Below are 227707 nucleotides of genomic sequence, written 5' to 3'. Positions count from 1 at the left end.
GGACGAGCGCGACGGCACGTCGCCGCCTCTTCCGCCGGGCCACGGGCACGGCGATCAGCTCGGCCACCGCCGCAGGGTCGTCCCCGGCGGCCGCCCCGGGAATCCGGGCGATCGGCGCGGTGTCGGCATCTCCGAGCGGGGCCGCCTCGGCGTCCCCGAGCGAAGCGGTGTCGGCCTGCACCAGCGGGGCATCGGCTTGTTCGGCGGCGGCGACAGCGGCAGCGGCGGCGGTGTCGTCCGAACCGAGCGCGGCGCACCAGTACTCGCGCCACTCCTCGACGTCGCCTCCGCACGCTTCGACGAAGGCCTGCGTCGTGATCCAGCTCGGAAACCGCGTTCCCTTGGCCGCCTCGTGCAGCGTCGCGTGGCTGACCGACCGCGACTTGGCCGCCATGACCCGGAACGACGGGTTTCCCGCCTCCGCGCGTAACCGCCGGAGGCGCTCGGCGAAACGGTCCCGGCCTTCCTGACCCCCGGCGGACGACAGCACACCAGACTCACTCATGGTCCACCTCATCAACCCGGTCGGCAGCGCCGAACGTGGACAACCTAACCGAGGGGCGGGTGCCGGCGTGATGCACTCCAACAACTCGGTAGCCATTCATCATTCACCTCAGATAGACCGATCGGCCGAAATGTTCGAGGGTTTCGCGGCGGCACCGCCCCTTCACTCCGCGTGCTCTCGCCATTTGCCTGGATGCTGACGCAATGCTCACCTTTGGGCACATGCCGCGACGCGGTGCTCGCAGGCCGAAGGGCCCCCGGACCTGCGGAACCGTCGGCTGGGAGGTGGGAAATGAACGTTGCGCTTCAGCCATGGACGAACCCGTCCAAGAACGGCACATCACGCGTGAACGTGATCACGACTTGAGTTTTCGACGCCACGGCTCCGCGTTCCGTTCCGCCCGCTCCGTGATCTCTTCGGCGACGAAATCGGGAAGCCCATGGTGGCGATCTCCGGCCACGTGCCGCCGAACCGGCCATGCATCAGCGAGCCCGGCCTGCGGCAGCGGCCCGCGGGGCTTGGCGGTGGTCCACGGAACTGTGCGCGCGACCTGCGCGGTCGCCTCCGGTCACCTGCCGACCGGCCGGTTGTCTCGGTTGCTGAGCCAACCGACCGGCGGGCTATTGCCAAGATCCACAGCGCTCGGTTACATTCCCGGCTGTCTGCCCGTTTTTGCGTACTTTTGGCGGGGATCGGTCATGTTCAGCCATTTTCTTCGGTCGACGCCTGCCGTTCTGGCGTTCGGTGCCGTCGGTCTTCTCCTCGCGGCGCCCGGCGCCGCCGCCCTCGACCAGCCGCCGCGACCACCGGGCCCGGCCGCCGCGCCGGTCACGGTTCCCGCTCTGCAGGTGTGGCGGCCCGGCGGCCGCGACTTCGTGCTCAAGCCCGGGACCGTCCAGCTCCAGGTGGACCCGCGCGACGCCGATGAACTCGCCGGCGACGCCCGGACGTTCGCCGAAGACCTGGAGGCGCTGAGCGGGCGCAAGGTCCTCGTGCGGGTGACGCCGGACCGGCCAGGGAAGGGCCCCGGCGTCATCAGGATGGCGTTGGAACGTTCCCTCGCAGAGCGCGGGCTCGAGTCCAGCCGGATCGCGGTGGACGGCGACGTCACCATCTCCGGCCCGACCAGCGACGGGGTGTTCGCCGGGACGCGGAGCGTCCTGCAGATGCTCCGCCAGGGGGACCGGATTCCGGGCGGTGTCGCGAACGACTGGCCGGGCTACGGCGAGCGCAGCCTCATGGTCGACAACGGCCGCAAGTACTTCACCCCGGCCTGGGCCAAGCGCGAGATCCGGGAACTGAGCTACCTGAAGTACAACCGGTTCCGCTGGCACATCGCCGACAACGCGGGATTCCGCATCCAGAGCGTCTCCCACCCCGAAGTGGTCTCGCCGGAGCACTGGACCAAGCGGGAAGTGCGCGACCTGCTCGCGTACGCGAAGAAGTACCACATCGAGGTCATCCCGGAAATCGACATGCCCGGGCACATGCAGTACGCGCTGCGCACGCACCCCGATCTGCAGATCGTGGACGCCAACGGCAACCGGAACGCCAACAACCTCGACCCGACCAATCCCGCGGCGCGCACGTTCGCCAAGGAGATCCTGGACGAGCTCATCCCGCTGTTCCCCGGCCGCTCCTTCCACACCGGCGGCGACGAGTACACCGGCGACTGGACGAAGTATCCGGTGCTCACCAAATGGGCCCAGGCGAAATACGGACCGGACGCCAACGCCCAGGACGCGGTGCTCGACTTCACCAACCACCTGAACTCGATCGTCAGATCGCACGGCAAGACCATGCGGATCTGGAACGACGGCGCCCAGGGCGGCGTCAAGGTGCAGGCCGACCGGAACATCGTCCTGGAGTACTGGTCCACCCAGCACGGCGGCGTGCTCGCCCAGGAATTCCTCGACCAGGGCTTCCAGATCATCAACGCGAACCGCGACTTCCTGTACGACGTCCCCGGCATGACCCCGACCTGGAACAACGTGGACCCGCGGAAGCTCTACGACTCGTGGAACATGACCGACTACCACGACTGGATCGGCCCGAACACCACGCAGCCGCATGCCAAGGGCGTCCTGGGCGGCCAATTGCACGTGTGGAACGACAGCCCGTCCGCCGCCACCGAGGAACAGGAGGCCGGACGTCTCGACATGCCGCTGCGGGCGATGAGCCAGGAACTCTGGGAGTCCCCGCTCTCCGGAGGGTGGGACGCGCTGGCCGCCAGGGCGTTCGCCGTGGGCAAGGAACCGCAGTGGCGGCTGCTGGCGGGCTCGACCCAGAACCTGGCGCAGGGCGCGCTCACCTGGTCGTCGGCGCGGGAGCGGCCGGACTGCCACGAGGCCATGCTGGTGGACGGTGACGAGCGGACCCGCTGGTGCGGCCCGAAGACCGCGCCGCAGTCGGTCATCGTCGACCTGGGCCGTCAGGTCGAGCTCGGCACGGTGGCGCTCGCCTGGGAGACCGCGTTCGCGAGCGGGTTCTCGGTCGACGCGTCCAACGACCTGCGCACCTGGCGCACGCTGCACTCGACGACCTCGGGCGACGGCGGGCTCGACGTCCTGCCGGTTACCGGCCAGGGCCGGTACCTGCGGGTCGCGATGACCGAGCGGGGCACCCAGTACGGCTACTCGCTGCGCGAGATCCGGGCGTACGCGAAGGACGCGCTGGTCCCGGCCCAGTTCGGCGTCTCGGTGGACCCGGCGATCGTCCTGCAGAAGCCGGGCGCGACCGCGTCCGGCACGCTGACCGTCACCAACGCCTCGGCCGAGGCGGCGGAGGTGACGTGGACGGCGGACGCCCCCGGCGGAGTCACCGTGACCCCCGCATCGGGACGAATCACCGTGCCCGCCGGCGGCAAGGCCACGGCCGCGGTGAAAGTCAGCGGGGTCACCGAGCCCGGAAATGCGACGGTGCCATTGTCGGTAACGGCGCGCTCGCTGGGGGAGACGGTGCGTCTCGGCGGGGCCGACCTTGTGGTGACGATGCCGTACGGCACGCTGTCCGACGCATTCAACAACGTCAGTGTCACCACCGATGGGAATGTGAACCCGCCGGGTCTCGGCAATGGCTTTGACGGTGCCGGGTCGTCCTACTCGGCCGAGGCGCTCGCCCAGGCCGGGGTGGTCCCGGGAACGCCGTTCACGGTGGGCGGCGTCACCGTGCGCTGGCCGGACGTGCCCGTCGCGACGGCGAACAACCTGGTCGCGAACGGTCAGAGCATCACGCTGAACGGAACCGGCAGCACAATCGGAGTCCTTTCCGTCGCGTCCTACGGGCCTGCCGCCGGCGATTGGACGGTCTGGTATTCGGATGGCACATCCACGAAGGTGCGGCTCTCCACGCCCGACTGGACCAGCGCCCCGCCCTCCGGTTCGACGGTGCTGGCCACGATGAACTACCGGAACAATTCCGCGACGGGACGCACCGAACGGCGCACCCAGCTCTTCTACCAGCGGATCCCGGTCGACCCCGGCAAGACGGTGACGGCCCTGACGGTTCCGGCGGTGTCGGAGTCCGCGGTACGGGGAGCCCCGGCACTACACATTTTCAACATCTCCATGGGTTGACGGACGGTATGACGGCGCACGCCCACCTCCCGCTTGCCAGGCGGGGGGTGGGCGTGGCCTATTTCGGCCGGTCGTGGGGGGTAGCGGGCGGTCTTTCATTCGCCACACGCCGTGATCGGCGATTTTCGGGAACGGCGGCGATGGCGGCGGGAGACGGGGCCCCCGGCCGGCCGATCTCCGTGCTGAAAGCGTCTTGATCAGCGCAGACTCGCCCAGGCCCGGGTCCCCGCCGAGCGCCGTGCGCACCCCGACCGGCCGGGGGCCCGGTCACGAGCACGCCCGGCCGCGGCCGCCGGAGGCGGCCTTAAAGAGCTATTCAAAGGCAATGTGAATTGTGAATAAATGGTCAATCGCTAAGTGTTGACGGGTAAGAGGAACAAAGAATACTCTCCGAAACGATTCTCCGAACCGTGAGGATCGCCATTCGGCCCCGGCCGCCATTGTCCGTGTAGTCCGCCGGTCACCGCCGGTGGAATTCGCGTACGACGGCGGCAACCCCCTCCTGAGAGACCCGACCCATGATGAAGATCAGACGTGTGGGGATCCTGGTAGGCGCCGTCGTGCTCCTGCCCGCCCTGGCATCGGTGTCCTACGCCGCCGCCTCCTCCTCCGAGACCACCCCCGACGCAGGCACCCAGTCCGAGCAGGGTTGGGCGCCTCGCGGCGCCACCCTCGAGGTCGCGACCGTCCTCGGTTCGGGCTGCCCGGCCGGCACGGCGAAGGTCACCCCGACCAACGGCGGCAGCGCCTTCACCGTCACCTTCGACAACTACATGGCCTGGGGCGGCGGTGACGCCCCGCCGACGGAGTTCCGGAAGAACTGCCAGCTCAACGTCAAGGTCGGCGCCCCCGAGGGCTGGACGTGGGCGCCCGTCGGGATCTCCTCCCGCGGCTTCGCGCACGTGCAGGAAGGAGCCTCCGCCGTCCGGCGGACGAGCTACTACATCCAGGGCAGCTCCGAGACGCGGGCGGTGACGCACACGATCGAGGGCCCGTCCAACCGCGCCTGGCGGTTCAACGACCGGATCCCGCGGGACGAGCTCGTCTACAAGGCGTGCGGCGAGGACCGCAACCTGAACATCAACACCGAAGTGCGGGTCAACGCGGGCGGTTCCGAGGAGCCCAGCTTCATCGCTGTGGAATCCGTCAACGCCAACGCGAACTACCACCTTGCCTGGAAGCGTTGCTGACGCGGTGACGCGGTAACGCGGTAACGCGGCGTCGGGCGGCCGGCAGGTGGGGCGCGAGCGCGTCCCTTCTGCCGGCCGCCACGCGTCGCGGCCCTACTCTCCGAGCATGGTCGAGAAGCAGGCGGGGCGAGCCGAGCGGGGCCGCGTTCCGGCATCGGGGTCGGGGCCGGGGCGCAGGCCGGGACGGCCGCGCGAGGAGCGGGTCGCGCCCGCCGTGCTGGACGCGGTGGTGGCGCTGGTCGCCGAACGGGCGTCGCGCAGGTCACCATGGACGCCGTCGCCCAGCGGGCCGGGGTCAGCAAGCCGGCCATCTACCGCCGCCGGCCCACCAGGCAGGACCTGATCATCGCCGCGGCCGAGTCGCGGGTGGGGCCGCTGACCGTCCCCGACCTGGGCGACTTCCGGGCCGAGCTGAGGACGGTGCTCGAATCGCGCGCCCGACATCGCCGCGATGGCGACGCTGGTGGCCGCCGACACCGCCTGACCTGCTGTGAGCCAGATCACATGCCCGGAATTCATCCGGATGTCCGGCCCGTACGAAGGCATGGCGACGAGTGCGATGGAGGGCCGGCGTGGAACGGAGCAACCCGCCGCATGCCGGCGGTACCGCCGTCCGGGCGGCCGGACCCGGCCACCATCCATCCCCGCCATTCGGGCGAACGAACCTCATTTGCGGCAACCATGTCGTCAGGCAGGGAGAAGGTTCGATGGACGGGGACTTCACGCTCAGGCAGCGTCTCGCAGCGGGAGACGACGCGGCCCTTCAGCACACCTACGACCGTTGCTCGTCCCTCGTCTACCGGCTGGCGTTACGGGTCACACGGAGCCGTGAGGCCGCCGAGGAGATCACGCAGGACGTGTTCGTGCACCTGTGGGAGCACCCTTACGCCTTCGACCCGGGCCGGGGGAGCCTGCGGACGTGGCTGGCGCTGCTCGCGCACCGGCGCGCGGTCGACTGGGTCCGCAAGGAGGAACGCAGGCGGCGGCTGCTGGACGCGGTCGGCAACCCGGAACCGGCCGCGACGATCATCGACGTGATCATCGCGGACGAGACGGGGGCGCGGGTGCGGCACGCGGTGGCGGCCCTCCCGCAGCGGCTGCGCGAGGCGATCGAGCTCGCCTACTACCACGGACGGACCTACCGGCAGGCCGCCGCGGAGTTGGGGTTACCGGAGGGCACCGTCAAGTCGCGGATCCGCACCGGGCTGCGCAGCATCGCCGACACCCTGGCCGAGGAAGGGAGCACCCGATGACCGAACCTCCGCTGGACCTGCGTGCGCGCACACTCCGGGCGGCGCTGGCCCGCCGCGCGCCCGCCCGCCCGGCGCCCGGCTTCGCCCGGCCCTACGCCGCGTTCGTCGCGATGCTCGACGCCCTGCTGTCCGACCTGCGCGCCGCCGAGTGGCTGGTGGTCGCGGCCTACGACGAGTGGGACGTCCGCGACCTGGTCGTGCACCTGGCCGCCACCGACGGGCTGCTCCGCGAAGCGCTCGACGGGCGCGGCTCGTCCGCCGGCGAGGTTCTCGACCGGACCCGCGAGGCGATCAGCCGCTGCCCCCCGCCCCAGAACGCGCGCCAAGAGTGGCGGCGCCAGGCGGACGCCCTGTGCGACCGCCTGACCGAGGCCGACACGGGCCGCCGGGTCGAACTGGGCGGCCTGCGGACGCGCCTCGCCGACCGCGTCACGCAACGCGCCTTCGAGACCTGGATCCACGCCGACGACATCGCCCGGGCGACGGGCCGCGATCTGCCGCCGCCGCTTCCCGAGCACCTGTACCCGATCGCCGACCTCGGCGCCCGGAGCCTGCCCAGCGGGCTCGCGCTGACCGGCCGCGCCCATCCCGACCGCATCCTGCGGCTGGTCCTCGACGGCCCGGGCGGCGGGCGGTGGACGATCCCGCTGGGCAAGACGGCGGGCGGCGACGGCCCGTCCGCGCAGGTGCGCATGGACGTCCTCGAATTCTGTTTTCTCACCGGCGGACGCCGCGACCCCGCGTGCGTCCAAGCCGAGACCAGCGGCGACCAGGCCGTCGCGCACGACGTCCTGATCGCAGCCTCGGCCTTCTCCGGCCCCTGACCTCGCACGCCCCCGAGCGGATCCCAGAACCCTTGTGTACTATCGTACATGTACATTCGTACATTAGGGGTGGGGAAGCATGCCGGACGAGAGCGGAACGGGCGGTCGGCCGCGCAGCCGGCGTGACCCCGAAGGGCGGCGGCGGGCGATCGTCGAGGCCGCCGCCGAGCTGATCACCGAGGTGGGCACGGACGGGCTGACGCACCGGCTCGTCGCCGCGCGGGCGGAGGTGCCGCTCGGCTCCACCACGCAGTACTTCGCGACGCTGGCCGACCTCCGCGAGGCGGCGATGCAGCACCTCGCGGACGAGATCGACGACGGGCTCGCGGTCGTCCGCGAGGCCATGCAGGACATGACCTCCGCGCCCGCCGCGCTCGCGTCCGCGTTGCACGAGTACCTGCGGGACGTGCGTCTCGTCCAGGCGGACACTGCCCTGACCTGGGCCTCCGTCCACGATCCCCGGCTGCGCTCGCTGTCGCTGCGCTGGTTCGACGAGCTGGTCGCCATCCTTTCCGCGCACATCGGGCCCGCCAGGGCGACGGCGGTGGCGGTGTTCGCGGACGGCGCCACCTGGCACGCCGTGCTCCACGAGGAGCCCCTCGACCTGGACGTCCTGACCGACGCCATCACGGCACTGTTCACGCAGCCCCGATGAGCGTCGCCATGGACAAGACGCCGGGGGCGCGACGCCGCTGGGCATCGGTCGTCGTCCTCTCCGCGAGCCTGCTGGTCATCACCATGGACCTGACGGTCCTCAACATCGCGATCCCCGAGATGTCGGCGGACCTGCGGCCGACGTCGAACCAGCTGCTGTGGATCGTCGACGCGTACTCGCTCGTCCTCGCGGGCCTGCTGGTGTCGGCGAGCGCGGTCGGCGACCGGTGGGGGCGCAGGCGGCTGCTGCTGGCCGGCTACGCCGTGTTCGGCGGCGCGTCCGGGCTCGTGCTGCTCGCCGGGTCGGCCGAGGCGGTGATCGCGCTGCGCGCCGTGCTGGGCCTCGGCGGCGCGATGATCATGCCGGCGACGCTGTCGCTGATCCGCACCGTGTTCACCGACCCGGCCGAGCGGGCGACGGCGCTCGGGATCTGGGCCGCGGTGTCGGGGATCGGCGCGGCGGTCGGGCCGGTCGTCGGCGGGCTCCTGCTGGAGTACTTCTCCTGGCACGCCGCGTTCCTCGTGAACGTGCCGCTGATGGTGGCAGCGCTGATCGCCGGGGCGCTGATCCTGCCCGAGTCGCGCAGCCTGCGGCCCGGCCGCTGGGACGGTGCCGGCGCCGCGCTGTCGCTGGCCGGCATGGTCCTGCTGGTGTGGTCGCTCAAGCGGTTCGCGAAGGAGGAGAGCCTCGCCGTCCCGTCCGGGTGGGTCGCCCTGATCGCCGCGCTCGCGACGTTGACCTGGTTCGTCACCCGCAGCCTGCGCCGCCGCGACCCGCTCCTCGACATGCGCCTGTTCACCAGCCGGCGCTTCACCGCGGGCACCGTCGCGGCGCTGGGCTCGACGTTCGCGCTGGCCGCCGCGCTGCTGCTGCTCGCCCAGTGGATGCAGCTCGTCGAGGGGTTGGGCCCGATCGCGACCGGCGTCCGGCTGCTTCCGGTCGCCGCGACCGCCACCCTCGCGTCGCTGCTCGCGCCCTGGCTCGCCCGGCGGACGGGCGCCAGAAGCGTGCTCGCCGGTGGGCTCGCCGTCGCGGGCGCCGGCATGCTCGTGCTGTTCGTCGTCCCCGGCGATCTCGCGTACTGGCACGTCCTGATCGCCCTCAGCCTCGTCGGCGCCGGCATCGGGTCGCTCGCCATCGCCTCCGCGATGATCATGTCGGGCAGTCCCGGGGACAAGGCGGGCAACGCCGCCGCGATCGAGGAGACCAGCTACGACCTGGGCAACGTCCTCGGCGTGGCGGTCCTCGGCAGCGTCGCGGCGCTCCTCTACCGCACCGGCCTGGACGACGATCTCGGCCCGCTCGACGCCCCGGCCGCGGCGGCTGCGCGCGAGTCCCTCGGCTCGGCGGTGGCGATCGCCGACCGGCAGGGCCTGCCCGACCTAGCGGCCAGGGCGAGCGCCGCGTTCACCGACTCGATGCAGACGACGTCGCTGCTCGGCGGCCTCATGATGATCGCCGTGGCGGCGGCCGTCTACGCCATCGTGCCGAAGGGCACCGACATCACCGAGCAGTCTTCGTGAGCGTGGCCAGGGCGCGGTCCGGCTCCCAGTGGGCGCGCAGTGACGTGATGAGGCCGTCGTCGTCCACCGTGTAGACGATGACGCAGTCGATGGTCATCGTGGCGCCGTCGCCGGTCGTCGTGGTGATCGTCACGACGTTCGCGCAGCAGGCGCCGTTCGCGAACGAGTCGGCGACGGCGAAGTCGAAGTTCGCGATGGTGGAGATGAAGCCGTCCCAGAACGCCTCGATGCCGTCGCGTCCCCGGTGCCCGCGCCCTTCGGGATCGAGGAACGACGGACCGACGGGGTCCTCGATCAGGGCGTCCGGCGCGAAAAGCCCCAGCCATTCACTTTTCCGCCCCGCCATGACGGCGCCCATCGAGACTCGCGCCGCCCGCCGCGCCGGATGCTCCTCGCCTATAACGTGTTCCTGTTTCATATCCGGGCGATGACCCTCTCCGCGAACCGCTCCAGATTCTCGATCTTCGTGTGCAGTGGCTCTTTGTCAGGCCCCTTCTCATAGGGCATCCGGAATCCGACGATGACATCGGTGACGCCCTTGTCCTCCAGCCGTTTCACTCCGTCGGGCGAATAGGCGTCCGGCGAGATCACGTGAATCTCGAACGGCTCACCGGCCTTGCCCTCCGCCTCCCGAATCCGATCGAGCCTGGTCAGCAGATCGTCGAGGTCGCCGCCGCCCGCGTGCATCCACCCGTCCCCCCGGACGGCCGCGCGCCGCAGCGCCGCCTCGCTGTGCCCGCCGACCAGGATCGGAAACGGCAGCGCCGGCGTCATCTTGATCGCCGGGATGTCGAAGAACTCGCCGTGGAACTCGAAGTACCCGCCGCCGCTCAGCCCCCGCACGATGTCGATGGCCTCGTCCATCCGCCGCCCGCGCCGCTCCCACGGCACGCCCATCACCGCGAAGTCCTCCCGCCACGGGCTGATCCCCACCCCGAGCCCGAGCCGCCCGCCGGTCAGGCACGCGGTGGACGTGGCCTGCTTGGCGACCAGCACCGGCGGCCGCACCGGCAGCTTCAGCACGAACGGCGTGAACCGCAGCGTGCTGGTCACCGCCCCCATCGCCGCGATCAGCGTGAACGTCTCGATGAAGGGCTTGTCCTCAAGGAAGTCCCTGGTGCCGTCCGCGGTGTAGGGATAAACCGAGTCCGACTCTTCCGGATAGACGAGCGAGTCGGCCACCGACATACTCGTGTACCCCGCCGCCTCGGCGGCCCGGGCCAGCGGCAGATAGAACGACGGATCCGTCATCGCCTCGGCGTAGGTGAACCTCATGGCCCGGATACTAGAACCTGTTCCACATGCCTGCCAGGTGCCGCCCACTCACCGGACGCAGAAAAGAGCAGGGCGTGCGCTGGGGGCGCACGCCCTGCCTTGGGGTGGATCTGTCAGTCGGTCAGCGGAGGCCGCCCACCGACGCGGTTCTCGGGCTGTCCTGGGTCAGGACGTAGGACTTGCCTCCGAAGGTGAGGACGAAGTTGGACGGTGTGGAGATGGGCAGTTTGTAGCTCAGGGCGATGTCGGCGGAGCCGCCGTTGGGGATGCTCGACCAGGTCGGCACCGTGAGGGTGGCCTTGTGGAAGTCGCCCTTCAGGCCGCCGGTGTTGTTGCCGGTATGGCCGGGCTGGTTGGTGAGCGTCCAGCCCGTCTGCTGGGACATGTCGCCCGGGGCGGACGTGCCGTAGTCGAACTTGAAGGTGGCGCCACCCGGGATGGTCTGGCCCGACTTGTTGGTGATGCGCATCTTCGGGCTGATCGGGTAGTTGGAGTCGCCCACGGGGAAGTTGACCAGGTCGACCTTCACGTCGAGGACCTCGGTGGGCATCGTCGTGCTGGACTTGAGGTTCCCGTAGGGGGCGGCGTTCTTCAGGCCGTCGTGGATCACGTTGATCAACGTCTTGCCCATGAAGTACTCGCCCTTGCCCTCATTGCGGGCCGGGTCCCAGGCGTAGTCGCCGGAGAGTTCCCAGATCATGATTCCGCCGATGCCCTTGTCGGCCACGTACTTGGCCTTGGCCGCGAGCGACTCCTCGTCCTCGGTGGACAGGAAGACCTTCTCGGTGGCGTTCCAGAGCCACGGCGTCTTCATGGTGCTGTTGTAGTTGCGGGTGTAGGTGCCGATGAGGCGGTCGTCGGGGTCGGTGGCCGGGTCGAGGCCGTAGTCGCCGATGTAGGTGCCCTGGAGTCCCTTTTCGAGGTTCTTGGCGTGCCACATCGGGTTGCTGCCCGACGCCATTTCCTTGCCGTTCTCCAGGTCGTGCCAGATGTTGTCGATGCCGTTTCCGCCGTCGCCGCACGGCGTCGTGGAGCCGACATCTCCCGCGGTGCCCTTGGGGCACTGCTTCTGGTCGGGCAAGGCGGACTTGCCCCACAGCCCGTTCGTACCGCCCTGGACGTTCTTCCAGCCGCGGGTATAGAAGGGCACACCGATGTTGATGCGGCCTGCCTGCATCGAGCCTCGGAAGTAGTGATAGGCCCAGTCGGTGTTCAGGTACCCGATTCCGTAGGCGTTGTAGACGCCGCCCTCCTGGAGTTCGTTGTCCTTGCCGTCGTCGTACAGGGCGGCGTTCGGACCGACGAAGTGGTTCCAGCTTCCGTGCAGGTCGTAGGACATGATGTTGGCGTAGTCCAGGTACGGGACGACCTGGTAGCTGTCGTGCCCGCGCAGGATCCAGCCGGACGCCGAGACGGCGGCGGTCAGCATGTAGTGCTTGCCGTCGGCGGCGCCGGCCGCGTCCAGCTTCTCGCGCAGCGTCTTCATGAGGGCCACGTATCCGGCCATCAGCTTGGCGCGCCGCGGGTTGGAGAAGCCGAAGTCGTCCGGGTGCCCGGCGTACTGCATCGAGGTGGCGTACTCGTAGTCGATGTCAGCGCCGTTGAATCCGTACTTGCGCAGGAACTCGACGACGGAGTCGGCGAACGTGTTGATCTTCGCCTGGGTGTCGGTCATCGTGTAGAACCCGCCGGAGGCGACACGGTTGCCGTTGTCGTCGATGTAGCCGCCCGACTCCGCCCAGCCGCCGATCGAGATCAGCGTCTTCACGTTCGGGTGCTGCTTCTTGTACTTGTTCAGCAGGTTGAAGTGGCCCTTGTACGGCAGGCTCGGGTCCATTTCCGCACCCGGGACCTCGGGCCATTCCATCCCGATCGCCGGGTTGGTGGGCTTGTCGCCGCCGACCGAGACCTTGTTCTGGTCGTCGACGTGCGCGAAGGCGTAGTTGATGTGGGTGACCTTGTCCCACGGGATGTCGTTGGCGAGGTAGCGCGGCTTCTTGTCCTTGCCGGTCCGCCAGCTGGTGAAGTAGCCGATGGCGCGGCGGGGGTGGCCCTCGCCCATCTTCTCGCGGCCGTCCTCGTCATAGACCTCGCAGTACGCGGGGGTGACGCCCGGCGTCTGGTAGAGGCCGTCAGGGCGGCAGCCGCCGGTGCCGGCACCGATGGTGGCGGTCACCTCGTTGCTCAGCTCGGAGAACTGGCCGATCGAGTCCTTGGCGCGGACGGCGAACCGGTAGCTTCCCGGGCGGAGGCCGGAGACCTTGGCGGTCGTGGCAGTGACGGACTGGGCGACCGAGCCGTTCTGCAGCACGTCGTATCCGGCCACGCCGTTGTCGTCGGTCGCGGCCTTCCAGGTGAGCTCGACGGTGTCGCCCTCGGTCGAGGTGACCTTCAGCTCGGCGGGCTGGGACGGGGGAGCGTCCTCGCCGGAGCCGGGGGTGGTGAAGGTGACGGGGGTGCCGACCTCGGAGAGCTGGTCGGCGGTGTCGCGGGCGCGGACGGTGAAGGTGTAGCGCGTGTTCGCCGTCAGCCCGGTGACCTTGGCGGTGGTGCCGGTCACGGTGGCGGCGACGGCGCTGCCGTTCAGCACGTCGTAGTTCTTGATGCCCTGGTCGTCGGACGCGGTGTCCCAGGCCAGGGAGACCGACGTGGAGGTGACCTCGGTCGTCCGGAGGTTGGCGGGCGGGCTCGGCGGGGTGTCGGACGGGCCGCCGTCGCACGGCTGGCCGTCGAGCTTGCAGTTCTCCGGGCCGCTCAGCGTCCCGGTGAAGGACACCAGGAAGCCGAAGGAGGCGGTGCCGCCCGGGCTGATCGTGCCGTTGTAGTTCCGGTTGGTGAAGGTGTGGTGGGTGCCCGAACTGGCAAGGGAGGCATCCCAGTACGAGCCCATCCGGACGGTGGCGGCCAGGTCGAACTCCAGCTTCCAGCCCGATGTGGCGCCGGTGCCGCTGTTGGTGATCGTGCAGGTGTACTGGGCTCCGCCGCCCCATTCCTGGACGGTGCGGCAGGCCGCGGTCGGGCCCGCGGCGTTGGCGGGCGTGGTCATGGCCACGGAGAGGCCGAACATCAGGAGCAGCGCGGTGACTCCGGCGACGATCCGCCGGAGGGGGGGTCTGGTGCGCACGGCTATCTCAGTTCCCTTCAATAATTAGGAAACTATACTAATTGTGAGGAACATAACCGCACTTCAAGAGGTGTGCAAGGGTCAAATTTCCATCGAGCCATTCGGTTGGAACCGGTCCAGCATGCGGACTAGACCGGTGAAAGGGACGCCCGAAAAGAGCGCCGGGAGCCGAACGGATGATCACTCGGCGTGGCCGTCCGGCGCCGCTCCCGAGACATGAAACGGCCGCCGCGGTCATCCCCGCGGCGGCCGTGTGAGCGCGCTCCGTGCTATCCGTGTTCGCCCGTGTTGGAGACCCGGACGATCGTGTGCTGGTCGAGGTCGGTGCCCGACAGGCGGGCGGCGACCTCGCCCCGGTAGAAGACCAGGACGCTGTGGCACAGTTCCGCCAGCTCTTCCAGGTCGGTCGAGGCGAGCAGGACCACGGCGCCGTCGGCCGCGGCCTTGCGGATCAGGTCGTGGATCTCGGCCTTGGCGCCGACGTCCACGCCCCGGGTCGGGTCGTCGAGCAGCAGCACCGTCGGCGACGCGTCCAGCCACTTGGCCAGCACGACCTTCTGCTGGTTGCCGCCGGAGAGCAGGCCGACGCGCTGGTCCACGTCCCGGCAGCGGATCCGCAGCCGGTCCACGTGGCCGCGGGCCCTGGAGCGCAGCGCCGACTTGCGGACGACCAGGCCGTCGCGGCTCAGCCCGATGGAGCGGACCTGGCCGATGTTCTGCCAGATCGGCTGGTCCAGCATCAGCCCGCGGCCGCGCCGGTCGCCCGACACCACCGCGACGCCCGCGCCGATCGCGCGGCCGAGGCCGCGGGGGACCGGGCGGTCACCGGGCAGCCGGACGCTCCCGCTGGACGGCCGCCGCAGCCCCGCGACCAGCTCCAGGACGGCCAGATGCCCCGCCCCGGCCAGCCCCGTCAAGCCGATGATCTCGCCGGCGTGCACGCGGAGGTCGACGCCGGACATGACGTCGTCCACCGACACCTTGTCCAGGCGCAGCTCCGGGCCGTTCGCCGCCCGCGGCGGGGCGGGCGGCGGCGCCTCCCGCTCGGACTGGGGGCCGAGCATCGCCGAGACGATGTCGTCGATCTGCAGGTCGGCGCGGTCGGCCCCGCTGAGGACCGTCTTGCCGTCGCGCAGCACCGTGATCGTGTCGCACAGCTGCATGACCTCTTCGAGGATGTGCGACACGAAGACGACGCCGACCTGGCGTTCCCGCAGCACCTCAAGGATGCCGAGGAGGCGGTCCGAGCCGTCCCGGTCCAGGGCCGAGGTGGGCTCGTCCAGGATGAGGACGCGCGGCTCGGCCAGCAGGGCGCGGGCGATCTCGACCAGCTGGCGCTGCCCGAGGGACAGCTCGCGGACGAGGGTGCGCAGGTCGACCTCCAGGCCGAGCCTGGTGAGGATCGGCTTGGCGGCGGCGACCATCGCGCGGCGGTTCAGGAACGGGCCCCGCTTGGGCTCGCGGAGCGGAAAGAGGTTGGCGATGATGTCGAGGTCCGGAAACAGGTTCAGTTCCTGCGACACGACCGCGACGCCGTGGCGGACCGCGTCCGCCGTGTTGTGGAAGGCGACGGGCCGGCCGTCCATGGTGAGGGTGCCCGCGTCGGGACGGATCGTCCCCGCGAGCACCTTCACCATGGTCGACTTCCCGGCCCCGTTCTCGCCCAGAAGAGCATGCACCGAGCCCGGTTCGACGCTCATCGCGCCGTCGGCGAGCGCCGTGACGCCGCCGTAGGTCTTGGTGATGTTCTGTGCGCGGAGCACCGTCATTTCAGCTGGCCCTCATATCAGTCGGCCTTCAGCATCGGTCGGCCTTCACCATCAGTTGGCCTGGTTCAGCGGCTTGAGGTACTGGCCGGGGTTCTTGACCTGCTTCTCGGCCTCGGCCTTGAAGAAGGCGTTGCGGCTCTGCTCGTTGGCCTGGCGCTTCATGACCTCGTCGATGTTGCCGGCGTTGACGACGAGGGTGCCGGGGTTCCACCAGCCCTCGGGCAGCTTCTTGCCCTCGCGCTTGCTCTGGATCAGCAGCGAGATCGCGACGTAGCCCTTCAGCCAGTGCTCGGGAGAGGACAGGGCGAACAGCGACCCGTCCTTCACGGCCTTCAACGCGGCGGGGTCGAGGTCGCAGGAACCCGCGAGGAACTTGCGCCCGGTCTGCTTCTGGATCAGCGGCAGCGAAACACCGTCCTGGGCACCGACGCCCAGGTAGGCGATGGCCTTCGGGTTCGCCTTCACGATCGAGTTCCAGGCGTTGAAGTTCTCGGTCGGCTCCGACTTGGAGTCGAACGGGCCCTTGATCGTCAGCTCGGGACGTTCCTTCTTGATGACGGCGGTGAGGCCCTCGACGCGCTGCTCAAGAAGCCGCAGGCCCGGAATCGCGAGGCCGATGACGACCTCGCCCTTGGTGCCCGCCGGGACGTTCTTGACGAATTCCTCGCCGAGCGCGCGCCCGACCTCGGTGTTGCTGTTGCCGACGAAAAGGTTGGTCTTCGTCCCGGGCGGCGCGGCGGCGTCCACGGCGACCGTCGGGATGTCGCTCTCCGCGGCCTGGTTGAGCGGACGCAGGAACAGGTCGGGCGCGAGCGCCTGCAGGCCGATCCCGTCGGGCGAGCTGCGGATCGCCGAGCGGAAGAGCTGGGTCTGGACGGGCCCGTTCACACCGGTGGGCGCGGACGCGTTGAGCGTCACATTCCCGTCGGCGTTGGCGGCGGCCTTCGCGCCGTACGCCATTTCCTGGAACGGGTTCTGCGTCGTGGTCGCGTAAATGAATCCGAGCTTAAGCTTTCCGGACTTCTTCTCGCCCGAGCCACCCGAGCCGGATCCGCATCCGGCCAGCGCGACCGAGCCGATCAGCACTGTGGTCAGGGTCAAAGCTCTGATCTTCACTTGTTCTCCTAGGGGTGCGGGGTGTCATAGACCGAGCTTGGCGCTCTCTCGCCGCCGGCGGCGGCGCACCAGGCTGTCCAGCGCGACGGCGGCGAGAATGACTCCACCCGTCGCGAACGCGCTCCAGTTGGCGGGAATGTTGAAGTACTGCAGACCACTGGTGACCACACTGAGGAGCACGGCGCCCAGACAGGCGCCGATGACGGTGGCGCTGCCGCCGCGCAACGGCGTTCCGCCGATGATGGCGGCGGCGATCGCCTGGAGTTCGAATCCGGTGCCGATGTTCGGGTCGCCGGAGGTGAAGAACGCCAGGCCGAGCACGCCCGAGAGACCGGCCAGCAGGCCGATCAGCACGAGCGCCTGCATGCGGACCTTCGCGATGGAGATGCCGGAGAACGTCGCCGCGTCGGGGTTGGACCCGATGGAGCGCACCCGGTAGCCGAACGGCGTGAACCGCAGGACGAGGGTGAGCAACACGGCGACCAGGATCAGGACCCACACACTCGTCGGGACCCCGAACGTCTTGCCGCCCAGCAGGGTGAAGAAGGAGCTCTCCAAGGGCAGGCCCGTGACCTGCTTGCCGTCGCTCAACGCGAGCGTCAGGCCGCGGAACACCGACAGCGTGGCGAGGGTGGCCACGATCGCCGGGATGCCCACGAAGTGCACGATCAGTGCGTTGACGAGACCGAGGAAGCCGCCGAGCACGATGCCGAGGACCGCGGCCGGCCACGGCGGCAGCCCCTCGTTCATCATCAGCCCGGTCGCGACCACCGTGAGCCCGAACGTCGAACCTACCGACAGGTCGATCTCGCGCATCGACAGCAGATATGCCATGCCGCACGCGAGGAGTCCCACGTAGACGGCGGACTGGAGGGTGTCCAGCAGCTGCCCCATCCGCAGGAACTCCGGATGCAGGATGCTGATGAACGCGACCAGGCCAATGGTCGCGACCAGAACGCTGGTGGCCTCCCCACGCCCGGCCCTGACGGCGAGCGAGGGAAGCTTCGCCTGGGTCAGCGATGCGGCGTGTCCCCAGCTCCCAGAAGCTGGTTCGACCTTTTCGCCGGTATCGGACTGCCGGTGGGCGGTCACTGGCGGCTCCCTTCTTCCTCCCCGATGGACGGTCCGGAAAGTCCACCGCCTTCTTCGCCGCTGCTCTTGGCTCTGGCGGAACAGTCCTTGTCTTTGGCGGCATGGCCTGCGATTTCCGGAATCTTACACAAATCCCCCCGAAGTACGCTCCGTTCACGTCAGTACCGTTCGTTTCAGCGAGCATTCGCCCGGGAGGTCATCCATGAGCGGTGAAAGTCGGCACCGGGCCGAGGTGATCGTGGTAGGCGCGGGCTCGGCGGGGTCGGCCCTCGCGCGGCGGCTCGCCGACGCGGGACGCGACGTGCTGGTCGTCGAGGCGGGCCCGCACCGGGACGAGCCCGCGGTGGACGATCCGTCCCGCATGCACGAACTGTGGGACTCGCCGCTCGACTGGGCCTTCCGCACCGTTCCGCAGGAGCACGCGCAGGGTCGGCGGCTGCATCTGCCGCGCGGCCGCGTCGTCGGCGGATCGCACGCGCTGAACGCGATGATCTGGGTGCGCGGCAATCCCGCGGATTACGACCATTGGGCCTCGCTCGGCAATAAGGGCTGGTCATGGCGAGAAATCGAACCGGTGTTCGCACGGATCGACGGTCTCGGCACCGAGGCGCCCGGAGCCCTCGACGTCCTCACCGGATACGCGCCGGACCCGGTGCACCGTTCGATCGTCGCGGCGGCGCAGCAGGCCGGGGTGCCGTTCAACGTGGACTACAACGGCGTCCGGCAGGACGGCGTCTCCTTCATGCAGTTCACGATCCGGGACCAGCAGCGCCTCACGACGGCGCGCGCATATCTGGCGCCGGTCGTAGGGCGCGGCGTCACGCTCGTCCCGGACGCGAACGTCCGGCGCCTGCTCCTGGAAGGCCGCCGGTGCGTGGGCGTCGAATGGGATCGGGGCGGGGTCGCGGAACGCGCCTACGCCGATGAGGTGGTGGTGTGCGCGGGCGCGATCGGGTCACCGGTCCTGCTCATGCGCTCCGGGATCGGGGACGCGCACGCGCTCGGCGGCGGCACGGGCGCCGTCCACCTGCCGGGCGTCGGCCGCAACCTCCAGGACCACTGGCTCGTGCCGGTGATCGCCTCCGTCGACCGGCCGCCCGCGTTCACACCGGGGCTGCCGCACACGCAGAGCCATCTGTTCTGGCGCAGCCGGCCGGACCTCCCGGTGCCCGACCTCCAGCCGATCCATTTCGGCGTGCCGCTCTACGAACCGTGGATGGACGGGCCGCCGGACGGCGTCTCCCTCATGGCGGGGCTGGTGCGCCCGGCGTCCCGCGGCGAGATCCGCCTGGCCGCCGACCCGTGGGACGAGCCGCTGATCGACCCGCGCGTGCTGTCGGACGGCGCCGACCTCGAAGCGCTCGCCGCCGCCGTCCGCCTCTGCCAGGAGATCGTGGCCGCCCCCGACCTTCGCGACGCGTGGGGAGCGCGCGAGCTGTACCCGGGGCGTCTCGCGGAGAGCACCGACGTGCTGCACTCCTATATCCGCAGGTCGGTCCTCACGTACCACCACCAGGCGGGAACCTGCGCGATGGGCGTGGACGACGCCGCGGTCGTCGACCCGGAGCTGCGCGTCCACGGCGTCGAGGGGCTGCGCGTCGCGGACGCCTCCGTCATGCCGGTGATCCCGACCGGCAACACCAACGCGCCCGCGATCATGATCGCGGAGAAGGCGGCCGACCTCCTCACGGCATCCGCAGGATCGGCTTGATGACCTCGCCCGCGTAGGACCGGTCCAGCGCGGTCTGGACGTCGGCGAGCTCGAAGTACTCCACGAGCCGGTCGAACGGGAAGCGGCCCTGCGCGTACAGGCCCATGATCGCGGTGATCAGCTCCTCGCCGCGCCCGCTCCCGCCCAGCACGCCGACGACCCGCTTGCCCCACAGCGTGGACAGGTGGTCGAGCGCGAACTCCGCGCCCGCCGGCGCGCCGCCGATGAGGACGCAGGTGCCCAGCATCCCGACCGAGTCGGCGGCCTGCCGGACGACGTCGATCACCCCGGTGCACTCCAGCGCGAAGTCGGCGGGCCCGCCGCACAGGTCGTGGACGGCGTCGACGACGTCGTCCTTCGCGGCGTCGACGGTGTCGGTCGCGCCGAGCTCGCGCGCGAGGTCCAGCCGGGACGCGTGCCGGTCGACGGCGATGATCCGGGTCGCGGCCGAGTTCCGCGCGGCCATGATCGCGGCCAGCCCGACCGTGCCCACCCCGAAGACCACCAGTTGCGTCCCGGGCGACGGCCGGACGGTGTTGAAGACGGCGCCCGCGCCCGTGGACACCCCGCAGGCCAGCGGCCCCATCAGTTCGAGGGGCAGGTCCCGGGGCACGGGCACCAGCGCGGCCGCGGTGGTCAGCGAATGGGTCGCGAACGACGACTGCCCGAAGAAATGGCTGGACACGGGCTCGCCGCCGGGGCGGCGCAGCGCCGTCCCGCCGCCGTCGAGACGCCCGCCGCCGCACAGCGCCTCCGCGAGCCGCAGGCAGTACCGGGGCTCACCGGCCCGGCAGTTCCGGCACGCCGCGCACGACGGCCAGCCGATCACTACCGGGTCGCCCGCCGCGTAGCCGGTCACGCCGGGCCCGACCGCCGCGACGGTGCCCGCGCCCTCGTGGCCGAGGACGCCGGGCAGCGGGAACGGCAGGTCGCCGTGCCGGGCCAGCCCGTCGGTGTGGCAGATGCCGGTGGCCGTCAGCCGGACCAGGACCTCGCCGGGACCGGGGTCGTCCAGCTCCAGTTCCGTGAGGACGAACGGGCCGTCCCGCTCTTCGACTAGGGCCGCGGTGATCTGCAAGACGACTCCTTCGGTCTTCCCTGCCGCCCTATAGGGTCTGGGGGCGTGAGCCAACCGTACGTCCCTGCGCAAACGCCGCCCACCGGACAGCCGTCCGGCCTCAAAGACCTGTTCAACGGTGTCGGATACCTGCTGCGCGGCATCGCGTGGATGATGCGGCATCCCGCCCAGTGGCTGTTCGGGCTGATCCCCGCGCTGATCGTGCTGGCCGGCTATGTGACGGGCCTGGTCTTCCTGGCGTTCCAGATCGACGACCTCGCCGGATGGGTGACCTGGTTCGCCGACGACTGGTCGGGCACGGCGCGGACCTGGGCCCGGGCCGTCGCCGGAACCGCGATCTACGGGGCTTCGCTGTTCCTCGCCGTGCTCACGTTCACCGCCGTGACGCTGCTGGTCGGCGACCCGTTCTACGAGGCCATCGCGGTCCGCGTCGAGGAGTCGCAGGGCGGTGCGCCGCCGGAGCCGGACGTCCCGCTGCTCGTCCAGATCGGGCGGGCGATCAAGGACGCGGTGCTGCTCGGCGTCATCGCGGTGACGTTCGCCGTCGTGTTCTTCCTGTGCGGCTTCCTGCCGGTGATCGGGCAGACGGTCGTGCCCCTGGTCGCGGCGGTGGTGTCCGGCTACTTCCTGGCGGGCGAGCTGACGTCGGTCGCGCTGGAGCGGCGCGGGATCCGGCGCACCGAGCGGTTCGCGCGGCTGAAGGCCAACCGCCCGCTGGCCATCGGGTTCGGCGCCGCGACGTTCCTGGTCTTCCTCATCCCGCTGGGCGCCGTGCTGGCGATGCCGGGCGCGGTGGCGGGCGGAACGCTGCTGGCCAGGGAGCGTCTCGCGGGTCCGCCGCAGGCGAGAGAGGCACTGGTCACACCGGGCGACGGCGGATCGGCGTGGAACGACTGAGGCGTTGGAAAGATGTGTCCGGAGCGTGATTCCAGGCCGGAACCGAGCCGCTGATCTTCGCGTAACGTGTCCCGCATGTCCGATCAGGGGGAGCGCGGCGCGCGCTGGACCGACATGAGCGAGAGCGAGCCCGGCCGGGCCGGCCGCACCGAATTCTCGGACGAGCCCGCGCCGGCGCACGACGTCTGGGGCAAGGTCGAGACGCAGCCCCCGGCTGCGCGGGACGAGAGCCCGTGGGCCGCGGACGCGCAGGCTGAGGAGGGCGAGGAAGGCGGCGACGTGCAGGTCGCGCCCGCCCGGGAGGACGAGCCGCCGCACTGGGAAGGCTCGCTGTTCGACGAGGCCGACGGCGAGGACGACGGCGACGGCGACGACCGCTACACCCCGGCCGTCCCCACCGGCCACGGCCAACCCGCGAAGCCCGGCAAGCCGAGCAGCGGCAACTGGCAGATGCCCGAGTGGATGGCGGACGAGGCCGCCGCCGACGCCAAGCTCGGCGCGGCCGACAGGCCGCGGCGCGACGTCCTGGACGACGGCACCGGCCGGTCCCGCGTCGTGCTGATCGGCGGCGTGGTCCTGCTGGTGGCCGCGGTGGCCGCGGCCGGTGCCGTCTACTTCCTCAGGGGCGACGGCGAGCCCGCGAAGTCGGACTCGGGCGCCAACGCCGGACGGGCGGCGACGGCGGAGCAGTCGGAGGCCGCGCAGGTCGAGCTGCCGCCGGACAAGAGGCTCAAGGCGTTCCCCGGCAGCCCGAGCAGGATGCTGGGGCGGGTCGCGGACGTCCATTCGGGCCTGTCGTACCCGCGGCTGGCCGCGCCGTGGAAGGTTCCCACCAAGCGGAACAGGCTGGGCACGCCGGGATGGTCCGGGCAGCAGATCCTGGTGACGGAGAAGAACGGCGGCCGGCTCTGGTACGGCCAGCTGCTCACCGGCACGCTGCTGCCGAGCCTGCAGAGCGCCTACCAGGGGCCGGGCAGCATCAAGAACGTCGCCGGGCTCGTCGCGAAGGGGTTCGAGGCGCAGTACTACGGGTTCCCGCACCGGTCGGCGCCGCTGGCGTCGCAGCCGCTGAACGTGGACGGCCACCAGGGCTGGCTGATCGCCTCGTACCTCTCCTACAAGCGGGAGGGAGTCCGGGCGACCGGCGAGATCTACGCCACGGCGGTGATCGACACCGGCCGGCAGGCGCCCGCCGTGGTGTTCGTGTCCATGCCGAACACGCACAAGAGGATGTACCCGGACGTCAACGCGTTCTTCGCCGGGCTGAAGATCGCGCCCGGTGGACGGCCGGCGTCCTGACAGCCGAATGACGTTCTAATAGTCTTTGTCCCACTTCGAGGAGAGGTGGGGCGTCATGGCGATCGGGCTGACCGAGGAACACGAGGCGCTGGCGGCGTCCGTGCGCGGGTTCGCCGAGCGGAACATCACGTCGCGGACCGTCCGGGACGCCGATACCGGCTTCTGGCCCGCGCTCGCCGCGCAGGGGCTGCCCGGCCTGCACCTCCCCGAAGAAGCGGGAGGCCAGGGCTTCGGCCTCCTGGAACAGGCCGTCGCGGTGGAGGAACTAGGCCGTGCGATGGCGCCCGGCCCGTACACGCCGACCGTCCTGGCGTCCGCGATCCTGCGCTCTGCCGGTGCCGAGAAACTGCTGCCGGGCCTGGCGGACGGCTCGCGCAAGGCGGCGGTGGGCCTGTCCGGGAGCCTGGACGTGGACGGCTCCACAGTCTCCGGAACGGTGCAGCCCGTGCTGGGTGCGCCGCTGGCAGACCTCTTCCTGCTTCCGGCCGGGGAGCGTTGGGTCGTCCTAGAGCGGGACGACGTCACCGTAGGGCCGCTGGAGTCTCTCGACATCACACGCCCTGTCGGGACGGTCACGGTCGACGGCGTGACCGTCGCAGATGAACGCTTCCTAAGCGGAGTGGACGCGCACGCGTTCGCCGTCGTGCTGCTGGGGGCCGAGGCATGTGGCGTCGCAGGACGCGCGCTGGACGACGCCGTCGCCTACGCAAAGCTCCGCGAACAGTTCGGCCGTCCGATCGGGCAGTTCCAAGGCGTCAAGCACAAATGCGCCCGGATGCTCATCGCCGTGGAGCGCGCCAGGGCTGCCGTATGGGACGCAGCCCGCGCCCTGGACGAGCCAGCAGAACAACGCGCCTACGCCGCCGGAGTCGCCGCGACCCTGGCCGCGGACGCCGCCGTCCTCTGCGCCGAAGGCAACATCCAGGTCCACGGCGGAATCGGCTACACCTACGAACACGACGCGCACCTTCTCTACCGGAGGGCATTGACGCTGCGTGCGCTGCTCGGGCGGGCGAGCAAGCACAGGGCGGACGTGGCCGCGCTCGCCATCGCGGGCGTCCGCCGCCCCATGAGCGTCGAGCTCGCCGAAGACGCCGAACCGCTCCGCGAGGAGATACGCGCCCGCGTCGCCGAGCTGGCCGCGATGGAGCCCCTCGACCAGCGCGCCGCGATGGCGGACGGCGGCTGGGTCACCCCTCACCTGCCGGAACCGTGGGGACGCGGCGCCGGGCCGCTGGAGCAGGTCGTCATCCAGCAGGAGCTGAAGGCGGCCGGGGTGCGGCCGGTGCCGCTGATGATCGCGGCGTGGGTCGTCCCGTCGCTGGTCCAGTACGGCACGCCCGAGCAGCAGGAACGGTTCCTGCCGCCGACGCTGCGCGGCGAGACCGTCTGGTGCCAGCTGTTCTCCGAGCCGGGCGCGGGCTCCGACCTCGCCGGGCTCAGGACACGCGCCGAACGCGCCGAAGGCGGCTGGACGATCACCGGCCAGAAGATCTGGACGTCCCTCGCCCGCGACGCGCACTGGGGAATCTGCATCGCCCGCACCGACCCCGGCCGACCCAAGCACGACGGCATCACCTATTTCCTCGTCGACATGAAATCGCCTGGCATCGACATCCGCCCGCTCCGCGAGTGCACCGGCGACGCCGTCTTCAACGAGGTGTTCCTGGACGGCGTGTTCGTGCCCGACGACCTCGTCGTCGGGCCCGTCGACGCGGGCTGGCGCGTCGCCCGCAACACCCTCGCCAACGAGCGCGTCGGCCTGACCAGCACGTTCCAGCTCGGCGGCGACCTGCCGAAGCTCCTCGACCTCGCCGCCGAGCTGGGCCTGGACGGCGACCCGGTCGTCCGCGACGGCCTCGGCCGCCTCGCCTGCGACGAGCACGCCTTCGCGCTCCTCGGCCTCCGCGCCACCCTCAAGCAGCTCTCCGGGATCGACCCGGGCGCGACGGCGAACGTCCGGAAGCTGGTGGCGATGGAACACGGCCAGCAGGTCACCGAGTTCGGGTTCACGCTGCTCGGCGAGGACGGCGCGCTGACCGGCGGCTGGCACGAGCCGCTGCGCGCCCGCTGGACCCGGTACCTCCTCGCGTCGCGCGCCATGACGATCGGCGGCGGAACCACCGAGGTCAACCTGAACGTCATCGGCGAACGCATCCTGGGGCTGCCCCGCGATCCGGAGCCTGCGCGGTTGCCGGGGGGCGTGGGGGGTCGTCCCCCCACAGGGAACAGGTGAGGTAGCGTCCAGGCGCACATGACGGCGGAGCGGACGCGGCACCTGGTGGCCGCGCTGACCGGGCTGGGGCTCGGGCTGGCGGCGCTGGGGCCGGGGCTCGCGCCCGGTTTCGTGCTGTCCTACGACATGGTGTTCGTGCCCGATCCGGCGTTCACCCGCATGACGTTCGGGCTGACCGGGGTCGTGCCGCGGCATGTCCCGAGCGACGTGTTCATGACCGCGCTCGGCACCGTCCTCCCGGCGGATCTGGCGCAGAAGCTGATCCTGCTGGCGATCTTCGTGATGGCGTGCACGTCGGCGGCGTCGCTGGTGCCGTCCCGGCGGCTGCCGCCGCGCCTGGCCGCCGGGGTCTGCTACGCCTGGAACCCGTTCGTCGCGGAACGGCTGCTGCTCGGCCAATGGGCGCTGCTCCTCGGCTACGCGGCCCTGCCGTGGGTGGTCGCCGCCGCGTCCCGGCTGGACGAGCCGCGCGGCGGCCGCCGCCTCGTCCGAGCCCTGATACCCGCCGCCATCGGCGGTTTCGCCGCTCTCATGATCGCCGCCCTCACGGCGTTGACCGTCGCTCTGGTGACGGGCCGTGCCCGCAATGCCGTCCAGGTGATCGGGGCCGTCGCGGTGCTGAGCCTTCCGTGGCTGGTGCCGGGCCTGCTCCGGCCCGCCGGGCTACCGGCGGACGGGACGATGGCCGTCGACCTGTTCGCCGCCCGCGCGGACACCCCGTTCGGCACGCTCGGGAGCCTGCTCGCGCTCGGCGGCGTGTGGAACGGCGAGACCGTCCCGGCCGGATACGGGTCGCCGGTGACGGCGACGATCTGGCTGGCCGTCGTGGCCGGCGCGCTCGCCGCCTACTGGAAATGGTGCCGGGAGCCGCGCTGGAGGCGTGGCGCCGCCGCGGCGGCGGCCGCCGGGTTCGTGGTGGCGGGGCTGGGCGCGGTCGCCGCGCCGGTGCTGGAGTGGATGATCGGGCTGTGGCCCGGGTTCGCCGTCTTCCGGGACGGCCAGCAGTTCGTGGCGCCGCTCGCGGTCGTGATCGCGGCCGGTCTCGGCGTCGCGGCCGACCGGGCGGCCGAGGCGCGGTGGACGGGAGCCGCCGCCGGGACGATCGCCGTGCCGGTGGTCCTCCTGCCGACGCTGGCATGGGGCGCGGCGGGCGATTTGCGGGCTGTCCGCTATCCCGATGATTGGCAACAGGCCCGACGAATCATCCATGCGGACCCGGTGGCCGGGGACGTGCTCGTGCTGCCGTGGGCGTCCTATCGCAGCTACGCGTGGAATCACGGCCGCCGCGTCCTCGACCCGCTGCCGCGGTTCCTGCACCGGAAAGTCGTCGTGAACGATGCCGTCACCGTGGGCGACTTGACGATCCCTGCCGAAGATCCGCGCGCCGTCGAGCTGGGACCGGCCGCCAGAGCGGGAACCCCACCTGCGGATACGCTGCGTGACCAGGGCATCCGCTATGTCGTGGTGGACGCCGAGCCGGCCGCCAACCGTCCGTCTGGTCCGGCCGTCGAGGTGCTGCGGGGCCGTGACCTGGCCGTCTACCGGATCGACGGGAGCGGTGCCGCGCCGGGGGACGAGGTTCCGGTCGTGGCCGTAGTTGTTGCCTGGATTGTCACGAGTGTGGTGGTCATCTGGTCAATTCCGCCCTCCGGTATTACTCTGAGCGCTCCGTTACTCGGGAGTATCAACCCCCGCGGTTCGAGACGAAGGACTCCCTGATGCGCATCGTCATCTCTGCCCTGATCGGCATCCTGGTGGCCGCCGGAGCATCGTTCGGCACCGTCCAGCTGGTGAACGCCTCCCAGGACGATCCCGTCGTGAAGCCGCTGTACAACTACGGCGCCCGCTGACGTGTAGGCCCTGATGGGCACCTCACCTGACGGCCCCGCCGTCCTGGAGATCGTCATTCCCGCGTACAACGAGGCGGGCCGGCTTCCGGCCGGCCTCGGCCTGCTCTCCGCCAAGCTCGCCGGGTTCCCGGTGCGCTCCGAGATCATCGTCGTCGACAACGCCAGCACCGACGGCACGGACGAGATCGTCCTGGCGTGGGAGGCGAAGCCCGTTCCCGTCCGGCTGGTGCGGTGCCGGCGGCGGGGCAAGGGAGCCGCGGTCCGGGCGGGTCTGCTGGCCACGAGCGCCCCGTACGTGGGATTCATGGACGCCGATATGGCGACAGACCTCGCGGCGCTGGACGAAGCCATCGTCCTGCTGCGCGCGGGCCGCCCGGTCGTGGTCGGGTCAAGGCGCCACGGTCGGTCGGTCGTCGAGGGATACTCGCTGCCGGTCAGGCGGCTCGGCGCGATCACCTTCAACCGGGCCGTCCGGGATCTGGCGGGCGGCATCGCCGACACGCAGTGCGGGTTCAAGTTCTTCGACGGGCAGCTGGCACGGGCCGCCGCCGCCGATCTGCGCACGGAGGGGTTCGCGTTCGACGTCGAACTCCTCGGCCACTGCGTCCGGCGGGGAGCGTCCGTGACGGACATTCCGGTGGTGTGGCGTGACCGTCCCGGCTCGACGTTCTCCGTGCGGCGGCATTCCGTGCAATGCCTCCTCGACCTGGCCCGCGTCCGCGGTCGCGTGAACCGCACCCCCGCCGTTCCGGTTGCGGTTCCGGTTTCGATGCCGGTGACCGGCCCGGTGGCGCCGACCGTCAAGCCGGGATGAGCGGGAGCCCAGCGGACCCCGATGGAACTCCCGTGACCCTTCGGCTGGCCGTCGTCAACTGGCGGGACCCGTGGCATCCCGCCACGGGCGGGGCAGAACGCTACGCCTGGGAGATGGCACGCCGATTCGCCGGGGCCGGTGCCCACGTCCAGTACGTGACGTGCAGGGCGCGCGGGCAGAAACGCAGGAACCGGGTCGAGGGCGTCGATTTCGTGCGCCTCGGCGGCCGGTTCACCGTGTATCCGCTCGTCCTGCTGTGGATGCTGGCGCGCCGGTTCCGGCGGAACGGTTCGTTCGACGCGGTCATCGACTGCCAGAACGGCATCCCGTTCTTCACGCCGTGGGTGCTGCCCCGCCGCGTACCGGTGTTCTGCGTCGTCCACCATGTGCACGACGCTCAGTTCGGCTTGTTCTTCCCGGCGTGGCTGGCCCGGATCGGACGGTTTCTGGAGGGCCCGGTGAGCCGCTGGACGTACCGGCGTCATGCGCTCGTGGTCGTCTCACCGTCCACCTTGTGCGCTGTAAGGGAACGTCTCGCCTGGACCGGACGCACCCATGTCGTGCCCAACGGCACAGTGGTCGCCGAACCCATCGGCGTGGTGTCGGAACCCGCCGGCAGCCCGGATCTGGTGTGCGTGACACGGCTCGTCCCGCACAAACGGTTGGACATACTGCTCGACGTCGCGCAACGGCTCGCGGAGACCCGCCCCCGCCTGAAACTCCATGTCATCGGTGAAGGGCAAGAGGCACCCGCGCTGAGATCCGGGATCGCCGCCCGGGGCCTGGACGGCGTCGTCATCGCGCACGGCTACGTGGACGAGGAGACCAAGGCGGCGCTGGTCGCCCGCGCCGACCTGCATCTGAGCACGTCGCAGGGCGAAGGGTGGGGGCTCAGCGTGATCGAGGCCGCCGCGCTCGGCGTCCCGACCGTGGCCTCCGACGTCGACGGCCTGCGCGACGCCGTCCGCGACGAGATCACCGGATGGCTCGTCCGCGACGGCGAAGTCCACGCGGACGTGGTCGAACGGGCGCTCAAGGAACTCGACGACCCCGACCGCCGCGCCGAGGTCGCCGCCGCCTGCCGCGCCTGGGCGGGCGAGTTCGACTGGGCGCGCTCGGCCGCCCGGATGCGCGACCTCGTCACCGCCGCCGTCCGGGACCGCCGCGGGCGCGGGTGAAGGAGAGCATGGCGGACGGTCCGGACGCGGATGCCGGCGAACGGCTCCAGGAACGGCTGCGGGACGGGCTGCGCGTCCTCGCGTGCTGCCTGACGCTGACCGCGCTGGCGTTCGGCACGCGCCCCGGGTCGATCCTCGCCGACACCAAGATCGACATGGCGGTGAACCCGCTCGGGTTCCTCGGCCGGGCGCTGCACCTGTGGGACCCGGAGCAGTTCGGCCAGCTCCAGAACCAGGCCGTCGGCTACCTGTTCCCGATGGGCCCGTTCTTCGCGTTCGGCGACCTGATCGGGATGCCCGCGTGGATCACGCAGCGGTTCTGGCTGTCGCTGCTGATGTGCCTGGCCTTCACCGGCATGTGGCGCCTGGCCGGACGCCTCGGCGTCGGCCGCCCCTGGACGCGCCTGTTCGGGGCGATGGCCTACGCGCTCGCCCCCAACGGGCTGGCGACGCTCGGGCAGATCTCGTCGGAGTACCTGCCGGTCGCGATGCTGCCGTGGATCGTCCTGCCGCTGGTCAGCGCGGCGGCGGGGGAGACCGGGCGGATCCGGGCGGCGGCCCGGTCGGGGCTGGCGATCGCGTGCTGCGGCGGCATCAACGCGACCGCGACCGTCGCCGTCCTGGTCGTCCCGGTCGTGTACGTGGTGACGCGTCCGCGCGGCTCGTTCCGGCTGCGGACGCTCACCTGGTGGTCGGCCGCGGCGGGCGCGGCGGCGGCCTGGTGGCTGGTACCGCTGCTGCTCACCGGGACCTACGGGTTCTCGTGGCTGACCTACACCGAGAAGGCGGAGACGACGACCGGCCCGACCGGCCTGATCAACGTGCTGCGCGGCGCCGAACGCTGGGTCAACTACCTGGTCGTGGACGGCCAGGTGTGGTGGCCGGTCGGGCATGCCCTGTCCGTCAACCCGGTGCCGATCGTCTGCACGGGCGTGGTCGCCGCGCTCGGCCTCGCGGGCCTGCTCGGCGGACGGCGGCTCCCGGAACGGTCGTTCCTGCTGCTCACCCTGCTGGCCGGGCTGGCGATCGTCTCCATGGGGCACCTCAGCGACATCCCCGGCCCGTTCGCCGCGCAGCTGCGCGACCTGCTGAACGGACCGCTCGCGCCGATCCGGAACCTGCACAAGTTCGACGCGGTCGTCCGGCTGCCGCTGGCGCTGGGCCTCGCCCACCTGCTCGGCACGGTCACCCGCCCGGCGCTCGGCGGATCGGTGAGAGCGCTGGTCAGCCTGCCCGTGGCCGCCGCCGTCGCGATCGGCGGCATCGGCGTCACGGCCACCTCGCACGGGCTCTCCGGGCCCGGCGAGTTCAGGGACGTGCCCGGGTACTGGCGGGACGCGGCGTCGTGGATCAACGAGCGGGCCGGGCGGCAGGGCGTGCTCGCCGTCCCCGGCGCGCCGTTCGGCGAATACCTGTGGGGCCGTCCGATGGACGACATCGTCCAGCCGCTGCTGACCGCGCGGTGGGGCGTCCGGCAGCTCGTCCCGGCCGGGTCGCCCGGCTACACCAGGGCCCTGGACGCGATCGACCAGCAGGTCAGATCGGGCCAGGGGTCGCCGGGGCTGAGCGCGTTCCTCGGCCGGATGGGCGTCCGGTACCTGCTGGTCCGCAACGACCTGCGGCGGGAGACGCTGCGCGGCGCCTGGCCCGCCCGCCTCCACCAGGCGCTGGCCGGCTCGCCCGGCCTGAGCAGGGCCGCCGCGTTCGGCGAGCCGGTGGGCGGCGACGCGGAGGACGCCGTGTCTGCCGTCGACCAGAGGCGCCCCGCGCTGGAGGTGTACGAGGTCGAGGCCGCGGCGGGCGTCGCGAGCCTCGCCGACGCTACCGATCCCGTCCGTGTGTACGGCGGACCGGAATCGCTGCTGACCATGGCCGACGACGGCGCGCTGCCCGCCGGTCCGGTCCTCCTGGACGATGACGCCTCCGACCTCAAGGGCACCCCCGTCGTCACCGACTCGCCCCGGCTGCTCCGCCGCAACTTCGGCGAACTGCACCAGACCTCCCAGACGCTGACCGCCGCGCGCCGCGACGAGGCCGGTGACGTCCTGGACGAACGCTGGAAGCGGTACGCCACGCACGTCACCTATGGCGGGGGCGTCCGCGATGTCACGGCGTCCACGTCGGCGGCCGGTGACGACGTGGTCCCGCTGCTCCGCGAGCCCGGCGCGACCCCGTTCGCCGCGTTCGACGGCAACCCGTTCACCGCCTGGGAGACGGGCGGCTGGCGCGGCCCGATCGGGGAGTGGCTGCGCGTCGACTTCGACGGCCCCCGGGACGTGCGGGGCCTGACCGCCGCCTTCGCCGGGAACGCGTCGAACGGCCCGCCCGTCTCGCGCGTAGCGGTCGAGACCGAGCGCGGGAGACTCGAACAGGACGTTCAGAAGACGACCGCGGCCCAGCCGCTCCGCGCCCCCGCCGGCCCGACGCGCTGGCTGCGCCTGCGCATCACCCACCTGGCGTCCAAGCCCGTCCTGCCGGACTTCGCGAAGGCGGCGGTGGCGGAGCTGTCGATCAGCGGCGTGACCCCGACGCGCACGTACACGCTCCCCGCGCCCACCGGCGTCAACGGCCCGGCCACCTATGTGATGAGCCGGACGCCCGGCGCGATGGACGCGTGCATGAAGGGCAGCAGCCGCTGGGTGTGCCGGCCGTCCCTGGGCTCCTCCGACGAGGAGGGCGCCGGGTTCGACCGGACGTTCACCTCCGCCACCTCCACGCCCGTGAAAGCGCCCGTGACGGGGACGGCGACCCTGACCAGCCGCCCGCTGATCGAGCGGTTCACGGCCGTGCGGGGCCAGCCGTCCGTCGCGGCGAGTTCGACGCTGTCCGGCCACCCGGCCGACCAGGCGAGATCCGGCTTCGACGGCGATCCGGCGACGTCCTGGATCGCGGGCGGCGGCGATCCGGCGCCGAAGTACAGCGTCCGGTGGAAGGGCCCGAAGCGGCTGCCGGCGATCACGGTGCAGCGCCCGCCCGGCGCGGCGGGCCCGGTCCGGATCCGGGTCACGGGCGCCGGCGGCCAGACCCGCGAAGGGATGACGGACGACCGCGGCAGGCTGTCGTTCGCCCCGATGATCACCGACCGGCTGACGCTCACCTTCTTCCGGGAGGGCCGCGTCCAGCCGATCCAGGTGTCCGACCTCGTCGTCCCCGGCGTGAAACCGATGCCGGACGTGCGGACGTCCCCGCTCCGCCTGGCCTGCGGCTTCGGCCCGAAGCTCCGGATCGGGACGGCCGAGGTCCCGACGAGGGCCGAGGGCACGTTCGGCGATCTGCTCGCGGGCAACTCGGTCCGCTTCACCGCCTGCACGCAGGCGACGCTGCGACCCGGCGAGAACCACCTCACGTCAGCGCCGTTCGACCCGTACCGCGTCGACACCGTGACCATCGGCACCAAGCCGGGCGCGCGGGGCTCCGCCGCCACCCAGCCCCAGCCGGTGAAGGTGACCAGCTGGAACGCGAGCTCCCGCCGCCTGAAGGTGGACGCCTCGAAGACCTCGTTCCTCACCGTGAACGAGAACCACAACACCGGCTGGCGCGCCACGATCGCCGGCACCGAGCTGCGGCCCGTCCGGCTGGACGGATGGAAGCAGGGCTGGATCGTCCCGGCGGGGACCAGCGGCGACGTCGAGCTGACCTACCTCCCCGACAGGGCGCAGCACATCGCCGTGATCGCGGGACTGAGCCTGCTCCTCCTCCTGCTTCTCGTAGCGGCCCGCCCCCGGAAACCGAGAAAACGAGAAGAACGCCGCACTCCCGCCCCTGGAAAGGGCTGGCCCGCATGGGCGGCCATCGGTCTGGCCGCCGCACTGGGCGGATGGACAGCCGGAGCCCCCGGCCTGGCCGTAACCGTCACCATCGCAGCCATTTCCGTCTGGGCCCGCACCCGCCCCACATCCCTCGCCGCCCGCACGATCGCGTCCCCGTGGACGGCCGCCACCGCGATGCTCGCCGGGACGGGCTGCCTGGCCGCCGGGGCATGGCTGAACGCGATGGGAAACCCGTCCGCGCCGTCCGGGCTCCTGGGCGACATCGCGCCGCAGCTCCTCGGGCTGGCCGTCGCCGGACGCATCGCGGCCGAGCTGTGGCACCCCGAACCGTCCGCCACCGGCTCCACCGGAGGGATCGCGCTCAGCTGGGCCGCGCCGGAGCAGGAACCGGACGAGCACGGCCACGGCCACGACCACCCCGCCGAGCCACCCACTGACTCGGCCGTTCGACCAGGTAGTAGCTCAGCGTCGCCACTGCGATGGTCGCCGCCGCCATCAGCGGCAGATCCGTCGCGACGTTCCCCCGGAAGCCGCGGTCCATCGCGGCGTACCAGCTGACGATGATCAGCGACTGCCACAGGAACAGGCCATAGGAGATCCGGCCGAGGAACCGCATCATCCGGTTTCCGAGCACCGCGCCGAAGACCGGATGGTCCGGCGGGGCGAGCGCGACCGGGGCGACCAGCGCCGCCGCGCACAGCCCGTGCACGATCATGTGGAGCGCGGACGTCCAGGCCGAGTCGGAGTACTGGAGGCCGATCGGACCCGTCGCGGGCGTGGCCGACACCACGTACAGCATCGCCGCCGCGACCCAGCACGCCGCCCACGAGTCGGACACGGCCCGGCACATCGCCGCGACGGGACGGCGCTCGTCCAGCCGCGCCCAGACCGTCACCACCGCGAGGGCCATCCCGACCGCGAACCAGACGAAGAACCGCGGCAGCCACAGCCCCATCTGCGAATGCCATTGCGGGACGAACATGAACACCGTGTAGACCAGCGAGATCCCCGCATACGCGCCGATCCCCGCCAGGAGCCGCTTGGCCCGCACCCCGACGTCATCACTCCCGGCCCGCCGCGCCCACCACGCCAGGACGGCCGCCGTGAACGGCAGCGTGACGTACCAGGCGACCTCGACCACCAGGCTCCACAGCTGCCCGAGATGCGCCGGACCCAGGCCGCTGTTCCACCACGGGTCGGGCACGTAGGTCTGCGTGAGCGTGAGCAGGGTGCCCCAGGTGAGCGGGTCGTCGATGTGGTCCCGTCCCGCCGTGAGCATGAAGACCACGACCACGACCCACAGCGCGGGCATGATGCGGAAGAACCGCTTCCACAGATATTCACCCACCCGCGGCGTGGGCCCACCACCCAGCACGGCGGCCGCCCACGGCCGGTACAGCAAAAGCCCCGACAGGATGAAGAAGATGGGCACGCCGACCTGGCCGCCGTTGAACAGCCACCGCGCCCCGGCCGGATTGCTGATGGAACCCGCCGCGCTCGCCACGTGGAACACCAGCACGCCCAGCGCCGCGACCGCCCTGATCCCGTCCAGCGTGTGCTGGCGCCCGGAGATCTGCGGCGCCGGGGACATGGCCACCTCACATTCGGACGGGGGTGACGCGGATCTTACCGGCCGGTATGCGAAACGGTAAGGTGCCGGACACGGTCCCGCCGGTCGGTCGGCGGCGGCCCCCCGGAGGTGTTCATGCGGCGACAGGCCGGCCTGATCCTGATCGGCGTGGGGGCCTTCTTCCTCGCGCTCGCACCGCTGGTCCGCTTCTACGTGGCCGACCGGGTGATCGTGGCGCCGCCGAACCGCTACGAGGTGACGCAGCTGGAGTCGAAGAACTCCACCTACTTCGACCAGGCCCAGCTCAAGCTCAAGACCGGCGTCACGCTCCTGGCCAAGAACACGGTGCGCGGCGACGTCCGGGCGAACGGGAACGACAACGACATCGCGGTCTGGGACTCCACCACGAACCTTTACGACACCGCCGTCCCGGACAAGCCCATCGAGATCCAGAGCTACCGGATCGCCTTCGACCGCAGGACGTCCAGGCTGGTCAACTGCTGCGGCTCTCACGTCGACGGCGACGGCGGCGTGCGGATGTCGGGATACGGCCTGCTGTTCCCCGTCGCGAACGTACAGAAGCGCGACTACCCCTTCTACGACATGACGACGAAGCAGACGGCGCCGATGCGGTTCAACGCCGTCGAAGAGGTCCACGGCCTCACCACGTACCGCTTCACGCAGGCCGTTCCCCTGACCAAGACCGAAGCGATCGACGTCAGGATGCCCGCCAAGATGCTGGGCCTCCCGGCGAACGCCGGAGCGCAGAGGGTCGACCGCTATGCCGAGGCCTACAACACCGTCTGGGTGGATCCGCGCACCGGCATCCCCGTCAAGCACCGCAAGAACGTCCGCAGCACCCTCCGCACCCCGGACGGCAAGGGCTCGATGATCATCGCGCAGGCGGACCTGATCACCGTCGGCAAGGACCAGCGGAGCCTGGTCGACGGCGCCAACGGCAAAGCGCTGCAGATCGACGCCGTGCGCACCTACATCCCCGGCGCCGCGATCCTCCTCGGCCTGGCCCTCCTGGCCGCCGGCGCCTACACGGCCCTCACCCGCCCCGGCGGCGACTCTCCACCTCCCGCACCCCCACGCCGCCCCGACGGCAAGTTCGGCGACGACCCGCACTGATACCTGTTCTAGAGGAGTACCCGAAGCAGCACAGCCACGCCTTCTGCAACTAGAACCTGTTGCAGTTTTCCGCTTCGCGACCTAGGGTCGGTGATGTGCGGACACGAGTCACCGAACTATTCGGCATCGAGTACCCGATCTTCGCGTTCAGTCATTGCCGCGACGTGGTCGCGGCGGTGAGCCGCGCCGGCGGCATGGGCGTCCTCGGCGCCCTGCACTTCACCCCCGAGGAACTCGAACTCGAGCTCAAGTGGATCGACGAGCACGTCGGCGGCAAGCCCTACGGCGTGGACGTCGTCATGCCCGCCAAGTACGAGGGCGCCGACCTGGGCGACGCCGAGGAACTGCTCGGCAAGCTCCAGGGCATGATCCCCGCCGAGCACAAGCGGTTCCTGGAAGACCTCCTCGCCGACCACGGCGTCGACCCACCCACCGAAAAGGCGGGCAAGGCCCTCCTGGGCTGGACGGACGTAACAGCCCGCCCCCAGGTCGAGGTGGCGCTCAAACACCCCATCGCGCTACTCGCCAACGCCCTCGGCCCACCCCCGGCGGACGTCGTCGAGGAGGCGCACCGCCATGGCGTCAAGGTCGCGGGCCTGGCGTCCAACGCCCGGCACGCCCGCAAACAGGTGGACGTCGGCGTCGACATCATCGTCGCGCAGGGCACCGAAGCGGGCGGCCACACCGGCGACGTCGCCACGATGGTCCTGATCCCCGAGGTCGTGGACGCCGTGGGCGACGACACGATCGTCCTGGCCGCGGGCGGCATAGGCCGCGGCCGCCAGATGGCCGCGGGCATGGCCTTGGGCGCCGACGGCGTCTGGACGGGCTCGATCTGGCTCACGGTGGACGAGGCCGACACCCCGGAACGCGCCCTCCCGAAACTCCTCAGCGCCACGTCCCGCGACACCGTCCGCTCCCGAGCCTGGACGGGCAAACCGGCCCGCTTCCTCAAAACCGCCTGGACGGAAGCCTGGGAGAGCGAGAAGTCCCCGGGCTACCTCCCGATGCCCATGCAGTTCATGCTGATCGCCGACGCCCTGCCCCGCATAGCCCGCTCCGGCGACGGCGAACTGGTCACCTTCCCGGTAGGCCAGATAGTCGGCTCAATGAACCAGGTAAAACCGGCAGCCCAGGTCATCTACGACCTGATCGAAGAATACGTAGAAGCAATAGACCGCCTGAACACCATCACCACCCAAGACTGACCGCCCCGCCTATGGCGGTGGAGCGGCCTCGCCGAGGATTTCGGCATGACCCAGGGTGCGGCCTGACTGGAATGCGGTGGTGAAGGCGTCGTCGCCGAGCATCGTTCGGGTTGCTGTGAGGATGCGGGCGCCGTCTGGGGTTTCGGTGGGGCGGATTGTTGCTGCTGCGCCTAGCAGGCGTGCGGCGCGGGCGCCTTGGCCGGCCAGGATCTGCGCGCCGGCAAGGCCCTCCAGGGCGGCGGCGGTTGCGGCGGTGTCGTTGGCTTGTTGCGCGGCGGTCAGGGCGTTCAGGTGGTGGGCGGTGGCGGTCTCGGCCAGGGTCTCGCCTAGCCAGAGGCCGGGGTGGCCGGTGCGGCCGCGTTCTATTCGGTACCAGGCGAGTGCTGCCGTCAGGCGTAGTGCGAGCTTTGTGTCGTGGCGGCGGCCTGCGCTCTCCAGGGCGCGGCGCAGGTTGGCGGTTTCGGTGTCCAGGCGGGCCAGCCAGTGTTGGCGGGCGGGGCCGGTGCGGTACGCCTCGGCGCATTCGGCTAGCAGGACGTAGTACTCGTCGCGGCGTTGCTCGGTGTCGTCTTGTTCGCCTGCCTCGCGCAGGCGCTCCTGGGCGTAGGCCGCCACCGATTCCAGGAGGCGGTAGCGGACGCCGCCGGGGCCGTCCGAGGCCATGACCAGCGAGTTGTCCACCAGCCGGATGATCACGTCCATGACCTCTGCGGCGTCCACGCCGTTGCCTGAGGCGGTCTGCTCGGCCGCTTCGAGCGTGCAGCCGCCTGGATGCGCGGACAGGCGGCGCAGGACGGCGCGTTCGGTGTCGTCGAGCGGCTCCCAGCTCCAGTCGATGGCGGCGCGGAGGGTGCGCTGGCGCCAGGGCGCGTCGCGGTGCGGTGATCGCAGTAGCCGGAAGCGGTCGTCCAGGCGGGCGGCCAGCGTTTCGGTGCCGAGGGCGCGGACGCGGGCCGCCGCCAGTTCCAAGGCCAGCGGTATGCCGTCCAGGCGGCGGCAGATGGCGGCCACGGCTGCGGAGTTCGTGGAGTCGAGTGTGAAACCGGGGGCGGTGGCCGTTGCGCGGGTGGTGAACAACTGGATCGAGGCTGTGTTCGCAAGGACGGCGGGGTCGTTCTCGTCCGGGTGCGGGACTTCTAGTGGTGGGACGGTGAACAGTTGCTCGCCGGGGATGCCTAGCGGTTCCCGTCCGGTGGCGAGGATGCGCAGTTCCGGGCCTGTTTTCAGGAGCAGCGCGGCGAGTTCGGCTACCGGTTCGGCCACGTGCTCGCAGTTGTCCAGGATGAGGAGGGCCCGGCGGTCGCCGAGTTGTTCCGCCGGGGTGTCCTGGCGCAGGCCTACGACCTCGGCCACGACCTCGGAGACCTTGTCCGCCGAGACGGTTCCGCGGGGCAGTTCGGCCAGCTCGATCAGGAAGACGCCGTCCGGGTGGGTGTCGCGGAGCCGTCGCGCCGCCTCCAGGGCCAGGGTGGTCTTGCCTACGCCTGCCGGGCCGGTGAGCGTTACCAGCCTTGTCTGTTCTATGTGTGCGACGACCTCGTCCAGCGTGGTGGAGCGGCCGATCAGGTCGGTGAGCGGTTCCGGCAGGTTCGAGCGTGGGGGCGGTGCGGGGGTGGGCGCTTGCAGGTGCGGGTCCTGCCGGAGGATCGCCTGGTGCAGGTCGGCGAGTGCGGGGCCTGGGTCCAGGCCCAGTTCGTCGCGCAGGCGGTCGCGCAGGCGGCGGTGGTGGTCCAGGGCCTCGTGCTGGCGGCCCGAACGGTAGAGGGCCAGCATCAGTGCGGCGGCCACGCGTTCGCGGAGTGGATGCCGGTCGGCCAGGTCGGTCAGTTCGGCGACCAGGGCGTGGTGTTCGCCCAGCGCCAGGCGGGCGTCTGCCAGGTCTTCCAGTGCGGTCAGGCGTTGCTCGTCCAGGCGGGTGGCGGGGCCGCGGGCGAAGTCTTCGTCGGCGAAGTCCGCGAAGGGGGCGCCGCGCCAGAGCGTCAGGGCGTTGGTGAGCAGGGACGCCTTGGCGGCGGGGCCGGTGGTGCCGTGTGCGCGGGCGACGGCCGTTTGGAAGTGTCGCGCGTCCACGTTCTCGGACGTGAGGCCGTAGCCGGGCGGCTCGGATCGGATCAGGGCGCGGCCGCCGTCCTCCACGTCGAGGGCCCGGCGCAGTTGCGAGACCTTGGCGCGCAGCGCGGCGGCGGGATTGCCCGGTGGCTCGTCGCCCCACAGGTCCTGGATCAGGCGGCCGGACGACACCGGGCGCCCGCCCGCGGCCAGCAGCGCCGACAGCAGCAGGCGCACCTTCAGCTCCGGGATCGGAACCGGGCGCCCGTCGTCCGTCCTGACCTCCAGCGGGCCCAGCACCCCGAAGCGCATGGCCCCCACCGTAGCCGGACCATAACCCGGTCCGAACCCCTCCATAACGCCCTGGCCGCACGGTGGACGCATCGGTTCTCGATCAGCGAAAGAGGCGACCGAACCATGTCGACCATCGAGTCCGCCGCCGTCGCGGCACGGGCCGGGACGCGGGAATGGGCAGGGCTGGCCGTGCTCGCCCTGGCCACCCTGCTGCTCGCCCTGGACAACACCGTCCTGTTCCTCGCCCTCCCGCACCTCGGCGAGGACCTGCGCCCCGGTCCCACCGAACTGCTCTGGATCATGGACGTCTACGGCTTCATGATCGCGGGCTTCCTCGTCACGATGGGCGCGCTCGGCGACCGGATCGGACGCCGCAGGCTGCTGATCTACGGAGCGGCGGCGTTCGGCGCGGCCTCCGTGCTCGCCGCCTACGCCAACGGCCCCGTCATGCTGATCGTCGCGCGGGCGCTGCTGGGCGTCACCGGCGCGGCCCTCATGCCGTCCGCGCTGGCCCTGATCACCACGATGTTCCAGGACGCCCGGCAGCGCGCCGCGGCCATCGGCGTGTTCACCGCCTGCTTCATGGGCGGCGGCGCGCTCGGGCCGGTCATCGGGGGCGCGCTGCTCGAACGCTACTGGTGGGGTTCAGTCTTCCTTCTCAGCGTCCCCGTCATGATCGTGCTGCTGATCACCGCGCCGCTGCTGCTCCCCGAGACCCGCGCCGCCGGCGCGGGACGTCTCGACCTCCCCAGCGTGCCGCTGTTCCTGGCCGCCGCCCTGCCCGCCGTCTACGCCCTCAAGGAACTCGCGAAGGACCCCGCGCGCCCGTGGGCGTACGGCGCGGCGGCGGTCGCGGTCGTGTTCGGGATCCTGTTCGTGCGACGCCAGCGCGCCCTGGCCGATCCGCTCCTGGACCTGCGCCTGCTGCGCAGCCGGACGTTCAGCGCCGCCCTGGGGATCCTGCTGGCGGGAATGATCATCCAGGGCGGGCTCTACCTGTTCATCAGCCAGTACCTGCAGATGATCGAGGGGCTGTCGCCGCTGCGCGCGGGGCTGTGGCTCGCCGTTCCCGCGCTGGCGCTGGTCGCGGGCTCGCTCCTGTCCCCGATCATCGCGCGCCGGCTGCGGCCCGGCACGGTGATCGCGGCCGGGCTGGTCCCGGCGGCGGCCGGCTTCCTGACGGCGACGTGGGCGGGGGACACCGTCGTCCTGATGATCGGTGTCACGGTGGGCTTCCTCGGGATGGCCCCCATCGGCGCCCTCGGCATCTCCCTCATCGCCGGGTCGGCCCCGCCGGAGCGCGCCGGGGCCGCGTCCGCGATGGCCGAGACGTCCGGCGAGTTCGGCATCGCCTTCGGGGTGGCCGCGATGGGCAGCCTCGGCACCGCGGTGTTCAGCGCCGTGATCTCGGCACCGGCGGACGCCCCGCCGTCCGCGCGGGAGTCGATCGGCGAGGCCGCCACCGCGGCCGAGCAGCTCCCGCCCGCCTCCGCCGCCGCCCTCCTGGACAGCGCCCGGGACGCGTTCCTCGCCGGGCTCGGTGTCGTGGGAACGGTCAGCGCGGTCCTGCTGGTCGGGCTCGCCGTGCTGTCCGCGTGGCTGCTGCGCGGGCTGCCGCCCATCGGCGCCGAAGCCGGGTCTCCGGCGGAGGCCGAGGTCACCCGCCCCGATGAAGAGGTCACGCGCCCCGGTAAAGAGGCGCCCGCTTCTCCTTGAAGGCGCGGGAGCCCTCCTTGGCGTCCTCCGACCCGATGACGGGCCAGCCGATCTCGTCGGAGATCTTGAGGGCCTCCTCCTCGGAGAGGTGCTCGGTCTCGCGGTAGGTGCGGAGGATGCCCTGGACGGCGAGCGGCCCGCAGGCGGCGATCTGGCCGGCGAGCTCGCGGGCGGCGGCCAGCGCCGTCCCGGTCGGGACGATCTTGTTGATGAGCCCCATGGCCAGGGCTTCGGCGGGGGTGACCGCGCGGGCGGTGAGGAGGATGTCCATCGCGTTGGCGTAGCCGATCTGGCGGGGGAGGCGGATGGCGGAGCCGCCCATGGGGAACAGCCCGCGCTTCGCCTCGTACAGCCCGAGGGTCGCGTCCTCGGCGACGACCCGCAGGTCGGTGCCGACGAGGAGTTCCGTGCCGCCCGCGACGGCATAGCCCTCGATCGCGCAGATCAGGGGCTTGGTCGGCCGGCCCTCGCGCAGCAGCCCCTTCCAGTGGAAGTTGGGGATCCGTGCCATCCGCTCCTGGACGCGAGGGTCGGACGGCTGCGTCCCCATGGCCTTCAGATCGGCTCCGGCGCAGAACGTCCCTTCGGCTCCGGTGAGGATGCCGACGCGGACCTCCGGGGTCTCGGACATGTACGCCCACGCCTCGGCGAGGCCCACCAGCATGGCGGAGCTGAGCGCGTTGCGCGCCTCCGGGCGGTTCATCGTGACGGTGACGACATGGCCGTCGCGCTCGATGGTGCAGTGCTCGGTGCTGATCGGCAGCCGTTCCGTCATGGGTCCTCCAGCGTCCAGGAAATGAGAACAGATTCTAGTTAAGCTCGCGCCTTGCTGGTAGGGCTTGATATGGAAAACGAGAACGTGATCTACTTTGGGCTCCGGACGGTGGAGGGAGAGCCGATGGGGTCGTTGGGGTTCTGGCGGCTGGCGCAGGCCGATCCCGGGTGGATCGCGTCCGTCGATCCGGACGGGACGGAGCACACCGCGAGCGATCTGCTCGCCCGCGCGAACCGGCTCGTCCACGGGCTTCGCGCGCTCGGGCTGGAGAAGGGCGACGGGATCTGCGGGCTCGTCCCGAACGGTTCCGAGGGGCTCGTGCTGTATCTGGCGGCGCTGCAGGCCGGGTGGTACTACACGCCGATCAACTGGCATCTGACCGGGCCGGAGATCGGCTACATCGTCGCCGACAGCGAGGCCAAGGCGTTCTTCGTCCACGAGCGGTACGCGGCCGAGGGCGCGCGGGCCGGTGAGGCGATCGAGGCGCGGCGGCGGTTCGCGTTCGGGAGCGTTTACGGGTTCCGTGCATACGAGGAGCTCGTCGAAGGTCAGCCCGACACGCTGCCGGATGACCGGAGCAACGGCGCGACGATGCACTACACGTCCGGGACGACCGGGCGGCCGAAGGGCGTCAAGCGGGCGCTGATGGGCATCGATCCCGACGACAGCGCCGAGCTGCTGGCGTTCCTGCTCGGCATGTTCGGCATCGAGCCGGGACGTCCGGCGGGCGGCGCGCAGCAGGCGCATCTGATCACCTCGCCGAACTACCACACGGCCGTCACCCAGTTCGGCGGCACCGCCCTGCACATGGGGCACACGCTCGTCTACATGGACAGGTGGGACGCCGAAGACACCCTGAGGATGATCCAGGAGCATCGCGTCAGCAACACCCACATGGTGCCGACGCACTTCAAGCGGCTGCTGGCCCTGCCCCAGGACGTCCGGGAACGCTACGACGTGTCCAGCATGAAGCACGCGATCCACGCGGCGGCGCCGTGCCCGGTGCCCATCAAGCAGCAGATGCTCGACTGGTGGGGCGACTGCATCTGGGAGTACTACGCGGCGACCGAGGGCGGCGGGACGATCGCCAGCCCCGCCGACTGGCGCGCCCACCCCGGGACGGTCGGCAACGCGTGGCCGATCAGCGAGCTGCTCATCGTGGACGACGACGGCGAGCCCGTCCCCGCCGGGACGCACGGCACGATCTACATGAAGATGATGGGCCTGGAGTTCGAGTACAAGGGCGACAGGGAGAAGACGCAGAAGAACCGTCTGGACGACTTCTTCACCGTCGGTGACATCGGCTACCTGACCGAGGACGGGTTCCTGTTCCTGTCCGACCGCAAGTCCGACATGATCATCTCGGGCGGGGCGAACATCTATCCGGCCGAGATCGAGAACGAGATCATCCTGCATCCGAAGGTCGCGGACGTGGCCGTGTTCGGCATCCCGGACGAGGAGTGGGGCGAGCAGATCAAGGCCGTCGTCGAGCCCGCCGAGGGCGTCGAGCCCGGGGACGCGCTCGCCGGCGAGATCCTCGCGTCGCTGGAGGGCCGGCTCGCGAAGATGAAGTGGCCGAAGACCATCGACTTCATCGAGACGATGCCGCGCGAGCCCAACGGCAAACTCCTCAAGCGCAAGCTCAGAGACCCGTACTGGAAGGACCACGCCCGTGTCATCTGAGGCGCGGCCATCTGAGCCCAATCACGTCCTGGAGTTCCCGGGCGGCTACACGCGCTCGGTCGGGCCGGTCATCGGGCGGTTCCTCAGCGAGCTGCGCGACGGGCGGCTGGTCGGCGTCCGCACGGCGGACGGGCGGGTGCTCGTCCCGCCGTCCGAGCACGACCCCGGCACGGGCGAGGACATGACGGGCGAGTTCGTCGGCGTCGGCCCGGCCGGGACGGTCACGACCTGGTCATGGGTGCCGCGCCCGGCGAAGGAGCACCCGCTCGACCGCCCGTTCGCATGGGCGCTGATCCGCCCGGACGGCGCCGACACGGCCCTGCTGCACGCGCTCGACCTGGGCGTCTTCGAGGAGGGCGCGCAGCCGCCGCGATTCCTCAAGACCGGGATGCGGGTAAGGCCCCGCTGGCGGGCGGAGCGCACCGGCGGGATCGGCGACATCGAGTGCTTCCAGCCCGAGGTCACCCTGATCGGCGCGCCGACGCGGCTGGAGTACGAGCTGCGCGGCGGCAAGGCGCTGCGGCGCTTCCTCGAAGGCATCGCGGAGGGCCGCATCCTCGGGCACCGGTGCCCGGTGTGCGAGCAGGTCATCGTGCCGATGAAGGGCCTGTGCCCGCGCGACGGCGTCCCGACGACGCAGGAGGTGGAGCTGCCCGACAGCGGCACCGTCACCACGTTCGCCGTCAACAACATCCCCGACCCGCGCGCCCCCGAGGTGCCGTTCGTGTCCGCGTACGTGCTGCTGGACGGCGCCGGGCTCACGATGCTCACACTCGTCGCGGGCGTCCCGGCGGACCAGGTCCGGATGGGCATGCGCGTCAAGGCGGCCTGGCGCCCCCGCGAGGAATGGGAGCGGAGCATGAACAACATCAAGTGGTTCGAGCCGCTCGACGAGCCCGACGTCCCCTTCGACGAGATCAAGGACTTCCTGTGATGCGCCGGGAGATCGCCGTGGTCGCGTTCGCGCAGACCCGGCACAGCGGCGAGGACGAGGGGCTCGCGGAGATCGAGATGCTCGCCCCCGTCATCACCGAGATCAAGGAGAAGACGGGCCTGGCGCAGTTCGGTTTCACCTGCTCCGGGTCATGCGACTACCTGGCGGGCGCGCCGTTCTCGTTCGTGTCGGCGCTGGACGCGATCGGCGCATGGCCGCCGATCTCCGAAAGCCACGTCGAGATGGACGCCGCCTGGGCCCTGTACGAGGCGTGGGTGAAACTGCTGCACGGCGACATCGACACCGCGCTCGTGTACGGGTTCGGGAAGTCGTCCCAGGGGAACCTGCGCTCGATCCTCACCCAGCAGCTCGACCCGTACCATCTGGCGCCGCTCGGCATCGACTCGGTGTCGCTGGCCGCGCTTCAGGCCCGCGCCTACATGGAACGCTCGGGCGCGAAGGAGGACGACCTGCGCGCCGTCGCGGCCCGGTCCCGCGCGTCCGGACGCGACAACCCGTACGCGCTCCACCTGGCGGAACCCGGCGAAGAGGAGTACGACGTCGCGCCGCTGCGCCCGTACGACGTCGCGCCCATCACCGACGGTGCGGCCGCGATCGTCCTGGCCGCCGGGGACAAGGCGCGGGAGCTGTGCGAACGTCCCGCGTGGATCACGGGCATCGACCATCGCAGCGAGCCGCACTCGCCCGGCGTCCGCGACCTGACCCGCTCGGAGGCGACGCGCGTCGCCGGTGAGAAGGCGGGCGCGGCGGGCGTCGAGGTCGCCGAGCTGCATGCCCAGTTCAGCCACGAGGAGCTGATCCTGCGCGAGGCGCTCGGCCTGGGCGACGACGTGACGGTCAACCCGTCCGGCGGCGCGCTGTCGGCCAATCCCATGATGGCGGCCGGGCTGATCCGGATCGGTGAGGCCGCGGCGCGCATCCACGACGGGACGGCGTCCCGGACGCTGGCGCACGCGTCGTCCGGCCCCTGCCTCCAGCAGAACCTGGTGTGCGTCCTCTCGGGAGAGAACGATGGCTAACCGCTGCGCGATCATCGGCGTCGGGCAGACCGCGTACAAGACCAAGCGGCTGGACGTCTCGATGCCCGGCCTGCTGCGCGAGGCGGCCCGCCGGGCGCTCGACGACGCCGGGCTGACCTGGAAGGACATCGACGCCGTCGTCGTCGGCAAGGCCCCCGACCTGTTCGAGGGCGTGATGATGCCGGAGACGTTCCTCGCGGACGCGCTCGGCGCCGCCGGGAAGCCGCTCATGCGGGTGCACACCGCCGGGTCGGTCGGCGGGTCGACGGCGATCGTCGCGGCGGGGCTGATCCAGGGCGGCGTGCACGAGCGCGTCCTCACGGTGGCGTGGGAGAAGCAGTCGGAGTCGAACGCGACGTGGGCGCTGACGGTGAACTCCCCGTTCACGACGTCGCTGGTCGTGGGCGCGGGCGGCTACTTCGCCCCGCACATCCGCGCCTACATGCGCCGTGCGGGCGCCCCCGACCACATCGGCACGCTCGTCGCCGTCAAGGACCGGCAGAACGCGCTGCGGAACGAGTACGCGCACCTGAAGATCCCCGGCATCTCCCGCGAGATGGTCGAGTCGACGCCGATGCTGTGGGAGCCGATCCGCTACCTGGAGACCTGCCCGTCGTCGGACGGCGCCTGCGCGATGGTGCTGTCCTCGGAGGACGCGGCAAGGAAAGCCCCAGGAAAACCGGCCTGGGTGCACGGCACCTCGATGCGCTCCGAGCCGATGATGTTCGCCGGGCGCGACAGCGTCAGCCCGCAGGGCGGCAAGGACGCGGCGGCGGACGTGTACCGCCAGGCCGGGATCACCGACCCGCGCAGCGAGCTCGACTGCGCCGAGGTGTACGTCCCGTTCTCCTGGTACGAGCCGATGTGGCTGGAGAACCTCGGGTTCTGCGGTGAGAACGAGGGCTGGAAGCTCACCGAGGCGGGCGCTACGGCGATGGACGGCGACATCCCCTGGAACCCGTCCGGCGGGGTGCTGTCGTCCAACCCGATCGGCGCGTCCGGGATGATCCGGTTCGCGGAGGCGGCGCTCCAGGTGCGCGGGCAGGCCGGCGACCACCAGGTGGACGGGGCGCGCCGCGCGCTCGGTCACGCCTACGGCGGCGGCGCCCAGTTCTTCGCGATGTGGGTCGTCGGCAGCGACAAACCCTGATTCCCTTTCAAGAGGCGCGATGACCCTCGTTTCCCCCTGGGGGGCGACCCCCAGACCCCCGAAAGGGCCGTCCGATGGAGTACAACCACGCTGACCTGTTCGAGGGAGTCGCGGACGCGGTCGGTGAGCGCGTCGCCCTGATCTGCGGCGACCGGCGGCTCACCTACGCGGAGCTGGACGAGCACGCGAACCGTCTCGCGCACCACCTCATGGACGCGGGCGTGAGCCCCGGGCAGCATGTCGCCGTCCAGCTCTACAACGGGATCGAGTACGCGGCGGCGCTGCTGGCGACGCTGAAGATCCGGGCCGTGCCGATCAACGTCAACTACCGCTACGTGGAAAGCGAGCTGCTCTACCTGTACCGCGACTCCGACAGCGTCGCGCTGCTGTACGACGTCGAGTTCGAGGACCGCGTCGCCGCCACCGCCCCGGAAGCGCCGAAGCTGAAACACCTCATCGCGGTCGGCGGCACCACCCCCTCCATCCCCGGTGCGGTCGCCTACGACGAGGCGCTCGCGACCGCCGACGGAACCCGCACCGGCTTCCCCGCCCGCTCCGCCGACGACCTCTACATCATCTACACCGGCGGGACGACCGGGATGCCGAAAGGCGTCCTGTGGACAACCGAGAACCTGCTGTTCGCGTTCTGGAACCCGACGCTCCCGCGCCCCGCGAAGCCCGAGGACGTCGTCGAGCTGGCGCGCAGCGGCGGCCCGCTGCTGATGATGCCGGTCGCGCCGCTCATGCACGGTGCCGCGCAGGTCGCCTCGTTCATCTGCTGGTTCATGGGCGCCACGCTCGTCTACACGCGCCGGTTCGACGCCGCCGACGTGTGGCGGACGATCGAGCGCGAGAAGGTCAACTCGCTGACGATCACCGGTGACGCGATGGCGGTCCCGATGGCGGACGAGCTGGCCCGCGGCGGCTACGACACCTCGTCGCTGCTGGCGTTCGTCTCGACCGGCGCGATCTTCACCGGGACCGTCCGCGACCGCGTCCAGGCCCTCCTCCCGAACACGATCATCATGGACCGGTTCGGCTCGACGGAGTCGGGTTCCACGGCCGAGGCGGTCGCGGGCTCGACCCCCGAGAAGGGCCTGCGGTTCGCGCCCGATGTGACGGACGTGACCGTCCTCGACGACGCGCTCAGACCCGTCCAGCCGGGGTCGGGCGTCATCGGGCAGGTCGCCCGCACCGGCCACATCGCGCTCGGCTACTACAACGACCCCGACAAGACCGCACGGACGTTCCCCCAGGTCGGCGGGCGGCGCTGGCTGCTCACCGGCGACATCGCGACCGTGGCGGAGGACGGGTCGATCGCCGTCTACGGGCGCGGCTCGCAGGCCATCAACACCGGCGGCGAGAAGGTGTTCCCGGAGGAGGTCGAGGCCGTCCTCAAGGGGCATCCGGCCGTGTACGACGCGGTCGTCACCGGCATCCCGGACGAGCGCTGGGGGAACCGCGTCGCGGCGGTGATCCAGCCGTCCGGCGGGGGAGCGGAGCCGCCGTCGCCCGACGACCTGGACGCGCACTGCCGCAGAGAGCTGTCGGGATACAAGGTGCCGCGCGTCTACGCCTTCGTGGACGAGATGAAGCGCTCCCCGGCGGGTAAGGCCGACTACCGCTGGGCGAAACAGGTGGCGGCGGAGGCCGGCGACGCTCGGTAGGGCGGTTCGCCGCGCGCGGGGCGCGGCGCCCGCTGGTCCCGTCCGGATCCGGCCACTAGACTCTCCCGTGGAGAGTCGCTCTTGAAATGAGCCTCTCTATATGTGAGCAATTAGGGGAGGGTGGGGCCGTGTCGACCCCCGAGCGCGAACGGATGGCGGGCGAGCTGCAGATGGCGATGCAGCGCAGCACGATGTTCACGGTGCTGCTGCACCACGCCACCGCCAGCAAGGCGGGCATGAACGTGACCGACGCGCAGTGCGTGAACGCGCTCTCGCTGGACGGCCCGCAGACGCCGGGCCAGCTCGCGCAGCTCATGGGCATCACGACCGGCGGCGCCATCACGGCCGTGATCGACCGGCTGGAGAAGGCGGGCTACGTCCGGCGCACCCGCGACCCCGACGACCGCCGCCGCGTGATCGTCGAGCTGGTCGAGGAGAACGTCGCCCGGTTCGGCCGCTACTTCGAGCCGATCGGCCGCGTCTTCCGCGAGCGCCTCGACACCTACACCGACGAGCAGATCGCCTTCCTGCTCGACTGGATCCGCCACAACAACGCGACGATGCCCCGCGTGATCGAGGAGATCAGGAAACTCCCCTAGGACGCCCGGGGGGAGTTGGTCCGGGAACAGCCGCGGCGGTCCCCCCGGCCGCGGGCGGCCGTTCCCGGAACTCGTGCCGCCGCAAGGGCGACATCTGTCACCTGACCGCTACGCGGCAGGTCACACGGGACTCGGAGGGTGACTTCGGTCACATCGCCACATTTCGGACAACGGGCCCGCCCGGCTCGCCCCGGTTCGCCGCGTCGCCACCCGAAGTGAGAGCATGCGCGCGTCGCGCGCATGAAAGGACGACCCCCGATCGTGGAACCGCTGCGTCCCGAAGATCCTCCCGAGATCGGCGGGTACCCGCTGATCGCCCGCATCGGCGCCGGCGGCATGGGCCAGGTCTATCTGGGACTCACCGGCGCCGGGCGGCACATCGCCCTCAAGGTGATCCGCGAGGACTTCGAAGGCCCGCAGGCGCTCGCCCGGTTCCGCCGCGAGGTCGCGACCGTCGAGCGGGTGCGCAGCCGGTTCGCCGCCGCGATGGTCGGCGCCGGGCTGGACGCCCCGCCCTACTGGCTCGCGACCGAGTACGTCCCGGGCCCGACGCTCCGGCAGGCCGTCGCCGTGCACGGCCCGCTGCCGCCCGACACCTGCCTGCGCCTCCTCGCCGCGCTCGCCCAGGGCCTGCTGGAGATCCACCGGCACGGCGTCCAGCACCGCGACCTCAAGCCCGGCAACGTCATCCTCGCCCCGGACGGGCCGCGCCTCATCGACTTCGGCATCGCGCGCGGCGAGGACCAGACGCAGATCACCCAGACCGGCGCGTGGAACGGCACCCCCGGTTACGTGGCGCCCGAGGTCGTCCGCGAGCAGGAGCCCGTGCCCGCGTCCGACGTGTTCTCGCTCGCCGGGACCATCGCCTACGCCGCGACGGGACGCCCGCCGTTCGGCGGCGGCCGGATCGAGGCGATCATCCACCGCACCCTCAGCGGCGACATCGACCTCGACGGCGCCGACCCGCGCGTCGCCGAGCTCGTCCGGCCGTGCGCGGAGAAGGAGCCCGGCTCGCGGATCTCGCTGGAGCGGCTCCTGGAGATCGCCGGATCCACCGCCGCGCTCGCCGACGACCCCGTCTACCGGCGGATCGTGGGCGTCCCGCAGCAGGCGCCCGCCAGCGTCGCGGACGCCGCCGCGTTCGGCCTCGTCCCGCCGAACCGCACCCGGACGACCGTCACGGGCGGCGGCGGCACGCCCCTCCGCTCGCGCGCCGCCGTCATCGCCGCCGGTGCCGGGGTCGTCGCGGTCGTCCTGGGCGGCGCGTTCGTCGCGCGGACCGTCCTGAACGGCGACGACGGTGGGAAGGGGGCGAACCAGGCGCAGGGCGGTCAGAGCCCGGGCCCCGGCGGTCCCGCCACGACGCCCGGCGGCACGCCCGCCGGGCAGGCCCCGGGCCCCAACGGCCCCCCGCCGGACGAGGTCCAGGTGCGGCTCCCCACCAAGGAGTTCCAGACCGTGGAGTACTCCCCGCGGGACGGCGTCTGCCTGCCGCTGCCCACGGCGGAGGACCGGAACCTCTCCGGCCAGCTGCAGGTCTCGGCGCCGCGCACCCCCGTCATCGGCGCGACCACGAAGTTCGGCATGCGCTTCAAGTACGAGTGGCCGGAGAACTACTACGTGACCGCGCAGGTCCGCCCGCCCGGTCCGCACGGCAGCGCCGGACCGGGCTGGGTGTACAGCAAACCGCGCCTCCTCCCGAGCGACGGCACCTGGCTCGACCTCAACTTCCCGGCCGACTTCCGCTGGGACGGCTCGGGCGCCGGGGCGGACACGCGGCTGCGGCCCGGCACGTGGACGGTCGTCTGGATGCACGTCCACTCCAGCGGCGCCGCCTACTACATCGGCTGCGACGGCTTCACCGCCCAGTGACCGCGGATAGCTGACTGACGCGTCAGTAACGTGTCGGTACAGTGAACCGAGCCGGATTCTGCCCGGCGTGCCCAGAGGTAGGGAGAGTGCGGATGCGGACTGGACTTCAGGGGAAGACGGCCCTGGTCACCGGGGCCTCCCGGGGGATCGGCAAGGCGATCGCCACCGCGCTCGCCGCCGAGGGCGCCAACGTCGTCCTCTCCTCGCGCAGGCAGGAGGGGCTGGACGCGGCCGCCAAGGAGATCTCCGCCGCGCATCCGGGTACGGGCGTCCTGGCGAAGGCCGCGCACGTGGGCGACGCCGACGCGGCCGCCGCCTGCGTGGACGCCGCCGTCGCCGAGTTCGGCGGAATCGACGTCCTGGTCAACAACGCCGGGACGAACCCCTACTTCGGCCCGATGGCCGACATCGAGCCGTCCGCCGCCGCGAAGACCGTCGAGGTCAACCAGTTCGCCGTCGTCCAGTGGACGGGGCTCGCCCTGCGCGCGTCGATGGCGGAGCGCGGCGGCTCCATCATCAACATCGCGTCCGTCGGCGGGCTGGTCACCGAGATCGGGATCGGCTACTACAACGTCACCAAGGCCGCCGTCATCCACCTCAGCCGCCAGTTCGCGATGGAGCTGGCGCCGAAGGTCCGAGTCAACTGCATCGCGCCCGGGCTGGTCAAGACGCATCTCGCCCGCGCGCTGTGGGAGAACAACGAGGAAGAGATCGCCGGGCATACCCCGCTCGGCCGCATCGGCGAGCCCGAGGACATCGCCGACGCCGCCGTCTTCCTCGCGGGCGACGCCTCGTCCTGGATGACCGGGCAGACGCTCGTCGTCGACGGCGGCGTCACCATCCGATCCTCGATCGCCTGAGACAGGGGGACGCATGTCACGCTGGGGACTGACCTTTCCGCTCCACGGGCTCCCGCTTTCCGAGCACCGCGAGATCGTCGCCGAGCTGCCGTCGCTCGGCTACACCGACGCCTGGACGGCGGAGGTGAGCGGCGCAGACGCGTTCACCCCGCTCGCGCTCGCCTCGCAGTGGGCCCCCGCCCTACGGCTCGGCCCCGCGATCGTGCCCGTCTACACCCGCGGCCCGGCCCTGCTGGCGCAGCACGCCGCGACGCTCGCCGACCTCGCGCCCGGACGGTTCGTGCTCGGCATCGGCACCTCGTCCGACACGATCGTGGAGCGCTGGAACGGCATCCCGCTCGAGGAGCCGTACAAGCGCGCCCGCGACATGCTGCGCTTCCTCCGCAAGGCCCTCGCGGGGGAGAAGGTGAAGGAGGAGTACGAGACCTTCACGGTCAAGGGCTTCAAGCTGGAGACGCCCCCTGCCGAGCCGCCGCCGATCGTCCTGGCGGCGCTGCGCCCCGGCATGCTGCGGCTCGCCGCCCGCGAGGCGGACGGCGCGATCAGCAACTGGCTGGCCCCGAAGGACGTCCGGACGGTCCGCGGCGTCCTCGGCGACGAGCCCGAGCTGCTGGCGCGGCTGTTCGTCTGCCCGACCGGCGACGCGGCGGAGGCCCGCGCGATCGGCCGCTGGATGATCGCCGCGTACATGACGGTCCCCGTCTACCGCGCCTACCACGAGTGGCTCGGACGCGGCGAGGCGCTGCGCCCGATGAACGAGGCGTGGGCGGCCGGCGACCGCCAGAAGGCCCTGGAGGTCATCCCGGACGAGGTCGTCGACGACCTGATCGTCCACGGCACCCCGGCCGAGTGCCGGGCCCGCATCCGCGAGTACGTCGACAACGGGCTCACCACGCCCGTCCTGGCGGTCCTGCCCGGCGGCGGCCTGTCCCCGGCCGAGGCCGTCCGCGCCCTCGCGCCGTCCGCCGGTTGACTTTCACGCTCGAACGCCTGGTGCTTCCGATGTTTACGGACGTGAGGATCGGGGAGGGTGGGGCAGATCCGATCCAAGTAAGAGACGTGAGGAGCTGATCGTGCTCACGCTGACCAGCGGTGCCGTCCAGGTCATACGTACTGTGACCGCCAACCCGGAGCTTCCGCCGGAGACCGGCATCCGCATCGAGTCCGGGCTCGACGGCTCGGACGCCCTGCGGCTCTCGGTCGCGCCCGCCCCGGAGGCCGGCGACCAGGTCGTCGAGGAAGAGGGCGCCAAGGTGTACCTGGAGCCCAGCGTCGCCGAGATGCTGGACGACAAGACACTCGACGCGCAGGTCGACCCACAGGGCGACGTCGCGTTCACCATCGCGGAGGGGTCCGAAGGCACCCCGACCTGACCACGAGCTTCTGAAGCCGGGACGCCGAACCCATCGGCGCCCCGGCTTCAGCGCGTTCAGCGGGCGGCCGCGACGACGGCCACGACCGCGAGCACGAACGCCACCGTCGTGAGGACCAGGAAGGCGGCGACGACCGCGCAGCCCAGGCCGCGCGGCTGATCGCGCCAGGTGCCGTAGCGGTCGCGCACCTGCCGATCCAGCTCCTCCCGAGACGGCTCTTCCGCATCCGGGGGCTCAGGTGATGGCGGGGTCGTCACGCGGGCCAGTCTCCCAGATGAAAAACTCGTCTGATGCGTCTCACTAAACTCGGTCACGCCTGTGTCCAGCTCAGCAAGGACGAGCGGACGATCGTCATCGATCCCGGCTCGTTCAGCGACGCGGCCGGTGCGCTCGCCGCCGCCGACGCGGTCCTCATCACGCACGAGCACTTCGACCACTTCGACGCCGACGCGCTGCGCGCCGCGATGGCCGAGCGTCCCGGCCTGGAGGTCTGGACGTCCCGCACCGTCGCCGGGAACCTCGCCGACCTGGGCGGGCGCGTTCACCAGGTCGGGCACGGCGACGCGGTCACGGTCGCGGGCTTCGACGTCCACGTCTACGGCGAGGACCACGAGATCCTGCACCCGGACGTCCCGCCGATCCCGAACACCGGGTTCCTGATCGACGGGGAGGTCTTCCACCCGGGTGACGCGCTGACCGTCCCGTCCGAGCCGGTCCGGACGCTGTGCCTGCCCGGCAACGCGCCCTGGCTGAAGATCCCCGAGGTGTACGCGTACACGCGCGAGGTGGGGCCCGAGCGCGCATTCGTCATCCATGACGGGCTGCTGAACGACATCGGCCTCAAGGTGATGACGACCCACGTCACCAAGGCGGGCGAGGAGATCGGCAAGGAGTTCACGCGCCTCGCGCCCGGCACTTCGGTCGACCTGGCCGCCGCATGAGCCGACCTCCGCATCCCCCCGAACCCCGGCCCGTCCAGGCGGTCTTTCTCGACATCGGCGAGACGCTGATCAACGAGGGCGAGATCTACGGGCGCTGGGCCGACTGGCTGGGCGTGCCGCGGCACACGTTCCTCGCCAAGCTGGGCGCGCTGCTCGCGACGGGCGGCACCCACATGGACCTGTTCGAGTACTTCCGGCCCGGGTTCGACCTGGCCGAGGAGCAGCGCCGCCGCGCGGAGGCGGGCGTGCCCAACGGGTTCGGGCCCGACGACCTGTACCCGGACGCGCGGGCCTGCCTGTCCGGGCTTCGTGACCAGGGCCTCTATGTCGGGATCGCGGGCAACCAGCCGGTGGAGGCGGCGGCGCAGATCGCCGCGCTCGGGCTGGACGCCGACGTCGTCGGGATCTCCGACGTGTGGGGGATCCAGAAGCCGTCGCAGGAGTTCTTCGAGCGCTGCGCGCAGATCGCGGACGTGCTGCCCGACCGCGTCCTCTACGTCGGGGACCGCGCCGACAACGACGTCCGGCCCGCCATCGCCTACGGAATGCAGGCCGCCTTCCTGCGGCGCGGCCCCTGGGGCCACATCCAGCAGGACGACGAAGTGCTGCGCGATTGCCTGTTCGTCCTGGACGACCTCGCCGCCCTCCCCGAACTCGTCGCCGCCCACAACGCCGCCTGAGAGTGACCCCTAGGGGACGTCCCCTAATTCCGCAGTATGGGGGTGAACAGGACGAACGGGCGATGTGGTGTTGGCTGTCCGGTTCGTAGCGTGGAGAACGTGGCCGCGAAGACCGCGTTCACCGTTCACAACTCGACGAATCGGGGAGAGAGAAAACCATGAACGGCCTATATCGTCCAAGCCACGGCCGGCTCATCGCCGGCGTCTGCGCCGGGCTCGCGCGGCGGTTCGGGATGACGCCCACGACCGTCCGGGTGCTGTTCCTGCTGTCGTGCCTGCTGCCCGGCCCGCAGTTCGTCGTCTATCTCGTCCTCTGGGTGATGATGCCGACCGAGGACCGCTACCTCGCCCGCACCCACTGAGCCCGCGCTCACCGATCACCGATAGCGCTTGGCCGGGCCCGCCCGGAGGTGTTAGATCGTGGCACCACCATTCCCGTGGGAGGGAGGAGCCGCGGTGCCTGAGGCGGGAGAATCCGCGCGTGACGCCGAGCACGCGGCCCGCCTGCTGCGCTACCTCCGCGACCTCGCGCGGGCCAGGCGCCGCCCGGCGCGGGATGTGACGGGGCACGACCAGGTCCACTGGCTGTGCGAGCTGCCCGGCGACGTCTACGTGGAGACCGACGCGGGCCCCGGCGACGTGCTGTTCAGCGTGCCGGTCATCCCGCTGACGCCGCCGGTGGTGCTGGACGAGTTCGACGGCTGGCTAGCGCTCCGCAACTGGTACCGGGTCCTGCGGGAGCTGGCCGGGCGGGAGGCGGTGCTCGGCACGGGGCTGCTCACCTGGCGCCCGGCCGTCCACGACCATCTGCTGAACACGCCCGTCCGCATCGTCGTGGACGACCGCACGGAACGGATCGACGTCGTCCTCGCCGGGCACACGACGCTGCGCGACCGGGAGCTGCTGACCGGCCACCCCGGCTACCGGCCCGCCGACTGGGTGTCGGACGCCGTCCAGGCCGGGCAGGGCTTCGGGCTGACCGGCTCCGTCGGCGACGTCCTGCGCAAATGGTGCTCCGTCGCGCTGTCCGGCCGCGCCGAGTACCGCGAGGACTGGACGCCCGGCGCGGGTCCGGGCGCGGAGGCGGGCGCCGCGCCGGCGATCCCGCGGGTGCGGTTCGCTCCGGCGCTGGTCGTCCGGCCGCCGGGCCGCACCGCCGTCGCCGACTACCACTCCAGGCTGCTCGACCTGCTGCCCCGCGGCGTCCCGGACGGGCTCGCGCGGCTGGCGTCCCCGGCGAAGCGGCCGCACGTCATGCACGTGCCGGAACGCACGCCGGAGACCGTCCCCGACCTGCTCACCGGGCTGCTCGCCCGCGGCCACCGGGTCGTGGTCGCCACGTCCGGCGCCGCCGCGTCGGCCGCGCTGCGCGCCGCCCTCCCGCCCGGCCTCGCCGACCTCACCGTCGCCGACCCGACCACCGCCGGGGGCACCGCCGACGCGCTCCGCACCCGCCCCATCCCCGACCTCGACGCGCTCGCCGCCGAGGAGAAGGCCGCGTCCCGGCAGGTCGCCGGGCTCCGCGAACGGCTCCGCGACGGCGTCGCCGAAGATCCCGGCGCGGGCCGTCCCGACGAACGGCTCCGCGCCGAGGCGCCGGAGCTCGCCTGGATGCCGCTGCACCCGAACATGCCGTCCGGCCCGCCGATCTCCCGGTCCGAGGCCGCGGAGCTCGCCGTCCTGCTCGCGGAGGAGACCCCGGAGCGCAAGGCCCGCACCGCGCAGCGCGACGTCGACCCGGGTGCGCTGCCCAGCGCCGCCTATGTCCGGACGCTGATCGAGGCCGAGGCCGCCGCGGCCGAACGCGCAGAACGCTCCAAGACCGACCTGTCCCGGCGGCTGCGCGACACCGACGTCACCCTCCTCGCCCGCCTCGACGGCAACGCCTCCGTCGTCGGCGCCGCGCTCCGCGATCTCGGCCTGGACGGTCACCCCGGCGGCTGGAACCCCGCCGACCTGGCCGTCGGCGCGTTCGGCGACGCGCTCGCGGGCCGCCGCCCGCTCATCTGGTCCCGGGTCGCGGAGATGGCGGCCCGCGCCCAGTGGGCCGAGGACGCCCTGGGCGAGCTGTACGGGCACCGCATCGACCTGCCCCCGGACGCCGACCTGCGCGCCCTCGCCGCCGCCGCGCACGACCTGCGCGCCCACCTCGCCGCCGGCGGCGCCCTCAAGCGCGGGCCGCTCCGCTCCGCCGTGCAGCGCCAGGCCGAGCCGCTGCTCACCGCCGTGCGGGTGGACGGCGCCGTGCCCACCACGCCCGAGCTGCTCGACCTCGTCCGCACCGACCTGCTGGTCCGGATCACCTGCCGCGAGCTGCAGTACGTGTGGGAGGCCGCCGGGATCTCCTTCCCGGCCGACCTGCCGTCCGCCGAACGCATCACCCGCTTCGTCCGCGCCCACGCCCGCCTCGCCCGCATCCGGGACGCCATGTCCGCCGTGGACGAGACCAAGGCCCTCCTCGAACGCGCGGGCGTCACCGTCCCGCTGGCCCATCCCCTCCAGTGGCACGGCTACGTCGCCGCCCTCCGCAACGCGCTGGACGGCCTCGGCGTCAACCGCGCCGCCGCCGACCTCGACGCGCTGCGCGACTCGATCGGCCCCGTCGAGAAGGGCGACCCGCCCGAGCTCCGCGCCGCGCTGACCGCCGTCGGCGCCCGCGACGCCGCCGCCTACGGCCGCGCGCTCGGCGCCCTCGCCGAGGCCCGCCACGAGCGCGCCCGCCAGATCCGCTGCGAGGAGCTGCTCGCCCGCGTCCGGGCCGTCCATCCCGACCTCGCCAACCTCATGATCGCCACCGACGGCGACGAGGAGTGGCACGCCCGCACCCGCCGCTGGGACGAGGCATGGGCGTGGGCGCGCGGCGCCGCCCGCCGTCTCGCCGAGCAGACCGTCCCGGCCGAGGAGCTCCTCCGCGCGGAGCTGGCCGAGGCGGAGGAGCGGCTGAGCACCGTCCGTGCCGACCTCACCGCCGCCTACGCCTGGGCGGCCGTCCGCCGGAACCTGCCCTCGAACCCGGGCACGCCGTCCGAGGTCGTCCCGGCCTGGATCCTGCCGCTGTGGCGCATCCCGGAGGCGCTCCCGCCCGCGCCCACCTCGTTCGACGTCGCCATCGTGGACGGCGAGCACGAGGCCGGCGCCGAGGCCCTCTTCCTCCTCTGGCTGGCCCCCCGGATCATCCTCGTCGGCCCGCCCGGCCCGGAGCTCCCGCCCCTGGAGGGCCCGCCCCCGCCGACGCTCCTCCCGCAGCACCTCCAGGGCGCGATCACGCCCACGGCCGCCCTCTTCACCGCGCTGACCACCCAACCGCCCGAACCTCCCACGGCCCCCGAACCCCCCAAGGCCCCGGAACGCCGTCCTGTGGCCGCGCCTCCTGAGCAGAGCGAACCCTCACCGCCGCCCGCGAGTGTGCCGCCCCGCCGCCTCGACGCGGCTCCCCGGGCCTCGCAGACCCCGCGCCCGAGCCCCGCCCCGCCTGCTCCGGCCCCACCGGCCCCGACTCCGCCTGCCCCTGCCCCTGCCTCGCCTGCACCGACCCCTCCGGCTCCGGCTCCGCCTGCACCGGCGCCGCCGGTCCGGGCTCCGCAGCCACCGCCGCGCCGCCTGGACGCGCCGCGCGCCGTGCCACCGCCGGAGGTCGCGCCCGCGCCCCGCCCGGCCCCGCCGCCCCGGCGCCTGGACGCCCCGGCACGCCTGAGCAAGCCCACCGAACCCAGCGAGCGGCCCGCGCCCGAGCAATCGCCACCCGAGCGGCCTGCGCCCGAGCAACCGCCGCCCGCCGACTCGGCGCCGGCGCCCGTGCAGGTCAAGCGCGGACGGTCCATCGTCAGCTACAAGCGTCCCGAGCTGATCGAGATCGTCGGGCGCATCGCCGAACGGGAGCCTGACCTGTCCGACGACCAGCTCGTCGAGCTGGTCACCCGCCTGCTCGGCTGCCCGGAGGACGAGGCCCTCCTGGTGGGTGCCCGGCTCCGCTACGCGGTCGGCGCGTACCGGGAGCAGCAGACCGACCCGGGCTAGCGAGCGTATCGGAATAGACCATTCCGTTCTGATATAGTGGAGCGGAATGGTTCGTTCCTCTTGGAAGCGGGGTCGACGATGCGCGTACTGGACCGGCGGACGCTGAACCGGGCCGCCCTGGACCGGCAGCTCCTCCTGAAACGCTCGGACATGTCCGTCCGGGACGCGGTCGCGCTCCTCGTCGCGATCCAGGCGCAAGAGAACAACGTGCCGTACTACTGCCTGTGGACGAGGCTCAGCGCCTTCCAGCAGCAGGAACTCACCGACCTCATGAACGACCGCTCAGTCGTGCGCGGCTCGATCCTCCGGGGCACGCAGCACATGGCCCTCGCCGACGACTACCGGTGGCTGCGCCCGCTCGTCCAGGAATGCCTCACCCGCGGGCGGCAGGCCGCGTTCGGCCGCGTCTCCCAGGGCTGGGACCTGGACGAGCTCGCCATCGAAGCCCGCAAGCTGCTCCTGGACGGCCAGGTCCTCACCCGGCCCCAGCTCGCCCGCGCGCTCGCCGAACGATGGCCCGACCGGGACGTCCAGGCTCTCGGCTGGTCGGCCCAGGCGGTGCTGTCCGTCGTCCACCCGCCGCCCAGCGGGACCTGGAACGTCGGCGGCGCCACCCCGTTCGCCCTCGCGGAGGAATGGATCGGCGAACCGCTGTACGCGGACGTCCCCGCCCGCCTGATCCGCCGCTACCTGGCAGCGTTCGGGCCCGCGTCCGTCAAGGACTTCCAGATGTGGTCCGGCCTGCGCCGCATGGACGCCGCCTTCGAGGAACTCCGCCCCACCCTCCGCGTCTACAAGGACGAGAACGGCGTGGAACTGTTCGACCTGCCCGGCCTGCCGATCCCCGACGACGGGCCCGCGCCCGTCCGCTTCCTGCCCGGCTTCGACAACCTGGTCCTCGCCTACGCCGACCGCACCCGGCTGATGACCGACGAGCATCGCAAGATCGTCTGCGTGGGCGCGATCACCAGGCCCACACTCCTGGTGGACGGCCGCGTCCACGGCCTCTGGACCCTCAAGCACGACAGAAAAGCCGGCAGCGCCACCCTCACCATCGAGCGCTTCGCGCCCCTCCCGGACGAACCGGCCGTCGAAGAGGAAGCCGCCCGCCTCCTGGAGTTCACCGCCCCCGGCGCCGACCACGACGTCCGCATCACACCCTGGCCGGGCTGACTCGAAGCCGCGATTCCAAGAACGGCGGTGGGCCCCGGGGTGCTACCCAGCCCCGGGGCCCGGATGCCGCTGTATGCGCTCACCTGCGCTGATGAGGCGGCAGATCAGGCTTCTTGCCCGTGCTCTTCCGTTGAGCTACCGCGGCACGAGAGCCGCGGGGCAGATTCGAACTGCCACCTCGGGAAAGACCTGTCGCCTTCGCGGGCAAGTAAACGGCGAATACTGATTTTGGAGCGATAATCTGAGATTGACGCGGCCGCCTCTGCCAGACTTGGGCCACCCGGGCGCGAGTGCCCGGGGGCGGATTTGAACCGCCAGTGTCACCGCTCTGAGAAATGAGCCTCGTCCTCAGTTTCCGCGCCCTTGCGGGCGCGACCCCCGCGCTCCAGCGGGGGAGTCTCGGGCGGGCCCTCCTCATCCGGCCGGTCGCCGGCCGGATGAGAAAGACCCGGAAATTCAGCGGGCGAGCAGGTAGGCGAAAACGGCCTCGCCGACCTGCCGGTCGTCGACCTCCGCCGCGTTGGCCTCCTCACGCGCGTACTTCACCGCGGCCTGCAGCTTGTCGACGCGGTCGCGCAGCTCGTTCACCCGGCGCGCGGGCAGCGCCCCGGAGAAGGCCACCTTCGTCCACGTTCCGACGATGACGTCCTCGGTGAACGTCTCGACCTGCGCCGGGTGCTTCTCCGTCGCCTCGTACAGGACGTGCGCACGCGGCACCTTCTTCGTCCGGGACGTCTCGACCGGGTCGGTGCGCCACACGTCCTGGCTCTCGTCGTAGCTCCACGACTCGGCCGCGTCCAGCACGGGCAGCTTGTCGATGAGCGCGAGCAGCTCGGTCAGCTGCTTCTCCAGGAACAGCAGGTAGGTGACCGGCGCCTGCGCGACGATCGTGCGGCCGTCGACCACGACGTCGGCGCGGGCCTCGCGGTTCGCCCAGTCCTTGGTGGCGACGACGTCGAACAGCCGGGTCAGGGCGGCGGCGACGTCGCGCAGCGCGTCCTCCGACTTCACCTGGACCTTGGTGGACTCCGGCGGCAGCGTCTCGCCCTCCTCGTCCTTGGGGCGGTAGACCCGCGAAATGCCCGACAGCAGCGCCGGCTTCTGCAGCACGCGCAGGACGTCGGCCAGCTCGCGCTGAGCGCGGCTCTTCACGCCTTTCTCAATGGCGATGATCTGATTGAGCTTTGCCACGGTCTCTTCACCTTCCCCGTTCAGAACAACGCCCACGGTACTGAAATCCGCGAAACATCCACAACCATTTTCGACGGGACGACGGTCCGGGCCGCCGACGTCAAATAGGTGGGCGAGTGCCGGTGCCGTCGTGCATAATCGCGCGGCGCGGGGGACGCAGGCGATTCTCAGCAGACCCAGCAACGGCCCGGCGGCGCGCAGGCGGTGCAACCGCTGCACGAGTACGGCGCCCGCCCCGCGCGGAAGGCCCCTGCGGCCGAGCGTCCCGGCCGAATCGCCTCCCCACATCCCGAGAAGTCTGTACAAATGTCGGCATGATCGAATGGGATGTGGCGGCGCTGGCGCGATTGCGGTCCGCCGTGCACGGCGGCGACTGGGCCGCAGCGCTCGACCTGCTGCAGGCCAGGCCGCTGGAGCCGGTCCTCCAGTACGCGGGCGACGTGGCCCTCATGGTCCTCGCGCACGGGGGAGCCCAGGGCGCGTGCCTCGCCAACGACTGCCGGGCCTTATTGGCCGACCGCGACCGGCCGGGGGACGCGGAGCTGGCCGCCGAGCTGGCCGCCCCGCTCGGCCACGGACCGGCCACGACGCTGCTCCCGCTGCCCGCCGACCTCGGGGCGGTGGCGGCGGCCATGGAGGACGGGTTCCACGTCCTCGACCTGGAGCGCGGCGACGTCCTGGCCGCCGGCGAGGTTCCCCAGGACGAGACGCACGACCCCGGCCGCTGGCTGCCGATCCCGCCCGGCGTCCTCCCGGAGGGGGAGGACGCCAGGCGCGGCGCGGCACGCCAATGGCTCGCCGGGCAGGGCTACCGCCCCAGCCCGCGAACCCTCTAGCCCCCTGGCCGCACCAGAGGGAACGGGATCGTCTCGCGGATGCTGCGCCCCGTCAGCGTGATCAGCAGCCGGTCGATGCCCATGCCCATGCCGCCCGCCGGCGGCATCGCGTATTCGAGGGCGCGCAGGAAATCCTCGTCCAGCTCCATCGCCTCGGGATCGCCGCCCGCGGCCTGCAGCGACTGCTCGGTGAGCCGCTGCCGCTGCAGGACGGGGTCGATCAGCTCCGAGTACGCGGTGCCGAGTTCCAGCCCGAAGACGATCAGGTCCCATTTCTCGGCGAGGCGCGGGTCGCGGCGGTGCGGGCGGGTCAGCGGCGAGGTCTCCGCCGGATAGTCCCGGACGAACGTCGGCGCCGCCAGCTCCTCCTCGACGAGCGCCTCGAACAGCTCCTGGACGAGCTTCCCCTGCCCCCACCGTGGATCGAACCCCAGCCCGAACCGGTCGGCGAGCTTGCGCACGACGTCCAGCGCCGTGTCCGGGGTGATCTCCTCGCCGACGGCCTCGGACACCGACCCGTAGACGGTGATCTCCCGCCACGGCTCCGCGAGGTCGTGCTCGATGCCGTCCCGCACGACGACCGTCGTGCCGAGCGCGGCGAGGGCCGCGTCCACGACGAGGGAGCGGGTCAGAGCGGCCATCGTGTCGTAGTCGCCGTACGGCTCGTACGCCTCCAGCATCGTGAACTCGGGATTGTGCTTCTGCGACACGCCCTCGTTGCGGAAGTTGCGGTTCAGCTCGAACACGCGGCCGACACCGCCGACCAGCAGCCGCTTCAAGTACAGCTCGGGCGCGATCCGCAGGTAGAGCTGCATGTTGTAGGCGTTGATCTGCGTGCTGAACGGCCGGGCCGCGGCCCCGCCGTGGACGGGCTGCAGCATCGGCGTCTCGACTTCGAGGTACCCGCGCTCGCGCAGCGCGTCGCGGACGGCCGCGACGGCGTCGCCGCGCATCCGCAGCATGCGGCGGGCGTCGTCGTTGACGATGAAGTCGACGTACCGCTGCCGGACGCGGGCCTCCGGGTCCGACAGCCCGGACCGCTTGTTCGGCAGCGGGCGCAGGCATTTCGCGGCGAGCGTCCACGACGAGGCGAGCACCGACAGCTCGCCGCGCCGGGACGTGACGACCTCGCCGTCCACCGCGACCTGGTCGCCGAGGTCGATGAGCGCCTTCCAGCTGTGCAGCGAGTCGTCGCCGAGCGCGTCGGCGGTCAGCATGACCTGGAGGTCGGCGGTCTCGTCCCGCAGCGTCACGAAGATCAGCCGGCCGTGCTCGCGGGCGAGGACGACCCGTCCAGCGATCGCGACGCGCGTCCCGGTGCGAACGTCGGGGGCCAGGGCGGGGAAGCGGGCGCGGATGTCGGCGGCGACGTCGGTGCGCTCGCAGCCGAGCGGGTAGGGCTCCATCCCGGCGGCGCGGATCCGGTCGAGCTTGGCGTGCCTGACCCGCTCCTGCTCCGACAGCCGCCGCCGGGGCACGCAGGCCGCTTCGGCGGCGTCCTCGATCTCCTTGATCTGCTCCGCGAGCCCGCCGGCCGGGCCCATCGCCGCCGCCCGGTCAAGCTTCGGCCGGTTCAGGTTCGGGAGGAAGCCCTCGGCGCGGGCGTAGGCGAGGCCCAGCCGGACGAGGTCGCGGCTCTGCGTGTAGCAGATGTAGCGCGGACGCCAGTCGGGCAGATATTTGGAGTTCGCCAGGTACAGCGATTCGAGCTGCCAGAACTTCGACGCGAACGACAGGCACCGGTAGTACAGCCGAGCGACGGGCCCCGCGCCGATCTGCGAGCCGCGCGCGAACGCCGACCGCAGCATCGCGAAGTTCAGCGAGAGCTGCTGCGCGCCGACGGCGGCGGCCTTCTCGGCGAGCTTGGCGACCATGTACTCGTTGAGGCCGTTCTCGGCGGCGCGGTCGCGGCGCATCAGGTCCAGCGACAGGCCCGCCCGCCCCCACGGGACGAAGCTGAGCAGCCCGCGCAGCTCCCCGTCGGCGTCGAACGCCTCGACCATGACGCAGCGGCCGTCGGTCGGGTCGCCGAGGCGGCCGAGCGCCATGGAGAAGCCGCGCTCGGTGTCCTCGCCGCGCCAGGCGTCCGCGCTGCCGATCAGCTCGGCCATCTCCCAGTCGGGAATCTGCGAGTGCCGCCGGATCCGCACCTGGTAGCCGGCCCGCTCGACCCGCCGGACGGCCTGCCGGACCTGCCGCATCTCCCGCCCTTCCAGGTTGAAGCGGGTGAGGTCGATGACGGCCTCGTCGCCGAGCTCCAGCGCGTCGAACCCGTGCCGCCGGTAGACGTGCGCGCCGCGCTCGCCGACGCTGACCGCGCCGGGGATCCAGGCGTGCGCGCGGCACTCCTCCAGCCACGCCTCGATCGCCTGGTCCCACGACTCGGGGTCGCCGAGCGGGTCGCCGCTGGCCAGCGAGACCGAACCTTCGACCCGGTAGGCGATGGCCGCCTTACCGTTCGGTGCGACCATGACGTCCTTGTCGCGGCGCAGCGCGAAGTAGCCGAGCGAGTCCTGCTCGCCGTATTCGGCGAGCAGCCGTCGCGCGGCGAGCTCCTCCTTCGGCCGCAGGACGGGGTCGCGGCGCCCCGGTTTGAACATCGCCCAGAACGTGGCGATCAGCAGCCCGGTGCCGAGCACCCACAGGATCGCGTCCACCCACAGCGGCACGTCCACGTCGATCGGCTTGCCCGTGACGCGCGGCCCGAGCACGGTCTGGGAGATCGCGTAGAGCGGGTGCGTCCACGGGCCGCCGCTGTGGTCGCGGTCGGTGAGGGTGACCAGGAACGTGCCGATGCCGCAGGTCACGAACAGCAGGTTGGTGAACACCAGCCCGGCGAGGCGGCGGTCGGCGCGGTCGGGCAGCGTGGTGAACTGCCCGCGCGCCGCGACGAGCAGCACGAGCACCGCGAGATAGACGCCGGTGGTGACGACCAGCCCGGGGGGCGTGCGCCGGCCGGGGTCGAGGAGCGTCGTCAGGACGCCCGTGACCACCAGCGCGGCCGGCAGGCAGAAGATCAGCAGGAGGATCCGCCAGGCGGCCTTCTTGCGCCGCCGGACGCCCATCGACAGCAGGATCCACAGCAGCCCGAGGGGCACGCTCGGGAACCAGCCGAGGTAGCCGATCCAGCGCAGCGCCCAGATGTCGGCCATCTCAAGGATGAGACCATAGGAGACCCACGCGAGCAGCGACAGGATCCCGGAGAGACGGGTGTACCAGAAGAAGATGGTCGGCGCGGCCTGGATCAGCCGCCGCCACTCGCCCCGGTTACCGGTCACGGATGTCTCGTCGGTCGCTGTCCGGTGCGGGCGTTCCCGGGCGACCGGGACGGCGGCGGCGAACCGCCGCGTCGCGACCTTCGGGGCGGCGAACCTCCAGGTAGAGCCGGGCGTCGTACGGGTAGGGGGATGTGGCTTGCAAGCTCGGTCCAAGGTTGTCAGCAAAAGTCGATATGGTCGCGGATATGCCAAGTGAACCCACCGGTGAGCGGTTGCTCGCCCGCCGTTACCGCCTGGTCACCCAGGTCGGCCGCGGCGGCATGGGGACGGTCTGGCAGGCGCACGATGAGGTCCTCGGTCGTGACGTCGCGGTGAAGGAGGTCATCCTCCCGCATGGTCTCACCGATGAGGAACGCGCCGTACACCATAAGCGCACGTTCCGTGAGGCGCGCACGGCCGCGCGGCTCGGCCACCCCGGCGTCGTCACCGTCTACGACGTCGTCGAGGAGGACGACCGGCCCTGGATCATCATGGAGCTCATCCGGGCCCGCTCCCTCGACCAGGTGATCAAGCAGGAGGGGCCGCTGGAGGTCCACCGCGCCGCCGAGATCGGCCGCCAGATGCTCGCCGCGCTGCACGCCGCGCACCAGGCCGGTGTCCTGCACCGCGACGTCAAGCCCAGCAACGTGCTGATCACCGGCGCCGGGCGGACGGGCGAGCGCGCCGTGCTCACCGACTTCGGTATCGCCACCGCCTCCGGCGACGCCACCCTCACCCAGACGGGCCTGGTCATGGGCTCGCCCGCCTACATCGCGCCGGAGCGCGCCCGCGGCCGCGTCGCCGGCCCCGCGTCCGACCTGTGGTCCCTCGGCGTCACCCTGTACGCGATGGTGAACGGCAAGTCGCCGTTCGAGCGGCCCGAGCCGATGGCCGCGCTGGTCGCGGTGATCTCCGACGAGCCCGACCCGCCGGAGAAGGGCGGCCGCCTCATCCCCGTGATCGACGGCCTGCTGCACAAGAACCCCGACGAGCGGATGGGCGCGATCGAGGCGGGCGCGCTGCTGGACGAGATCGTCCGCCGGGAGTCCGTCGACAACCAGCGGACGATGGCCGTCGAGTACTCGGCAGACGAGCTCCCGAGCTCCCAGATGACGACCTCCGACGCGTTCGCGGAGGCCTACGCCGAGCCGTACCCCGAGACGTACGCGCCCGACGAGCCGATCCCGGCGGAGATGGACGACCCCGGCGGCGCGACGAGCGTCGACCCGGGCGGCGGCGCGCCCCGTCCCGAGACCCCCGGCGCCCGTCCCGACCAGCTGACCAGCTTCGACATCCCGGCCGCCGCGGCGGGCACCGCCGGGCCCGCCACCCGGCCCGGCCGGACCGGCAAGAGCGGTGACGGCGCCGGGCGGGGCGCGAAGGCGGGGCCCGGCGAGACCACGCCCGATCCCGACCGCGTCCTGTCCTGGCGCTCCCGCCAGCAGCGCACGCAGCCCACGGCGGGCGCGGCGCCGTCCGGTCACGGGTCGCTCCAGCACGGTTCGCCGTCCGGCGACAGGCCACCGGCCGACACGACCACGCACTTCCCGCCGACGACGCATCCGGCCGGGCGTCCCACGCTCGCCTCCAACCGCAACGTGCTGATCGTCGCCGCGGTCGCGCTGATCGTCATCGTGATCGTCGCGAGCATCGCGCTGGCGAGCGGCGGCGGGGACGAGGGCGGCAAGAAGCCGGCCCGCAAGCAGGGCGCGACCACCACGTCGTCCAAGAGCCCGTCCGCACCGGCGACCTCGGCGAAACCCAGCGGCCCGCCTAGCGGCGGGCTCCCCGCCGGCTTCCGGATGCACGACGACCGCAGCGGCTACTCCGTGCCCGTCCCGGCCGGCTGGAGCGGCCCCGAGCGCAAGGCGGGCGGCGACTTCTTCTACTCGCCCGACCGCAAGATCTACCTCCAGATCGACCAGACCGACGACCCCAGCGACAGCGCCATCGACGACTGGAAGCGGCAGGAGCGCAACGGGCCGCGCTTCCCCGGCTACGAGAAGATCAGGATCGCGCCGACCGGCGACCAGCCGCCCGTCCCCGACACCGGCGACGGCGACGACTCCGCCGACTGGGAGTTCACCTACGACGGCAAGAGCGGCCGCATGCGCATCCTCAACCGCGGGTTCGTCAAGAGCGGGAAGGGCTACGCCATCCTCCTCTGCGCCCCCGCCAAGGACTGGGCCAAGGTCCACGCCGACCTCCAGCCCGTCTACCGCTTCTTCAAGCCCGCCGACGACTGACGACGACCCGGCGACGGCCGGCGACGACCGAAGGAGACCCGCGTCTGATGGCAGGTCGCGTTCTCGCGGGCCGGTACCGGCTCGAATCCGTGGTCGGACGCGGCGGGATGGGCACGGTGTGGCGGGCCCGCGACGAGACCCTCGACCGGGAGGTCGCGGTCAAGGAGGTCGTCCTGCCCGCCGGGCTGGACGACACCGAGCGGGCGAACCGGCACCGCCGGACGCTGCGGGAGGCCCGCGCCTCCGCGCGGCTGAACCATCCGGGCGTCGTGACCGTCCACGACGTCGTCGACGAGGACGACCGGCCGTGGATCGTGATGGAGCTCGTCCCGGCCCGCTCCCTCCAGGAGATCGTGGACGAGGACGGCCCGCTCCCGCCCGCCCGCGCCGCCGCGATCGGGCGGCAGATCGCCGGCGCGCTGCGCGCCGCGCACGCGATCGGCATCCTGCACCGCGACGTCAAGCCCGCGAACGTGCTGGTCGCTGACGGCGACCGCGCCGTCCTCACCGACTTCGGCATCGCGCAGGTGGCCGGGGACGCGACGCTCACCGGTACCGGGCTGCTCATCGGGTCGCCCGCGTACATGTCACCGGAGCGCGTCAACGGCGACCCGGCGATCCCCGCGTCCGACCTGTGGGCCCTCGGCGCCACCCTCTACGCCGCGACGGAGGGGCGGGCGCCGCACCACCGCGGCGATCCGATGGCGGTGCTCGCGGCGGTGATGACGCAGGACGTCCCGCCGCCGAGGAACGCGGGGCCGCTCGCGCCCGTCCTCACCGGGCTGCTGGAACGCGACCCGGTCCGGCGGATGAGCGGCGACCAGGCCGAGGAGGCCCTCACCGCGATCGCCTCCGGCCAGGCCGCGACGCTCGCCACCACCGCCCACCACACCCTGTCGGATGCGCCGACCGGCCTGAACACGACTCACGTCCCGGTCCCTGTGCCCGTGCCTGTGCCCGTGCCGGAGCCTGGCGGGCAGTGGACGGCGCCCGTCCCCGCGCGGAAGCGGTCGCCCGTGCTGCCGATCCTCGCGGGGGCCGTCACCGCGGCGGCGGTCCTGGCCGTCGCCGGGTTCCTCATCTGGCCGGACGGGCCGTCCGGCGGCGGGCAGGCCGCGGCGCAGCAGTCCCCGCCCGCGACCGAGCAGTCCGTCCCGGACTCGCCCACGACGCCCGCATCGTCCAACTCGCCTGCGCCCTCTCCCGGCACGGGCGCCGCGCCGCTCCCGGACGGGCTCGTCCGGGCGAGCGGCCCCGGTTTCACGATCGGCGTACCGCCCGGCTGGCGGCGGTCGGAGCAGGGCAAGAGCGTCATCTGGCTCGACCCCGACTCCAGCGCCTACGTGCAGGTCGACCGGACGCAATGGTCCGGCGACCCCTACGAGCACTGGGTCACCTGGGAGCGGGAGGCCATCGCCGACGGGAAACTGACGGGTTTCCGCCGGATCGGCGAGATCGAACGGACGAGCGTCGGTGGCGTGCCCGCCGCAGACATCGAGTTCTCGTGGTGGCGCGATGGCGGTATCACCCGGGCGCGCGATCGCGGTGTGATCGTCGATGGGCGCCCCTATGCTGTTGTGGTTGCGGTTCCCGCGTCCCAGTGGAACGCGAACGAGGCACTCGTGAAGAATGTGCTCGACACGTTCCGTCCCTCAGGGGTGGGATGACCAGTGGGGGGACCCTCTAGCCATGGCACAGCCACGTCTGCTCGGTAACCGCTACCGGCTCGACTCGGTCGTCGGGCGGGGCGGCATGGGCACCGTGTGGCGCGCCTTCGACGTCATGCTGGACCGCGAGGTCGCCGTCAAGGAGGTCGTGCTCCCGCCCGGGCTGAACGAGAGCGAGCGGGGCGTCCTGTACGAGCGGACGTTCCGGGAGGCGCGGGCGTCGGCGCGGCTGAACCATACCGGGGTCGTGACCGTCCACGACGTGGTCGAGGAGTCGGACCGGCCCTGGATCGTGATGGAGCTGGTCCTCGCCCCCTCCCTCCAGGATCTCCTCGAACGCGGGCCGATGGAGCACCGCCGGGTCGCCGACATCGGGCTGCAGATGCTCGGGGCGCTCCGGCACGCGCACGAGAAGGGCATCCTGCACCGCGACGTCAAGCCCAGCAACGTGCTGATCACCGACACCGGGCGGGTCGTGCTCACCGACTTCGGCATCGCGCAGGTGGAGGGCGACACGACGCTCACGCAGACGGGCCTGGTCATGGGCTCGCCCGCCTACATCCCGCCGGAGCGGGCGCAGGGCGAGCGCGCGGTGCCCGCCTCCGACCTGTGGGCGCTCGGCGCCACGCTGTACGCGGCCGTCGAGGGCCGCTCCCCCTACGAGCGGTCGGACGCGATGGCGTCGCTGCAGGCCGCGCTGACCGAGCCGGTCCCGCCGGCGCGCAACGCGGGCCCGCTCGCGCACGTGCTGGACGGCCTGCTGGCCCGCGAGCCGGTGCACCGGATGACCGCCGCGCAGGCGCATCCGCTGCTCACCCGGGTGGCGATGCTGCCCCCGCCGGCGGCGCAGGCCGACGAGACGGTGGCGGACGAGCCGTCCGGCCGCTTCCTGCCCACCCGGACGGACGACGCGTCGGAGACCGTCCTCGACCCGGACGATCTGAACCCGCCGACCCGCCGCGACCCCGGCCGGTTCCAGCCCACGAACCGGCCCCTGAGACCGAATCCGAGCCAGGGCCAGAGTCCGAGTCAGGGGCAGCAGCCGAGCCAAACTCCGAAGCCGAGCCAAACTCCGAACCCTAGCCAGGGGCGGTCGCAGAACGGGACGCACTATCAGCCGCCCCGTCCCGGGACGGATCCCGAGGCGCGGACGTTCGCGGAGACCGAATGGGCGCCGCCGCCCTCCCAGCCGCATCCGCAGGGCCGGCAGCCGGGCCTTCCGCCGCAGACGCCTCCGCCGTGGGAGCAGCCGCAGCAGTACGCGAACTGGCAGCAGCCGCCTCCGCCGTCCCTGCGGGGCGGGCCCGCGGACGCCGCCGGGCACGCGGAGCGCCGCAAGACGCTGGTGGTCGTGACGATCGCGGTGGTCCTGGTCGTGGCGGCGGTGCTGGTGGGCGCGTTCATCCTGCGCGGCAAGCTCCAGACGGACGCCGCGGCTTACGCGGCGGCGCTTCCGGCTGCGGCGGTGATGGCGGCCCGCTGAGCCGGGTCAGCCGCCGGGGGACAGGGCGTCCAGGGCGAGGCGGAGGTCGGCGACGTGCGCGTCGAGGTCGGCGGCGGGCTCGCCGGCCTGCAGCCGGGCCACGTCCTCCTCGATCAGCTTGACGCGCTCGTCGAGCGCCGACAGCAGCCGCTCGCCGCCGCCCGCGAGCACCGCCTCCCCGTCGCCCTCGGCGAGGGTCTGGCGCAGCAGCTGCGCCTGCCGCCTGAGCTGCAGGTTCCGGCGGTGCAGCTCCACGAACACCGACACCTTCGCGCGCAGCAGCCACGGGTCGAACGGCTTGGTCAGGTAGTCGACCGCGCCGGCCGCGTAACCGCGGAACGCCTGCTCGCCCGCCTCGCCGCCCGCGGTGAGGAAGATGATCGGGATGTCGCGGGTGCGGGGCCGGGACTTGATGTGGCCCGCGGTCTCGAACCCGTCCATCTCGGGCATGACGACGTCGAGCAGGATCAGCGCGAAGTCGTCGCTCAGCAGCTCCTTCAGCGCGGCCTGCCCGGACATGACGGGCACGACCTCCACCGGCAGCGCGTCGAGCACGGCGGCGAGGGCGGTCAGGTTCTCCTCGCGGTCGTCGACGGCCAGGATCCTCGTGTCGCTCGGCACCGGACTCCCTCACGTCAACGACGGTCTATGCCGTCCACCCTGCCATGACCGAAAGAACGACAACAGTGAATCATCCCAGACTGAACAGTTTTCGTCCGGCCGTTCGCGCCGACCGTGACCTGTGCGACCACCGGGCACGAAAATTGTTCATCAAGGATTTCTAGGGTAGCCAGCCGGGTTTGACCAGCCCGGATTCGTAGGCGAACACCACGAGTTGTGCCCGGTCACGCGCGTTGAGCTTCACCATCGTCCGGCTGACGTGGGTTTTCGCGGTCGCTGGGCTGACCACGAGGCGGGCCGCGATCTCCTCGTTCGACAGGCCCTCGCCGACCAGCGCCATGACCTCCCGCTCCCGCTCGGTCAGTGCGTTGAGCCGCGGCGAGGGCGCGGGCTCCTTGGCCCGCGCGGCGAACTCGGCGATCAGGCGGCGGGTCACCGACGGTGACAGCAGCGCGTCCCCGGCCGCGACGGCCCGGACGGCGTGGATCAGCTCGACCGGCTCGGTGTCCTTGACGAGGAACCCGCTCGCGCCGCCGCGCAGCGCCTCGAACACGTACTCGTCCAGCTCGAACGTGGTGAGGATCACGATCTTGACGCCGTCCAGCCGGTCGTCGGAGGCGATCCGCCGGGTGGCCTCCAGGCCGTCCAGCCCCGGCATGCGGATGTCCATCAGGATGACGCTCGGGCGCAGCCGCTTCGCCTGCGCGACGGCCTCCTCGCCGTCGCTCGCCTCGCCGACGACCTCGATGTCGGGCTGCGCGTCCAGCAGTGCCCGGAAACCGGCCCGGACCAGCACCTGGTCATCGGCGAGCAGCACTTTGATCATCGAGTCTCGCGCGTCCGGCGAGCCACCAGAGACCTGCATGTCGGGTCAGTCCTCTCTCACGGCGGACGCACCGTCCGGTTCCGGCCGGTCCGGTTCAGGCGCCGCCTCCGGTGCCGCTTCCAGGGGGAGCGTCGCGCGGACGCGGAACCCGCCGCCCGGCCGCGGTCCCGCCTCGAACGAGCCGCCGAGCGCCGCGGCCCGCTCCCGCATGCCGCTGATCCCGCTGCCGCTGCCGCCGGGGTCGTCCAGGAGGGACACCCCCTGGCCGTCGTCGTCGACCTGCACCACGATCTCGTGCTTACCGTAGGCGATGCCGACCCGCGCCGTCACCGGGCCCGGACCGGCATGGCGGCTCACGTTCGTCAGCGACTCCTGGACGATCCGGAACGCGGCGAGGTCGGTGCCCGCGTGCAGCGGGCGGCGGTCCCCGGTGATCTCGGCGTCGACCCGGAGCCCGGCGGAGCGGGCGCGGGCGAGCAGGTCGTCCAGCCCGCCGAGGCCCGCGGTGGGCGTGCGCGGCGCGGTCTCGCCCTGCGAGCGCAGCGCGCCGATCACGCCGCGCATCTCGGTGAGGGCCTCCTTGCTGGCCTCCTTGATGGCGGCGAGCGCCGTCCGGGCCTGCTCGGGGTTCTCGTCCATCAGGTGCAGCGCCACCCCCGCCTGCACGTTGATCATCGAGATGTTGTGGGCGAGGACGTCGTGCAGCTCGCGGGCCATCCGCAGCCGTTCCTCGCTGGCCTGGCGGCGCTCCTCCTCGGCGCGGGTGCGGGCCGTCTCGGCGGCCCGCTGGGCGCGCATCCGCACCAGCTCGGACGTGACGAGCACGACCAGCGCCCAGGCGGTGACGAACGTCGCGGCCACGAGGGTCGGCCTCTCGGGCGTGAACCAGCCGCTGCCGCGCTCCTCCGCCGGGACGCCGATCAGCACGGACAGGCCGAAGAAGGCGGCCAGGCCCAGGGCCGTCCCGGCCCAGGCGGCGAGCCGGTGCCCGGCGACGACGGCGGCCATCATCGCGACGCCCAGGGAGAACGGCGCGGGCCCGTAGGGGTAGGCGCGCAGCAGGTACAGCGCGGTCACCGCCCCTACCGCCGCCAGCGTGAACACCGGGTTCCGGCGGCGAAGCAGGAGCAGCGACGGGCCCGCCAGCAGCAGGCCGAACCCGAGCGGGTCGAGGTCGGCGTGGCCGGCGCCGGAACCCGCTCCGGCACCCTGATCGTCGGCCCACGGCGGTCCCGACCCCCGCGGCCCGCCGCCGTGCTGCGCGCCCAGCGACCCGAACACCTGGACGAACGCCAGCAGCACCGGGACGACCCAGACCGGCCACGTGGCGGGGGTCGGCCAGCGGTACCGGACCGGGCCGCGGGGCGCTGAAGTGCTCATGTCTGCACGTTAAGTCATCGAGGTCAGGGCCCACGTCGGCCGTGGGGAGTGAGCGTCCGTACTCCTCGGGACGTACCCGCGGCGGGCGGACCGGCCACCTATCCGGTCCATCGGACGGGGAGGCGCTCGAACCCGTGGCGGGCGTTGGAGCGCAGCATCACCGGCTCGCCCACGATCTGCGGCAGCCCCGGACGTTCCAGCAGCGCGTCGAGGAGCGCCCGCAGCTGCACGCGGGCCAGCCGCGCGCCCAGGCAGGCGTGGAACCCGAAGCCGAAGCAGAGATGGGACCGGGCGCCCCGGACGAACCGGTCCGGCAGGAACTGCCCGGGGTCGGGGAACACCTCGTCGTCGTGGTTCGCGGAGACGAGCCACAGCGTGACCCGTTCGCCCGCGAGCAGCGGCACGCCGCCGATCACGGTGTCGCGCTGCACGATCCGCCAGACCTGGAGGACGGGCGTCCACCAGCGCAGCATCTCCTCGACCGCGCCGTCGAGGAGCCGCTCGTCCGACCGCGCCTCCTGGAGCCGGGCGTACTGCGCGGGGTGGCGGAGCAGCGCGTAGAGGCCGCCGGTGAGGGTGTTCCGCAGCGTTTCGGGCAGGTCGCGGACGACCTCGCCGACGAAGTCGACCGTCTCGCCGTACGGGACGCGGGCGAGCATCGCCCGGGCGGGCGGGTCCATGTCGATGGGCGGCGGAGCGGGCTTGTCGGGAGCGGCGTCGGCGTCCGGGAGGTCGGCGGTGACGGGGCCGTGCAGGATGCCGTCGCCCTGCGGCGCGAACAGCTCCGGGCGGGTGAGGGCGTGGTGGACGTCGGCGTAGCGCAGCACGGCCCAGGAGCCGGGCCGGTCGGCCATGCGGCCGTCCAGCCAGACGACCGGGGTCTTCGCCCGGAGCCGTTCCAGCCGGTCGAACGGGACGCCGCGCGCGTAGGCGTCCGCGCAGTCGACGACCCCGGCGTCGGTGATGGGCAGCGCGCCTCGCCGTTGAGGCATGGGAACCTCCTCTGCAAGACGGACGCTAACGTGTCCGGCCCGGACCCTGAAAGGGCCGGATTCGGCCGTCCGTTAGACGCACCCCTTGCGGAGGGGGTCAGCCCGCGAGCCACTCCCCGGTCTCCACGCTGACGAGACCGTGCCTGGCCGCCTCGATCACCGCCTCCCGCTGCGAGTGCACGCCCAGCTTGCTGAGGACGCTCTGCACGTGGCTGCGCGCGGTGCTGCGCGTCACCCCCATCGCCTTGGCGAGCGCCTGTGTCGACTCGCCGCGCGCGAGCCGTGTCAGGACCTCCCGCTCGCGCGGGGTGAGGAACCGGGCGACGCGCTGCGCCTGGTTGCGGGGCCGCGTCGCGCCGTGCCGGACGGGCTGGTCGGTGACGACCTCGCCGTCCGCGACGCGCCGCAGCACGGTGAGGATGTCGCCGGCCTGCTGGCCCTTGTGCGCGAACCCGCGCACGCCCGCCTTGATGCCCGCGTCCAGCACCGGCTGCTCAAGGAAGCCTGTGAGGACGACGAACCTGGTGTGCGGGGACGCGGCGCGCAGCCTCGGCATCCAGTCGAGGGCCGTGCCGGACGGGAACTGCAGGTCGATCAGGCACAGGTCGGGCTGCCTGATCCGGAGCAGCGGCATCGCGTCCGCGGGGGAGTAGACCACCCCGACGATGGCGTGCCCGGCGTCCGCCAGGACAAGCGACAGCGACTCGGCGAAGACCGCGTGGTCGTCGCAGATGACCATTCTCATGGATGGGGCCGCCAGTCGTCGGCGTGCGGATCGGCGTGCAGGCCGGCCGTTCCCGGGGGCGGTGCCGCCGGGAGCAGGATCCGGACGCGCGCCCCGCCCATCTCGCAGGTGCGGATCTCCAGGCTGCCGCCGTACCCGGAGATCAGGTCGTGGACGATCCCGAGCCCCAGCGACGCGAGCCCGCGCCGTGCGGGCTTCGGCCGCCCATACCCCCGGCCGCGTTCCGGGCCGCGTTCCGGGCCGCGCGGCCCGGTGCCCCAGCCCGCGCCGAAGCCGGGGCCGTCGTCGTCGACCTGGATGACGACCCAGCCCTGGTCGGCCTCGACCCGCACGTCGACGCGCCCGTCCGCGACGCGGCAGGCGTTGTCGAGGACGTTGCGGACCGCGCGCCACAGGGCGACGGGGTCCATGTGCGCCCAGGCCTCGCCGCCGCTGAAACTGAACTCGTGCGGGGTGGCGAGCCGCATCCCGGTGACGATCTCGGCGGTGAGGTCGTCGACCCGGAGCCGCTCCGGGGTCGGTGGCGGGCGGTCGGCGCTCTCGTCGTCGGCGTCCTCGTCGAGGCGGCGCAGCAGGTGGTCGAGCCACCGGGTCTCGCCGAGCAGCTGCTCGATGCGGGCCCGGCTGGTGTGGCCGACGTCCTCCGCGACGACGACGGCGGAGGCCAGCATGATGATCGTGCCGAGTTCGTGGCGGATGTCGTGCCGGAGCCGCCGCCGCCACAGGACGTGCGGTCCGCCGTTCTTCGATTCGCCGTTCGCTGATTCGCCGTTCGCTGTTTCGCCGGCGGCGGGGAGCTCGTCGCCGGGCCTTGGTTTCCGAGGCCCTGTGCCCGCGAGCGTGCCCACGCTCGCGGGAGGTTCCGCCGGAGAAAACCGAGACCACCCGATGTCCATGGGTCCCCCCGTACGTTATTCATGCACCGTTCTAAACGTTCTCTCCCGGATACGCATGCTGTCCAGGAAATGGCCGTAACAGACCACTGTCTGTCCAGAAGCGGACACGCACAGGAGCTGGTGAACTTTACTGATTGACAGTGCGTCCGGGTCAGGATTGTCAGTTCTCCTTGTCGTGTCCCGGCGTTTTTCTTTCATGCCTACGGCGTAGCCGCTTTGCGCATTCCGGCGGGTGTGCCGGCGGCCCGCGGGAGGGACAGTCGGCACATGCCGAAGGTCACTTTTCTCGGACATGCGGGGGTCGCGGTGGACGCGTCCGCGTTCCACCTGCTCGCGGACCCGTGGCTCGCTCCAACAGGGGCCTTTCTCGGAGCCTGGCACCAGTATCCGAGAAACGATCACCTGGATCCGGTCCCGCTGCTGGACGCGGACTGGCTCGCCGTCTCGCACGAGCACCTAGATCATTTCGACCCGTGGGTGCTGGACCGGCTTCCGGCCAGGACCCGAATCCTCATTCCGCGCTATCCGGGACCGGCCTTCCGCGAGCGCATGGTCGCCGCCGCGGGTGGCCGGCAGGTAATCGAGTTGACGCCCTGGGAGAAATTCCCGCTGGACAATCGGGGTTCCTGGATCACCGCGATTCCGGAACTCTCCCCGATGTGCCATGACGCCGCCTTTCTCATCGTCGCGGACGGCCGCGGGATCCTGCACGGCAACGACGCCCGGCTCACCGCCGCGCAGGCCCGCCGCGCCAAGCACCTCGCGGGCGGGCGGCTCGACCTGATGGCCGTGCAGGCGTCCGGGGCGTCCTGGCATCCGATCTGCTACCAGTACCCGGCCGCGGAGATGGCGAAGATCTCCATGGACAAGCGGGTGTCGAAGCTCCGCTCGATCCAGCGGCTCGTCCGGCAGACCGCGCCCGAGCTGGCGGTCCCGTTCGCCGGGCCGCCCTGCTTCCTGGACGCGGAGGTCGACCACCTGAACTGGGTGCTCGGCCAGCAGGACGGCGCGTTCTGCGACCCCGAGGCGGCGATGGAATGGCTGCGCGAGCACCTGCCGGACCAGCGCTGGGACGCGTTCAAGCCCGGCGACGCCATCGACCTCGACACCGGTGAGATCACCCGCGATCCCGTCTCGGCGGAGTTCTCCTTCGCCGACGCCGACCGGGCCGGCTACCTCAAGCGGTACGCGGCCGACCGCGCGCCCTTCGTCGCCGAGGTGATGGCGATGAATCCGGAGCCGGGCCCCGGCCTTTTCGACAGGTTCGCCGCCCATTTCGAGTATCTCGGCGGGCTCAGCGACTATTTCCTGCGGCAGATCTCGATGACGGTGCGGTTCGAGGTCACCGGCCCGAACGGCGGTGTCTGGGACGTGGACTTCACCCCGGACGGCGTGCGCGTCGCGGTGGCGTCCGAGGCCGTCCGCCCGCACTACCGGATCACCACCGCCGGACGCTGGATCGAGGGCGTCATCGCCGGCCGGATGGCGTGGGAGGACCTGCTCATCTCGTTCCGGCTCAGCCTCTACCGCGACCCCGACGTCTACAACGACTACCTGGTCGGCCTGCTCAAGCACGCCAACGCGCCCGCGCTGGAGGCCGTCGAGGAGTACGAGACCGGACGCGACGAGTCCGAGCGGATCACCGTCTCCTCCGACGGCGCCCGCTACGACATCCCGCGCTACTGCCCGCACGCCGGGGAGGACCTGTCGGTGGGCGCGGTCGTCCGCGACGGCCAGATCCACTGCCTGGCCCACAACTTCGCGTTCGATCTGGCGAGCGGTGAATGCCTCAACGCCCGCGCCACAAATCTCACCAGTAAGAAAGTGACCTGAATCACCTCCGATCGTGCAATCCCCAGGGGCAAGCAGGGCGTGTCTGACATGGGGCTAAACATCGCCTCGTGTTAGATTTCGGGTCTGCTTGTCTGGGGGGATTGAAGAGTGCGTGGTTTGAGCCGGACGCGGCTCGGTCTGCTGGCCGTCGCGTTCGTTCTTGTCATCGGTGTGATGGAAGTCCTGGCGCTGAAGCTCGGATCGATGGACTTCCCCGTCCCGTCGTCCGGGGCCGGCCATCCGGCCGTGGCCGATAAATCGGGAGAGAATTAGCCCGCTCAGCGGGACCGGTTGCGGGCCTTCATGAGGCTCTGCAGATCGGGGTGGGGGCCGCCGGTGGCGTCCGAGAGAGTGGGACAGGCCCACTTGTCCTGGCGGCCCCAGGAGTAGGAGATCTCCAGCGGGGGACGCGGCGCGAGACGGTCCCAGCGGGCGAGGATTTCGCGGAATTGGTCCTCTGTCGGGAGCCAATACTGCTTGTCGCCGCTGGAACAACTCTGCCCGAAAGTCTGTAGCACGGGCGCTACCCGGGCGCGCGGAATGCCGGCGGTGTCCGCCATCCGGACCATCCGGTCGATGGCGCCGATGTCGCAGCGCTCGCGCGCCTTCGACGACCCGCGGCAGGGGTAGGGGTCCAGGCCGTACAGGTCGACGCCGACGCGTTCCGGGGTGAGCGGCTTCATCGGCCAGTCGGTGAGCGAGATGAACGAGATCTGGCCGGGCGCGTGCCGTTCGACGTAGGCGGCGCGGCGGCGGATCTCGTTCGCGATCTCCGGGCATTCGCCGGGGTTCGGCTCGTCCGACAGGTACCAGCCGTAGACCTTCGGGTCGCGCCCGAACCGCTGGACGGCCCGCTGGAACTCCTCGAAGCCGAGCTCGAAGTCGTCGCAGGTGAAGTTGCCGACCCACAGCAGCCCCTGCATGCCCTGGGGGACGCCCGCGACGAGCGAAGCGTCGGCCTTCACGTCGACCAGGTCGTACCCGAGCTCCTTGAGCCGGGGATAGTCGGACGGCTCGGTGTTCAGCGCGATCCGGCGCGTCCCGCCGGGGGACCGGGCGCCGGTCGCGCCGGGCGAGGCGAGCGGCCCGTCGTAGGGCTCGTGGTCGGCCGCCCGGTCCCGCAGGTAGAGGAGGAAACCGAGCACGGCCAGCAGCGTGGCCGTGATGGCCGACACCTTGCGCGGGACACCCTGGACGTCCATGGCTTGCTCCCCGGAATGTTCGGTCAGGCTGCGGAGCCGGGCTCCTCGGCCGTGGTGCGGGCCGCGCTCGTGGTCTCCTGCGGCTTCTGCTGAGTGTCCTTGAGCGGCGGCAGCGTGAAGCCGAGGACATGCTTGACTGTGTCCCACAGTGCGCCGAATGTGGCGCGCAGGGACGGGTCGCGCAGGTAGACGGCGTCCACCGCGACCCGCGCCGGGACGATCCGTTCGATGTAGTTGACGAGGTCGACCTCCTCGCCGGGCCCGAGGACGTCGAAGTCGCGGAACCGGACCTCGGAGACGCCCGTCAGCCCCGGCCGGTGGTCGAAGATCCACCGGGAGTCCGCGTCGTAGTGGACGGCGAGGTCGTAGGTCTCGGGACGCGGCCCGACGAGCGTCATCTGCCCGCGCAGCACGTTGACGAACTGCGGCAGCTCGTCCAGCGACCACTGCCGCAGCAGTTTGCCGACCTTGGTGAGGCGCGGGTCGCAGTTGGCGGTGACGGTGAGGCCGCCGACGCCCTGCCGCATCGTCCGGAACTTGTACATGACGAACGGCCGCCCGCCCTGCCCGACCCGCGTCTGCCGGAACACGCCGGGACCGCGGCTGGTCAGCCGGACCAGCAGGTAGATCGTCAGCAGCGGGACGCTGAGCAGCAGCAGCCCGGCGAGCGCGCCCGTGACGTCCAGGACGCGGCGGCCCCGGGACGGCGCGACCCCGCCGGACGGGTCGATGGGACGGCTCGCGAGCGCCGGATGGTCGTCGGACATGGTCACCCCTTGGTCGTGCGCGGCGAATCGGTGGCGGAGGTGCTGGTCAGGGAGAGCTTCTTGACGTGCTGGAACCAGACCAGCAGCGCGGCCGTGGTGGCGACGAAGGACAGCGAGGTGGCGACCGCGGCGCCGGTCGCGCCGTGCGCCGGGATCAGGACGGCGCCGAGGACGACGACGGTGACCAGGCCGATGCCCTGCCCGGTGGAGGCGGCGCCGGGCCGGCCGACCCCGTACAGGTAGGCCATGATCAGCCCGGTGACGCCGAACGTGACGACGCCCGCGAGCCGGATGTAGGTGGGGACGACGGCGTCGTCGAACACGTCGCCGAAGACCCACGGCAGCGCGGTCCCGGCGATGAGCGCGAGCGGCAGCGCGGCGAGCACCGACACGGCGAGCGCGGGGAGGATCAGGCGGGACGTCCGTTTCGTCGCGGTCTCCCGGTCCTCCTTGGCGAAGTCGGGATACAGGACGTAGTTGACCGCGAGCCCCGGCAGCTGCACCAGCTCGGCGAACTTGCTCGCGACCGTGTAGACGCCGAGGACCTTCGGCCCGGCGAGCGCGCCGAGCAGCGCCATGTCGAACCGGAGTTGCAGCAGGTCGATGAGCTGGCCGAGGTAGCCGCGGAACCCGTAGCCGGTGATCGTGCGGCCGAGCTTGCGGTCGGGGCGTCCCCAGCCGGAGAAGAACCCGCGGCAGGCGAGCCGCCGCGCGATCCACGCCGCGGCGGCGAGGTCGGCGAGCACCAGCCCGGCGATCAGCGCGCCGGGCCCGTACCAGCCGGTCAGCAGGACGAGGTAGATCGGCAGGAACACGAACTCCTCGACCGTGATGGCGAGGCTCGCGCCCGGCTGGTCGTCGGTGCCCTGGAGCAGGCCCTTGCCGACCGACACGAAGCCCTGCGTGAAGGCCGGGATCGCGGCGGCGAGCGTGACCCAGATCCCGAACGACTTGAAGAACACCAGGAAGAACAGCGGGCTGAGGGCCAGCCAGGCGACACCGGAGATGGAGGCGCCGACCACGGTCAGCCAGGCGAGCGTGGGCCGCACCCGGCGCTGGTCGTAGTCCTTGCGCGCGAGGAAGAACGGCGCGGCGGCGGGCAGCCCGGCGTTCGACAGATGGCACAGCAGCCCCGGCAGGACCCTGACCAGCGTGAACGCCCCAACGAGCTGCGGCCCGCCGATCCGCGCCACCATGATCGTCGCGATCCCGAGCGAGGCGAGCGCCCCGACCCGTCCCGCCATGTTCCCCGCCACCAGCGCCACCAGCCGCCGTCGCAGCCGCGCCGCACTCGTCGCAGCGGTGTCGGGCGGCGGGTCTTCCTTCTTGGACCGCTTCTTCCTGGACGGAGAAGGTGGCGCGATCAACGCGCTGCCGGGCGTCACCCCACGATCAGGAACGGGTTCGCGACGCCCGAAGAAATGGAGCGCGGCGATGAGGCCGAAGAACGCCCAACCATGCCGGTAATGCAGCGTCTCGTAGAACAGGCCCGAGATGAGGAAGACGGCGACGAGCGCGCCGAACAGTTCCGGGCGCGGCACGAGCCGCGCGTACTCCCTGGTCAGCGCGTTCCGCCGCCCGATCCGCACGCAGTACAGCAGCAGGACGAACACCAGCACGATCAGCGCGACGCCGCCGAGGAAACCGCGCTCCAGCACGGCGGCGACATAGTCGTTGTGCGCCTCCCGCACATATGTCTCCTGCCGCACCCGCATCGCCGCTTCGGTCTCTCCGGCGCCGATGCCCCACGGGTGGGTCTGCTCCTCGATCATGGTGATCGTGGTGCCGAGGACGGTGCTGCGCGAGTTGGTGCTCTCGCCGGTCGTCCGGCCGATGGAGTCGCGGAGGATGGGGGACGTCTCGCTGGCCCGGTCCAGGAACGGCTGGATGTCGACCGTCGTGACGACGGCGACGCCGCCGCCTCCGAGGAACACCGCGAGCGAGGCGACCGCGATCGCGTGGTGCGCCTTCCCTTCCCGGAACAGCCGGAACAGGTAGCCGAGCAGGATCGCGATGAGGAGCGCGAGGAGGCCGCCGTTGGAGCCGGTCAGCAGCTCGGCGGTCAGCAGGACGCCGCAGACCGTCCACCGTTTCCACGCCGTGCCGGGGAAGCGCGTCGCGCGGGCGATGAAGAAGACGCAGATGAACCAGTTGGACGCGTAGTTCGCGTCGCCGAAGGTGAACATCGCGCGCTCGCCGTCGACCTGCTTGCCCGACAGCGCGTCCTGGCCCAGCACGAAGCCGGTGATCATCACGAGCGCGTAGAACGTGCCGATCCAGACGAACGCGCGGAGGGCGAGGCGCAGATGTCCCGGCTCGCGGCCGAGGTTGGCGACGCTGACCGCCCACAGCAGCACGAACAGGTCCTTGACGAGGGTGAGCGCGCCCGCGTCGTTGACGACGGCCGCGATACCGCCCGCGATGATCGTCAGGAGGGTCGGGATCAGGAACGGCCACCGGATCGGCAGCTTCCGGGTGCCCGCCCACAGGAACGTCACCACGGTGACGCCGACGAGCGCGAGATCGGGCAGCCCGGTGTTGCCCGGACCGGGCGGGAGCCCGGCGGGCATCAGCATCGGCAGCGAGGCGATGCCCGCGACCAGCACGGCCGACGTCGACCGCATCCGCCGCTTCAGCGGGGGTGGCGGAGAACCGGCAGGCGCCCTGGCCGGGGCCTCGATGGTCGCTGTCATGGGCGCTGCGAGCTCCCCCGGTAGGTCTCGTCCAGGACGGTCCCGAGGTGCGCGGGCGAGAACCAGTCGCCGACCCGCTCCCGGGCCCGCTCCGCCATCCGCGCGGCGGCGGACGGGTCGTCCAGCAGCGCCGTGATCGCCCCGGCGAGCCCCGCCGGGTCCTCCGGCCGGACGAGCATCCCCGTCTCACCGGCGAGCACCAGGTCCTGGTTGGACGGGACGGCCGTCGCGATCAGCGGGATGCCCGCCCCGATCGCCTCGACCAGCACGCACGGCAGGCCCTCCCACCGGCTCGCCATCGCCATCACGTCGAACGCGGGCAGCACGTCGGCGACGTCGTCGCGGTGCCCGAGCCAGCGCATCCGCTCCTCGATGCCGAGCCTGCCGGTGAGCCGCTCCAGCTCGTCGGCCATCGGGCCGCCGCCGACCCACAGGCCGAACACGTCGTCGGGCAGCCGCGCGAGGGCCTTCGCGAAGATCTCCGGGCCCTTCTGGAACGTCAGCCGCCCGATCGACCCGACGACCTTCACGCCGAGCGGCAGGTCGAGGCGGCGGCGGGCCTGCGCGCGGGACCCGGGCGCGGAGGCGTAGGCGCCGACGTCCACGGCGGGCCACGACAGCCGCACCCGCTCCGGCGTGGTCAGGCCGAGGCGGAGCGCGGTCGTCACCGTCTCCGACCCGATCGCGAGGAACGCGTCGGTGCGCTTCGCCGCGATCTTTTCGAGCCGTATGTATACGCGTCGCCGCGCCCACGACTGGAACTCGTTGAACGGGAACCCGTGCCAGGTGTGCACGATCCGCGGCACGCCCGCGCGGGCCGCCGCGACGCGTCCGATCACGCCGCCCTTCGCGCTGTGGGTGTGGACGACGTCGTACCGCCCCTCCGCGAGGACGCGCGTCAGCGTGCGCAGCGCGGCCATGTCGTCGCGCGGCGAGATCTGCGGCACCAGCGGCCCGACCTGCACGATCTCCATCCCGGCGGCGTGCGCGCGGGGGGTGAGGTCGCCGGGCGCGGCGTTCGCGACGGCGTCGTCCCCGTAGCGGACGTCGTCGCCGGCCGCCACAGCGGTGCTGTCCATGCCGACGCCACCGGTCACGATCGCGCGCTCGTACTCACCGGCGGGCAGGGCGAGCGCGCCGTTCAGCGCGACCTGGCCCGCGCCGCCGTTGAAACGGGTGATCACCGTGGCGACGCGGAGCTTCCTGGTTGAACTCACGGGCACACCTCACAGGGCCGGAAGGGTCGGGCCGGGACGCCTGACCGGGTGGTATTCGGGCAGCAGCCGGCGGAGCAGGAGGCGCACCGCGGCGGCGTCGCCGGATCCGGCCGCCGCCTCCAGCGCGTCCAGCAGCTGGGGGAGCCCGGCGGGCGGTGCGGCGGGACGGGTCGCCCAGATCTTCGGGTGCGCGGTCCGGATCCGGCGCTCGGAGTCGGCGAAGGCCTGCTCGGCGAGCTTCTCGCCGGGCCCGAGCCCGCTGAACCTGATCGTCACCTCCGGCAGCCTGAGCTGCTGCGCGTACCGGTGGACGAGGTCGATCACGGGCACGGGGCGGCCCATGTCGAGGACGAACGTCTCCGCCTCCTCCGCCATCGCCGCCGCCTCGATCAGCAGCCCGGCCGCCTCCTCCACCGTCATGAGGTGCCGCGCCGCCTCCGGATGGGTGATCATGACGGCCTGCCCGGCCGCGATCAGGTCGGCGAGCACGCTCAGCGGCGGCCCGGCCGCGCCGATGACGCTGCCGACGCGGACGGCCGCGAAGCACGTCGGGCCGCCCGTCGCCGTCCGCAGCAGCAGCTCGCCGAGCCGCATCGTCGCGCCGAGCACCGAGGTCGGGACGGCGGCCCGGTCGGAGGACACGAACACCAGCCGCCGCACCCCGTGCCGCACCGCGCCGTCGATCACATGCCGGGTCGCGAGGACGTTGTCGGCGACGCCGCCGCACGGGTCGCCCTCCACGTCCGCGAGCCCGTCCCGGGCCGCGGTGTGGAACAGCAGGTCGGGACGGGTCTCCGCGATGGCGCGGTCGACGCGGGCGGCGTCGCGCACGTCCATCTCGGCGGCCGTGACGGCGACCAGCTCCGCCGGCTCCAGCCGCTGGAGCTGGTCGCAAAGGGCTCGCCCGACGGCCCCGCACGCGCCGGTGACCAGCACCCGCCGGCCGCGCACGAGCACGCGCCCGCGCGGGCCGGCGAGGTCCACCTCGTCGCGCCCCATGAGCAGGGCCAGCGGGCTGGCCGGTGCGGGGACGCCGACGTCCCGGTCGCAGCCGGGGTCGCGGCGCGGCAGTAGCCGTCGCACGGTCAGCCCCGGGTCCGCAGTGCCTCGGTCAGCGCGGCGATGACGCGGTCCTGCCCGTCGGCCGTCAGCCCCGGGTACAGCGGCAGCGACAGCAGCTCCTCGCCGACCCGGTCGGTCACCGGCACCCGCGCGCACTCGTCCGCGCCGAGGAGTTCCCGGTAGGCGGTCATCTGGTTCGCCGGGATGAAGTGCACGGACGTCGCGACGCCCGCCGCCTCCAGCTCGCCGCTGATCGCGTCCCGGTCCTGGACGCGGACCTGGTAGAGGTGCCAGGCGTGCCGGACGCCGTCCAAATTCCGCTGCGGCAGCACGAGCCCCGGCAGCCCGCCCAGCGCCGCGTCGTACCCGGCGACGATCTCGGCCCGCCGCTCCTGCCAGCCGGGCAGCGCGGCGAGCTGCGCCCGCCCGATCGCGGCCTGCACGTCGGTCATGTTCGCCTTCAGCCCGACCGTCTTCACGTCGTACCGCCAGCTCCCGCCCGGCAGGTACCGCCGCCAGGAGTCCTTGCTCATCCCGTGCAGCCGCATCGCGCGGACCCGGTCGGCGAACTCCTCGTCGCACGTCGCGACCGCGCCGCCCTCGCCGATCGGCATGTTCTTGGTGGCGTAGAAGGAGAAGCAGGCCGCGTGCGACTCCGACCCGACGGGCTTGCCGCCGCGCGCCGCGCCCGGCCCGTGCGCCGCGTCCTCGATGACCCGCGCCCGCTCCAGCCCCGCCGCCTCGGCCAGCGCCGCGACGTCCACCGGATACCCGCCCTGGTTCTGGACGATCATCGCCGCCGCCTCGCACCGCCCGGCCGCCGCGGCGACGGTCTCCGCGCTGGGCACGAGCGTGTCCTCGTCGATGTCGACGAGGACCGGCCGGTGCCCCGCGTGCAGGATCGCGTTGATCGCGCCGCAGAACGTCAGGCTCGGCGTGAGCACCGCCGAACCGGGCGGCAGGTCCAGCGCGCGCAGGCACAGCTCCAGCGCGGTCGTGCACGACGCGACGCTCACCACGTGCGCCGCGCCCAGGTAGTCGGCGAACTCCTGCTCGAACGAGGCGGTCTGCGGCCCGGTCGTGATCCAGCCCGAGTCGAGGACCTTGACGACGGCGTCGGACACCTCGCCGGCGAGCGACGGGATCGTGAACGGAACGGACGAACTCATGCGCTACCCCTGCTTCCGGTTCGTGATCTTGCGGGATGTGGCGATGACGCCGAGCAGCGGCCAGCCGGACGCGGCGATCAGGTCGCGGACCGTCTCCAGCCCCGCCACCGTCGTCACCGGCCCGACCGCCACGACGACGCCGACCAGGTCGCCCGCGCCCGGGTCGATGTCCTCGAACGCGTGCACGTGACACAGCTGGCGGAACGGCACCGGCTGGGTGATCTCCGACGGGGACACCTCGCCGGACTTCTTCGCCATGACGGCGGTGCCGCCCGAGCGGACCACCGACGTGCTCTTCTTGCCGCCGGACCCGCCGCTGTTGAGCGATGGCCCGCCGCCCTCGGGCGCGCCGGGCTCGTCGTCCGGCGCCCCGCTCTCGGGCCGGGGCTTCGCGGCCTGCGCGGCCTTGGCGGCTTGGGCGGCCTTGGCGGAGACGAGCTTGGTCTCGTCCCCGTACACCGCCGACGCCACCGACGACACGAGCGAGGCGGGCAGCGGACCGGGCGCCCCGACCACCGTGACGCGCCCGACGCCCTCCTTCCTCGCGGCCAGCCGGACGCGCCGCCCGGTGTCCGCGAGCCGCGCCGGCCCCTGGTCGGCCCAGCCGAGCAGGGGCGCGCCGAGCCGCCGCGCGACCCGCCGCTGCCCCGGGATCGTCGGCCGGACCATCTCCATCACGACCGCGATCAGGATCCCGCCGATCAGCCCGACCAGCCCGGCGATCGCCGACATCATCACCGTCGGATCCGACTTCGGCGCCAGCACCGCCGGTTGCACCACCGACGCCGTCCCCGCCGACGTGAGCTGAGTCTGCAGGTCGGAGCGGTTCGAGCGCAGATCCGCCAGCTCCGCCTGCACCCGCTCCCGCTCGTTCGCCGCGCCGATGTCCGGGTTCGGCTGCGCGCCCGCGCGCCGCGACAGCGGCCCGAGCTTGCGCTCCAGTTCCCGGACGCGCTTGTCGATCTCGTCCATCTGCTGCTTGATCGAGCCCTGGTTGGACGCGTTGATCTCCCGGACCACCGCGGCCCCGATGGCGTCGGTCAGCTTCCGCGCGACGACCGGGTCGGCGTCCTTCACCGACAGCTCGACGACCGTCGAGGTCCCGAGCCCGGTCACCTCGATCGCCTTCGCGGTCTTCACGGTCGTCCGGTCCACGCGCTGCTCGCGCAGCACCCGCGTCAGCAGGGTCTCGCCGGTCGCGAACGCCTTCACCTGGCTGACCACGATGCTCACGCCCGCGTCCCCCGGCGCCGCGTCGGTCGCCTTGCTGCTCGCCTGCAGCCGCGACTTCGCGACCGACGCCGGCTCCTGCCCGCTCATCAGCAGCGCCACCAGCGTGACCGGGAGCACCGTCATGACCAGCAGGAGCGCCCAGTAGCTGCGAACCACCCGCGCCGCGACTTCGTCGATCTCCACGATGATCATCCCTCCGGCTCCCTTTGGGCGAGCGTAAGAACGGGCCCCGCCGGAGCAATCGCGCAAAAGACGACCCCGGACTACGCCGTTTGCATCAGGCAGCCGCGCCCCGCGCTCACCCGTCCGAAGGACGCATTCCGGCGCGCATCGCGAGCGTGATCGCCTCCAGCGCGGAATGCATGTCGAGCTTCGCCAGCAGGTTCTGCGTGTGCGTGCGGACGGTGTTCGCCGACAGCCCGAGCCGCTCGGCGATCTCCGCGCGGCCGAGCCCGTCCACCATGCACTGCAGGACCTCCCGCTCCCGCGGCGTCAGCCCGGCCAGCAGCCGCGCCCCCGGGTCCTGCTCGCCGCCGTCGCGCAGCAGCCGCCGGAGCACCTCGCCCAGCAGGTCCGGCGGGATCCAGCCGCCCCGCCACGCCGCCGACCGGATCACCTGCGCGACCAGGTCGGCGCTCCCGGTCTTCTCCAGCCAGCCCACCGCGCCCCGCCGGACGGCCCGCACCATCGAGTCGAGGTCGCTCATCGCGGTCAGCATCACGACCCGGACCTCCGGATCGGACTCGCGGATCCGGGCCAGCACCTCCAGCCCGCTCTCCCCGCCGAGCGTCACGTCGAGGACGACCACCCGCGGGCGCTCGGTGGCGGTCAGCGCGAGGGCGCGCCGCACGTCGGCGGCGATCGGGAGGATCACCAGATCGGGCTCGCGGCTCAGCCGGGCGGCGAGCGCCTCGGCGAACAGCGCGTGATCGTCCACGATGAGGACGCGGATCGGTTCCATGTCCCGACCATGACCGGCGACGGCGCCCGGCGGATCCTGCAAACGCTGTACTTCGACCCCGCGGCGGCCGGGAGCGGACACGGCCGTCTGCCCGCCCCGGCAGAAAGTCGCGTGCGCGGACGCCGATTCGCGGCCCGAGGTTCACTTCCGTCCGGACTCGGTCACCGGGAGTGCGGGCCGTTGACCGGCCGCGGTCGCCTGCTGATTCTGATGCCTGTCATTCGACAGGCAATCAGGGGATGGTCCATGAAAGTCCTGATCACCGGGGGAGCCGGGTTCATCGGCAGCACGATCGCGTCCGCCTTCGCCGAGCACGGCGTCACGCCCGTCGTGCTCGACAGCCTCGTCACGGGCCGGCCGGAATTCACCGACGGCAAGATCTTCTACCGCGGCGACATCGCGGACGGTGACCTGGTCGACGAGATCTTCCAGGCCCATCCCGAGATCGTCGCGACGGTCCATTGCGCGGCGCTGATCGTCGTACCCGACTCCATGGCGGACCCGCTCCGCTATTACCGCGTCAACCTCACCAAGACGCTCGACCTCGCGGGACATCTCGTCCGCAACGGCTGCGACCGGATGATCTTCGCGTCGACCGCCGGAATGTACCGTCCCGAGCCGGATCTCTCCGTCACCGAAACGTCGGCACTGGAGCCCCAGAACCCGTACACGCGCTCCAAAATGATGGCCGAACTCCTCCTCCAGGATTTCTGCAAGGCCTACGGCCTTCGCGTGATCTCCCTCCGCTATCTCAACCCGATCGGCGCGGACCCCCAGCTCCGCACCGGACTGCAGAACAGCAAGCCGACCCACGCCCTGGGCAAGATGATCGAGTGCCACACCCACGGGGCACCGTTCACGATCACGGGCGTGAACTGGGAGACCCGCGACGGCACCGCGATCCGCGACTACATCCACGTCTGGGACATCGCCCGCGCCTTCTACGAGGCCGCCGCCCGCTTCGACTCGATCGTTCCGCCGCGCGGGGAGGGCTCCGGCTACGAGGTCATCAACCTGGGCACCGGCGACGGCACGACGGTCCGCGAACTGGTGGAGGCATTCCGCGAGGTGGTAGGAGACGCCTTCGAGGCCGAAGACGCCCCGGCCCGCCCCGGCGACGTGGTGGGCGCTTTCGTCAACCCGGCAAAGGCGTGGGAATTGCTCGCCTGGAAACCGGAATACACCATCGAGGACGCCATCCGCCATTCCCTCCAATGGGCCGAGCGCCGCCGCGAACTAGACGTGGCCTGACCCACCCGAACAAGTCCGTCCGGTCCTCCCAACACCACCCGGGAGGACCGGACGTCGGCATGTCCGAAAGCCATCCACCCTCCCCGCAATGCACTAAAGTTCCCCCGTGATGACGACCCGGATCGACCAAACCCGAAAAGGCGTGGCCGAATGGGCCGACCGTGACCTCATGACCATGCCATGACCATGGGGAGCCTCCTCGCTCTCGCCATGCTGGCCGCCCCCATCGGTGCCATGGTGGGAGCCCGAATGTGGTGGCGCAGGCGATGGGGAGGCAAGGCGGGCGTGCCCCAGCGCAAGCAGGGCACGAAGGGCGCTCCCGAACTCCAGATCACCCTGGGCGCGCGGGCCTACCGGTGGCCGTTCGGCTTGGCGGTGGGCGGTCCGGCGATCGGCCTGCTCATCAGCGCATCGGCGTTCACGAACGACTACCCGAAGGAAGCGGTCCCGAGAACCCTCGTCTTCTACGGTGGCATCGGCCTCCTGGTCGGCCTGGCCGGTATCGCCTGGGCGATCAGGATGTTCCGGAACCGCCTCATCGTCACCATCGGCGAGGACGGCATCGTGCTGCGCCGCCGCGAGGACGAAGCGACGATCCCGTCAAGCGCGGTGCACGCGGTCGGGCTCACCTGGCCGCTCACCGACCCGGTCTGGACCACCTGGTACGACCCGGCGATGGCGCCGTCCGGCATCGACGCGCTGACCAAGGTCGGGCGGCATGCCGAGGAGGCGGCGGCGACCCTGCTACGGGACCGGACACTGCCCGCCGGATGGCTCGAAGCGGCGCACAACGCGACGACCGAGATACTGGGCGGCACTTGGCGAGTCCTGGACGACCGCGGTCAGGAAGTGCCCGAGCCGCCCCCGCGAGCCCTGTTCGACGCCGGGCGCATCCTCGTGGACGGCACGGGCCGCTACCGCAACGAACGCGGCGGTGCCCTTCTCGCCCAGGCATGCGGCTGGTTGAAGAAGAAGTCGACGGGCGGAGCGAGCTTCTTCTCCGTCAACCCCAACAAGGCGAGCCGGAGCATCGCCCTGCGCGATCCCCACGCGCGCACCGTCCTCATCATCAACCGGTTGGCCCGGACCTGGGGCAAGGAGCGCTTGACCGTCCTCGACGCCGATGGAAAGCGGCTCGGCCAAATCAGCGGGCGCAGAGCGTTGTCCTTGCGCTCGGCCGACCGGACGCGGCTGGGCACCGTCCGCGATCGCGGCGGCCGCTTCGCCGTCGAGGACACCGCCGGCCGGGAGGCCGCCTCGCTGCGGACGAAGAGCCAGGCCGACGACAGCCGCATGTGGCTGGAGATCTCCCCGGACTGTTCCGACTCGCTCCGCCCGCTCGTGCTCGCTCTGCCCATCGCCGTACGCGTCATCCGCCAGGTCCGATCCTCCTAGGGGGCTCGGCGCCGGCCAGTCCGGTCCTCCCGACGCCCCTCAAAAGCCTGGAGGACCGAACGGGCCGGTCAGGGGCGTGTGGCCGCGGTTATGAACATCGGGAGGGCGAAGAACAGTCGGTCGTCGCGGGCGCGTTCTTCCTGCTCGGCGACCCAGGATTTGGCCTGTGCTTCGCTGATCGCGCCCACCGATTGCACCTTGGCGGCGATGTCGGCCAGCACGGGCAGCATCGTCGCGCCGGTGGAGACCGCGGCGTGAACCTCCACGGTGACGTCGGCGAAGCCGGCCTCCTGAAGGAGATGGCGGAGACGCCGGACGATACGGGGTGCGGAGATCATGTCGGCGCGAGCGTGCACGATGGTGCGGGTGAGCGCGGGGTCGTCGGCATCGATGAGGAAGGTGTCCCAGTCCTGCCCGACGAGCACGATGCGTCCGCCGGGGGAGAGCACGCGACGTGCCTCGCCGATCGCGCGGGCGGGGTCGTCCAGCGCGTGGTACACCTTGTCGGCCCGGTAGCCGTGCACCGCGGCGTCCACGAAGGGCAGCTCGTAGGCGTCCGCCACCCGGAAGTCCGCGCCGGGCCAGCGCTCCGTGGCCAGATTGATCATCCGCTCGGCCGGGTCGATCCCGACCGCCCGCGCGCCCTGCTCGTCCATCTCCGCGACCGCGCGCCCGGCCCCGCACCCGACGTCGACCACCGTCGCGTCCGGTGTGAGGCCGAGCAACTCGTAGGAACGTATGCGCAGCTTGCGCATCGCTGGAATGTTCTCCGCGACGTCGAGCTGAGCGATGAGCGTGTCAGGTATGTCTGCCGTCTGCTGCTGATTCACGTCCTCGATCCTGAGACTTAAAGTGCACATGAAGTCAAGCGACCGGCCTACCAGGTGGACGGGAACATGCGGTGCTTGAGGAGACCGTCCAGCTCGGCGGCCGCGTGCTCGACGTCGCCGCAAGGGCAGAGGTAGCCGTGCCTGCCGCGCCCCGCGTCGTAGTAGGCCCAGTTCCCGCCCGGCGTCGCGCGGACGATCACCGGGACGCGGGCGTGCCGGTCCGGGCCGAACGCGAGGACCCACAGGAGCACGGGACGCCTGGGGAACTCATCGACCTGGTAGAGCTTGATGCACCGGTAACCCATGGGCGTGACGGTCATGGCCAGCTCGTCCAGATAGTGGATGGCCGTGGCGCGTCCGAGACGGGTCCGCCACCACAGCAGGTGGCGGCCCGCCCGGACGTTCAGCGGGCGCAACGAGCCCATACGAGCTTTCCCTCCTCGCCGAGCCGCCGGACACCCCAGTCGTGGACCATCTGCGCCATCAGCAGCAGGCCCCGCCCGCTCTCGGCGTCGCCGCCCCCGTCCCGGACGACCGGGAGGGCGGTGCCCTGGTCCTCGACCTCGATGACGGTGAGGGGCTCGGACCCGTCCGGGAAGACGCGGACGACGATGCGCCCGACCCCGACGTGCTTGTAGGAGTTGGTCACCAACTCGGTGACCACGAGCCGCCCGACGAAGTCGTCGTCGTGCCCCAGCTCGCGGAACCGGTCGGTGAGGTAGCGCCGCGCTTTCGCGGGCGCCCGGTCGGACGGCTCCAGCACGAGCGGCGGCGACTCGGGCGCGAGTAGCACTGCGGGCATCGCTGATCCCCTTCCAGCGTGGACGGTGGCTGATCTCGAACGGGGCCAACCCGCCAAACCGGAAGTACCCGCCGCAATCACCCTGTGTGATCGAACGACCACCATCCAGCCACAGGAACGGCTACGATATCTGGGAACCATGGGAGTGCTAACAAAAGACTGACAATTGCTGCCGCACTTCATAACGAGGGTGAAGGGGCGTCATGTCGATGCGCAACAGGGTCAAGCCGGAGTACTTGAGCTTCGGTGCCGAGGTCCGGCGGCTTCGCAAGGCGGCTGGTCTCAACCAGCAGCAACTTGCTGACCTGATCAACGTGACGCGCAGCTACATCACGCAGATCGAGTCCGGCAGGACCCGTTGCCGCCGGGAGACGGCCTTGCGGCTCGATCGGGCTCTCAAGTCCGGCACGACCCTCGTCGAAGCCTGGGACGAGCTACTAGAATCGATCAAGTCCGACAAGTACCCCGAGTTCTTCGCCAACTTCCCGAAGGCCGAGCAGTCGGCGAATATGCTTCGCTCCTACGAGGACAGGGTGGTATATGGGCTGTTCCAAAACGAGGCTTATGCTCGCTTCCTGCTGAACGACGATGACGCTCTCAAGAACAGAATGAGGCGCCAGGAGATTCTGCATCGCGTTCCTGTCCCAAGCATCACTGCGGTCATGGATGAGACGGTTCTTTATCGGGAAGTCGGCGGAAAGGCAATCATGCGGGAGCAGCTTGAGCGCCTCCTCGAACTGTCCGAGATGGACAACGTGAATCTACAGGTGGCACCGATTCGCTACATCCGAGACGTCTGGGCAACGTTCACCATCGCCACGCTGCCGGATCAGCGTCAGGTGGTCTACACGGCCAAAGCGTATGGCGGGGAGACATCGAGTAGTCCGCCTCACGTGGCACAGGCCAACAAAGCCATGGCTACACTGCAAGCCGAAGCGCTGAACGTCAGAGACACGCGAGAACTGATAAGAAGGGTCATTGAGGAAAGATGGAGTTGACCAAGGCAGCCTGGCGAAAGTCGTCGCGCAGCAACGAGTCTGGTGATAATTGTATCGAAATCGCTGGCGTTATAAAGGCTGTGGCCATCCGTGACAGCAAGGACCCGGACGGCCCCAAGCTCATCATCAGTAGCGCTGCCTTTCGACACTTCGCGAACACGATCAAGAATCTATAGCTCATCATCCTGATGAATTGGCGATAGTGAGGCAACATGAACTTAAGTGAGGCGGCGGTCTGGCGCAAGGCTTCGCGCAGCACGGTTCAGAACGATAACTGCGTTGAAATCGCTGCTGCGTCGGACAGCGTCGCGCTGCGAGACAGCAAAGACCCCCAGGGCCCGAAGCTCATTGTGAGCCGTCGCGACTTCCGGCGGCTCGCTGAGGTGCTCAAGGAGCGCTGACGGGCGCGTGTGGTGGATAGCCCGGAGCGTCGTCTCGCTACGGGTTGAGGGTGCGTGCGTGCTGAAGCGCGTCGTTTAGTAGGTGGGTAAGGCGCCGCTTGTCCAATGCGGTCGACATCTGCCAGCCGTCGACAGCGTGCCATCCGTGCTCGGACAGCGGGAGTACGGGCTTTTCGGTTCTGAAGTTGTCGGGGAGTTGCGGCAGCCTGACCATTAGGAAGTGGGTTCCGAGAGCTGTGGCGGCGGCGATTCCGTTGGCTGCGAGGGCGGGAACACCGAACAGCGGGATGATCGGGGCGTCGTCCGGGGCGATTTCTTTGAACCGGGCCTCGAAGTCGGGGTGGGCGCGGAGTACCCATCCATCGAGGGTGTAGACGTGGTCCTCGGGTGTGATGGGGCGACGAGCTCCCGTCCGGAGGTAGTCGAGCAGCACCTGATTGGCCGGGTGGTGGGGCAGGACGGAGTCGCTTTGTTCCACGACGGCCAGTTTAAGGGTTGGTGGTGAAGTGTTGGCGGGGGTGCGTGGACTTCCTGCCTATTCCTACTAGGGCGCGGCGGGGGACCACTACGCGCCAGGTGGACGAGTGGTCGACGTATTCGGTGACGCTCTCCAGCGATGTCCCGTCTCCGTTCGGGTAGCGGAATATCGCCTTCGCCAGCTCGGCCGCCCAGCGGAACTTCTCCGGTGGTGCGAGCGGTTCCGGGGTGTCGTGCAGCCCGTACATGTCGACCAGGTATTCGCCGAGCCGCAGTTCCGCCTCGTCCGGGGTGCCGCCGGTGGCCAGGTAGGGGTCGTCGATCTCCTTGACCTCGACGGAATCGAACCCCGCGGTGACCAGGTAGTCGCGGATCTCGTCGTGGGTGAAGTGCGCGTACTGGTGGCCGGTCGGCGAGTACCGGTCCACCACCTCGCCGAACCATTGGTCGACCGGTGAACCGACGGGAAAGTCGTGCAGGACGAACGTCCCTCCTGGGCGCAGCACCCGGTACGCCTCTTCGGCCACGCGGAGCCGGTCGGCCGGATCGATGTGGTGGGTGCCGTAGGCGAGCAGGACCGCGTCCACCGACTCCGAGCAGAACAGCAGGTGCTCGGCACGCTGGAGGAGGGCGGGCACGCCGGTCGCCCACGCCGCCTCCACCATGTGCGGGGAGGCGTCACAGGTGATGATCTCGGCGTCGGAGATGCCGAGCAGCTCGCTGACCCGCGACAGCAGGCCGTCCCCGCCGAGCAGGTCGAGGACGGTCTGCCGCCCGCTCGGCCGCCGGACCAGGTTCAGCAGCCGCTCGATTCCGTGGAGGCGCGCCTCGATGTTGAGCGACTGCGCCCGGATGTAGCTCGGGCCGCGTCCGCCGTCCGTCTCCGCCGCGAAGTCGTCCCGTCCGGGTGCGGGTTCACCGAGGCAGTGATCGACCCGGCGGGGGTCGATGCGGCCATAGATCTCCGGGTGTTTGAGTCGCAGTTCTTCGACCTGGCGGCGAAGGTCGTTTCCGGGTATGTGGTTCTTGCTCCCAATATCCGGGATCATGACTTCCTGGTCCTTTCCTCAGGTCGCCGTGACAGTTCGTTCAGTAGTCCGGTGAATTGTTCTCGCAGGCTGTCGCATCCCTCTTGGGAGGTGTGGATGAAAGTCGCGCCGATCCGTCCGAAGGGTTCCAAGGCGGTCCAGTAGTGCGGGATGACGCCGCTGGCCCGGCGGAAGTCGAACGAGACGCCGGGATGACGCTCTAGACGGTGGATGAGCCTCTCCGGTGTGATCCCGCGGTAGGTGTCGGAGAGCAGGCGGTCCGTGGCGGTGTAGCAGATCTCCGCGCCGCCACGGGTCAGGCGGCTGTCGTCATGCCAGGTGCCGGGGACGAGGGCCCGGACGGTCCGGTGCGGGTGGGTGGTGCCGGTCTGCCGCAGGTTGATCTCCGTCGCGTGGATCTCCCAGGGCGCCCCGGTCGGCCGGTGGGCGACGAAGTCCACGCCGACATGGCCGCGAACCCCGGCGTCGAGCAGCAGTTCCGCGACGCGCCGGGACAGCCCGATGACCGTTTCCCGGTAGGCGGAGTCGGCGGGGAACCTGCAGCCCACGACCTCGGACGCGTCCCCCAGCTCCTGATCGTGGGTCGCGAGCAGCCGCACCCCGCGATGGATCAGGAGCAGCGCGCTCGGTGACCGCGTCAGGCCCGTCGCGGGCCCATCGAGGAACTTCTCGACGATGGCGCCGTGCTCCGCGACGCCCCGCAGGTACTCGGCGCGGGAGATGTCGGCGGCCAGCGGTCTGAGGCGCTGGTGCAGGCGGGCCCGGATCTCGGCCGGATCCGCCCCGGCGAGGTCGACCAGCGCGTTCCCGTGGCCCGAACCGCAGCCTTCGTTGATCTTCACCAGCCACCGGCCGGAGCCGTGGTGGGACGTGAGGCCCGCCAGCCGGTCGGCGAGGGTGCTCATGTCCCGGGTGGCCTCGTAGGTCCCGGGCGGGTGGGGGATCCGGGCGTCCCGGAAGACGCGCCGGCTTCCGGCCTTGGTACCCAGGGCGAGCGTCCGGCTGGGAGTCTCCGCGGAGTCCAGGCCGAGCGCCTCGGCCAGTTCGTCCATCCGCGCACTGGACTGGTAGCAGGAAAGGCGCTCCACGATATGGCCGCGGTGGCGGGCCAGGGCGACCACCGAGCGGATCCGGCGCAGCAGGAGCGGCCTGGCGAGGAACTTCTCGCTGAGATGGCGTTCGGAGGCGTCGTCCAGATCGATCAGCACGTGCCGGTCGTGGCGGTCCCGGAGGACGGAGTCCGTGGCCGGGTGCAGCCTGAGCAGGTGCTGGATCACCGATGCCGGGACCCTCGGCGCCTGGAGCATGACCAGCGCCAGGTCGGGTTCCGTGGCGACGCTCAGCGACTCCCACAGGCTCCGCACGCACGAGAGCCAATGCCCGGTGCCGTGCTCCATCTCCAGGAGGGAGAACTCCTGGGACGGGCAGCAGACGCGGAGCCTCAGCCTGGGGCGGGCCCGCAGAAGGCCCTCCAGCCGCTCGATTCTCTGGTCGATCTCGCTCCGCGTCATGGCGCGTCTCCGGCCGCCTGGGAGAGCTCCTTTTGGGGTCGCGCGGACCGCACGATCTCGTCCGAGAGTTCGACCATCGGCGCCAGGTCGGGGCCGAACGCCGCGGCCGTGTCCGCCAGGAGGGCGTCGAAGCCGCCGCGGTCGTTCCTGGCGACCGTCTCGTCCAGGGCGATGAGGGCGTCGCGGACGACCGCGCGTGCCTCGGCGCCGTACGGGTTGTCGCGCTGGATGTGCCAGTAGGTGCCCGGGTCGCGGGTCGCGATCCGGGCGAGCAGTGCCATCAGGGCGCGCTGCGGCGGCGTCGACGGGCCGCCCGGTCCGTGGTGGCCGAGTCGCCGCAGCGTGGCGGCGTAGGCCAGCAGCGCCGCGTGGACGGCGACCTGGGTCGCGGCGGCGTGCCGGTCGTGCTGGTCGGCGCTGAGTTCGGTGACCTGCGCGCCCGTCGACCGGAGGAGCGGGCGGAACGCGGCCGAGCGCGGGCCGTCGCGCAGGGGGATGGCGATGACGTGCTGCCCGGCGAAGCCGACGTCCGGAGCGAACATCGGCTCGATGCTGAGCAGTTCGACGTCCGGGCGGACAGCGCACGCGACGGCGGCGTACCGCGACTTCACCGACGTCGTGTCGACGACCAGCGCCCCCGGCGGCAGGGCGCCGACGAGCGGTTCCAGGGCCGGGTACAGCGCCGCCTCCGGCAGGCAGAGGACGAGCACGTCGGTGCGGGACAGCTCGGCGAGCAGCGCGGGCGGCGGGGCGGCGGCGTCCGCGACGAACCAGCGGTCCCCGGGACCCTCCGGGGGCACGCGGTCGGTACCGGTCACCACGCTGCCGTGGGCGGCGAGCAGGGCGCGGAACGTCCGGCCGAATCCCCCCGCGGCCCCGGCCACGACGGCGCGCGGGAAGCACGGCGCGCTCATCGGCGGCCTCCGGTCGATCGTGCTCGGGCGGTGTCGTGTCCGCTCATCGGCGCGGTTCCCTCCGGTGACCAGTCGGCGTCCGGCCTGAGCCGGGACGGCTCGGCGGGCGGTACGGGGACCTCCAGCGCGTGGAGCGTTCCGCACATCCGCTCGAAGATCATCAGCGTCATGTCGGCCAGCAGGCGCTGCGCGGGTCCGCGCGCGGCGGGACCGCCGCGCGCGACGCGCCGGTGGAGCGCGTCGAAGCGGCCGGTGGTGGCCGAGTCCCGGCCCAGGTACGACTCGCGGAACGCCGGGTACACGCGCCGCGCGCAGGCGGCCATGATCGCGTGCACGCTCGACGTGTCGTCGGCCTGCCAGAACAGCACCTTCGGGGCGCCGGTGAAGTCCGGGGGAAGCCACCGCCGGGCGGCGTCGCGCACGATGCGCTTGTTCCAGAACAGCTCCGGATGCAGGGCGGGCGGGATCGCCGCGAGGAACTCGACCAGGCGATGGTCGAGGTACGGCACCCGCGTCTCGACGCCGAAGGCGGCCGCGACGCGGTCCTCGTTCCACAGGTTGTGGGATTGCAGGGCCGTCAGCCGGGCCAGCATCTCGCAGTGGAACGGCGCGTGCGCCCGCTCCCCGGCCGCGGCGGCCGCGCGCACCCGGGGTTCGAGGGCGTCGGCGACGTAGTCCCGCCAGGCCCGGCGCGGCGAGCTGAACGAGGTCGAGTAGCCTCCCGCGAACTCGTCGGCGCCCTGCCCGACCAGGATCACCTTGAGCCCGGGCTGGACGGTCTTGGCGTAGCGATGCAGCTCGAACTTGAAGAACAGCTCGGGCGCGAAGCGTGGCGCGTCCATCGTCCAGACCAGCTCTTCGAGGCTCGCCAGCGAGAAGTCCAGCTCGTCGGCGAAGGTCGCCCGGTCGTAGCGGACCGGGTGGAACGGGAGGCCGAGGGTGCGGGTCAGCCCCGCCGCGCGTTCCATGTCACCCGTGGCGATCGTGGTGGCCTCGCAGACCGAGAAGCAGTGCGGCCTGGCGGTCCGCGCCGCCGCGGCGGCGATCAGCGAGGAGTCGAGGCCGCCGCTCAGGAAGACGCCGGCGGGCGCGTCGGCTTCGAGGTGCAGCCGGATGCTCTCGTCGAGAAGGTCGGCGTACTCGCGCGCGTAGGTCCCGGGAGCGCGCGGCGCCGTCTCGCGCGAGCGCGCGATGGCGGGGAGCAGCGACCAGTAGCGGCGAGGCGCCCCCGCACCGGTCGCGCTGAGGCCGAGCGTCTCCCCGCCGCCGAGCATGGAGACGCCGCGGACGAAGGTCGGCACCCGTTCGTAGTTGACCGCCGTGTACTTCTCGCCGCCGATGTAGCCGTAGTCCAGGTCGGCGGGCTCGACCTCGCGCGGGCAGTCTGGGTGGGCGAGCAGCGCCGTGAGCTCGGACGCGAACAGCAGGCCGTCGCGGAGCCTGGCGTAGTACAGCGGCTTGATGCCGAGCCGGTCCCGGGCGATGAGGCCGCGGCGGTGCTCACGGTCCCACACCAGCAGCGCGTACATGCCGCGGAGCCGCTCCAGGAAGGCCGCGTCGCGGGTCTCCTCGTACAGGTGGACGACGACCTCGCAGTCCGAGCGGCCGGCGAAGGCGTGGCGGCCGGTCAGCCCGGCTCGCAGCGCTGCGTGGTTGTAGATCTCCCCGTTGACGGCGGCGACGATCGTGCCTGTCTCGTCGTACAGCGGCTGGCGGCCTCCGGCGGGATCGTTGACGGCCAGCCTGCGGAAGACGAACGACAGGACCCCGTCGTCGTAGATCCCTTCGTCGTCGGGTCCGCGGCGCGCGAGCTGCGCTCCCATCCGGTGCAGCAGCGCGCGCCGTTCCTCCACGGGCACGGGAGCACCGTCCCAGCGCAGCCACCCGGCCAAGCCGCACATGGCCTCAGCCCTCCGCACCGGCGGCGGCGAGCCTGCCCGTCGCCGCGTCGATCACCGCGCCGACGAAGTCGGCGCCGGCGAGACGCTGCGCGCCGCGCAGGCCGCCGGGGGACCAGAGGCCCACCTCAAGGATCTTGCCGCCGACGATGTCCAGCGCGGCCAGGAACATGCCGTCGGCGGCCAGGACGGGCCCGGCGGCCTCGGCGATCTCGTGGAGGACCTCCGCCGTGCCGTCGTCCGGATCCGGTGCGGCGATCGTTCCGGCCACGCCGAAGTTGCTGCGGATCTCGCCGTCGCGCGGGAGAAGGCGCATCGCCGCGATGCTGCCGCCCGCCGTCAGCGGTTCGCCGTCGAGCATGAACAGCCGCAGGGAGCCGCGCTCGTTCGCCGGCAGGTACTCCTGCACGACGGCATACCCGTGCGCGGCGACGGCCTCGAATATCGGCCGCACGTTCGGGTCCCCCCGGACGAGCAGGAACACGTCCTGGCCGCAGCAGCCGTGCAGCGGTTTGACGATCGCGTCTCCCGCCAGGTCGCCGACGAACTCGCGCGCGGCGTCCACATCACGGGTGATCAGCGTGCGCGGCCGGAGCCGTTCGGGGAACCGGAGCGTGTAGAGCTTGTCGGGACCGGCCAGGGCCAGGCCGCGCGGATCGCTGAGCACGACGACGCCGCTCCGGCGCGCCAGCTCGCCGAAGAGGTGGCCGACCGGCTGCGCCCACGGCCTGCGTAGCGCGTCGAACGCGGGGGTGTTGCGCAGCATGAGCACGTCGAGCTTCTCGACGGCCAGGGGCTCGGGCACGGTCGCGACGACCTCGCGCAGAAAGTCGGCCGGGCCGTCGTGCGGTCTCCTGACGTGCCGCGCGACGGCGTGCATCCGCCCGTCCGGCGCCACCGAGAGCCCGTCGATGTCGACGAAGGCGACGTCGTGACCGCGCCGGGCGGCCTCGCGTGCGAGCGCCGTCGTGGTGTAGATGTCCTTTTCGTCGGCGACGGCGCTGACCAGGAAGGCGACCTTCACCGCACCGGCTCCGAGATCATCATCTCCAGCCGGGCCCCGTCCCGGCCGGTGAAGTACGGATGGGTTCCGAGCAGCCTGAGCCCGCCGTCGCGGATCATGCGGCGGAAGTCCTCGGCCGCCGGGCGTGCCCGGACGTCGTAGGGCTCGCTCTCCTCGGGCGGGATGAAGACGAGGCTGTCGGACGGGTTCACCTCTGAGATGAACAGTCGGGCGTCGGGGGTCAGGAAACGCGCGATGCCGCCGTAGAACGCGCGGTGCGCACGCCATTGCGGATCGCGCGGGCGCAGGTCGTCGTCCGTCAGGCGCCGCGTGGTCGGGTGCCGCGGGTTGAGCGCGACGAAGTTGGGCGGGTTCGCGACGACCAGGTCGAAACGCGCCGCCGGGTCCAGCGGCGCCAGATCGGGGCCGGTGGCCTGGCTGACCCGGTCGGTCAGGCCGTGCGCCCTGGCCGTCAGCGCGGCGCACGCGCTCGCCGCCGGGTTGATGTCGCACAGCGTCAGCCGCCGGCAGAGGCCCGCCGCCAGCAGTGCGAAGCCGATGAACCCCGGCCCGGCGCACCATTCGAGCGCGTGATCGTAGACCGGTTTCACCGAATGCCGCGCGACGCAGTCCACGAAGGCCGGGGTCAGGCGGGTCCCGCCGCCGTCCAGCTCCTCCCGGTAGCGGACCGCGATGTCGCCGTACCGCCAGGTGCGCAGCTCGCCCGGCCGCCGCGCCGGTGCCGTCGCGGTGTCATCGCGGCCCGCCCCCTGCCTCGTGCGCTCAGACATGGGCCTTCTCCGCCGGGCCCTCGATGACGAACGCCTTCTCCGAGTACGGCCGCTCCTGCCAGGCCAGCAGCGCACGCACGATCCCCTGCGCCTTGAGGACGATCTCGTCCAGCTCGGCCTGCGGATCCGACAGCGCGACGATCGCCCCGCCGATGCCGATGCTCGTCCGCTCGGGCGTCGCCACGGCGGTGCGGATCACGATGTTGAGATCTGCCCGGCCGTCGGCGGACAGGTAGCCGAGCGATCCGGAGTAGACGCCGCGCGCGCCGCGTTCGAGACCGTCGAGGATCTCCATGCTGCGCAGCTTGGGCGCCCCGGTCATCGAGCCGCCGGGGAACGCCGCGCGCAGGCAGTCCAGGACGCCGAGACCGTCGGCGAGCCGCCCGCGTACGGTGCTCACCATCTGGTGCACCGTCGAGTACGACTCGATGTCCATCAGGAGGGGGACGTCCACCGTGCCGATCTCGCAGACGCGTCCCAGATCGTTGCGCAGCAGGTCGACGATCATCAGGTTCTCGGAGCGGTCCTTGACGCTGCCTCTCAGCAGGTCACGGGCCAGCTCGTCGGCGACCGGATCGGCCTGGCGCGCCTCGGTGCCCTTGATGGGCTTGGACGTGACGTAGCGCTCCGAGTCGATGCGCAGGAAACGCTCGGGTGAGGAGCAGAGGATGGCCATGTCCCCGAATCGCAGGTAGGCGGCGTACGGGGCGGGGCTCTCCCGGCGAAGCACGCGGTACAGATCCAGGGGCGCCGTGATCGGCGCGGTGGACGCCTGCGTGGTCAGGCACAGCTCGTAGCTCTCTCCGGCACGGATCGCCTCCAGGCACGCGTCGATGTCGCGGAGATAGGCGCTCGGTTCCCGATCGAGCCGGAGCACGAGCGGATCGGCGAGCGCCTCCGGCGGCGGCGCCGGTGGTGGAGCGGGCCGGACGCGGCGGACCTCCCGTTCGATGGTGTCCAGCCACGCGCGGCACGCGTCATCGCCGGAGTCGGGGTCCTCGGTGACGCCGGTGCCGGCGTCGCCGGTTTCGTGGGCGAGGGCGACGGCGTGCACGACACCCTGCTCGTGGTCGAACGCGAGAACCCGGTCGGCCAGAATCCACTGCGCGTCCGGCAGGCCGGAGCGGTGCGCGTTGACGCTGCCGCAGTCGGCCTTGACCTCGTACCCGAAGTAGCCGACGAACCCGCCCACGAAGGGGAGGGTGAGCCGGGACGCGTCCGCCTCCACACGCTGGAGCTCCTCTGCCAGGACGTCGAACACGCAGGCGCGCCGCCGTTCCTCCCGGTCGCCCCGGCGCAGCGTCACCTGCCCGCGCTCGACGTCGTAGGACAGGCACAAGCCGCCCTCGCGCGCCGCGCCGACGAAGCTGTAGCGCGACTGCCCCCGTTCGACCCGGCTGCTGTCGAGCCAGAACGCGGTCTCGGCGTCACCGTAGAGCGCGACGAAAACGTCCTCGGCCTCTGCGGACGTGGCCAGAACACGATGATGGACACGGGACCGGACGGCCGCGCGCCCTCCATCACCGGGCGGTGCCGCGGACGGGACACTGACCCCGGCCAGATCCAGGAAGTTGGCGACGAGCCGATCGCCGTACGCGGTGCAGATCGACTCGGGGTGGAACTGCACCCCCCAGGCCCTGCGCTCCCGATGGCGCACGGCCATCGGGACCCCGTCGGCCGTCCAGGCGGTCAGTTCCAGGACGTCGGGGAGCCGGCCGACCGCCGCCAGGGAGTGGTAGCGGACCGCTTCGAACCCCTGCGGCACGCCCGCGAAGAGGTCCCGGCCGCAGTGCGTGATCTCGCTCGCCCGCCCGTGCACCGGGTCGATCCGATCGACCCGCCCGCCCGCCGCGTGGACGAGGGCCTGGTACCCGAGGCACACGCCGAGCGTGGGAACGTCCAGCTCGGCGAGGATCCGCGCGCACAGGCCCACATCACGGGCGACGCCGGGGTGGCCCGGCCCTGGGGACAGCACGATCGCGTCGGGGGCGAGGTCCCGGACCTCCTCCAGCGACAGGGCGTCGTTGCGCACCACGAGGGGGAGGTCACCGGAGATCCGCGCGAGCAGCTGGTGAAGGTTGTAGGTGAACGAGTCGTAGTTGTCCACCAGCAGGATTCCGGTCATGCCCGGACCGCCGCCGGGTAGCCGAGCCGCTGCAGGGCATCACCCGCGATCCGCTCGAAGTCCTCGATGTCGCGCTCGCTGAGCTCGCGGCGGTAGCGGCCGACCGACGCGTCGTTGACCGGCCGGCCCGCCGCCTCGGCGCTCGGGTGCTCGAACGGGTTGGCCGACAGGGCGTGCTCGGAGTCGGCGTGCCGGAGCACGCGCGCGTCCCAGGGCTCGTCCAGGAAGGCGCAGAGCGGGCGCAGCACCGCTTCCGGATCCGCCACGAGATCTTCGTAGCGAAGCTCGTAGCAGTCCTTTTGCGGTACGACGTCCCGTACCGCGTTGACGAGTCCGGCCCAGCCCGCCGCCGCGTCCGCGATCGAGCGGTACCCCCAGGGCTGGCTGCGCTGGGAGGCGGCCACATCACGGCCGTCGCGCACCACATGCACGAAGCGTGCCCCGGGCCATCTCCGCACGAAACGGTCGGCGTGCGCGATCTCGCGCTGGATCTTGATGCCCCAGCGCCGCTTGCCGGTCGCCGCCAGGCGGGTGCGGCCGATCGCGTCCAGCAGCGCCAGCCGCTGGTCGTAGGTGTCCAGGTCGCTGCCGCTGCGGCGCATCGCCGTCTCGACCAGCCCGCACAGCGCCGCGATCGGGACGCCGCAGCGCTGCGCCTGGCGGGCGAACTGCACCCCCGCCTCGTAGGCGGGATCGGCGGTCCGCACGCCGTGGCCGCGGACGCGCGGATCGTCGGCGAGGAGCAGCCGGCAGCATTCGAGCAGATGCGGTCCGAGATCCCGCGGCTCGGCGAAGTCCAGTTCGGGGCCGACGACCATGCCCGGGTGGGAGTCGACCATGAGGCTCACCAGCGTGGTGCCGGAACGGTTCTCGCCGCCGATGAAGACCGGGGGAGGGGCCGGCGGGGCGCTCATCAGCGACTCGATCAGCACGTCCTCCGTCCGGCAGGTCATCTCGATCACGAGGTCGTAGAGGCGTTCGACGAAGGCACGGTCGAGGCCGTAGCGTTCGCCGAGGTCCGCGGCGCGGTGCTTCACGACGCCGACCCGCTGCGGCTGCATCATCGGGGTCTCGGTACGCGCCTTGAACTCGGCCACGTCACGGCAGATCGCGACGCGGCGCGCGAGGGCGCGCACGATCGTCTCGTCGAGCGCGTCGATCCCGTCGCGGTAGTACTCCAGCCCGGTCACGGTCACCGTCGTCCTCCCTTGGCCGGAGCCTGTGCATGGCGCGCCATGTGCTCAAGGTGCTCGCCGAGTTCGGCGAAGCCGCCGATGACGAAGTACTGGCGCTGGTACACGGCCGGCGTATGCGGGGTGTCCACCGCGGCGCGCGGGTCGAACGGCGGTTTCGGGACGCCCGCGCCGAGCGCGTGATCGAGTTCGCCGGCCGACGACATCAGCCCGGCCCCGTAGGCGCGGACGCCGTCCTCGGAAATCAGGCCGTATTCGATCGTCCACTTGAACCCGTTCCCCAGCCGGGCCGACGCGGCCTTGTCGTGCAGCAACCTGCCCGATATCTCGCCGAACCTCTCCAGGAACTCGCGATAGGCGGCAATGGACAGCAGTGGAGCGTGGCCGAAGATATCGTGGAACATGTCGGGCACCTTGCTGTGTTTCAACTCCGTGCCAGAACGGATATGGACGGTCGTCGGCAACCGGCGGCTGCGCAGCAGTTCGCTGAACACCTCGCCCGGCACCTGCCCGGTCACCGGCTCGACCGTCCACCCGACCGCCGCCCGGAGCCGCTCGTTGAGCCGGGTGAGCTCGGGAATGCGGTCGGATATGCCGAAGGCCTCCAGTCCGGCGCCATGCGATGGATGCCCGCGCTCGCGCAGCGCATCGAGCTGCTGCGAATAGAGCCTTTCCCACGTCGCATGGTCGTCGGCCGTGTAGGAGTTGTATTCCTGAAAAATGATCCATCGCCCCCATTCATCAGCGCCTGGCCGCCGGCCTCGCTCATTGGCGATCCCGACCTGCCCGGGCGGTTGGTGAGCAAACTCCGCTTACTTCTTTTTTGGCCGCATAATGCGTCGGGTTGATCAGAGGTTCCGAGAGCGGGAGTCAGTGCACCGGGCTCGGAGCGACGTGCCTCGCCGGCCCCCGCACGGCGGCACGGGCCTTCCGGCCGTGCAAGCGGCTGGTCATCGTGATCAGCCGCACGGCGGCTGCGGGGCGATGCCCGGGATGGAGACGTTCGGGGCGAATGTACGGAAGAATGGGGCTTGGTCGCGGCCAGGAGGTGTTTTGAACGACGGCGAGCGGTTCACCGGCACGCGGACGCTGAACAGGGACCAGCGGGAGCGGCGGGAGCGGCTGATCGACTCGGCGCGGGAGCTGGCGCTTGAGGGCGGCTACCCGGCCGTCACCATGCACGACGTCGCGGACCGGGCCGGAGTCGGGCGGGCGACCGTCTACCGCTACTTCGCCACCAAGGACCACCTGCTCACCGAGGTCGCCGCGGCATGGGCGCACCGGGTCACCGATGACATCGAGGCGCTCGCGGTCGGCGACACGCCGCTGGAACGGCTGACCGCGCTGCTGGAGCGCATCGTGTACGTCGCGGCGGACGAGCCGACGCTGACCTCGGCCATCATCCAGGCGGTGACCTCGGACGACTCCAGCGTGGACGAGCCGCGCACCGTCCTGTTCCTGTTCCTGCGCGACCGGCTGTCCACGGCGATCGGCGACCCGGTGCCCGAGCGGGAGGACGTCGAGCTCGTGCTCGGGCACGTCCTGCTCGCCGCATTGGTCAGCCTCGCGTCGCTGCGCCAGCCGGTCGAGGAGGTCGCCGCGATGGTCCGCACGGCGGGCCGGCTCGTCTTGGCGGGCGCCCTCACCACGGCCGCGGCCCCTTGAATTGGTCCTGCCAACGTGAGAGCGATTGGCCCTGTTGCAAGGACCTATTCGCTTCATAGCGTGCTCGGGTGACCAACCCTCTGCTGTTCCTGCTGGCCGCGCTGGCTCTCGTCGCCATCCCCGGCCCGAACCACCTGTACATCACGGCGCGCAGCATCGGCGAAGGGCGCCGGGCCGGGATCGTGTCCGCGCTCGGCGTCGAGACGGGGACGCTCGTCCACATCGCGGCGGCGGGGGCGGGGCTGTCCGCGGTAATCGCCGCGTCGGCGACAGCGTTCAGTTTCCTGCGCTACGCGGGCGCCGCCTACCTGGTCTTTCTCGCCTACCGGACACTGCGCGGGCGGCATGGGGCGGGGGATATGGAGCTCGAGCCGCAGCCGCTTCGCCGGGTCTTTCTGGACGGGGTGCTAGTCAACGTCCTCAACCCGAAGGTCGTCTTGTTCTTCCTGGCGTTCCTGCCGCAGTTCGTCGACCAGAACGCGGGCGCTGTGCCGCTGCAGATCGTCGCGATGGGGACCGTCCTCGCGCTGATCGGCCTGGGCAGCGACATCGTGTACGCGACCGCGGCAGGCTCGATCGGTGCGTGGCTCCGCGCCCGCCCCGCCTTCCAGCGCCGCCAGCGCTACGCGACGGGCTTCATCTACCTGGGCCTAGGCGCCGCCGCCGTCTTCGCAGCCCCCAGCACCCGCCGCGGCTAGCACTCCCGCCTCACTAGGGCTCCTGTTCAGCAGCCGAAGACGCGTCCTGGAGGAAGGCGATCGCCGACCTGTCTCTGGATGGTTTCCACGATGCGCTGCATGCTTCCTGCGTGATCGTCTTCTTCGCCGGTGCCGCTGCGATGCTCCAGTGTCGCGAGGGCGACTTTCCATTGCCGGGGTGTCAGTGCCACCGTCACGTCACCGGCGGGTTCGGCCTGGTAGCCGATGATGTCGCGGATCTGCTCGCAGTCTTCGGCGATGTCGTCGATGTCGCCGTTCTGGACCTCGCTGAAGGCCATTTCCTGCGCTTCGATGGACAGGGTGTTGGCCTGTTCGGCCGTCATCGTGACGGCGAGGGTTGCGGTGGCGCTGCGGTCGGGACGGGCGATGGGCTGGCCGTCGTCGTCAAGCTGGTAGTCCCAGGCCGGGGCCGCCGCCGGGACGGGCCAGAACCGCAGCAGGTGCGTCTGATGGCGGGGGGTGAGGTAGCGGGAGTACAGGCGCAGCCGGTGGCCTGTCCCGCCGCCCAGGTCCAGGGCCAGCACTTCTGAGCCGTCGGCGGCCAGGACGCGGAGCCGTTCCGTGCTGAAGGAGACGGAGGCTTCGGCGACTTCGGCGAAGGAGCCGCCCGCGACGTGCAGCGGGGGTTCGGCGGCCCAGTCTTCCGCGGTGATGTCGACGACGCTGGTCGTGGTGCCGGTGTCGACGAGCATGTCCCCCGCGAACGTGCTGAGGGTGCCCTGGCTGCGCATGGTCAAGTCAGGGACTGCGGGCGGGTTGTCGCTGGTGGAGATCCGGTACCACTGGTCCGTGGTGACGTGCAGGACGCCTTGGGCGCTGGCGAGAGGGTGCACGGCGAATCTCTCCTTCCTGATCATGTGAGCGGCCAGCGTACGCGCGATCGTTCCGTGGGGACGCTGGCCGCGTGGCGTCAGGTGGCGTCGGCTAGTGGTCGCCGGGAATGTACCTGCCGCCTTCCTTGAGGGCCGGCAGGATCCGGTTCGGCTTATCCGGTTCGGCTTATTGAGCCTGTTCTCCAGTGTCCTGCCGTGGTTGCGGTTCTGGTCGGCGTTCACGCCACTACGCGGTTCCTCGCGGAGTGAGGCTGGAGTACTAGCGGATCTGATTCTCCGATCGCCTGTGGTGGGGTCGGCGCTTAGGTGATCATGGTGCGGGCCGTGGATCAGCGCTTTGTCGAGTCGATGAACGGGGACCGTAATGGGCTGGCAGGGGATGCAGGAGTGGTCGAAGGCGTCCACTCTCGCGATCGCGCTCGTGCTGGTCGGTTCCCTCGCCTGGGGTGTGGTCGGGCCGGATGTGGCGTCCACCGGCGGAGCGGCGCCGTCGGCCTGGGAGCTGGCGGCGTCCGCGCGTCCGGTGGTCGCCGACGCGGCGGCGCGGCAACTCGTCACGCTCAACACCATGGATCCCGCGCGCGTCGACCAGAACCTGGACGCCTGGGAGCAGGCCACCACCGCCTCGGAGCTGGATCGGCGCCGTAGGGCCCGTGCCGCCACCCGCGCCCGGTACCTGCGGGAGCGGGAAACGCTGTCGGCGGCGCGGGTGTCGACGGTGGTGCCGACGTCCGCGCGTGGGCCCGACGGCACCGGTCCGAGCCGGGCCCACCTGATGGCCGTGGTGCGCCTCACCTCCGCCAAGCCTGGCGGGTCGCGGGTGGAGAAGGTGCGGAGATACAGGGTGTTCATGCTGCTCACCCCGCAGGGTTGGCGCATTTCCGACCTGATGGAGGCACCGGGCGGCGGGGTCCTGTGGCTGGCGGCGTCGACAACCGGCGACGGACCGCCGTCGCGGGAGTTTCTGATGCTCAAGGACGCCCGCAGCATGATGACCGCCCTGGCCAGAGGTGAGGGGCGGGACGTGCTGACCGGGTCCGCTGTCGCCGACCGTGACCGGATCTGGGGGCGTGCGGGCGCCCGTGGTGGAACGCGGGAAGGGCAGGCGGTGGATGTCGGGATCATCCGGCAGGACGGCGACGGCGACTCGGCGGAGCTGCTGGTCTTCCTCAACCTCGGCATCACCGAGTCTGTTACTGAGGGCTATATGACTGTGATCCGCTCGGCCGAGCGGGGCAACCTCGCGTTGCGGGTCACCGTCGTCCGTGACGGGTCGGGCTGGGAGATCAGCGGGATGCGGGACGCCTGAACGTCCCTCCATCAATCGATTGACCGGTTCGTGGCGGAGCGTCTAGTTTGTGGGGAATGACCAGCAGCGATTCCGGCGGGCGCGAGCGCATCCTGGACTCCGCCGGGCGGCTGTTCGCCGCGCTCGGCTACGACGGCACGTCCACCCGCATGATCGCCGAGGCGGCGGGTCTCAACGTCGCGACCGTCGCCTACCACGTCGGCGGGAAGCGCGACCTGTACCTCGCCGTCATGGAGCGCGCTCACCTGGCGGAACGGGCCGCCCTGGAGGACGCCCTCGCGGAGGTCGACCTGAGCCCGGCGGGCCTGCTCACCCTCGTCGACCGCTACATCGACTTCTGCGTCGACAACCCGGAGATCCCCGCGCTGTGGATGCATCGCTGGCTGTCGGACGCCTCCGACGTCGCGCACCTTGAGGAGCAGTACGTCCGGCCGCTGACCGACATGGTCGTCGACGTCGCCGGCAAGATCGTGCCCGACGACGTCGACCTCGAATACGTGGTGTGGACGGTCGTCTGGTGCACCCACGGGTTCTTCTGCGGCGGCGTCCTGGACGGCGACGGGCACCGCCACGGCCGCGATGACCGGCGCGAGCTGGCCCGCTTCCGCGCCCACATACGCCGTCTCGTCGCCTCCGCGATCGGCATGCCCGCCCAGGCCGTCTGATGGCGGGCGCGCTGTCCCGGCGGCGGTTGCTCGGGTACGGCATCGGGTCGGTCGGGACCGATGTGTTCTCGGCCGTGCCCGGGCTGCTGCTCCTCTACTACCTGACCGATGTTCTCGGTGTTTCCGCCGCGATCGCGGGCGTGGTGCTGGTGGTGCCGAAGGCGTGGGACGTTCTGCTCAACCCGATCGTCGGCGCGGCCAGCGACCGGGAGGCCGTGCGGACCGGGCGCCGCACCCGGCTGCTCCTGCTCGGCGCGGTGACGCTGCCGTTCCTGTTCGCCGCGATGTTCGCCGTGCCGGTCGACTCCCCGGGGTTCGCGGCGGGCTGGGCCGGGGTCATGTTCCTGCTGGCCGCTAGCGCTTTCGCCTGTTTCCAGGTGCCGTATGTGGCGCTGCCCGCCGAGGTGTCGGACGAGCCGTCCGAGCGGGGGCGGGCGATGGCGTGGCGGGTCGTCTGCCTGACCCTCGGGATCCTGCTCGCGGGCGGCCTCGCTCCCGTGGTGGCGGACGCGGGCGGGGGCGGGCGCGCCGGATACGCGCTGATGGGAGCCGTGATCGGGCTCGCCATGGGCGCCGCGATGGTCGCGAGCACGCTGGCGAACCGGTGGATACCTTCGCGGCCCGGGCCGCGCCCGCTGGGCCTGGCCGCGGCGCTGCGCACGGCGCGTGGGAACAGGCCGTTCTTCGTGCTGCTCGGCGCGTACGTCGCGCACACGCTCGCCGTCGCGATCATGCTGGCGGGCGCGCCGTACGTGGCGACCTACCGGCTGGACGACTACGGGCTCACCGCCGCGATGTTCGCCTGCATGGTCGCGCCGAGCGCGTTCGCGGTGCCGCTGTGGGGATGGCTGTCGCGCAAGTACGGGCTGGTCAACTGCTATGCGGCCGGGCTCGGGCTGTTCGCGGTGACGGCCGCCGCGCTGTATCCGGCGATCACGTCGACGGCGGGCGTGCTGGCGCTCAGCGCGCTGATCGGGGTGTGCTACGCGGCCGTCCAGCTGCTGCCGCTGTCGCTGCTGCCGGAGACCGTCCACGCCGACACGGGACGGACCGGGCACGCGCAGTCGGGCGCCTTCACCGGCCTGTGGACGGCCGCCGAGACGGGTGCGCTGGCCCTCGGTCCCGGTGTTTTCGCGCTGATCCTGGCTGTTTCCTCGTTCCGGTCGTCCGAGCTTGATGAGCCCGTGGTCCAGCCGGGGTCCGCGCTCACCGGGCTGACCGCCGGGTTCACGGTCGTCCCGGCGCTGCTCCTGCTGCTCAGCGTCCCCCTGGTGCTGGCGTACCGCCGGCTGGCCGCCGTCCACCAACGTAGTGAGGAAACAGCGGAACATGCCGTCTGACCATCTCCCGGAGACCGGCCGCCCGGCCGGTGAACTGCTCGCGGAACTCGCCCGGCTCCGGGCCGCCGACCTGCCCGTGCGCGGCGGTCAGGTCACCGCCTACGTCTACGACACCGGACGCGCGGCCGTCCACGACCTCGCCGCCACCGCCTTCGCGGAGATGCTGGAGGTCAACTGCCTGGACCCGACCGCGTTCCCCAGCATCGTCGCCCTCGAACGCCAGATCGTCGGCGCGGTCGCCGCCCGGCTGGGCGGCGGTTCAGGTGTTTTCACCAGCGGCGGCACCGAGTCGATCATGCTGGCGGTCAAGGCCGCCAGGGACGCGCACCCGGTGGACGGGCGGGCGCAGATCGTCCTGCCGGCGACGGCCCATCCGGCGTTCCACAAGGCCGCGCACTACCTGGGCCTGGAGGTCGTGCCCGTCCCCGTGGATGCGTTCTTCCGCGCCGACCCCGCTGCGACCGCCGCCGCACTGACGCCACGGACCGTGCTGGTCGTCGCGTCCGCGCCGTCCTACCCGCACGGCGTCATGGATCCGATTCCGGAGATCGCGGCTCTTGCCGCGTCCGCGGGCGTCCGGTGCCATGTGGACGCGTGCGTCGGCGGCTGGGTCCTGCCTTGGTTGAGGGAGGCCGGGCGGGACGTCCCGCCGTTCGACCTGTCCGTGCCCGGTGTCACGTCCCTCTCCTGTGACCTGCACAAGTATGGCTACGCGCCCAAGGGCGCCTCGGTCGTCCTGTTCGCGGACGAGTCGCTGCGCCGCCACGCCTACTTCGCCTCCGCCGGATGGCCCGGCTACACCGTGATCAACGCGGGCGTGCAGAGCAGCCGCAGCGCCGGGCCGCTCGGCGCCGCCTGGGCGACCCTCAACGCGGTCGGCGCGCAGGGCTACCGCGAGCTCGCCGTGAACGCCATGGAAACAGCGGAACGGCTCATCTTGGGCGTCGCCGAGATCCCCGGCCTGCGCGTGCTCGGCGAGCCCGCCGTCCCGCTCGTCGCCGTCGCGTCCGACGACCCGGCGCTGGACGTGTTCGTCATCGCCGACCAGGCCCGCTCGCGCGGCTGGTTCTTCCAGCCGCAGCTCTCCTACCAGGGCATACCGCCGAACCTGCACTTCACGCTGACCGGTGTCAGCGACGTCGGGGCACTCCTCGCGGCCCTGGCCGACTCGGTCAAGGCCGCCCGCGCCGCCGGGCCGCCCGCGGTTCCGCCCGGCCTGGCGGAGGCCCTGGCCGACCTTGACCTGGATGCTCTGGACGACGCAGGCTTCGCCGCCCTCCTCGCCTCTGTGGGCGTGGACCTGTCCGGGGGAGGCGACCCGGAAATGGCCACGGTGAACACCATCCTGAACGCCCTACCGCCCGCGACCCGCGAGGACCTGCTGATCCGCTTCCTCTCCGCCCTCTATGCCTGACGCAGCCTCAGTTGAGGCGGATCAGGCGTTTGAGGATGGACGGCTCGTCCAGCGTCTGGGCCAATTGCAGGGGAATGTGGGCTGCACCGGCCGTCACCGTTGCGACTCGCCTACCGGGCTCGCCCTCGCGTGGTGGGTCTCCCTGGACGGTCACAGGAACCGTCAGCCCGCCCCAGCCGACCACTGTCACCGGGGACGCGGCGCGTAGGGGCGTCGTGCCGCCGAGGCCGTCGTCGACCCGCGCGACCCTGGCGCCCTTAGGCGCGAGGGTGGCGGCGGTCAGCGCCGACCCGGCCGCCGTGACGAGCTGCCCCGCGGTGTTGACGGCGCCCGCGGCCGTGGGCGACTTCTGCCCCATCACCGCGCCCACGATCAGGGTGTTCACGCCCGCGACGTTCTTGCGCGCCGCGAACACGAAGTTGCCGCCCGCCGCGTCGGTGTACCCGGTCTTTCCGCCGACGACGCCGAACTGTCCCAGCAGGAAGTTCCCGCCCTCGCGGGTCTCGCCGCCGTCGTCCGGGACGTAGGTGCGGTTGTTCACGATCTCGGCGAACGCCGGGACGTTCATCGCCGCGCGCAGCAGCTTCACCTGGTCGGCCGCCGTGCTGACCGTCCCGGAGTGATAGCCGCTCGGATCGGTGTAGCGCGTGCCCGTCATCCCCAGCGACGCGGCCGCCGCGTTCATCTTCGCGACGAAGGCCAGCGGGTTCCCGGAGTCCCAGCGGGCGAGCTCGTGCGCGACGTCGTTCGCCGAGATCACCATCAGCGCTTCGAGTGCCTTGCGCTGCGTGAGCTGCTGGTTCGCGGTCACGCCGAGGATCGACTCGCCGCGCCTCTTGCGGTCGGGGATCTGCGCCGCCGCCTGCGGCGACACCGTCAGCACCGGTCCCGCCTGGCCCGGCGCCAGCGGATGGTCGCGCAGGTACACGTAGGCGGTCATCACCTTCGCGACGCTGGCGGTCGGGATCGGTGTCGACGCTCCCGATGTGCCCATCGTGCCGAGCCCGTCCACATGGACGACCGATTGGCCGGCGGACGGCCACGGCAACGCGGGCGCCTGCCCGGGGAAGGCGTGGCTGGACGCGATGGCCAGCTCGACGGACGGCTCCGGCACCGGCCGCACGAGCTGCCCGCCGACGATCCCGGCGATCAGCACCAGCGCCGCGGCGACCACGACGAGCCAGCGGCGTCCTCGCTTGGGCTCCGCGCCCGGCCCTTCAACGGGCTCCGCGACCGGCCCCGGAATCGGTCCTGGAATCGCTGGTGGAGGAGGCGCCGGTGGTGCGGGGTTGACTGGGGCATGGGCTGCTGGGGCGGAGCCGTCCCATGGCACCGTCCATTGCCCGGACGACCGGACGGCTGGCAATTGTGCCGGTGCGCTCTGCGGTGGTGGCGGCAGTACTGGGAGAGCCTCAACCCGCGTAGGGCCCGCGCCACTGGATTCGGGCGCAGCCGGTGTTTCCCTCGGGGTGTCCTCCGGCGCCTCAGTCTTTTCGGCGGCAGCCGGCTTGGGAAGGGGGACGTGCCAGGGGCCCTGCGGGGGAGCGGGCACGGGAGCGGGCTCTTCGGGTGCCTCGTCCTCTGGGGCGGGCTCTTCGGCGGGCGGACGGCGGATGGAGATGTCCGGCCTGGTCAGCGATGCGTTCTCGGGAATGCGGAACTCGGCGGTGGCGGCCCGGTTGGTCTCGTGCTCGTCGTCGGAGCGCTTCTCCTTCGAGCCGGACGTCACCGGTTCCTGCTGGGCGTCGTCGTCCACGGCCGACCCTCCTTGGCTGGTTCCTCCAGGCGGACGGAGCGGCCCTCCCCGACAACCCCCGTGCATCTTGAAGGATGCGCAGTTTATCGAGAAGGTTCGCGTGCATCCGCACAGGCGGCATGCCTGGGCATGGGTGTCGCGGCCCCTGCGTGAACCCGGATCGTGAGTTGCGGAGATACATCGCTGACAGAAGTCCCCGCACGGGAAGGCCGGACTGAATGGCCTGGTGGGTTGCGATGGCATGGGGGGTTCGATGACCGTACCCCCGACGACGCAGGAATGCGACGCGGATCTCATCGAGAGTTCGCTGCTGGACCCGGAAGTGTTCGCGGCGCTGTTCGACCGGTATTCCGCGATGCTCTTCCGCTACGTCTCGCGCAGATTGGGGCCGGAGGCCGCAGAGGACGTGGTCGGCGAGACGTTCCTGGCCGCGTTCAGCAAGCGGAGCCGCTACGACCTGGCGCAGCGCGACGCGCGGCCATGGCTGTTCGGCATCGCGACGAAGCTGGTCGCACGGCATCACCGGACGGAGGCCGCGCGCTACCGGGCGCTGCGCAGGAGCCCCGTGGACGGCCCCGTCGAAAGTCCCGCCGACCGGGTCGCGGCGGGGGTGTCCGCGTCGGCGACGCGTCCCGCGCTGGCCGCGGCGCTGGCCGGGCTGCCGCGGCGTGACCTGGACGTCCTGCTGCTGGTGGCGTGGGGCGACCTGGCCTACGAGGAGGTGGCGCGGGCGCTCGGCATCCCGGTCGGCACCGTCCGCTCCCGGTTGAACCGGGCCCGGCGCAAGGTGCGCGCGGCGCTCGGCGGCACGAACCCGTTGCAGGCGGACCCGATGGCGGAGGAGGCGTGACCATGGACGATCTCGAACTGATCCGCGACTTCGGCCGGGACCTGGAGCACGAGCCGGCGGACTCGCTGCTCCGGCAGCGCCACCGGCTGGTGGACGCGGCGACGGCCCACGGCGGGCGCGCCCCCCGCGCACTGCGTGGCCCGCGACGCTGGACGCTCTTCGGCGTGCTGGCGGCGGGCGCCGCGGCGGCGGTCACGGCCACGGCGATCCTCGTCCCGGCGGCGCTGATGGACGGCCGGGACGGGCGGCCGGCGGCGACCCAGACCACCGCGCCCTTCGCCGCGAAGACCATGAACGTGCTGGTCATCGGCTCGGACGCGCGGCGCGACGACCATCCGCCGCGGTCCGACACGCTCGTCGTGATGCACGTCCCGGCCGGCCGGAAGGACATCCGCGCGGTGAGCGTCCCCCGCGACTCCCTGGTGGACATCCCCGCGTGCCGGGACGCGGGCGGCAAGACCGTCCCGGCGCGGCGCGGGTTGATCAACACGGCTTTCGGGACCGGCGGTGCCGCCTGCGCGCGGGCGACGGTGGAGTCGCTGACCCGGATCAGGATCGACCAGACCGTGGTGATCGACTTCGGCGGTTTCCGGTCCATGGTGGACGCGCTCGGCGGTGTCGAGATCACGCTGCGCCGGCCGGTCGCCGACCCGAAGGCGGGGCTGGACCTGCGCGCGGGCAAGCAGCGGCTGAACGGAACCCAGGCGCTCGCCTACGTCCGGTCCCGTTACGGCTTCGGCGACGGCTCGGACCTGAGCCGCATCAAACGGCAGCAGGTCTTCATGGCTCAGCTGGTCCGGCAGGCCAGGGACATGCAGTCGAGGAACCCGGTGCGGTTCGCGCGGTTCGTCGCGGCGGCGGCCCGGTCGGCCGAGGCCACGCCGCGGTGGGATCTTCGCGGGCTGGAGGCGCTCGCCCGGACCTTCGAGAAGACCGGGGCGGACGATGTCGAGTTCGGGACGGTTCCCGTCCGTCCCGCGCCCGAGGACCCGAATCGGCTGGTCTGGGACCCGGCGGGCGCGGAGCGGATGTTCGCCCCGTTCCGCAGGTGAACGCCCCGGCCCCGGATGAGTGATCCCGTTTCTGCCGGGTAGGGGGCGACCGTTCCCGGAGCCAGAGAGCCAAGAGCCAGAGAGACCGCGAGGCCCAAGGAGTGTGGGATGGCTACGAAGGTGCGCGACATCATGACCGGCTCCCCGACGTCGGTGTCCCCGGAACTCGACCTCGTGACCGTGGCGCGGGCGATGCGCGACGAGGACATCGGCGCGGTGCTGGTCATCGACGGTGAGGACCTCCAGGGCCTCGTCACCGACCGCGACCTGGTCATCCGGGGGCTGGCGGCCGGCGGTGACCCGGCCCACGCGAAGATCGGCGGCATCGCCAGCCGCGCCACCGCGACGGTCGGTCCCGACGACTCGCTCGACAAGGCCGCGCAGATCATGCGGGAGCGGTCCGTGCGGCGGCTCCCCGTCCTGGAGGAGGGGCGCCCGGTCGGGATCGTGTCCATTGGGGACCTGGCGATAGAGGAGGACGCCGAATCGGCGCTCGCCGACATCAGCGCCGCGCGCCCGAACACCTAAACGAGGCTCTTAAGGACGGACACCAGCCGTTCGATTTCGTTCTCGGTGTTGTAGTAGTGCACGGAGGCCCGCACGGCCGACGGGAGGGCGTGCGGGTCATATCCGTGTGAGATCGGGTTCGTGACGTTGACGTTGACGCCGCGTTCTCTTGCGGCCGCCTTGATGGTGGACGGCTCGTGTCCGTCCAGGGTGAACGTGACAATGCCGGACGGCCGCGCACCCCTGTCCAGGACGGTCACGCCAGGCAGGGCGGCCAGTTCCTCACGCAGCGTCTGCCCGAGCCCTAGCACGCGCTCCTCGATTACCGGCATTCCCAAGGCGGACGCGTAGTCGGCGGCGACGCCCAGCCCTATCTGCCCCGCGACGTAGCGTTCCCATGTCTCGAAGCGGACGGCGTCCCGGCGCACCTCGAAACCGTTCGGCGCGTGCCACGTCGCGGCTTGCAGATCGAGGAATGGCGGCTCCAGCATCTGGACGATTTCGCGCCGCACATACAGGAACCCGGTCCCGCGCGGGCCGCGCAGGTATTTCCGGCCGGTCGCCGACAGGAGGTCGCAGCCGATGTCGTTGACGTCCACGGCCAGGTGGCCGACCGACTGGCACGCGTCCAGCAGGTACAGGACGCCGTGCTGCCTGCAGAGCCGTCCGACCTCCGCCGCCGGGTGGACGAGCCCGTTGTGCGTAGGAACGTGGTTGAGCGACACCAGCCGGACGCCACCTTTGACGAGTTCGGCTTCTAGCGCGTCCAGGGAAATCGTTCCGTCGGGGTCGTCCGGGACGACTTCCACGCTCACGCCCTTGGCGGCGGCCATCTGCTGGTAGGCGATGGCGTTGCTGGAGTACTCGCTCGTCGTCGTGAGTATGCGGTCACCGTCCGCGAACGGAATCGCATAGAACGCCATGTCCCACGCCCGGGTGGCGTTTTCCACATACGCGATTTCGTCTGCGCGCGCGCCGATCAGCCTTGCCACCGCGTCGTAGAAGTTCTGGACGGCCGCCGCGTTCCGGTCTGCCGCCTCGTAGCCTCCGATCGTCGATTCCAGCGCGAAATGCCGCGTCACCGCGTCGATCACCGGACGCGGCGGAAGCGCGGCGCCCGCATTGTTAAGGTGGGCCACGCTCGCGCAGCCAGGAGTGTCGGACCGGATCTCGTCGATGTCCACGTGCGGCCTCCCCACGAAAATGTCGTACCCGTCCGGCACCGTGGATTCACGAGTCGCGTCGCCGGAGTGGCCGCCTTGACCTCAAGCCCCCTTGAGGTCGCATGCTGTGCTCTAGTCAAGCCAATGATCAGCGGGGGTCGTCATGGACATGGAAGTCACCGCGTGGATGTCGCTGCACCACGCGATGAACGCGCGCGACGCCAGGCCCTTCTCCAGGGCGACCCTGCGCCGCATCGGCGGGTTCGCCGGCCCCCACCGGCGGGCGCTGGCCGCGTTCCTCACGCTCAGCGTGGCCTTGGCGGTCCTCACGGTCGCGACGCCCGTGCTGGCCGGACGGGTCGTCAACGCCATCGTCGACCAGGCCGCCACGTCCACGGTCGTGGGCCTCGCCGTGCTGATCGCCGTCCTGGCGCTCGGCGAGGGCGGGCTCGGGCTCGCGAACCGGTGGCTGTCGGCCCGCATCGGCGAGGGGCTGATCCTCGACCTGCGCACCTCGGTGTTCGACCACGTCCAGCGCATGCCCGTCGCCTTCTTCACCCGGACCCGCACCGGCGCGCTCGTCAGCCGCCTCAACAACGACGTCATCGGCGCCCAGCGCGCCTTCAGCGACACCCTCTCCGGCGTCGTCAGCAACCTGGTGACGGTGCTGCTCACGTTCGCCGTGATGGTGCAGATCTCCTGGCAGATCACCCTTCTCGCGCTGGTCCTGCTGCCCGTGTTCGTCCTCCCGGCCCGCCGCATGGGCAGCCGCCTGGCGCGCCTCGAACGCGAGGCCGCCTCGCACGACGCGGCGATGAGCACGCAGATGACCGAACGCTTCTCCGCCCCCGGCGCGACGCTGGTCAAGCTGTTCGGGCGCCCATCTCGCGAGTCCGCGGAGTTCGCCGCCCGCGCTCGCCGCGTCCGCGACATCGGCGTCCGCACCGCGATGGTGCAGCACGTCTTCATCACGGCCCTCACCATGGTGTCCGCGCTGGCGCTGGCGCTCGTCTACGGGCTCGGCGGCTTCCTCTCCCTGCGCGGCAGCCTCGACGCCGGCGCCGTCGTCGCCCTCGCGCTGCTCCTCACCCGCCTCTACGCGCCGCTCACCGCGCTGGCCAGCGCCCGCGTCGAGGTGATGAGCGCCCTGGTCAGCTTCGAGCGCGTCTTCGAGGTCCTCGACATGCGGCCGCTGGTCGCCGAGAAGCCGGAGCCCGAGATCCGGTCCGTCCCAGACGGCCCGGTCTCCGTCGAGTTCGACGGCGTCCGCTTCGCCTACCCGTCCGCCGACAAGGTCTCCCTCGCCTCGCTCGAAGAGGTCGCGACGCTCGACACCCGCGGCGGCGTCGACGTCCTGCACGACATCTCCTTCCGCGCCGAACCCGGCCAGATGATCGCGCTCGTCGGGTCGTCCGGCGCCGGGAAGTCGACCATCGCCCAGCTCCTCCCGCGCCTCTACGACGTGGACGAGGGTTCGGTCCGGCTCGGCGGCGTCGACGTCCGCGACCTGTCCTTCCAGGGCATCCGCGACACGCTCGGGATGGTCACGCAGGACGGCCACCTGTTCCACGAGTCGATCCGCGAGAACCTCCTGCTCGCCCGCCCCGAGGCCGCCGAGGACGAGCTGTGGGACGTCCTGCGCCGCGCCCGCCTCGACACCCTCATCAAGGGCCTCCCGGACGGCCTCGACACCATCGTCGGCGAGCGCGGCTACCGCCTCTCCGGCGGCGAGCGCCAGCGCCTCACCATCGCCCGCCTCCTCCTGGCCCGCCCCCGCGTCGTGATCCTGGACGAGGCCACCGCCCACCTCGACTCGACGTCCGAGGCCGCCGTCCAGGAGGCGCTGACCGAGGCCCTCGACGGCCGCACCGCCATCGTGATCGCCCACCGCCTCAGCACCGTCCGCGCCGCCGACCTCATCCTCGTCGTGGAGGAGGGCCACATCATCGAACGCGGAACCCACACCGACCTCCTGGCCGCCGAGGGCCGCTACGCCGACCTGTACCGCACCCAGTTCGCCGACCAGCCACCCCTGGAACCCGTCCCCTGACCCCCGGGTTTGAGGGGCGGCCTGCGGGGATGACACGCCCCGTGGGATCGACCCGGCCGGGGGAGGACACGACGATGGTCGACCGGAGCAAGCTGCCCGCACCCGAGCAGGGGCTGGTGCTGACGCATTTCCTGACCGTGCGGGACGTGGCCCGCTCCCGCGCGTTCTACGCGGACGTGTTCGGCGGCGAGGTGGTGCTGGAGGAGAACCCCGCCATCGTGAAGGTCGCCAACACCTGGATCATCATGAACCCCGGCGGCGGCCCCACCCCCGACAAACCGGACGTCACGCTGACGGCGCCCGAGCCCGGCGACCCGGTCTCGGCGTTCATGAACGTCCGCGTCGCCGATATCGCCATGTTCTACAAGGCGGCGACCGCCCGGGGCGCCGAGTTCCTCACCGAGCCACTCGACCGCAAGGCCGAACTCCGCTGCTACATGCGTGACCCGGACGGTCACCTGATCGAGATAGGCCAAGCCACCGGCATGCTCGAAGGCCTCTACGCCGACCCGCCCGCCTAGGGGGTTTCGGCCAGGACCTTCTGGAGGGCGCGGAGGACGTTGGTGCGCCAGCCGCTGCCCATGCCGCGGAACGCGTAGGCGTGGACGGGGTCGTCCAGGTCGAAGCCCTCGTGCCGGATGAACAGGCGGGTGCCGCGCCCCTCGGGGACGAGCCGCCAGGTCACCGTCGTGTCGAGGGCACCGCCGCCCCAGCTGATGCGCATCAGGCGCTCGGTGTCGAGGTCGAGGACCTGGCACTCGATCGTCCCGTCGAAGTCGACGTTCGGGATCGGGCGGGTCGCGAAGGAGAAGCGGTGGCCGACCACGGGCTTGAAGTCGTTCGGCATCAGCCAGCGGGCCAGCAGGTCCGGGTCGGTGAGCGCCCGCCAGACCTTGGCGGGCGGATGCGGGAGGAACTCGTCCACCTCGATGGCCGCCCGCTCGCCGCTCGTTCCGTCCGTCCGGCCCGTTCGGTCCGTTCCGTTCATGTGGCGTCCTCCCTCTCAGATCCGGCGGAAGCGGGCGACGGCGACGGCCGCGGAGACGACGATGATCCCCGCCGTCCACGCCAGCGCCCGCGTGATCTCACCGGTGTGCGGCCCCGCGTCCTGGGTGAGGGACCGGACGGCGTCCATCATGACGGTGACCGGCTGGTGTTCGGCGAAACCTCGCAGCCATCCCGGCATCGTCTCCACCGGGACGTAGGCGCTGGACACGAAGCTCAGCGGCAGCGCGAGGAACCCGGCGCCCTGCGCGGCCTGGGGGTTCGCGGTGAGCAGGCCGATCGCGACGAACGTCCAGACGAAGGCGAAACCGAACAGGACGCAGAGGCCGAACGCGGCCAGGGCGGACGCCGCGCCCGTGTGCACGCGGAACCCGACGGCGAAGGCCAGCGCGGCGGAGACCGCGAGGATCAGCGTGACGCGGACGGTGTCGGCCAGCACCTGCCCCGCGATGACGGCGGTGCGCGGCATCGGCAGCGACTTCAGCCGGTCGAGGTAGCCGGACGCGGCGTCCTCGGCGACCGCGACGGCCGCGCTCATCCCCGCGAACAGGCCGCTCACGGTCAGCAGGCCGGGGATCATGTAGTCGACGTAGCCGGTGCCGCGGGTGTCGATGGCGCCGCCGAACACGTACCGGAAGATCAGCAGGAACGCGACGCTCTGCACGAGGCCCATCACGATGATCTGCGGTGTCCGGAGGGTCTGGCGGAGCCCGCGCTGGGCGACGACCCAGCTCGCCGTGGTCAGGCCGGGGCCGCCGTGCAGGCCGGGTCCGCCGTGCCCGCCGGGCGCTTGCGTCACCGCCGCCATGACGGCCTCCTCGCGGTCGGCGGGTAGTGGACGTTCATGCCGGGCTCCGTTCCGGGACGGCGGTCAGGGCGAGGAAGACCTCGTCGAGGGTCGGGCGGCGGAGGGTGATGTCCGCGATGGCGGCGTGCTGGCCGCCCAGTGCCTGGACGGCCTTCACCAGGTCGTCTGGACCGTTCCCGGCGGGCATCGTCAGCAGCAGCGAGGACACGTCGGCCTGGACGGCGCCGACCGCCTCCAGCGCTCGCGCCGCCGGCTCCACCGCGGCGTGGTCCCGGACGCGCACCTCCACCAGATCGCCTCCGACCTGCGATTTCAGCTCCCGGGGGCTGCCCTCGGCCACCACCCGGCCCCGGTCGATGATCACGACCTGGTCGGCGAGGCGGTCGGCCTCGTCCAGGTACTGGGTGGTCAGCAGGACGTCGGTGCCGCCGGCCACGAGGTCGCCGATGGCGTCCCACAGCCCGATCCGGCTGCGCGGGTCGAGGCCGGTGGTGGGCTCGTCCAGGAGCAGCAGCCGGGGCGCGCCGACCAGGCTCGCGCCCAGGTCGAGGCGGCGGCGCATCCCGCCGGAGTAGGTGCGGACGAGCCGGTCGGCGACCTCGTCCAGCGCGAGGCGTTCGAGGACGTTCCCGGCGCTCGCGCGGGCGGCGCGGCGGCCCTGCCCGAGCAGCCGCGCGATCATCTCCAGGTTCTCCCGGCCGGTCATCGCCGCCTCGACGGTCGCGTGCTGCCCGGCCAGGCCGATGATCCGGCGCACCTTGCCCGGTTCGCGGACGGCGTCGATGCCGTGCACCCGCAGCGTCCCGCCATCGGGCCGGACGAGCGTCGCCACCGACCGGACGAACGTGGTCTTCCCGGCGCCGTTCGGCCCGAGCAGCGCGACCACCCGGCCGGGTTCGGCGACCAGGTCGAGCCCGGCGAGGGCCGTCACGTCGCCGAACCGCTTGGCGAGGCCCGCGGCCTCCAGGACCGGCGTCACAGCTCGTCCTCCTCGTCGAGCAGTTTCCGCAGTTCGGACAGCTTCTCGCGCCAGAACCGCTCGTAGGGGCTCAGCCATTCCGACAGCTCGCGCAGCGGCTCGGCCTCCAGCCGGTAGATGCGCTGCCGGCCGCTGCGCCGCTCGCTGACCAGCCCGGCGTCGCGCAGCACCCTCAGATGCTCCGAGACGCTCGGGCGGCTCATGTCGAAGTGCGACGCCAGTTGGTTCACCGGGCGCGGGCCGTCCAGCAGCAGGGCCGTCAGCTCCCGCCGGATGGGGCTCGCGAGCGCCGTGAAGACGTCCCCGCCGATGTCGGTGTCCATGTCGGCTCCTCGTCGGTCGCGGGTCAGCTCGCCGCGAGGACGATGCCGTTGCCGTCCGGGTCGGTGAGCATGGCCTGCCGACCCCAGGGCAGCTCCTGCGGGCCGTCGACGTCGACACCGGCGCGGCGGAGCCGCTCGCAGTCGCCGTCCAGGTCGGAGGTCTCCAGGATCAGGCCGTGGACGCTGCCCGGCTTCACGTCGGGGACGTGGTTCGCGAGGACGACGTTCGTCTGCGCGCCCTTCGGGGCGAGCTGGAGCCAGCGGATCGGCCCGTTGGCCTGGTCGGCCACGACCTCGAAGCCGAGCGTGTCCGCGTAGAAGGTCTTGGCGGCGTCCTGGTCGGACACCGGGATGGTCAGCAGCCGCACATGCGTGATGTTCATGCGACCGACGATACGTAGGAGGTTCCCTACCTGTCAAATGTAGGCAACTCCCTACGTATGCTGCCCGGCCTCAGGGAATGATGACGAGCTTGCCGCGGGTGTGGCCGCCGCGGCTGGCGTCGAAGGCCGCGCCGACCCGGTCCAGCGGGAACGTGCCGGCGACCTCGACGCCGAGCGCGCCGCGGTCGGCGAGCGCGGCCAGCCGGGCGAGGGCCGCGCCGTCCGGACGCACCCAGATCCAGTGGCCGCCGTGCTCCTCGACGTCGCTCTCGGTGATCGAGACGTGCCGCCCGCCCGGGCTCAGGACGGCCAGCGTCGTCTCCAGCTGGCCGCCCGCGAAGTCGGCGACCGCGGACACGCCGCCGGGCGCCAGGTCCCGGACGCGGCCGGCCAGCCCATCGCCGTAGACGACGGGTTCGGCGCCGAGTTCCCGCAGGTAGGCGTGGTTCGCCTCGGAGGCCGTGCCGATGACGCGGGCGCCCCGGTCGCGTCCGAGCTGGACGGCGAAGCTCCCCACCCCACCGGACGCCGCATGGACGAGGAGCACGTCGGCGGGACCCACGTCCAGGCGGTCGAGGGCGCGCTGCGCGGTCATCCCGGCCAGCGGCAGGCCACCGGCCTGGTTCCAGTCGAGAGCGGCGGGTTTGTGCGCCACGTCGTCCGCCGCCACGGCCACGTACTCCGCGAACGTGCCCTTGCCTATGACGTCCTTGCGCGCGTAGGCCATGACCTCGTCGCCCGGTGCGAACTCCGGCACGTCGGGACCGAGCGCCCGCACCACCCCGGCGACGTCCCAGCCGGGAATGACGGGGAAGAGCGCGTCGATCATGCCGTCGAGGCCGCCCGCCATGACCTTCCAGTCCACCGGATTCACCCCGGCGGCGCGCACCTCGATCAGCACCTGCCCCGGGCCGACCTTCGGATCGGGCACCTCGCCGGCCTTGAGCCGCGAATTGTCATCGGCGAACGAGTCATATGTGACGGCGCGCATGCCCCCAACCTGCCACGACGCCTGTCGCCTAAACCGGCGCCCTCCGGGTACTGGGTGCTTCGGCATCGCACGACCCACCTGGGAGAACGCCATGCGCCTCGTGGAACGGCTGGACAGCACATTGCCGCTGGCGGCGCGGCCTTACGGGCTGCTGTCGTCCCGCGCCCGCCGCCTGAACCGCGACGTCTTCGACACGCGCCTGCTGCTGCAGAAGACGACCTGCATGACGGGCGCGGACGCCGCGCGCGTCTTCTACGACCCGGACCTTTTCATCCGGGCCGGCGCCGCGCCGCGCCGGTTGAGCCTCACCCTGTTCGGCGAGAACGGCGTGCAGTCGCTGGACGGGGAAAGGCATCGCGCGCGCAAGGCGATGTTCATGTCGCTGATGACGCCGGACGCCCGGGACGAACTCCGCGATATCGCGTCCAGGATCTGGTGGGAACGCATCCGGGACTGGGAGGGACGGCGGCAGGTCGTCCTTTACGACGGCGTCAGCGAACTGCTGTGCCAGGCCGTCTGCGCCTGGACGGGGGTACCCGTCGCCGAGCGCCACCTCCCCGCGATCACCACCCTGCTCACCGCGCTCATCGACGCCCCCGCCGCCGCCGGCCCCCGCTACCTGCGCGGACGCGCCGCCCGGAGGATCGCCGACCGGTGGGCCGCCGGGCACGTCCGCCGCTCCCGCGCCGCCGGGGAGGTGACCGCCGAAAGCAGCATGGCCCTGGACGTCATCGCCTCCTACCGCGACACCGACGGACGCCTCCTGCCCCCGGACGTGGCGGGTGTCGAGCTGCTCAACGTCCTCCGTCCCACGGTCGCGGTGGGGCGCTTCGTCGTCTTCGCCGCTCTCGCCCTGCACGGAAATCCCCAATGGCGGCACCGCCTCGCGACCGACGACAACTCGGAACTGCTGGAGGCGTTCGTCCAGGAAGTGCGGCGCTTCTACCCCTTCTTCCCGATGGCCGCCGCACGGGCCGCACGCGACTTCGAATGGCGCGGCCACCATTTCCCCAAGGGACGCCGGGTGCTGCTCGACCTCCACGGAACCGACCACGATCCGCGCCTGTGGGAGCGTCCCGAGCAGTTCCGGCCGGAGCGCTTCATGGGCCGGGAGCCGGACGCCTTCTCCATGATCCCGCAGGGCGGCGGGGACCATTACGAAGGGCACCGCTGCGCCGGAGAATGGATCACCAAGGATCTGATGAAGGTCGCCGTCACCGCGCTGACCCGCTGGATGAGCTACTCGGTCCCCGCGCAGGACCTGCGCGTCCACCCGTGGCGGGCCCCCGCCATCCCGAAGAGCCGCTTCATCATGACCCAGGTCGCCGACACCCGCGTCGAGGCCGCCACCGGCGGCTGACCCTGGCACCCGCCGCCGCTGGCCACGCTGCCGCACCCCCTGGCACCCGTCGCCGCAGCCCCGCGCCACGCCGCCGCAGCCCTGCGCCACGCCGCCGCAGCCCTGCGCCACGCCGCCGCAGCCCTGCGCCACGCCGCCGCAGCCCCTGGCACCCGCCGCCGCAGACCCTCGCCACGTCGCCGCAGGCCCTCGCCACGCCGCCGCAGGTCACTGACCTGCGGCGGCGTCAGAACGAGCGGGGTTCAGTCGACCAGGGCCCCGGCGGTGATGTTGACCTGGGTGGAGGTGAGGGCGGCGGCGCGGTCGGACGCGAGGAACGTGGCGACGTGCCCCACGTCGGCGAGGGTCGCGGCGCGCTTGAGCAGGGTGTTGTCCACCATCTGCTGCTTCATCTGGGCCATCTCCGGGATGTCGGGGAAGGACTCGGGGATCCCGCCGGTCTTGATCGACAGCACCCGCACCGAGTGCGGCCCCAGCTCGCACGCCCACTGCCGGCGCATCGCCTCGATCATGTCGAACCCGACCTGGACGTTCCCGAGCCCCGGCGCGTGGTTCGTCGCGTCGGACCCGCCGAAGTGCAGGATCACGCCGGAGCCCTGCTTGATCATGTGGCGCGCGGCGGCCTGCGTGGTCAGCGTGTACGTCCGCGCCATCTTCTCCAGGGACGCGGCGAACTCGCCGACCGGCATCTCGATCATGGGCCGGAACAGCCCCTCCATCGAGACGGAGTTCACCGAGATGTCGACGCTTCCGGCGGTCGCCGCGACCGAGTCGACATAGTTGTTGACGGCGTCCTCGTCCAGCGCGTCCACGCGGGCGGTCTCGGCGAGGCCGCCGGCCTCCCGGATCTGCTCGGCGACGGTGTCGAGCGAGGCGGGCGTCCGTCCGGCGATGAAGACCCGCGCGCCCTCGGCGGCGAAGGCCCGCGCCATGGTGCCGCCGATCGTCCCGCCGCCGCCGTAGATGATCGCGGTCTTGTTCTCCAGAAGCATCGCTTTCTCCGATCGTTTCGAGATGGGCCCCGAGGGGTGATCTCGAAGTTAGGCGCGCGGCCCCACGCCCCGCATCGGTCGCCGGACGTACCCTGAAAATCGCAGGTCAGAGCAGGAATTGGCCGTCGGCGAAGCCCTCCGGGCGGGCGCGTCGCAATGCCGTACCGGTACGGGTAAGTCAGATGACCGATACGAGCCGCGCCAGCTCCATCCGCCGCGTGACGCCGATCTTCGGATACGCCTTGTAGAGGTGGTGCCCGACCGTGCGCGGGCTCAGGTAGAGCTGCGCGGCGATCTCACGGTTGCTGAGCCCGGTGGCGGCGAGCCGGACGACCTGCAGCTCCTGTGGGGTCAGCCGCTTGAGCGGGTCGGCGTCCCCGGCGCGGGCGGCCGGACGGTCGCCGAGGGCCTCCAGCTCGGCGCGGGCGCGTTCGGCCCAGCGTTCCGCGCCGAGCCGGTCGAACGCGTCCAGCGCGGAGGTCAGTTCGCCGCGCGCCTCGGTGCGGCGCCTGCGACGGCGCAGCCATTCGCCGTAGAGGAGCCGGGTCCGCGCGGCGTCGTAGGCGCGGTCGCCATGCAAACTCAGCGCGGCGCGGTAATGCTCATCCGCATCATCGCCGTCCGACAGCAAAGCGCGGCACCGCGAGACCAGCGCCGTGAACGAGGTGGCCGCCGCCCATGCCTCGAACGCGGGAAGGTGCTTCCGGGCCAGGTCGGGCCGCCCGGCCCGTACCGCCGCCTCCGCGTGGTCCGGGACGGCGCGGATCAGCACGTCGTGCCGCGCCGGACCTGAGCACACGGCGTCCAGATGCTCCAGCGCGGCCTCGGCCTGGCCGTCGGCGAGATCGTGAAGCCCCAGCCCCCAGGACGCCAGCGCCGCGTTGGCCGGCATCAGCTCGGCGCGCCGGAGCACATCGGGCGCCAGCGAACGGCTGCGCTCCGCGTCCGACTCCATCCGGATCGTGACGCATTGCAGCGCGGTGACCTGCATGTCCATGCCGATGTCGGCGGCGAGCGACAGGCCCTCCGCCGCGGCGGACTCGGCGCCGTGCAGGTCGCCGAGGAGGAGCCGCCCGATCGCCAGCGGCTCCAGGACGTACGGCAGCCAGCCGAGCGCGCCCTGCGCCCTGGTCTCCGCCGCCAGATCGTCCAGCAGCGCGGTCGCGGCCAGGTCATCAGCGGTGATCAGCCCCAGGTACCCGGCGATCACGCGCTCGACCAGCCCGTCCACGCCACCGGCCCGCGTGGCCTCGACGAAGGCCCGCATCGACGCGACACCCCCGGCCGAGCCACCCGCCAGCCGCCCGTAGGCGATCAACCCACCCACCACCAGCGCCTTGTCCGAGCCCGCCGGAACCTGCGCCTTCCTCAGCAACTCGACGGCGTTTCCCACAAGCTCATGCGCCCCGGCATCGCGAGCGGACCAGACGGCCTCGGTCAGCATCGACACCGCCTGCTCGGGATCGCTGTCCACGATCAGTGCCGCGCCCTCCAGCGCCAGCTCGGCGTCGGCGGCCGGGGACGTGCGCTCGTACGCGACCTGGGCGCGGACGAACGTGGCCTCGGCGATGACCGCGTCCTCCCCGGTGAGGTGCGCGGCCTCCTCGGCGAGGCGGGTGGCGGAGTCGGGGCGCCCGGCGTCGTAGGCGGCCCGCGCCGCGTGGACGAGCCGCCGCGCCTTGCCCTCCGCGTCCGTGCTGAGCCGCGCAGCCCGCTCGTAGGCGGCGGCGACGGCGGCCGTCCCGCCCCGGTCCCCGGCCCGCCGCGCGGCCCGCTCCAGCTCCGCCGCGACGCTCTCGTCCGGCCCGGTCGCGGCCGCCGCCAGATGCCAGGCCCGCCGATCTGCGTGCTCGTCGCCGCCGAGCGTCCTGGCCAGCGCGCCGTGCACGGCGATCCGCTGGTGATGCGCCGCGTTCTGGTAGGTGACGGCGCGGATGAGCGGATGCCGGAAGCGCACCTCCGTCCCGTCGAGCACGACCAGCCGGGCCTCCTCCGCGGGCCCCAGATCGGCCGCGCCGAGCCCGAGCGTCTCCGCCGCCCGCAGCACGACGCCGAGGTCGGCCGTCCCGTCGGCCGCGACGACCAGCAGCAGCAACCGCGTGGCCTCCGGCATCCCGACCAGCTGAAGCCGGAACGCCTCCTGGACACGCCCGCCGATCTGTCCACCCACAGGCAACGGCCCCGCATGCCGGGCCTCATGCGACTCGAGCGCGCTCGCCAGCTCGATGAGGGCCAGCGGGTTGCCGCCCGCCTCGTCCAGCAGCCGCTCCCGCACCGGCACGGTCAAACCGGGCGCGTGCGCGTCCACGAGGTCCTGCGCGTCGGTACGGTCCAGGCCCTCCAGCCGGACGACGTCCAGCCCGTGGTCCGGGAACGGGACGGCCGCGTCCCGCACCGTGAAGATCATGGCGATGGGGTCGGCGCCGAGCCGGCGGGCGGCGAACAGCAGCGCGTCCAGCGAGGCCGGGTCGAGCCACTGCGCGTCGTCCACCAGGCACAGCACCGGCCGGTCCGCCGCCAGCTCCGACAGCAGCGTCAGCGTCGCCGCGCCGATCAGGAACCGGTCGCTGACCTGCCCGGACGCCAGCCCGAACGCCGACCGCAGCGCCGCCGCCTGCTGTCCGGGCAGCGCGTCGAACCGCTCGGCGTGCGGGTACAGCATCAGATGCAGCCCGCTGAACGGCAGCTCGGTCTCGGACTCGACGCCCGCCCCGCGGACGAGCAGCATGTCCTTCGCGTCCGCCGCGATCCGGTCGATCAGCGAGGTCTTCCCGATCCCCGCCTCGCCCCGGATCACCACCGCCCCGCTCCGCCCGGAACGAGCACCCACCAGCACCCCGCCGACGCGCTCTCTCTCCCGATCACGCCCAATGAGCACGCCCAAACAGTAACAACCCAGACATCCCCGAGCCCTGCTTTCACCTGCTCACCCACCTTCGACCGATCCGTCCGGCCCGCACCCGAGCACCGCGAGCACCTTCCGGATCGGCGGTCACGGCCGGCAACGCCCGGCTCGCGGACGGCGCCGCGCACGCCGGTTCTGAGCGGGACGCGGCGGTGGCCAGGAGATGGGGAGCATCAAGCCTCTCCGAGATGTTCGAGGCCTGGTCGCCGTGACCATCACATTCAGTGGCCACCTCCGTAACAGAGGTGATGACCAATTTTGGTATTTGAGCTCATCTCATTCATTCGAGGCAGTGAGCCTTCTTGTGCTTGGGCGTGTGGGCGATCGTCGTGGGCAGCTGGTGGTAATGGTGTCCGGATCTGGCCTTGCTTCCGTCATTTGACCTGGTGATTTCGCAGTCAGCAGCAAGAAACCCATCGAAAAGGTCAAGACCGGCGATCAGGTGGTGGCCACCGATCCAGCGACGGGAAAGACAAGAGCCGAGCCCGTCCTGGACACCATCACCTCCAAGGGCGACAAGAAGCTGGTCCAGATCACCATCAACACGGACGCCCAGGCCTTGCCATGGGCACCAGGCGATACGCCCGAGCGCACCTCCCTCGTGCTCGACGAGCGTAAACAGCCGAAGAGCGGCATGGTCATCGCCACCGACAGTCACCCCTTCTGGGTCGCAGGCGACATCAACAAGTGGGTCAAGGCGGCCGACCTCAAGCCTGGCATGTGGCTCCGCACCAGCGCCGGCATCTACGTCCAGATCACCGCCACCGAGCATGCGGAGGCTCATAATCAGCGCGTCCATAATCTCGCCGTCGCCAACACTCACACCTACTACGCGCTCGTCAACGGCATTCCAGTCCTGGTTCATAACGCGCCTCCGAGCCCGTGGGACTACATCGATGGACCATGGCCACAGCGAGGTCAAACGGCCCTCTATGCGCTCTGGGATACTCATAACTTTGAATTTGTGAAGTGGGGCGTATGGACCAACAACACAACTGGAAGCTATTCGAGATACACGGCCAAATACTTTGAGAACCAGGGCCTCCGCATGCAGGTGCTTAAAACTTCGATACGAAGGAAGAGCCCTCGCAAGGGAACGCTACTTGACAAAGAGGGCTCCGGGCCCCGAGAATTTTGAGCGCCATGCGGGTACCAAGAGCACAGGCCAGTCCTGGCTCGAGGTTCTGGATGAAGTGCGGCGAGGGGCGTGTGACTGAGAGGGTGTTGTGGGAAAACGGCCGGATCATTTTTGGGATCTCATCGAACGAGTCGATGCCAATGATCGGGTCGATGGCTCAATGGCCGGGGTGCTTGCCGTTGAATTGGCCCGGCTGCCGGTACCTCAGATCGCTCAATTCCACCGGTCGGTCATGGTCTCGGCTCGGCGTGCGCTGACCTGGGACCTTTGGGAGGCTGCGGATATCATACATCGGGCACCCTGCTCTCAGGACACATTCTGTTACTTCCGCTTGTGGCTTATTTCGCAGGGGCGAGAGGTGTTCGAGTCCGCTATCGGAAATCCAGATTCGCTTGCCGATCACCCTCCGATCTTGCGACTTGCTCAGGAGCCGCTCAGTAGATGGCAGAACAGTGACTATCCTCATATGGAGGACCTTCTTCACGGTGCCGAGATGGCATACGACCGAGTGATGGATAAGATCGGCCCTGCCATGGCGGCGAAAGTTGACAGGCCGGAGGAACTCGAAGAAGTCCCGCAGGAAATACCGGACGAAGCGCCGCCGTCCGGGTTCGGTGACGAGCGTAGGATCCGGCAACGTTATCCGAATCTGGTACGGCTCTTTTCGTGGATGTGATGAGCGTAGGTCGAGACATTAGCATGAGTATCTCATGGCGGCTATGACCTGGTTTTGCCGATGTTCTGTGGGGGCGCCGTTCGGAGTCAGCTCATATGCCTTTCGCGGCCTCAACTCGTAGCTCTGTACACACGCGGGTGGTCTTCCAGACTATAAGGACGCCTTCACCGCCCTGCTGGAAAGCCTCGGCGGGTCGTCGGTGACGGCGTTCACCCGTCACGGGTCCCGCGCGTCCACAACCTGGGGCTACCTAGCCGCTACCCACGTCACGCAGGCGGCGCGAGCTCGCTGTCAACAAGCGCTTCCCAATCCTCGTTGCCCAACCCGGCGAAGACCAGCAGGTCTCGCCAATCTGAGCGCGCGAGCGCGAGGGCCCTTTCAAATTTGCCCACGTCTCCCTGGGCAAGGATGAGAGCCGCGACGTGGATCCGCTCGTGGCCGTTGCCAGGAGCGTCTCGGGGGAAAAGGCTTGTCGTTAGTTCGCCCAAAGACTCGATCACCTGGTCGGCCTGCTGCGGAAAGTCGTTCCGCGCCCGCCGCCGCACCCGCTCGGAAACCTCGTCCACGATTCCTCCCACCGTGAGCCACAAAACCCCCGCACCGAGCATTTCCCACAGACGGAGACGAGGCAATGTCCAAAGCCGGCCAGGCGCGGCAGGACGACCAAGGCCGCCGCCTAGAGGTTCGCTCTGAAGCAGGGCTCAGGTCGTAATGGCTCGCACTCTCGACGATGCGGAGCTCCTTCTTGGACGCCGCACCGGTCGATGAGCTCGTGCGCGCCCCGGTACGAGCCGAGCGCGTCGGCGACGTCACCAACGGTGATCAGAACCGTCCGCAGTCAACAGGACCTCCGCTAGACGGAAGGCGTCCCCCAGCCGATCGCGGCATTAGGGCCAGAGGAACGCAGCTTGTTCGGCGAGTTGGGGGAGTAGGTCGTGATCAGCGGGTCCTCGCCCTGGCCTCGGCGGTCCGCTGCCTGCCGATTGCCTTTCCACGCGGACCTCCTGAACGCCGGAATGGTTGGCACCAAGGGCGGTCCGCGCAGCGTCGCCTACGTCCACGTCAGGCTGGTCCTGAGGGCTTTGCAGTGAGGTGGGCCATCAACTGCGCGGGGGCGTCTTCCTGGAGGAGGTGACCGGCTTCCTTGATCCAGTGGAGTTCGGAGTGCGGGATCTTCTCGTGTAGCCACTCGGCGTACTGCGGGGGCAGGATGCGGTCCTCGCGGCCCCAGATGAGGCGCACCGGAAGCGAGATCTCGCCCAGCAAATGCTCGTACTCGGCTGTATCCACCTCCTTGATCTGGCTGTACTGGCGGTAGAACGCAGCCTGCCCATCGATGCCCTGCCACGGCGCCAGGAAAGCTTCGAGGACCCCTGGCCGGAAGCCGACATGCGTGGCGTGGCGGAGGTGGCTGGCCACCAGGGCCTCGTGGGCATAGCCGGGAAGCTGCCTGAAGACCTCTGCCTGCCGCAGGATGAGCTGGAACAAGCCCCTCTCCCACTGGCCGCTGCTCACCACGTCGAACAGCGTGAGGTCCCCGAGGCTCGCCCCGTCCAGTAGCAGTGCCCGCAATGTGACCGCTCCGCCGATGTCGTGAGCGACGACGCTTGGCCGGGACAGTCCCCAGTGGTCTAGGAGCCGGCTGAAGTTCCTGGCATGAGCCGCCAGGCTGAGGTCTTGGCCTTCGCGCTGGTCCGACTGGCCGAACCCCAGGTGGTCGAGAACGAAGACCTTGCGGGTCAGAGCGAGCGCCGGAGCGATGTCTCGCCACAGATAGGACGAGTACGGGGTGCCGTGGACGAGCACGACCGGATCCCCACTGCCCATGGCCGCCCACCGTATGCCCCCGTCCGGCGTCTGGAATTCCTCACCAAGCCTCCAGCTCACGATGCCCCCCGGATGTCATCGGATGCGGTACTCACCGCCATCCCCGCGAGGCAACCCGCTATGCCGCACCGTCGTCCAGTTCGGCAACGCTGCCGGCCACAGCTGCCCGGCAACCAGCACCGCGACGTGGCGGCGAACGTCCACAGCGCGGGCGCCGCACCCTCCGGTTCCCGCCGCCCCACTCGGCGGGAGGCAGAGTGGAGCGGTGCCCGGAACCGGACATCGCCCAAGTAGCCGCGCCGCCCGAAGGTAATTTCGCACCTGCATGATCAGGGCGGGCGCATTGGAGGAATCCGCGGTGGGATCTGACTAAGTGCGGTCAGGACCCGTGGCCGTGGCTGGCGGCCCGGGCACGGCTGATCGCCGCCGGGCGGGCGGCACGTGCACGCCCCTTTACCCGGTCCCGCCCGGCCTGCCGGAGGGCTGCTGGGGGCGGATGATCAGTGAGCTGGAGGAGCAGAACGCGCTGGCGCTGGAGGCGCACCAGGCCTTCTCGGCCGCGAGTGCGTCCTGCGGGGCGGGGCCGGTGTTGCCGCCGTATCTGGTCCGGCTGGGGTTTGACGATCGGTTGCGTGTGGAAGTGGCGGCTGCCGTGCACGGCAGCCGACGTCGAGACGGGTCCGGCTACGGCGGATGGTGCCTGACCGGCCGCCACGGGCGATCCCAGATCGGCTTTCCGGACGAGCTGTTCGAGGCGATGGGTCTCGAGCGTGACCGCGCTGGACTTCACCGTGTCCTGCGGTGCCAAGAAGCCGGCATCTGTACCGATCGGCCCCCGAAACCGTGTGGGTGCATGTTTGCAACTCCACGCCTGGGCGACGCTCCGTTGCCCGGATACAGCCCTTTAACCAAAAATATCACCCTTTCCCCGGCATTGTTCTAATAGTTACACTTTCTTGGCATATGGGGATGTGTTGTCCGTAACTTTGCGTCCGGCGGTGGCGTGCGGAACAACATCCTTGCTTGGCTGAACTGAGGGCCACCGTTTCATGGCCGGAACACCCTGTCACGTGAATCGTTCAGGGAAATCGTTGACGATTCAGGCATCGTCCACGGTCGACTCGGGCCGGCCCCCGGAGCCACTAATACGCCAACCTCCGGCGAGATCGTAACGCCTGAGAAGGCGACAAGCATGATCATCTACCGGAGACCCTCCAACCAAGCGATCCACAACCGATCTCCGTTAGGAGCTTAGGAAATGAGGGATTACTTCACCGCCTCGCTGCACGCCGCACCGACTTATCGGATCGGCGAACCCATCACGATCACCTTCGAGCTGACGAATACCGCCGAGCAGGATGTCCGGATCCTCGAATGGGACACCCCGCTCGAAGGTGAGGTCCTCGCATACTTCGAGGTCCGCCACGAGGGGGAGATCGTGCCTTATGATGGCCGCTTCCTCAAGCGCGGCGACCCCGAGGAATCCAGTTACCGGCTCGTGCGGGCCGGCGAGACCGTCGCCGATACCATCGATCTCACCACCGCGTACCCGATCGCCCAGCCCGGCCAGTACACGGTGACGCTGGCCGCGCACGTCCTGGACGCCATTCCGCAGGGCGAGGAGGTGGTGACCAAGCGGACACGCTCGCGCCAGGAGGGGTTCGAGCTCGACCGGCTCTCGGTGACCTTCGAGGTCGTCGGGGATGGGGAGGCGCGGCCGACGGTGGCCGAGAAGATCCGCCGCGACCTGCGACATGAAGAGTCTCATCGGGTCGCGGACACCAGCCCGAAGCTGAGCCCGCGCGAACCAGTGATCAACGGCGGGGACGACGCGGCCCGCCGCCAAACCCGTACCGCCCATGAGAATGCCGGCGTCTTCGCGGAGACGGTGATGCGGCAGCTCGACTGGACCCCCGGAGCCGCCAACGCGCTCTACCAGGAATGGATGGGGGCCTTCGACACAGGCCGTCACGCGATCGTCCGGCAGCATTTCGCGGACAGCTGCTCGGTGGTCACGGGGCAGACAGTCACCTACGACCTCAGCGGCACGGGTTGCACGCCCGGCACGTTCGCCTACACCTACAAGAACACCCGCAAGATCTGGCTGTGCTCGCAGTTCTGGCCTGCTCCCGCCACTGGCGTCGATTCGAAATTCGGGACGATGGTGCACGAGCTCAGCCATGCCGTTTCCAGTACCGACGACGTCGTCTACGGGCAGGTGAACGCCCGGGCGCTGGCGGCCTCCAACCCCGCAGACGCGATCCGCAACGCGGACAACCACGAGTACTTCGCCGAGACACTCGCCGAAAGGGTCGTCACGGCCCCGGTGGTCTGGAACAACGGCAAAGCGTACTTCTTCGTCGCCGGGAACTACTACCGCTACGACATCGCCATCGACAAAGTCGACCCGGGCTATCCGCTCCCCATCGAAGGAAATTGGGGCGGGCTGTTCCCGGATCGTGTCGATGCCGGCGTGATGTGGCCGAACGGCAAAGCCTACTTCTTCCGCGGCTCAGAATACGTCCGCTACGACGTAGCCGCAGATCAGGCCGACCCCGGCTACCCACTGCCCATCAACCCGAACTGGCCCGGCCTTTGGGCGGACGGAATCGACGCCGGGGTGGTGTGGCCGAACGGCAAAGCCTACTTCTTCCGCGGCTCAGAATACGTCCGCTACGACGTAGCCGCAGATCAGGCCGACCCCGGCTACCCACTGCCCATCAACCCGAACTGGCCCGGGCTCTGGCCCGCCGACCTCACCGGCGGCGTAGTGTGGAACGACACCAAGGCCTACTTCTTCCGCGGCGCCGAGTACGTCCGGTACGACATATCGGCCGATCAGGTCGACCCTGGTTACCCGCTACCGGTCGATCCCTACTGGCCGGGCCTTCCCTGAGCGCTGGAGTTGGTCACCGGCAGAGTGCACCCGGTCGGCACCTGAGCGACCACTCTGTGAGGGGACCTTCGACGCCTTCATCGCCGAGGCAGGACCAGGATGCTGCTGCAATGCCTCGGCGTCCAGACTCGTCCGCGAGGTCAGGAGGCCGAGGCACTGCGCCAGATCTTCGTGCAGCACTTCTTGGTCATCGACGGCAACGGTGACGCGGATACCACCGTGCGCCCGCGCACCGACGTCGACGGGTTCCCACCCGGCCGACTACGCATCGCCTCCCCCTACGACGTGCGGGCCCGACCGCCATCGCCGTCCACCTCGGACGATTCCCCCACCATGCACGGGGTGCCCACACACGCGGGCCATCACGGCCCATCACGGCCCATCACGGCCCATCACGGCCTTCCAGCAGTACCTGGTCAGCCACGGCCACCTTTATCACGCTGGTGGCGCCAAGGCGCCACATTACCGACGTCACCCAAGATTCCCGACAGAGTCTCCCAGTGGGCAGACACTGTCATATCGTCCGAAACCCGTGCCTTTCCTGGAACCAGCACCGACCCTGGAACAACACCTACCGGAACCCCGTCCGGCAGATGTGTGGCTGGCGGAGGTTAAAGCGCGAGGTATGTGCCTGTTCCAGAACCTGAACCATCGCGAATCGCAGGAGACGCGAACTCGCGCTAGGCCGATGTGAGCGCGCTCGATCTGGAGCATCTCCTGCCTCCACCGAGCAAACACATATTGCGATCAAGCAACTACATATTGTTATGTTGTGGGGATGGTTCCCGCCCCGACCTTCGGGAGTTCCCATGACAGGCATCTTCCGGCGCGCCACATCCGGGCGCGGCACCGCCGCGGCTCTGGCACTGGCACTGGCGGTCCCCACCTCGGCGTTCCCGGCGGCCGCTTCGGCGACCTCCAGATCAGCGCCGGCATCCTTCATTCAGACGGCGGGTGGTGGCACCACGATCCGATGCTTGACGGGCCTGGAGGTCCACCGCGTTGAAGTGTTGCCGTGCCTTCCGGTCTTCGGCGCATCGCGTCTTTGGGAACGCCTCGGCACCATCCTCTTCAACCAGGGACAGAAAGGGTGCCTGTTCCGTGAATACCACCCGCCCACCGGCAGCACCGGGGTGCTCTTGGGGTGTCCGGCCCAGCCTGATCTGTCGCGGGTATCGTGGTTTTTGACCTCCGACGGGCGGATCCACACCGAGCGGCCTGCGGAGGACGGGACGATCCGCTGCCTGACCCACTTCCCCGACACCAGCATGGTGTACGCGCTGCCCTGCCAGACCGACCACCCCCAGCAGAAATGGCGGTGGAGGTTTTAAACGGTCCGTAGGCGCGGTTCGGGGCCTGAGGAACATTCGTTCCGAATCGTGCGCCTGTACCGTAAGTGATCTTGTCGTCTGGCGTGTCTGGACGATGTTCATGCGGCAGGCGAGATCAGCCAGGCTTCGGCTTCGCCTGCCTGCGGTGGCCTCGCGGAGTTGCTGGACGAGCCGACGGCTCATGACGTGAGCGTGGACCTTGTCGCGGTGCCCATACCGCCGCTCCGCTGCGATCATGGGCCTTGTGCTTTCGCTGACGATGAACGATGCCGCAGCCAACCTGCTCGGGGTGCTGAACGGGTTGACGAACGTCGAGCCTCCGGGTGGCCTTGCGCCGGCCCTTCGGGAACGTGCGGCGCAGGGGATAGTACGTCGGGGGAAGGTGCTGACCTGGGCGGCCTCGGTCGGGGGAGCGGTGGAAGCCCCCTCCTTCTTCAAGGACCTCACCGCCTGGGAGTGCTCCGACAGCTCCTTCCACCTGGAGGACGCCGTCCCGGTCGATGTTCGAACCCTCGATGACGCGCCCGTGATCAGCGAAGCGGACCAGCGGATTCTCCTTCTGCATGGCGTCGCGTTCGCCCTGCAGTTCAGCCGACTGGTCTACGCCCTCGATGCACCCGGCCCGGTGCGCTGCATTCTCGGCGCCAATGAGTCCAACGCGACCTTTAGGTTCCACCAGATCAGGCCCGGCGAGTTGGGGAACACCCCCGACCTCGACGCCTACCGCCTCGAAAAGATGATCGTGGTCGACGTCCAACCCGCCAACACCTGACGGCCCCTGCCACCCATCGATCACCTTGGCGCAAAGACGCCCGGCTCTTCGGGGAGGGAGGGCCGGGCCATGGGGCTATTGCTTGAGCTCGTTGAGGATGGTGTAGGCGTAAGCGTGAGTTTGGGGCCGTTGGCTCTTTGCGGTCGCGGGATGACGAGCATCGATATGAGTCGGGGTGTCGGCGTACGGGTTCATGTGCACAGCCAGGTACAGGTAAACGTGCAGGGATGGTCAGCGTGTGTTGGTTGTGGTGGCCGTCAGCATGAGTTTGGGGCCGCCGGGGTCCATGCTGTCGCGGATGGCGAGCATGCCGGACAACACTGCGAACTCGACGCATTGCCCGGATGTGCACTCAGCGGAACGGCTCGACTTTCGCCACGTGGTGTTGGCCGCGGGCATGTTGGTGTGCCGTTCTGTGCTTTCGGCTGGAGGATGTGTGCCGCCCGGCCCTGGGAGGGCCGGGCGGCAGGGGGCTAGTGCTTGAGGGTGTTGAGGATGGTGTGGAAGGTGTGGGGGGTCAGTAGGAGTTTGGGGCCGTTGGGGTCTTTGGAGTCGCGGACGGCCACGGCTTCAGGGAACCGTGCCACTTCCACGCAAGCCCCGCCCTGGTCACCGCTTTGCCGTGCCTTCCGCCACTTGATCAGGTCCACCGGACGATCGCCTTTCTGAGGAACTCACGGGAGTCATCGACGCTCAGGGCGCGAGCTTGCAACGCCGAGAATGCGCCGACGATCTGCAAGATATCCTCTCGGTCGGGCGTCGTGATGCCGCCTCTGGCGGCTTCCATGTGGAGGAGTTCGCCCCCGTTGGGCTGTGTGGCGAGGTTGAACGGCCCCTGAAGTCCCGGGTAGTAGGCGAGGGGGGCGATCTGGAGGGTGACGTTGTTCCATTCGGAGATGGCGAGCAGGTGTTCGCACTGCTCCCGCATCACTTCTTCGTTGCCCATGCACGTCCAGAGGACGTTTTCGAGTAGGACGATGCTGAGCATTGGCGGGTCTTCGCGTCGCAGGACCTCCTGACGACGGAGTCGGCCTTCGATGTCGACGTCGTCCTTCAGGTGTGCGCGGATGTACGCCTCGGTCTGGAAGAGGCCGTAGACGAACATGGTCTCGTAGGCCCGCAGGAGTGCGGCGGTGCCCTCGGCCAGGGGGTAGTCGGCGAACCAGGACGGATAGCGGCTGGTCTTGAGCAGGTCGTCCCAGGCGTCCACCATCGTGGTTCCGCTGTCGAGGGCCGTGTCGAGTTCTGCGGCGAATTCCCTGCGGCAGCGGGCGGTGCCGTTCTCCACCTGACCGATGTAGCTGCGGCTGACCGGGATCCGATTTGCCAGTTCGAGTCGGGAAATTCCGACATCTTCGCGAAGGCTTGCAAGTGCGATGCCGTAGGCGATCGTCTGCGGGGTGGGCTTTCGCGACCGCATGGAGCGTCCCCCTTTCGGAAGCGCTTGCAAGCAGGTGCAAGCGCACGCGTTGCGTTGGCGCGCTTTAGCCTCCATATTACTCCAAGTTGCCGTTCCTTTGCGTTGAGTCACGACGATACGCGGAGGTGAGTTCCGGATGGGTGAGCCGGAGGCGATTGTGATCAAGGCGGATGTGCAGCAAGTGCGGGAGGCGCGGGACTTCGTGGGGCTGGTCTTCGGGGCGTGGGGGCTGACGGACTACGTCGCGAAGACGGTCGTCAGCGAGCTCGCGACGAACGCCGTCGTCCACGGGTCGGAGGACGGGGACACGGTCATCGTGCGGGCCTACCGGAAGGACGACGGGACCCCGGTCGTGGAGACGTGGGACCGGTCCGACGCCCTGCCCGTCATCCGGCCCGTCAACTACGGCGTCGAGAGCGGGCGGGGGCTGTTGCTCCTGGAGGGGCTCGTCCGGCGGTGGGGGACTCGGCCGCTGAATGAAGGTGGAAAGGTCGTCTGGGCCGAAATCGAGCCTGTGCGCGCGTGAACGACGGGATTCTGCTGCTGTTCCTCCGGCAGATCTTCCCGGAATGGTCGATCACGCGGGGCGCGGACGGTGTCTGGCGGGCCAGTGGGCGTGTGCGGGTGTGGGCCTCGTCGGTTGAAGGGGTGCTGGACGCGCTCGCGACTGCCGAGCCTGACGCGGGCGCGCGGGTGAGGAGCTTCTTCGCGGACGCGGGACGCGGCTGCCTGCGGTGATGGCCGCCCGATCCCCGGGCGGTCATTTCGCGGCCACTCGCCGTCTCCTTGCGCTTCGGCTGGCCTGGGGTCTGTTTTGCCCCTGCTTGACCGGGTAATAGCGGCGCCGTGCCTGGAACGGGCACGAGCGAACGCGACCGGCGAGGGGACATGAGCTTTCGGAAGGGACTGGCCGTCGGGACCGGCGGAGCGGTTGCCGTGCTGTCGGCGCGGCGCCTGGGACGCCGGGCTCTGGGCGGGCTCGTCCAGCGGATCGAGCGGCGTCTGGAGCGCGCCGTGCGGCAGCTCACGGCTGCGGCCGAGCGAGGTGGGCCGCTTGTCAAGGGCGCCCTGGCGGGGGTCAAGGCGCTGCACGAGGGCAAGTCCCCGCTCCGGGCGTTGTTGAGCTTCGGCTGGACGGCCCTGAAGGAGGCCCTCGGATTCGGACGAAGGGGGAAGCCGACCAACATCGTCGAACAGATCGACGTGGGCGCCCCGCGCCGCCTCGTCTACGACCAGTGGACGCGGTTCGAGGACTTCCCGTCCTTCATGAAGAAGGTCGTCAGCGTCGACCAGACCGACGACGGCAAGCTGCACTGGAAGGCGAAGATCTTCTGGTCCAGCCGGACGTGGGAGTCGACGATCGTCGAGCAGGTGCCGGACGAGCACATCGTGTGGCGGTCCAAGGGGCCCAAGGGCCATGTGGACGGGACGGTCAGCTTCCACGAACTGTCGCCGAACCTGACCCGCGTCCTGCTCGTCCTCGAATACCGCCCCGCCGGTCTCTTCGAGCGGACCGGCAACCTCTGGCGCGCGCAGGGACGCCGCGCCCGTCTCGAACTCAAACATTTCCGCCGCCACGTGATGACGCAGGCGCTGACCCGGCCCGACGAGGTCGAGGGCTGGCGCGGCGAGATCCGCGACGGCGAGACCGTCACAACCCCGGAGTGAGGGAGCGAATCATGAAACGCGGAAACCGGATGGGCCGGGTGCCCGTCGGAAACATCGCCAAACGGCTGCCCGGCCGCCGCAGCAAGCGGCTGCCCGGCCTGAACGGCATCGCGAAGAACGTCCCCGGCAAGCGGACCGCGGGTACGGCCGGTGGCCTCCTGCTCGGCGCGGGCGCGGCCGTCGCCGCGAACCGTGCGATCAGCGGGCGCCGCAACGGCCAGGACCCGTCCGGCGGGGCGGACTCGCAGGAGAACGAGCAGAAGCAGACGAAGCAGAAGAAGGGCCAGGCCAAGGCCGCGGAGGAGACCTCAGAGCAGCCGGGCACGGGGGTGTTCGGACGCCTCAAGGACACCGCCACCGGCGTCCTTCCCGGCGTCGGCCAGAACGGCTCCAAGGACGACGGCAAGGAAGACGCCAAGAGCGGCGGCGGCAAGGGCGGCAGCGGGAAGAAGGTGAAGGTCACCAACATCGTCGAGCACATCGACATCGGTGCGCCGCGCCGCCTCGTCTACGACCAGTGGACGCAGTTCCAGGACTACCCGTCCTTCATGAAGAAGGTCGTCAGCGTCGACCAGACCGACGACGGCAAGCTGCACTGGAAGGCGAAGATCTTCTGGTCCAGCCGGACGTGGGAGTCGACCATCGTCGAGCAGGTGCCGGACGAGCACATCGTGTGGCGGTCCAAGGGCTCCAAGGGGCACGTGGACGGGACGGTCAGCTTCCACAAGCTGTCGCCGAACCTGACCCGCGTCCTGCTCGTCCTCGAATACCACCCGCAGGGCCTCTTCGAGCGCACCGCGAACATGTGGCGTGCGCAGGGCCGTCGTGTCCGGCTGGAGCTGAAGCACTTCCGCCGGTTCGTGATGACGCAGTCGCTCACGCATCCCGATGACGTCGAGGGCTGGCGCGGCGAGATCCACGACAGCGAGGTCGTCCGGACGCACGAGGACGCGCTGGACGAGGAGAAGCGCGACCGCAAGGAGCGCAAGAAGGAAAAGGAAAAGGAATACGAAGAGGCCCGCTGACCCCAGCGCGCGCCCCGCGGCGCCCGCCGCGCCCCGCGCCGCCCGCGCTGGGCGGCGGCCTCGGCTGACGTCCGCCCCGGACCCATCCCCCCGGGGCGGACGCCGGGCGTCGCACCCCTGCTTCTCTGGTTGGCTGGGGCGAGAGTTTCCTGGCGGGAGAGTTGAGGGACAGTGGCCGAGGCGATGCATGGCCCGCGAATAGCGCGAGTCATCGTCGGCGTCGTGCTGACGTCGTTCGCCGGCGTCTACCTGCTGGCGGCCCCTTCGCGGACGGACGGTGGCGTCGCGCAAATCGGGGCGGCCGCCGTGCTGGTCGCGCTGGTCCTCGCGCTGCACCTGGTGTGGGTCGTCCCGCGGTTCGAGCGGTGGCGGGGCGGGCGGGTCGTGCTCGGGCAGGCGCTGGCCGCGTACACGGCCGTGATCGCGTTCGGGACGTCGGTGGGGCTTCTCGGGTTCGTCGCGGGCGCGCTGCTGTCGGCGGGTGCGTGGCCGGTCGCGGCGGGAGTCGTGGGCAGCGCGGCGCTCATCGACCTCCTGCGGGGCGGCGGCGCGAGCGTCGTGGACGTCACGATCACGTGCCTGCTGATCGGGCTGGTGGCGTACGGGCTGGTCAGGCTGGCGGAGAGGGCGGCCGACACGGCGGCGGCACGGCTGCCGCTCACCATGGCGGCGGTCGAGCGGGAGCGGCTGCGGATCGCGGCTGAGCTGAACAAGGGACTCGGCGACGGGCTCGCGACCATCTCGGACGGCGCCCGGCAGGCGGTCGATCGTCCCGCCGCGATCGGGGACGTGCTGGCGGTCGCCCGCCGGTCGCTGAACGACGCGCGCGCCGCCGCCGCTGACTTCCGGAGCATGTCGCTGGCGCCCGAGGCGTCGGCCGCGCGGGCGTTGCTGGAGGCGGCGGACGTCCAGGCGGACGTGCGGACCGGGCACCGCGAACCGCTCGGCCCGGCCGGTGCGCTGCTAGCGCTGGTGCTGCGGGAGGCCGTCACGGACGTGGTCCGGACGGGATCGGCCCGCACCTGCGTGATCGAGACGTCCGAGAGCGGAGGCGCCGTCAAGCTGCGCGTCGCGAATGACGGGGTTCGCACGGCGGCGCGCGGTGCAGAGGGCCTGGCGGAGGCTGCGGAGCGGGTCAGGGAGGCGGGCGGTGCGTTCTCCGCCGGGCTCGGCGACGACGGCCGGTTCGCCGTGGAGGCGGTCGTGGACGCCGGAGACCGCACCGTGCCGGTCCCCGACCGTTCGGCGTACCGGCTCTCGCTGGCCCTCCTCGCGGCCGTGCTCGCGGGGTTCTGCGTGAAGGGCCTGCTGCTGGTCCCGTGGGGGCCGCGTTGGGCGGTCGCGGCGGCCGTCCTGGCGCTGATCGCGGTGGCGCAGCTGGTCTGGACGAGCGGCGGTCGGCCGAGAGGGTGGCCGCTGATCCTCGCCGTGCTGAGCGTCGCGCCCGCTCCGGTGTTCGGGGAGGCGTGGCTCGGCGCCTCCGGCGTCCTCGCGGGGACGTTCCTCGTCGGGCTTCCGGTCCGGGCCGCGGCTCCGCTGGTGGCGGCGACGATGGCGGGGGTCGGAGCCGGCGCGGTCGCGCTCGGCCTCGGGACGGCGGCGGTCGTCAACTACACGGTCAGCACGCTGGTGACCGGGCTCGTGGTGTACGGGCTCGTCCGGCTGGCGAGGCTGGTGCGGGATCTGCAGGTCGCGGGGGCGGAGCTGGCGCGGGCGGCGACCGTCCAGGAAAGGCTGCGGGCGGCCAGGGACCTGCACGATCTCCTCGGGCACAGCCTGGCGGCGATCCTCCTCAAATGCGAGCTGGCGCGGCGGCTGGCCGGAGCCGATGCGGAGCGCGCCCGCGCGGAGCTGGCCGAGGTCGTCGCCATGGCGGAGCAGGCCCGCGGCGATCTGCGCACCGCGACGGGCGGGGCCGCCGCCGAGCTGTCGCTGGACGGGGAGGTGGCGTCCGCGCGGTCGGTGCTCACGGCGGCGGGTGTCGAGGTCGAGGTCGAGGTCGAGGGCGGGCATGCCGTCGACGGGGAAGTGTCGGCGGTGCTCGGTACGGTGCTGCGCGAGGCCGTGACGAACGTGCTGCGGCACAGCTCCGCCACGCGCTGCGCCATCCGTGCGGAGCGGGTCGGCGGCACGGTCCGGCTGGTGGTGGAGAACGACGGGCTCGACCCGGCGGCGCCGCGCACGCCTCCCGGCGCGGGCATCGGGAACCTGACCACGCGGCTCGCCGCCCTCGGCGGGACGCTCAGCGCCCGCGCCGACGGCACCGGCCGGTTCCGGCTGGAAGCGACGATCGGCGAGAGCGGAGCGCAGGGGCTGTCTACGGGAATCCCCGAGCATGCCGGGCCGGTGAGCGGCTAGAGCCAGCCCGCCTCGCGGGCGATGCGGGCGGCGTCCGTGCGGTTCCGCGCGTTGAGCTTGGTGACCACGGCTGTCAGGTAGTTGCGCACCGTTCCGGCCGACAGGTGCAGGCGCTCCGCGATCTCCGGCGCCTCGGCCCCCTCGGCGGCGAGGCGCAGCACGTCCGTCTCGCGCGGGGTGAGCGGGTTGTCGGCGATGTCCCAGGCGGTGAGGGCGAGCTTCGGGTCGAGGACGCGCCCGCCCGCGGCGACCGTGCGGATCCCGGCCGCCAGTTCCTCCGGCGGCGACGTCTTCAGCAGGAAGCCGCGGACGCCCGCCGTCAGCGCCCGGCGCAGATGGCCCGGCTTCCCGTGCCCGGTGAGGACGAGCGCCGCGACCTCCGGCATGGCGGCGTGGAGGGCCGCCGCCGCGGCGAGACCGTCAAGGCCGGGCATGTCGATGTCGAGGACGGCGACGTCCGGCCCGGCCGAGCGCGCCGCGGGCACCACCTCGTCGCCGCGGTCGACCTCCGCCACCACGGTCAGGTCGGGTTCGAGGCCCAGCAGTCCGGCGAGGGCGCTGCGGACGACATGGTGGTCGTCCGCCAGCAGCACCTTGATCACCCCTCATGTCTACCAGGGACGCGATCACGGCCCGGCCCATGACGAGATCACGGGTGTCTGGTGAGCACGTCTCTGGCCCGTGAAGCCCCAGGTCAGAAGACTTGTGGGCATGAGCGAAGCAGTAAGTCTGGAGACGGTCAGCAAGGTTTACGGGCGCGGGAGGGGTGCGGTCGCGGCGCTGCGGGAGGTGACGGTTTCCGTGCCGCGCGGGCGGTTCACGGCGGTCATGGGGCCGTCCGGGTCGGGCAAGAGCACGTTCCTGCACTGCGCCGCCGGGCTCGACACGCCCACGTCGGGCACCGTCCGGCTCGGCGGCACGGACCTGTCCGCGATGAGCGAGACGAAGCTGACCGAGCTGCGCAGGAAGCGGGTCGGGTTCGTGTTCCAGGCGTTCAACCTGGTGTCCTCGCTGACCGTCGCGCAGAACATCACGCTGCCGCTCCGCCTGTCGCGGACGCGGGTCGACAAGGCGTGGCTGGCGGACGTGGTCGCCCGCGTCGGACTGGCGGACCGGATCGGGCATCGTCCGGGCGAGCTGTCGGGCGGGCAGCAGCAGCGGGTCGCGATCGCCCGCGCGCTGGTGACGCGCCCGGACGTGGTGTTCGGCGACGAGCCGACCGGTGCGCTCGACACGATGACCGCGCGGGACGTCCTCACCCTGCTGCGCGAGACCGTGGACGACATGGGCCAGACGGTCGTGATGGTCACGCACGACCCGGTCGCCGCGTCGTACGCCGACACCGTGCTCTTCCTTGCCGACGGACGCATCGTCGAGTCGATGGACGCGCCGTCCAGCGACAAGGTCGCGGCCCGCATGACCCGGCTGGGGGCGTGGAACTGATGCTCTGGCTCGTTCTCAGTACTCTGCGGCACCGCAAGGCGGGATTCGCGGGCGCGTTCGTTGCGCTTCTGTGCGCAGCCGCGCTGGTCTGCGCGTGCGGTGTCCTGCTCGACACGGGACTGCGCGGCTCTGTCGCGCCCGAACGGTATGCGGGCTCTCCGGTCGTCGTCACCGGGGATCAGTTCGTCCACAAGACGTACACCAAGAAGAAGGGCAAGACGAAGCACAAGGCGAAGGCGATCGCTGAGCGCGCCTGGCTGCCCGCGTCCGTCGCCGGCAAGCTCCGGCAAGCGGACGGTGTGCGAAATGTGGTCGCCGAAGTGACATTCCCAGCCGAAATCAGCGGCTCCGCCGATGACGACCGCGAATCGTGGGGGCATGGGTGGGAATCCGCCGCCCTCACCCCGTTCACCATCCGGGACGGACGCGCCCCAACCGCGAACGACGAAATCGTCATCGACGCCGCTACGGCTAAGGCGAAGAACCTCCGTCCGGGCGCCACCGTGAAGGTCGCCTCGACCACCCCTGGGACGTACCGCGTCGTCGGCGTCACCGAGCAGTCCCTCAAGCACCAGACCGCCGTCTTCTTCACCACCGCCCAGGCCGCCCACCTGTCCGGACGGGACGGCAACGTCACCGCCATCGGAGCGCACGGCTCCGCGAAGGCGATCGAGGACGCGGTGCGCGGCACCGGGGCCACCGTCCACACCGGGAAGGACCGGGGCAAGGCGGAGTTCCTCGGCGCGGAGAAGTCCCGGATCAAGCTGATCAGCATGGGCGGCGCGCTCGGCGGGACGGCCCTGCTCGTCGCGATTCTCGTCGTGTCCGGGACGTTCGCGCTGTCGGTGCAGCAGCGCGAGCGGGAGATCGCGCTGCTGCGGGCCGTCGCCGCGACGCCCCGCCAGGTCCGCCGGATGATCGGCCGGGAGGCGCTGCTGGTCGGGCTCGTCGCGGGCCCGCTCGGGGCCCTGGCCGGGCTGCCGCTGGCGTTCTGGCTGCGGGACAGGTTCCGCGCCCTCGACGCGCTCCCACCCAACCTGGACCTGGTCGTCAGCCCGTTCCCCGCGTTCGCCGCCACGCTGGCCGCGATCGTCGCCGCGTTCGCCGCGGCCCGGATCACCGCCCGGCGGACGGCACGGATCCGTCCCGTCGAGGCGCTCGGGGACGCGGCGCTGCGCAGGCCCCGGCTCGGGGCCGTCCGGATCGTCGCAGGTCTCGCCGTCACCGCGGGCGCGGTCGTCCTGACGATCGTGCTGTCCGGGCTGAACACCGAGGCGGCGTCCAGCCCGGTCACGATGCTGACCGCGATCGTGTGGACGGTCGCCGTGGCGCTGCTCGGCCCCGCCATCGCGCGCGCCGCCGTCGCCGCCCTGTCCGTGCCGCTACGGCTGTTCCCGGTCGGCGGAGGGCTCGCCGCGGCGAACCTCGCGGCCGGGGCGCGGCGGGTGGCGTCCGTCATGGCGCCGCTCACGCTGATGACGGGCCTGACCGCGACGATCCTGTTCTCCCAGACCACGATGGGCCACGCCGCGACACGCCAGGCGGTGGACGGCACGGTCGCCGCGCACGTCGCCGGGCCCAAGGTGCCGCACAGCCTGGCCGAGGAGATCCGCCGCGCGCCCGGCGTGACGGCCGTGACCGAGGTCCTGCGGAGCACCGTCCGCGTGGACCTGGAGAACTACGCGATCCAGGGCGTCACGCCCGGCGGGCTCGACCGGACCATGGACCTGGGCGTCCGCGACGGCTCGCTGCGGAACCTCAACCCGTCCACGATCGCCGTGAGCGCCACCGCCGCCGACCGGCTCGGCGTCCGGCCCGGCGACGGGCTGCGCCTCCACCTCGGCGACGGCACGCCCATCGCGCCCACGGTGATCGCCGTGTACGAGCGCGGTCTCGGGTTCGGCGACCTCACCGTGTCCCACGACCTGCTAGCCGCCCACGTGGACGACCCGCGCGGCACCGTCCTGATCGCCGGGACGCCGCCCGCGGGCCTGCCCACCACGGACGCGGCCTCCCTCGCCGAGACGACCGCGGCCACGAACGCGGAGGTCAACCAGGTCGCGATGGCGCTGATCATCGCGTTCACCGCGATCGCCGTGGTGAACACCCTCGCGATGTCCACCTCCGACCGGGCCCGCGAGTTCGCGCTGCTGCGCCTCGTCGGGACCACCCGCCGCCAGGTGCTGCGGATGCTCGGCTGGGAGACCCTCGCGATCGTCGCCGTCGCGGCCGTCCTCGGCACGGCGATCGCCCTGGCCACGCTCACCGCGTTCAGCGGCGGGATGACGGGCGGGGCGCCGCACGTCCCGCCGCTCGGGCACCTGGGCGTCCTCGCCTGGGGCGGTCTCCTCGCCGCGGTCGCGACCGTCCTGCCCGCCCGGCTGGCCATGGCCGCCCGCCCCGCCGACACGATCGGCACCCGCGAATAGCCCGCCGCCCCCCATGCCCCCGGCCGGTTGTCACTGGCCGGGGGCATACTCGATGGCATGGCGTCCGTGCCGCCCGCCCGTCATCTGCTGCGTGCCAAGGATCTTGCCGACGCGCGGTATTTCGAGCCGCTCACCGTGGCCGATCTCGCGGACGCGGCCGGGCTGTCCCGTGCGCACTTCAGCGAGCAGTTCCGGCGGGCGTTCGGCGAGTCGCCGCATGCCTACCTGCTGACCCGGCGCCTCGAACGCGCCGCCGCGCTGCTGCGGACCACCGACAGGTCCGTCGCCGACATCTGCGTTGGCGTCGGGCTCCAGAGCATCGGGTCGTTCACGACCAGCTTCACCCGCATGTTCGGGATGCCGCCGACGGCCTACCGTGCCGCGTTCCCGCCGGCGTCCGTCCACGCGCGGATACCCGCCTGCGTCGTGCGGATCTACGGACGCCCGAAACACCGGACGTTTCGAGAAGACGGGCCGTCCGCGCCGGATCTAGCGTGAGGGTCACACCGATCCGACAAGGGGGAAACCCGATGATCACGCTTGCCAGCACGCAGCTGTGGGTGCACGACCAGGACGAGGCGCTCGCCTTCTACACCGAGAAGCTCGGCATGGAGGTCCGCATCGACGTGACCGTGCCGGAGATGGGCAACTTCCGCTGGCTGACCGTCGGCCCGGTCGGCCAGCCCGACGTCTCCATCGTCCTGATGAGCATCCCCGGAGAGCCGATCATGGACGAGGCGACGAAGGCGCAGGTCCGCGAGCTGATGGCCAAGGGCTTCGCCGGGACGATCTTCCTCGGCACCGACGACTGCCATGCCTCCTACAAGGAGTTCACGGAGCGTGGCGTCGAGTTCGTCGAGAAGCCGGAGGAGCAGCCGTACGGCATCGACTCCTCGTTCCGCGACCCGTCCGGCAACCACATCCGGCTGACCCAGGCGTACTCGATGGCCTGACCGCCGGCCGCGGCCGTCCGGCCCGCCGCCACGCCGTCCGGCCGCCGCCGTCCGGCCGGATACCGCCTCCGGCCAGGTGCGCAGGCGGTATCCGGCGCCGCGGACCGTCCCGAAACGGCCGGCGCCCGGCCTGCGCCGCACGTACCGGACGTGAACCGCCCACGACTTGGCGCGATATAGTGGACGAATTCTCGATTATCCATTTTGGATGATTATGTACGGATTTGGACGTGTGCGTCGCCGGCAGCCGAAGAGCTGATCATCGCGTGTGAAATGTCCGATCTGTACGGCGTAATCCCTTGAGGTGTGAACACTGAACCGGACGGGTCAGGGGATCGTGTCGCCGTCGTAAGTGATCGATTTGCCGTGCGGGTCCAACGCGGGGCCGGCCGGGCGCTCCGGATCTTCTCGCTTTCACCCCTGGTCACCGCCGTCACGGCAACCTCGGAGGCATGCTCGCCCTGCGTATTCGTTAATGTCCTCAATGACAATGCGGACAGGCCCGTATTTCGAGTTTCTGGCCGCCCGGGGAGTGCCGGGACTAGGTTTGCCGTAACGCGCGCGCCAGCGCCCGTGCGAGCGGCGCAGCCGCCCCCCGAAAGGAGCGTCAGGGCGATGACCGACGGCAACCCCAGCCCGGATCACGGGCCCGAGACGAAGATCAACACTGACGTTCCGCAGTCCGCCCGGATCTGGAACTACTGGCTCGGCGGCACCGACAACTACGAGGTCGACCGGCTCGCCGGCGACCAGTACGTCTCGCTGTACCCGGGCATCGCGCCGCTCGCCCGCGCCGGGCGCTACTTCATGGACCGCGCCATCAGGTTCCTGATCCACGAGCGCGGCATCCGCCAGTTCATGGACTGCGGGACGGGCCTGCCCACCGTAGACAACACCCACGAGATCGCCCAGCGCGCGGCCCCCGAGGCGAGGGTCGTCTACGTCGACAACGACCCGCTCGTCCTCGCGCACGCGCGCGCGCTCATGACCGGCACGGACGAGGGCCGCACCGCCTACATCGACTGCAACCTCGACGACCCCAAGACGATCCTCGACAAGGTGGCCGAGACCCTCGACCTCACGCGGCCGGTCGGGCTGATGATCGTCAACGTGCTGGGCCACATCATCGAGCCCGCCGAGGCACGGGGCGTCGTGAGCGGGCTGCTGGACGGCCTGCCGTCCGGCAGCTACCTCATCGTCGCCGACTGCACCGACGAGAACGAGGCCTTCAACGCCGCGCAGCGCGTGTACGACGACGCCGGCGCCGTCCCGTACCGGCTCCGCAGCCGCGAGTTCATCTCCGGCTACTTCGAGGGGCTGGAGGTCGAGGAGCCCGGGCTCGTCGAGGTCAACGCGTGGCGTCCGGAGGTGGGCGTCGAGGTCGAGCCGCTCCCGACGCTCTGCGGGGTGGGCCGCAAACCCTGACGCGGAGCCGTCCGGCGCGGAAAGATCGTCGGTCTTCGGCGTTCTGAGGCGGAGACCTTGCACGGTGCGTTGCGGTCCGTTTCGTTCCCGGCGCGTTCTGTGAAGGTATAGTCGATACGGCCGCTCTCGCCGTCCCCCTTGATTGGAGTCCCCTTGGCCTCCGTCACGATCACCGGCAGAACGCCGTCCACCGCCGCCCACGGGGATCCCCTCGTCCCCAGGCTGCTGCTGGCGCGCCGGCTCCGCGCGCTCCGCGAGTCCGCAGGCATCGGCCGGGCGGACGCCGCGAAGGCGATCGGCCGATCCGATTCCAAGATCACGCGGCTGGAGCTGGGCCGCTCCGCCTGCTCGGTCGATGACGTCGCCGCGCTCCTCACCCGCTACGGCGCGGACGACAACGAGCGCACGACCCTGCTGGCGCTCGCCGAGCAGACCACGGCCCACCCCTGGTGGCACGCAGACGCCGACATCGTCCCGGGATGGGTGCGGTCCTACCTCACCGCCGAGCAGGCGGCCAAGCTGGTCCGGACGTTCGAGCCGCAGTACGTGCCCGGCCTCCTCCAGGCCGAGGAGTACGCCCGCGCGCTGATCCGCCGGAGCTACCCGGGGCACGACCACCCGGAGCAGGAGGTCGAGCGGCGGGTCGAGTTCCGGATGCGGCGGCAGCGCGTGCTGCGCCGCCGGCCCCGGCCGCTGAACCTGTGGGTCGTCCTGGACGAGCGGGCGCTGTGGCGGCCCATCGGCGGCCCGGCCACGATGGCCGCGCAGGTCCGGCACATCATCGAGCTGTGCAAGCGGCCGAACGTCACCGTCCAGATTGCCCCGGCGGGGATCTGCGGGCGCGTCGAGGGCGACGGGCCGCTCACGCTCGTCCGGTTCCCGCAGCAGGGCCTGCAGGACATGGTCTACCTGGAGCGGACCGACAACGCGGACTACCCCGTCCGCCGGGCGGAGATCGAACGGCACTGGCACGTGTTCAACACGCTGGTGACCGAGGCCAGCAAGCCCGAGCAGACGCCCCGGATCCTGGCCGAGATCCTCGCCACTTACTGACGGCGTTTCCGCCGGTCAACGCCCTAATTCGGGCACTGCGCCGGCGGTTGATCAGCACCCCATTCGGGCACTGTCGCGGCGGCCTGTGCTCGTGGCCCGGGAATGCGCCTTGGCAAAGGTTCTCGCCGGTCTCGTGGATCACATATTCCCGGCTGACCACTTCCGGTCTATATTCGGATATGAGGGATATTCGGGAGGGTTTGCGCGGCGACCAGGGGACGTAGGCCGTAGGACCCTCGATGCCCGTGTTTACCGGGCGGGCACCCGGTTATCGGGCATGTTCGGAACGCCACGCACCACCGCCGCCCTCGAAGGAACGCCATGTCCGTCAGTGAGCGTTTGTGGAACGAGACAGCGGAACGCCGCTCCCGCGATGAACTGCAGACGGGGGAGAACTTTCCCGTCGCCAGCCGGCTCCTTCCGGCCCGCCATCGCGCGCACCTGCTGAACGTGTACGGCTATGCCCGGCTCGTGGACGACATCGGGGACGAGGCGCCCCCCGGCGAGCGGGCCGCACTCCTCGACGCCGTCGAGCGCGACCTCGACCGCGTCTACGCGGGCACGCGCCCCGAGCTCCCGGCGATGCGCAACCTGGCCCGCACGATCACCGGCCGCGGGATCCCGGCCGAGCCGTTCCGCCGCCTCCTCCAGGCCAACCGGCAGGACCAGGAGGTCTCCCGGTACGTGACCTACGACGACCTGCTCGGCTACTGCACCCTGTCCGCCGACCCCGTCGGGCACATCGTCCTGCACGTGTTCGGCGCCGCCACCCCGGACCGGCTCCGCCTGTCCGACCGGGTGTGCACCGCGCTGCAGATCATCGAGCACTGCCAGGACGTCGGCGAGGACCACCGCGGCGGCCGGATCTATCTGCCGCAGGACGACCTCCGCCGCTTCGGCTGCGCGGAGAGCGACCTCGACGCGTCCATCACGCCGACCCGGCTGCGCGGTGTCGTGGCGCTCCAGGCGCGGCGGGCACGGGAACTACTGGACGAAGGAGCGGACCTGACCGTCCGGCTCCGCGGATTCGCCCGCGTCGCCGTCGCCGGCTACGTGGCGGGCGGGCTCGCGGCCCTGGCGGCATTGGACAAGAACGCATACGACGTGCTGGGCGGCCCGTCACGACCGAGAAAACCGCGGCTCCTTCTGGAGTGGTCGCGGAATCTGGGAAGGAGATGAGGAGATGGACGAAGCCGGCGCGTACCGGCACTGCGAGCACGTGGTGCGCTCGCAGGCTCGCAACTTCTCGTACGGGATCCGCCTGCTGCCCCCGCCGAAACGGCGCGCGCTGAGCGCCGTCTACGCCTTCGCCCGCCGGATCGACGACATCGGCGACGACCACGACGCGCCCGCCGCGACCCGGCTGGCGAAGCTCGCGGAGGAGCGTGCGCGGCTCGCCGACCCGGGCGGCGACCCGTCCGATCCCGTGCTGGTGGCGCTGGCGGACGCGGTCCGCCGCCACCCCATCCCGCTGGACGCGTTCGGCGAGCTCATCGACGGCTGCGAGGCCGACGTCCGCGGCGAGACCTACGACACCTTCGACGACCTGCTCTGGTACTGCCGGTGCGTCGCGGGCGCGGTCGGGCGGCTGTCGCTCGGCGTGTTCGGGACGTCCGACCCCGGCACCGCGGGCCCGCGCGCCGATGCGCTCGGCGTCGCGCTGCAGCTCACGAACATCCTGCGGGACGTCCGCGAGGACCGTCTCAGCGGACGCGTCTACCTCCCCGCCAAGGACCTCGCCAAGTTCGGCTGCACGCTGCACCTGGACGGGTCGGGGCGCTTCACCGACCCGCCGGACCATCTCGTCTCGCTTGTCCGGTTCGAGGTGTCGCGGGCGTCGGAGTGGTACGGCACCGGGCTCATGCTGCTGCCGATGCTGGACCGCCGCAGCGCCGCCTGCGCCGGGGCGATGGCGGGCATCTACCGGCAGCTGCTGAAACGCATCAGATCCGATCCGCTCGCCGCGCTGAACACCCGGACGTCGCTGCCCGCCTGGGAGAAGGCGGCGGTGTCCGCCAAGGCGATGGCGGGGATCCACCGATGACCCCCGGAGCGGGGGACGGGCACGTCGCGATCGTCGGCGGCGGGCTCGCGGGGATCACGGCCGCGCTGGCACTGCAGGAGGCCGGGCTGCGCGCGACGGTCTACGAGGCGCGGCCCCGGCTCGGCGGCGCCACCCACTCCTTCGAGCGCGACGGTCTCACCGTCGACAACGGGCAGCACATCTTCCTGAAATGCTGCACCGCCTACCAGGGGCTGCTGGAGCGGCTGGGCGCGGCGGGCCAGGTGCGCGTTCAGGATCGGTTCGACGTCCGCGTCCTCACTCCGGACGGCCCGGGCGGGCGGCTCCGTCGCGCGAAGGCGCCGGGGCCGCTGCACCTGATGCCCGCGCTCGCCCGGTATGCGCTGCTCTCGCCGGGTGACCGGCTGCGCGCCGCCCGCGCGTCGCTGGCGCTCGACCGGCTCGACCCGGCCGACCCCGCGCTCGACGGGTCGAGCATGGGCGGCTGGCTCGCCGCGCACGGCCAGCGCGACCGGGCCCGGCACGCGCTGTGGGAGCTGTTCGTCACGGCCGCCCTGAACATGAAGCTGGACGACGCCGCGCTCGGGCCCGCCGCGTTCGTGTGCCAGACCGCGCTGCTCGGCCGGCCGGACGCCGCCGACATCGGCGTCCCGTCCGCGCCGCTCGGCGAGCTGCACGGCACGGTCGCCGCGGCGCGGATCGAGGAGGGCGGGGGACGCGTCCATCTCGGCGCGAAGGTCACGGCCGTCGAGGACGGGCCGAAGCTCGTCGTGAACGGCGAGCCGGTGAGCGCGGACGCCGTCGTGGTGGCGGTGCCGCACCGGGTCGCGTCCTCGCTCGTCCCGGCGGACGCGTGCCCTGATCGGGACGAGTGGGCGGGGCTCGGGTCCAGCCCGATCGTCAACGTCCACGTCGTCTATGACCGGCCGGTGCTGGACGAGCCGTTCGTCGCCGCGATCGACTCGCCCGTCCAGTGGGTCTTCGACCGGACGGCGATCAGCGGCCTCTCCCGCCGGGACGGCCAGTACCTGGCGGTGTCGGTGTCGGCGGCCGACCGCTGGATCGACACGCCGACCGCCGAGCTGCGCGAGGTCTACCTCGCCGCGCTGGAGCGGCTGTTCCCGGCCGCCCGCCGCGCCCGCGTCACCGACTTCTTCGTCACGCGGGAGCGGCACGCCACCTTCCGGCAGGGCCCGGGCAGCGGCGCGCTGCGTCCCGCGTCCGCGACCCGGCTGCCGTGGCTGTTCCTCGCCGGCGCGTGGACCGGCACGGGCTGGCCCGACACCATGGAGGGAGCCGTGCGCAGCGGGCTGAGCGCCGCCCGGCTGGCCCGGCGCCACGTCACCGCGATGGGCGCGGGGGTGAGCGCCCGATGACCGCCGTGCCGGCCTCGATCACCGACGGGCGGGCGCTGGTGGACCGGGCGATGCGCGCGTCCGCCGAACGGCTCGACCCGATGACCCGCCGCGTCGTCGCCTACCACCTCGGCTGGACCGACGAGCAGGGCCGTCCGGCCGCGGCGGGCGGGAAGGCGCTGCGTCCGGCGCTGGCGCTGCTGTCGGCCCGCGCCGCCGGGCTGCCCGACGAGACGGCGCTGCCGGGCGCGGTCGCCGTCGAGTTCGTGCACGCGTTCTCGCTGCTGCACGACGACATCATGGACGGCGACCGGATCCGCAGGCACCGTCCCGCCGCGTGGACGGTGTTCGGCCCGCCCGCCGCGATCCTCGGCGGTGACGCGCTGCTGGCGCTGTCGGAGGAGCTGCTGCTGGACGAGCACACGCGCGGCGCGCACTGGGCGGCGCGCGCCCTGGCCGCCGCGACGCAGCGGCTCATCTCGGGCCAGGCGCTCGACCTCGGGTTCGAGCAGCGCGACGACGTCACCCTCGACGAATGCCTGACGATGGCCGCCGACAAGACCGGCGCGCTGCTGGCCTGCGCCTGCTCGATCGGGGCGATGCTCGGCGAGGGACCCACCCGGCTCGTCACCGCGCTGACCGGGTTCGGCGCCGAGATGGGCCTGGCGTTCCAGCTGGTGGACGACCTGCTCGGCATCTGGGGCAGCCCGGACACGACCGGCAAGCCGGTGCTGGCCGACCTGCGGGCCCGCAAGAAGTCGCTGCCCGTCGTGTTCGCGCTGAACGCCGGAACAGCCGAGTCGGAGCGCCTCACCCAGCTGTACGCGCTTCCCGGTCCGCAGCCCGAGGACGTCCTGCGCGAGATGGCGCGGCTGGTCGAGGCGGCCGGCGGGCGGGAGTGGGCGGCGGCCGAGGCCGACCGCCGGATCGCGTCGGCGGACAAGCGCCTCGCCGACTCCGGCATGGCCGACCACGTCCGCGCCGAGTTCCGCGACATCGCACGGTTCGTCACCTCCCGGGATCACTGAACAAAGCGGAGAAGGAGCGCTTTCCATGACCACTACCGACGTGTCCGGGCTCACCGGTGCCGCCGCTGCCGCCGTCGACGCCGCCCGCGACCACCTGCTCGGCCTGCAGTCGCCCGAGGGCTGGTGGCGGGGCGAGCTGGAGACCAACGTGACCATGGACGCGGAGGATCTGCTGCTCCGCCAGTTCCTCGGCATCCGCTCCGGGAGCGAGACGGCCGAGGCGGCGCGCTGGATCCGCTCGCGGCAGCGCGAGGACGGGACGTGGGCGAACTTCCACGGCGGCCCGCCCGACCTGTCGACGACGGTCGAGGCGTACGTCGCGCTGCGGCTGGCGGGCGATCCCGTGGACGCCGACCACATGCGCCTGGCGGCCAAGTACGCGCGGGACGCGGGCGGCATCGAGGCCACCCGCGTCTTCACCCGGATCTGGCTGGCCCTGTTCGGGCAGTGGTCCTGGGACGACCTGCCCGTGATGCCGCCGGAGCTGATGTACCTGCCGAAACGCGTCCCGCTGAACGTGTACGACTGGGCGTGCTGGGCGCGGCAGACGATCGTGCCGCTGACCGTGCTCGGGTCGCTGCGTCCCGTCCGGGCGCTGCCGTTCGACCTCGCGGAGCTGCGCAGCGGCGTCCGTCCGGTGAAGGACGAGAAGGGCTGGGGACGGTTCTTCAACGGGCTCGACCGCGTCCTGCACGTGTACGAGAAGCGTCCGGTGCGTCCGCTGCGGACGGCGGCGCTGCGCCGCGCCGCCGAATGGATCATCGCGCGGCAGGAGGCGGACGGCTGCTGGGGCGGGATCCAGCCGCCGTGGGTGTACTCGCTGATGGCGCTGCACGAGCTCGGCTACGGCCTCGACCATCCCGTCATCCGGCGCGGCCTCGACGGTTTGGAACGCTTCACGATCCGCGACGAGAAGGGCCGCCGCCTGGAGGCGTGCCAGTCACCGGTCTGGGACACCGTCCTGGCCATGAACGCGCTCGGCGACGCGGGCATGCCCGCCGACGACCCGGCGATGCTCCGCGCCGCCGCGTGGGTCGTGGGGGAGGAGGTCCGCGGGCCGGGGGACTGGTCGGTGCGCCGCCCCGGCCTTCCGCCCGGCGGCTGGGCGTTCGAGTTCGACAACGACATCTACCCCGACACCGACGACACCGCCGAGGCGATCCTCGCCTTGCGTAAGGCCGGCCTCCCGGAGGCGGAGGCGCCGATCGGGCGGGCCGTCCGCTGGCTGGAGGGCATGGCGTCGCGCGACGGCGGCTACGGCGCCTTCGACGCCGACAACACCCAGGACCTCTGCAACAAGCTGCCGTTCTGCGACTTCGGCGCCGTCATCGACCCGCCGTCCGCCGACGTCACCGCGCACGTCGTGGAGGCGCTGTGCGGGGAGGGCCTCGCGGAGTCGCCGACCGTCAAGCGCGCCGTCGTCTGGCTGCTGAAAGCCCAGGAGCCGGACGGTTCGTGGTTCGGACGCTGGGGCGCCAACCACGTGTACGGGACGGGCAGCGTCGTCCCGGCGCTGGTCGCCGCGGGCGTCGGCCGGGGCAAACCGGTGATCCGCCGCGCGGTGGCGTGGCTGGAGCGGCACCAGAACGACGACGGCGGCTGGGGCGAGGACCTGCGCTCCTACGACGACCCCGCCTGGATCGGGCGGGGCGCGTCGACGGCGTCGCAGACGGCCTGGGCGCTGCTGGCACTGCTCGCCGCCGGGGAACGCTCCCCGGCCGTGGACGCCGGGATCAGGTGGCTGGTCGACCACCAGCGCTCCGACGGGACCTGGGACGAGGACCAGTACACCGGCACCGGATTCCCCGGCGACTTCTACATCAACTACCACCTCTACCGGCTGGTCTTCCCGATCAGCGCGCTCGGCCGCTACCTGCATAAGGAGGTCCGGACATCATGAGCATGCCGCTTCGCCAAAGCGTCCGCATCGGGGCCTATATCCTCCGCAACAAGATTCGCGGCAGGGACAAGTTCCCTCTCATCGTGGAACTCGAACCGCTCTTCGCGTGCAATCTCGCCTGCGCGGGATGCGGCAAGATCCAGCACACGCACGACATCCTGAAGAAACGGATGCCGGTCGAGCAGGCCATCGCCGCCATCAAGGAGAGCGGCGCCCCGATGGTGTCCATCGCGGGCGGCGAACCGCTCATGCATCCGCAGATCGAGGAGATCGTCGCCGAACTCGTCAGGATGAAGAAGTTCGTCTTCCTGTGCACGAACGCGCTGCTCATCCCGAAGAAGCTCGACAAGTTCAAGCCGTCGCCGTACTTCGCGTGGGCGGTGCACATCGACGGGCTGAAGGAGCGGCACGACGCGTCCGTCTGCAAGGAAGGCGTCTTCGATGACGCCGTCGCCGCCATCAAGGAATGCCAGCGGCGCGGTTTCCGCGTCACGACCAACACGACGTTCTTCAACACCGACACGCCGCAGACGGTCATCGATGTCCTGAATTATCTCAACGACGACCTCAAGGTCGACGAGATGATGATCTCGCCCGCGTACGCGTACGAGAAGGCACCCGACCAGGAGCATTTCCTCGGCGTCCAGGAGACGAGGGAACTGTTCCGCAAGGCGTTCTCGGACGGGCGGCGCAAGCGCTGGCGCTTCAACCACTCGCCGCTCTTCCTGGACTTCCTGGAAGGCAAGACCGACTTCGCCTGCACGGCCTGGGGAATCCCGTCCTATTCCCTTTTCGGGTGGCAGCGCCCCTGCTACCTGATGTCGGACGGTTACGCCCAGACCTACCAGGAGCTCATCGAGGAGACCGACTGGGACGCCTACGGACGGGGCCGCGACCCGCGCTGCGCCAACTGCATGGCGCACTGCGGCTACGAGCCCACGGCCGTCCTGAGCACGGTCGGCTCGCTGAAGGAGTCGCTGCGCGCGATCCGCGAGAAGTAGAGATGTCGGTGGCGCGCGGCATACTGGCGGCCTCCGGAGGAGGGGGTCCGTGTGACGTCCGAGGAACGCTTCGACCTGCTGGCCGGTGAGCTGGAAGGGAGACCTGGCATCTCGCCGCCGGGTTCCGGCCGGCGGGGCGGGTTCGGCTCGGCCACGCTCCGCTGCGACAACAAGATCTTCGCGATGCTCGCCGGCGGCCGGCTGGTCGTGAAGCTCCCCAAGAGCAGGGTGGACGACCTCGTCGCCGCGGGGGAGGGCGTCAGGTTCGAGGGCAACAAGGGCACGCCGATGCGCGAGTGGTTCAGCCTCGACCCCGGCTCCGAACTCCCCTGGCCCGCCCTGGCGGAAGAGGCGATCGATCACGTGACCTCCTCCACCTGACCGGGGCCCCCGGGGCGCGTGAGGGTCATGGGCGGCCCACGCCTGGGACGGTCACCTCGGTGGCGAGCACCCGGCCGCTGCCCGGCGTCACCAGGTCCGGGCCGGTCATGCCGCGGAACTCGGCGGCCACGATGAACAGCGTCGTGCCGCCGGGCCCGCCTAGGGCGCAGGCGAAACCGCCGCGGTCCAGGGCGACCGTGTCCAGGACGGCGCCGCCCTCGGCGACGCGCACGCACCGCTCGTTGGGCACGTCCGCGTACCAGACGGCGCCCTCCGCATCCAGGCAGATGCCGTCCGGTGTGCCCTCGCCCAGGTCGGCCCACACGCGCCGGTTCGACAGGCCGCCGCCGGGTTCGATGTCGAACGCCAGCAGGCAGTGCCGGTAGGAGTCGGCGACGATCAGCGTCGAGTCGTCGGGCGTGACCGCCATCCCGTTGGGGAAGTCGATGTCGCCCGCCACCTGGCGGACCGTCCCGTCGGCGGCGGCGAGGTGGACGAACCCCGGCCGGAACGCGTCCGGCTCGGCCGGGTTCCAGCCGAGCAGGTTGACGTAGGCGTTGCCGCGGCCGTCGACCGCGATGTCGTTCCAGCCCGGCCGGCCGAGATCGGCGTGCAGGGCCAGGTTGCCGTCCGGCTCGCGGCGCAGCAGGGATCCGCTCGCGGAGTCGACGACCAGCAACCGCCCGTCCGGGAGGAACGCGGTGCACAGCGGCAGCGCGTCCGCCCGCGCGACCACCTCGGTGCCGCCGTCGAGAGCGAGCGCGACGACCTCGCCCGCCGTCCAGTCGGAGAAGTACAGCCGGTCCCCGTGCCAGCGCGGAGACTCCACCAGCCCACGCCCGTCGAGCAGCGTCCGGATCTCGCCCATGCCCGTCTCACCTCGATCGCTTCACCGCCGCCCCCGTGGACGGCGTCTCACCTTCCACACGAACGGCCACCGCCCGGATCGACACCGCCGGACGGTTTTCCGGAGATCAGGTGTAGCGGCGCAGGATCAGACGGCGCTCGCCGTCCTCGCCGAGCACGTCGGAATCGATCTCGTAGCCGTTGTCGGCGGCGTAGCGCAGCGCCGCCGCGTGGCCGTAGGCGCGGTTCAGCGACGCCAGCCACGCCTGGTCGAAGCGGCCGAGGTCGTACCCGCTGATGATCGCCTCGAAGGTGCCGTCCGGACGGCGGCGGAACCCGAGGTCGTTGCTCAGGCTCCCGATGTGGCGGCGGCGGACGACCACCTCGGCGCGTTCCGGGCGGGCGTCGCCCTGGTACCCGTACAGCGGCTCCGGCTCGTCGTGCGTCTCGACCGACGCGAACCCGACCGCCGCGAGTGCCGCGGCGAGCAGGTCGGCGTCGCGGAGCGTGGTGCGTACCCGGGTGAAATGCGACATGGCGGTCCTCGCTTCAGGCCAGCCGGACGACCGGCTGCCGGTCCAGTATCAGCGCCTGCCGGTGCAGGTCATAGGCGGTGACGGTCAGGCGCTTGTGCGCGTCGACGCGGAACTCCAGACGGAACCGGTCCCGGCCCGCGACGGCGGGCGGATCGGCCACCAGGAACATCGGGCTGTCCTCGTTCAGCCACAGCATCGAGCGTTCCTGACGCTGCTGCGGGGTGACGGGCACCGCGCGGGCGCCGCCGCCCGCGTCGAAGGCGATCTCCAGCTCGGCGCCCGCGTCGCGGTAGGTGGCGTGCGCGAGCTCGTAGACGGCCAGGCCGAGCCGCCGCTGCCGGTCGTGCACCGCCCGCACGGTGACCGTCCGGACGGGCTCGGCCGTCGGATACGCGGTGCCCGCCTCGACCAGCGTCTCGAACTCGTACGCCCCCGTCTCGCCGTTCACGTGCCTGATGGCGTAGTCGTGCTGGACGTGGTCGTACAGCTCGCTGCCGCCCGCGATCCCGGCCGCGCCGGTGGCGACCGCCTCCAGCGGCCGGTCGAGGCGCACGATGCCCGGGTCGAAGTGCAGGGCGATGACGTCCTGCACCGCGGGGATGAGGCAGCTCCCGCCGACGAGGAACACCTGGCGGAGGTCGGCCACGCCGAACCCGCGCGCCGCCGCGGACTCCAGGCATCCGCGCAGCGCCTGGTTGACGCGCCGCAGCACCCCCTTGTCACGAAGCAGCGCGTCGAACTCGGCCCGCGTGACGGTGACCTGGTGCGGCGTTTCGGTGCGGGCGTCGCCGGCCTCGATGCCGGCCTGTGCGGCCGTGGCGAGGGCGCGTTTGGCCCGCTCGGCGGACGCCAGCAGGCGGCGGAAGACCCGGTTGTTCCCGATCTGATCGCCGGGCGGGAGGGACAGGCGCGCGGCGGCGTGCTCGGCGAGGAGCGCGTCGATGGTGTTGCCGCCGAGGTCCAGTCCCTTCTTGGCGATGGTGCGCACCCCGGCGCCCGCACCGGCCGCGTCGGGCTCCTGCACGCGCACCACCGAGACGTCGAGGGTGCCCGCGCCGAAGTCGACGACGGCGAACGCGTCCCCGGGGTTGAGGCGGGCGTGGTAGCCGACGGCCGCGGCGGTGGCCTCGTCCACGACCCGCAGGCGGGCGGCGGGCAGCCCGTCCCGCACCTCGCGCACCAGCCAGTCGCGGTAGCGGTCGAACGACTCGACGGGCGCGGTCGCGACGATCTCCAGGTCGTCGTCCTCGACGGCGAGCAGCGCGAGCGCCATGACGTCGCCGAGGAACCGGGTGGCGGCCTCCCGGCCCGTGATCTTGCGGTCGCCGACCGTGCGCGGCGCGTCGTAGGCGTGCCCGGACACGTTCGCCTTGGTGGAGGCGAACACCGTGACCCCCGGCGTCTCGAACAGCTCGGGGGTGACCTGGGAGCCGAGACGGCGGGTGCCTTCGTCGCCGTCGTAGGCGATGAGCGACGGCACCACCCGCTGCATCGGCCCGGGACCGGCCTCCCGCAGGACGTCGACGCCGGGCAGCGGGATGGGGACGCCCCGCCGGTGCTCGGCGTCCCAGCCCGCGACGACCGTGTTCGCGGTGCCGAAATCGATGCCGATACGGCTCGTCATGCGGCTCCGTTCTCGTTCCGGGACAGCGCGATATCGGTGGGGCCCGCCGGAATTGTGCCGGTGCCGAGCGCGATGTCGCCGCCGAAACGGTGGCCCAGGCAGTGCCCCAGCAGATCGAGCGCGTCCCGCACGGCCGGATCGCCTATCTTCGACCGGAGTTCATGCGCTCGCTGTAGGTCCTGCGGGGTGCAGTGCAGGAACGGCCGCTCAAGAAGCGCCCGTGCCGCCGGCAGGTGGCGGCTGTGTATTTCAAGTGCCTCGTGCTTCATATCGCCTGCCGATGTGACGAGCATGTCCCCGGCCAGCGGCATGGCGAGGAACCGCCGGAATCTCTCCTGCCCCTTGGCCTGTAGCCAGGGGGTGCCGGGATGGACACCGCCGAAATGGGGGGCCAGCAGATTGGCCGTGAGCAGCTGGTGGGCGAAGAACGGGTCCATGGACGTTCCCTCCCACCCCTCGAAGGGCCAGCGGTCGCGGACCGGGCCGTCGTGCGCGTCGGTGCGGTGCGGGTCGCCGCCGTCCGGCGGGATCTCCCAGATCTCGGTGTGCTGGATGATGGTGAGCCCGTCGCGCGCGTGCCCGTGCACGGCCAGGGTGTTCGGGTCGAGAAAGGAGAGCGCGCTGATCGACCAGTCGCCGTCCGCGTAGTGGTCGGCCGGTATCTTCCGGACGTCCGCCGCATCCGCCGCGTCCTCCGTCGTCACGTAGATCTCGTTGCGGAGGTCGGAGAACGCGATCAGCCGGGCGGCGGGAAGCGTCGTCAGCTGGCATCGGCTCTCCAGGGAGACGGCCCGGCCGCCCATCATCTTCCGGAACGAATGGACGGGCACGAGCCGCAGCCGATCGGCGCCCGGATCGGCGAACGCCAAGCCCTCCAGATGAATCAGCACCGCGCCGCGCGACGCCTTCCGCATATGCGGCGACAAACCTTCGGGCGGCTCGAAGGCGTGCCGTTCAGGAAAGACCCGATCGATGTACCAGCGGCGATTCGGCCCCAACCGGCTGACGAGGATCTCGTCGCCGAGATGCAGCACCGGGTGGAGAAAACCGGAATGCGTTGTGCCGGTGTGGTGGAAGGTGCTCTCGCCGGTGCCGATCCGGACGGTCTCCACATGGAGCGTCGTCGGCGCGGAGCGTCCTTCCGGCCAGGCCACGGCCAGTTCGGCGGAGTCCGGAGACAGGCATGCCGCGGCGCTGTTGCGGAACGTGCCATCCGTGGTCAGGTGCCCGGCGGGCAGGCGGCCGACCGTCTCCCGCAGTTCCCGCCAGGGCCGGGCGGTCAGGATGGCGAACAGGTCGGCGTCGCCGCCGGTGCGCTCGTCCTCCGGGAGGAGCCGCGCCGCGGCGGCGGCCTTGGCGAGCGGCAGGTCGCGGGCGAGGCCGCGCAGCTCCGCCCAGCGCCGATGCTCCGCGAGGTGGTGCCCGAGGTAGTCGAGTTCGGCGTCCGACATCTCGGCGACCCGGTCGCGCCGCTCGCCCGCGACCACCACCCGGATCAGGTCGGAGTCGCCCTCCGCCGCCATGATCGTGCGCAGGTGGGTGCGGACGTCCGGGGCCGACGTCCGGTACGCCATCGCGAGCAGCGCGCCGTCGCCGTCCAGGGCCCGGTGCTGATCGTGCTGGCCGGTGCGGACGAAGAACGCGGCGCGCTCCACCGGGCCGGACGGGGCGAGGTGATGCGCGACGCAGAACGCCGCGAGGTCCGGCGAGCCGACGGCGGCGGCGCACAGGGCGTCCACGGCGTCCGGGTCGGGGTGCGCGGTCAAGTGGGCGCGGGCGAGATCGCCGATCGGATGGTCGAGGCGGGCCGCGGCGTCGGCGAGCACCCGCGGCGGGACGGCCACGCCCTCGTCTCCGCGCGCCAACCGGCTCAGGGACGCGATGCGAGGATCCGCGCCCGAGGCGGCGGCCCGGCCCCAGCCGTTCAGGAGTGACCACAGGCGGTCGTCGTGCTCGTCCAGCCAGCCGGTCCAGGCGGCGTTGACGAGCACGTCGGGAGCGGGCGACGGGAGATCCAGCAGCGCGGACGTCCACCGCCGTGCGGGCAGGGCCAGCCACGCCCGCCAGATCATCGAGCTTCGCGGGGACCCGGCCGCCCGCGCGAAGGCGCGCACGGCCACGGGATCGCCCGCCTCCGCCGCGCGCGCCACGGTCTCGGCGGCGCGCCCCGGACGCGGATGGACCTCCAGCAGGAGCGCGGCCGCCCGGACGTTCACCTGCGCCTACACCTCCAGTGCCGGAACCTGGTGCCCGGCGCCCGGCTCGGCCCTGGTGAAGGACGCCGACTGGGCGCGGCCCTCCCGCAGCCAGGTGCGCAGGTCCTCGACGACCTCGCGCTGCGCCGTGCTCAGCGGGACGGTCCGCGCCGCCGCCCGCGCGATGTCGCCGGTCGTGATGTCGCGCTCCGCGGCGAACGCCTCGTACATCGCGTCGACGACGACCTGCTCCAGCTCGGCCCCGACGAACCCGTCGCAGTCCCGCGCCAGCCGCCGCACGTCGAACGCCTCCGGCGTCCGGCCGCGCTTGCGCAGATGGACGGTGATGATCTCGCGGCGCTCCTCCTCGGTCGGCAGGTCGAGGAAGAACACCTCGTCGAACCGCCCGCGGCGCAGCGTCTCCGGCGGCAGCGCGCTGACGTCGTTGGCCGTCGCGACGACGAACACCGGCGCGGTCTTCTCCTGCATCCAGGTCAGCACGGTCCCGAAGACGCGCTGCGACGTGCCGCCGTCGTGCCCGCCCGCGGCGAGCGCCTTCTCGATCTCGTCGATCCACAGCACGCACGGCGACACGGTCTCCGCCAGCCGCAGCGCCCGCCGCACCCGCTCCTCCGACTCGCCCACCAGCGAGCCGTACAGGGCGCCGACGTCCAGGCGCAGCAGCGGCAGCCGCCACAGCCCGCCGATCATCTTCGCGGTGAGGCTCTTGCCGGTGCCGGGGATGCCGATCAGCGCGATCCCCTTCGGCGCGGGCAGCCGGAACTCGCGGGCCGCCTCGCCGAACGCGCGCTCGCGCAGCCGCAGCCACTCCTTCAGCGCGCCCAGGCCGCCGAGGTCGTCGGGGCTCTCCTCGGCCGGGTAGAACTCCAGCGCCTCGCTCTCCCTGATGACGGCCTTCTTCTCCGCCACGACCGCGTCGATGTCGCGGTCGTCCAGCACGTCGTCCCGGACGATCGCCTTCGCGAACGCCTGCCGGGCGCGCGCCGCGGTGAGGCCCAGCGCGGCCTGCGCCAGCCTGTCGCGGCCCGCCGGGGTGAGGGCGCACTTCACGCCCTTGGTGTTGTCGATGAGCCGGTCGAGCTCGCGGCGCAGCGCGGGGCCGTCCGGCAGCGGCATCTCCACGACCACGGCGTCGTCGCCCAGCTCCACCGGGACCGACCGGACCGGCGTCGTGACGACCAGGGACGAGCCGGTGTAGACGAGCTTGTCGGCGAGGTTGCGCAGCCGCCGCCTGACCACCGGGTCCCGCTCCCAGAACGCGTGGAAGTCCTTGAGGACGTAGAGGTCGCGGCGTCCCGGCTCCTTCGTCGCCAGCTCCTGGATCTTGGCGAGCGCGTCCGGGGGCGAGGCCGCCTTGGGGAGCTGGCGCCCGTCCGCCGACTCCAGGCCGGCGGCGACGTCCCAGGTGATCAGGTCGGCGGACGGGTCGCGGTCGCGGCGCACCCGCCCGAGCATCCGCAGCGCCCGCCGCTCCTCGACGGTGACCAGCACGATCAGCGCGACCCGGGCGCGCAGGTACAGCCGGATCTCGTCCTGGACGGCGTCCCCGCTCATCCGAGCTCCCGTCCGGGCGCGCCCATCCCGGTGATCGTGAGCGTCCCGCCGGTGATCGTGATCTCCAGCTCGGGCACGGCCGCCAGGTCGTCGGGGCCGTAGCGATCGGTGCGCATCCAGTACTCCTTGTTCGACGAGCCGCGCAGGCCGCGGGCCACGCGCAGCCGCTCGCTGTAGCGTCCGGCGATCACCAGGTCGGCGTCCGCGACGGCCGCCGCCCGCGCCGGGTCCGACTCGATCTCCCGGCGGGTGAAGCCGGTCAGCACGATCACGCCCAGGCCGCTGCGCGCCTTCACCTCGGCGCAGAACGCGGCGATCGCGGCGGGCTGCTCCAGCGGTTCGCCGCCGGTCAGCGTCACGCCCTCCAGGTGCGCGGCGCCCGCGAGCACGTCCGCGGCCATCTCGCCGGCCGTCGTCCGGCGCGATGTGCCGTCCGCGGAATGCGTCTCGGGGTTGAAACAGCCGGAACATCCGAGCGCGCAGCCCTGGCTCCAGATCACGTACCGGGTGCCGGGCCCGTTGGCGGCGCTGCGGGGGAGGGCGGCGTGCACCCGCCACGGAGCCCGCGGGCCGGTCAGCCCTGCCACAGGCGGTCCTGTTCGGCGATCTCGGGCTGCTGGTACGCCTCCTCGGTGAGCTCGTGATGCTCGACGTCCCCGCCGAGCGCCTGGACGAGCGGGTCGGTGTCGTCCAGGCAGCGCGGACCGGCCACGCCCTCGACTCTCAGCTCGACCGTGCCGTCCGGCCCGATGACGATCTCGACCTTCTCCTCGGCCATCGCGCACCCCTCACCGGCAACGGGCCGTCCCGCACAGATCCGTCCATTGTCCAGGAAATCCGGCCGTGCGGGATGTGACGCGTAATACGGATGGCCGAGCGCGGAGCCGATACCCCAGCGGGACGCCCATCCGGTCCGGCCGCTCCTAGCGTGATGATCACATCGAGCGAGGGAGAGGCCATGCTTCGCACATTCGCCGCCGCCGCCGGGGTCCTTGGACTGGTGGTGGCGGGCACGGTGACCGCGCCAGGAGCGTCCGCGGGCGACGACGGGAACCGGCGGCTCAGGCACCTGATCAACCGGATCACCACCGAGGACGGCGCGCCGGGCGCGATCGCGTACGTCGAGGACCGGCGCGGCCGGAGGACGGTGATCAGAAGCGGGGTGGGCGACGTCCGGACCGGCGCGCCCGTCCCGGTGAACGGCCACTGGCGCATCGGCAGCATCACCAAGCCGTTCGTCGCGACCGTCGTGCTCCAGCTCGTCGGCGAGGGCGAGGTCGAGCTGGACGCCCCCGTCGACCGCTATCTACCCGGCCTGATCGACCGCAGGATCACCGTCCGGCACATCCTCCAGCACACCAGCGGCCTGCCGGACTACCTGAAGCACCTGTCCATGCCGGACATCATCCAGAACCCGCTCGACCACCATGACCGCGACGACCTGCTCGCCACGGCCCTGAAGCATCCACCGCTGTTCGAACCCGGCAAGGAATGGTCCTACGGCAACACCGGCTACCTGCTCGCCGGGATGCTGATCGAGAAGGTCACCGGGCGCCCGTACGGCGAGGAGATCGAGCGGCGGATCCTGAAGCCGCTGCGGCTGCGCAACACGTCCGTGCCCGCCGACCACTCGTTCCTGCCGCGGCCGCATCCGCGCGGCTACGTGCGTCCCGCCCCGGACGCGGCGCCGCTCGACCGGACGCGGCTCAACCCCTCGGTCGCGCCGTCGAGCGGGAACATGGTGTCGACGGCGGCCGACGTGAACCGCTTCTTCGCCGCCCTCGTCGGCGGGCGGCTGCTCGACCGGCCCGAGCTGCGCGAGATGATGACCACCCGGCCCACCGGACGGCCGTCCGGGACGGAGTACGGTCTCGGGCTGGAGCGCGTCCCGCTGCCCTGCGGCGGGCACCTGTGGGGGCACGCCGGTGACTTCATCGGGTTCTCCACCCGTAGCGGGGTCGGCGCGGACGGCAGGCAGGCCACGATCATGGCCAACCTCAAACCGGGAAGCACCGACGCGCAGGACGACGACCTCGGCGAGGCCCTCACGACCGCTCTCTGCGAGTGACGTCCGCGGGCTCCGGGCTCTCCGCCGGCCCGTCGCCGGACCGGGGCGCGCGGGCGCAGCTGAGGGCGACCAGCGGCAGCAGCGTGACCAGCCCGAACGTCACGAGGCGGATGCCGTAGTCGTTGACCACCGCGCCGATCGCGCACGTGGTCAGGACCGCCGCGAGCGTGGGACGCAGCGTCGGCCACGCGCGCAGGGCCGCGTCGAGGTAGCCGGGGGAGAAGCGGCCGGGCCGCACCAGCGCCGCCACCAGGACGGCGAGGACGAGCGCCGTGCCCCAGGCCATCGGCCCGCCCGCGAGGGAGCCCAGCGCGTACCCGGCCTTGCGCTCGACGAGCTGCCACGCCTGCCCTTCGAGGACGTCCTGGACGAAGCGTCCGGCATGGGTGCGGGAGGCGGCGGGACGCAGCCAGTCCGCCACCGCGACGGCGGCGACCGCCGCCACCGCCGCCGACCCGACCGCGACCAGCCGCACCGGGGTCAGCCGCACCCCGGCGACCGCGAAGGCCAGCACCGCGACGCCGGGGATCAGTGCCAGCCCGCCGCCGACGTCCGCGCCCCAGGACGGCCACGTGTCCACGCCGACGGCCACCGCGCCGATCACCGCCACGGCCACCGTCGCCGCCCGCCGCCGCCCGCGCTCGATCAGCTCGGCCGCCGCCCCGCCCGCCAGCACCAGCGCGGCGACGGAGAACACGGCGAACGTGGAGTTGCCGAACCCGTAGTACCGCCCGCCGTACAGCGCGGACGGCCCGAACGGGCTGGCACGGTGCAGAAGCGTGCCGGTCGCCGCGTCCACGACCAGGACGCTGAAGGTGAGGAGGCTGACCGCCAGCGGCACCCGCCACAGCGGGCGCGCGGGCAGCAGCCACACCGGCACCGCCGCCACCACGACGGTGAACACCAGGGCGCCCCACAGCGCCGCGTCCTGGAACGGAGCGTGCCACCACCGCGTCAGCGACATCAGATACACCGACACCGGCAGCACCGAGAAGACGAGCGCCGCGTGGATGAGGCCGCGCTTCTGCCACGGTCTCGGCGTCCGGCCACGGCGCGCGACGACCACGGCGGCGGTGTAGAGGACGAACTGCGACACCGCCACCACCAGCAGGAGCAGCCCGGCCCACTGCCGCAGCGTCTGGTCGGTCGTGGTCACGGCCCCCAGCTCGTGGACGGTCGTGGTCGGGTCGGCCGGACGCGCCCGTCCGAGGGAGATCGGCGCCCCGCTGAACTCGGCAGGTTCGGGCGCGCCGACCGCGTCGAGCAGGGTGCTCGGGACGTCCAGCAGCCGCACGACCCCGCCCCACCGGGTGGAGGTGACGGTCAGCAGCGCCGGGTCGGGGCGCGACGCCGTCACCGGTCCGGCGACCATGCTGACCGCCAGATGCGGCCGTCCGCCCGGCGGCTCGGTGGCGCCCTGGACGAGCACGGTGGTGGCGCCGTCCAGGCGTTCCAGCACGGTGCCCGCGAACGCGTCGATCCTCGCGAGCGAGTTCAGCCGTCCGGAGCCGGACTCCACGACCTGACCGCCGTCGATCACCGTGACCGGGCAGCGGAGGGCGTCGTCGTCGACGGTGGCGCTGTAGCGTCCGACGGTCCCGTCCGGGCGGGCGAGCGCGACGGCGGCGCCGGGCCCGATGGCGGTCTCGCAGCCTTCGTGCTCGGCCAGCGCCCGGCCGAGTTCACCCGGATGCGGGGAGAACTCCGAGCGGGACTGGGCGTCGACGAGCTCGTCCCACCGGCCCACGCGCGCCTCGCCCTCGCGGTCGCCGGTGCCCGTGATCTTGGGGAGGGGTTTGCATTCGCCCTCGTCCGGGCCCTCCTCCCAGCGGGGCCCCACGCTGGACTGGCCCGCGGACAGCGACAGCCATCCGTCGGACGCGCACGCCGAACCGCCCGTCGTCCGCACCGTCGCGGCACCGGCCGCGGCGCCCGTGCCTTCGGTGAGGAGTCGCCACAGGTGCGGGGTCTGGTCCTCGCGGATGTCGCCCCACGCCAGCCCCGCGACGCCGATGACCACGACCGGCGCGCGCACCGGACGGACGTCCCCGCCCGACCGTCCCGCGAGCTGCACCGCCGCCGACCCGACGACCAGGCACAGCAGCACCGCCGCCCACGCCACCGCGACCTGACCGCGCCTTCGCCCCGCATCGATCATGAAGCCAGAGTCCAGGCGCCCGCACCGCCCCGCAACCGGAAAGGGCGGAAACGCACCGCTTATGTGATGTCGCGGCGGACGGTCGTGACGGTGGCGACGGCCGCGAACGCCAGCCCGTACCCGACCAGCAGCAGCACCCCGCCCCAGGCGGGCAGCGTGTCCAGCCCGCCCGACCCGCCGAACGCCGAGGTGGTCAGCGTGATCGCCCGCACCGCCCCGGCGGGCAGCCACTGCCCGACCTCCGGCAGCGCGACGGTGAGGATGCCCTCGACCAGCTGCACCCAGCCCACCGCGACGATGATCGCCGCGATCTGGTTCCGGATCAGCGCGCCCAGCCCCAGCCCGACCAGCGCGTACAGCGCCATCGCCAGGACGGTGCCGCCCAGGATCAGCGGGACGTCATGGTCCAGCAGCGAGGTCGAGCCGCCCTTGATCGCCAGCGCGGGCAGCGCCACCGCCACCGTGACCAGCACCGTCGCCAGCCCGAACCCGGCGCCGAACAGGAAGTAGGAGATCAGCTTGGCCGCCAGCACCCGGCCGCGGACGGGCGTGACCAGGAACGTCCCGCTGATCGTCTGGTGCCGGTACTCGGTGGTGATCCCCATGATGCCGAGGATCATCATGAACAGGACGCCGCCGCTCGCGCTCGCGTAGAACGCCCGGACCGTCGACGGCTCGGTGACGGGCGCGATCGCCATGTCCCCGTCCATCTCGACCCCGGCCAGCGCCACGTACACGGCGAGGCCCATGAGGCTGAAGCCCAGGCTCAGCGCCAGCATGCCGATCCACATCCGGGTGGAGCGGATCTTCAGCAGCTCCGCCCTGACCAGGTTGATCATGCCTGCCCGCCCTTCTCCGCCGCCGCCGCGCCGACCGCCGCCGAGGCCACGTCTCCCGCCGACTCCGAGCCCGCGTCTCCCGGGCCTGCCCCCGCGGGCGGGGGCGGGCCGTCCAGTTCCGCCATCGTGAGCTCCAGGAAGATCTTTTCCAGTGCGGAGCGCTCGCTGGTGAGCTCGGTGAGCACCGCCCGCGTGTCCAGGGCGGCGCGCCCGACGTCCTCCGGTTCGAGGCCGGTCACCCACAGCCGGTCGTCCTCGCGCCGGACCTGACCGCCCGCGTTCTCCAGCGCGACGGCCAGCTCCCCGGCCTGCGCCGTCCGGACCCGGAGCTCGCCGTCCGCGCCGACCAGCTCGGCCAGCGGCGCGTCCCGCACCAGCTTGCCCTGCGCGACGATCACGACGTGGTCGGCGGTCTGCTCGACCTCGGGGAGCACATGGCTGGAGACCAGGACGGTGCGGCCGTCCTCCGCCAGGTGCCGCAGCAGCGAGCGCAGCCAGTGCACGCCCGCCGGGTCGAGGCCGTTGGCGGGCTCGTCCAGGATGAGGACCCGGGGTTCGCCGAGGATGGCGGTGGCCAGCGCGAGCCGCTGCCGCATGCCGAGCGAGTAGCCGATCACCCTGCGGTCGGCGGCGCCGGTCAGCCCCGTCAGCTCCAGGACGGCGTCCACCCGCTGCTTGGGGAGCCCGGCGGCGGTGCAGGCGATCCGCAGATGGTCGCGGGCGCTGCGGCCGGGATGGAACCCCGTCGCCTCCAGCGCGGCACCGACCTCGGTGACCGGACGGTCCAGCCCCGAATACGGGCTGCCGTTGATCAGGGCCCGGCCCGAGGTGGGCGTCACGAGCCCGAGCAGCATCCGCAGCGTCGTCGTTTTTCCAGCGCCGTTCGGCCCGAGAAATCCGGTGACCATGCCCGGACGGGCGGTGAAGGTCAGCCCGTCCACGGCACGAACCGGGCCGAAGCGCTTGGTAAGGCCCTCAACCGAGATCATGCGGGCATTCTTCCAGCTCGTGGCCGGTGCCCGAGCCCAGGTCAGCCGCTACGCGGGACGGGACGCGGGCGGTTGGGCCGCGGGCCGATCAGCGGGCTGGAAGAGCTCGATGAGGTTGCCGGCGGGGTCGGTGAGCAGGATCTGCCGGCCGCCCGGGCCGCTGACGACGTCGCCGTTGAACGCCAGCCCGGCGGCGCGGAGCCGGTCGATCTCGGCGTCGAGGTCGTCGACCATGAGATGGATGCGGTTGCGGCCGGGGACGGCGGGCTCGGGCGTGGCGCGGGCACCGGAACTGGCGGGCCCGGACAGCAGCAGCCGCAGCGGCCCCCGCACCACGTCGGCGAACGCGGACCCGGCGCTGGTGCGCAGCGTGAAGCCCAGGTGGGTGGTGTAGAAGTCGGTGGCCGCCTGGACGTCGTCGACCAGGTAACGGACGCTGGCGAGCTGGTCAGGTGCGGTCATGGCGAGACCTCTCGTGATGGATGGACGAGCCGCGGCAGCAGGTGGCGGACACGCGTGTCGATATCCGCCGCCGCCCGGAAGAAGGCGGCGCGTCCCGCTGCGCGATCGGCACTTTCGGAAATGGCGGGATCGGGAATGCTCCAGTGGACGTGCCGGGCCTGATCGCCGAAGTCGGGACACACCTCGCGGACTTTGTCGCACAGGCTGATCACGTAGTCGAAACGCCGTCCGGCGAGGGCGTCCAGATGCCGTGGACGGCGGTCGGCGACGTCGATGCCGTAGCGCTCGCGCAGGACGCGGACGGCGTCCGGATGCAGCCGCTCCTTTGGGTGGCTGCCCGCGCTCGCCACCTCGACGCGGCCTCCGGTGCGGTGGTCGAGGAGCGCCTCGGCGATCGGCGAGCGGGCGCTGTTCCCGGTGCACGTGAACAGCACCGCCGGACGGCCCCCGGACGCGGTCGACGCGGAAGGCGCGGGCGCCACGGGCGGCGCCGGGTCGGGCGCGAGGGCGGGGTGCAGGGCGGCGCCGGTCTCGGTCAGCGCGTGCGCGCAACGCTCCAGGTCAAGGTGGTAGTAGCTGTCCCGCGCGTCGAAGCTGCTGCGCCGCGCGGTGACCAGCCCGCCATCGCGCAGCAGGCGCAGATGGTAGGAGACCAGGTTCTGCGATTCGCCGACCGCGTCCACCAGTTCGCGGACCCGGTGGTCGCCGGTGGCCAGCTCGCGCAGCAGCCGCCACCGCACCGGATGCGCGGCCAGCCGCACGAAGGCCGGGAGGCCCTGCTCCGTCGACTCCATGTCGCCCAGGGTACATCAATTCAGTTTGATGTATCTAGCCCAAGAGTATTCACACTGAAAATTTGGACCTGTCTAGAAGTGCTCCAGAAGCGCGGCGCTGGTCTATTTTTAAGGAGCTTTGCGCATTACGCGGCAAAGGAGTCGTGCATGCCCACCCCACGCACCATTCCCTTGGCCGGCGCCGTACTGGCCATGCTTGTCGGAATGGCCGCCCCGGCCGCGGCTGAGGGAACCGGCGACCCCCGCCCCCCGGCGGTTCAGGCCGCACCGCCCATCATCGGCGGCCATCACGTGACGGACGCGGAGGCCCCCTGGGCGGCCTCGATCTACCGGAACGGGTCGTTCACCTGCTCCGGCACCGTCATCGCCGCGACCTGGGTCCTCACCGCGGCCCACTGCGTCGGCAGCGGGCTCACGGTCCGCGCCGGCAGCGTCTACCGTGCGCAGGCGACCACCATCGGCGTGACCGAGCACCTGGTGGCGCCGAAGGGCGACCTGGCGCTCGTGCGGCTGGCCTCCGGCCACGAGACCGCCTACTCCAAGCTCGCCGACGCCGACCCGCCCGTCGGCGCGACGAACCAGATCTGCGGATGGGGCCGTACCAGTTACAACGGCCAGTTCTCAGAGCAGCTCAAGTGCGCCGACGTCCGCGTCACGTCCGTCGCGGGAACGTGCCTCGACCACCGCTACGGCCCGGCGATCTGCACCACCAAGATCAACGGTAACGCCTGGAGCGGCGACTCGGGCGGACCGCAGCGCTACAACGACCAGCAGGTAGGCGTCGCCTCCACCGCCGACGGCCGGTCCGAGCAGACCTACGGGAGCGTGCCGGCGGCACGGTCCTGGATCCGCTCGGTGGCCGGCGTCTGACAGACCCCGCCCCCCGCCCGGATCGCCCGGCCGGAACCACGTTCCGGCCGGGCGTTTCCGAACGGCGGGAAGGCGCTCACGGGACGGTCAGTCCCATTCCCAGCGGATCCCGTGCACGCCCGGCCGCACCTCCAGGTCGGCCATGTGGACGCTGTGCCAGCCGGACAGCCGCAGCTCCCGCACGTCGGCCGAAGGCGTCGACACGTTGGGCTGCCAGGTGCGGTGGAAATGGGTCGGCAGCGCGTCCGGCTCGAACTGGACGCGCAGCAGATAGGTGTGCACGGGGAAGCGGAACCACCGCTGGTAGAACGTGGCCTCCGGCCCGTCGTCGCTGTAGCCGAACTCGTACTCGACCATGTAGGTGTCGCCGCGTTGCAGCGGGTGCTCGAACAGCAGCTCCGCGGCGGTGACGCCCCCCTCGGCGCGGACCCGGCCGAGACGGCAGTAGGACGTCCGGCGGATGTCGGGCAGCATGTCGTTCTCGCAGTAGTACACGGCGATATGCCGGTCGACGCCGTCGGTGCGCGCCTGGAACACCACCTGGGTCCGCACCGACCGCTCGTCGCGCTTGGCGCCGACGCTGACGGTCTCCGTGCAGTTGACCCACCGCAGCTGACCGTCCAGCGGGTTGTGGATCTGCCCGAGCAGCCTGTCGACCTTGGAGTGCACCTCGCAGACGTCCCGGTACGACAGCCCTCCGTGCACCGCCCGGACCCACCGGCCGCGCGGGCGCCGCGGGCCCAGCAGCGCGGCCAGGGAGTAGGGCGCCAGGTCGAGGATCTCTTCGAGGGCGCGGACGGCGCGCAGCGACTGGGAACGTTCCGGACGGCACCGCCCGCGCTGCCAGTTGCTCAGGCTCGCCATGCTCACGTGGATGCCCCGCTCGGCCAGCTTGACGTGCAACCGCTCCAGGCTCAGCCCCCGCGCCCGGATCGCCCCGCGCAACGCGTGATCGAACGAGTCCGCCATCGTGGGTCCTCCTGACAGCGTCATCCTGCCGCCTGCCCGGCGATCCGGCGGTCACGAGACCGGCATCGTGACCGGGCGTCGTGACGGGGCCGTCCGCCGTCAAGGGCTGAGAGCAACGCCGAACGTACTGGAGCGGTGGCGGCCCGTCCAGGGGTGATCCGCGAGGTCGCGCCGCCTGGGGGCCCGGCCGCGCCGCGACGCGCGGAGGCCCGGCTCCTCATGATTCTAAAGATTCAACTCCCGGGCCCCGCGCTGCCTTGCCGTTCGCGGGGGACCGGCGGGGCGGCGGCGGTCGCGCCGCCCTTCACCAGCGCCGACGCCGTGCCGATCAGGACCGGGCGCGGCGGGCTTTCAGCGTTTTGAACTGAATATTCAGAGTTTTGCCGCACGGTGCCGACCTCGCCTTGCCCGTCCCGTTTCGCCGGGCGCAATCTACGGCGCGGCGGTGTCCGGGGGCACGCCGCCGGTCCCTCGATCCAAGGAGTAAACGTGTTCCATCACAGACGGGCGGCCCTCTGCGCGACGGTCACGCTCGCCGCCCTCCTCGCGATGCCCGCACCCGCCGGTGCCGCGCAGCCGGCCGCCGGTGCCGCGGCGGCGCCCGCCGGTGCGACGTCGTCCGCCGCCGCGGATCTCACGCAGGCCGTGACCGCGGCCATGCGGCACCAGCTCGGCGCCAAGGCCAGAGCCTCCTACGGCGTCGCCGCCGGCTCCTCCCTCCGGACGCTCGTGGAGCCGCAGCGCTGGTCGTCCGACCGGGCGTGGACGTTCGGCAGCTCGGTCTTCCTGATCCCCAAGGGCATCGAGACCGCCCCCGTGACCTCCCTCTTCGTGGCCAGGCTGGCGGGCGGCGCCTGGAAGGTCGGGCTCCAGGGCACACCGGACTTCGCCGCCCTGTCCCACCAGGCCCCGGCGTCGGTCGTCAAGGACGGCGAACGCGGCCCGTTCGCGCGGACCGTCCAGCCGCGGGCCCTCACCGCCGACACCGGCCTCTCGCTGCCGTGGCGGCAGGGCATGGGATGGGCGCACTGGGGCGTGCACGGCAACAGCGGCCAGTCCCGCCCGTACAACTCGATCGACTTCTACGGCGGCGACGGCAACGTGCTCGCCTCCCGCGCCGGAACCATGTACCGGCACTGCACCAGCGGCGGACGCTGGCCCTACATCACCGTGATGCACGACAACGGCTACACCACCGGCTACTACCACCTGCGCGACACCACCGGGAAGGCCAGCGGAAGCCAGGTGAACCTGGGCGAGTACCTCGGCCGCATCGCCGAGGAGCTTCCGTGCGGCGGCTCGGCGAACGGCGACCACACCCACTGGACGCTGTGGTCGGGCTCGGACGGGAACACACCGGTCGCCGTCCAGGGCAAGACCATTGGGGGCTGGACCTGGTGGGAGGGCGCGTCGGCCTACACCGGCTACGCCGAGCGGGCCGGCACCCGTATCTACCGCAACGTCTGCTGCAACCTCGTCAACCACGGCGGCGGAGGCGATCCCGGAAGGACCTTCGAGAACGCGACGAACGTCGATATCCCGGACCAGGGCACGGCGGAGTCGTCCATCACGGTCAGCGGGATCCCGGGCAACGCCCCGCGGTCGCTGTCGATCTACCAGGACATCCACCACACCTGGCGCGGCGACCTGCAGATCGACCTCATCGGGCCGAGCGGCCGCGCCTACCGGCTCCGCGACCAGGCCGCCGGCGACGACGCCGACATCGTCCACGAGACCGACGCCGTCGACGCGTCGGCCGAGACCGCAAACGGCGTCTGGAAACTGCGGGTCACCGACCTGGAGGCCAACGACAGCGGCTACATCGACGCCTGGAGCCTCACCTTCTGACCGGCGGCTCCTCTCCCCATCCGGCCCGGGCCCGTACGCGCGCACGACCACGTACGGGCCCACCCGCGGGGCTTTGGCGGTTGCGCGGACGGCGGCGCACAGGCCATCATCGGAGCATGATCTCCAACCGGAAGGGCGGCGACGCCCCGGCGCGTTGACCGCGCCCACGCGGCGCGACGACGCCGCTCAGCAGCCCGCGGCGAATCTCCGCGGCAAGAATGTTCACGACCGGTGGCGGGAAGCAGTCAAGATCCGGCAGGAATGGCTGGACCATGGCCTGTCCACGGAACCCGCAGACCGGGAGGCCACCGAACGCGGCCTGACCGCGATCTACGCACGAATGTCCCGTCCACGGCCCCGGTTCGTTTGGGTCGACTCTCCGGCTCAGGCGATCCCGCTGGTCGCGGGCCTGCCCACGCTGGACGAGCTCTACCTGCAGGTCAGGAACCCGTGCGCGACGGGGCAGTCTCGGGTGGCCGGCGATCTCGCAATGGTCGCGTCCAGGCTCCGCGGCGCGCTCAGCGCCCGGGTCGACTACGTCGATCCGGAGCTGGCTCCGGCGCGGAAGGGCAAGAACGGTGGACGCTGGCCCTACCTGCCGCCCGTGGAGGCACTCCGCGCAGGTGTACCGCTCAACGTCGTCCTGCATCGGGGCGTTCACAATGCCCTGCACCGGAGCCTCGCTCACGGGTTCCGCTTTCCCGTCCGCACCGCGCTGACCGTCCGAGGGCCCGTGCCGGTGTGCTGGTACGGGCAGCAGGACGCGGCGTGGATCGCCTACTACGACGTCCTGCACCGGCTCGGCCTGGCGCGCTACGACCCGCCCCAGCTCGACCACCTCGGCCATTGGGCCACGGTGGCGCGCTCGTGCGGGTGGTGGTGGCCCGGCGAGGAGGTGTGCGTCGTGGCCGACCGCCCCGACCTGATCCAGACCGAGCCGGTCCCCGGGACGTGGCACGACGAGGTCCGGCTCGGCCGCGACGGCGTCCGCTACCGCGACGGCTGGCAACCGCGACCCGCATGACCGTCCGGCGGCCCGGGACGGGAATCGCTCCCGGGCCGCCCTCCTTCCTCTCTTCCTCGCCTTCTCGCCTTCTCGCCGCAGGGCGGGCGCACCCCTAGCGATCGCGCGATAATGATCACTGATCACGCACATGGGGGCATCCGTGACCGATGACCGGCAACCAGAGCGTCCGCCCACGACTACGACTCGGCTCGTGAAGGTGCTGGCGAGCGCGCTGCTGGCCGGGGCGGCGTTCGGCGCGCTGACCTCCCTGGTCAACGGCGTCTCCGATCACTACGCCGACTTCGAAAGCCGGAGCGCCACGACCGACGGGGCGTCGCCCGTGGAGATCGCCAGCGTGCTGCTGGACTCCGGCTGGGCCTGGGCGGGGGCGGCGGTCGCCATAGGGTGGCTGGTCAGCCGCGCCACCGAGAGCCGTCCCACCGCTCTGTCCCATGGTGCCGTCGCGGGCGTTCTGGCCTTGCTGGCGGCCACGGGCGCCTACGGCCTTGCGGACACCATTCGCAATGAGGCCACCTATCCCTGGTACGAGTCCGAATCACCTATCTGGTGGGTCGCCTCCGTCGTCTTGGGCGCGCCCCTGGGGGCGATAGGCGCGTGCGTCAAACTCCCCGGATGGACGGGTCTTCTCGCGCGACTGACCGTACCCGCCGGCGCCGCCGTCCAGATGGTCGTGCTCCCGCCCGGCCGGAACGAGCGGATCACGACGATCGGGCAGGCGGTCGTGCTGACCGTGGCCGTCGCGCTCAGCGGTTTCGTCGTCCTGCGCTTTCTCCGGACGGAACGGCGGCGCCCCTCACCCCTGACACCGGCCGGCCCCGAATGAGGACTTACGCGTCGGGCCCGTCGATGTATCGCGCGAGCCACGCCGGTACGCGCGGACGCGGATACGCGTCCAGGTCGTTCTGATAATGCTCGGGCGCCAGCAATTGGTCGTGCGGGAAAGGGCCGTCGCCGTAGTCGTAGTTCACGGTCGTCTCGCCGCGGTTGGTGACGGTCAGCAGCAGCCGCCACCACGGCCCGGCCGACATTCCCGCCGCGACATGCCGCTGTTCGCGGACGAGCGCGGCCACCGGTTCCGGAACCGGAACGACGACCGACCGATGGTAGGACGAGAACCGCAGGTGGGCGATTTCTGCGGACACCGTGAACGCGAATTCCGCCCACAGCCACTCCCATGCGGGCGGACCGAGCAGCGCCAGCTGCTGCACGATCGGCTCGATCAGCCGCGACGCCTCGGCGGCGAGCACTTCATCGGTCCCGGAGCCGTGGCCGGCGCCGGAACCGGAACCGGAACCGGAACCGGAACCGGAACCGACGATGGTGAACCCGCTGATGGCCGCTTCGCCGGACGATTCCGCCTGCTCAAGCCATTGCGCGAACTCGGCCATATAGGCGTCGGCGCCCGTTCCGCCCGGTGCGGCACCTTCCTGTGTGGCACGTTCCCGCGCGGTGAACTCGTCTTCGGCGTAATGCGGCGGAACCGAGGACGACACCTCCTCGATGCGGCCGGAATCGCCCACGAGGAACACCGAACGTCCGACCGGCATCTCCAGAAAGGCCATGGGGTCGCTCTCGTCGACCTCCACCGGCGCGTACACGCTCCACCCGCCCGCAAAGCGATCCGCCGTCAGCCCGGCCGTGGGGTAGTCCAGCCCGCGCGACCGGATCCAGTCGACCACCAAGGAAATCGCTTGCGCCGCGTCCATTCGCCTGGGCCTCCCGCACGTCGTCGGGGGCACCCTACGTGGCGTGCCGGACACGCGGAAGTGTCACGGCGGTCCGGAGCGGCGAATCTCACAACGCGCCGACCTTCCCCGCACACCCCCGGGCGACCACCCTGAACCGATGGAGGTCAGCTTCGCCGAGGATCACATCTGCTTCCTGCGCTACGACTTTCGCGGCGCGACCGTCCACCCTTTCGGAATGGTCACGCCCGCCCAGATCCGCGATGCCGACTGGAAGGCCATCAGGCCCGAAATACGAACCATCAGCGGCGAGACGCTGTTCATCCCCAAACGGCAGCAGACCGACCTCGAACAGTTCTGCCATCGCCACGGGATCGTCCGGAAAACCCGCCCCGATACCTGGAGCGACCTCCTGGAACCCTTCCTGGACACCCGTTTCGACCCCGAAGATGAACGCGCGACCGTTCTCCGCTTGGGCGAAGCCGGATTCTCTCCGGAAGAAGTCGCCCGCATCCGGGAACGCCTCACCCCGCTCATGCACGCCTACAACTTCGACGCCATGGTCTGGGAATGGGCCGACCTCAGCCTTTTCGACCTACTCAACGCAGCCAATGCCCCCATCGTCCCGCCCGGCCTGCAAAATGCCCTCGGCGACCCGAAAACGTTCTACAACTGGGCAATGAAGATAGCCGAACGACACCGCTGACCCGGACAGCCACCGGCGGCTCCCGCCCCTGGTCCTATGATCAGCAGGTATGGCGCTCCGACTGGTTCAGGTGAACATCAAGGCTCAGGACGACGCGGCCCTCGGCCGGTTCTGGGCGGACGCGCTCGGCTGGGGCATGTCCAGCGAGGCGCCGGGCGTGACCAACCTCGAACCCGCCGGCTTCAGCTGGCCGGATCCCGCCGCCTTCTACATCGATTTCGTCGCCGTCCCGAACCCGGAGACCGTGCGGTACCGCGCGCACCTCGACCTCGCCACCACCTCCGAGGCCCACCAGGCTGAGCTGGTCACGCGCCTGAAGGAACTCGGCGCGACGCCCGCCGGCGAGGAGCGGGACGACGTCCCGTGGACGGAACTGGCCGACCCAGAAGGCAACATGTTCCGTGTGCTGGAACCCCGGGAGATCTACCGGGACACCGGGCCGATCGCCGCGGTCGTGGTCGACTGCGCCGACCCGCGGGCCATGGCCCGGTTCTGGGACGAGGCGCTGGACTGGACCCTCCACGAGGTGACCGACGATCACGCGCTGCTGCGTTCGGCCGCGGGCACCGGACCGTATCTGGAGTTCCGCCGCACGTCCGGCGAGCGGACCGGGTGGCACCGCACCCATCTCGACCTGCTGCCGCAGCCCTTCGACGGCAAGGAGGCGGAGGTGACCCGGCTCCGGTCACTGGGCGCCGCGCTCGCCGACGTCGGCCAGGGCGACGTTCCGTGGACGGTAATGGCCGATCCGGAGGGCAACGAGTTCTGCGTCCTCGGCCGAGCCTGACGGCGAAGCCCGCCATTCCGGCCCGCATTCCCCGCATTCCCGGCGCCCCTCGCGCGATCAGTCGCCGAAGTACGCCTTTGCGACGGCGTAGGTGTCCTCGTAGAGGTGATAGCGCGTGATCCGCCCGTTCTGGACCGTGGTGTGCAAGGCGAACGCGGTGTCGATTTCCCGGCCGGTCTTCTTGACCTCGGAGACCATGCGTCCGAGGAGGATCACGTCGTCGCCCTCGGCGACGATCTGACGCAGCTCGAATTCCTTGCCCCGCACATGGGTGCCCAGCAGCTCGAAGAATGCCCGCATGCCGTCCGCCGAGCCGACCTCCGGCACCCACGGAATGCCCGGCGGATGCGGGATCGAGAACGACACCGAGTCGGCGAACAGCGCCGCGGCCTCCGCGGGCCCGGCCTCGGTGAGCAGCGTGAGCATGCGTTGCACGGTCTGCGTCGGCGACTCTGCGGTCATGTGCGCCGATGCTACCGACGGGCGGGCTATTTCGCGTCGTGCGGGCGGGGGTGCAACGGCTGGTGGTGCTCGGTCAGGACGGTGAGCAGGCGCGTGAGTTCGTCCCGCTGGCCGGGCGTCAGGGGAGCGAGGAGCTCGCGCTGGGCCGCGGTGACCAGTGCGTCGAGGCGCTCCAGGCGGCGGTGCCCGGCCGGGGTGAGCGTGATGACGTTGCGGCGCCGGTCGGCGGGGTCGGGTGCGCGGCGGATAAAGCCGGCGTCGGCGAGCTCGTTGAGGACGGCGACCATGTCGCTGCGGTAGATGCCGGTGCGGCGGCTGAGTTCCGCCTGGCTGGCGGCGCCCGCCTCGGCCAGCGCGACCAGCGCGGCGAAGTGCCATTTGCGCGCGCCCTCGGCGGCCAGGCGCTCGCTGACGAGCCGGTCGGCGACGGCCGCGGCCCCGGCGATCAGGCGGCTGGGGATGGCGCGCAGCCGAGCCGGGGCCGGTTCGGGCGTCGAGCTCATGGGGATCTCCTCCACCTCTTGCGTTCGTGCGACTAACAGTCTACCTTCGTTAGTGGCACGAACGTTCGTGGCCCAAACGAATAGCTCCACAGCGAAGACCAGGAGACCACCATGACCAGCACTGAAACCCTCGTCCGCGAGCTCGCCGACCGCGCCGAACTCACCGACCTGGTCGCTCGCCACAGCCTGTGGATCGACGAGGGCCGCTACGGCGAGACGGACCGGCTCTTCACCGAGGACGTCGCCGTCACCTCCCCGCGCGGCGAGGCGCGCGGCATCGCGGCGCTCGTCGAACTCGTGCGGGCGGGCCACGACACATACGTCCGCACCCTGCACAGCAAGTCCAATCTCGTCATCGAGATCGACGGCGACACCGCCACGGTGCGGGCCCACGACATCGCGGTGTTCGTCATCGACGACAAGACCGAGGCCCTCGCGGCCGGCGTCCACCACTACAAGGCGCGCCGCACCGAGAACGGCTGGCGCTTCACCCACCTCATCGTCGCCCCAGTAGCCCTGACCGAACCCCTGGACCGAGCCCTGTAAACGAGACTGCCGCCTGCGGGCGGTTACAGTGCGGCCATGGCAGTACCGGACGTGATCCCGATCAAGCATGAACCCGAGTACCGCACCGACACGATCGGCAGGTACCGGGACGGGCAGTTCCTCGCCTCCGTGTCCGGTGCCTACCCCAAGGGCCACGAGCCCGGCGCGGACTGGCAGACCCAGATCCGCTGGTACGCCATCCTCCACACATTCGACGCCGGCGGCTTTCACAGCGGGTCGGAGATCTGGCTCGCGGGCACCAACAAGAAGGACCGCCGAGACGCGATAGAGCGCGCGGAGGCCAAGCTCCAGGAATGGCTGCACGACCTTCCAGAGCGCGCATACGGAGACGTCGCGGTGCGCCCCTTCCAGGTCGAGGTCGACGAGATCGTGTTCGGCCTGGTGGTCGAGAGGCGGCGGGGCCGCCGAAACTGGGCGGAGCTGTACCCGGAAGGACTCGGATTCGGCCCTCCCTGGGACGGCCTGTACGACACATGACCACCACCGCCGGGTAAGCGCCCCGGGAGCCCCGCACAGCCGTCACACATCGCGCCGCCAGGCGCGTATCGCGGGCATATCGAAAATCGCATACGCCTCGGCAACGGCCTCCCGTCTTCAGTGGAGGCATGGACCACAGCGCATCAGTGTCACCGCCACGCCCGGCGATCAAAGTGCGCGTTCTCGCGGCCGTCACCCGGCTCGTCGCGATCATGCTGGTGCCGATCGCCTTCTGCCGCGCACCGGGCCGGGCCCGCTTCCTGGCCTGCCAGTGGGCATTGAGCCTGCGCTTCCCCGCCGAGGATCTCCGCGGGCTGGCGCCGGAGACGCTGGCGGCGTTCACGCACGCGCGGGCCGAGGCGTTCTGGCGCGACGGGCAGCTGATCGGCCTGACCTCGGGATATCGCGACCCGGCGGAGCAGCGCCGGATCTTCCTGGCGGAGGTGCGGCGCACCGGCTCGGTGTCCGCGGCCCGGCGCCGGGTGCTGCCGCCGGAGGAGTCGGGCCATGTGCGGGGGCTCGCGCTCGACGTCCGGCCGACCGAGGGCGCGCGATGGCTCGAACGGCACGGCGGCCGGTACGGGCTCTACCGCGTCTACGACAACGAGTGGTGGCATTTCGAGTACCGCACGGTGGAGCCGGTCCGGCTGCCGCATCCGGACGCGGCGAGCTGGCTGTACGGGCACGGCGCCGAGTACGGGCAGCCCCAGACGTATGGCAACGAGACGTGGCCTGACGTAACGCGTCCCGACGCCGTAGACGCCCGCCCGTGGCTGTGCGAAGGCCGGGGGATACGGCCGTGAGCCGTGTCTCGGTCGCGCCTGAGCGACGTTCAGGCACTTTCCGGCCGCCGACGTTGCAGACGCTGCCCGTGGCGGTGACCGCGAACGTGGCCAGGGTCCGTACCCGGACCCAGAGCACGATCATGGCCGTGGTCAAGGCCGACGGTTACGGCCACGGCGCCGTCAGCGTCGCGAGGGCCGCCGTTGCCGCCGGTGCCGGCTGGCTCGGGACGACGAGCGTCGCGGAGGCTTCGGAGTTGCGCGCCGCCGGCCTGGCGGTGCCGATCCTCACGTGGCTGCACCCGTCCGGGATCGATGCCCAGGCGGCGGTGGCCGCCGAGGTCGATGTCGCCGTCGGATCGGTGGACGAGCTCGACGCACTGCTCGCGCAGACCGCGCCGACGGTGCGGGTCCATCTCCACATGGACACGGGCATGGCCCGTGGCGGGTGCCCCCGCGCGGCCTGGGACGACCTGATCGGCCTGGCTCAGCGCGGCCAGCGGGCTCGGAGGATCCACGTCGTGGGCGTGATGGGGCATCTCGCACTGTCCGACCAGGCCGATCCGGTGGCGAACGCGGGGGCGGTCGCCGGTATGCGGGAGGCACGGCGGGCGGTCCGGGCGGCGGGGCTCGGCTCGCCGCCGGCCCATCTCGCGGCCACGTCGGGGGCGCTGACCGATCCGGCGACCCATTTCGGCATGGTCCGCGTCGGGGCCGGGCTGGTCGGCATCGATCCTTCCGGGACGGTGGAGATGCACGGCGCGTCCCGTCTGACGGCACCGATCGTCCACACGTCGGAGGTCCCGGCGGGAACGCCGGTCGGCTACGCCGGTGCCTACGTCACCGATCGGGCCACCCATCTGAGCGTCCTGCCCATCGGATACGCGGACGGGATCCCGCGCGAGTGCTCGCCCCAGGCCGGTGTCGAGATCGGCGGGCGCCGGTTCCCGCTCGCCGGACGCGTCTCGATGGACCAGATCGTGATCGACACCGGAGCCGTGGCCTTCCCGCCCGGCACGTCCGCGACCGTGTTCGGCCCGGACGGCGGCGCGACCCCGACCATCGGGGACTGGGCGCGCTGGGCCGGGACCATTCCGCACACCATCGTCACCGGCATCGGGCCGCGCGTGAAACGGAGCACCACATGAAGAGGAGGGCTGCATGACGCGGCGAATCGCGGTGATCGGCGGCGGGCAGAACGCCGAGCACGACGTCTCGCTCGCCACCGCCGCGGCGGTGGCGAAGGCGCTGTGCTCCGGCGGGTTCGACGTCGACGAGCTGACCATCGACCGCGACGGCACATGGCGGCACGGAACCGACGCGCTCGGCACAGGGACCATCCCTTCCCTGGCGGCGGCACTGCGCGTCATCGAACGCGCCGACGTCGTCTTCCCCGCGGTCCACGGCCCGTCCGGCGAGGACGGCACCCTCGCGGCGCTGTGCGCCCTGGCGCACACGCCGATGGCCGGCTCGGACCTGCGCGCCGGCGCGCTCGCCATGGACAAGTGGACGACCAAGCTCGTGGCGGAGGACGCCGGCATCCGCACCGCCCCCGGCCGCCTGGTCACGGCGGCGGAGATCGCCGGCGTCGAGTTCGAGACCGGCGTCGTGGTGAAACCGGCCTCGGCGGGGTCGAGTTTCGGCGTCGCCCTGGCACGCGACGCCGCCCAGCTGCGGGAGGCGCTGCGCCGCGCGGCGCGGTTCGACGACCGGATCCTGATCGAGGACGTCGTCGCGGGCCGCGAGATCGACGTGGCCGTCCTGCGCGAGGCCGGCGGCCGCCGATGGGCGGCTCCGCCGCTGGAGATCCACACCGACGGGCTGTTCGACACCCGGTCGAAGTACGACGGTTCGGCCCGGTTCAGCGTCCCCGCGGACATCGACGCCGCAGACCGCGCGGCCCTGACCGGGGCGGCGCTGCGGATGTTCGACGCGCTCGGCTGCGCCGGCGTCGCCCGCATCGACTTCTTCCTCACCCGCCACGGGCCCGTCCTCAACGAGGTCAACACCATGCCGGGAATGACGGCCGAGTCCCAGGTGCCCAGAATGTTCGCCGCGGCCGGGCTGCCCTACGAGCAGCTGGTCGCACGGCTCGTCGACGCCGCCACCGTGCCGGGAAGGACCGGAGCCGCGGAGCCGCGGGGCGCGTCCCTTCCCATACATCGGCGATAGGTCACGTTGCATACCCTGCAGAAATGCGTGTGCTGATCGTGGAGGACGAGCCCTACCTGGCCGAAGCCGTCCGTGACGGGCTGCGGCTGGAGGCGATCGCCGCCGACATCGCCGGCGACGGCGACACGGCGCTGGAACTGCTCGCCGTCAACTCCTACGACCTGGCGGTGCTGGACCGCGACATCCCCGGCCCGTCCGGCGACGAGATCGCCCGCCGGATCGTGGCCTCCGGCACCGGCATGCCGATCCTGATGCTCACCGCCGCCGACCGGATCGACGACAAGGCGTCAGGGTTCGAGCTCGGTGCGGACGACTACCTCACCAAGCCGTTCGAGCTCCGCGAGCTGGTGCTGCGGCTGCGGGCGCTGGACCGGCGGCGCGCGCACGCCCGTCCACCCATCCTGGAGATCGCGGGCCTGCGGCTGGACCCGTTCCGCCGGGAGGTCTACCGGGACGGACGGTACGTCGCGCTGACCCGCAAGCAGTTCGCCGTGCTCGAAGTCCTGATCACCGCCCAGGGCGGCGTGGTCAGCGCCGAAGAACTCCTGGAGCGGGCCTGGGACGCCAACGCCGACCCCTTCACCAACGCCGTCCGCATCACCGTGTCGGCCCTGCGCAAGCGCCTCGGCGAACCCTGGCTGATCGCCACGGTCCCCGGCGTCGGCTACCGCATCGACACCGACCCCGCTGCCAGCGGCAACCCGGGTGGCGCCGATGACTAGGCGCCCGGGGCTCAGCACCCGGCTGAAGCTCACCCTCAGCTACGCCGGCTTCCTCATGGTGGCCGGGGCGCTGCTGCTGGCCGTGGTCTGGGTGTTCCTGCTCCGCTACGTCCCCGACGGCACGATCGTGAACGGGCCCAGGGGCGGCGGGGGCGGCTGGCCCCTGGAGCCGCAGCCGTTCGTGCCCAACCGCTCCGACCTGCAGCGCGCCTTCGTGCCCCGCGCGGCGCAGGCAATGGGCTTCCTCCTGGTGTTCGGCCTGATCGGAGGCTGGATTCTCGCCGGCCGGATGCTCGCGCCCCTCACCCAGATCACCGACGCGGCACGGCGGGCCGCCACCGGATCCCTCTCCCACCGGATCGCCATGAAGGGCCCGAACGACGAATTCCGCGAACTCGCCGATGTGTTCGACACCATGCTCGGGCAACTCGAGGCCCACATCACCGAGCAGCAGCGCTTCGCCGCCAACGCCTCCCACGAACTGCGCACCCCGCTGGCCATCTCCCAGACGATCCTGGACGTCGCCCGCACCGACCCCACCCGCGACCGGGCCGAGCTCATCGAGCGCCTCTACACCGTCAACAGCCGGGCGATCCACCTCACCGAGGCGCTCCTGCTGCTCAGCCGCAGCGACCGCCACAACTTCACCCGCGAGCCCGTCGACCTGTCCCTGCTGGCCGAACAGGCCGCCGAGACGCTGCTCCCCTTCGCCGAACAACGCGAGATCACCCTCACCGTCACCGGCCACCCGGCCCAGACCCTGGGCTCCGCCGAGCTTCTGCTGCGGATGGTGACGAACCTCGTCCAGAACGCCATCGTCCACAACCTGCCCATTGGCGGCACCGTCACCGTCCACACCGCCTCGCTGCAGCACACCAGCGTCCTTCAGGTCGAGAACACCGGCCACACGCTCCCGCCCGAGCTGGTACCGACCCTTACCGAGCCCTTCCAACGCGGCACCCAGCGCACCCGCACCGACCAGCACGCGGGCGTCGGCCTGGGACTGGCCCTGGTGAACAGCATCGTCCGAGCCCACCAAGGAACCCTGGACCTGACCCCCCGCCCCACCGGCGGCCTAATAGTCACCATCCACCTCCCCACCCAGCCCCTGCGCGGGTGAACGGAGCCACGGTCACCTCGGCATCGCCGTATTGAATTCTCAGAGAAACGCGGAATTCTCTGCATGAATATCGTGATGACCTTGGCCTGGAAGGCCGAATGCGGCTGCGGCGACCACAAAACGCCGGACGCCGTGCTTCCGTACCGGGTCAGGGGGTGGGGGTGAGTGCCATGACCACGGCTTTCGGCTCGGTGAAGAACTCCCGGCTGAAGGTGCCGCCTTCGCGGCCGATGCCTGAGTCGCCGACGCCGCCGAACGGAGCGCGCAGGTCGCGGACGAAGAAGCAGTTCGTCCAGACCGTGCCGGCTTTCAGCGCCGCCGAGACACGGTGCGCGCGGGACAGGTTCTCGGTGAAGACCATGGCGTTCAGGCCGTACGGGGTGTCGTTGGCCCTGGCCACGGCCTCGCTCTCGGTGTCGAAGGGCGTGACCACGGCGACCGGGCCGAAGATCTCCTCCCGGCACACGCGGGCGGTGGGCGGCGCGTCGAGGACGACCGTGGGCCGGACGAACAGTCCTTCCGGGCCCGCGCCGCCGGTGACGATCTTCCCGCCATCGGCGGGGACCGTGTCGAGGTAGGCCGTCACCTTCGCGTGGTGCTCGGCGGAGGACAGCGGGCCGAGCTGGGTGCCGGGGTCCTTCGGGTCGCCGGGGCGGAGTGCTTCGGCGGCGGTGATGAAACGTTCCAGGAACTCGTCGTAGACCTCACGCTGGACGAAGAGACGGCTGCCCGCCAGGCAGACCTGCCCCGCGTTGCTGAAGATCGCCTTGATGGACCAGGAGACGGCGGCGTCCAGGTCGGCGTCGGCGAACACCAGGTTGGCGCCCTTGCCGCCCAGCTCGAAGCTGACCGGGGTGAGGTTCGCGGCCGCCGCGGCGGCGATGGCGCGGCCGGTGCCCGACTCGCCGGTGAAGGTGATCCGGTCGACGCGCGGGTCGCGGGTCAGCGCCTCCCCGGCGGAACCGGGACCGTAGCCGTGGACGACGTTCAGCACGCCCGGCGGCATCCCGGCCTCCAGCGCGAGCCGGGCCAGGAGGGACGCCGAGGCGGGGGTCTGCTCGGCGGGCTTCAGCACCACCGTGTTCCCCCACGCCAGTGCCGGGGCGACCTTCCAGGTCTCCAGCATCAGGGGGAAGTTCCACGGCGCGATGGCCGCGACGACCCCGGCGGGCTCGTACCGGGTGTAGGCGTGGTGGCCGCCGTCCATGGGCAGCGCCTCGGCCGGCGACAGCCGCGCGTGGTCGGCGAAGAAGCGGAAGTTGTACGCCGACCGCGGGACGTCCTTGCCGCGTGTGTCGGCGATGGGCTTGCCCATGTCGGTGGTGTCGGCGAGGGCCAGCTCGTCCAGGTTGGCCTCGATCAGGTCGGCGAGGCGGTGCAGGATCTCGCCGCGTTCCGTGTGCCCCATGCGCGGCCAGGGGCCCTCGTCGAAGGCGCGGCGGGCGGCGGCGACCGCGAGCCCCGCCTCCTCCTCGCCGCCGAGCGCGACCTCGGCCCAGGGCCGCTGGGTGAACGGGTCGACCGTGGAGAACCGGGCGCCGTCACGGGACCCGGTGTCCTGTCCGTCGATGAAGTGGGGGATCAGGTCCATGGCTGCTCCTCGATGCGTTCCTGGATGGTCACGTCTCCGGCGGCCCAGTGGGCGGCGGGCACCTCGCGGAGGATGACGCGGACGGCGGCCCGCGGCGCGCCGAGAGCCGTCTCGGCCGCGTCGGTCAGGCGGGTGATCAGTGTGCGGAGCTGCTCCGGCGTCCGGCCCTCGACGAGGGTCACCTCGATCAGGGGCATCAGCGGCCTCCCGATGCGGCGTCCGGCACCGGGGCGGCCCCGGCGAGCGCGGCGGCCGCGTCGCCGACGCCGACGACCTCGGCGAACACGGTGTTCATCAGGCGCAGGCTGGCGGTGTGCATGTCCTCGACGTATCCGGCGACCGCCTCCCGCGCGACGATCGCGCGCAGGTCGCGGAAGAAGGCCGCGCGGACGGTGGACTCGACGCAGAAGTCGGTGCGCACGCCGCCCACCACGAGCGTCCGGGCGCCGAGGTCGCGCAGCAGGTCGTCCAGGCCGGTGCCGTGGAAGGCGTCGAAGCGGCGCTTGACGATCTCGTGGTCGCCGGGACGGCGGTCGAGGCCGGCGAGCAGGTCGGCGCCCCACGTCCCGTGCCGGAGACCCTGCGTGCGCAGGAAGGGGCTCCGCTCGCCGAGCAGCCCGACGTCGGCGTCCGCGTCCCACTCCATCCGCACCCAGATGACGGGACGCCCGGCGGAGCGCGCGGCGGCGGCGAGGGCGTTGACGTGCGCGACGAGGTCGTCCAGGCCGGAGACGCGGAGCCCGGCCCGCGCGAACACGCCGTCGGGGTGGCAGTAGTCGTTCTGCAGGTCGATCAGGAGCAGGGCCGTCCGCGGGGACTCCGGGGCGCTCATCCGTCGTCCCCACGGCCGGCGGTCAGGGCGGCGTGCGCCGCGATGGCCGCGTCCAGGCGGCCGGGGTCGTCGCCCGCGATGGCCTCGACCAGTTCCCGGTGGACGGCGGGCCCGTCCGGGCTGAGGGCGGCGGGCTCGTCGCGGGTGACGCCGCGCAGCCGGTTCTCCACGAACTCCAGGAGCGAGACGTAGGTGTGGCGGAGGATCCAGTTCGGGGTGATCTCGGCGATGCGGCGGTGCAGGGCCCAGTTGGCGGCGAGGTAGCCGACGCCGTCCCTGGAGTCGTCCGTCACGGCGGCGGCCATCTCGCCGGCCAGCCGGCGCAGGTCGGCGACGTCGGCGTCGGTCCGGTGCCGCATGGCCTCCCGGGCGAGCAGCGGCTCCAGCGCGTCCCGCATGACCAGGCAGTCGGACACCGAGACCGAGTCGCCGCTCAGTTCGAGCATCTTGCGGCCGAGCCGGACCAGCGGCGGCGGGGACGCGACGAAGATCCCGCCCTTCACCCCGGGGCGGACCGACACGGTGCCGCGCGCGGTCAGCAGCCGGACGGCCTCGTTGAGCGTCGCCGCGGCCACGTCGAACTCGCGGCGCAGACTGTCCCTGGTCCCGAGGTGGTGGCCGGTGGGGAGGACGTCCTCGGCGATGCGCGCCTCGATGCGCTTGGCGACGCTCTCCGCCAGGGAGAGCCGAGGCAGCTCGGTCGCCGCCTTGTCGGTGCTCATGGTGTCGGTCCTTCGGCTGGTGTGGGGAATGGGGGGAGCTGTCCGGCGCGTCCGCCGGGATCCGCGCGGGCGGCGGGGACGGCGCGGCCGGTAGGGACGCCGAGCAGCCGCGCGGCGTTGCCGCCCAGGATGTCGGCCTGCCGCTCGGCGTCGACGCCGAGCGCGCGCACGGTCCGCATCGGGTCCTGGTCGACGAGGTCGAACGGGGTGTCGGTGCCGAGCAGGACGTGCCCGGACGTCATGTCCTCGACCAGCCGGCCGAGGACCCGGGTGTCGAACACCGCCGTGTCGTACAGCAGCCGGCGAAGGTAGTCGCTCGGCGTGCGGCGCGACACCCGCGCGACCGGCTTGCGGCGCCAGCCGAGGTCCAGCCGCCCGCCGACGGCGGGGACGCAGCCGCCGCCGTGCGCCAGGCAGAGGACGAGGTCGTGCCGGTCGAGGACGCCCCCGAAGATGAGCCGGGACGTCGCGAGCGCGGTCTCGGTCGGGTAGCCGAGCAGCTGCACCAGGTGGTAGTCGGCGAGCCGGTCGCGGGCGGACACCCGGCTCGGGTGCAGCAGCGTGAAGCAGCGCCGCGCGTCGAGGGCCTGCCACAGCTCCTCGTTGGCGGGGTGGTCGAGTTCCCGTCCGCTGCCGAAGGTGCCCATGGTGGCGCCCACCATGCCGAGCCCGTCCAGGCAGCGGGCGAGCTCCTCGGCCGCGCCCGGATGCCCGACCGGCACCGTCGCCAGGGCGGACAGGCGGCCACCCGAGCCGGCGACGAACTCCGCGAGCGCGTCGTTGGCGAGGCGGGTGACCTCCAGCACGAGCCGGTCGTCGTCGGACTCGGAGGCGAACACGAACGGCGGCGCGGCGACGACCTGGTGGTCCACCCCCATCGCGGTCAGGGACGCGAGGCGGCGCTCCATGTCGTGCTGCTCGGGCGCGAGCGGGATGGGCGACCTGGGCGCGAGCCCGCAGACGGCCGGGTCGAGGTGCAGCACCCGTTCCGCGCTCCTGGAAAGGTCGGCCAGGCCCCTGCGCTCCAGCTCGCGCAGGAACGGCATCGGCATGGCGTGGGTGTGGACGTCGATGACCGGCGTCGCCGGACGCGGCCCGGAGGCGGCCCGCCCGGAGGCCGCCTGGCCGGGCATCGCCTCGCCGGGCGCGTCGTCGCTGGACATGTCGTCGTGGGACACGGTGCTACTCACCGCGCTCCGCCATGTAGGCGCCGTACCGGTCTCCCAGCAGCGACCTGATCAGCGCGGTCGCGGCCTCGGACGTGCCCGCCTTCTCGCCCGTCCCGTGGATCAGGCGGGCGAGCTGGGAGAGCAGGTAGGGGTGCAGGCCCAGGTCGAACAGCGCCCGGAAGTCGCGGTTCGAGATCGCGGTGCGCTCCTCGGCGGTGAGCGGATAGGCGTCGAGCACCTCCCGCTCGGACGTCTCGAACCGGGCGCGCAGGTCGCGGTCCCATTTCAGGTCCTGCACCAGGTCGTTGGTCCGCAGCAGCGGATCGAAGTGGTCGAGTGCCATCTCAAGGTCGTCCGTTCGTCTCGTGGGCGGGGGCACGGACAGGTCCCAGCGGACGGCGCCGACGCCGCAGCGCCACTGGTCGACGGCGGCGTATCCCAGCGACCGGCACGGGCGCGGACCGATCGCGCCCATCACGACCACCCAGGACAGCAGCTCCGCGGTGCCGCCGGAGCCGGCCTCCTCCATGCGCTCGAACGTCGCCTCGGCGAGGATCCGGTCGTGGTCGCCCTCGGCCAGCAGGTCGAGCCACCAGCGGTCGAACTTCTCGTCGATCTCCAGGTAGCGCGGCCCGCCCGGCTCGTGGGACAGCCCGCCGGAACCGAGCAGCCCGACCCGCAGCCCGTCGGGCAGCCGGGTGCGGATGGCCTCGCCGAGGGCCTGCCCGAGCGCGTAGCAGGCGCGCTCGTCCGGCACGGGCGGCACCGTGCAGTTCTGCAGGACGGGCACGACCGCCACGCCCGTCGAGACCAGATCGGCCATGGTGACAGGGACCGAGAGGTTGTCGTCGTAGCGCAGGTTCTCGCGGACCGCGCGCATGAGCGGGCCCGAGTCCTTGACGCTCTGGAAGAGGGCGTCGGCCACGTCCGGACGGCCGGGCACCTCGTAGTCGGGGACGCGCAGCCAGGGCTTGAACCACTCGTCCGGGCCCGAATGCCGGTCGGCCAGGCCGAAGGTGAAGTCCGCGTAGTCGCTGACGGGCGCGTTCGCGACGTGGTCGTTCCCGATGATCAGCAGTACGTCGGTGCGGGACTCGACGACCGCGTCGTGGATCTCGGCGTACGCCGCGAGCACCGTGTTCCGGTCGGCCTCGGGCGCCTTGTCGAACCAGCCGGTGAGGCCGGGAGTGTGGCTCGCGGCCAGGGCGACGCTGATCTCAGCCATTGTTCCTCCGTCCTGGATGAGGGTAGGCCGACGGGCTCCGCCGCAGGCGCGATTCGATGGCGTAGGCGGCGTGCTCGGCGGCGGCCGCGTGGATGCGGCGGCCCTGGTCGGCGCCGGCGGCGGCCGGGTCGCCGAGGTAGCCGTCCGGGGTGACGCGCCGGGCGTGCTCGTGGCCCTTGCGCCAGATGGCCAGTTCGTGCTGACCGGTACCGCTGGGCTCCAGCCCTGCGCGCACCTCCTCCCGGACGAGTTCCGGGTGGAGGTGCATCATCAGGGACGTCTCCCATCGTCCGGCGTGGACGTCGGGCGGGCCGTCGGGCGGGGGCTCGTCCGGTCCGCAGAGGGTCAGGTACGGGTCGTCCAGGTCGAGGCCGATGCGGCGGGCCAGCGCCGGTTCCGTCACGAAGCTCGCGTCCGCGTCCGTGCGTTCGCAGGCCGCCCGGATTCCCTCGTGGATCGTGCGGTTGTGGAGCGCGTCGCCGTGGCCGGAGAAGCAGAACACGTGGCGGAAGCCGTCCCGCGCCATACCGGCGAGCAGGTCGACCATGACCTCGCGCATCAGCTCGGGCCGGACGTTGTAGGACGCGGGGAACGCCCCGGAGACGACGTTGATGCCCCAGTAGTACGGCGGGGCGATCAGCGCGTCCACGCCGCGCTCGGCCAGCAGCCCCTGGACGGTCCGCAACCGGGCGACCGGGATGTAGACGTCCGTCCCGCCCGGCAGATGCGGGCCGTGCTGCTCGATCACGCCGAACGCCCAGAGCAGCACCGCCCCCGACCGGGCGGCCCGATCGACCTCGTGCCAGGTCAGCTCCGCGAGCGTGCCCGCGAACACGTTCCCGCCCGCGCCGTCGCCGGTCATGCCCCGGCCTCCGCGGGGGAGGAGTGATAGGTCTTGGCCCGCTGGACGAGCGAGTAGATGTGCGCGCGCAGCTCCGCGAACCGGGGATCGGAGCGCGTTGCGAGCTGCTCGCGTTCCGCGGGCAGGTCGATCGCCGTGTCCTCCATGATCACCGTCGGGGCGGCGGAGAGGACCAGGACGCGCTGGCCCAGGTACACCGCCTCCTCGATGTCGTGGGTGACGAACAGCACCGTCATGCCGAGCCGCCGCCACAGCTCGCGGGTCAGGTCCTCCAGCTCCGCGCGGGTCTGGGCGTCCACGGCGGCGAACGGCTCGTCCATGAGCAGCACCGCCGGCTCGTAGGCGACGGCGCGGGCGATCGCCACCCGCTGCTGCATCCCGCCGGAGAGCTGCCAGGGGTAGGCGGCGGGCACGTCGGCCAGCCCGACCGACTCCAGCGCCTCGGCGACCAGCTCGGCGCGCCGCCGCTTCGGCACCTTCTTCTGCTTCAGCGGCAGCTCGATGTTCTGCGCGACGGTCATCCAGGGGAACAGGCTCCGCCCGTACTCCTGGAAGACCACCGCCATGTCCTCCGGCGGCCGCAGCACCGGACGGTCCCCGAGCACCACCTCGCCGCCGCTCGGGGCGAGCAGCCCCGCGATGCACTTCAGCAGGGTGGTCTTCCCGGCGCCCGACGGCCCGACGATGCACGCCAGCTCGCCCGCGGCGATCCCGAAGGTGAGGTCGCGCACCGCCTCCACCGTCCGGTCGGCGGACTGGTAGGTCTTGCGCAGCCCGCGCACGTCGAGCAGGACCGGGCCGCTCCCGGTGCCCACGTCGGTGGAGGACGCGATGTCCGTGCCGTTCATGACTCTCCTTTCTGGGCCTGGCGCCATCCCCGATGCCAGCGGAGCGCGCGCGCCTCGAACCGGCCGAACAGCAGCGACAGCAGGAACCCGAGCAGACCGAGCAGCAGGATCCCGCTCCACATCTCCGGGACGGCGAACTCGCGCTGGAACTGGACGATCGTGTACCCCAGCCCGCTGGAGCTCGCGAACATCTCGCTGATCACCATGAGGATGATCGAGATCGACAGCGCCTGCCGCATGCCGGTGACGATCTGCGGGGCGGCGGCCGGCAGCACGAGCCGGCGCAGCCGGGCGGCGCCGGTCAGCCCGTACGAGCGGGCGGTGTCGGCGAGGACCTCGTCGATCGCGCGGACGCCCTCGGCGGTGTTCAGCAGCACCGGCCACGTCGAGCCGACGACGATGACGGTGATCTTCATGGTGTCGCCGATGCCGGCGAACAGCATCAGCACCGGGATCAGCACCGGCGGCGGGATCGCGCGGAGGAACTCCAGCACCGGCTCGGCCAGCAGCCGGACGCGGCGGCTGGACCCGAGCAGCACGCCGACGGACACGCCCACCGCCACCGCCCCCGCGTACCCGGCCAGCAGCCGGACGACGCTCGGCAGGACGTCGTCGGCGATGCGGCCGGAGAACCACGTCTCGCCGAACGAGTCCAGGATGGTGCGGAGCGGCGGGAAGTAGAAGCTGGTGCTCTGATCGGACAGTACCCACCAGAGGCCCATCAGCACCGCCGGCAGGCCGAGCAGGTAGGCGAGGCGCACGGCGGCGCGCGAGACCGTCCTCATGCCGGCGCCTCCGTCCGGACGGAGGAGTGCCAGGCGAGCACGCGCCGCTCCAGCGCGCGGGTCAGCAGGTTCACGCCGACCCCGAGCGCGCCGGTGACGAGGATCAGCGCGTACATCTCCGCGACGGCGTTGCTCGCCTGGGCCACCGCGATCGCGCTGCCCAGCCCCGGCGCCCCGATGATCAGCTCGCCGGCGACGGCCAGGATCAGCGCCACCGAGGCCGCGAGCCGGACGCCCGTCAGCAGGTACGGCAGCGCGGTCGGCCAGATCAGGTGCCGCAGCCGGGCCCACCGCGAGAACCGGTAGCTGGCCGCGGTGTCGCGCGCGACCGGGTCGATGTCCTGCACGCCGTGGATCGCCTGGAGCAGGACGGGCCACCCGGCCGCGTACACGACGAGCAGCAGCGTGGACCCGAGCCGCGTGCCGTAGAGCAGCACGGCGAGCGGGACGAGCGCGACCGACGGGATCGGCCGCAGGAACTCGATGGTCGAGGCGGTGGCCGCGCGGAGGAACGGGACGCTGCCGATCAGCAGCCCCAGGCTCAGCCCCGCCGCGACCGCGATGGCCAGCCCGATGCCCCAGCCGCGGAGCGTGTCGAGCAGCGCCCTCCAGAACTCGGCGCCGCCGGCCTCGTCGGCCAGCGCCCCCACGATGGCGCTGAAGGGGGGCAGGTCGTCGGACGAGACGGCGCCCGTCCGCGGCAGCACCTCCAGCAGCGCGACGAAGACGCCCGCCCCGGCGAGGCCGAGTACCGGTCCGTCGAGACGACGGCTCATCGTGCGACCAGGTCGTCCAGCGGGCCGGTGTCCTCGATCAGCCCGGTCTCGACGGTCAGCTTGGCGAGCGGGGCGATCTCGGCCTTCCCGGCCTCCGGGTTCCAGCCCGGCAGGGTCACCTTGCCGCTGAGGCCCTTGTCCAGCTTCAGGTAGCCGTCCAGCGCCGCGCGTGCCTCGTCGGGGTGCTGCTCGGCGTAGGCCATGGACTCCTTCAGCGCGGCGGTGAAACGCTTGACGACGTCGGGGTTCTCGGCCGCGAACTGCTTGGAGGTGAACCACCCGGCGAACGGCAGGCCCGCGCCCATGCCGGCGTAGCTGACCGGCAGCGGCTTCGCGCCCTGCCCCTTCACGACCGTGATGAACGGCTCGCTGAGCATCGCGGCGTCCACCTGCCCGGACTTCAGCGCGGCCGGCATGTTGGGGATCGGCACCTCGACCAGCTTGACGTCGCCGGGCTGGAGCCCGTTCTTCCGGAGGCTGGACGCCACCGCGACCTCGTTGATGCCCTTGAGCGTGTTGACCGCGACCTTCTTGCCCTTGAGGTCGGCCACCTTCGTGATCGAGGCGTCGCGGGTCATCAGCTGCCCGGAACCGTCGTTCATCTCGTCCTTGGACGCGCGGGCCCCGACGGACACCATCGTCACCGGGACGCCCTTCTGCTTGGCGACGAGCAGGCTGACGATGTTGGAGTAGCCGAACTGGAAGTCGCCGCTCACCACCGCCGGGACGATCGCGGCGCCGCCCTGCGCGTTCTGCGTGGTGACCGTCAGCCGGTGCTTGGCGAATATGCCCTTGGCGACGCCGAGCTTCACCGGGGCGATGTCGATGATGGGGATGACGCCGAGCTTCACCTCCGCCGTGCCGGACGCGGAGACCTTTCCGCCGTCGCCGGAGCCGCAGCCGGTGAGGGACATGAGGGCCAGCGCCGCGGCGGCCGCGAGGGCGACGAACGGGGCCGGACGCCTGGGGTGGTGAGGAGAGGGCATGTCGGTACTCCTGGGGGAGGCGCGCGAGGCGCGTTCGTCAATGGGTTCCGGTGAGGGACAGGACGCCGAGTGATGCGAAGTCCACGGACACGGTGCCGCCGGGACGCAGCGGGACCGCGTCGGTGAGCCCGCCGGTCAGCACGACCCAGCCCGGCTCTATGGCCATCCCGCGTCCGGCCAGCACGTTCGCGGCGAACGCGAGCGCGTTGGCCGGGTGGCCCAGCACGGCCGCGCCGGTCGCCTTGTCGACGGTGTTCCCGTCGACGTCCAGCCGGCAGGGCTCCGCCGCCAGGTCCAGCCCGCCGGGTGGGACGGCCTGGCCGGAGACGACGAACCGGGACGAGGAGGCGTTGTCCGCGACCACGTCCGGGAGGGTGAAGTCGAAGTCGCGGTAACGGCTGTCGATGACCTCGAACCCGGCGTGCACGCTCCCGACAGCGCTCATCGCCCGCTCCGCCGTCACGCCGGGCCCGCTCAGCCGCGCGCCCATGACGAAGACGATCTCGGGCTCGACGCGCGGATGGATGAGCCCGCCCACGGACACCGGCTCGCCCGGCCGCAGCGTCATCGCGTCGGTGAGCCAGCCGGTCAGCGGATCGTCGACGCCCATGCGCCGCTGCTTGGCGCGCGAGGTCAGGCCGAGCTTCACACCGACGACCGACTGCCCGTCCCGCACCTTGCGGTCCAGCAGGGCGTCCTGGATCCGGTAGGCGGTGCCGAGGTCGAGCTCCGGCCACCCTTCGGTGATCCTGCCACCGTCCTCACGACCACGCTCACGGCGCAGCAACTCGCCGACGGCGGCGTCGATCGTCCACTCAGTCATGACCTGACCCTCCAGTTCGTACGGACCCGGCCTGGTGACGCACCAACCTAAAGGACCTATTGGATGTATTCAATAGATCGATACCATCTTTTTCCGCCAGCCATGGAAGGCGGGCGGGCTCCGAAGGGGGTCCGATGCGCAGGGGACGCCACGGACCACGTGCGCCCCAAACCCACCCCGGCCAGGCCGCTGCGCACGGGGGGAGGAGAGGAGAGCGCAGGATCTGGACGTGGCCGCAGGGTGCCCTGGGACGCGTCACCGGCGTCATCAGCTGCTCAGGTCCTGGGGCGCCGGGATGGCTGTTTCACAGTGAGCCCACGAAGGGCGCCAGTGCGGCGCTCAGTTGCATCGACCCGCACATGTAGAAAAACCCGTCCGGCCTGTCTTTGCAGGTCGTAACGGGTTTCTGCTGGCGATTGGTGTGCGCCCCCTGCAGGATTCGAACCTGCGCACACGGCTCCGGAGGCCGTTGCTCTATCCCCTGAGCTAAGGGGGCGTGCGCCCTTGGGCGGCGCGGTAGAAGATTACCAGGGTTGGCGGGGTGACGCGCACGTGGACGTTCGCCGTGCGTCACGGGGGTGGAGTGGGCTAACTTCGACGCCGTGACCGAGCCACTGGGACGCGTGCTGGTCGTCGATGATGACGAGGTGATCCGCCAGCTCATCGCCGTGAACCTGCAACTGGAGGGGTTCGAGGTGTCGACCGCTGTGGACGGTCAGGACTGCCTGGAGAAGGTTGCTCAGGTGCGGCCGGACGTCATCACGCTGGACGTGATGATGCCCAGGCTGGACGGGTGGGTGACGGCGGTCCGGCTGCGGGAGAGCCCGGAGACCGCGCACATCCGGGTCGTGATGATCACGGCGCGGGCGCAGGAGCACGATGTGCGGCGGGGGAACGAGATCGGGGTCGACGCCTACGTGACCAAGCCGTTCGACCCGAATCAGCTGATCCAGACTGTGCGGAAGCTCGCCGCGGTGGCCGGATAGTCTCACCGGTGTGACTTCAGCCGATGTGAGCGGTGCTCTTGTGGGTGCGGTGCGGGACGCCGTGGCCGAGGGTGAGCTTGATGTGTCGGTGCCTGATGAGGTCGTTGTTTTCAGTAGGGGCGTTGGGGTTTATGAGAGTCCTGTGGCGTTGCGGCTTGGGGTCGATCCGTGGGTGATTGCGCGGCGAGTCGGGGGGTGTGTGACCAAGGGCGGGTTTGTGCGGGTTGTGCTGTCGGTGGATCAGGTGGTGGACGGGGCTCGTAAGGGCTTTCGGGGCGCTCGGGTTCCGGGGGCGTGGGGTGAGTGGCCTCGGACGTTTGAAAATCCTGGGTTTTCGGTGCGGTATGGCTACGCGCGGGCCTGTTGGGTGCAGCGTTGGGCTTCGGAGCTTGGGATTGGGCGGGGGCCGCTGCGGCAGGTTCGGGCTGAGGAGCTTGAGCTTGTGGGGGTGCTGGGGGACGTGCGGGGACGTGTGCTGCAGGCGGAGCGGGAACGGGATGCGCGGCCGCTGATGTTCTGTTTGGAAAGAGTGGCGGGGGCGTACCACAACGTCCACGAGCGGTGCCCTGCCGTGCCGAAGGGCGATGAGGCCCCAGGGGCGGTGCACGAGGGACGGGTCGGCTTGGCGGAGGCCGTGAAGGTCGTCCTCGGCGATGGGCTGAACATGATCGGTGAAACCCCTAGAGAGCGGATATGAGTCGAGTACATCCTGCTGGGCCGCGGCATGCCGACGTTCTGCCGGAGGACCATCCGGTCGGTCCGGCGGACGATCTGAACGCGCTGGATCCTGCGATCTGGCCGCGGAGCGCTAAGCGGGTCGATGGCGTTCTGACGGTTGCCGGCGTCGATGTGCGGGATCTGGCCCGTGAATATGGGACGCCTCTGTATGTGTACGACGAGGACGACGTGCGTAGCCGTGCGCGGGAGTATGCGGCGGCCTTCCATGACGGGGACGTGCACTATGCGGGTAAGGCGTTCCTCTGTACCGCTGTCGCGCGGTGGTTGAAGGAGGAAGGGCTCGGCCTGGACGTGTGCAGTGGGGGCGAGCTTGCCGTTGCGATGGCGGCCGGGTTCCCCATGGAGCGCGTCACTCTGCATGGGAGCAACAAGGCCTCGTGGGAGATTGACAGGGCGCTGGATGCCGGCGTCGGACGGATTGTGCTGGATTCGTTCGAGGAGATAGCCCGGGTGGGTTATCTCGCCCAGGAAAAGGGTGTCCGGGCCAAGGTGATGGTGCGTGTCACCACGGGTGTCGAGGCGCACACGCATGAGTTCATCGCGACCGCCCATGACGACCAGAAGTTCGGGTTCTCCAGAAGTTCCGGGGCCGCGCTGGAGGCCGTGCGCAGGGTTCTTGACCTGAAGCAGCTGGAACTGGTGGGGCTGCACAGCCATATCGGGTCGCAGATCTTTGATGTGGACGGGTTCGAGGTCGCTGCGCACCGGCTCGCGGGATTGCTGGTGGCCATCCGGGACGAGCACGGGATCGAGCTTCCGGAGCTGGACCTGGGCGGTGGCTACGGGATCGCGTACGTGCCCGGGGAAGAGCCGCACGACCCGAAGTCCATCGCGGACGGCCTGCGCGACATCGTGGCGCGCGAGTGCCGGGCCTACGAGCTGGCCATGCCGCGGCTGACGGTGGAGCCCGGCCGGGCGATCATCGGCCCGGGCGGCGTGACGGTCTACGAGGTCGGGACGGTGAAGGACGTCGAGGGCCTGCGCACGTACGTGTCCGTGGACGGCGGCATGAGCGACAACCTGCGGACCGCGCTGTACGGCGCCGAGTACACGGGGGCGCTGGCGAGCCGGTCGTCGGACGCATCGCCCATGCTCAGTAGGCTTGTCGGCAAGCACTGCGAAAGCGGCGACATTGTGGTGCGGGACCTGTGGTTCCCCGAAGATATTGCGCCGGGGGACCTGGTGGCGGTGGCGGCGACCGGTGCGTACTGTCGGTCGATGGCCAGCAACTACAACTTCGTCCCGAAGCCCGCCGTGGTCGCAGTGAGGGACGGCAGGTCGCGCGTGATCGTCCGCCGGGAGAGCGCGGCGGATCTGCTGCGGCTCGATGCGGAGGTCGAAGCGTGAAACGCGGACTGCGCGTGGCGTTGCTCGGTTGCGGCGTGGTCGGCACGGAGGTCGTCCGGCTGCTGAACGAGCAGGCCGACGATCTGGCCGCGCGGGTCGGGGTGCCGCTGGAGCTGGCCGGGATCGCGGTGCGGCGGCCTGACCGGGTGCGCGACGGCGTCGACCGGGGCCTGCTGACGACGGACGCGCAGACGCTGGTGACCAGCGACGACGTCGACATCGTCATCGAGGTGATCGGCGGGATCGAGCCGGCCAGGTCGCTGATGCTGGAGGCGATGAAGTCCGGCAAGTCGGTCATCACGGCGAACAAGGCGCTGCTGGCCGAGGACGGCGCGACGCTGTTCGCGGCGGCCAGGGAGTATGGCGCCGACCTTTATTACGAGGCTTCGGTGGCCGGTGCCATTCCGTTGCTGCGGCCATTGAGAGAGTCTCTGGTCGGCGACCACGTGCATCGGGTGCTCGGCATAGTGAACGGCACCACGAACTACATCCTCGACCAAATGGACACGCACGGCGCAGGGTTCAACGAGGCGCTGGAGGAAGCGCAGTCGCTCGGCTATGCGGAGGCCGACCCGACCGCCGATGTGGAGGGTTTCGACGCGGCGGCCAAGGCGGCGATTCTGGCGCAGCTCGCGTTCCACACTCCGGTGACGGCCGCGGACGTCCATCGCGAAGGCATCACCGAGGTGAGCGCCGCCGACATAGCCGGTGCCAAGGGAATGGACTGCGTCGTCAAGCTCCTCGCCATTTGCGAGCGGGTTCCTTCAGCGGACGGGCACAACGGCAATGGCCGGGGTGTATCGGTTCGCGTCTATCCGGCCATGATTCCTAGGTCGCACCCACTGGCGAGTGTCCGCGAGGCCTACAACGCGGTGTTCGTCGAGGCGAAGTCGGCCGGTTCGCTGATGTTCTATGGCGCGGGTGCCGGTGGCGCTCCGACGGCGTCCGCGGTCCTGGGTGACCTGGTCGCGGTGGCCCGGAACGTGGCCGGTGGTACGCCCGGCCCAGTGGAAGTGACGTATGCGGAGCTTCCCGTCTTGCCGATGGGTGAGACGGTCACGCGCTACTACGTCCAGGTTGACGTGACCGACGAGGCCGGGGTTCTCGCCACCGTCGCCGAGGAGTTCGCCAGGCACGGGGTGTCGATCCAGGCCGTCCGGCAGGTCGGGCTGGGCGAGGAGGCGCAACTCGTGGTCGTGACGCACAGGGCGCCCGACGCGGCCCTGGCGGCGACCGTCGAGGGCCTGCGCGGGCTGGAGATCGTCCGCGAGGTGACGAGCGTCATGCGCGTCGAGGGTGAGGAATAAGTCCCTGTCCGTAATCTCCGGCCCGGGGCCGGGGGAGGCGCGTCGGCACCGGTAGACTCCGGGCAACATCGCAGGTCATTCAGGGAGACCGACGTGGACGCGAACGCCCGCCCGTGGCGGGGCCTAATCGAGGAGTACCGCGACCGGCTTCCGGTGTCGGACGCGACGCCGGTCGTCACGCTGCTGGAGGGCGGCACCCCGCTGGTCCCCGCCCGCCGGGTGTCCCAGCTGACCGGCTGCGAGGTGTTCCTCAAGGTCGAGGGCGCGAACCCGACCGGGTCGTTCAAGGACCGCGGCATGACGGTCGCGATCAGCAAGGCCGCGGAGGACGGCGCGAAGGCGGTCATCTGCGCCTCCACCGGCAACACCTCGGCGTCCGCCGCCGCGTACGCGGTCCGGGCCGGGATGACGTGCGCGGTCCTCGTCCCCAACGGCAAGATCGCGATGGGGAAGCTGGCGCAGGCGCTGGTGCACGGCGCGCGGCTCCTCCAGGTGGACGGCAACTTCGACGACTGCCTCGAACTGGCCCAGAAGCTGGCCGTCGACTATCCGGTGGCCCTCGTCAACTCGGTCAACAAGTACCGGCTGCAGGGCCAGAAGACGGCAGCGTTCGAGATCGTGGACGCGCTAGGCGATGCGCCGGATATCCACTGCCTTCCCGTAGGGAACGCCGGCAACATCTCCGCCTACTGGATGGGCTACAAGGAGTACGCGGAGGGGGAGAGCGCCTCGAAGACTCCGCGCATGCTCGGCTTTCAAGCGTCTGGGGCGGCGCCGTTCGTGAAGGGCGAACCCGTCCTGAACCCGCAGACCATCGCGACCGCCATCCGGATCGGGAACCCCGCGTCCTGGGATCTGGCGATCGCCGCGCGGGACGAGTCGGGCGGCGCCATCGATTCGGTCACCGACCGGCAGATCCTGGCCGCCTACCGGCTCCTCGCCAGGGAGGAGGGCGTCTTCGTCGAGCCCGCCTCTGCGGCGAGCGTCGCGGGCCTTCTGCAGGCGAGGGAGCAGGGCGTGGTCGAGCCAGGGGCCAGGGTCGTCTGCACGGTGACGGGCAACGGCCTCAAGGACCCCGACTGGGCGATCTCCGGCGCGCCCGCCCCGACCACCATCAAGGTCGACGCGCACTCCGCGGCGTCGGAGCTCGGCCTCACCTGACGTGGGCCGGACGAACGAGCGCTGGACCGAAGGGCCCGTCCTGGTCCGGACGCCCGCCACCAGCGCCAACCTCGGGCCCGGATTCGACTCGCTCGGCCTCGCGCTGTCCCTCCACGACGACGTCGAAGTCGAGATCGGCACGGCGAGCACCGGGAGCACGGCGAGCACGGCGGACGGCGGGCTGTCCATCGAGGTGGACGGGGAAGGCGCCGAAGTCGCCGACCGGGGCGAGCGGCACCTCATCGTCAAGGTCCTGCACCGCACCTTCGACCTGCTCGACGACCTGGCCGGAACCGGACCAGTAACGCGCCCCGGCGGTCTCCGGCTGCGCTGCCGCAACCGCATCCCGCACAGCCGCGGCCTCGGCTCGTCGTCCGCCGCGATCGTCGCCGGGATCGTCGCCGCCCGCGCGCTGCACCCGCACGGCCAACTCCTCGACGACGACGGCGCGCTGCGCCTCGCCACCGAGATCGAAGGGCATCCCGACAACGTCGCGCCGTGCCTCGCCGGCGGCCTGACCGTCGCCTGGACGACCCCGCACGGCCCCCGGCTGGTCCGCCTGGAGACGCAGATCACGCAGGTCACGGCATTCGTCCCGGAGCAGCGGCTGGCGACCGAGCGGGCCCGCGGGCTGCTGCCTGAGAGCGTCCCGCACGCCGACGCCGCCGCCAACGCCGGACGCGCCGCGCTCCTCATCGCGGCACTCACCGGCGGGCTGGACACCGGCGTCCTGCTCGACGCGACCGAAGATCGTCTCCACCAGGACTACCGCGCGCCCGCCATGCCCGAGTCCGCCGCGCTCGTCGGACGGCTCCGCGCCGCGGGCGTCCCGGCCGTGATTTCCGGGGCGGGGCCGACTGTCCTCGCCTTCACAAGCGCATCACAAGTTGATTCGATTGCCCCCGAAGTGGGTAATGGCTGGCTCAAGCACCCGTTGGACGTCGCGACCCGCGGCGCACGCGTCGTGGCCGGAGAATCGGAGTCCCGGTCCTGATGGCGGCGCCGGGGGCGGGGGAGGCGTCACGCAGCGGCCGACGCGGGTCCGGGCACGTTCCCGCTAGGTAAAATGCGAAGACATCGACCTCTGGGGAATAGCAGTGCGCCCTGGTGATGTTAGGCTGAATGCCGCACCAGATGCCCCGTTCGGGGCAGCGTGCTCGTCAGCCGTGCGTCACCTGACCGGCCTCTCGGCCGTGTCGGCCCCGCGTACTAGGCTTCCCGACACCGTGACATCCCGTTGTCCGGCATTCCAGCGAAACTTCGGACGTGGCGGTAGCGGGAGCACACGCGAGCGAACCGTCCCGTCCACCATCTGGCTGTGCCCAGAACACGCAGATCCCGGCCCCACCGTGATCAGCGGAGCCCGTCCCGGCGCCCCCGCCGGGCCGCACTACCGGGTCGGCTGGCCGAACGGCCAACGCCCGCTCCCTGGGAAGGACCCTTAGTGAGCGAATCCAGCGAACTCCTTACGGACGCATCGAGCACGGGACCCGTCGACGCCCCGCAGGCAGCCGACGCCGAGTCCGCCACCCCCCGGCGCCGCCGGTCGGGCACCGGCCTGTCGGCCAAGGTGCTGCCCGAACTCAAGGCGATCGCGTCCGACCTCGGCATCACCGGCGTGACCGGGATGCGCAAGAGCCAGCTCATCGCGGCCATCCAGGAGAAGCAGGGCGGCCAGGGGCAGGGCTCGGCGGGGGGCGAGCAGGGAGACGCTGCCGCGGCTGCACTCGACCCGGCCCAGCCCGACACGGGCCGCGCCGAGCGTCCCCGGCGGAGCCGCACGGCCGCCGCCAAGCGCGAGGTGTCCGACGAACAGGTGACCCTGAGCGACGTCGCAACCGTGGCCGACCAGGGCGGCGGCGAGCAGGGCTCCGGCGCCGAGCAGGCGCCGGCCGCCGCGTCGGCCGGAACGGCGGAGAAGACCGAGCCGGAGACGGCCGAGAAGCCGGAGCGCACGGAGCGGGAGGGCCGTCAGGGCGGCCGTCAGCGCGGCGAGCGGCAGGACCGCGGGGGCGAAGGACGCGGCGAGCGGGGCCGCGACCAGCGAGACCAGGGGCGGGACCAGAACACCGACGACGGCGAATCCCAGGGCGGACGCGACGGGCGCGAGAGCCGTGACGGCGGCCGTGAGGGCGGCGGACGCCAGCGGCAGCGCAGCGGCCGTGAGCGTGGCGAGCGCGGAGAGCGTGGCGAGCGCGGCGAAGGCCGTGACCGGGGCGAGCGCGGCGAGCGCGGCGACCGGGGCGAGCGCGGTGACCGTGGAGAGCGCGGCGACCGTGGCGACCAGGGCGGCGGCGGACGCCAGCGCGGCCAGAACCAGGGCGGCGGCGGCCAGCACGACGACGACGAGGGCGGCAGCCGGAGCCGCCGCGGGCGCCGCTTCCGCGAGCGCAACCGCGGCCGTGGCCGCGAGCGCTACGAGGAGCCGGTGATCACCGAGGACGACGTCCTCATCCCGGTCGCGGGCATCCTCGACATACTCGACAACTACGCGTTCGTCCGCACGACCGGCTACCTGCCCGGCCCGAACGACGTGTACGTGTCGCTGGCGCAGGTCCGCAAGAACGGGCTGCGCAAGGGCGACGTCATCACCGGCGCGGTCCGGCAGGCGCGCGAGGGCGAGCGGCGCGAGAAGTTCAACGCGCTGGTCCGCCTCGACACCGTCAACGGGATGGAGCCCGACCAGGCCAAGGGCCGCGTCGACTTCTCGAAGCTGACCCCGCTGTACCCGCAGGAGCGGCTGCGCCTGGAGACCGACCCCGGCATCCTGACGACCCGGATCATCGACCTGGTGTCGCCGATCGGCAAGGGCCAGCGCGGCCTGATCGTGTCGCCGCCCAAGGCCGGCAAGACCATGGTGCTCCAGTCGATCGCCAACGCGATCACCAAGAACAACCCGGAGTGCCACCTGATGGTCGTCCTCGTGGACGAGCGTCCGGAGGAGGTCACCGACATGCAGCGGACGGTGAAGGGCGAGGTCATCCACTCGACCTTCGACCGTCCCGCCGAAGATCACACCACCGTCGCGGAGCTGGCCATCGAGCGCGCCAAGCGGCTGGTGGAGCTGGGCCACGACGTCGTCGTGCTGCTCGACTCGATCACCCGGCTCGGCCGCGCCTACAACCTGGCCGCGCCCGCGTCCGGACGCATCCTGTCCGGTGGTGTCGACTCGACCGCGCTGTACCCGCCGAAGCGGTTCTTCGGCGCCGCGCGCAACATCGAGAACGGCGGCTCGCTGACCATCCTCGCCACCGCGCTGGTGGAGACCGGATCCCGCATGGACGAGGTCATCTTCGAGGAGTTCAAGGGCACCGGCAACATGGAGCTCAAGCTCAACCGTGGCCTGGCCGACAAGCGGATCTTCCCGGCGGTGGACGTCGACGCGTCCAGCACCCGCAAGGAGGAGATCCTCATGGCGCCGGAGGAGCTGCGCGTCGTCTGGCAGCTCCGCCGCGTCCTGCACGCGCTGGACATGCAGCAGGCGCTGGAGCTCCTTCTCGAGAAGATGAAGGAGACGAAGTCCAACGCCGAGTTCCTCCTCCAGGTCCAGAAGACGACGGTCTCCGACGACCGCTGAGGCCCCGAGTGACGCACGCCCCCGCCCGGAACGGTCCCGAGCGGGGGCGACCCACGTCCGCCCCCACCTGCGTCTGCCTCCAGCCCGGGACCACCCCAGCCCGGGACCGCCCCAGCCCGGGACCGCCCCAGCCCGGGGCCACCCCAGCCCGGGACCACCCCAGCCCGGGACCACCCCAGCCCGGGGCCACCCCAGCCCCGCCCCCGCCCCCCGCCGGCCCACCCGCGCCTCGCCCCAGCCACCGCAGCAACCACCCGACAACCTCAACGCTTGCGATCGCGTCCGAAGGCAGGTTTCGAGCGTGCGAGAAACCTGATCGCGCAGCGAGCCGCCAGGCGAGCCGAAGCGATGCAGCGATCGCGCGCTTTTTTCGACGATGGAGGGCCCCCAGGGCCCGAAGGAGGAGAAAAAAGCAATAAGAAGGTGGGGTTAGCCCCACCTCCGAATGGGCGGCGGACATCATGGTCGCCCCACCGCGTGCCGGGCAGGCTTGGACCGTACGTTGGAACGGGCATGGAGGGACGACGTGGGCGAGCTGAGCAGGAACCGCGGGAGCGGGGCCGCGACCGCCGGGGGCGCGAGCGCCGGTGGCGGCGCGGCGCGGTGGGCGGCGGCGCGGTGGGCCACCGTGATGCAGGCCGGCGGGGACGCGGCGGCGACCGTCGCGAACAGCCCGTGGACGCCGCTCGCCATGCTGAAGTCGTCGCTGACCTGGCGTTCGGCGATCTACCTGGCCGCGAGCTTCGCGCTGGGGCTCGGCTGGTTCATCGCGCTGGTGGTCGGGCTGACGCTCTCCCTCAGCCTGCTGATCATCTGGGTGGGCCTGCCGATGCTGGCACTGATGATGGTCGCGTGGCGGTGCGGCGCGATGCTGGAGCGGCAGCTCGTCCGGGCGGCGTTCGGCGTCAAGATCGCGAGCCCGTACCGGCGGCTGCCCGAGGGCCGCAACCCGCTGCGGAAGCTGAAGGGCATGGCGGGCGACCCCGCCACCTGGAAGGACCTCGCCTACCTCGCCGTGCTGTTCCCCATCACGCTGGTGGAGTTCGTCGTGTCCGTGACGGTCTGGGCGGCGACGGGGATGCTGCTGTTCATGCCGATCATCCTGGCGGTGGACGGCGACGGCGCCGAGGTCGGCCTCGGGTTCGTCTCGTACTGGGCCGGTAACCCGCTGGAGGCGCTGCCGATCTCCGTGGCCGGGCTGTTCTTCCTGGTCCTCGCGATGTACGTGACGCGGATCATGGCGATCGGGCATTCGACGTTCGCCGGGCTGATGCTCGGCCCGAGCCCGGCGCAGAAGGAGAACCTGGAGCTGCGGAAGCGCACCGAGCACCTGCGCGCCAGCCGCGCCCGCGGCGTGGACGCGGCCGAGTTCGAGCGGCGCCGCATCGAGCGCGACCTGCACGACGGCGCCCAGCAGCGGCTCCTCGCCGTGGCCATGGACATCGGACGCGCCCGCGCCAAGCTGGACGACGACCCCGAGGGCGCGCGGGCGCTGATCGAGCAGGCCCACGACGGCACCAAGGAGGCCATCTCCGAGCTGCGCGACCTGGCCCGCGGCATCTACCCGGCGATCCTCACCGACCGCGGCCTGGACCCGGCGCTGTCGGGCCTCGCGGGCCGCGCGCCCGTCCCCGTCGAGGTCGACGTTGACCTGCCGGAACGCCCGCCGGCGGCGGTCGAGAGCATCGCCTACTTCATCGTCGCGGAGTCGCTGGCGAACATCGCGAAGTACGCCCGCGCGACGCGCGCGTCCGTCCGGGTGGCCCGCGACGACCGCTGGGTGGTCGTCGAGGTGATCGACAACGGCGTCGGCGGGGCGGTGGCGCGGCCCAAGGGCGGGCTCGCCGGGCTGGCCGACCGGGCCGCGACGATCGACGGGATGCTCATCGTGGACAGCCCGCCCGGCGGTCCCACGATCATCCGCGCCGACCTCCCCTGCAACTGGTGACCTAGACCGGGGCCCGCGGAAGCGGGTCCCGGTCTGCCGGCTCGCGGACGGTCCCGTCCCGTCGCCCTGGGGCCGATAATGGACCGATGCGGGTAGTGATCGCCGAGGATTCGGTGCTGTTGCGCGAAGGGCTCGTCCGGCTGCTCGACGACGCCGGAATCGAGACGGTGGCGACGGTCGGGGACGGCCCCGGCCTCCTCGGCATCGTCGAGGAGCACAAGCCGGATCTCGCGATCGTGGACGTGCGGATGCCGCCGTCGTTCACCGACGAGGGGCTGCGCGCCGCGCTGGCCGTCCGGGAGCGCCTGCCGGGCACGCCGATCCTCGTCCTGTCGCAGTACGTGGAGGAGCGCTACGCCACCGACCTGATCGGCGGCGGTGCCGAAGGCGTCGGCTACCTGCTGAAAGAGCGGGTGTCGGACGTCGCCGAGTTCATCGACGCGGTCCGCCGCATCGCCGCCGGGGCGACCGTGATCGACCCTGAGGTGATCGGGCAGCTGCTCGGCCGCCGCCGCTCCGGCGACCCGCTGGAGGCGCTGACCCCGCGGGAGCGCGAGGTGCTGGCGCTGATGGCTGAGGGACGCTCCAACGGCGCCATCGCCGCGGACCTGGTCGTCACCGAGGGCGCCGTCGAGAAGCACATCTCGAACATCTTCATGAAGCTGCACCTGCAACCCGCACAGGGCGGCCACCGCCGCGTCATGGCCGTCCTGGCCTACCTGGGCCGCACCGACGCCTGAGCCTCGTGAGGGCCCGTCCAAGATCGGGAATGCCCCGTGACGTCGGCACGTTCTCCTATCTGGCACACTTGGGTAGCCAACCGCTGCGGTACCGGTTCACGTTCCCATGATTTCTCGTGGCTCCGTCATGCGGACACGGCCATGCGAGCCCGGAGCGCCCGGCGACCGCCAGAAGCGAGGAGAACCATGAAGCCTGACATTCACCCGAACTACGTCGTCACCACCGTGACGTGCACGTGCGGCAACACCTTCGAGACCCGCAGCACCGCCGAGAACGGCGTGATGCACGCGGACGTCTGCTCGAACTGCCACCCGTTCTACACGGGCAAGCAGAAGATCCTCGACACCGGTGGCCGGGTCGCGCGCTTCGAGCAGCGCTTCGGCAAGAAGAAGGCCGACAAGGCCGACAACTAGGACGAGCGCCGCACATACAGCGACCAATAGGCCCGGGGACTCGCCATGGGTCCCCGGGCTTCTTAACGGGCCAGGACACATCGTGAATCTCGACGAACTGATCAGCGAATACGCGGGCATCGAGGAACGGCTCGCCGATCCGTCCGTCCATGCCGACCAGGGCCTGGCGCGCAAGCTCGGCAAGCGCTACGCGGAGCTCCGGCCGATCGTCGAGACGCACCGCGAGCTGGCCTTGACCGACGACGACCTCGCCGCCGCCCGCGAGCTGGCGGGCGAGGACGAGGCGTTCGCCGCCGAGGCCGCCGACCTGGAGAGGCGCCGCGAGGAGCTCGAGGAGCGGCTGCGGCGGCTGCTCGTTCCGCGCGATCCGAACGACGCCAAGGACGTCATCCTCCAGGTGAAGGCGGGCGAGGGCGGCGAGGAGTCCGCGCTGTTCGCCGGGGACCTGCTCCGCATGTACCTGCGGTACGCCGAGCGCGTCGGCTGGAAGACCGAGGTCATTGACGCGCACCCGTCCGATCTCGGCGGGTACAAGGACGTCACCGTCGCCGTGAAGGCCAAGGGGAGCCAGGACGAGGGCGTCTGGACGCGCCTGAAGTACGAGGGCGGCGTCCACCGGGTGCAGCGCGTCCCGGCCACCGAGTCGCAGGGACGCATCCACACCAGCGCCGTCGGCGTGCTCGTGACCCCCGAGGCCGAGGACGTCGAGGTCCAGATCGACACCAACGACCTGCGCATCGACGTGTACCGCTCGTCCGGGCCGGGCGGGCAGAGCGTCAACACCACCGACTCCGCGGTCCGCATCACGCACCTGCCGACCGGCGTCGTCGTCTCCTGCCAGAATGAGAAGAGCCAGCTCCAGAACAAGGAGCAGGCGCTGCGGATCCTGCGGTCGCGGCTGCTGGCGATGGCGCAGGAGGAGGCCGACGCGGCCGCCGCGGCGGAGCGCAAGAGCCAGGTCCGGACGGTCGACCGGTCCGAGCGGGTGCGCACCTACAACTATCCGGAGAACCGGATCTCCGACCACCGGGTCGGGTACAAGGCCTACAACCTCGACCAGGTGCTGGACGGCGACCTCCAGGGCGTCACGCAGGCGCTCGTCGACGCGGACATGGAACGCCGGCTGGCCGAAGCCCAAGGATCATGAGCGCAGCGAATCGGGGGGTGCGGGGGGTCGTCCCCCCTCGAAAAGTCACGGTCATGAGCGCAGCGAACCGGGGGGCGTGGGGGGTCGTCCCCCCTCGAAAGACAGGATCATGAACCTGCTGCTCGACGAGATCGCCAGGGCCACCGCGCGGCTCGCGGACGCGGGCGCCGCCTCGCCCCGCGCCGACGCCGAGGAACTCGCGGCGTCCGTGCACCGGGTGAAGCGCTCGGAGCTGCACTGCGTCCCCGACAGCGCGTTCGACGCCCGGTTCTGGGAGTTCGTCGCGCGGCGCGAGGCGGGCGAGCCGCTGCAGCACATCACGGGCCGCGCGTTCTTCCGCTACCTGGAGCTGAAGGTCGGGCCCGGCGTGTTCGTGCCGCGTCCGGAGACCGAGGTGATGGTCGGCTGGGCCCTCGAAACCCTGCGCGACATGGACGTCCGCGACCCGCTCGTCGTCGATCTCGGCACCGGGTCGGCGGCGATCGCGCTGTCGATCGCGCTGGAGGCGCCGCGCTCGCGCGTCCACGCCGTGGAGAAGGACCCGACGGCGTTCGTGCACGCCACCCGCAACATCGAGGAGCTGGACGAGCGCGGCCGCGTCCGCCTGCACCTGGACGACTTCGCCACCGCCCTCCCCGAGCTGGACGGCACCGTCGACCTGGTCGTCTCCAACCCCCCGTACATCCCGATGAGCGAGTGGGAGTACGTGCCGCGCGACGTCCGCGACCATGATCCCGCCGACGCGCTGTGGGGCGGGGGCGACGACGGCCTCGACGCGATCCGCGTGGTCGAGCGCACCGCGCGCCGCCTGCTGCGCCCCGGCGGATATGTGGCCGTCGAGCACAGCGACCTGCAAGGCAACGGCGTCTACTGGGTGTTCGCGGAGGAGAACGGCTGGCGCGACGTCCGCAACCGACGCGACCTCACCAACCGGGACCGCTTCGTCACCGCACGCCTCGCGTCCGACTAGCGCTCGGAACCGCCGCTATTCTGGGCGGTGCCATGCCGGACGAGCGCTGCGCAGATGGGAAGACGGGCGACCGTGAGCCGACGTTATGACTGCTCCGATCCGATGGAGCGCACCCGCGGGATCGCCGAGGCCGTGTCGGCCGTGCGGCGCGGCGAGCTGATCGTCCTGCCGACCGACACCGTGTACGGGGTCGGCGTGGACGCGTTCCTGGCGAACGCCGTGCAGAAGCTGCTGGACGCGAAGGGACGCGGGCGCGACATGCCGCCGCCCGTCCTGGTCGGGTCCGTGCGGGCCGCGACGGCGCTGGTGGACAACTTCGGCACCTACGGGCAGGACCTCGTCGACGAGTTCTGGCCGGGCGCGCTGACGCTGGTGTGCCGCGCCAACCCGAACCTCATGTGGGACCTCGGCGACACCAAGGGGACCGTCGCGCTGCGGATGCCGATGCACGACCTGGCGGTGGAGCTGCTGAAGGAGACCGGCCCGATGGCCGTGAGCAGCGCGAACCTCAGCGGCCGGCCCGCGGCCCGGGACGTCGAGGAGGCCGAGAAGATGCTCGGCGACGCCGTCTCGGTCTACCTGGACGGCGGCGTGTCCGGGCACGCCGACCCGTCCACGATCGTGGACCTGACCGGTTCCGTCCCCCGCCTCCTGCGCGCCGGCGCGATCCCCGAGGACAAGATCCGCGCGGTGGTCGGCGTCCTGCTGACCGAGGAGGACGAGCCCTACGAGGACGAGCCCGACGCGCCCGCAGACGCCGCGTCCGGGACGGAGATCGGTAAGCCCTCCCTCACCAAGGGAGACGGCGCGCACACCCAGGACGCGCCCGCTGAGCCTTCTCCCGAGGCCGCTGAGACCGCCGCCGGTCCCGCAGAGGCGGCGGCCAAGCCGTCCCTCTCCAAGGACGACGACAAATAGCCGCGGAATAGCGCGGCAGGTCAAGCCGCCCGGACGCGGTTCCCTTACCTGGCGAGTGCATCGACCTCGTTACACACGCAGGATGTCGGCAACGGTGCAACCATGCGTGACGTGCGTGGCCGTGTCCGGGGGCCCGCGATCACCGCGGGCGTGCTGCTGCTGACCCTCGTCCTCGTGCTGCCCGCCCCCGCCGCCGAAGCCGAGGCCGACCCTGCTCCGGCCTCCGCCGGGGAGCGCATCCCGACCTACGACGTCGTCCTCACCATCGGCACGGACGGCGTGCTGTACGTCCGGGAGACGATCACCTACGACTTCGACCGGACCGGCGAGCACGGGATCGTGCGGAGCGTCCCGTTCCGGCACGGCGACCGCGTGTACGACGTCCGGGACGTGCGGACCAGCTCGTCCACCGGCGCCCCGTCCAGGGTCAGCACCATGCGGTTCCTGAACGACGTGCGGATCAGCGTCGGGGACCGGGACCGTGCGGTCGGCGGGCGCCAGGCGTACGTGATCGAGTACGCCGTGGCGTGGGCGTTCACGCCCCGCGCCGGCCACGACGAGCTGGTCTGGGACGCGATCGGCACCGGCTGGAACGTGCCGATCGGGAACGCGGCCGTCCGGGTGGAGGCGCCGGTTCCGCTGAACCATGCCACCTGCCGGGCGGGCGCGCCCGGCGCGACGACCCGGTGCCTGCGCGACCGCGACGGCCCCCACGCCGTGGACTTCATCCAGCGCGGCCTGGCCCCGCACGAGGGCATGACGATCAAGGTCAGGATGCCGAAGCACGCGATCAGCGTCCCGCCGCCCCGGTACGTCCCGCCGCGCTGGACGGGCGGCTGGACGGGCACCGCGCTGCTCGCGCTCTCCCTCGCCGCCGTGGCCCTGCTCGCCGCCCGCCCGGCGCTGCCCGGACGCGCCGGCGCCGCCCTGGCCGCCGCCGGGTTCCTGCTGGTCATCGTCGACGTCGGGGACGACCTGACCGCCCACGGGGCCTGGGCGTTCTCGCTCGGCGACCGGAGCCTCGCCGGGCTCGCGCTCATGATCTTCGGCGCCGGGGTCATGTGCGCCCGCCGGCTCCGGGACGGCCCGTCGAGCGGAGCTCGTCCGTTGAATGGTGGTGGGTGGGGGCTGGAGGACGGTCCGATCGGGCCCCGGACGGTCGCCGGGCGGACTACAGTTGGTCGGTCGCGATGTGAACAGATCGTCCGGGCGAGCCGTCTACCAAGGTGACGGCCCGCGCGGACGGGGTACGGAGCGTGCGCGGGGACCGCGCCCGGCACGTGAGACGCGCGAGGCCCGCGGGGCGGGATGGCTGAAGGGAGGCGCAGGGGAGTGCGGGAATACCTGCTCAGCATCCTGGTCGCCGCCCTGGTCGCCTACCTGCTGACCCCGCTGGTGCGGAGTTTCGCCATCCGGATCGGCGCGCAGGCCGTGCCCCGCGAGCGCGACGTGCACGTCATCCCGACGCCGCGGCTCGGCGGCCTCGCGATGTTCGGCGGGATGGTCGCCGCGCTGGTCGTGGCGACGGGGCTGCCGGAGATGCGCAAGGTCCTCGCGGACGGCGACATCAGCGTCACCCGGGCGCTGCTGCTGTCCGGCGGCCTGCTGGTGCTGATCGGCATGGCCGACGACCGCTGGGAGGTCGACGCCCTCACCAAGTTCGCCGGCCAGGTCGCCGCGGCCGGGATCTTCATCATGCAGGGCATCCAGATCTACGTGATCCCGCTGCCGACGGGCGAGTCGCTGACGCTGCCGCCCGCCTACGGGGTGCCGCTGACGGTCTTCGTCGTCGTCGCGACGATCAACGCGGTGAACTTCATCGACGGCCTGGACGGTCTCGCCGCGGGCGTCGTCGGGATCGCCGCGCTGGCGCTGTTCTCCTACGCCTACCTGCTGTCGCGGGAGGAGGGGCTCACCACACTGTCCGCGGCGACCCTCATCGCCGCGATCCTGTTCGGGATGTGCCTGGGCTTCCTGCCGCACAACTTCAGCCCGGCGAAGATCTTCATGGGCGACACCGGCTCGATGCTGATCGGGCTGCTGCTCAGCGCGTCCACGATCATGCTGACCGGCCAGTTCGACCCGGCCCTGCTCGCCAACGGGCTGTTCCCGTTCTTCGTCCCGGTGCTGCTGATCCCGGCGGTGGCGGCGGTCCCGTTCATCGACATGCTGCTCGCGGTGTGGCGGCGCACCAACCAGGGCAGGTCGCCGTTCGCGCCCGACAAGCAGCACCTGCACCACCGGCTGCTGGAGCTCGGCCACTCCACCCGCCGCGCCGTGCTGATCATGTACTTCTGGGTCGGGCTGCTGGCGTCCGGCCTGGTCGGGCTGGCGCTGTTCGACGCCGCCTGGGTGACACTCGGAGTCACCGTGCTCGTCGCGGTGGCCGGCGTCCTGCTCATGCTCGCCAAGCCCCGCCGCCGCCCGGCCCGAGGCGGCGACCCTCTCGCCCCGCCCCCGCCCGGCCCCTCCTCCCGCCACCGCGCCGGCGTCTCCTGACGCAACGTCCCTGCGTGCGGTGACCGTGGGATGAGCATTGGGTGAACTCCGTTAGAGTCCGTGGTGCCGCCGGGGGCTCAGTCCCGCCCCGGATCGCATTACCTCTAGGGTAATTGTGGACATTCCGGACGCTTGTGATACCTTTCACGAACAACGGATGACCACTCAACGTGACCAGCCGGAGCCCTCATGCATATCTCCGACACCCGGATGCTCCGCGGTGCCGCGATCCCGGCCGCCGCCGCCGGGGTGGGCGCCGTCCTCATCGGCCTGCTGACCGTCGGCGCCAAGGGCGCGACCGCCGCGGCGCTGGCCACCGTCGTCGTGATCGCCTTCTTCTCGCTCAGCGCCCTCGCGGTGTCGTGGGCCGCGAAGTACTCGGCGCAGACGATGATGCTCGCCGCCCTGGCCGGCTACACCGTCAAGATCCTCGCGGTGATGGTGCTGGTCAGCGTTATGGACGAGGTCTCCATCTGGAACACCAAGGTCTTCGGCTGGACGGTCATCGGCCTCGCGCTGATATGGATCGCCGCCGAGTTCCGTGTCGCGATGAAGCACAAGCTGTACATCGACGAGCCCCAGAACGTCCTGGACCGGAGTCCGTGATGCTGCACTCACGGACGGTGCCGGCCTTCAAGGACTACTCCAATATGACCACCGCATGGGTGGCCTGCTATCGTCCGGAGCGCGATGAGCGAGCAGAAACGTCGGCCGGAGGACGGCCAACGGGAATTCGCCGATGTCGCCTGGTCCGTACCCAGCTACCTCCTCTCCGGGATGATCATCTGGGGCGGTCTCGGGTGGCTGCTGGCCGAATGGACGGGCCAGAACTGGCTGACCGCGGTCGGCGTGATCATCGGTGTCGGGCTCGCCGTCTACCTGGTCTACGTGAAGTACGGTCGCCACTCCCTCTGAGCGGCTCCGCCGCAGAGGAAGCAGTCGCCGAGGAAGCCTTCGTGAAACATCAACACAGTGATGAAGGGAACGCCGCGTGAACGCGCTGACGGTCCTCGCCTCCGAGGGGGCTGAGTTCCAGGCCCCTGGGACGGAGCTGTTCGATTTCCCGCCCCTCTTCGCCGGCGGCCCTGAGTGGCTCACCAAGCCGGTCGTCTTCGCGGTCTTCGGCTCGCTCGTAGTGTGCGTCTTCTTCTGGAGCGCGTTCGCCAAGCCCAAGCTGGTGCCGAAGGGCGTCCAGAACATCGGCGAGGTCGGCTACATGTTCGTGCGGGACGAGATCGCCCGCCCGTTCCTAGGCCGCAACACCGAGCGGTGGATGCCGCTGCTCATGTCGGTGTTCTTCCTCGTCTGGATCTGGAACATCTTCGCGGTCGTCCCGATCATCCAGTTCCCGGTCGCCTCGCACATCGCGTTCCCGGCCGTGCTGGCGCTGTTCGTCTACTTCATCAAGGTGTACCTGGGCATCAAGCACCAGGGCCCGGCGAAGTACTTCACGAACATGATCCCCCGGGGCCTGCCGCTGCCCGTCTACTTCCTGCTGGTGCCGATCGAGTACCTCTCGACCTTCATCATCGCCCCGTTCACCCACGCGGTCCGGCTCTTCGCCAACATGTTCGCCGGGCACATGATCCTGGCCTTCTTCAGCCTCGTCGGCTTCTGGTTCCTGTTCGAGAAGCCCACGGTCGCCGGTTTCGGCGTCGGCATCATCGGGGTGCTGGTCACGATCCTGATGACCGCGTTCGAGCTGCTGATCCAGTTCCTGCAGGCGTTCCTGTTCACGATGCTCGCCGCCATGTACATCCAGAGCGGCCTGCACGCGGACCACTGAGCCCCAAGGGCGGCGCCTCGACGTACCGCCCGTACCGACAACCTCGTAAGCAGAGACCGGCGAACAACCTTTCGCCGGCCGACAGAAAAGGAAGAAAGCAATGGGAGTCCTCGCCGAGGTCAGCGGTAACGTCACCTCGATCGGGTACGGCCTTGCGGCCATCGGCCCGGGTATCGGCGTCGGCATCATCTTCGGCCAGGGCGTGAACGCCATCGCCCGCCAGCCCGAGCTGACCGGTGTCATCCGCACCAACATGATGCTGGGCTTCGTCCTCACCGAGGCCCTCGCCCTGATCGGCCTGGTCGCGCCGTTCATCTTCCAGGGCATCAAGTAACGAGTCCGTCCACTGAGGAAGGGCTGAAGACATGATCAGAGCGGCGTCCGTCCTTGCGGCGGAGGAGAACAACCCACTCATCCCGCACGCCTACGAGATGGTCGTCGGCATCTTCTCGTTCGTCGTCGTCCTGGTCGTCGTCGGCCGGATGCTCGTCCCGCGTATCCAGAAGACGCTGGAGGAGCGCACCGAGGCGATCGAGGGCGGCCTGGTGCGGGCCGAGGAGGCGCAGAAAGAGGCCAACCAGGTCCTCGCCGACTACAAGGCCCAGCAGAAGGCGGCGGCGGTCGAGGCGTCCAACGAGCGGCGCAAGGCCGAGGAGCAGGGCGCGCAGATCATCGCCCAGGCCAAGGAGCAGGCCCAGGTCGAGGCGCGCCGGATCGTCGAGAACGCCAAGGAGCAGATCGAGGCGGAGCGGCAGCAGGCGCTGCGGTCGCTGCGCGCCGAGATCGGCGCCCTGTCGGTCGAGCTGGCCGGACGTGTCGTGGGCGAGTCCCTTGAGGACAGCGCGCGGCAGAGCCGGGTCGTCGACCGGTTCCTTGAGGAGCTCGAGGAGCGCGCTCGCACGCAGGAGCAGATCACATCATGACCATCACGGGAGCGGTGAGCAGGGCGTCGCTGGCCGAGGCCAGGGAGCGGCTGGAGTCGGTGATCGACTCCGGTGCCTCCGGGCTGGCCGAGCTCGGCGGCGACCTGTTCGCGGTGCTGCACCTGATCGACCGCGAGCACGGCCTGCGGCGGGCGGTCTCCGACCCGGCGCGGGACGGTGCCGACAAGGCGCAGCTCGTCCAGATCCTGCTGGAGGGCAAGGTGTCACCGGCCGCTCTCGGGCTGGTCGCCGACGTCGTCCGGTTGCGCTGGTCGAAGCCGTCGGAGCTGGCGGACGGGCTGGAGACCCTCGCGGTCACCGCCGAGGCCGCTCGCGCCGAGGCCGAACGCAAGATCGACGACCTGGAGGACGAGCTGTTCCGGTTCTCCCGGGTCATCGAGGGCGAGCCCGAGCTGCGCGGCGCCCTCGCCGGGCGGGGGCTGCCGGACGACCGCAAGCTCGGCGTGCTGGGCGCCCTGCTCGACGGCAAGGTCACCGCGTCGACCCTGACGCTGGTCACCGAACTGGTGCTGCGCCCGCGAGGACGTAGCCTGGAAGGTGGGCTCGCCGAGTACGGCAAGCTCGTCGCCCAGCGCAGGCAGCGGCTGGTCGCGCTCGTGCGGACGCCCGTCGAACTGCCGGAGGCGCAGCGCACCCGGCTCGCCGCGGTGCTCGCCGCCGCCTACGGCCATGACGTACACCTGAACATCGAGATCGACCCCACGGTGATCGGCGGACTGTCGATCGAGATCGGGGACGAGATCATCGACGGCACGATCGCCGGACGGCTGGACGACGTCCGCCGGCGGCTCGGTACCGGCTGAGGCCGGCAGAGCGGACTCTGAGGAGCAAGAGAGGAATCATGGCGGAGCTGACGATCCGTCCGGATGAGATCCGGAACGCGCTGGAGCGCTTCGTCCAGTCGTACGAGCCCGATGCCGCCGCGCGCGAAGAGGTCGGCACCGTCGTCGATTCCGGCGACGGCATCGCCCACATCGAGGGCCTGCCGTCCGCGATGGCGAACGAACTCATCGAGTTCGAGGACGGCACCCGAGGCCTGGCTCTGAACCTGGACGTACGCGAGATCGGCGCCGTTGTCCTGGGTGACTTCAGCAAGATCGAGGAGGGCCAGAAGGCCCGCCGCACCGGCGAGGTCCTTTCGGTCCCCGTCGGCGACGGCTTCCTCGGCCGCGTCGTGGACGCGCTGGGCAACCCGCTGGACGGCATGGGCCCGATCGAGAGCACCGAGCGCCGCGCGCTCGAACTGCAGGCCCCCACGGTCGTGCAGCGCCAGTCGGTCAGCGAGCCGCTGCAGACCGGCATCAAGGCGATCGACGCGATGACCCCGATCGGCCGCGGGCAGCGGCAGCTGATCATCGGTGACCGCCAGACGGGCAAGACGACCGTCTGCGTGGACACGATCATCAACCAGAAGGAGAACTGGGAGTCCGGCGACGAGAAGAAGCAGGTCCGCTGCATCTACGTTGCGATCGGGCAGAAGGGCTCCACGATCGCCAACGTCCGCCGCTCCCTGGAGGAGGCCGGCGCGCTGGAGTACACCACGATCGTGGCGGCGCCCGCGTCCGAGCCGGCGGGCTACAAGTACATCGCCCCCTACACCGGGTCCGCGATCGGGCAGCACTGGATGTACCAGGGCAAGCACGTCCTGATCATCTTCGACGACCTGTCCAAGCAGGCCGAGGCCTACCGCGCGGTGTCGCTGCTGCTGCGCCGCCCCCCGGGCCGCGAGGCCTACCCCGGTGACGTGTTCTACCTGCACTCGCGGCTCCTCGAGCGCTGCGCGAAGCTGTCGGACGACATGGGCGCCGGCTCGATGACCGGCCTGCCGATCATCGAGACCAAGGGCAACGACGTGTCGGCGTACATCCCGACGAACGTCATCTCCATCACCGACGGCCAGTGCTTCCTGGAGTCGGACCTGTTCAACCAGGGCGTCCGGCCCGCGATCAACGTCGGTATCTCGGTGTCCCGGGTCGGCGGCGACGCGCAGGTCAAGGCGATGAAGCAGGTCGCGGGTACGCTGCGGCTCGCGCTGTCGCAGTTCCGCGACCTGGAGGCGTTCGCGGCGTTCGCGTCCGACCTGGACGCCGCGTCCCGCGCCCAGCTGGACCGCGGCGCCCGCCTGGTCGAGCTGCTGAAGCAGCCGCAGGGCAACCCGTTCCCGGTCGAGCAGGAGATCGTGTCGGTGTGGGCGGGCACGTCCGGTGAGCTGGACGACGTCCCGGTCGCCGACATCCGCCGCTTCGAGCGTGAGTTCCTCGACTACATGGAGCGCGAGGAGAGCGGCTTCCTGACCTCCCTGCGGGAGACCGGCAAGCTGTCGGACGACGGCCTCACCAGCCTCAAGAACGCCATCACGGAGTTCAAGAAGGGCTTCCAGACCAGCGAGGGCGAGATCCTGGCGGAGGAGCCCGTCGAGGCGATCGCGGACGAGGACGTCGAGCAGGAGACGATCACCCGCGTCAAGAAGGACTGACGGCGATGGCCGCACAGCTTCGTCAACTCCGGCAGCGGATCAAGACGGTCAAGTCGACCGCCAAGATCACGCGGGCCCAGGAGATGATCGCCACGTCGCGGATCGTCAAGGCCCAGCAGGCGGTGGCGGCGTCCAAGCCGTACGCCGACCAGATCACGCAGGCCCTGACCGCGCTGGTGAGCCATCATGTGGGGATCGACCATCCGCTGCTCCAGGAGCAGCCGGCCGACAACCGCAGCGCCGTCCTGATCGTCACCAGCGACCGCGGGTTCTGCGGCGCCTACAACGCCAACGTGATCCGCGAGGCGGAGGCGCTGATCAAGGCGCTGCGGGCCCAGGGCCGCGAGCCCGTCCCGTACGTCGTCGGCAACAAGGGCATCACCTGGTACCGGTTCCGGGACCGGGACGTCGCCGAGAGCTGGCACGGGTTCAGCGACCGTCCGGCGTTCGTGAACGCGGAGACCATCGGGCGGCGGCTCGCCGACGACTTCCTGAAGACGGACGCCGAGGGCGGCGTCGGTGAGATCCACGTGGTCTACACCGAGTTCGTCTCGATGCTGACGCAGGCCGTCCGGGTCACCCGGCTGATGCCGCTGGAGATCGAGGAGGCGTCGTCGGACAAGGTCCCGCCGGCGTACGAGTTCGAGCCGTCCGCGTCGGCCGCGCTCGACCTGCTCCTGCCCAACTACATCGAGAGCCGCATCTTCCACATGCTGCTTCAGTCGGCGGCGTCGTTCCAGGCGGCCGTCCGGCGGGCCATGAAGTCGGCGACCGACAATGCCAACGAACTGATCGGGGTCTACACGCGCCAGATGAACCAGGCGCGGCAGGCGGCGATCACCCAGGAAATCAGCGAGATCGTCGGTGGCGCTGACGCGCTCGCCGAGTCTGGCGGGGAGTGATAATGACTGCTCAGGTAGAGACGGCGACCGCCACCGGGCGCGTCGCGCGTGTCATCGGCCCGGTCGTCGACGTGGAGTTCCCCGCCGACGCCATCCCGGACATCTACCAGGCGCTGCACGCGCAGGTGAGGCTCGGCGACGATGAGAAGACCCTGACCTTCGAGGTCGCGCAGCACCTCGGCGACAACATGGTCCGGGCGATCTCCATGCAGCCGACCGACGGCCTGGTCCGCGGCGCGCCGGTGACCGACACCGGCAAGTCGATCGCGGTGCCGGTCGGCGACATCACCAAGGGGCACGTGTGGAACTGCCTCGGTGACGCGCTGGACGTCCCGACCGCGTCCCTTGAGATCAACGAGCGCTGGGGCATCCACCGCCGCGCGCCGGAGTTCTCCCAGCTGGAGTCCAAGACCGAGATGCTGGAGACCGGCATCAAGGTCATCGACCTGCTGTGCCCGTACGTCAAGGGCGGCAAGATCGGCCTGTTCGGCGGCGCGGGCGTCGGCAAGACGGTGCTCATCCAGGAGATGATCCGCCGTGTCGCCCGCAACTTCGGTGGCACCTCGGTGTTCGCCGGCGTCGGCGAGCGCACCCGCGAGGGCAACGACCTCTGGGTGGAGATGGCGGAGGCGGACGTCCTCAAGGACACCGCGATGGTGTTCGGCCAGATGGACGAGCCGCCGGGCACCCGGCTGCGGGTCGCGCTGTCCGCGCTGACGATGGCGGAGTACTTCCGCGACGTGCAGAACCAGGACGTGCTGCTGTTCATCGACAACATCTTCCGGTTCACCCAGGCCGGTTCGGAGGTGTCCACGCTGCTCGGGCGCATGCCGTCCGCGGTGGGCTACCAGCCGACGCTGGCCGACGAGATGGGCGTGCTGCAGGAGCGGATCACCTCGACGCGCGGTAACTCGATCACCTCGATGCAGGCGATCTACGTGCCCGCCGACGACATCACCGACCCGGCGCCGCACACCACGTTCGCGCACCTGGACGCCACGACGACCCTGTCGCGCGGCATCTCCGAGAAGGGCATCTTCCCGGCGGTCGACCCGCTCGACTCCACCTCGCGGATCATGGACCCGCAGATCCTGGGCGTCGAGCACTACTCGGTCGCGCAGGAGGTGAAGCGGATCCTGCAGAAGTACAAGGAGCTGCAGGACATCATCGCGATCCTCGGTATCGACGAGCTGTCGGAGGAGGACAAGGTCACCGTCCAGCGGGCGCGGCGCATCGAGCGTTTCCTGTCGCACCCGATGTACGTGGCCGAGCAGTTCACCGGCCAGCCCGGCGAGACGGTGCCGAAGGACGAGACGATCTCCTCCTTCAAGGCGCTGGCGGAGGGCAAGTACGACCACCTGCCCGAGCAGGCGTTCTTCATGTGCGGTGGCATCGAGGACGTCGAGCGCAAGGCCAAGGAGCTGGAGAAGTAGACCGCCGGGGCCACCCGTTCGCGGGCGGCCCCGCCGGTGACGGCTCCCGGTGGACTCGGAGGGAAACGTGGCAAACCTGAAGGTCGGGCTGGTCTCGCCGGAGCGCGAGATCTGGTCCGGCGAGGCCAAGATGGTGGTCGCCCAGACCATCGAGGGCTCGCTCGGCATCCTGCCGGGCCACGCCCCGGTGCTCGGCGTCCTCCTCGACGGCAGCGTGGTGAAGATCGAGCCCGCGGACGGCGGTGAGCCGATCACCGCGATGGTCGGCAGCGGCTTCTTCTCCGTCGCGGCGGACGAGGTGTCGGTGCTGGCCGAGCAGGCCGAGCTGGGCGATGAGATCGACGTCCAGCTGGCCAGGCGGGCGCTGGAGGACGCGCTCGCCGCCGAGGGCGAGGACGCGACGCCGGAGCGGCGGGCCCGGGCGCGGCTGCGCGCCGCGGGCATCGAAGCCTAGGATCCGGCGGACGGCGGGGGATTTGGGCGAGCACCTGGCATGGGATGCGGGCGGGGTGCTCGCCGCGGTCATCCTGGTGCTCGTGCTGCTGTACGTGGCGATGGCGGTGCGGCGGCGGCTGTTCGTCCGTGGCGGCGGCACCGTGGAGTGCAGCCTGCGCGAGCTGTCCCAGGAGGGCGGAGCCCCGGGAGTGTGGCGCCTCGGCATCGGCCGCTACAAGGGCGATGTCCTGCACTGGCATCGTGTGTTCGGTTTCCGTACCAGGCCCCGGCAGGTGATTCACCGCCGGGGCCTCGTCGTGTCCAACCGCCGCAGCCCGGACGCGGAGGAGGCGGAGGGCCTGCTGCCGGACGTCAGCATCATCGAGGTCAAGGACGGCGACCTGACGGTGGAGCTGGCGATGGGCGCGGCGGCGCTGACGGGGTTCCTCGCCTGGCTGGAGGCGGCGCCCCCGGGCTTCCCCGTGGAGCTGCATCCCCCCGAATGACCTGACCCTGGCCGGGGAGCGGTTCGCCTTGGGCAGGGGTTGGTAAGGGGCAGGTATGGAATTGGCGTGACGGGCGTGCCGCCGCTAGCGGCCGGTGCATCGTGGGTGAGGATCGCTGCTGGTCAGCTCCGTCCCCGTCCCCGTCCGCAGGAGTGCACGTGCGCAAGCCGCTCACCGGTGCCGCCCTGGCGCTGCCCCTCGCCGTTCTGCCCGCCACCCTCGTCCTCGCCGGATCCCCGGCGCTGGGCGCCGCGCCGCCCCGTCCCGACCTCGCCAGACTCGTCACGCTGAAGGACATCGAGGCGCACCTCAGGGCCTTCCAGGAGATCGCCGACTACAACGGCGGCAACCGCGCGTCGGGCGGTGCGGGGTACGACGTGTCGGTGCGTTACGTCGCCGGACGGCTGCGGAAGGCCGGTCTCACGCCGAAGATCCAGAAGTTCTCCTACCCGTTCTGGCGGGAGCGGTCGCGTGCGGTGCTGGCGCGGACGGCGCCGTCGAAGGCGACCTACCGGCTGGGCAGGGACTTCGCGACACTCGCCTACTCCGGCTCCGGGAAGGTGACCGCGCGCGTGATCGCCGTGGACGTCCCGTCCCGGGGCGAGGGGACGAGCGGCTGCGAGAAGGCCGACTTCAAGGGCTTCAAGCGCGGCTCGATCGCGCTCGTCCAGCGCGGGACCTGCACGTTCGAGACCAAGGCCGCGAACGCGCGGGCGGCGGGCGCGTCCGCCGTCGTGATCTACAACAAGCCCGGCGAGAAGGGGCTGCTGAACGGCACGGTGAACAGGCCCGCCCGGATCCCGGTCGTCGGCACGTCCCGGACGGTCGGGCTCGCGCTCGCCAAGGCCGCGCGGAAGGGCGGGCTCACGCTGCGGGTGCGGACCGACACCGTCCACGGGAAGCGGCGCTCGTCCAACGTCATCGCCGACAGCGGACGCGGGCGCGCGGGCAACGTGGTGCTGCTCGGCGCGCACCTCGACAGCGTCCGGGAAGGCGCGGGGATCAACGACAACGCCACCGGCTCGGCCGCGCTCCTCGCCATCGCCGCGAAGATCAAGCACCTCGGCAAGAGCGGGCTGCGCAACCGGGTCCGGTTCGCCTGGTGGGGCGCGGAGGAGGAGGGCCTGCGCGGTTCCACGCACTACGTGAAGTCGCTGCCGCGCGCCGACCGGGAGAAGATCGCGGTGGCCCTCAACTTCGACATGCTCGGCTCCCGCAACGGCACCCGCGGCGTCTACGACGGCGACCACTCCACCCGCACCGGGACGCGCGCACCCGCCGGATCCGGCGCGGTCGAGAAGATGTTCCGCGACTACTTCGCGAGCCGCCGCCTCCCGACCACCGAGCACGAGTTCAGCGGACGCTCCGACTACGGCCCGTTCATCGAGGCCGGGATCCCGTCCGGCGGGATGGCGACCGGCGCGGACGGCGTCAAGACCGCCGCCGAGGCCAAGGCGTTCGGCGGCCGGGCCGGCAAGGTGTACGACCCGTGCTACCACGCCAAGTGCGACCGGCTGAAGAACGTCAACCGCAAGCTCCTCGGCACCAACGCCGACGGCATCGCGCACGTCACGCAGCGCCTGGCCCGGACGACCGTCGCCGTGAACGGCGGCGCGCGCCTGACCGTGGGCGGCGTCGCGCCGTCCCGCGCTGCCGTTTGGCAGGGCCCGTACCGGCTCCGCTAGGCGGGCGAGACGGTGACGCTGCCGTTGGAGCTGCGGAGCTGGATCTTGTGCTGTGAGTCCGAGTCCTGCTGGACGGCCGAGTCGATCCGCTCGGCGCCGTTGGCGCTGGACACGCTGATGGCGTAGCCCTCGCTGGTCGGGACCCGGACGTGCACCGACCCGTTGTCGCTGGTGGCGCGGACGCTGCCGGGCGGGGTGGTGAGCCGCAGGTCGATGCCGCCGTCGCTGGTCTCGGCGGTGATCCGGTCGGTGGTCAGCCCGCCCGCGTCGATCGAGCCGTTCGAGGTGCGGACGTCGGCGACGGTGGCGCGGCCGCTGAGCTTGATGCCGCCGTCATCGGTCTGGACGGTCAGCCTGTCGGCGGTGAGGCCGGTGGCGTTGATGGACCCGTTGTCGCTCTCCAGGTGGGCGGTCGTGGCGCGTCCGGTGACGTGGATCGAGCCGTCGTCCGAGCTGATCGACGCCGTGGTCGCGCGCAGGTCGGTCACCTTCAGCGAGCCGTTGTCGCTGTGCAGCTTCACCGCCCCGGTGAGCCCGGACGCGACGACCGCCCCGTCGGCGTTGTCGACCTCCACGGCCATGCTGCGCGGAACCTCGACGCGGTAGGAGACCCCGCACTGGGTGTTTCCGATCGTCGCCCTGGCGCACTTGGCCGACAGCGAGAGCGTGCCGCCCTCGACGGTGTGCCGCGCCTCCGGCTTGTTCTTGTCGTTGGACCAGCGCAGCCGCTCCCGCACCTTCACGGTGGGGGAGTCGGACGCGGTCAGCTCCAGCCGGCCGCCGTTCGACTTGATCTTCAACGCGGTGATGTTCGCGGGCGCGGTGAAGGAG

207 protein-coding genes, 1 tRNA gene and 1 pseudogene (2 of these 209 running past the window's edge) are annotated in these 227707 nt (G+C 71.3%); 121 read left to right on the top strand and 88 right to left on the bottom strand.

The window, feature by feature from the left end; all coding sequences use genetic code 11:
• Nucleotides 1-505: the 5' portion of an NBR1-Ig-like domain-containing protein gene (locus ACH34S_RS03380; RefSeq protein WP_395950876.1), read on the bottom strand. 479 nt of this gene lie to the left of the window's left edge; only the first 505 of its 984 coding nucleotides appear in the window; the start codon lies at nucleotides 503-505; its stop codon lies off the left edge, out of view.
• Nucleotides 506-1203: 698 nt separating this feature from the next.
• Here ACH34S_RS03380 and ACH34S_RS03375 point away from each other — a divergent pair.
• The 6 genes from ACH34S_RS03375 (at nucleotide 1204) to ACH34S_RS03350 (ending at nucleotide 9525) form a co-directional block, all read left to right on the top strand.
• A complete protein-coding gene (locus ACH34S_RS03375; RefSeq protein WP_395950875.1) occupies nucleotides 1204-4080 on the top strand; it encodes a family 20 glycosylhydrolase in 2877 nt (958 codons plus the stop codon).
• 536 nt (nucleotides 4081-4616) lie between these two features.
• Nucleotides 4617-5270 carry a DUF4360 domain-containing protein gene (locus ACH34S_RS03370; protein WP_395950874.1) on the top strand — a complete coding sequence of 218 codons (654 nt, stop codon included), beginning with the start codon at nucleotides 4617-4619 and terminating at the stop codon, nucleotides 5268-5270.
• Nucleotides 5271-5977: 707 nt separating this feature from the next.
• Nucleotides 5978-6523: an RNA polymerase sigma factor gene (locus ACH34S_RS03365; protein WP_395950873.1), complete on the top strand. Its 546-nt coding sequence runs from the start codon at nucleotides 5978-5980 to the stop codon at nucleotides 6521-6523.
• Entirely contained in the window at nucleotides 6520-7347 is an 828-nt protein-coding gene (locus ACH34S_RS03360) for a maleylpyruvate isomerase family mycothiol-dependent enzyme (RefSeq protein WP_395950872.1), read from the top strand. The genes ACH34S_RS03365 and ACH34S_RS03360 overlap by 4 nt, the downstream gene beginning before the upstream one ends.
• Before the next feature lie 79 nt (nucleotides 7348-7426).
• Nucleotides 7427-8002 (top strand): TetR/AcrR family transcriptional regulator, encoded by a 576-nt coding sequence (locus ACH34S_RS03355; RefSeq protein ID WP_395950871.1) that lies wholly within the window; start codon nucleotides 7427-7429, stop codon nucleotides 8000-8002.
• The gene (locus ACH34S_RS03350; RefSeq protein ID WP_395950870.1) at nucleotides 7999-9525 is read left to right on the top strand and encodes an MFS transporter; all 1527 of its coding nucleotides are present in this window, start codon (nucleotides 7999-8001) and stop codon (nucleotides 9523-9525) included. Before ACH34S_RS03355 ends, ACH34S_RS03350 begins: the two co-directional genes overlap by 4 nt.
• On the opposite strand, the gene ACH34S_RS03345 is transcribed toward ACH34S_RS03350, so the two are convergent.
• The 6 genes from ACH34S_RS03345 to ACH34S_RS03320 form a co-directional block, all read right to left on the bottom strand.
• Nucleotides 9506-9943 (bottom strand): nuclear transport factor 2 family protein, encoded by a 438-nt coding sequence (locus ACH34S_RS03345; RefSeq protein ID WP_395950869.1) that lies wholly within the window; start codon nucleotides 9941-9943, stop codon nucleotides 9506-9508. The genes ACH34S_RS03350 and ACH34S_RS03345 overlap by 20 nt on opposite strands.
• Complete coding sequence (locus tag ACH34S_RS03340; RefSeq protein WP_395950868.1) at nucleotides 9940-10800, bottom strand: TIGR03619 family F420-dependent LLM class oxidoreductase; 861 nt, start codon at nucleotides 10798-10800, stop codon at nucleotides 9940-9942. Before ACH34S_RS03340 ends, ACH34S_RS03345 begins: the two co-directional genes overlap by 4 nt.
• Before the next feature lie 121 nt (nucleotides 10801-10921).
• Entirely contained in the window at nucleotides 10922-13924 is a 3003-nt protein-coding gene (locus tag ACH34S_RS03335) for a glycosyl hydrolase family 18 protein (RefSeq protein WP_395950867.1), read from the bottom strand.
• Nucleotides 13925-14193: 269 nt separating this feature from the next.
• Nucleotides 14194-15693 carry a sugar ABC transporter ATP-binding protein gene (locus tag ACH34S_RS03330; RefSeq protein WP_395950866.1) on the bottom strand — a complete coding sequence of 500 codons (1500 nt, stop codon included), beginning with the start codon at nucleotides 15691-15693 and terminating at the stop codon, nucleotides 14194-14196.
• Between the two features lie 51 nt (nucleotides 15694-15744).
• Complete coding sequence (locus tag ACH34S_RS03325) at nucleotides 15745-16809, bottom strand: sugar ABC transporter substrate-binding protein (protein WP_395950865.1); 1065 nt, start codon at nucleotides 16807-16809, stop codon at nucleotides 15745-15747.
• A gap of 24 nt (nucleotides 16810-16833) precedes the next feature.
• Nucleotides 16834-17901: an ABC transporter permease gene (locus tag ACH34S_RS03320; protein ID WP_395950864.1), complete on the bottom strand. Its 1068-nt coding sequence runs from the start codon at nucleotides 17899-17901 to the stop codon at nucleotides 16834-16836.
• Nucleotides 17902-18103: 202 nt separating this feature from the next.
• Between ACH34S_RS03320 and ACH34S_RS03315 the strand changes: the two genes are divergently transcribed.
• Entirely contained in the window at nucleotides 18104-19612 is a 1509-nt protein-coding gene (locus tag ACH34S_RS03315) for a GMC family oxidoreductase (protein WP_395950863.1), read from the top strand.
• On the opposite strand, the gene ACH34S_RS03310 is transcribed toward ACH34S_RS03315, so the two are convergent.
• Entirely contained in the window at nucleotides 19587-20690 is a 1104-nt protein-coding gene (locus ACH34S_RS03310; protein ID WP_395950862.1) for an NAD(P)-dependent alcohol dehydrogenase, read from the bottom strand. The genes ACH34S_RS03315 and ACH34S_RS03310 overlap by 26 nt on opposite strands.
• Before the next feature lie 45 nt (nucleotides 20691-20735).
• Between ACH34S_RS03310 and ACH34S_RS03305 the strand changes: the two genes are divergently transcribed.
• The 8 genes and pseudogenes from ACH34S_RS03305 to ACH34S_RS03270 form a co-directional block, all read left to right on the top strand.
• Nucleotides 20736-21587 carry an EI24 domain-containing protein gene (locus ACH34S_RS03305; protein ID WP_395950861.1) on the top strand — a complete coding sequence of 284 codons (852 nt, stop codon included), beginning with the start codon at nucleotides 20736-20738 and terminating at the stop codon, nucleotides 21585-21587.
• A 75-nt stretch (nucleotides 21588-21662) separates the two neighbouring features.
• Entirely contained in the window at nucleotides 21663-22886 is a 1224-nt protein-coding gene (locus ACH34S_RS03300) for a hypothetical protein (protein ID WP_395950860.1), read from the top strand.
• 55 nt (nucleotides 22887-22941) lie between these two features.
• The gene (locus tag ACH34S_RS03295; protein WP_395950859.1) at nucleotides 22942-25122 is read left to right on the top strand and encodes an acyl-CoA dehydrogenase; all 2181 of its coding nucleotides are present in this window, start codon (nucleotides 22942-22944) and stop codon (nucleotides 25120-25122) included.
• Between the two features lie 18 nt (nucleotides 25123-25140).
• Nucleotides 25141-26841 carry a hypothetical protein gene (locus ACH34S_RS03290; RefSeq protein WP_395950858.1) on the top strand — a complete coding sequence of 567 codons (1701 nt, stop codon included), beginning with the start codon at nucleotides 25141-25143 and terminating at the stop codon, nucleotides 26839-26841.
• Nucleotides 26841-26972: a hypothetical protein gene (locus ACH34S_RS03285; RefSeq protein WP_395950857.1), complete on the top strand. Its 132-nt coding sequence runs from the start codon at nucleotides 26841-26843 to the stop codon at nucleotides 26970-26972. Before ACH34S_RS03290 ends, ACH34S_RS03285 begins: the two co-directional genes overlap by 1 nt.
• Nucleotides 26973-26985: 13 nt before the next feature.
• On the top strand, nucleotides 26986-27786 hold the full coding sequence (locus ACH34S_RS03280; protein ID WP_395950856.1) for a glycosyltransferase: 801 nt from the start codon (nucleotides 26986-26988) through the stop codon (nucleotides 27784-27786).
• 32 nt (nucleotides 27787-27818) lie between these two features.
• On the top strand, nucleotides 27819-28964 hold the full coding sequence (locus ACH34S_RS03275; protein ID WP_395950855.1) for a glycosyltransferase family 4 protein: 1146 nt from the start codon (nucleotides 27819-27821) through the stop codon (nucleotides 28962-28964).
• A gap of 8 nt (nucleotides 28965-28972) precedes the next feature.
• Nucleotides 28973-30982 (top strand): annotated as a pseudogene (locus tag ACH34S_RS03270) (alpha-(1->3)-arabinofuranosyltransferase family protein); the annotation flags it as partial.
• A gap of 2113 nt (nucleotides 30983-33095) precedes the next feature.
• Here ACH34S_RS03270 and ACH34S_RS03265 read toward each other — a convergent pair.
• Complete coding sequence (locus tag ACH34S_RS03265) at nucleotides 33096-34325, bottom strand: acyltransferase family protein (protein ID WP_395950854.1); 1230 nt, start codon at nucleotides 34323-34325, stop codon at nucleotides 33096-33098.
• A 114-nt stretch (nucleotides 34326-34439) separates the two neighbouring features.
• Here ACH34S_RS03265 and ACH34S_RS03260 point away from each other — a divergent pair, with 114 nt between their 5' ends.
• On the top strand, nucleotides 34440-35438 hold the full coding sequence (locus tag ACH34S_RS03260) for a DUF3068 domain-containing protein (RefSeq protein ID WP_395950853.1): 999 nt from the start codon (nucleotides 34440-34442) through the stop codon (nucleotides 35436-35438).
• A gap of 95 nt (nucleotides 35439-35533) precedes the next feature.
• Complete coding sequence (locus tag ACH34S_RS03255) at nucleotides 35534-36646, top strand: NAD(P)H-dependent flavin oxidoreductase (RefSeq protein WP_395950852.1); 1113 nt, start codon at nucleotides 35534-35536, stop codon at nucleotides 36644-36646.
• Between the two features lie 9 nt (nucleotides 36647-36655).
• On the opposite strand, the gene ACH34S_RS03250 is transcribed toward ACH34S_RS03255, so the two are convergent.
• Nucleotides 36656-39007: a BTAD domain-containing putative transcriptional regulator gene (locus tag ACH34S_RS03250; RefSeq protein WP_395950851.1), complete on the bottom strand. Its 2352-nt coding sequence runs from the start codon at nucleotides 39005-39007 to the stop codon at nucleotides 36656-36658.
• A gap of 105 nt (nucleotides 39008-39112) precedes the next feature.
• Here ACH34S_RS03250 and ACH34S_RS03245 point away from each other — a divergent pair, with 105 nt between their 5' ends.
• Nucleotides 39113-40705, top strand: coding sequence for an MFS transporter (locus ACH34S_RS03245; RefSeq protein WP_395950850.1), 1593 nt, complete (start codon nucleotides 39113-39115; stop codon nucleotides 40703-40705).
• On the opposite strand, the gene ACH34S_RS03240 is transcribed toward ACH34S_RS03245, so the two are convergent.
• Nucleotides 40668-41480, bottom strand: coding sequence for a crotonase/enoyl-CoA hydratase family protein (locus tag ACH34S_RS03240; RefSeq protein WP_395950849.1), 813 nt, complete (start codon nucleotides 41478-41480; stop codon nucleotides 40668-40670). The two genes, ACH34S_RS03245 and ACH34S_RS03240, sit on opposite strands and share 38 nt — an antisense overlap.
• A 123-nt stretch (nucleotides 41481-41603) precedes the next feature.
• Between ACH34S_RS03240 and ACH34S_RS03235 the strand changes: the two genes are divergently transcribed.
• The 10 genes from ACH34S_RS03235 (at nucleotide 41604) to ACH34S_RS03190 (ending at nucleotide 52658) form a co-directional block, all read left to right on the top strand.
• Nucleotides 41604-43163 carry an acyl-CoA synthetase gene (locus tag ACH34S_RS03235; protein WP_395950848.1) on the top strand — a complete coding sequence of 520 codons (1560 nt, stop codon included), beginning with the start codon at nucleotides 41604-41606 and terminating at the stop codon, nucleotides 43161-43163.
• Nucleotides 43153-44097: a Zn-ribbon domain-containing OB-fold protein gene (locus ACH34S_RS03230; RefSeq protein ID WP_395950847.1), complete on the top strand. Its 945-nt coding sequence runs from the start codon at nucleotides 43153-43155 to the stop codon at nucleotides 44095-44097. Before ACH34S_RS03235 ends, ACH34S_RS03230 begins: the two co-directional genes overlap by 11 nt.
• The gene (locus ACH34S_RS03225) at nucleotides 44097-45137 is read left to right on the top strand and encodes a thiolase domain-containing protein (RefSeq protein WP_395950846.1); all 1041 of its coding nucleotides are present in this window, start codon (nucleotides 44097-44099) and stop codon (nucleotides 45135-45137) included. Before ACH34S_RS03230 ends, ACH34S_RS03225 begins: the two co-directional genes overlap by 1 nt.
• Nucleotides 45130-46287 carry a thiolase domain-containing protein gene (locus ACH34S_RS03220; protein ID WP_395950845.1) on the top strand — a complete coding sequence of 386 codons (1158 nt, stop codon included), beginning with the start codon at nucleotides 45130-45132 and terminating at the stop codon, nucleotides 46285-46287. The genes ACH34S_RS03225 and ACH34S_RS03220 overlap by 8 nt, the downstream gene beginning before the upstream one ends.
• Before the next feature lie 74 nt (nucleotides 46288-46361).
• The gene (locus ACH34S_RS03215) at nucleotides 46362-47954 is read left to right on the top strand and encodes an acyl-CoA synthetase (RefSeq protein ID WP_395950844.1); all 1593 of its coding nucleotides are present in this window, start codon (nucleotides 46362-46364) and stop codon (nucleotides 47952-47954) included.
• Nucleotides 47955-48082: 128 nt separating this feature from the next.
• Nucleotides 48083-48553 carry a MarR family winged helix-turn-helix transcriptional regulator gene (locus ACH34S_RS03210; protein WP_395950843.1) on the top strand — a complete coding sequence of 157 codons (471 nt, stop codon included), beginning with the start codon at nucleotides 48083-48085 and terminating at the stop codon, nucleotides 48551-48553.
• Between the two features lie 240 nt (nucleotides 48554-48793).
• The gene (locus ACH34S_RS03205; RefSeq protein WP_395950842.1) at nucleotides 48794-50425 is read left to right on the top strand and encodes a serine/threonine-protein kinase; all 1632 of its coding nucleotides are present in this window, start codon (nucleotides 48794-48796) and stop codon (nucleotides 50423-50425) included.
• A 92-nt stretch (nucleotides 50426-50517) separates the two neighbouring features.
• Nucleotides 50518-51285 (top strand): SDR family oxidoreductase, encoded by a 768-nt coding sequence (locus ACH34S_RS03200; RefSeq protein ID WP_395950841.1) that lies wholly within the window; start codon nucleotides 50518-50520, stop codon nucleotides 51283-51285.
• Nucleotides 51286-51298: 13 nt separating this feature from the next.
• A complete protein-coding gene (locus ACH34S_RS03195) occupies nucleotides 51299-52258 on the top strand; it encodes an LLM class F420-dependent oxidoreductase (protein WP_395950840.1) in 960 nt (319 codons plus the stop codon).
• A 100-nt stretch (nucleotides 52259-52358) separates the two neighbouring features.
• Nucleotides 52359-52658, top strand: a complete 300-nt coding sequence (locus ACH34S_RS03190) for a Fe-S cluster assembly protein HesB (RefSeq protein ID WP_395950839.1) — start codon at nucleotides 52359-52361, stop codon at nucleotides 52656-52658.
• 56 nt (nucleotides 52659-52714) lie between these two features.
• Here ACH34S_RS03190 and ACH34S_RS03185 read toward each other — a convergent pair whose 3' ends face one another.
• The gene (locus ACH34S_RS03185; RefSeq protein WP_395950838.1) at nucleotides 52715-52846 is read right to left on the bottom strand and encodes a hypothetical protein; all 132 of its coding nucleotides are present in this window, start codon (nucleotides 52844-52846) and stop codon (nucleotides 52715-52717) included.
• Between the two features lie 102 nt (nucleotides 52847-52948).
• On the opposite strand from ACH34S_RS03185, the gene ACH34S_RS03180 reads away from it, so the two are divergent.
• The 5 genes from ACH34S_RS03180 to ACH34S_RS03160 all read left to right on the top strand — a co-directional run bounded on the left by ACH34S_RS03180 (nucleotide 52949) and on the right by ACH34S_RS03160 (nucleotide 59469).
• Nucleotides 52949-53599: an MBL fold metallo-hydrolase gene (locus tag ACH34S_RS03180; protein WP_395950837.1), complete on the top strand. Its 651-nt coding sequence runs from the start codon at nucleotides 52949-52951 to the stop codon at nucleotides 53597-53599.
• Entirely contained in the window at nucleotides 53596-54279 is a 684-nt protein-coding gene (locus tag ACH34S_RS03175) for an HAD family hydrolase (RefSeq protein ID WP_395950836.1), read from the top strand. The genes ACH34S_RS03180 and ACH34S_RS03175 overlap by 4 nt, the downstream gene beginning before the upstream one ends.
• A gap of 158 nt (nucleotides 54280-54437) precedes the next feature.
• Nucleotides 54438-54641, top strand: a complete 204-nt coding sequence (locus ACH34S_RS03170) for a PspC domain-containing protein (protein ID WP_395950835.1) — start codon at nucleotides 54438-54440, stop codon at nucleotides 54639-54641.
• A 94-nt stretch (nucleotides 54642-54735) separates the two neighbouring features.
• Nucleotides 54736-58296, top strand: coding sequence for a hypothetical protein (locus ACH34S_RS03165; RefSeq protein ID WP_395950834.1), 3561 nt, complete (start codon nucleotides 54736-54738; stop codon nucleotides 58294-58296).
• Nucleotides 58297-58374: 78 nt separating this feature from the next.
• A complete protein-coding gene (locus ACH34S_RS03160; RefSeq protein WP_395950833.1) occupies nucleotides 58375-59469 on the top strand; it encodes a winged helix DNA-binding domain-containing protein in 1095 nt (364 codons plus the stop codon).
• Between the two features lie 456 nt (nucleotides 59470-59925).
• Here the strand turns inward: ACH34S_RS03160 and ACH34S_RS03155 are convergent, their stop codons facing one another.
• Nucleotides 59926-60660, bottom strand: a complete 735-nt coding sequence (locus ACH34S_RS03155; RefSeq protein WP_395950832.1) for a hypothetical protein — start codon at nucleotides 60658-60660, stop codon at nucleotides 59926-59928.
• Nucleotides 60661-60974: 314 nt separating this feature from the next.
• On the opposite strand from ACH34S_RS03155, the gene ACH34S_RS03150 reads away from it, so the two are divergent.
• Nucleotides 60975-61496: a hypothetical protein gene (locus ACH34S_RS03150; protein ID WP_395950831.1), complete on the top strand. Its 522-nt coding sequence runs from the start codon at nucleotides 60975-60977 to the stop codon at nucleotides 61494-61496.
• Here the strand turns inward: ACH34S_RS03150 and lysX are convergent.
• Nucleotides 61493-64774: a bifunctional lysylphosphatidylglycerol synthetase/lysine--tRNA ligase LysX gene (gene lysX / locus ACH34S_RS03145; RefSeq protein WP_395950830.1), complete on the bottom strand. Its 3282-nt coding sequence runs from the start codon at nucleotides 64772-64774 to the stop codon at nucleotides 61493-61495. The two genes, ACH34S_RS03150 and lysX, sit on opposite strands and share 4 nt — an antisense overlap.
• A gap of 185 nt (nucleotides 64775-64959) precedes the next feature.
• On the opposite strand from lysX, the gene ACH34S_RS03140 reads away from it, so the two are divergent.
• From ACH34S_RS03140 to ACH34S_RS03130, 3 genes are read left to right on the top strand one after another with little or no spacing between them, the layout of a single operon-like run.
• Nucleotides 64960-66999, top strand: a complete 2040-nt coding sequence (locus ACH34S_RS03140) for a serine/threonine-protein kinase (RefSeq protein WP_395950829.1) — start codon at nucleotides 64960-64962, stop codon at nucleotides 66997-66999.
• Between the two features lie 47 nt (nucleotides 67000-67046).
• Nucleotides 67047-68666, top strand: a complete 1620-nt coding sequence (locus ACH34S_RS03135) for a protein kinase (RefSeq protein ID WP_395950828.1) — start codon at nucleotides 67047-67049, stop codon at nucleotides 68664-68666.
• Between the two features lie 22 nt (nucleotides 68667-68688).
• Nucleotides 68689-70149, top strand: coding sequence for a protein kinase (locus tag ACH34S_RS03130; RefSeq protein WP_395950827.1), 1461 nt, complete (start codon nucleotides 68689-68691; stop codon nucleotides 70147-70149).
• Between the two features lie 6 nt (nucleotides 70150-70155).
• Here the strand turns inward: ACH34S_RS03130 and ACH34S_RS03125 are convergent, their stop codons facing one another.
• The 6 genes from ACH34S_RS03125 to ACH34S_RS03100 form a co-directional block, all read right to left on the bottom strand.
• Entirely contained in the window at nucleotides 70156-70770 is a 615-nt protein-coding gene (locus ACH34S_RS03125) for a two-component system response regulator (protein WP_395950826.1), read from the bottom strand.
• Nucleotides 70771-70930: 160 nt separating this feature from the next.
• Nucleotides 70931-71596: a response regulator gene (locus ACH34S_RS03120; protein WP_395951427.1), complete on the bottom strand. Its 666-nt coding sequence runs from the start codon at nucleotides 71594-71596 to the stop codon at nucleotides 70931-70933.
• Between the two features lie 45 nt (nucleotides 71597-71641).
• Nucleotides 71642-72976, bottom strand: a complete 1335-nt coding sequence (locus tag ACH34S_RS03115) for a sensor histidine kinase (RefSeq protein ID WP_395950825.1) — start codon at nucleotides 72974-72976, stop codon at nucleotides 71642-71644.
• Nucleotides 72977-73074: 98 nt separating this feature from the next.
• Nucleotides 73075-73968 (bottom strand): cytochrome P450, encoded by an 894-nt coding sequence (locus ACH34S_RS03110; RefSeq protein WP_395950824.1) that lies wholly within the window; start codon nucleotides 73966-73968, stop codon nucleotides 73075-73077.
• A 97-nt stretch (nucleotides 73969-74065) separates the two neighbouring features.
• Nucleotides 74066-74713 (bottom strand): response regulator, encoded by a 648-nt coding sequence (locus ACH34S_RS03105; RefSeq protein ID WP_395950823.1) that lies wholly within the window; start codon nucleotides 74711-74713, stop codon nucleotides 74066-74068.
• Entirely contained in the window at nucleotides 74710-75561 is an 852-nt protein-coding gene (locus ACH34S_RS03100) for a sensor histidine kinase (protein WP_395950822.1), read from the bottom strand. Before ACH34S_RS03100 ends, ACH34S_RS03105 begins: the two co-directional genes overlap by 4 nt.
• A gap of 315 nt (nucleotides 75562-75876) precedes the next feature.
• Here ACH34S_RS03100 and ACH34S_RS03095 point away from each other — a divergent pair, with 315 nt between their 5' ends.
• Both ACH34S_RS03095 and ACH34S_RS03090 read left to right on the top strand, forming a co-directional pair.
• Entirely contained in the window at nucleotides 75877-77442 is a 1566-nt protein-coding gene (locus ACH34S_RS03095; RefSeq protein ID WP_395950821.1) for a Rieske 2Fe-2S domain-containing protein, read from the top strand.
• A gap of 108 nt (nucleotides 77443-77550) precedes the next feature.
• Nucleotides 77551-77715, top strand: a complete 165-nt coding sequence (locus tag ACH34S_RS03090) for a hypothetical protein (RefSeq protein ID WP_395950820.1) — start codon at nucleotides 77551-77553, stop codon at nucleotides 77713-77715.
• Between the two features lie 5 nt (nucleotides 77716-77720).
• On the opposite strand, the gene ACH34S_RS03085 is transcribed toward ACH34S_RS03090, so the two are convergent.
• From ACH34S_RS03085 to ACH34S_RS03050, 8 genes are all read right to left on the bottom strand, one after another.
• On the bottom strand, nucleotides 77721-78644 hold the full coding sequence (locus ACH34S_RS03085) for a hypothetical protein (protein ID WP_395950819.1): 924 nt from the start codon (nucleotides 78642-78644) through the stop codon (nucleotides 77721-77723).
• Between the two features lie 23 nt (nucleotides 78645-78667).
• Nucleotides 78668-79411, bottom strand: coding sequence for a sugar transferase (locus ACH34S_RS03080; protein ID WP_395950818.1), 744 nt, complete (start codon nucleotides 79409-79411; stop codon nucleotides 78668-78670).
• 2 nt (nucleotides 79412-79413) lie between these two features.
• The gene (locus ACH34S_RS03075) at nucleotides 79414-82104 is read right to left on the bottom strand and encodes an oligosaccharide flippase family protein (protein WP_395950817.1); all 2691 of its coding nucleotides are present in this window, start codon (nucleotides 82102-82104) and stop codon (nucleotides 79414-79416) included.
• Entirely contained in the window at nucleotides 82101-83321 is a 1221-nt protein-coding gene (locus tag ACH34S_RS03070; RefSeq protein WP_395950816.1) for a glycosyltransferase, read from the bottom strand. The genes ACH34S_RS03075 and ACH34S_RS03070 overlap by 4 nt, the downstream gene beginning before the upstream one ends.
• Nucleotides 83322-83330: 9 nt before the next feature.
• Entirely contained in the window at nucleotides 83331-84404 is a 1074-nt protein-coding gene (locus tag ACH34S_RS03065) for a polysaccharide biosynthesis protein (RefSeq protein ID WP_395950815.1), read from the bottom strand.
• Nucleotides 84405-84406: 2 nt separating this feature from the next.
• On the bottom strand, nucleotides 84407-85552 hold the full coding sequence (locus ACH34S_RS03060) for a DegT/DnrJ/EryC1/StrS family aminotransferase (protein WP_395950814.1): 1146 nt from the start codon (nucleotides 85550-85552) through the stop codon (nucleotides 84407-84409).
• 3 nt (nucleotides 85553-85555) lie between these two features.
• Complete coding sequence (locus tag ACH34S_RS03055) at nucleotides 85556-86977, bottom strand: hypothetical protein (protein ID WP_395950813.1); 1422 nt, start codon at nucleotides 86975-86977, stop codon at nucleotides 85556-85558.
• A 106-nt stretch (nucleotides 86978-87083) separates the two neighbouring features.
• Nucleotides 87084-87746, bottom strand: coding sequence for a response regulator (locus tag ACH34S_RS03050; protein ID WP_395950812.1), 663 nt, complete (start codon nucleotides 87744-87746; stop codon nucleotides 87084-87086).
• Nucleotides 87747-87992: 246 nt separating this feature from the next.
• Between ACH34S_RS03050 and galE the strand changes: the two genes are divergently transcribed.
• Nucleotides 87993-88997: a UDP-glucose 4-epimerase GalE gene (gene galE / locus ACH34S_RS03045; RefSeq protein ID WP_395950811.1), complete on the top strand. Its 1005-nt coding sequence runs from the start codon at nucleotides 87993-87995 to the stop codon at nucleotides 88995-88997.
• Nucleotides 88998-89177: 180 nt separating this feature from the next.
• Nucleotides 89178-90392: a hypothetical protein gene (locus ACH34S_RS03040; protein WP_395950810.1), complete on the top strand. Its 1215-nt coding sequence runs from the start codon at nucleotides 89178-89180 to the stop codon at nucleotides 90390-90392.
• Nucleotides 90393-90460: 68 nt separating this feature from the next.
• On the opposite strand, the gene ACH34S_RS03035 is transcribed toward ACH34S_RS03040, so the two are convergent.
• From ACH34S_RS03035 to ACH34S_RS03025, 3 genes are read right to left on the bottom strand one after another with little or no spacing between them, the layout of a single operon-like run.
• Nucleotides 90461-91222: a methyltransferase domain-containing protein gene (locus ACH34S_RS03035; protein ID WP_395950809.1), complete on the bottom strand. Its 762-nt coding sequence runs from the start codon at nucleotides 91220-91222 to the stop codon at nucleotides 90461-90463.
• 47 nt (nucleotides 91223-91269) lie between these two features.
• A complete protein-coding gene (locus ACH34S_RS03030; protein ID WP_395950808.1) occupies nucleotides 91270-91647 on the bottom strand; it encodes a hypothetical protein in 378 nt (125 codons plus the stop codon).
• Nucleotides 91626-92024 carry an ATP-binding protein gene (locus tag ACH34S_RS03025; protein ID WP_395950807.1) on the bottom strand — a complete coding sequence of 133 codons (399 nt, stop codon included), beginning with the start codon at nucleotides 92022-92024 and terminating at the stop codon, nucleotides 91626-91628. The genes ACH34S_RS03030 and ACH34S_RS03025 overlap by 22 nt, the downstream gene beginning before the upstream one ends.
• Before the next feature lie 203 nt (nucleotides 92025-92227).
• On the opposite strand from ACH34S_RS03025, the gene ACH34S_RS03020 reads away from it, so the two are divergent.
• From ACH34S_RS03020 to ACH34S_RS03010, 3 genes are read left to right on the top strand one after another with little or no spacing between them, the layout of a single operon-like run.
• A complete protein-coding gene (locus ACH34S_RS03020; RefSeq protein WP_395950806.1) occupies nucleotides 92228-93022 on the top strand; it encodes a Scr1 family TA system antitoxin-like transcriptional regulator in 795 nt (264 codons plus the stop codon).
• Nucleotides 93013-93198, top strand: coding sequence for a DUF397 domain-containing protein (locus ACH34S_RS03015; RefSeq protein ID WP_395950805.1), 186 nt, complete (start codon nucleotides 93013-93015; stop codon nucleotides 93196-93198). The genes ACH34S_RS03020 and ACH34S_RS03015 overlap by 10 nt, the downstream gene beginning before the upstream one ends.
• 36 nt (nucleotides 93199-93234) lie before the next feature.
• The gene (locus tag ACH34S_RS03010; protein WP_395950804.1) at nucleotides 93235-93423 is read left to right on the top strand and encodes a DUF397 domain-containing protein; all 189 of its coding nucleotides are present in this window, start codon (nucleotides 93235-93237) and stop codon (nucleotides 93421-93423) included.
• 37 nt (nucleotides 93424-93460) lie between these two features.
• Here the strand turns inward: ACH34S_RS03010 and ACH34S_RS03005 are convergent, their stop codons facing one another.
• Genes ACH34S_RS03005 through ACH34S_RS02960 form a run of 10 tightly spaced genes read right to left on the bottom strand, consistent with a single transcriptional unit; the run spans nucleotide 93461 to nucleotide 105106 of the window.
• Nucleotides 93461-93901, bottom strand: a complete 441-nt coding sequence (locus ACH34S_RS03005; RefSeq protein ID WP_395950803.1) for a hypothetical protein — start codon at nucleotides 93899-93901, stop codon at nucleotides 93461-93463.
• 10 nt (nucleotides 93902-93911) lie between these two features.
• A complete protein-coding gene (locus tag ACH34S_RS03000; protein ID WP_395950802.1) occupies nucleotides 93912-94949 on the bottom strand; it encodes a class I SAM-dependent methyltransferase in 1038 nt (345 codons plus the stop codon).
• A complete protein-coding gene (locus ACH34S_RS02995) occupies nucleotides 94946-96460 on the bottom strand; it encodes a hypothetical protein (protein WP_395950801.1) in 1515 nt (504 codons plus the stop codon). Before ACH34S_RS02995 ends, ACH34S_RS03000 begins: the two co-directional genes overlap by 4 nt.
• Nucleotides 96457-97374, bottom strand: a complete 918-nt coding sequence (locus ACH34S_RS02990; protein WP_395950800.1) for a hypothetical protein — start codon at nucleotides 97372-97374, stop codon at nucleotides 96457-96459. Before ACH34S_RS02990 ends, ACH34S_RS02995 begins: the two co-directional genes overlap by 4 nt.
• Nucleotides 97371-99275: an asparagine synthase (glutamine-hydrolyzing) gene (gene asnB / locus ACH34S_RS02985; protein ID WP_395950799.1), complete on the bottom strand. Its 1905-nt coding sequence runs from the start codon at nucleotides 99273-99275 to the stop codon at nucleotides 97371-97373. Before asnB ends, ACH34S_RS02990 begins: the two co-directional genes overlap by 4 nt.
• Before the next feature lie 4 nt (nucleotides 99276-99279).
• Entirely contained in the window at nucleotides 99280-100296 is a 1017-nt protein-coding gene (locus tag ACH34S_RS02980) for a hypothetical protein (RefSeq protein WP_395950798.1), read from the bottom strand.
• Entirely contained in the window at nucleotides 100293-101066 is a 774-nt protein-coding gene (locus tag ACH34S_RS02975; RefSeq protein ID WP_395950797.1) for a methyltransferase, read from the bottom strand. Before ACH34S_RS02975 ends, ACH34S_RS02980 begins: the two co-directional genes overlap by 4 nt.
• Complete coding sequence (gene pabB / locus ACH34S_RS02970) at nucleotides 101059-103191, bottom strand: aminodeoxychorismate synthase component I (protein ID WP_395950796.1); 2133 nt, start codon at nucleotides 103189-103191, stop codon at nucleotides 101059-101061. The genes ACH34S_RS02975 and pabB overlap by 8 nt, the downstream gene beginning before the upstream one ends.
• Entirely contained in the window at nucleotides 103188-104387 is a 1200-nt protein-coding gene (locus ACH34S_RS02965; protein WP_395950795.1) for a sulfotransferase, read from the bottom strand. Before ACH34S_RS02965 ends, pabB begins: the two co-directional genes overlap by 4 nt.
• Nucleotides 104384-105106: a hypothetical protein gene (locus ACH34S_RS02960; protein ID WP_395951426.1), complete on the bottom strand. Its 723-nt coding sequence runs from the start codon at nucleotides 105104-105106 to the stop codon at nucleotides 104384-104386. Before ACH34S_RS02960 ends, ACH34S_RS02965 begins: the two co-directional genes overlap by 4 nt.
• 331 nt (nucleotides 105107-105437) lie before the next feature.
• Here ACH34S_RS02960 and ACH34S_RS02955 point away from each other — a divergent pair, with 331 nt between their 5' ends.
• Entirely contained in the window at nucleotides 105438-106049 is a 612-nt protein-coding gene (locus ACH34S_RS02955) for a TetR/AcrR family transcriptional regulator (RefSeq protein WP_395950794.1), read from the top strand.
• A 68-nt stretch (nucleotides 106050-106117) separates the two neighbouring features.
• Nucleotides 106118-106747 (top strand): LysE family translocator, encoded by a 630-nt coding sequence (locus ACH34S_RS02950; protein WP_395950793.1) that lies wholly within the window; start codon nucleotides 106118-106120, stop codon nucleotides 106745-106747.
• Nucleotides 106748-106773: 26 nt separating this feature from the next.
• Here the strand turns inward: ACH34S_RS02950 and ACH34S_RS02945 are convergent, their stop codons facing one another.
• Complete coding sequence (locus tag ACH34S_RS02945) at nucleotides 106774-107601, bottom strand: hypothetical protein (protein ID WP_395950792.1); 828 nt, start codon at nucleotides 107599-107601, stop codon at nucleotides 106774-106776.
• A gap of 364 nt (nucleotides 107602-107965) precedes the next feature.
• Here ACH34S_RS02945 and ACH34S_RS02940 point away from each other — a divergent pair, with 364 nt between their 5' ends.
• The 4 genes from ACH34S_RS02940 to ACH34S_RS02925 are packed head-to-tail and all read left to right on the top strand — an operon-like array spanning nucleotide 107966 to nucleotide 112329.
• Entirely contained in the window at nucleotides 107966-108910 is a 945-nt protein-coding gene (locus ACH34S_RS02940) for a hypothetical protein (protein WP_395950791.1), read from the top strand.
• Nucleotides 108911-108966: 56 nt separating this feature from the next.
• The gene (locus ACH34S_RS02935) at nucleotides 108967-109575 is read left to right on the top strand and encodes a TetR/AcrR family transcriptional regulator (RefSeq protein WP_395950790.1); all 609 of its coding nucleotides are present in this window, start codon (nucleotides 108967-108969) and stop codon (nucleotides 109573-109575) included.
• The gene (locus ACH34S_RS02930) at nucleotides 109575-110915 is read left to right on the top strand and encodes an MFS transporter (RefSeq protein ID WP_395950789.1); all 1341 of its coding nucleotides are present in this window, start codon (nucleotides 109575-109577) and stop codon (nucleotides 110913-110915) included. Before ACH34S_RS02935 ends, ACH34S_RS02930 begins: the two co-directional genes overlap by 1 nt.
• Complete coding sequence (locus ACH34S_RS02925) at nucleotides 110905-112329, top strand: pyridoxal phosphate-dependent decarboxylase family protein (protein WP_395950788.1); 1425 nt, start codon at nucleotides 110905-110907, stop codon at nucleotides 112327-112329. Before ACH34S_RS02930 ends, ACH34S_RS02925 begins: the two co-directional genes overlap by 11 nt.
• 7 nt (nucleotides 112330-112336) lie before the next feature.
• Here the strand turns inward: ACH34S_RS02925 and ACH34S_RS02920 are convergent, their stop codons facing one another.
• Entirely contained in the window at nucleotides 112337-114085 is a 1749-nt protein-coding gene (locus ACH34S_RS02920) for a D-alanyl-D-alanine carboxypeptidase family protein (RefSeq protein ID WP_395950787.1), read from the bottom strand.
• A gap of 253 nt (nucleotides 114086-114338) precedes the next feature.
• Between ACH34S_RS02920 and ACH34S_RS02915 the strand changes: the two genes are divergently transcribed.
• The 3 genes from ACH34S_RS02915 to ACH34S_RS02905 all read left to right on the top strand — a co-directional run bounded on the left by ACH34S_RS02915 (nucleotide 114339) and on the right by ACH34S_RS02905 (nucleotide 116515).
• Nucleotides 114339-114935 (top strand): RNA polymerase sigma factor, encoded by a 597-nt coding sequence (locus ACH34S_RS02915; RefSeq protein ID WP_395950786.1) that lies wholly within the window; start codon nucleotides 114339-114341, stop codon nucleotides 114933-114935.
• 2 nt (nucleotides 114936-114937) lie between these two features.
• Entirely contained in the window at nucleotides 114938-115987 is a 1050-nt protein-coding gene (locus ACH34S_RS02910) for an LCP family protein (RefSeq protein ID WP_395950785.1), read from the top strand.
• 108 nt (nucleotides 115988-116095) lie between these two features.
• Nucleotides 116096-116515, top strand: a complete 420-nt coding sequence (locus ACH34S_RS02905; protein WP_395950784.1) for a CBS domain-containing protein — start codon at nucleotides 116096-116098, stop codon at nucleotides 116513-116515.
• Here the strand turns inward: ACH34S_RS02905 and ACH34S_RS02900 are convergent.
• The gene (locus ACH34S_RS02900; RefSeq protein WP_395950783.1) at nucleotides 116512-117678 is read right to left on the bottom strand and encodes an aminotransferase class V-fold PLP-dependent enzyme; all 1167 of its coding nucleotides are present in this window, start codon (nucleotides 117676-117678) and stop codon (nucleotides 116512-116514) included. The genes ACH34S_RS02905 and ACH34S_RS02900 overlap by 4 nt on opposite strands.
• 142 nt (nucleotides 117679-117820) lie before the next feature.
• Between ACH34S_RS02900 and ACH34S_RS02895 the strand changes: the two genes are divergently transcribed.
• Together ACH34S_RS02895 and ACH34S_RS02890 are read left to right on the top strand one after the other, a co-directional pair.
• The gene (locus ACH34S_RS02895) at nucleotides 117821-119707 is read left to right on the top strand and encodes an ABC transporter ATP-binding protein (RefSeq protein ID WP_395950782.1); all 1887 of its coding nucleotides are present in this window, start codon (nucleotides 117821-117823) and stop codon (nucleotides 119705-119707) included.
• Nucleotides 119708-119781: 74 nt separating this feature from the next.
• The gene (locus ACH34S_RS02890) at nucleotides 119782-120228 is read left to right on the top strand and encodes a VOC family protein (RefSeq protein ID WP_395950781.1); all 447 of its coding nucleotides are present in this window, start codon (nucleotides 119782-119784) and stop codon (nucleotides 120226-120228) included.
• Here the strand turns inward: ACH34S_RS02890 and ACH34S_RS02885 are convergent.
• The 6 genes from ACH34S_RS02885 to ACH34S_RS02860 all read right to left on the bottom strand — a co-directional run bounded on the left by ACH34S_RS02885 (nucleotide 120225) and on the right by ACH34S_RS02860 (nucleotide 124196).
• On the bottom strand, nucleotides 120225-120695 hold the full coding sequence (locus ACH34S_RS02885) for an SRPBCC domain-containing protein (RefSeq protein WP_395950780.1): 471 nt from the start codon (nucleotides 120693-120695) through the stop codon (nucleotides 120225-120227). The two genes, ACH34S_RS02890 and ACH34S_RS02885, sit on opposite strands and share 4 nt — an antisense overlap.
• Nucleotides 120696-120710: 15 nt before the next feature.
• Entirely contained in the window at nucleotides 120711-121520 is an 810-nt protein-coding gene (locus ACH34S_RS02880; RefSeq protein WP_395950779.1) for an ABC transporter permease, read from the bottom strand.
• Between the two features lie 34 nt (nucleotides 121521-121554).
• A complete protein-coding gene (locus tag ACH34S_RS02875) occupies nucleotides 121555-122499 on the bottom strand; it encodes an ATP-binding cassette domain-containing protein (protein ID WP_395950778.1) in 945 nt (314 codons plus the stop codon).
• Nucleotides 122496-122822, bottom strand: a complete 327-nt coding sequence (locus ACH34S_RS02870) for an ArsR/SmtB family transcription factor (protein ID WP_395950777.1) — start codon at nucleotides 122820-122822, stop codon at nucleotides 122496-122498. Before ACH34S_RS02870 ends, ACH34S_RS02875 begins: the two co-directional genes overlap by 4 nt.
• Before the next feature lie 23 nt (nucleotides 122823-122845).
• Nucleotides 122846-123205, bottom strand: a complete 360-nt coding sequence (locus tag ACH34S_RS02865) for a VOC family protein (RefSeq protein ID WP_395950776.1) — start codon at nucleotides 123203-123205, stop codon at nucleotides 122846-122848.
• Nucleotides 123206-123275: 70 nt separating this feature from the next.
• Complete coding sequence (locus ACH34S_RS02860; protein WP_395950775.1) at nucleotides 123276-124196, bottom strand: NADP-dependent oxidoreductase; 921 nt, start codon at nucleotides 124194-124196, stop codon at nucleotides 123276-123278.
• A gap of 91 nt (nucleotides 124197-124287) precedes the next feature.
• On the opposite strand from ACH34S_RS02860, the gene ACH34S_RS02855 reads away from it, so the two are divergent.
• A complete protein-coding gene (locus ACH34S_RS02855; RefSeq protein ID WP_395950774.1) occupies nucleotides 124288-125556 on the top strand; it encodes a cytochrome P450 in 1269 nt (422 codons plus the stop codon).
• Nucleotides 125557-125798: 242 nt separating this feature from the next.
• Here the strand turns inward: ACH34S_RS02855 and ACH34S_RS02850 are convergent, their stop codons facing one another.
• Both ACH34S_RS02850 and ACH34S_RS02845 read right to left on the bottom strand, forming a co-directional pair.
• Nucleotides 125799-126548 (bottom strand): SDR family NAD(P)-dependent oxidoreductase, encoded by a 750-nt coding sequence (locus tag ACH34S_RS02850; protein WP_395950773.1) that lies wholly within the window; start codon nucleotides 126546-126548, stop codon nucleotides 125799-125801.
• Between the two features lie 178 nt (nucleotides 126549-126726).
• On the bottom strand, nucleotides 126727-129426 hold the full coding sequence (locus tag ACH34S_RS02845) for an ATP-binding protein (protein ID WP_395950772.1): 2700 nt from the start codon (nucleotides 129424-129426) through the stop codon (nucleotides 126727-126729).
• Between the two features lie 472 nt (nucleotides 129427-129898).
• Between ACH34S_RS02845 and ACH34S_RS02840 the strand changes: the two genes are divergently transcribed.
• Nucleotides 129899-130591, top strand: a complete 693-nt coding sequence (locus ACH34S_RS02840; RefSeq protein WP_395950771.1) for a polymorphic toxin-type HINT domain-containing protein — start codon at nucleotides 129899-129901, stop codon at nucleotides 130589-130591.
• An 88-nt stretch (nucleotides 130592-130679) separates the two neighbouring features.
• Entirely contained in the window at nucleotides 130680-131267 is a 588-nt protein-coding gene (locus ACH34S_RS02835) for a DUF4240 domain-containing protein (RefSeq protein WP_395950770.1), read from the top strand.
• A 266-nt stretch (nucleotides 131268-131533) separates the two neighbouring features.
• Here the strand turns inward: ACH34S_RS02835 and ACH34S_RS02830 are convergent, their stop codons facing one another.
• Together ACH34S_RS02830 and ACH34S_RS02825 are read right to left on the bottom strand one after the other, a co-directional pair.
• Nucleotides 131534-131833 (bottom strand): hypothetical protein, encoded by a 300-nt coding sequence (locus ACH34S_RS02830; protein WP_395950769.1) that lies wholly within the window; start codon nucleotides 131831-131833, stop codon nucleotides 131534-131536.
• 496 nt (nucleotides 131834-132329) lie between these two features.
• The gene (locus tag ACH34S_RS02825) at nucleotides 132330-133094 is read right to left on the bottom strand and encodes an alpha/beta fold hydrolase (RefSeq protein WP_395950768.1); all 765 of its coding nucleotides are present in this window, start codon (nucleotides 133092-133094) and stop codon (nucleotides 132330-132332) included.
• A 496-nt stretch (nucleotides 133095-133590) separates the two neighbouring features.
• Here ACH34S_RS02825 and ACH34S_RS02820 point away from each other — a divergent pair, with 496 nt between their 5' ends.
• From ACH34S_RS02820 to ACH34S_RS02805, 4 genes are all read left to right on the top strand, one after another.
• Nucleotides 133591-134037, top strand: coding sequence for a hypothetical protein (locus ACH34S_RS02820; RefSeq protein ID WP_395950767.1), 447 nt, complete (start codon nucleotides 133591-133593; stop codon nucleotides 134035-134037).
• A 315-nt stretch (nucleotides 134038-134352) separates the two neighbouring features.
• Complete coding sequence (locus ACH34S_RS02815; protein ID WP_395950766.1) at nucleotides 134353-135990, top strand: hemopexin repeat-containing protein; 1638 nt, start codon at nucleotides 134353-134355, stop codon at nucleotides 135988-135990.
• Nucleotides 135991-136799: 809 nt separating this feature from the next.
• Nucleotides 136800-137321, top strand: coding sequence for a hypothetical protein (locus tag ACH34S_RS02810; protein ID WP_395950765.1), 522 nt, complete (start codon nucleotides 136800-136802; stop codon nucleotides 137319-137321).
• 235 nt (nucleotides 137322-137556) lie between these two features.
• Nucleotides 137557-138093, top strand: coding sequence for a hypothetical protein (locus tag ACH34S_RS02805; protein WP_395950764.1), 537 nt, complete (start codon nucleotides 137557-137559; stop codon nucleotides 138091-138093).
• A 231-nt stretch (nucleotides 138094-138324) separates the two neighbouring features.
• Here ACH34S_RS02805 and ACH34S_RS02800 read toward each other — a convergent pair whose 3' ends face one another.
• From ACH34S_RS02800 to ACH34S_RS02790, 3 genes are all read right to left on the bottom strand, one after another.
• Nucleotides 138325-138492, bottom strand: a complete 168-nt coding sequence (locus ACH34S_RS02800) for a DUF397 domain-containing protein (protein ID WP_395950763.1) — start codon at nucleotides 138490-138492, stop codon at nucleotides 138325-138327.
• A 74-nt stretch (nucleotides 138493-138566) separates the two neighbouring features.
• Nucleotides 138567-138743, bottom strand: a complete 177-nt coding sequence (locus ACH34S_RS02795; protein WP_395950762.1) for a DUF397 domain-containing protein — start codon at nucleotides 138741-138743, stop codon at nucleotides 138567-138569.
• Entirely contained in the window at nucleotides 138734-139513 is a 780-nt protein-coding gene (locus ACH34S_RS02790) for a Scr1 family TA system antitoxin-like transcriptional regulator (RefSeq protein WP_395950761.1), read from the bottom strand. The genes ACH34S_RS02795 and ACH34S_RS02790 overlap by 10 nt, the downstream gene beginning before the upstream one ends.
• 136 nt (nucleotides 139514-139649) lie before the next feature.
• Here ACH34S_RS02790 and ACH34S_RS02785 point away from each other — a divergent pair, with 136 nt between their 5' ends.
• The 5 genes from ACH34S_RS02785 (at nucleotide 139650) to ACH34S_RS02765 (ending at nucleotide 144564) form a co-directional block, all read left to right on the top strand.
• Nucleotides 139650-140039, top strand: a complete 390-nt coding sequence (locus tag ACH34S_RS02785; protein ID WP_395950760.1) for an ATP-binding protein — start codon at nucleotides 139650-139652, stop codon at nucleotides 140037-140039.
• Nucleotides 140036-140251 (top strand): hypothetical protein, encoded by a 216-nt coding sequence (locus ACH34S_RS02780; protein WP_395950759.1) that lies wholly within the window; start codon nucleotides 140036-140038, stop codon nucleotides 140249-140251. Before ACH34S_RS02785 ends, ACH34S_RS02780 begins: the two co-directional genes overlap by 4 nt.
• Nucleotides 140252-140401: 150 nt before the next feature.
• On the top strand, nucleotides 140402-141181 hold the full coding sequence (locus ACH34S_RS02775) for an SRPBCC family protein (RefSeq protein ID WP_395950758.1): 780 nt from the start codon (nucleotides 140402-140404) through the stop codon (nucleotides 141179-141181).
• Nucleotides 141182-141192: 11 nt separating this feature from the next.
• Nucleotides 141193-142206, top strand: coding sequence for an SRPBCC family protein (locus ACH34S_RS02770; protein WP_395950757.1), 1014 nt, complete (start codon nucleotides 141193-141195; stop codon nucleotides 142204-142206).
• A gap of 222 nt (nucleotides 142207-142428) precedes the next feature.
• The gene (locus ACH34S_RS02765) at nucleotides 142429-144564 is read left to right on the top strand and encodes a sensor histidine kinase (protein WP_395950756.1); all 2136 of its coding nucleotides are present in this window, start codon (nucleotides 142429-142431) and stop codon (nucleotides 144562-144564) included.
• Here the strand turns inward: ACH34S_RS02765 and ACH34S_RS02760 are convergent.
• Nucleotides 144561-145166: a response regulator gene (locus ACH34S_RS02760; protein WP_395950755.1), complete on the bottom strand. Its 606-nt coding sequence runs from the start codon at nucleotides 145164-145166 to the stop codon at nucleotides 144561-144563. The genes ACH34S_RS02765 and ACH34S_RS02760 overlap by 4 nt on opposite strands.
• A 109-nt stretch (nucleotides 145167-145275) precedes the next feature.
• Here ACH34S_RS02760 and ACH34S_RS02755 point away from each other — a divergent pair, with 109 nt between their 5' ends.
• The 13 genes from ACH34S_RS02755 (at nucleotide 145276) to ACH34S_RS02695 (ending at nucleotide 159555) form a co-directional block, all read left to right on the top strand.
• The gene (locus ACH34S_RS02755) at nucleotides 145276-146007 is read left to right on the top strand and encodes an ABC transporter ATP-binding protein (protein WP_395950754.1); all 732 of its coding nucleotides are present in this window, start codon (nucleotides 145276-145278) and stop codon (nucleotides 146005-146007) included.
• Nucleotides 146007-148436, top strand: coding sequence for an FtsX-like permease family protein (locus ACH34S_RS02750; protein ID WP_395951425.1), 2430 nt, complete (start codon nucleotides 146007-146009; stop codon nucleotides 148434-148436). The genes ACH34S_RS02755 and ACH34S_RS02750 overlap by 1 nt, the downstream gene beginning before the upstream one ends.
• 57 nt (nucleotides 148437-148493) lie before the next feature.
• Nucleotides 148494-148934, top strand: coding sequence for a helix-turn-helix transcriptional regulator (locus ACH34S_RS02745; protein ID WP_395950753.1), 441 nt, complete (start codon nucleotides 148494-148496; stop codon nucleotides 148932-148934).
• Between the two features lie 32 nt (nucleotides 148935-148966).
• Nucleotides 148967-149389, top strand: a complete 423-nt coding sequence (locus ACH34S_RS02740; protein ID WP_395950752.1) for a VOC family protein — start codon at nucleotides 148967-148969, stop codon at nucleotides 149387-149389.
• A gap of 615 nt (nucleotides 149390-150004) precedes the next feature.
• Nucleotides 150005-150814 (top strand): SAM-dependent methyltransferase, encoded by an 810-nt coding sequence (locus ACH34S_RS02735; RefSeq protein WP_395950751.1) that lies wholly within the window; start codon nucleotides 150005-150007, stop codon nucleotides 150812-150814.
• Between the two features lie 153 nt (nucleotides 150815-150967).
• On the top strand, nucleotides 150968-151867 hold the full coding sequence (locus tag ACH34S_RS02730; protein WP_395950750.1) for a helix-turn-helix domain-containing protein: 900 nt from the start codon (nucleotides 150968-150970) through the stop codon (nucleotides 151865-151867).
• A 321-nt stretch (nucleotides 151868-152188) separates the two neighbouring features.
• Nucleotides 152189-153046: a squalene synthase HpnC gene (hpnC, locus tag ACH34S_RS02725; RefSeq protein ID WP_395950749.1), complete on the top strand. Its 858-nt coding sequence runs from the start codon at nucleotides 152189-152191 to the stop codon at nucleotides 153044-153046.
• Between the two features lie 4 nt (nucleotides 153047-153050).
• Entirely contained in the window at nucleotides 153051-153911 is an 861-nt protein-coding gene (gene hpnD, locus ACH34S_RS02720; RefSeq protein ID WP_395950748.1) for a presqualene diphosphate synthase HpnD, read from the top strand.
• On the top strand, nucleotides 153908-155266 hold the full coding sequence (gene hpnE / locus ACH34S_RS02715) for a hydroxysqualene dehydroxylase HpnE (protein ID WP_395950747.1): 1359 nt from the start codon (nucleotides 153908-153910) through the stop codon (nucleotides 155264-155266). Before hpnD ends, hpnE begins: the two co-directional genes overlap by 4 nt.
• Nucleotides 155263-156273, top strand: a complete 1011-nt coding sequence (locus ACH34S_RS02710) for a polyprenyl synthetase family protein (RefSeq protein WP_395950746.1) — start codon at nucleotides 155263-155265, stop codon at nucleotides 156271-156273. Before hpnE ends, ACH34S_RS02710 begins: the two co-directional genes overlap by 4 nt.
• A gap of 25 nt (nucleotides 156274-156298) precedes the next feature.
• On the top strand, nucleotides 156299-158173 hold the full coding sequence (gene shc / locus ACH34S_RS02705; RefSeq protein ID WP_395950745.1) for a squalene--hopene cyclase: 1875 nt from the start codon (nucleotides 156299-156301) through the stop codon (nucleotides 158171-158173).
• The gene (gene hpnH / locus ACH34S_RS02700; RefSeq protein WP_395950744.1) at nucleotides 158170-159174 is read left to right on the top strand and encodes an adenosyl-hopene transferase HpnH; all 1005 of its coding nucleotides are present in this window, start codon (nucleotides 158170-158172) and stop codon (nucleotides 159172-159174) included. The genes shc and hpnH overlap by 4 nt, the downstream gene beginning before the upstream one ends.
• Before the next feature lie 51 nt (nucleotides 159175-159225).
• On the top strand, nucleotides 159226-159555 hold the full coding sequence (locus ACH34S_RS02695) for a hypothetical protein (protein WP_395950743.1): 330 nt from the start codon (nucleotides 159226-159228) through the stop codon (nucleotides 159553-159555).
• 25 nt (nucleotides 159556-159580) lie between these two features.
• Here ACH34S_RS02695 and ACH34S_RS02690 read toward each other — a convergent pair whose 3' ends face one another.
• The 7 genes from ACH34S_RS02690 to ACH34S_RS02660 form a co-directional block, all read right to left on the bottom strand.
• Nucleotides 159581-160423, bottom strand: a complete 843-nt coding sequence (locus ACH34S_RS02690; protein ID WP_395950742.1) for an SMP-30/gluconolactonase/LRE family protein — start codon at nucleotides 160421-160423, stop codon at nucleotides 159581-159583.
• A gap of 106 nt (nucleotides 160424-160529) precedes the next feature.
• Nucleotides 160530-160937: a DUF1257 domain-containing protein gene (locus tag ACH34S_RS02685; RefSeq protein WP_395950741.1), complete on the bottom strand. Its 408-nt coding sequence runs from the start codon at nucleotides 160935-160937 to the stop codon at nucleotides 160530-160532.
• A gap of 13 nt (nucleotides 160938-160950) precedes the next feature.
• The gene (locus tag ACH34S_RS02680) at nucleotides 160951-162561 is read right to left on the bottom strand and encodes an Hsp70 family protein (RefSeq protein WP_395950740.1); all 1611 of its coding nucleotides are present in this window, start codon (nucleotides 162559-162561) and stop codon (nucleotides 160951-160953) included.
• Nucleotides 162558-164777, bottom strand: a complete 2220-nt coding sequence (locus tag ACH34S_RS02675; protein ID WP_395950739.1) for a hypothetical protein — start codon at nucleotides 164775-164777, stop codon at nucleotides 162558-162560. Before ACH34S_RS02675 ends, ACH34S_RS02680 begins: the two co-directional genes overlap by 4 nt.
• A gap of 6 nt (nucleotides 164778-164783) precedes the next feature.
• Entirely contained in the window at nucleotides 164784-166331 is a 1548-nt protein-coding gene (locus tag ACH34S_RS02670; RefSeq protein ID WP_395950738.1) for an AAA family ATPase, read from the bottom strand.
• Nucleotides 166328-166918 carry a 4Fe-4S cluster-binding domain-containing protein gene (locus ACH34S_RS02665; protein ID WP_395950737.1) on the bottom strand — a complete coding sequence of 197 codons (591 nt, stop codon included), beginning with the start codon at nucleotides 166916-166918 and terminating at the stop codon, nucleotides 166328-166330. The genes ACH34S_RS02670 and ACH34S_RS02665 overlap by 4 nt, the downstream gene beginning before the upstream one ends.
• Nucleotides 166906-167109, bottom strand: coding sequence for a DUF2997 domain-containing protein (locus tag ACH34S_RS02660; protein WP_395950736.1), 204 nt, complete (start codon nucleotides 167107-167109; stop codon nucleotides 166906-166908). Before ACH34S_RS02660 ends, ACH34S_RS02665 begins: the two co-directional genes overlap by 13 nt.
• Nucleotides 167110-167289: 180 nt before the next feature.
• Between ACH34S_RS02660 and ACH34S_RS02655 the strand changes: the two genes are divergently transcribed.
• The gene (locus tag ACH34S_RS02655) at nucleotides 167290-168399 is read left to right on the top strand and encodes a serine hydrolase domain-containing protein (RefSeq protein ID WP_395950735.1); all 1110 of its coding nucleotides are present in this window, start codon (nucleotides 167290-167292) and stop codon (nucleotides 168397-168399) included.
• Here the strand turns inward: ACH34S_RS02655 and ACH34S_RS02650 are convergent.
• The 5 genes from ACH34S_RS02650 to ACH34S_RS02630 are packed head-to-tail and all read right to left on the bottom strand — an operon-like array spanning nucleotide 168377 to nucleotide 173641.
• Complete coding sequence (locus ACH34S_RS02650) at nucleotides 168377-170557, bottom strand: hypothetical protein (protein WP_395950734.1); 2181 nt, start codon at nucleotides 170555-170557, stop codon at nucleotides 168377-168379. The genes ACH34S_RS02655 and ACH34S_RS02650 overlap by 23 nt on opposite strands.
• Before the next feature lie 59 nt (nucleotides 170558-170616).
• Nucleotides 170617-171396, bottom strand: coding sequence for an ABC transporter permease (locus ACH34S_RS02645; protein ID WP_395950733.1), 780 nt, complete (start codon nucleotides 171394-171396; stop codon nucleotides 170617-170619).
• On the bottom strand, nucleotides 171393-172385 hold the full coding sequence (locus tag ACH34S_RS02640) for an ABC transporter ATP-binding protein (protein ID WP_395950732.1): 993 nt from the start codon (nucleotides 172383-172385) through the stop codon (nucleotides 171393-171395). Before ACH34S_RS02640 ends, ACH34S_RS02645 begins: the two co-directional genes overlap by 4 nt.
• A gap of 48 nt (nucleotides 172386-172433) precedes the next feature.
• Nucleotides 172434-172847, bottom strand: coding sequence for a VOC family protein (locus ACH34S_RS02635; protein WP_395950731.1), 414 nt, complete (start codon nucleotides 172845-172847; stop codon nucleotides 172434-172436).
• A complete protein-coding gene (locus tag ACH34S_RS02630) occupies nucleotides 172844-173641 on the bottom strand; it encodes a metalloregulator ArsR/SmtB family transcription factor (RefSeq protein ID WP_395950730.1) in 798 nt (265 codons plus the stop codon). The genes ACH34S_RS02635 and ACH34S_RS02630 overlap by 4 nt, the downstream gene beginning before the upstream one ends.
• A 147-nt stretch (nucleotides 173642-173788) precedes the next feature.
• On the opposite strand from ACH34S_RS02630, the gene ACH34S_RS02625 reads away from it, so the two are divergent.
• The gene (locus ACH34S_RS02625; RefSeq protein WP_395950729.1) at nucleotides 173789-174511 is read left to right on the top strand and encodes a S1 family peptidase; all 723 of its coding nucleotides are present in this window, start codon (nucleotides 173789-173791) and stop codon (nucleotides 174509-174511) included.
• An 87-nt stretch (nucleotides 174512-174598) separates the two neighbouring features.
• Here the strand turns inward: ACH34S_RS02625 and ACH34S_RS02620 are convergent, their stop codons facing one another.
• Nucleotides 174599-175480 (bottom strand): multiprotein-bridging factor 1 family protein, encoded by an 882-nt coding sequence (locus ACH34S_RS02620; RefSeq protein ID WP_395950728.1) that lies wholly within the window; start codon nucleotides 175478-175480, stop codon nucleotides 174599-174601.
• Nucleotides 175481-175969: 489 nt separating this feature from the next.
• Here ACH34S_RS02620 and ACH34S_RS02615 point away from each other — a divergent pair, with 489 nt between their 5' ends.
• The 3 genes from ACH34S_RS02615 (at nucleotide 175970) to ACH34S_RS02605 (ending at nucleotide 179178) form a co-directional block, all read left to right on the top strand.
• Nucleotides 175970-177328, top strand: a complete 1359-nt coding sequence (locus ACH34S_RS02615) for a proprotein convertase P-domain-containing protein (RefSeq protein ID WP_395950727.1) — start codon at nucleotides 175970-175972, stop codon at nucleotides 177326-177328.
• 154 nt (nucleotides 177329-177482) lie between these two features.
• Complete coding sequence (locus tag ACH34S_RS02610) at nucleotides 177483-178352, top strand: DUF6745 domain-containing protein (protein ID WP_395950726.1); 870 nt, start codon at nucleotides 177483-177485, stop codon at nucleotides 178350-178352.
• 193 nt (nucleotides 178353-178545) lie between these two features.
• A complete protein-coding gene (locus ACH34S_RS02605; protein ID WP_395950725.1) occupies nucleotides 178546-179178 on the top strand; it encodes a hypothetical protein in 633 nt (210 codons plus the stop codon).
• A 4-nt stretch (nucleotides 179179-179182) separates the two neighbouring features.
• On the opposite strand, the gene ACH34S_RS02600 is transcribed toward ACH34S_RS02605, so the two are convergent.
• Nucleotides 179183-180061: a hypothetical protein gene (locus ACH34S_RS02600; protein WP_395950724.1), complete on the bottom strand. Its 879-nt coding sequence runs from the start codon at nucleotides 180059-180061 to the stop codon at nucleotides 179183-179185.
• Between the two features lie 139 nt (nucleotides 180062-180200).
• On the opposite strand from ACH34S_RS02600, the gene ACH34S_RS02595 reads away from it, so the two are divergent.
• Together ACH34S_RS02595 and ACH34S_RS02590 are read left to right on the top strand one after the other, a co-directional pair.
• Complete coding sequence (locus tag ACH34S_RS02595; protein WP_395950723.1) at nucleotides 180201-180746, top strand: hypothetical protein; 546 nt, start codon at nucleotides 180201-180203, stop codon at nucleotides 180744-180746.
• Nucleotides 180747-180795: 49 nt separating this feature from the next.
• A complete protein-coding gene (locus ACH34S_RS02590) occupies nucleotides 180796-181533 on the top strand; it encodes a VOC family protein (protein WP_395950722.1) in 738 nt (245 codons plus the stop codon).
• Between the two features lie 57 nt (nucleotides 181534-181590).
• Here ACH34S_RS02590 and ACH34S_RS02585 read toward each other — a convergent pair whose 3' ends face one another.
• Nucleotides 181591-181995, bottom strand: coding sequence for a nuclear transport factor 2 family protein (locus ACH34S_RS02585; protein ID WP_395950721.1), 405 nt, complete (start codon nucleotides 181993-181995; stop codon nucleotides 181591-181593).
• A 26-nt stretch (nucleotides 181996-182021) separates the two neighbouring features.
• Nucleotides 182022-182498, bottom strand: coding sequence for a MarR family winged helix-turn-helix transcriptional regulator (locus ACH34S_RS02580; RefSeq protein ID WP_395950720.1), 477 nt, complete (start codon nucleotides 182496-182498; stop codon nucleotides 182022-182024).
• 111 nt (nucleotides 182499-182609) lie between these two features.
• Between ACH34S_RS02580 and ACH34S_RS02575 the strand changes: the two genes are divergently transcribed.
• The 7 genes from ACH34S_RS02575 to ACH34S_RS02545 all read left to right on the top strand — a co-directional run bounded on the left by ACH34S_RS02575 (nucleotide 182610) and on the right by ACH34S_RS02545 (nucleotide 188338).
• Entirely contained in the window at nucleotides 182610-183044 is a 435-nt protein-coding gene (locus tag ACH34S_RS02575; RefSeq protein ID WP_395950719.1) for a nuclear transport factor 2 family protein, read from the top strand.
• Nucleotides 183045-183080: 36 nt separating this feature from the next.
• Nucleotides 183081-183542 carry a hypothetical protein gene (locus tag ACH34S_RS02570; protein ID WP_395950718.1) on the top strand — a complete coding sequence of 154 codons (462 nt, stop codon included), beginning with the start codon at nucleotides 183081-183083 and terminating at the stop codon, nucleotides 183540-183542.
• A 173-nt stretch (nucleotides 183543-183715) separates the two neighbouring features.
• Nucleotides 183716-184345 carry a M15 family metallopeptidase gene (locus ACH34S_RS02565; RefSeq protein ID WP_395950717.1) on the top strand — a complete coding sequence of 210 codons (630 nt, stop codon included), beginning with the start codon at nucleotides 183716-183718 and terminating at the stop codon, nucleotides 184343-184345.
• Nucleotides 184346-184419: 74 nt separating this feature from the next.
• A complete protein-coding gene (alr, locus tag ACH34S_RS02560; protein WP_395950716.1) occupies nucleotides 184420-185472 on the top strand; it encodes an alanine racemase in 1053 nt (350 codons plus the stop codon).
• A 13-nt stretch (nucleotides 185473-185485) separates the two neighbouring features.
• Nucleotides 185486-186496 carry a D-alanine--D-alanine ligase gene (locus ACH34S_RS02555; protein ID WP_395950715.1) on the top strand — a complete coding sequence of 337 codons (1011 nt, stop codon included), beginning with the start codon at nucleotides 185486-185488 and terminating at the stop codon, nucleotides 186494-186496.
• 23 nt (nucleotides 186497-186519) lie between these two features.
• Nucleotides 186520-187218 (top strand): response regulator transcription factor, encoded by a 699-nt coding sequence (locus tag ACH34S_RS02550; protein ID WP_395950714.1) that lies wholly within the window; start codon nucleotides 186520-186522, stop codon nucleotides 187216-187218.
• Entirely contained in the window at nucleotides 187211-188338 is a 1128-nt protein-coding gene (locus tag ACH34S_RS02545; protein WP_395950713.1) for a sensor histidine kinase, read from the top strand. Before ACH34S_RS02550 ends, ACH34S_RS02545 begins: the two co-directional genes overlap by 8 nt.
• 148 nt (nucleotides 188339-188486) lie before the next feature.
• Here ACH34S_RS02545 and ACH34S_RS02540 read toward each other — a convergent pair whose 3' ends face one another.
• From ACH34S_RS02540 to ACH34S_RS02480, 13 genes are all read right to left on the bottom strand, one after another.
• Nucleotides 188487-189929: an aldehyde dehydrogenase gene (locus ACH34S_RS02540; protein WP_395950712.1), complete on the bottom strand. Its 1443-nt coding sequence runs from the start codon at nucleotides 189927-189929 to the stop codon at nucleotides 188487-188489.
• Nucleotides 189920-190126, bottom strand: a complete 207-nt coding sequence (locus ACH34S_RS02535; protein WP_395950711.1) for a 4-oxalocrotonate tautomerase family protein — start codon at nucleotides 190124-190126, stop codon at nucleotides 189920-189922. Before ACH34S_RS02535 ends, ACH34S_RS02540 begins: the two co-directional genes overlap by 10 nt.
• Complete coding sequence (locus tag ACH34S_RS02530) at nucleotides 190126-190761, bottom strand: cysteine hydrolase family protein (RefSeq protein ID WP_395950710.1); 636 nt, start codon at nucleotides 190759-190761, stop codon at nucleotides 190126-190128. The genes ACH34S_RS02535 and ACH34S_RS02530 overlap by 1 nt, the downstream gene beginning before the upstream one ends.
• Nucleotides 190758-191483 carry a FadR/GntR family transcriptional regulator gene (locus ACH34S_RS02525; protein WP_395950709.1) on the bottom strand — a complete coding sequence of 242 codons (726 nt, stop codon included), beginning with the start codon at nucleotides 191481-191483 and terminating at the stop codon, nucleotides 190758-190760. The genes ACH34S_RS02530 and ACH34S_RS02525 overlap by 4 nt, the downstream gene beginning before the upstream one ends.
• Nucleotides 191480-192673 (bottom strand): amidohydrolase family protein, encoded by a 1194-nt coding sequence (locus ACH34S_RS02520; protein WP_395950708.1) that lies wholly within the window; start codon nucleotides 192671-192673, stop codon nucleotides 191480-191482. Before ACH34S_RS02520 ends, ACH34S_RS02525 begins: the two co-directional genes overlap by 4 nt.
• Nucleotides 192666-193877 carry a hypothetical protein gene (locus ACH34S_RS02515; protein ID WP_395950707.1) on the bottom strand — a complete coding sequence of 404 codons (1212 nt, stop codon included), beginning with the start codon at nucleotides 193875-193877 and terminating at the stop codon, nucleotides 192666-192668. The genes ACH34S_RS02520 and ACH34S_RS02515 overlap by 8 nt, the downstream gene beginning before the upstream one ends.
• Complete coding sequence (locus ACH34S_RS02510; RefSeq protein WP_395950706.1) at nucleotides 193870-194739, bottom strand: creatininase family protein; 870 nt, start codon at nucleotides 194737-194739, stop codon at nucleotides 193870-193872. Before ACH34S_RS02510 ends, ACH34S_RS02515 begins: the two co-directional genes overlap by 8 nt.
• Nucleotides 194736-195587, bottom strand: a complete 852-nt coding sequence (locus tag ACH34S_RS02505) for an ABC transporter ATP-binding protein (protein ID WP_395950705.1) — start codon at nucleotides 195585-195587, stop codon at nucleotides 194736-194738. Before ACH34S_RS02505 ends, ACH34S_RS02510 begins: the two co-directional genes overlap by 4 nt.
• Nucleotides 195584-196372: an ABC transporter permease gene (locus ACH34S_RS02500; protein WP_395950704.1), complete on the bottom strand. Its 789-nt coding sequence runs from the start codon at nucleotides 196370-196372 to the stop codon at nucleotides 195584-195586. Before ACH34S_RS02500 ends, ACH34S_RS02505 begins: the two co-directional genes overlap by 4 nt.
• Entirely contained in the window at nucleotides 196369-197148 is a 780-nt protein-coding gene (locus tag ACH34S_RS02495; RefSeq protein ID WP_395950703.1) for an ABC transporter permease, read from the bottom strand. Before ACH34S_RS02495 ends, ACH34S_RS02500 begins: the two co-directional genes overlap by 4 nt.
• Nucleotides 197145-198134, bottom strand: coding sequence for an ABC transporter substrate-binding protein (locus ACH34S_RS02490; protein WP_395950702.1), 990 nt, complete (start codon nucleotides 198132-198134; stop codon nucleotides 197145-197147). The genes ACH34S_RS02495 and ACH34S_RS02490 overlap by 4 nt, the downstream gene beginning before the upstream one ends.
• Nucleotides 198135-198171: 37 nt before the next feature.
• Nucleotides 198172-198957 (bottom strand): 2-keto-4-pentenoate hydratase, encoded by a 786-nt coding sequence (locus ACH34S_RS02485; RefSeq protein ID WP_395950701.1) that lies wholly within the window; start codon nucleotides 198955-198957, stop codon nucleotides 198172-198174.
• A 424-nt stretch (nucleotides 198958-199381) separates the two neighbouring features.
• A tRNA-Arg gene (locus ACH34S_RS02480) sits at nucleotides 199382-199453 on the bottom strand.
• Between the two features lie 127 nt (nucleotides 199454-199580).
• Between ACH34S_RS02480 and ACH34S_RS02475 the strand changes: the two genes are divergently transcribed.
• The 27 genes from ACH34S_RS02475 to ACH34S_RS02345 all read left to right on the top strand — a co-directional run bounded on the left by ACH34S_RS02475 (nucleotide 199581) and on the right by ACH34S_RS02345 (nucleotide 226876).
• Nucleotides 199581-199943, top strand: a complete 363-nt coding sequence (locus ACH34S_RS02475; RefSeq protein WP_395951424.1) for a response regulator transcription factor — start codon at nucleotides 199581-199583, stop codon at nucleotides 199941-199943.
• A gap of 10 nt (nucleotides 199944-199953) precedes the next feature.
• A complete protein-coding gene (locus ACH34S_RS02470; RefSeq protein WP_395950700.1) occupies nucleotides 199954-200640 on the top strand; it encodes a DALR anticodon-binding domain-containing protein in 687 nt (228 codons plus the stop codon).
• Complete coding sequence (gene lysA / locus ACH34S_RS02465) at nucleotides 200637-202028, top strand: diaminopimelate decarboxylase (protein ID WP_395950699.1); 1392 nt, start codon at nucleotides 200637-200639, stop codon at nucleotides 202026-202028. The genes ACH34S_RS02470 and lysA overlap by 4 nt, the downstream gene beginning before the upstream one ends.
• A 14-nt stretch (nucleotides 202029-202042) precedes the next feature.
• Nucleotides 202043-203335 carry a homoserine dehydrogenase gene (locus ACH34S_RS02460; protein WP_395951423.1) on the top strand — a complete coding sequence of 431 codons (1293 nt, stop codon included), beginning with the start codon at nucleotides 202043-202045 and terminating at the stop codon, nucleotides 203333-203335.
• A gap of 93 nt (nucleotides 203336-203428) precedes the next feature.
• Nucleotides 203429-204496 carry a threonine synthase gene (gene thrC / locus ACH34S_RS02455; protein ID WP_395950698.1) on the top strand — a complete coding sequence of 356 codons (1068 nt, stop codon included), beginning with the start codon at nucleotides 203429-203431 and terminating at the stop codon, nucleotides 204494-204496.
• A gap of 1 nt (nucleotide 204497) precedes the next feature.
• Nucleotides 204498-205490, top strand: coding sequence for a homoserine kinase (gene thrB, locus ACH34S_RS02450; protein ID WP_395950697.1), 993 nt, complete (start codon nucleotides 204498-204500; stop codon nucleotides 205488-205490).
• A 450-nt stretch (nucleotides 205491-205940) separates the two neighbouring features.
• Complete coding sequence (gene rho, locus ACH34S_RS02445; protein WP_395950696.1) at nucleotides 205941-208073, top strand: transcription termination factor Rho; 2133 nt, start codon at nucleotides 205941-205943, stop codon at nucleotides 208071-208073.
• 526 nt (nucleotides 208074-208599) lie between these two features.
• The gene (locus ACH34S_RS02440; RefSeq protein ID WP_395950695.1) at nucleotides 208600-210021 is read left to right on the top strand and encodes a sensor histidine kinase; all 1422 of its coding nucleotides are present in this window, start codon (nucleotides 208600-208602) and stop codon (nucleotides 210019-210021) included.
• 86 nt (nucleotides 210022-210107) lie between these two features.
• A complete protein-coding gene (locus ACH34S_RS02435) occupies nucleotides 210108-210761 on the top strand; it encodes a response regulator (protein ID WP_395950694.1) in 654 nt (217 codons plus the stop codon).
• 186 nt (nucleotides 210762-210947) lie between these two features.
• Nucleotides 210948-211175: a 50S ribosomal protein L31 gene (gene rpmE / locus ACH34S_RS02430; RefSeq protein WP_395950692.1), complete on the top strand. Its 228-nt coding sequence runs from the start codon at nucleotides 210948-210950 to the stop codon at nucleotides 211173-211175.
• Nucleotides 211176-211257: 82 nt separating this feature from the next.
• A complete protein-coding gene (prfA, locus tag ACH34S_RS02425) occupies nucleotides 211258-212322 on the top strand; it encodes a peptide chain release factor 1 (RefSeq protein WP_395950691.1) in 1065 nt (354 codons plus the stop codon).
• Between the two features lie 109 nt (nucleotides 212323-212431).
• Nucleotides 212432-213292, top strand: coding sequence for a peptide chain release factor N(5)-glutamine methyltransferase (gene prmC / locus ACH34S_RS02420; protein WP_395950690.1), 861 nt, complete (start codon nucleotides 212432-212434; stop codon nucleotides 213290-213292).
• A gap of 72 nt (nucleotides 213293-213364) precedes the next feature.
• The gene (locus ACH34S_RS02415) at nucleotides 213365-214210 is read left to right on the top strand and encodes an L-threonylcarbamoyladenylate synthase (RefSeq protein ID WP_395950689.1); all 846 of its coding nucleotides are present in this window, start codon (nucleotides 213365-213367) and stop codon (nucleotides 214208-214210) included.
• A 102-nt stretch (nucleotides 214211-214312) separates the two neighbouring features.
• Nucleotides 214313-215440, top strand: a complete 1128-nt coding sequence (locus tag ACH34S_RS02410; RefSeq protein WP_395950688.1) for a DUF2207 domain-containing protein — start codon at nucleotides 214313-214315, stop codon at nucleotides 215438-215440.
• Between the two features lie 102 nt (nucleotides 215441-215542).
• Nucleotides 215543-216709 carry a glycosyltransferase family 4 protein gene (locus ACH34S_RS02405; RefSeq protein ID WP_395950687.1) on the top strand — a complete coding sequence of 389 codons (1167 nt, stop codon included), beginning with the start codon at nucleotides 215543-215545 and terminating at the stop codon, nucleotides 216707-216709.
• A gap of 189 nt (nucleotides 216710-216898) precedes the next feature.
• Nucleotides 216899-217315, top strand: a complete 417-nt coding sequence (locus tag ACH34S_RS02400; RefSeq protein WP_395950686.1) for a hypothetical protein — start codon at nucleotides 216899-216901, stop codon at nucleotides 217313-217315.
• Nucleotides 217316-217399: 84 nt separating this feature from the next.
• Nucleotides 217400-217624, top strand: coding sequence for a hypothetical protein (locus tag ACH34S_RS02395; RefSeq protein ID WP_395950685.1), 225 nt, complete (start codon nucleotides 217400-217402; stop codon nucleotides 217622-217624).
• 76 nt (nucleotides 217625-217700) lie between these two features.
• Nucleotides 217701-218495, top strand: a complete 795-nt coding sequence (atpB, locus tag ACH34S_RS02390; RefSeq protein WP_395950684.1) for a F0F1 ATP synthase subunit A — start codon at nucleotides 217701-217703, stop codon at nucleotides 218493-218495.
• A gap of 100 nt (nucleotides 218496-218595) precedes the next feature.
• Nucleotides 218596-218829: an ATP synthase F0 subunit C gene (gene atpE, locus ACH34S_RS02385; protein WP_138646493.1), complete on the top strand. Its 234-nt coding sequence runs from the start codon at nucleotides 218596-218598 to the stop codon at nucleotides 218827-218829.
• 31 nt (nucleotides 218830-218860) lie between these two features.
• Nucleotides 218861-219418, top strand: a complete 558-nt coding sequence (locus tag ACH34S_RS02380; protein ID WP_395950683.1) for a F0F1 ATP synthase subunit B — start codon at nucleotides 218861-218863, stop codon at nucleotides 219416-219418.
• Nucleotides 219415-220242, top strand: coding sequence for a F0F1 ATP synthase subunit delta (locus ACH34S_RS02375; RefSeq protein WP_395950682.1), 828 nt, complete (start codon nucleotides 219415-219417; stop codon nucleotides 220240-220242). The genes ACH34S_RS02380 and ACH34S_RS02375 overlap by 4 nt, the downstream gene beginning before the upstream one ends.
• A gap of 38 nt (nucleotides 220243-220280) precedes the next feature.
• On the top strand, nucleotides 220281-221915 hold the full coding sequence (atpA, locus tag ACH34S_RS02370) for a F0F1 ATP synthase subunit alpha (protein WP_395950681.1): 1635 nt from the start codon (nucleotides 220281-220283) through the stop codon (nucleotides 221913-221915).
• A 5-nt stretch (nucleotides 221916-221920) separates the two neighbouring features.
• Complete coding sequence (locus ACH34S_RS02365; RefSeq protein WP_395950680.1) at nucleotides 221921-222817, top strand: F0F1 ATP synthase subunit gamma; 897 nt, start codon at nucleotides 221921-221923, stop codon at nucleotides 222815-222817.
• A 2-nt stretch (nucleotides 222818-222819) separates the two neighbouring features.
• On the top strand, nucleotides 222820-224250 hold the full coding sequence (gene atpD / locus ACH34S_RS02360) for a F0F1 ATP synthase subunit beta (protein ID WP_395950679.1): 1431 nt from the start codon (nucleotides 222820-222822) through the stop codon (nucleotides 224248-224250).
• Between the two features lie 67 nt (nucleotides 224251-224317).
• Nucleotides 224318-224704 (top strand): F0F1 ATP synthase subunit epsilon, encoded by a 387-nt coding sequence (locus ACH34S_RS02355; protein ID WP_395950678.1) that lies wholly within the window; start codon nucleotides 224318-224320, stop codon nucleotides 224702-224704.
• 22 nt (nucleotides 224705-224726) lie between these two features.
• On the top strand, nucleotides 224727-225191 hold the full coding sequence (locus ACH34S_RS02350; RefSeq protein ID WP_395950677.1) for a DUF2550 domain-containing protein: 465 nt from the start codon (nucleotides 224727-224729) through the stop codon (nucleotides 225189-225191).
• A gap of 158 nt (nucleotides 225192-225349) precedes the next feature.
• Entirely contained in the window at nucleotides 225350-226876 is a 1527-nt protein-coding gene (locus tag ACH34S_RS02345; protein WP_395950676.1) for a M28 family peptidase, read from the top strand.
• Here ACH34S_RS02345 and ACH34S_RS02340 read toward each other — a convergent pair.
• Nucleotides 226873-227707, bottom strand: the 3' portion of a protein-coding gene (locus ACH34S_RS02340) for a DUF4097 family beta strand repeat-containing protein (protein ID WP_395950675.1). Its footprint extends 98 nt past the window's final position; 835 of the gene's 933 nt are visible here — the last part of the coding sequence; its start codon lies off the right edge, out of view; it ends in the stop codon at nucleotides 226873-226875. The two genes, ACH34S_RS02345 and ACH34S_RS02340, sit on opposite strands and share 4 nt — an antisense overlap.

Source organism: Actinomadura sp. 3N508, from assembly GCF_044326375.1.
GTDB lineage: Bacteria > Actinomycetota > Actinomycetes > Streptosporangiales > Streptosporangiaceae > Spirillospora.
This window is presented reverse-complemented; position numbering and strand designations above follow the sequence as displayed.

What these genes read in the sequence shown, in the direction of transcription:
- ACH34S_RS03375 (WP_395950875.1), top strand. Translation starts at nt 1,204, where the DNA reads ATGTTCAGCCATTTTCTTCGGTCGACGCCTGCCGTTCTGGCGTTCGGT.
- ACH34S_RS03365 (WP_395950873.1), top strand. Translation starts at nt 5,978, where the DNA reads ATGGACGGGGACTTCACGCTCAGGCAGCGTCTCGCAGCGGGAGACGAC.
- ACH34S_RS03360 (WP_395950872.1), top strand. Translation starts at nt 6,520, where the DNA reads ATGACCGAACCTCCGCTGGACCTGCGTGCGCGCACACTCCGGGCGGCG.
- ACH34S_RS03355 (WP_395950871.1), top strand. Translation starts at nt 7,427, where the DNA reads ATGCCGGACGAGAGCGGAACGGGCGGTCGGCCGCGCAGCCGGCGTGAC.
- ACH34S_RS03350 (WP_395950870.1), top strand. Translation starts at nt 7,999, where the DNA reads ATGAGCGTCGCCATGGACAAGACGCCGGGGGCGCGACGCCGCTGGGCA.
- ACH34S_RS03345 (WP_395950869.1), bottom strand. Translation starts at nt 9,943, where the DNA reads ATGAAACAGGAACACGTTATAGGCGAGGAGCATCCGGCGCGGCGGGCG.
- ACH34S_RS03340 (WP_395950868.1), bottom strand. Translation starts at nt 10,800, where the DNA reads ATGAGGTTCACCTACGCCGAGGCGATGACGGATCCGTCGTTCTATCTG.
- ACH34S_RS03330 (WP_395950866.1), bottom strand. Translation starts at nt 15,693, where the DNA reads ATGACGGTGCTCCGCGCACAGAACATCACCAAGACCTACGGCGGCGTC.
- ACH34S_RS03315 (WP_395950863.1), top strand. Translation starts at nt 18,104, where the DNA reads ATGAGCGGTGAAAGTCGGCACCGGGCCGAGGTGATCGTGGTAGGCGCG.
- ACH34S_RS03300 (WP_395950860.1), top strand. Translation starts at nt 21,663, where the DNA reads ATGTCCGATCAGGGGGAGCGCGGCGCGCGCTGGACCGACATGAGCGAG.
- ACH34S_RS03295 (WP_395950859.1), top strand. Translation starts at nt 22,942, where the DNA reads ATGGCGATCGGGCTGACCGAGGAACACGAGGCGCTGGCGGCGTCCGTG.
- ACH34S_RS03290 (WP_395950858.1), top strand. Translation starts at nt 25,141, where the DNA reads ATGACGGCGGAGCGGACGCGGCACCTGGTGGCCGCGCTGACCGGGCTG.
- ACH34S_RS03285 (WP_395950857.1), top strand. Translation starts at nt 26,841, where the DNA reads ATGCGCATCGTCATCTCTGCCCTGATCGGCATCCTGGTGGCCGCCGGA.
- ACH34S_RS03280 (WP_395950856.1), top strand. Translation starts at nt 26,986, where the DNA reads ATGGGCACCTCACCTGACGGCCCCGCCGTCCTGGAGATCGTCATTCCC.
- ACH34S_RS03265 (WP_395950854.1), bottom strand. Translation starts at nt 34,325, where the DNA reads ATGTCCCCGGCGCCGCAGATCTCCGGGCGCCAGCACACGCTGGACGGG.
- ACH34S_RS03260 (WP_395950853.1), top strand. Translation starts at nt 34,440, where the DNA reads ATGCGGCGACAGGCCGGCCTGATCCTGATCGGCGTGGGGGCCTTCTTC.
- ACH34S_RS03250 (WP_395950851.1), bottom strand. Translation starts at nt 39,007, where the DNA reads ATGCGCTTCGGGGTGCTGGGCCCGCTGGAGGTCAGGACGGACGACGGG.
- ACH34S_RS03245 (WP_395950850.1), top strand. Translation starts at nt 39,113, where the DNA reads ATGTCGACCATCGAGTCCGCCGCCGTCGCGGCACGGGCCGGGACGCGG.
- ACH34S_RS03240 (WP_395950849.1), bottom strand. Translation starts at nt 41,480, where the DNA reads ATGACGGAACGGCTGCCGATCAGCACCGAGCACTGCACCATCGAGCGC.
- ACH34S_RS03235 (WP_395950848.1), top strand. Translation starts at nt 41,604, where the DNA reads ATGGGGTCGTTGGGGTTCTGGCGGCTGGCGCAGGCCGATCCCGGGTGG.
- ACH34S_RS03225 (WP_395950846.1), top strand. Translation starts at nt 44,097, where the DNA reads ATGCGCCGGGAGATCGCCGTGGTCGCGTTCGCGCAGACCCGGCACAGC.
- ACH34S_RS03220 (WP_395950845.1), top strand. Translation starts at nt 45,130, where the DNA reads ATGGCTAACCGCTGCGCGATCATCGGCGTCGGGCAGACCGCGTACAAG.
- ACH34S_RS03215 (WP_395950844.1), top strand. Translation starts at nt 46,362, where the DNA reads ATGGAGTACAACCACGCTGACCTGTTCGAGGGAGTCGCGGACGCGGTC.
- ACH34S_RS03205 (WP_395950842.1), top strand. Translation starts at nt 48,794, where the DNA reads ATGAAAGGACGACCCCCGATCGTGGAACCGCTGCGTCCCGAAGATCCT.
- ACH34S_RS03200 (WP_395950841.1), top strand. Translation starts at nt 50,518, where the DNA reads ATGCGGACTGGACTTCAGGGGAAGACGGCCCTGGTCACCGGGGCCTCC.
- ACH34S_RS03195 (WP_395950840.1), top strand. Translation starts at nt 51,299, where the DNA reads ATGTCACGCTGGGGACTGACCTTTCCGCTCCACGGGCTCCCGCTTTCC.
- ACH34S_RS03180 (WP_395950837.1), top strand. Translation starts at nt 52,949, where the DNA reads ATGCGTCTCACTAAACTCGGTCACGCCTGTGTCCAGCTCAGCAAGGAC.
- ACH34S_RS03175 (WP_395950836.1), top strand. Translation starts at nt 53,596, where the DNA reads ATGAGCCGACCTCCGCATCCCCCCGAACCCCGGCCCGTCCAGGCGGTC.
- ACH34S_RS03170 (WP_395950835.1), top strand. Translation starts at nt 54,438, where the DNA reads ATGAACGGCCTATATCGTCCAAGCCACGGCCGGCTCATCGCCGGCGTC.
- ACH34S_RS03160 (WP_395950833.1), top strand. Translation starts at nt 58,375, where the DNA reads ATGCGCGTACTGGACCGGCGGACGCTGAACCGGGCCGCCCTGGACCGG.
- ACH34S_RS03150 (WP_395950831.1), top strand. Translation starts at nt 60,975, where the DNA reads ATGATCGAATGGGATGTGGCGGCGCTGGCGCGATTGCGGTCCGCCGTG.
- ACH34S_RS03140 (WP_395950829.1), top strand. Translation starts at nt 64,960, where the DNA reads ATGCCAAGTGAACCCACCGGTGAGCGGTTGCTCGCCCGCCGTTACCGC.
- ACH34S_RS03135 (WP_395950828.1), top strand. Translation starts at nt 67,047, where the DNA reads ATGGCAGGTCGCGTTCTCGCGGGCCGGTACCGGCTCGAATCCGTGGTC.
- ACH34S_RS03130 (WP_395950827.1), top strand. Translation starts at nt 68,689, where the DNA reads ATGGCACAGCCACGTCTGCTCGGTAACCGCTACCGGCTCGACTCGGTC.
- ACH34S_RS03120 (WP_395951427.1), bottom strand. Translation starts at nt 71,596, where the DNA reads ATGATCAAAGTGCTGCTCGCCGATGACCAGGTGCTGGTCCGGGCCGGT.
- ACH34S_RS03115 (WP_395950825.1), bottom strand. Translation starts at nt 72,976, where the DNA reads ATGAGCACTTCAGCGCCCCGCGGCCCGGTCCGGTACCGCTGGCCGACC.
- ACH34S_RS03110 (WP_395950824.1), bottom strand. Translation starts at nt 73,968, where the DNA reads ATGCCTCAACGGCGAGGCGCGCTGCCCATCACCGACGCCGGGGTCGTC.
- ACH34S_RS03105 (WP_395950823.1), bottom strand. Translation starts at nt 74,713, where the DNA reads ATGAGAATGGTCATCTGCGACGACCACGCGGTCTTCGCCGAGTCGCTG.
- ACH34S_RS03095 (WP_395950821.1), top strand. Translation starts at nt 75,877, where the DNA reads ATGCCGAAGGTCACTTTTCTCGGACATGCGGGGGTCGCGGTGGACGCG.
- ACH34S_RS03085 (WP_395950819.1), bottom strand. Translation starts at nt 78,644, where the DNA reads ATGGACGTCCAGGGTGTCCCGCGCAAGGTGTCGGCCATCACGGCCACG.
- ACH34S_RS03080 (WP_395950818.1), bottom strand. Translation starts at nt 79,411, where the DNA reads ATGTCCGACGACCATCCGGCGCTCGCGAGCCGTCCCATCGACCCGTCC.
- ACH34S_RS03075 (WP_395950817.1), bottom strand. Translation starts at nt 82,104, where the DNA reads ATGACAGCGACCATCGAGGCCCCGGCCAGGGCGCCTGCCGGTTCTCCG.
- ACH34S_RS03060 (WP_395950814.1), bottom strand. Translation starts at nt 85,552, where the DNA reads ATGAGTTCGTCCGTTCCGTTCACGATCCCGTCGCTCGCCGGCGAGGTG.
- ACH34S_RS03055 (WP_395950813.1), bottom strand. Translation starts at nt 86,977, where the DNA reads ATGATCATCGTGGAGATCGACGAAGTCGCGGCGCGGGTGGTTCGCAGC.
- ACH34S_RS03050 (WP_395950812.1), bottom strand. Translation starts at nt 87,746, where the DNA reads ATGGAACCGATCCGCGTCCTCATCGTGGACGATCACGCGCTGTTCGCC.
- galE (WP_395950811.1), top strand. Translation starts at nt 87,993, where the DNA reads ATGAAAGTCCTGATCACCGGGGGAGCCGGGTTCATCGGCAGCACGATC.
- ACH34S_RS03040 (WP_395950810.1), top strand. Translation starts at nt 89,178, where the DNA reads ATGACCATGGGGAGCCTCCTCGCTCTCGCCATGCTGGCCGCCCCCATC.
- ACH34S_RS03030 (WP_395950808.1), bottom strand. Translation starts at nt 91,647, where the DNA reads ATGGGCTCGTTGCGCCCGCTGAACGTCCGGGCGGGCCGCCACCTGCTG.
- ACH34S_RS03025 (WP_395950807.1), bottom strand. Translation starts at nt 92,024, where the DNA reads ATGCCCGCAGTGCTACTCGCGCCCGAGTCGCCGCCGCTCGTGCTGGAG.
- ACH34S_RS03020 (WP_395950806.1), top strand. Translation starts at nt 92,228, where the DNA reads ATGTCGATGCGCAACAGGGTCAAGCCGGAGTACTTGAGCTTCGGTGCC.
- ACH34S_RS03015 (WP_395950805.1), top strand. Translation starts at nt 93,013, where the DNA reads ATGGAGTTGACCAAGGCAGCCTGGCGAAAGTCGTCGCGCAGCAACGAG.
- ACH34S_RS03010 (WP_395950804.1), top strand. Translation starts at nt 93,235, where the DNA reads ATGAACTTAAGTGAGGCGGCGGTCTGGCGCAAGGCTTCGCGCAGCACG.
- ACH34S_RS03000 (WP_395950802.1), bottom strand. Translation starts at nt 94,949, where the DNA reads ATGATCCCGGATATTGGGAGCAAGAACCACATACCCGGAAACGACCTT.
- ACH34S_RS02995 (WP_395950801.1), bottom strand. Translation starts at nt 96,460, where the DNA reads ATGACGCGGAGCGAGATCGACCAGAGAATCGAGCGGCTGGAGGGCCTT.
- ACH34S_RS02990 (WP_395950800.1), bottom strand. Translation starts at nt 97,374, where the DNA reads ATGAGCGCGCCGTGCTTCCCGCGCGCCGTCGTGGCCGGGGCCGCGGGG.
- asnB (WP_395950799.1), bottom strand. Translation starts at nt 99,275, where the DNA reads ATGTGCGGCTTGGCCGGGTGGCTGCGCTGGGACGGTGCTCCCGTGCCC.
- ACH34S_RS02975 (WP_395950797.1), bottom strand. Translation starts at nt 101,066, where the DNA reads ATGTCTGAGCGCACGAGGCAGGGGGCGGGCCGCGATGACACCGCGACG.
- pabB (WP_395950796.1), bottom strand. Translation starts at nt 103,191, where the DNA reads ATGACCGGAATCCTGCTGGTGGACAACTACGACTCGTTCACCTACAAC.
- ACH34S_RS02940 (WP_395950791.1), top strand. Translation starts at nt 107,966, where the DNA reads ATGGGCTGGCAGGGGATGCAGGAGTGGTCGAAGGCGTCCACTCTCGCG.
- ACH34S_RS02935 (WP_395950790.1), top strand. Translation starts at nt 108,967, where the DNA reads ATGACCAGCAGCGATTCCGGCGGGCGCGAGCGCATCCTGGACTCCGCC.
- ACH34S_RS02930 (WP_395950789.1), top strand. Translation starts at nt 109,575, where the DNA reads ATGGCGGGCGCGCTGTCCCGGCGGCGGTTGCTCGGGTACGGCATCGGG.
- ACH34S_RS02925 (WP_395950788.1), top strand. Translation starts at nt 110,905, where the DNA reads ATGCCGTCTGACCATCTCCCGGAGACCGGCCGCCCGGCCGGTGAACTG.
- ACH34S_RS02915 (WP_395950786.1), top strand. Translation starts at nt 114,339, where the DNA reads ATGACCGTACCCCCGACGACGCAGGAATGCGACGCGGATCTCATCGAG.
- ACH34S_RS02910 (WP_395950785.1), top strand. Translation starts at nt 114,938, where the DNA reads ATGGACGATCTCGAACTGATCCGCGACTTCGGCCGGGACCTGGAGCAC.
- ACH34S_RS02905 (WP_395950784.1), top strand. Translation starts at nt 116,096, where the DNA reads ATGGCTACGAAGGTGCGCGACATCATGACCGGCTCCCCGACGTCGGTG.
- ACH34S_RS02895 (WP_395950782.1), top strand. Translation starts at nt 117,821, where the DNA reads ATGGACATGGAAGTCACCGCGTGGATGTCGCTGCACCACGCGATGAAC.
- ACH34S_RS02890 (WP_395950781.1), top strand. Translation starts at nt 119,782, where the DNA reads ATGGTCGACCGGAGCAAGCTGCCCGCACCCGAGCAGGGGCTGGTGCTG.
- ACH34S_RS02885 (WP_395950780.1), bottom strand. Translation starts at nt 120,695, where the DNA reads ATGAACGGAACGGACCGAACGGGCCGGACGGACGGAACGAGCGGCGAG.
- ACH34S_RS02880 (WP_395950779.1), bottom strand. Translation starts at nt 121,520, where the DNA reads ATGGCGGCGGTGACGCAAGCGCCCGGCGGGCACGGCGGACCCGGCCTG.
- ACH34S_RS02870 (WP_395950777.1), bottom strand. Translation starts at nt 122,822, where the DNA reads ATGGACACCGACATCGGCGGGGACGTCTTCACGGCGCTCGCGAGCCCC.
- ACH34S_RS02865 (WP_395950776.1), bottom strand. Translation starts at nt 123,205, where the DNA reads ATGAACATCACGCATGTGCGGCTGCTGACCATCCCGGTGTCCGACCAG.
- ACH34S_RS02860 (WP_395950775.1), bottom strand. Translation starts at nt 124,196, where the DNA reads ATGCGCGCCGTCACATATGACTCGTTCGCCGATGACAATTCGCGGCTC.
- ACH34S_RS02855 (WP_395950774.1), top strand. Translation starts at nt 124,288, where the DNA reads ATGCGCCTCGTGGAACGGCTGGACAGCACATTGCCGCTGGCGGCGCGG.
- ACH34S_RS02850 (WP_395950773.1), bottom strand. Translation starts at nt 126,548, where the DNA reads ATGCTTCTGGAGAACAAGACCGCGATCATCTACGGCGGCGGCGGGACG.
- ACH34S_RS02825 (WP_395950768.1), bottom strand. Translation starts at nt 133,094, where the DNA reads ATGGGCAGTGGGGATCCGGTCGTGCTCGTCCACGGCACCCCGTACTCG.
- ACH34S_RS02820 (WP_395950767.1), top strand. Translation starts at nt 133,591, where the DNA reads ATGATCAGTGAGCTGGAGGAGCAGAACGCGCTGGCGCTGGAGGCGCAC.
- ACH34S_RS02815 (WP_395950766.1), top strand. Translation starts at nt 134,353, where the DNA reads ATGAGGGATTACTTCACCGCCTCGCTGCACGCCGCACCGACTTATCGG.
- ACH34S_RS02810 (WP_395950765.1), top strand. Translation starts at nt 136,800, where the DNA reads ATGACAGGCATCTTCCGGCGCGCCACATCCGGGCGCGGCACCGCCGCG.
- ACH34S_RS02805 (WP_395950764.1), top strand. Translation starts at nt 137,557, where the DNA reads ATGGGCCTTGTGCTTTCGCTGACGATGAACGATGCCGCAGCCAACCTG.
- ACH34S_RS02800 (WP_395950763.1), bottom strand. Translation starts at nt 138,492, where the DNA reads ATGCCCGCGGCCAACACCACGTGGCGAAAGTCGAGCCGTTCCGCTGAG.
- ACH34S_RS02790 (WP_395950761.1), bottom strand. Translation starts at nt 139,513, where the DNA reads ATGCGGTCGCGAAAGCCCACCCCGCAGACGATCGCCTACGGCATCGCA.
- ACH34S_RS02785 (WP_395950760.1), top strand. Translation starts at nt 139,650, where the DNA reads ATGGGTGAGCCGGAGGCGATTGTGATCAAGGCGGATGTGCAGCAAGTG.
- ACH34S_RS02775 (WP_395950758.1), top strand. Translation starts at nt 140,402, where the DNA reads ATGAGCTTTCGGAAGGGACTGGCCGTCGGGACCGGCGGAGCGGTTGCC.
- ACH34S_RS02770 (WP_395950757.1), top strand. Translation starts at nt 141,193, where the DNA reads ATGAAACGCGGAAACCGGATGGGCCGGGTGCCCGTCGGAAACATCGCC.
- ACH34S_RS02755 (WP_395950754.1), top strand. Translation starts at nt 145,276, where the DNA reads ATGAGCGAAGCAGTAAGTCTGGAGACGGTCAGCAAGGTTTACGGGCGC.
- ACH34S_RS02750 (WP_395951425.1), top strand. Translation starts at nt 146,007, where the DNA reads ATGCTCTGGCTCGTTCTCAGTACTCTGCGGCACCGCAAGGCGGGATTC.
- ACH34S_RS02745 (WP_395950753.1), top strand. Translation starts at nt 148,494, where the DNA reads ATGGCGTCCGTGCCGCCCGCCCGTCATCTGCTGCGTGCCAAGGATCTT.
- ACH34S_RS02740 (WP_395950752.1), top strand. Translation starts at nt 148,967, where the DNA reads ATGATCACGCTTGCCAGCACGCAGCTGTGGGTGCACGACCAGGACGAG.
- ACH34S_RS02735 (WP_395950751.1), top strand. Translation starts at nt 150,005, where the DNA reads ATGACCGACGGCAACCCCAGCCCGGATCACGGGCCCGAGACGAAGATC.
- hpnC (WP_395950749.1), top strand. Translation starts at nt 152,189, where the DNA reads ATGTCCGTCAGTGAGCGTTTGTGGAACGAGACAGCGGAACGCCGCTCC.
- hpnD (WP_395950748.1), top strand. Translation starts at nt 153,051, where the DNA reads ATGGACGAAGCCGGCGCGTACCGGCACTGCGAGCACGTGGTGCGCTCG.
- hpnE (WP_395950747.1), top strand. Translation starts at nt 153,908, where the DNA reads ATGACCCCCGGAGCGGGGGACGGGCACGTCGCGATCGTCGGCGGCGGG.
- ACH34S_RS02710 (WP_395950746.1), top strand. Translation starts at nt 155,263, where the DNA reads ATGACCGCCGTGCCGGCCTCGATCACCGACGGGCGGGCGCTGGTGGAC.
- shc (WP_395950745.1), top strand. Translation starts at nt 156,299, where the DNA reads ATGACCACTACCGACGTGTCCGGGCTCACCGGTGCCGCCGCTGCCGCC.
- hpnH (WP_395950744.1), top strand. Translation starts at nt 158,170, where the DNA reads ATGAGCATGCCGCTTCGCCAAAGCGTCCGCATCGGGGCCTATATCCTC.
- ACH34S_RS02690 (WP_395950742.1), bottom strand. Translation starts at nt 160,423, where the DNA reads ATGGGCGAGATCCGGACGCTGCTCGACGGGCGTGGGCTGGTGGAGTCT.
- ACH34S_RS02685 (WP_395950741.1), bottom strand. Translation starts at nt 160,937, where the DNA reads ATGTCGCATTTCACCCGGGTACGCACCACGCTCCGCGACGCCGACCTG.
- ACH34S_RS02680 (WP_395950740.1), bottom strand. Translation starts at nt 162,561, where the DNA reads ATGACGAGCCGTATCGGCATCGATTTCGGCACCGCGAACACGGTCGTC.
- ACH34S_RS02670 (WP_395950738.1), bottom strand. Translation starts at nt 166,331, where the DNA reads ATGAGCGGGGACGCCGTCCAGGACGAGATCCGGCTGTACCTGCGCGCC.
- ACH34S_RS02660 (WP_395950736.1), bottom strand. Translation starts at nt 167,109, where the DNA reads ATGGCCGAGGAGAAGGTCGAGATCGTCATCGGGCCGGACGGCACGGTC.
- ACH34S_RS02655 (WP_395950735.1), top strand. Translation starts at nt 167,290, where the DNA reads ATGCTTCGCACATTCGCCGCCGCCGCCGGGGTCCTTGGACTGGTGGTG.
- ACH34S_RS02650 (WP_395950734.1), bottom strand. Translation starts at nt 170,557, where the DNA reads ATGATCGATGCGGGGCGAAGGCGCGGTCAGGTCGCGGTGGCGTGGGCG.
- ACH34S_RS02645 (WP_395950733.1), bottom strand. Translation starts at nt 171,396, where the DNA reads ATGATCAACCTGGTCAGGGCGGAGCTGCTGAAGATCCGCTCCACCCGG.
- ACH34S_RS02640 (WP_395950732.1), bottom strand. Translation starts at nt 172,385, where the DNA reads ATGATCTCGGTTGAGGGCCTTACCAAGCGCTTCGGCCCGGTTCGTGCC.
- ACH34S_RS02635 (WP_395950731.1), bottom strand. Translation starts at nt 172,847, where the DNA reads ATGACCGCACCTGACCAGCTCGCCAGCGTCCGTTACCTGGTCGACGAC.
- ACH34S_RS02630 (WP_395950730.1), bottom strand. Translation starts at nt 173,641, where the DNA reads ATGGAGTCGACGGAGCAGGGCCTCCCGGCCTTCGTGCGGCTGGCCGCG.
- ACH34S_RS02625 (WP_395950729.1), top strand. Translation starts at nt 173,789, where the DNA reads ATGCCCACCCCACGCACCATTCCCTTGGCCGGCGCCGTACTGGCCATG.
- ACH34S_RS02620 (WP_395950728.1), bottom strand. Translation starts at nt 175,480, where the DNA reads ATGGCGGACTCGTTCGATCACGCGTTGCGCGGGGCGATCCGGGCGCGG.
- ACH34S_RS02600 (WP_395950724.1), bottom strand. Translation starts at nt 180,061, where the DNA reads ATGGACGCGGCGCAAGCGATTTCCTTGGTGGTCGACTGGATCCGGTCG.
- ACH34S_RS02595 (WP_395950723.1), top strand. Translation starts at nt 180,201, where the DNA reads ATGGAGGTCAGCTTCGCCGAGGATCACATCTGCTTCCTGCGCTACGAC.
- ACH34S_RS02590 (WP_395950722.1), top strand. Translation starts at nt 180,796, where the DNA reads ATGGCGCTCCGACTGGTTCAGGTGAACATCAAGGCTCAGGACGACGCG.
- ACH34S_RS02585 (WP_395950721.1), bottom strand. Translation starts at nt 181,995, where the DNA reads ATGACCGCAGAGTCGCCGACGCAGACCGTGCAACGCATGCTCACGCTG.
- ACH34S_RS02580 (WP_395950720.1), bottom strand. Translation starts at nt 182,498, where the DNA reads ATGAGCTCGACGCCCGAACCGGCCCCGGCTCGGCTGCGCGCCATCCCC.
- ACH34S_RS02575 (WP_395950719.1), top strand. Translation starts at nt 182,610, where the DNA reads ATGACCAGCACTGAAACCCTCGTCCGCGAGCTCGCCGACCGCGCCGAA.
- ACH34S_RS02570 (WP_395950718.1), top strand. Translation starts at nt 183,081, where the DNA reads ATGGCAGTACCGGACGTGATCCCGATCAAGCATGAACCCGAGTACCGC.
- ACH34S_RS02555 (WP_395950715.1), top strand. Translation starts at nt 185,486, where the DNA reads ATGACGCGGCGAATCGCGGTGATCGGCGGCGGGCAGAACGCCGAGCAC.
- ACH34S_RS02550 (WP_395950714.1), top strand. Translation starts at nt 186,520, where the DNA reads ATGCGTGTGCTGATCGTGGAGGACGAGCCCTACCTGGCCGAAGCCGTC.
- ACH34S_RS02545 (WP_395950713.1), top strand. Translation starts at nt 187,211, where the DNA reads ATGACTAGGCGCCCGGGGCTCAGCACCCGGCTGAAGCTCACCCTCAGC.
- ACH34S_RS02540 (WP_395950712.1), bottom strand. Translation starts at nt 189,929, where the DNA reads ATGGACCTGATCCCCCACTTCATCGACGGACAGGACACCGGGTCCCGT.
- ACH34S_RS02535 (WP_395950711.1), bottom strand. Translation starts at nt 190,126, where the DNA reads ATGCCCCTGATCGAGGTGACCCTCGTCGAGGGCCGGACGCCGGAGCAG.
- ACH34S_RS02530 (WP_395950710.1), bottom strand. Translation starts at nt 190,761, where the DNA reads ATGAGCGCCCCGGAGTCCCCGCGGACGGCCCTGCTCCTGATCGACCTG.
- ACH34S_RS02525 (WP_395950709.1), bottom strand. Translation starts at nt 191,483, where the DNA reads ATGAGCACCGACAAGGCGGCGACCGAGCTGCCTCGGCTCTCCCTGGCG.
- ACH34S_RS02515 (WP_395950707.1), bottom strand. Translation starts at nt 193,877, where the DNA reads ATGGCTGAGATCAGCGTCGCCCTGGCCGCGAGCCACACTCCCGGCCTC.
- ACH34S_RS02510 (WP_395950706.1), bottom strand. Translation starts at nt 194,739, where the DNA reads ATGACCGGCGACGGCGCGGGCGGGAACGTGTTCGCGGGCACGCTCGCG.
- ACH34S_RS02505 (WP_395950705.1), bottom strand. Translation starts at nt 195,587, where the DNA reads ATGAACGGCACGGACATCGCGTCCTCCACCGACGTGGGCACCGGGAGC.
- ACH34S_RS02500 (WP_395950704.1), bottom strand. Translation starts at nt 196,372, where the DNA reads ATGAGGACGGTCTCGCGCGCCGCCGTGCGCCTCGCCTACCTGCTCGGC.
- ACH34S_RS02495 (WP_395950703.1), bottom strand. Translation starts at nt 197,148, where the DNA reads ATGAGCCGTCGTCTCGACGGACCGGTACTCGGCCTCGCCGGGGCGGGC.
- ACH34S_RS02490 (WP_395950702.1), bottom strand. Translation starts at nt 198,134, where the DNA reads ATGCCCTCTCCTCACCACCCCAGGCGTCCGGCCCCGTTCGTCGCCCTC.
- ACH34S_RS02485 (WP_395950701.1), bottom strand. Translation starts at nt 198,957, where the DNA reads ATGACTGAGTGGACGATCGACGCCGCCGTCGGCGAGTTGCTGCGCCGT.
- lysA (WP_395950699.1), top strand. Translation starts at nt 200,637, where the DNA reads ATGAGTCGAGTACATCCTGCTGGGCCGCGGCATGCCGACGTTCTGCCG.
- ACH34S_RS02435 (WP_395950694.1), top strand. Translation starts at nt 210,108, where the DNA reads ATGCGGGTAGTGATCGCCGAGGATTCGGTGCTGTTGCGCGAAGGGCTC.
- rpmE (WP_395950692.1), top strand. Translation starts at nt 210,948, where the DNA reads ATGAAGCCTGACATTCACCCGAACTACGTCGTCACCACCGTGACGTGC.
- prmC (WP_395950690.1), top strand. Translation starts at nt 212,432, where the DNA reads ATGAACCTGCTGCTCGACGAGATCGCCAGGGCCACCGCGCGGCTCGCG.
- ACH34S_RS02410 (WP_395950688.1), top strand. Translation starts at nt 214,313, where the DNA reads ATGCGTGACGTGCGTGGCCGTGTCCGGGGGCCCGCGATCACCGCGGGC.
- ACH34S_RS02400 (WP_395950686.1), top strand. Translation starts at nt 216,899, where the DNA reads ATGCATATCTCCGACACCCGGATGCTCCGCGGTGCCGCGATCCCGGCC.
- ACH34S_RS02395 (WP_395950685.1), top strand. Translation starts at nt 217,400, where the DNA reads ATGAGCGAGCAGAAACGTCGGCCGGAGGACGGCCAACGGGAATTCGCC.
- atpE (WP_138646493.1), top strand. Translation starts at nt 218,596, where the DNA reads ATGGGAGTCCTCGCCGAGGTCAGCGGTAACGTCACCTCGATCGGGTAC.
- ACH34S_RS02380 (WP_395950683.1), top strand. Translation starts at nt 218,861, where the DNA reads ATGATCAGAGCGGCGTCCGTCCTTGCGGCGGAGGAGAACAACCCACTC.
- ACH34S_RS02375 (WP_395950682.1), top strand. Translation starts at nt 219,415, where the DNA reads ATGACCATCACGGGAGCGGTGAGCAGGGCGTCGCTGGCCGAGGCCAGG.
- atpA (WP_395950681.1), top strand. Translation starts at nt 220,281, where the DNA reads ATGGCGGAGCTGACGATCCGTCCGGATGAGATCCGGAACGCGCTGGAG.
- ACH34S_RS02365 (WP_395950680.1), top strand. Translation starts at nt 221,921, where the DNA reads ATGGCCGCACAGCTTCGTCAACTCCGGCAGCGGATCAAGACGGTCAAG.
- atpD (WP_395950679.1), top strand. Translation starts at nt 222,820, where the DNA reads ATGACTGCTCAGGTAGAGACGGCGACCGCCACCGGGCGCGTCGCGCGT.